This window comes from Thermoanaerobacter sp. YS13 (assembly GCF_000806225.2).
Classification (GTDB): domain Bacteria; phylum Bacillota; class Thermoanaerobacteria; order Thermoanaerobacterales; family Thermoanaerobacteraceae; genus Thermoanaerobacter; species Thermoanaerobacter uzonensis.
In genome coordinates this window covers 1-230,686 of record NZ_JOOI01000001.1, presented here as the reverse complement: position 1 = coordinate 230,686, position 230,686 = coordinate 1, and the positions used below count along the sequence as shown (strand labels likewise).

Annotated in this window: 207 protein-coding genes, 2 tRNA genes, 17 pseudogenes, 4 riboswitches and 1 other annotated feature (1 of these 231 cut by a window edge); of the genes and pseudogenes, 42 read left to right on the top strand and 184 right to left on the bottom strand. The window is 33.4% G+C overall.

All coding sequences use genetic code 11. The features are described 5' to 3' along the window. Positions 1-120: riboswitch (cyclic di-AMP (ydaO/yuaA leader) on the bottom strand (it extends 14 nt beyond the left edge of the window). Positions 121-182: 62 nt separating this feature from the next. From THYS13_RS01105 to THYS13_RS01055, 11 genes are all read right to left on the bottom strand, one after another. After that, entirely contained in the window at positions 183-833 is a 651-nt protein-coding gene (locus tag THYS13_RS01105) for a transcriptional regulator (protein ID WP_042832774.1), read from the bottom strand. A gap of 136 nt (positions 834-969) precedes the next feature. Continuing rightward, entirely contained in the window at positions 970-1,323 is a 354-nt protein-coding gene (gene rsfS, locus THYS13_RS01100; protein WP_042832773.1) for a ribosome silencing factor, read from the bottom strand. A gap of 16 nt (positions 1,324-1,339) precedes the next feature. Further along, entirely contained in the window at positions 1,340-2,530 is a 1,191-nt protein-coding gene (locus THYS13_RS01095) for an LCP family protein (RefSeq protein WP_042832772.1), read from the bottom strand. After that, positions 2,527-3,111 carry a bis(5'-nucleosyl)-tetraphosphatase (symmetrical) YqeK gene (gene yqeK, locus THYS13_RS01090; RefSeq protein ID WP_042832771.1) on the bottom strand — a complete coding sequence of 195 codons (585 nt, stop codon included), beginning with the start codon at positions 3,109-3,111 and terminating at the stop codon, positions 2,527-2,529. The genes THYS13_RS01095 and yqeK overlap by 4 nt, the downstream gene beginning before the upstream one ends. Then, positions 3,101-3,736 carry a nicotinate-nucleotide adenylyltransferase gene (gene nadD / locus THYS13_RS01085; RefSeq protein WP_082990355.1) on the bottom strand — a complete coding sequence of 212 codons (636 nt, stop codon included), beginning with the start codon at positions 3,734-3,736 and terminating at the stop codon, positions 3,101-3,103. The genes yqeK and nadD overlap by 11 nt, the downstream gene beginning before the upstream one ends. Before the next feature lie 122 nt (positions 3,737-3,858). Next, positions 3,859-5,130 (bottom strand): GTPase ObgE, encoded by a 1,272-nt coding sequence (gene obgE, locus THYS13_RS01080; RefSeq protein ID WP_042832770.1) that lies wholly within the window; start codon positions 5,128-5,130, stop codon positions 3,859-3,861. A gap of 45 nt (positions 5,131-5,175) precedes the next feature. Then, positions 5,176-5,391: a Spo0B domain-containing protein gene (locus tag THYS13_RS01075; RefSeq protein WP_003868115.1), complete on the bottom strand. Its 216-nt coding sequence runs from the start codon at positions 5,389-5,391 to the stop codon at positions 5,176-5,178. 64 nt (positions 5,392-5,455) lie between these two features. Continuing rightward, entirely contained in the window at positions 5,456-5,743 is a 288-nt protein-coding gene (rpmA, locus tag THYS13_RS01070) for a 50S ribosomal protein L27 (RefSeq protein WP_003868116.1), read from the bottom strand. Then, the gene (locus tag THYS13_RS01065) at positions 5,740-6,078 is read right to left on the bottom strand and encodes a ribosomal-processing cysteine protease Prp (protein ID WP_042832769.1); all 339 of its coding nucleotides are present in this window, start codon (positions 6,076-6,078) and stop codon (positions 5,740-5,742) included. The genes rpmA and THYS13_RS01065 overlap by 4 nt, the downstream gene beginning before the upstream one ends. A 3-nt stretch (positions 6,079-6,081) precedes the next feature. Then, on the bottom strand, positions 6,082-6,396 hold the full coding sequence (gene rplU / locus THYS13_RS01060; protein WP_003871517.1) for a 50S ribosomal protein L21: 315 nt from the start codon (positions 6,394-6,396) through the stop codon (positions 6,082-6,084). Between the two features lie 187 nt (positions 6,397-6,583). Then, the gene (locus THYS13_RS01055) at positions 6,584-6,955 is read right to left on the bottom strand and encodes a lipopolysaccharide assembly LapA domain-containing protein (RefSeq protein ID WP_042833903.1); all 372 of its coding nucleotides are present in this window, start codon (positions 6,953-6,955) and stop codon (positions 6,584-6,586) included. Between the two features lie 260 nt (positions 6,956-7,215). Here THYS13_RS01055 and THYS13_RS01050 point away from each other — a divergent pair, with 260 nt between their 5' ends. Further along, a complete protein-coding gene (locus THYS13_RS01050; protein WP_042832768.1) occupies positions 7,216-7,698 on the top strand; it encodes a QueT transporter family protein in 483 nt (160 codons plus the stop codon). Further along, on the top strand, positions 7,688-8,089 hold the full coding sequence (gene queF / locus THYS13_RS01045) for a preQ(1) synthase (protein WP_042832767.1): 402 nt from the start codon (positions 7,688-7,690) through the stop codon (positions 8,087-8,089). Before THYS13_RS01050 ends, queF begins: the two co-directional genes overlap by 11 nt. Before the next feature lie 51 nt (positions 8,090-8,140). Here the strand turns inward: queF and THYS13_RS01040 are convergent, their stop codons facing one another. The 28 genes from THYS13_RS01040 to THYS13_RS00905 all read right to left on the bottom strand — a co-directional run bounded on the left by THYS13_RS01040 (position 8,141) and on the right by THYS13_RS00905 (position 32,718). Further along, entirely contained in the window at positions 8,141-9,574 is a 1,434-nt protein-coding gene (locus tag THYS13_RS01040; RefSeq protein WP_042832766.1) for an Rne/Rng family ribonuclease, read from the bottom strand. A 7-nt stretch (positions 9,575-9,581) separates the two neighbouring features. Then, the gene (locus THYS13_RS01035) at positions 9,582-10,235 is read right to left on the bottom strand and encodes a TIGR03936 family radical SAM-associated protein (protein ID WP_042832764.1); all 654 of its coding nucleotides are present in this window, start codon (positions 10,233-10,235) and stop codon (positions 9,582-9,584) included. Then, entirely contained in the window at positions 10,216-12,069 is a 1,854-nt protein-coding gene (locus tag THYS13_RS01030) for a TIGR03960 family B12-binding radical SAM protein (RefSeq protein ID WP_042832763.1), read from the bottom strand. Before THYS13_RS01030 ends, THYS13_RS01035 begins: the two co-directional genes overlap by 20 nt. Positions 12,070-12,085: 16 nt before the next feature. Further along, positions 12,086-12,940: a M50 family metallopeptidase gene (locus THYS13_RS01025; protein WP_042832762.1), complete on the bottom strand. Its 855-nt coding sequence runs from the start codon at positions 12,938-12,940 to the stop codon at positions 12,086-12,088. Beyond that, positions 12,937-13,686: a M23 family metallopeptidase gene (locus THYS13_RS01020; protein ID WP_042832761.1), complete on the bottom strand. Its 750-nt coding sequence runs from the start codon at positions 13,684-13,686 to the stop codon at positions 12,937-12,939. The genes THYS13_RS01025 and THYS13_RS01020 overlap by 4 nt, the downstream gene beginning before the upstream one ends. Before the next feature lie 63 nt (positions 13,687-13,749). Further along, positions 13,750-14,145 (bottom strand): methylglyoxal synthase, encoded by a 396-nt coding sequence (mgsA, locus tag THYS13_RS01015; RefSeq protein WP_042832760.1) that lies wholly within the window; start codon positions 14,143-14,145, stop codon positions 13,750-13,752. A gap of 11 nt (positions 14,146-14,156) precedes the next feature. Beyond that, complete coding sequence (gene rodA, locus THYS13_RS01010) at positions 14,157-15,254, bottom strand: rod shape-determining protein RodA (RefSeq protein WP_042833902.1); 1,098 nt, start codon at positions 15,252-15,254, stop codon at positions 14,157-14,159. Between the two features lie 87 nt (positions 15,255-15,341). Continuing rightward, complete coding sequence (gene minE, locus THYS13_RS01005; protein WP_029687851.1) at positions 15,342-15,617, bottom strand: cell division topological specificity factor MinE; 276 nt, start codon at positions 15,615-15,617, stop codon at positions 15,342-15,344. 21 nt (positions 15,618-15,638) lie between these two features. Continuing rightward, the gene (gene minD, locus THYS13_RS01000) at positions 15,639-16,433 is read right to left on the bottom strand and encodes a septum site-determining protein MinD (RefSeq protein ID WP_042832759.1); all 795 of its coding nucleotides are present in this window, start codon (positions 16,431-16,433) and stop codon (positions 15,639-15,641) included. 40 nt (positions 16,434-16,473) lie between these two features. Next, a complete protein-coding gene (minC, locus tag THYS13_RS00995) occupies positions 16,474-17,118 on the bottom strand; it encodes a septum site-determining protein MinC (RefSeq protein ID WP_042832758.1) in 645 nt (214 codons plus the stop codon). Positions 17,119-17,222: 104 nt separating this feature from the next. Further along, the gene (locus THYS13_RS00990) at positions 17,223-19,541 is read right to left on the bottom strand and encodes a penicillin-binding protein 2 (protein WP_042832757.1); all 2,319 of its coding nucleotides are present in this window, start codon (positions 19,539-19,541) and stop codon (positions 17,223-17,225) included. Beyond that, positions 19,538-20,056, bottom strand: coding sequence for a rod shape-determining protein MreD (mreD, locus tag THYS13_RS00985; protein ID WP_042832756.1), 519 nt, complete (start codon positions 20,054-20,056; stop codon positions 19,538-19,540). The genes THYS13_RS00990 and mreD overlap by 4 nt, the downstream gene beginning before the upstream one ends. Positions 20,057-20,062: 6 nt before the next feature. Then, positions 20,063-20,893 (bottom strand): rod shape-determining protein MreC, encoded by an 831-nt coding sequence (gene mreC / locus THYS13_RS00980; protein ID WP_042833901.1) that lies wholly within the window; start codon positions 20,891-20,893, stop codon positions 20,063-20,065. 14 nt (positions 20,894-20,907) lie between these two features. After that, on the bottom strand, positions 20,908-21,927 hold the full coding sequence (locus THYS13_RS00975) for a rod shape-determining protein (protein WP_042832755.1): 1,020 nt from the start codon (positions 21,925-21,927) through the stop codon (positions 20,908-20,910). Between the two features lie 21 nt (positions 21,928-21,948). After that, entirely contained in the window at positions 21,949-22,629 is a 681-nt protein-coding gene (gene radC, locus THYS13_RS00970) for a DNA repair protein RadC (protein ID WP_042832754.1), read from the bottom strand. A gap of 34 nt (positions 22,630-22,663) precedes the next feature. After that, positions 22,664-23,239 (bottom strand): nucleoside triphosphate pyrophosphatase, encoded by a 576-nt coding sequence (locus THYS13_RS00965; RefSeq protein WP_042832753.1) that lies wholly within the window; start codon positions 23,237-23,239, stop codon positions 22,664-22,666. 8 nt (positions 23,240-23,247) lie between these two features. Then, on the bottom strand, positions 23,248-23,496 hold the full coding sequence (locus tag THYS13_RS00960) for a DUF4321 domain-containing protein (protein ID WP_042832752.1): 249 nt from the start codon (positions 23,494-23,496) through the stop codon (positions 23,248-23,250). A 149-nt stretch (positions 23,497-23,645) separates the two neighbouring features. Next, positions 23,646-25,391, bottom strand: coding sequence for an NADH-dependent [FeFe] hydrogenase, group A6 (locus THYS13_RS00955; RefSeq protein WP_042832751.1), 1,746 nt, complete (start codon positions 25,389-25,391; stop codon positions 23,646-23,648). Positions 25,392-25,411: 20 nt separating this feature from the next. Continuing rightward, entirely contained in the window at positions 25,412-27,202 is a 1,791-nt protein-coding gene (gene nuoF, locus THYS13_RS00950) for an NADH-quinone oxidoreductase subunit NuoF (protein ID WP_042832750.1), read from the bottom strand. A 15-nt stretch (positions 27,203-27,217) separates the two neighbouring features. Then, entirely contained in the window at positions 27,218-27,583 is a 366-nt protein-coding gene (locus THYS13_RS00945) for a ferredoxin (RefSeq protein ID WP_042832748.1), read from the bottom strand. A gap of 2 nt (positions 27,584-27,585) precedes the next feature. Then, positions 27,586-28,131 carry an ATP-binding protein gene (locus THYS13_RS00940; RefSeq protein ID WP_042832747.1) on the bottom strand — a complete coding sequence of 182 codons (546 nt, stop codon included), beginning with the start codon at positions 28,129-28,131 and terminating at the stop codon, positions 27,586-27,588. Positions 28,132-28,144: 13 nt separating this feature from the next. Beyond that, a complete protein-coding gene (locus THYS13_RS00935; RefSeq protein ID WP_042832746.1) occupies positions 28,145-28,627 on the bottom strand; it encodes an NAD(P)H-dependent oxidoreductase subunit E in 483 nt (160 codons plus the stop codon). 169 nt (positions 28,628-28,796) lie between these two features. Next, positions 28,797-29,504, bottom strand: coding sequence for a PHP domain-containing protein (locus THYS13_RS00930; protein WP_201035640.1), 708 nt, complete (start codon positions 29,502-29,504; stop codon positions 28,797-28,799). Beyond that, positions 29,501-29,836 carry a DRTGG domain-containing protein gene (locus tag THYS13_RS00925; protein WP_042832744.1) on the bottom strand — a complete coding sequence of 112 codons (336 nt, stop codon included), beginning with the start codon at positions 29,834-29,836 and terminating at the stop codon, positions 29,501-29,503. The genes THYS13_RS00930 and THYS13_RS00925 overlap by 4 nt, the downstream gene beginning before the upstream one ends. Positions 29,837-29,842: 6 nt before the next feature. Further along, positions 29,843-31,150, bottom strand: a complete 1,308-nt coding sequence (locus THYS13_RS00920; protein ID WP_042832743.1) for a [Fe-Fe] hydrogenase large subunit C-terminal domain-containing protein — start codon at positions 31,148-31,150, stop codon at positions 29,843-29,845. An 8-nt stretch (positions 31,151-31,158) separates the two neighbouring features. Continuing rightward, the gene (locus THYS13_RS00915) at positions 31,159-31,608 is read right to left on the bottom strand and encodes an ATP-binding protein (RefSeq protein WP_082990353.1); all 450 of its coding nucleotides are present in this window, start codon (positions 31,606-31,608) and stop codon (positions 31,159-31,161) included. After that, the gene (locus THYS13_RS00910) at positions 31,565-31,933 is read right to left on the bottom strand and encodes a DRTGG domain-containing protein (RefSeq protein ID WP_042832741.1); all 369 of its coding nucleotides are present in this window, start codon (positions 31,931-31,933) and stop codon (positions 31,565-31,567) included. Before THYS13_RS00910 ends, THYS13_RS00915 begins: the two co-directional genes overlap by 44 nt. Before the next feature lie 14 nt (positions 31,934-31,947). Then, positions 31,948-32,718, bottom strand: coding sequence for a hypothetical protein (locus tag THYS13_RS00905; protein WP_042832740.1), 771 nt, complete (start codon positions 32,716-32,718; stop codon positions 31,948-31,950). A gap of 157 nt (positions 32,719-32,875) precedes the next feature. Between THYS13_RS00905 and THYS13_RS00900 the strand changes: the two genes are divergently transcribed. After that, positions 32,876-33,433, top strand: a complete 558-nt coding sequence (locus tag THYS13_RS00900) for a lytic transglycosylase domain-containing protein (RefSeq protein ID WP_042832738.1) — start codon at positions 32,876-32,878, stop codon at positions 33,431-33,433. Positions 33,434-33,452: 19 nt separating this feature from the next. On the opposite strand, the gene typA is transcribed toward THYS13_RS00900, so the two are convergent. The 10 genes from typA to THYS13_RS00850 all read right to left on the bottom strand — a co-directional run bounded on the left by typA (position 33,453) and on the right by THYS13_RS00850 (position 45,276). Then, the gene (gene typA, locus THYS13_RS00895; protein ID WP_042832737.1) at positions 33,453-35,276 is read right to left on the bottom strand and encodes a translational GTPase TypA; all 1,824 of its coding nucleotides are present in this window, start codon (positions 35,274-35,276) and stop codon (positions 33,453-33,455) included. Between the two features lie 205 nt (positions 35,277-35,481). After that, complete coding sequence (locus THYS13_RS00890) at positions 35,482-36,405, bottom strand: C40 family peptidase (RefSeq protein WP_042832736.1); 924 nt, start codon at positions 36,403-36,405, stop codon at positions 35,482-35,484. Positions 36,406-36,410: 5 nt separating this feature from the next. Continuing rightward, a riboswitch (cyclic di-AMP (ydaO/yuaA leader) is annotated at positions 36,411-36,543 on the bottom strand. A 157-nt stretch (positions 36,544-36,700) separates the two neighbouring features. Continuing rightward, positions 36,701-36,785, bottom strand: a tRNA-Leu gene (locus tag THYS13_RS00885). Between the two features lie 182 nt (positions 36,786-36,967). Beyond that, positions 36,968-38,551: a peptide ABC transporter substrate-binding protein gene (locus tag THYS13_RS00880; RefSeq protein WP_042832735.1), complete on the bottom strand. Its 1,584-nt coding sequence runs from the start codon at positions 38,549-38,551 to the stop codon at positions 36,968-36,970. A 19-nt stretch (positions 38,552-38,570) separates the two neighbouring features. Continuing rightward, the gene (locus THYS13_RS00875; protein ID WP_042832734.1) at positions 38,571-39,605 is read right to left on the bottom strand and encodes a nicotinate phosphoribosyltransferase; all 1,035 of its coding nucleotides are present in this window, start codon (positions 39,603-39,605) and stop codon (positions 38,571-38,573) included. A 74-nt stretch (positions 39,606-39,679) separates the two neighbouring features. Continuing rightward, positions 39,680-40,240 (bottom strand): lytic transglycosylase domain-containing protein, encoded by a 561-nt coding sequence (locus THYS13_RS00870; protein WP_042832733.1) that lies wholly within the window; start codon positions 40,238-40,240, stop codon positions 39,680-39,682. Positions 40,241-40,263: 23 nt separating this feature from the next. Next, positions 40,264-40,860 (bottom strand): dephospho-CoA kinase, encoded by a 597-nt coding sequence (coaE, locus tag THYS13_RS00865; protein WP_042832732.1) that lies wholly within the window; start codon positions 40,858-40,860, stop codon positions 40,264-40,266. A gap of 11 nt (positions 40,861-40,871) precedes the next feature. Continuing rightward, a complete protein-coding gene (gene polA / locus THYS13_RS00860) occupies positions 40,872-43,490 on the bottom strand; it encodes a DNA polymerase I (protein ID WP_042832731.1) in 2,619 nt (872 codons plus the stop codon). A gap of 65 nt (positions 43,491-43,555) precedes the next feature. Next, a complete protein-coding gene (locus tag THYS13_RS00855; RefSeq protein WP_042832729.1) occupies positions 43,556-44,704 on the bottom strand; it encodes a DUF4349 domain-containing protein in 1,149 nt (382 codons plus the stop codon). Continuing rightward, on the bottom strand, positions 44,701-45,276 hold the full coding sequence (locus tag THYS13_RS00850) for an RNA polymerase sigma factor (RefSeq protein WP_042832728.1): 576 nt from the start codon (positions 45,274-45,276) through the stop codon (positions 44,701-44,703). The genes THYS13_RS00855 and THYS13_RS00850 overlap by 4 nt, the downstream gene beginning before the upstream one ends. 206 nt (positions 45,277-45,482) lie before the next feature. Between THYS13_RS00850 and THYS13_RS00845 the strand changes: the two genes are divergently transcribed. From THYS13_RS00845 to THYS13_RS00830, 4 genes are all read left to right on the top strand, one after another. Continuing rightward, positions 45,483-47,222, top strand: a complete 1,740-nt coding sequence (locus tag THYS13_RS00845; RefSeq protein ID WP_042832727.1) for a sensor histidine kinase — start codon at positions 45,483-45,485, stop codon at positions 47,220-47,222. Continuing rightward, positions 47,194-47,958: a LytTR family DNA-binding domain-containing protein gene (locus THYS13_RS00840; RefSeq protein ID WP_042832726.1), complete on the top strand. Its 765-nt coding sequence runs from the start codon at positions 47,194-47,196 to the stop codon at positions 47,956-47,958. Before THYS13_RS00845 ends, THYS13_RS00840 begins: the two co-directional genes overlap by 29 nt. Before the next feature lie 131 nt (positions 47,959-48,089). Further along, the gene (locus tag THYS13_RS00835; protein WP_042832725.1) at positions 48,090-49,886 is read left to right on the top strand and encodes a carbon starvation protein A; all 1,797 of its coding nucleotides are present in this window, start codon (positions 48,090-48,092) and stop codon (positions 49,884-49,886) included. Between the two features lie 12 nt (positions 49,887-49,898). Further along, positions 49,899-50,192 (top strand): CC/Se motif family (seleno)protein, encoded by a 294-nt coding sequence (locus tag THYS13_RS00830; RefSeq protein ID WP_042832724.1) that lies wholly within the window; start codon positions 49,899-49,901, stop codon positions 50,190-50,192. 15 nt (positions 50,193-50,207) lie between these two features. On the opposite strand, the gene THYS13_RS00825 is transcribed toward THYS13_RS00830, so the two are convergent. After that, positions 50,208-50,735, bottom strand: coding sequence for a hypothetical protein (locus THYS13_RS00825; protein WP_042832723.1), 528 nt, complete (start codon positions 50,733-50,735; stop codon positions 50,208-50,210). 115 nt (positions 50,736-50,850) lie between these two features. Here THYS13_RS00825 and THYS13_RS00820 point away from each other — a divergent pair, with 115 nt between their 5' ends. Together THYS13_RS00820 and pdaB are read left to right on the top strand one after the other, a co-directional pair. Continuing rightward, positions 50,851-52,170 carry an amino acid permease gene (locus THYS13_RS00820; RefSeq protein ID WP_042832722.1) on the top strand — a complete coding sequence of 440 codons (1,320 nt, stop codon included), beginning with the start codon at positions 50,851-50,853 and terminating at the stop codon, positions 52,168-52,170. 194 nt (positions 52,171-52,364) lie between these two features. Then, positions 52,365-53,447, top strand: a complete 1,083-nt coding sequence (pdaB, locus tag THYS13_RS00815) for a polysaccharide deacetylase family sporulation protein PdaB (protein ID WP_235603190.1) — start codon at positions 52,365-52,367, stop codon at positions 53,445-53,447. Between the two features lie 380 nt (positions 53,448-53,827). Here the strand turns inward: pdaB and THYS13_RS00810 are convergent, their stop codons facing one another. Then, positions 53,828-54,241, bottom strand: a complete 414-nt coding sequence (locus tag THYS13_RS00810; protein WP_042832721.1) for a PspC domain-containing protein — start codon at positions 54,239-54,241, stop codon at positions 53,828-53,830. Positions 54,242-54,324: 83 nt separating this feature from the next. Beyond that, complete coding sequence (locus THYS13_RS00805) at positions 54,325-54,606, bottom strand: LiaI-LiaF-like domain-containing protein (RefSeq protein WP_042832720.1); 282 nt, start codon at positions 54,604-54,606, stop codon at positions 54,325-54,327. Positions 54,607-54,714: 108 nt separating this feature from the next. Between THYS13_RS00805 and THYS13_RS00800 the strand changes: the two genes are divergently transcribed. Continuing rightward, complete coding sequence (locus tag THYS13_RS00800; protein WP_042832719.1) at positions 54,715-55,638, top strand: glycosyl hydrolase family 18 protein; 924 nt, start codon at positions 54,715-54,717, stop codon at positions 55,636-55,638. A 78-nt stretch (positions 55,639-55,716) separates the two neighbouring features. Next, positions 55,717-57,850, top strand: a pseudogene (locus THYS13_RS00795) (S-layer homology domain-containing protein). Between the two features lie 26 nt (positions 57,851-57,876). Here THYS13_RS00795 and THYS13_RS00790 read toward each other — a convergent pair. Beyond that, positions 57,877-58,431 carry a TIGR01440 family protein gene (locus THYS13_RS00790; RefSeq protein WP_042832718.1) on the bottom strand — a complete coding sequence of 185 codons (555 nt, stop codon included), beginning with the start codon at positions 58,429-58,431 and terminating at the stop codon, positions 57,877-57,879. A 560-nt stretch (positions 58,432-58,991) separates the two neighbouring features. Here THYS13_RS00790 and ltrA (THYS13_RS00785) point away from each other — a divergent pair. Next, positions 58,992-60,293, top strand: a complete 1,302-nt coding sequence (gene ltrA / locus THYS13_RS00785) for a group II intron reverse transcriptase/maturase (protein WP_042832715.1) — start codon at positions 58,992-58,994, stop codon at positions 60,291-60,293. Between the two features lie 208 nt (positions 60,294-60,501). Continuing rightward, the gene (locus THYS13_RS00780) at positions 60,502-61,014 is read left to right on the top strand and encodes a superoxide dismutase (RefSeq protein WP_052210440.1); all 513 of its coding nucleotides are present in this window, start codon (positions 60,502-60,504) and stop codon (positions 61,012-61,014) included. A gap of 194 nt (positions 61,015-61,208) precedes the next feature. Here THYS13_RS00780 and THYS13_RS00775 read toward each other — a convergent pair whose 3' ends face one another. The 3 genes from THYS13_RS00775 to THYS13_RS00765 form a co-directional block, all read right to left on the bottom strand. Then, positions 61,209-62,009, bottom strand: a complete 801-nt coding sequence (locus tag THYS13_RS00775) for an ExeA family protein (RefSeq protein WP_003868878.1) — start codon at positions 62,007-62,009, stop codon at positions 61,209-61,211. A gap of 17 nt (positions 62,010-62,026) precedes the next feature. Next, positions 62,027-63,352: an IS481 family transposase gene (locus THYS13_RS00770; protein WP_042832717.1), complete on the bottom strand. Its 1,326-nt coding sequence runs from the start codon at positions 63,350-63,352 to the stop codon at positions 62,027-62,029. A gap of 136 nt (positions 63,353-63,488) precedes the next feature. Further along, complete coding sequence (locus THYS13_RS00765) at positions 63,489-64,070, bottom strand: DUF6431 domain-containing protein (RefSeq protein WP_042832716.1); 582 nt, start codon at positions 64,068-64,070, stop codon at positions 63,489-63,491. Positions 64,071-64,210: 140 nt separating this feature from the next. Here THYS13_RS00765 and THYS13_RS14055 point away from each other — a divergent pair. After that, positions 64,211-64,318: pseudogene (locus tag THYS13_RS14055) on the top strand (Fe-Mn family superoxide dismutase); the annotation flags it as partial. Positions 64,319-64,429: 111 nt separating this feature from the next. Here THYS13_RS14055 and ltrA (THYS13_RS00760) read toward each other — a convergent pair. The 4 genes from ltrA (THYS13_RS00760) to THYS13_RS00745 form a co-directional block, all read right to left on the bottom strand. Next, positions 64,430-65,731 (bottom strand): group II intron reverse transcriptase/maturase, encoded by a 1,302-nt coding sequence (gene ltrA, locus THYS13_RS00760; RefSeq protein WP_042832715.1) that lies wholly within the window; start codon positions 65,729-65,731, stop codon positions 64,430-64,432. 525 nt (positions 65,732-66,256) lie between these two features. Then, positions 66,257-67,174, bottom strand: a complete 918-nt coding sequence (gene sppA / locus THYS13_RS00755) for a signal peptide peptidase SppA (protein WP_042833898.1) — start codon at positions 67,172-67,174, stop codon at positions 66,257-66,259. Between the two features lie 14 nt (positions 67,175-67,188). Then, entirely contained in the window at positions 67,189-68,853 is a 1,665-nt protein-coding gene (locus THYS13_RS00750) for a hypothetical protein (protein WP_235603185.1), read from the bottom strand. Beyond that, entirely contained in the window at positions 68,850-69,572 is a 723-nt protein-coding gene (locus tag THYS13_RS00745; RefSeq protein WP_042832713.1) for an ABC transporter ATP-binding protein, read from the bottom strand. Before THYS13_RS00745 ends, THYS13_RS00750 begins: the two co-directional genes overlap by 4 nt. Before the next feature lie 132 nt (positions 69,573-69,704). Here THYS13_RS00745 and THYS13_RS00740 point away from each other — a divergent pair, with 132 nt between their 5' ends. Continuing rightward, the gene (locus THYS13_RS00740) at positions 69,705-70,856 is read left to right on the top strand and encodes an amidase domain-containing protein (protein WP_042832712.1); all 1,152 of its coding nucleotides are present in this window, start codon (positions 69,705-69,707) and stop codon (positions 70,854-70,856) included. A gap of 21 nt (positions 70,857-70,877) precedes the next feature. On the opposite strand, the gene THYS13_RS00735 is transcribed toward THYS13_RS00740, so the two are convergent. The 5 genes from THYS13_RS00735 to THYS13_RS00715 form a co-directional block, all read right to left on the bottom strand. Then, the gene (locus tag THYS13_RS00735) at positions 70,878-71,354 is read right to left on the bottom strand and encodes an HDIG domain-containing metalloprotein (RefSeq protein WP_042832711.1); all 477 of its coding nucleotides are present in this window, start codon (positions 71,352-71,354) and stop codon (positions 70,878-70,880) included. A 10-nt stretch (positions 71,355-71,364) separates the two neighbouring features. After that, positions 71,365-72,891, bottom strand: a complete 1,527-nt coding sequence (gene hutH, locus THYS13_RS00730; RefSeq protein ID WP_042832710.1) for a histidine ammonia-lyase — start codon at positions 72,889-72,891, stop codon at positions 71,365-71,367. A gap of 193 nt (positions 72,892-73,084) precedes the next feature. Beyond that, complete coding sequence (locus tag THYS13_RS00725) at positions 73,085-73,288, bottom strand: hypothetical protein (protein WP_042832709.1); 204 nt, start codon at positions 73,286-73,288, stop codon at positions 73,085-73,087. A gap of 18 nt (positions 73,289-73,306) precedes the next feature. Further along, positions 73,307-73,558 (bottom strand): YkuS family protein, encoded by a 252-nt coding sequence (locus THYS13_RS00720; RefSeq protein ID WP_042833897.1) that lies wholly within the window; start codon positions 73,556-73,558, stop codon positions 73,307-73,309. A 49-nt stretch (positions 73,559-73,607) separates the two neighbouring features. Then, entirely contained in the window at positions 73,608-73,949 is a 342-nt protein-coding gene (locus THYS13_RS00715) for a hypothetical protein (protein ID WP_042832708.1), read from the bottom strand. Positions 73,950-74,122: 173 nt separating this feature from the next. Here THYS13_RS00715 and THYS13_RS00710 point away from each other — a divergent pair, with 173 nt between their 5' ends. Both THYS13_RS00710 and THYS13_RS00705 read left to right on the top strand, forming a co-directional pair. Further along, complete coding sequence (locus THYS13_RS00710) at positions 74,123-75,028, top strand: M23 family metallopeptidase (RefSeq protein ID WP_042832707.1); 906 nt, start codon at positions 74,123-74,125, stop codon at positions 75,026-75,028. Position 75,029: 1 nt separating this feature from the next. Continuing rightward, complete coding sequence (locus THYS13_RS00705; RefSeq protein ID WP_042832706.1) at positions 75,030-75,428, top strand: polymer-forming cytoskeletal protein; 399 nt, start codon at positions 75,030-75,032, stop codon at positions 75,426-75,428. 22 nt (positions 75,429-75,450) lie between these two features. Here THYS13_RS00705 and THYS13_RS00700 read toward each other — a convergent pair whose 3' ends face one another. Beyond that, positions 75,451-76,884 carry a PLP-dependent aminotransferase family protein gene (locus THYS13_RS00700; protein ID WP_042832705.1) on the bottom strand — a complete coding sequence of 478 codons (1,434 nt, stop codon included), beginning with the start codon at positions 76,882-76,884 and terminating at the stop codon, positions 75,451-75,453. Positions 76,885-77,015: 131 nt separating this feature from the next. On the opposite strand from THYS13_RS00700, the gene iadA reads away from it, so the two are divergent. Continuing rightward, positions 77,016-78,191, top strand: coding sequence for a beta-aspartyl-peptidase (gene iadA / locus THYS13_RS00695; RefSeq protein WP_042832704.1), 1,176 nt, complete (start codon positions 77,016-77,018; stop codon positions 78,189-78,191). A 21-nt stretch (positions 78,192-78,212) separates the two neighbouring features. Here the strand turns inward: iadA and THYS13_RS00690 are convergent, their stop codons facing one another. From THYS13_RS00690 to THYS13_RS00680, 3 genes are all read right to left on the bottom strand, one after another. Then, the gene (locus THYS13_RS00690) at positions 78,213-78,785 is read right to left on the bottom strand and encodes an ANTAR domain-containing response regulator (RefSeq protein WP_042832703.1); all 573 of its coding nucleotides are present in this window, start codon (positions 78,783-78,785) and stop codon (positions 78,213-78,215) included. Between the two features lie 20 nt (positions 78,786-78,805). Further along, entirely contained in the window at positions 78,806-80,140 is a 1,335-nt protein-coding gene (glnA, locus tag THYS13_RS00685) for a type I glutamate--ammonia ligase (RefSeq protein ID WP_042832702.1), read from the bottom strand. Between the two features lie 155 nt (positions 80,141-80,295). Further along, positions 80,296-80,577, bottom strand: coding sequence for a hypothetical protein (locus THYS13_RS00680; protein ID WP_042832701.1), 282 nt, complete (start codon positions 80,575-80,577; stop codon positions 80,296-80,298). Positions 80,578-80,677: 100 nt separating this feature from the next. On the opposite strand from THYS13_RS00680, the gene THYS13_RS00675 reads away from it, so the two are divergent. From THYS13_RS00675 to dapD, 7 genes are all read left to right on the top strand, one after another. Next, positions 80,678-82,426, top strand: coding sequence for an ABC transporter ATP-binding protein (locus THYS13_RS00675; protein WP_042832700.1), 1,749 nt, complete (start codon positions 80,678-80,680; stop codon positions 82,424-82,426). A 12-nt stretch (positions 82,427-82,438) separates the two neighbouring features. Next, positions 82,439-84,244, top strand: coding sequence for an ABC transporter ATP-binding protein (locus THYS13_RS00670; RefSeq protein WP_042832698.1), 1,806 nt, complete (start codon positions 82,439-82,441; stop codon positions 84,242-84,244). Between the two features lie 44 nt (positions 84,245-84,288). Then, positions 84,289-85,104, top strand: a complete 816-nt coding sequence (locus THYS13_RS00665; RefSeq protein ID WP_042832697.1) for a hypothetical protein — start codon at positions 84,289-84,291, stop codon at positions 85,102-85,104. A 153-nt stretch (positions 85,105-85,257) separates the two neighbouring features. Continuing rightward, positions 85,258-86,247, top strand: a complete 990-nt coding sequence (locus tag THYS13_RS00660) for an aspartate-semialdehyde dehydrogenase (protein ID WP_042832696.1) — start codon at positions 85,258-85,260, stop codon at positions 86,245-86,247. A gap of 13 nt (positions 86,248-86,260) precedes the next feature. Continuing rightward, entirely contained in the window at positions 86,261-87,154 is an 894-nt protein-coding gene (gene dapA, locus THYS13_RS00655; RefSeq protein ID WP_042832695.1) for a 4-hydroxy-tetrahydrodipicolinate synthase, read from the top strand. Next, positions 87,154-87,909 (top strand): 4-hydroxy-tetrahydrodipicolinate reductase, encoded by a 756-nt coding sequence (dapB, locus tag THYS13_RS00650; RefSeq protein WP_042832694.1) that lies wholly within the window; start codon positions 87,154-87,156, stop codon positions 87,907-87,909. The genes dapA and dapB overlap by 1 nt, the downstream gene beginning before the upstream one ends. Positions 87,910-87,915: 6 nt before the next feature. Continuing rightward, positions 87,916-88,632: a 2,3,4,5-tetrahydropyridine-2,6-dicarboxylate N-acetyltransferase gene (gene dapD / locus THYS13_RS00645; protein WP_042832693.1), complete on the top strand. Its 717-nt coding sequence runs from the start codon at positions 87,916-87,918 to the stop codon at positions 88,630-88,632. Positions 88,633-88,658: 26 nt separating this feature from the next. On the opposite strand, the gene THYS13_RS00640 is transcribed toward dapD, so the two are convergent. The 5 genes from THYS13_RS00640 to THYS13_RS00620 form a co-directional block, all read right to left on the bottom strand. Then, positions 88,659-89,186 (bottom strand): cob(I)yrinic acid a,c-diamide adenosyltransferase, encoded by a 528-nt coding sequence (locus THYS13_RS00640; protein ID WP_042832692.1) that lies wholly within the window; start codon positions 89,184-89,186, stop codon positions 88,659-88,661. A 35-nt stretch (positions 89,187-89,221) separates the two neighbouring features. Continuing rightward, on the bottom strand, positions 89,222-89,869 hold the full coding sequence (locus THYS13_RS00635; RefSeq protein WP_042832691.1) for a single-stranded DNA-binding protein: 648 nt from the start codon (positions 89,867-89,869) through the stop codon (positions 89,222-89,224). Positions 89,870-89,981: 112 nt separating this feature from the next. Then, positions 89,982-90,524, bottom strand: coding sequence for a Mur ligase family protein (locus THYS13_RS00630; RefSeq protein ID WP_042832690.1), 543 nt, complete (start codon positions 90,522-90,524; stop codon positions 89,982-89,984). A gap of 96 nt (positions 90,525-90,620) precedes the next feature. Beyond that, entirely contained in the window at positions 90,621-91,229 is a 609-nt protein-coding gene (locus tag THYS13_RS00625; protein WP_042832689.1) for a cell wall hydrolase, read from the bottom strand. Positions 91,230-91,397: 168 nt separating this feature from the next. Next, a complete protein-coding gene (locus THYS13_RS00620; protein WP_201035639.1) occupies positions 91,398-92,729 on the bottom strand; it encodes a sigma-54-dependent transcriptional regulator in 1,332 nt (443 codons plus the stop codon). Positions 92,730-92,791: 62 nt separating this feature from the next. Continuing rightward, a riboswitch (cyclic di-GMP riboswitch) is annotated at positions 92,792-92,879 on the bottom strand. A gap of 348 nt (positions 92,880-93,227) precedes the next feature. Here THYS13_RS00620 and THYS13_RS00615 point away from each other — a divergent pair. Further along, entirely contained in the window at positions 93,228-94,958 is a 1,731-nt protein-coding gene (locus THYS13_RS00615) for a S8 family serine peptidase (protein ID WP_042832688.1), read from the top strand. A 41-nt stretch (positions 94,959-94,999) separates the two neighbouring features. On the opposite strand, the gene THYS13_RS00610 is transcribed toward THYS13_RS00615, so the two are convergent. The 8 genes and pseudogenes from THYS13_RS00610 to THYS13_RS13740 form a co-directional block, all read right to left on the bottom strand. Then, entirely contained in the window at positions 95,000-97,342 is a 2,343-nt protein-coding gene (locus tag THYS13_RS00610) for a glycoside hydrolase family 65 protein (RefSeq protein ID WP_042832687.1), read from the bottom strand. Positions 97,343-97,421: 79 nt separating this feature from the next. Beyond that, positions 97,422-98,666, bottom strand: a complete 1,245-nt coding sequence (locus tag THYS13_RS00605; RefSeq protein WP_042832686.1) for an ABC transporter substrate-binding protein — start codon at positions 98,664-98,666, stop codon at positions 97,422-97,424. A gap of 70 nt (positions 98,667-98,736) precedes the next feature. After that, positions 98,737-99,567, bottom strand: a complete 831-nt coding sequence (locus THYS13_RS00600; protein ID WP_042832685.1) for a carbohydrate ABC transporter permease — start codon at positions 99,565-99,567, stop codon at positions 98,737-98,739. A 2-nt stretch (positions 99,568-99,569) separates the two neighbouring features. Beyond that, the gene (locus THYS13_RS00595; protein ID WP_042832684.1) at positions 99,570-100,424 is read right to left on the bottom strand and encodes a carbohydrate ABC transporter permease; all 855 of its coding nucleotides are present in this window, start codon (positions 100,422-100,424) and stop codon (positions 99,570-99,572) included. A gap of 91 nt (positions 100,425-100,515) precedes the next feature. Next, positions 100,516-101,529 carry a LacI family DNA-binding transcriptional regulator gene (locus THYS13_RS00590; RefSeq protein WP_042832683.1) on the bottom strand — a complete coding sequence of 338 codons (1,014 nt, stop codon included), beginning with the start codon at positions 101,527-101,529 and terminating at the stop codon, positions 100,516-100,518. A gap of 415 nt (positions 101,530-101,944) precedes the next feature. Then, positions 101,945-103,480, bottom strand: a complete 1,536-nt coding sequence (locus THYS13_RS00585; protein WP_235603183.1) for a methyl-accepting chemotaxis protein — start codon at positions 103,478-103,480, stop codon at positions 101,945-101,947. Between the two features lie 228 nt (positions 103,481-103,708). Next, positions 103,709-104,932: a dihydrolipoamide acetyltransferase family protein gene (locus tag THYS13_RS00580; protein ID WP_042832681.1), complete on the bottom strand. Its 1,224-nt coding sequence runs from the start codon at positions 104,930-104,932 to the stop codon at positions 103,709-103,711. 18 nt (positions 104,933-104,950) lie between these two features. After that, positions 104,951-105,076: pseudogene (locus THYS13_RS13740) on the bottom strand (SDR family oxidoreductase); the annotation flags it as partial. Positions 105,077-105,079: 3 nt separating this feature from the next. Here THYS13_RS13740 and THYS13_RS00575 point away from each other — a divergent pair. Further along, positions 105,080-105,511 (top strand): annotated as a pseudogene (locus THYS13_RS00575) (transposase); the annotation flags it as partial. Positions 105,512-105,747: 236 nt separating this feature from the next. On the opposite strand, the gene pgmB reads toward THYS13_RS00575, so the two are convergent. The 9 genes from pgmB to THYS13_RS00530 form a co-directional block, all read right to left on the bottom strand. Beyond that, positions 105,748-106,395 carry a beta-phosphoglucomutase gene (gene pgmB / locus THYS13_RS00570; protein ID WP_042832678.1) on the bottom strand — a complete coding sequence of 216 codons (648 nt, stop codon included), beginning with the start codon at positions 106,393-106,395 and terminating at the stop codon, positions 105,748-105,750. Positions 106,396-106,541: 146 nt separating this feature from the next. After that, positions 106,542-107,978 (bottom strand): IS200/IS605 family accessory protein TnpB-related protein, encoded by a 1,437-nt coding sequence (locus THYS13_RS00565; RefSeq protein WP_042832677.1) that lies wholly within the window; start codon positions 107,976-107,978, stop codon positions 106,542-106,544. Beyond that, complete coding sequence (locus THYS13_RS00560; protein WP_042832676.1) at positions 107,959-108,552, bottom strand: IS607 family transposase; 594 nt, start codon at positions 108,550-108,552, stop codon at positions 107,959-107,961. The genes THYS13_RS00565 and THYS13_RS00560 overlap by 20 nt, the downstream gene beginning before the upstream one ends. Positions 108,553-108,622: 70 nt before the next feature. Beyond that, positions 108,623-109,432: a carbohydrate ABC transporter permease gene (locus tag THYS13_RS00555; protein ID WP_042832675.1), complete on the bottom strand. Its 810-nt coding sequence runs from the start codon at positions 109,430-109,432 to the stop codon at positions 108,623-108,625. A 13-nt stretch (positions 109,433-109,445) separates the two neighbouring features. After that, positions 109,446-110,345, bottom strand: a complete 900-nt coding sequence (locus THYS13_RS00550) for a carbohydrate ABC transporter permease (protein ID WP_042832674.1) — start codon at positions 110,343-110,345, stop codon at positions 109,446-109,448. A gap of 80 nt (positions 110,346-110,425) precedes the next feature. Continuing rightward, the gene (locus tag THYS13_RS00545; RefSeq protein WP_042832673.1) at positions 110,426-111,688 is read right to left on the bottom strand and encodes an ABC transporter substrate-binding protein; all 1,263 of its coding nucleotides are present in this window, start codon (positions 111,686-111,688) and stop codon (positions 110,426-110,428) included. Positions 111,689-111,832: 144 nt separating this feature from the next. Then, complete coding sequence (locus tag THYS13_RS00540; RefSeq protein ID WP_042832672.1) at positions 111,833-114,160, bottom strand: glycoside hydrolase family 65 protein; 2,328 nt, start codon at positions 114,158-114,160, stop codon at positions 111,833-111,835. Between the two features lie 62 nt (positions 114,161-114,222). Next, positions 114,223-115,233, bottom strand: coding sequence for a LacI family DNA-binding transcriptional regulator (locus THYS13_RS00535; RefSeq protein ID WP_042832671.1), 1,011 nt, complete (start codon positions 115,231-115,233; stop codon positions 114,223-114,225). Positions 115,234-115,293: 60 nt separating this feature from the next. Then, positions 115,294-115,983, bottom strand: a complete 690-nt coding sequence (locus THYS13_RS00530; protein WP_042832670.1) for a 4Fe-4S double cluster binding domain-containing protein — start codon at positions 115,981-115,983, stop codon at positions 115,294-115,296. A 136-nt stretch (positions 115,984-116,119) separates the two neighbouring features. Here THYS13_RS00530 and THYS13_RS00525 point away from each other — a divergent pair, with 136 nt between their 5' ends. Both THYS13_RS00525 and THYS13_RS00520 read left to right on the top strand, forming a co-directional pair. Then, positions 116,120-116,419 (top strand): alpha/beta-type small acid-soluble spore protein, encoded by a 300-nt coding sequence (locus THYS13_RS00525; protein WP_042832669.1) that lies wholly within the window; start codon positions 116,120-116,122, stop codon positions 116,417-116,419. Between the two features lie 102 nt (positions 116,420-116,521). Next, on the top strand, positions 116,522-117,037 hold the full coding sequence (locus THYS13_RS00520; protein WP_042832668.1) for a DUF4364 family protein: 516 nt from the start codon (positions 116,522-116,524) through the stop codon (positions 117,035-117,037). Here the strand turns inward: THYS13_RS00520 and THYS13_RS00515 are convergent. The 12 genes and pseudogenes from THYS13_RS00515 to THYS13_RS00460 all read right to left on the bottom strand — a co-directional run bounded on the left by THYS13_RS00515 (position 117,024) and on the right by THYS13_RS00460 (position 127,274). Then, positions 117,024-117,941 (bottom strand): YncE family protein, encoded by a 918-nt coding sequence (locus tag THYS13_RS00515; protein WP_042832667.1) that lies wholly within the window; start codon positions 117,939-117,941, stop codon positions 117,024-117,026. The genes THYS13_RS00520 and THYS13_RS00515 overlap by 14 nt on opposite strands. 247 nt (positions 117,942-118,188) lie before the next feature. Continuing rightward, positions 118,189-118,263: transfer RNA gene (locus THYS13_RS00510), tRNA-Pro, on the bottom strand. Positions 118,264-118,692: 429 nt separating this feature from the next. Continuing rightward, entirely contained in the window at positions 118,693-118,926 is a 234-nt protein-coding gene (locus tag THYS13_RS00505; protein WP_042832666.1) for a hypothetical protein, read from the bottom strand. 48 nt (positions 118,927-118,974) lie between these two features. Next, positions 118,975-120,258 carry a folylpolyglutamate synthase/dihydrofolate synthase family protein gene (locus THYS13_RS00500; RefSeq protein ID WP_042832665.1) on the bottom strand — a complete coding sequence of 428 codons (1,284 nt, stop codon included), beginning with the start codon at positions 120,256-120,258 and terminating at the stop codon, positions 118,975-118,977. A gap of 28 nt (positions 120,259-120,286) precedes the next feature. Further along, the gene (locus THYS13_RS00495) at positions 120,287-120,823 is read right to left on the bottom strand and encodes a GNAT family N-acetyltransferase (RefSeq protein WP_042832664.1); all 537 of its coding nucleotides are present in this window, start codon (positions 120,821-120,823) and stop codon (positions 120,287-120,289) included. 17 nt (positions 120,824-120,840) lie between these two features. Continuing rightward, complete coding sequence (locus THYS13_RS00490; protein ID WP_042832663.1) at positions 120,841-123,480, bottom strand: valine--tRNA ligase; 2,640 nt, start codon at positions 123,478-123,480, stop codon at positions 120,841-120,843. 41 nt (positions 123,481-123,521) lie between these two features. After that, positions 123,522-123,723, bottom strand: a binding site (T-box leader). A 76-nt stretch (positions 123,724-123,799) separates the two neighbouring features. Beyond that, a complete protein-coding gene (locus tag THYS13_RS00485) occupies positions 123,800-124,435 on the bottom strand; it encodes an HlyD family efflux transporter periplasmic adaptor subunit (RefSeq protein ID WP_052210438.1) in 636 nt (211 codons plus the stop codon). Between the two features lie 156 nt (positions 124,436-124,591). Beyond that, positions 124,592-124,903 carry a biotin/lipoyl-binding protein gene (locus THYS13_RS00480; RefSeq protein ID WP_042832662.1) on the bottom strand — a complete coding sequence of 104 codons (312 nt, stop codon included), beginning with the start codon at positions 124,901-124,903 and terminating at the stop codon, positions 124,592-124,594. 5 nt (positions 124,904-124,908) lie between these two features. After that, positions 124,909-125,355: pseudogene (locus THYS13_RS00475) on the bottom strand (ATP-binding cassette domain-containing protein); the annotation flags it as partial. Positions 125,356-125,937: 582 nt separating this feature from the next. Further along, positions 125,938-126,222: a hypothetical protein gene (locus THYS13_RS00470; protein ID WP_042832660.1), complete on the bottom strand. Its 285-nt coding sequence runs from the start codon at positions 126,220-126,222 to the stop codon at positions 125,938-125,940. Between the two features lie 166 nt (positions 126,223-126,388). Further along, complete coding sequence (locus THYS13_RS00465) at positions 126,389-126,583, bottom strand: Blp family class II bacteriocin (protein ID WP_042832659.1); 195 nt, start codon at positions 126,581-126,583, stop codon at positions 126,389-126,391. A 493-nt stretch (positions 126,584-127,076) separates the two neighbouring features. Next, positions 127,077-127,274, bottom strand: coding sequence for a hypothetical protein (locus THYS13_RS00460; protein WP_052210437.1), 198 nt, complete (start codon positions 127,272-127,274; stop codon positions 127,077-127,079). Between the two features lie 311 nt (positions 127,275-127,585). On the opposite strand from THYS13_RS00460, the gene THYS13_RS00455 reads away from it, so the two are divergent. Both THYS13_RS00455 and THYS13_RS00450 read left to right on the top strand, forming a co-directional pair. Continuing rightward, complete coding sequence (locus THYS13_RS00455) at positions 127,586-128,008, top strand: bifunctional nuclease family protein (protein ID WP_042832658.1); 423 nt, start codon at positions 127,586-127,588, stop codon at positions 128,006-128,008. Between the two features lie 135 nt (positions 128,009-128,143). Next, a complete protein-coding gene (locus THYS13_RS00450; protein WP_042832657.1) occupies positions 128,144-128,692 on the top strand; it encodes a biotin transporter BioY in 549 nt (182 codons plus the stop codon). A gap of 17 nt (positions 128,693-128,709) precedes the next feature. Here the strand turns inward: THYS13_RS00450 and THYS13_RS00445 are convergent, their stop codons facing one another. Both THYS13_RS00445 and THYS13_RS00440 read right to left on the bottom strand, forming a co-directional pair. Further along, positions 128,710-129,267 carry a DUF2680 domain-containing protein gene (locus tag THYS13_RS00445; RefSeq protein ID WP_042832656.1) on the bottom strand — a complete coding sequence of 186 codons (558 nt, stop codon included), beginning with the start codon at positions 129,265-129,267 and terminating at the stop codon, positions 128,710-128,712. 188 nt (positions 129,268-129,455) lie between these two features. After that, positions 129,456-130,361 carry a YckD family protein gene (locus tag THYS13_RS00440; RefSeq protein WP_042832655.1) on the bottom strand — a complete coding sequence of 302 codons (906 nt, stop codon included), beginning with the start codon at positions 130,359-130,361 and terminating at the stop codon, positions 129,456-129,458. A gap of 158 nt (positions 130,362-130,519) precedes the next feature. Here THYS13_RS00440 and THYS13_RS00435 point away from each other — a divergent pair, with 158 nt between their 5' ends. Next, positions 130,520-131,197: a response regulator transcription factor gene (locus THYS13_RS00435; RefSeq protein WP_042832654.1), complete on the top strand. Its 678-nt coding sequence runs from the start codon at positions 130,520-130,522 to the stop codon at positions 131,195-131,197. Position 131,198: 1 nt separating this feature from the next. Next, a complete protein-coding gene (locus THYS13_RS00430) occupies positions 131,199-132,536 on the top strand; it encodes a cell wall metabolism sensor histidine kinase WalK (RefSeq protein ID WP_201035638.1) in 1,338 nt (445 codons plus the stop codon). Positions 132,537-132,544: 8 nt separating this feature from the next. On the opposite strand, the gene larC (THYS13_RS14760) is transcribed toward THYS13_RS00430, so the two are convergent. From larC (THYS13_RS14760) to THYS13_RS00390, 8 genes are all read right to left on the bottom strand, one after another. Beyond that, on the bottom strand, positions 132,545-132,982 hold the full coding sequence (gene larC / locus THYS13_RS14760; protein WP_042832652.1) for a nickel insertion protein: 438 nt from the start codon (positions 132,980-132,982) through the stop codon (positions 132,545-132,547). 7 nt (positions 132,983-132,989) lie between these two features. Further along, the gene (gene larC, locus THYS13_RS14755; protein WP_042832651.1) at positions 132,990-133,724 is read right to left on the bottom strand and encodes a nickel pincer cofactor biosynthesis protein LarC; all 735 of its coding nucleotides are present in this window, start codon (positions 133,722-133,724) and stop codon (positions 132,990-132,992) included. Beyond that, entirely contained in the window at positions 133,721-134,482 is a 762-nt protein-coding gene (gene larB / locus THYS13_RS00415; RefSeq protein ID WP_042832650.1) for a nickel pincer cofactor biosynthesis protein LarB, read from the bottom strand. Before larB ends, larC (THYS13_RS14755) begins: the two co-directional genes overlap by 4 nt. Then, the gene (larE, locus tag THYS13_RS00410; RefSeq protein ID WP_042832649.1) at positions 134,475-135,302 is read right to left on the bottom strand and encodes an ATP-dependent sacrificial sulfur transferase LarE; all 828 of its coding nucleotides are present in this window, start codon (positions 135,300-135,302) and stop codon (positions 134,475-134,477) included. The genes larB and larE overlap by 8 nt, the downstream gene beginning before the upstream one ends. A 130-nt stretch (positions 135,303-135,432) precedes the next feature. Next, complete coding sequence (locus tag THYS13_RS00405; protein ID WP_042832648.1) at positions 135,433-137,493, bottom strand: methyl-accepting chemotaxis protein; 2,061 nt, start codon at positions 137,491-137,493, stop codon at positions 135,433-135,435. Between the two features lie 60 nt (positions 137,494-137,553). Further along, on the bottom strand, positions 137,554-138,069 hold the full coding sequence (gene pgsA, locus THYS13_RS00400; RefSeq protein WP_042832647.1) for a CDP-diacylglycerol--glycerol-3-phosphate 3-phosphatidyltransferase: 516 nt from the start codon (positions 138,067-138,069) through the stop codon (positions 137,554-137,556). Between the two features lie 65 nt (positions 138,070-138,134). Next, a complete protein-coding gene (locus THYS13_RS00395) occupies positions 138,135-138,626 on the bottom strand; it encodes a hypothetical protein (RefSeq protein ID WP_042832646.1) in 492 nt (163 codons plus the stop codon). A 167-nt stretch (positions 138,627-138,793) separates the two neighbouring features. Continuing rightward, a complete protein-coding gene (locus THYS13_RS00390) occupies positions 138,794-139,540 on the bottom strand; it encodes a Yip1 family protein (protein ID WP_042832645.1) in 747 nt (248 codons plus the stop codon). 149 nt (positions 139,541-139,689) lie between these two features. Here THYS13_RS00390 and THYS13_RS00385 point away from each other — a divergent pair, with 149 nt between their 5' ends. Continuing rightward, entirely contained in the window at positions 139,690-140,559 is an 870-nt protein-coding gene (locus tag THYS13_RS00385) for a phosphatase PAP2 family protein (RefSeq protein WP_042832644.1), read from the top strand. 18 nt (positions 140,560-140,577) lie between these two features. Here the strand turns inward: THYS13_RS00385 and THYS13_RS00380 are convergent, their stop codons facing one another. The 3 genes from THYS13_RS00380 to THYS13_RS00370 all read right to left on the bottom strand — a co-directional run bounded on the left by THYS13_RS00380 (position 140,578) and on the right by THYS13_RS00370 (position 143,289). Beyond that, complete coding sequence (locus THYS13_RS00380) at positions 140,578-141,765, bottom strand: NAD(P)/FAD-dependent oxidoreductase (RefSeq protein WP_042832643.1); 1,188 nt, start codon at positions 141,763-141,765, stop codon at positions 140,578-140,580. 119 nt (positions 141,766-141,884) lie between these two features. Beyond that, complete coding sequence (locus THYS13_RS00375; protein WP_042832642.1) at positions 141,885-142,373, bottom strand: ribonuclease H-like YkuK family protein; 489 nt, start codon at positions 142,371-142,373, stop codon at positions 141,885-141,887. A gap of 106 nt (positions 142,374-142,479) precedes the next feature. Next, a complete protein-coding gene (locus tag THYS13_RS00370; RefSeq protein WP_042832640.1) occupies positions 142,480-143,289 on the bottom strand; it encodes a lipid II flippase Amj family protein in 810 nt (269 codons plus the stop codon). Positions 143,290-143,410: 121 nt separating this feature from the next. Here THYS13_RS00370 and THYS13_RS00365 point away from each other — a divergent pair, with 121 nt between their 5' ends. Together THYS13_RS00365 and ndk are read left to right on the top strand one after the other, a co-directional pair. Then, on the top strand, positions 143,411-144,808 hold the full coding sequence (locus THYS13_RS00365; protein WP_042832639.1) for an MFS transporter: 1,398 nt from the start codon (positions 143,411-143,413) through the stop codon (positions 144,806-144,808). Between the two features lie 5 nt (positions 144,809-144,813). Then, the gene (gene ndk, locus THYS13_RS00360; protein ID WP_042832638.1) at positions 144,814-145,221 is read left to right on the top strand and encodes a nucleoside-diphosphate kinase; all 408 of its coding nucleotides are present in this window, start codon (positions 144,814-144,816) and stop codon (positions 145,219-145,221) included. Between the two features lie 93 nt (positions 145,222-145,314). Here ndk and THYS13_RS00355 read toward each other — a convergent pair whose 3' ends face one another. From THYS13_RS00355 to THYS13_RS00205, 31 genes are all read right to left on the bottom strand, one after another. Beyond that, on the bottom strand, positions 145,315-147,990 hold the full coding sequence (locus THYS13_RS00355) for a calcium-translocating P-type ATPase, SERCA-type (protein ID WP_042832637.1): 2,676 nt from the start codon (positions 147,988-147,990) through the stop codon (positions 145,315-145,317). 67 nt (positions 147,991-148,057) lie between these two features. Next, positions 148,058-148,768, bottom strand: a complete 711-nt coding sequence (locus THYS13_RS00350) for a DUF2225 domain-containing protein (RefSeq protein WP_052210436.1) — start codon at positions 148,766-148,768, stop codon at positions 148,058-148,060. 54 nt (positions 148,769-148,822) lie between these two features. After that, positions 148,823-149,872: a membrane protein gene (locus THYS13_RS00345; RefSeq protein WP_042832636.1), complete on the bottom strand. Its 1,050-nt coding sequence runs from the start codon at positions 149,870-149,872 to the stop codon at positions 148,823-148,825. A gap of 158 nt (positions 149,873-150,030) precedes the next feature. Further along, complete coding sequence (gene galU, locus THYS13_RS00340; RefSeq protein ID WP_042832635.1) at positions 150,031-150,939, bottom strand: UTP--glucose-1-phosphate uridylyltransferase GalU; 909 nt, start codon at positions 150,937-150,939, stop codon at positions 150,031-150,033. A gap of 31 nt (positions 150,940-150,970) precedes the next feature. Beyond that, a complete protein-coding gene (glmM, locus tag THYS13_RS00335) occupies positions 150,971-152,338 on the bottom strand; it encodes a phosphoglucosamine mutase (RefSeq protein WP_042832634.1) in 1,368 nt (455 codons plus the stop codon). A gap of 105 nt (positions 152,339-152,443) precedes the next feature. Continuing rightward, positions 152,444-152,986, bottom strand: coding sequence for an antiterminator LoaP (gene loaP, locus THYS13_RS00330; RefSeq protein WP_042832633.1), 543 nt, complete (start codon positions 152,984-152,986; stop codon positions 152,444-152,446). 414 nt (positions 152,987-153,400) lie between these two features. After that, positions 153,401-154,204: a B12-binding domain-containing protein gene (locus THYS13_RS00325; protein WP_042832631.1), complete on the bottom strand. Its 804-nt coding sequence runs from the start codon at positions 154,202-154,204 to the stop codon at positions 153,401-153,403. Further along, positions 154,201-155,760, bottom strand: a complete 1,560-nt coding sequence (locus tag THYS13_RS00320) for a lysine 5,6-aminomutase subunit alpha (RefSeq protein WP_042832630.1) — start codon at positions 155,758-155,760, stop codon at positions 154,201-154,203. Before THYS13_RS00320 ends, THYS13_RS00325 begins: the two co-directional genes overlap by 4 nt. Positions 155,761-155,763: 3 nt before the next feature. Continuing rightward, on the bottom strand, positions 155,764-157,245 hold the full coding sequence (locus THYS13_RS00315) for a methionine ABC transporter substrate-binding protein (RefSeq protein WP_052210435.1): 1,482 nt from the start codon (positions 157,243-157,245) through the stop codon (positions 155,764-155,766). Next, positions 157,235-158,257 carry a hypothetical protein gene (locus THYS13_RS00310; RefSeq protein ID WP_042832629.1) on the bottom strand — a complete coding sequence of 341 codons (1,023 nt, stop codon included), beginning with the start codon at positions 158,255-158,257 and terminating at the stop codon, positions 157,235-157,237. The genes THYS13_RS00315 and THYS13_RS00310 overlap by 11 nt, the downstream gene beginning before the upstream one ends. Further along, positions 158,250-159,503: a lysine 2,3-aminomutase gene (gene ablA / locus THYS13_RS00305; RefSeq protein ID WP_042832628.1), complete on the bottom strand. Its 1,254-nt coding sequence runs from the start codon at positions 159,501-159,503 to the stop codon at positions 158,250-158,252. The genes THYS13_RS00310 and ablA overlap by 8 nt, the downstream gene beginning before the upstream one ends. Before the next feature lie 34 nt (positions 159,504-159,537). Beyond that, the gene (locus THYS13_RS00300; protein ID WP_042832627.1) at positions 159,538-160,578 is read right to left on the bottom strand and encodes an L-erythro-3,5-diaminohexanoate dehydrogenase; all 1,041 of its coding nucleotides are present in this window, start codon (positions 160,576-160,578) and stop codon (positions 159,538-159,540) included. A 101-nt stretch (positions 160,579-160,679) separates the two neighbouring features. Then, a complete protein-coding gene (locus THYS13_RS00295; protein WP_042832626.1) occupies positions 160,680-161,507 on the bottom strand; it encodes a 3-keto-5-aminohexanoate cleavage protein in 828 nt (275 codons plus the stop codon). Between the two features lie 13 nt (positions 161,508-161,520). Next, positions 161,521-161,907 (bottom strand): hotdog domain-containing protein, encoded by a 387-nt coding sequence (locus tag THYS13_RS00290; RefSeq protein ID WP_042832625.1) that lies wholly within the window; start codon positions 161,905-161,907, stop codon positions 161,521-161,523. A gap of 245 nt (positions 161,908-162,152) precedes the next feature. Then, on the bottom strand, positions 162,153-163,532 hold the full coding sequence (locus THYS13_RS00285; protein WP_042832624.1) for an amino acid permease: 1,380 nt from the start codon (positions 163,530-163,532) through the stop codon (positions 162,153-162,155). A 225-nt stretch (positions 163,533-163,757) separates the two neighbouring features. Beyond that, positions 163,758-165,212: a sigma-54-dependent Fis family transcriptional regulator gene (locus THYS13_RS00280; RefSeq protein WP_052210434.1), complete on the bottom strand. Its 1,455-nt coding sequence runs from the start codon at positions 165,210-165,212 to the stop codon at positions 163,758-163,760. Between the two features lie 97 nt (positions 165,213-165,309). Then, positions 165,310-165,488: riboswitch (Lysine riboswitch) on the bottom strand. Between the two features lie 120 nt (positions 165,489-165,608). Further along, on the bottom strand, positions 165,609-166,178 hold the full coding sequence (gene pdxT, locus THYS13_RS00275; RefSeq protein WP_042832623.1) for a pyridoxal 5'-phosphate synthase glutaminase subunit PdxT: 570 nt from the start codon (positions 166,176-166,178) through the stop codon (positions 165,609-165,611). Between the two features lies 1 nt (position 166,179). Next, positions 166,180-167,058 carry a pyridoxal 5'-phosphate synthase lyase subunit PdxS gene (pdxS, locus tag THYS13_RS00270; protein WP_042832622.1) on the bottom strand — a complete coding sequence of 293 codons (879 nt, stop codon included), beginning with the start codon at positions 167,056-167,058 and terminating at the stop codon, positions 166,180-166,182. Positions 167,059-167,180: 122 nt separating this feature from the next. Further along, complete coding sequence (locus tag THYS13_RS00265) at positions 167,181-168,809, bottom strand: MBL fold metallo-hydrolase RNA specificity domain-containing protein (protein WP_042832621.1); 1,629 nt, start codon at positions 168,807-168,809, stop codon at positions 167,181-167,183. An 80-nt stretch (positions 168,810-168,889) separates the two neighbouring features. Then, the gene (locus tag THYS13_RS00260; RefSeq protein WP_042832620.1) at positions 168,890-169,297 is read right to left on the bottom strand and encodes a nucleotidyltransferase domain-containing protein; all 408 of its coding nucleotides are present in this window, start codon (positions 169,295-169,297) and stop codon (positions 168,890-168,892) included. 41 nt (positions 169,298-169,338) lie between these two features. Then, positions 169,339-170,634: a TIGR02679 family protein gene (locus THYS13_RS00255; RefSeq protein ID WP_042832619.1), complete on the bottom strand. Its 1,296-nt coding sequence runs from the start codon at positions 170,632-170,634 to the stop codon at positions 169,339-169,341. After that, a complete protein-coding gene (locus tag THYS13_RS00250) occupies positions 170,627-174,793 on the bottom strand; it encodes a TIGR02680 family protein (RefSeq protein WP_042832618.1) in 4,167 nt (1,388 codons plus the stop codon). Before THYS13_RS00250 ends, THYS13_RS00255 begins: the two co-directional genes overlap by 8 nt. Beyond that, on the bottom strand, positions 174,786-175,937 hold the full coding sequence (locus THYS13_RS00245; RefSeq protein WP_042832617.1) for a TIGR02678 family protein: 1,152 nt from the start codon (positions 175,935-175,937) through the stop codon (positions 174,786-174,788). The genes THYS13_RS00250 and THYS13_RS00245 overlap by 8 nt, the downstream gene beginning before the upstream one ends. Before the next feature lie 10 nt (positions 175,938-175,947). Continuing rightward, complete coding sequence (locus THYS13_RS00240) at positions 175,948-177,435, bottom strand: TIGR02677 family protein (protein ID WP_042832616.1); 1,488 nt, start codon at positions 177,433-177,435, stop codon at positions 175,948-175,950. 171 nt (positions 177,436-177,606) lie between these two features. Beyond that, entirely contained in the window at positions 177,607-177,957 is a 351-nt protein-coding gene (locus THYS13_RS00235) for a phenylpyruvate tautomerase MIF-related protein (protein ID WP_042832615.1), read from the bottom strand. A 5-nt stretch (positions 177,958-177,962) separates the two neighbouring features. Beyond that, a complete protein-coding gene (locus THYS13_RS00230; protein ID WP_042832614.1) occupies positions 177,963-178,463 on the bottom strand; it encodes a hypothetical protein in 501 nt (166 codons plus the stop codon). Further along, on the bottom strand, positions 178,463-178,840 hold the full coding sequence (locus THYS13_RS00225; RefSeq protein ID WP_042832613.1) for a nucleotidyltransferase family protein: 378 nt from the start codon (positions 178,838-178,840) through the stop codon (positions 178,463-178,465). Before THYS13_RS00225 ends, THYS13_RS00230 begins: the two co-directional genes overlap by 1 nt. 59 nt (positions 178,841-178,899) lie before the next feature. Further along, complete coding sequence (locus THYS13_RS00220) at positions 178,900-180,162, bottom strand: Nramp family divalent metal transporter (RefSeq protein WP_042832612.1); 1,263 nt, start codon at positions 180,160-180,162, stop codon at positions 178,900-178,902. 22 nt (positions 180,163-180,184) lie between these two features. Further along, the gene (locus THYS13_RS00215; RefSeq protein WP_201035664.1) at positions 180,185-181,549 is read right to left on the bottom strand and encodes an RtcB family protein; all 1,365 of its coding nucleotides are present in this window, start codon (positions 181,547-181,549) and stop codon (positions 180,185-180,187) included. A gap of 337 nt (positions 181,550-181,886) precedes the next feature. Next, positions 181,887-183,299, bottom strand: a complete 1,413-nt coding sequence (gene ltrA / locus THYS13_RS00210; protein ID WP_042832609.1) for a group II intron reverse transcriptase/maturase — start codon at positions 183,297-183,299, stop codon at positions 181,887-181,889. A gap of 494 nt (positions 183,300-183,793) precedes the next feature. After that, positions 183,794-184,711 (bottom strand): aldo/keto reductase family oxidoreductase, encoded by a 918-nt coding sequence (locus THYS13_RS00205; protein WP_042832608.1) that lies wholly within the window; start codon positions 184,709-184,711, stop codon positions 183,794-183,796. Between the two features lie 333 nt (positions 184,712-185,044). Here THYS13_RS00205 and THYS13_RS00200 point away from each other — a divergent pair, with 333 nt between their 5' ends. From THYS13_RS00200 to THYS13_RS00190, 3 genes are read left to right on the top strand one after another with little or no spacing between them, the layout of a single operon-like run. Next, complete coding sequence (locus tag THYS13_RS00200; RefSeq protein WP_042832607.1) at positions 185,045-185,590, top strand: LemA family protein; 546 nt, start codon at positions 185,045-185,047, stop codon at positions 185,588-185,590. Between the two features lie 20 nt (positions 185,591-185,610). After that, positions 185,611-186,510 carry a zinc metalloprotease HtpX gene (htpX, locus tag THYS13_RS00195; RefSeq protein WP_042832606.1) on the top strand — a complete coding sequence of 300 codons (900 nt, stop codon included), beginning with the start codon at positions 185,611-185,613 and terminating at the stop codon, positions 186,508-186,510. A gap of 40 nt (positions 186,511-186,550) precedes the next feature. Beyond that, on the top strand, positions 186,551-187,564 hold the full coding sequence (locus THYS13_RS00190; RefSeq protein WP_042832605.1) for a hypothetical protein: 1,014 nt from the start codon (positions 186,551-186,553) through the stop codon (positions 187,562-187,564). Positions 187,565-187,629: 65 nt separating this feature from the next. On the opposite strand, the pseudogene THYS13_RS00185 reads toward THYS13_RS00190, so the two are convergent. The 3 genes and pseudogenes from THYS13_RS00185 to THYS13_RS00175 form a co-directional block, all read right to left on the bottom strand. Beyond that, positions 187,630-187,926, bottom strand: a pseudogene (locus THYS13_RS00185) (DUF4351 domain-containing protein); the annotation flags it as partial. 179 nt (positions 187,927-188,105) lie between these two features. Next, positions 188,106-192,931 (bottom strand): annotated as a pseudogene (locus THYS13_RS00180) (DEAD/DEAH box helicase). 28 nt (positions 192,932-192,959) lie between these two features. Next, positions 192,960-196,772 carry a hypothetical protein gene (locus tag THYS13_RS00175; RefSeq protein ID WP_052210433.1) on the bottom strand — a complete coding sequence of 1,271 codons (3,813 nt, stop codon included), beginning with the start codon at positions 196,770-196,772 and terminating at the stop codon, positions 192,960-192,962. A 276-nt stretch (positions 196,773-197,048) separates the two neighbouring features. Between THYS13_RS00175 and THYS13_RS00170 the strand changes: the two genes are divergently transcribed. Then, on the top strand, positions 197,049-197,621 hold the full coding sequence (locus tag THYS13_RS00170; protein WP_042832603.1) for a Uma2 family endonuclease: 573 nt from the start codon (positions 197,049-197,051) through the stop codon (positions 197,619-197,621). Between the two features lie 81 nt (positions 197,622-197,702). On the opposite strand, the pseudogene THYS13_RS14745 reads toward THYS13_RS00170, so the two are convergent. Together THYS13_RS14745 and THYS13_RS13730 are read right to left on the bottom strand one after the other, a co-directional pair. Beyond that, a pseudogene (locus tag THYS13_RS14745) lies at positions 197,703-198,858 on the bottom strand (plasmid pRiA4b ORF-3 family protein). Positions 198,859-198,978: 120 nt separating this feature from the next. Then, positions 198,979-199,164 (bottom strand): annotated as a pseudogene (locus THYS13_RS13730) (SdpI family protein); the annotation flags it as partial. 582 nt (positions 199,165-199,746) lie between these two features. On the opposite strand from THYS13_RS13730, the gene THYS13_RS00160 reads away from it, so the two are divergent. Beyond that, positions 199,747-200,061: a hypothetical protein gene (locus tag THYS13_RS00160; protein ID WP_042832602.1), complete on the top strand. Its 315-nt coding sequence runs from the start codon at positions 199,747-199,749 to the stop codon at positions 200,059-200,061. Positions 200,062-200,175: 114 nt separating this feature from the next. Here THYS13_RS00160 and THYS13_RS00155 read toward each other — a convergent pair. The 31 genes and pseudogenes from THYS13_RS00155 to THYS13_RS13715 all read right to left on the bottom strand — a co-directional run bounded on the left by THYS13_RS00155 (position 200,176) and on the right by THYS13_RS13715 (position 229,154). Then, a pseudogene (locus THYS13_RS00155) lies at positions 200,176-200,834 on the bottom strand (SdpI family protein). 277 nt (positions 200,835-201,111) lie between these two features. Further along, positions 201,112-201,648: pseudogene (locus THYS13_RS14870) on the bottom strand (transposase); the annotation flags it as partial. 53 nt (positions 201,649-201,701) lie between these two features. Continuing rightward, entirely contained in the window at positions 201,702-202,130 is a 429-nt protein-coding gene (locus THYS13_RS14480) for a hypothetical protein (protein ID WP_042832600.1), read from the bottom strand. Positions 202,131-202,221: 91 nt separating this feature from the next. Then, positions 202,222-202,392: a hypothetical protein gene (locus tag THYS13_RS14475; RefSeq protein WP_235603169.1), complete on the bottom strand. Its 171-nt coding sequence runs from the start codon at positions 202,390-202,392 to the stop codon at positions 202,222-202,224. A gap of 11 nt (positions 202,393-202,403) precedes the next feature. Then, the gene (locus tag THYS13_RS00140) at positions 202,404-202,814 is read right to left on the bottom strand and encodes a protein-export chaperone SecB (RefSeq protein WP_042832599.1); all 411 of its coding nucleotides are present in this window, start codon (positions 202,812-202,814) and stop codon (positions 202,404-202,406) included. A gap of 13 nt (positions 202,815-202,827) precedes the next feature. Next, positions 202,828-203,475, bottom strand: coding sequence for a hypothetical protein (locus THYS13_RS00135; protein ID WP_042832598.1), 648 nt, complete (start codon positions 203,473-203,475; stop codon positions 202,828-202,830). 188 nt (positions 203,476-203,663) lie between these two features. Next, positions 203,664-204,524, bottom strand: coding sequence for a hypothetical protein (locus tag THYS13_RS00130; protein WP_042832597.1), 861 nt, complete (start codon positions 204,522-204,524; stop codon positions 203,664-203,666). Position 204,525: 1 nt separating this feature from the next. Then, complete coding sequence (locus THYS13_RS00125) at positions 204,526-206,772, bottom strand: ATP-binding protein (RefSeq protein WP_042832596.1); 2,247 nt, start codon at positions 206,770-206,772, stop codon at positions 204,526-204,528. Next, a pseudogene (locus tag THYS13_RS14865) lies at positions 206,753-208,013 on the bottom strand (SIR2 family protein). The gene THYS13_RS00125 and the pseudogene THYS13_RS14865 overlap by 20 nt, the downstream one beginning before the upstream one ends. A 251-nt stretch (positions 208,014-208,264) precedes the next feature. Then, positions 208,265-209,214: pseudogene (locus tag THYS13_RS00115) on the bottom strand (YveK family protein). 212 nt (positions 209,215-209,426) lie between these two features. Next, positions 209,427-210,500, bottom strand: a pseudogene (locus THYS13_RS00110) (mannose-1-phosphate guanylyltransferase). Between the two features lie 36 nt (positions 210,501-210,536). Then, a complete protein-coding gene (gene rfbC, locus THYS13_RS00105) occupies positions 210,537-211,094 on the bottom strand; it encodes a dTDP-4-dehydrorhamnose 3,5-epimerase (RefSeq protein ID WP_042832594.1) in 558 nt (185 codons plus the stop codon). Beyond that, a complete protein-coding gene (gene rfbD, locus THYS13_RS00100) occupies positions 211,081-211,992 on the bottom strand; it encodes a dTDP-4-dehydrorhamnose reductase (protein ID WP_042832593.1) in 912 nt (303 codons plus the stop codon). The genes rfbC and rfbD overlap by 14 nt, the downstream gene beginning before the upstream one ends. Positions 211,993-212,011: 19 nt before the next feature. Continuing rightward, a complete protein-coding gene (gene rfbA / locus THYS13_RS00095; RefSeq protein ID WP_042832592.1) occupies positions 212,012-212,929 on the bottom strand; it encodes a glucose-1-phosphate thymidylyltransferase RfbA in 918 nt (305 codons plus the stop codon). A 12-nt stretch (positions 212,930-212,941) separates the two neighbouring features. Continuing rightward, positions 212,942-213,994, bottom strand: coding sequence for a dTDP-glucose 4,6-dehydratase (gene rfbB, locus THYS13_RS00090; protein WP_042832591.1), 1,053 nt, complete (start codon positions 213,992-213,994; stop codon positions 212,942-212,944). 42 nt (positions 213,995-214,036) lie between these two features. Next, positions 214,037-214,387, bottom strand: a pseudogene (locus tag THYS13_RS00085) (GDP-mannose 4,6-dehydratase); the annotation flags it as partial. Continuing rightward, positions 214,387-214,548: pseudogene (locus tag THYS13_RS14860) on the bottom strand (mannose-1-phosphate guanylyltransferase); the annotation flags it as partial. The pseudogenes THYS13_RS14860 and THYS13_RS00085, both read right to left, overlap by 1 nt. Before the next feature lie 188 nt (positions 214,549-214,736). After that, a complete protein-coding gene (locus tag THYS13_RS00080; RefSeq protein ID WP_042832590.1) occupies positions 214,737-216,116 on the bottom strand; it encodes a sugar transferase in 1,380 nt (459 codons plus the stop codon). A gap of 141 nt (positions 216,117-216,257) precedes the next feature. Continuing rightward, entirely contained in the window at positions 216,258-217,331 is a 1,074-nt protein-coding gene (locus tag THYS13_RS00075; protein ID WP_042832589.1) for a mannose-1-phosphate guanylyltransferase, read from the bottom strand. Between the two features lie 48 nt (positions 217,332-217,379). Beyond that, positions 217,380-218,492: a glycosyltransferase gene (locus THYS13_RS00070; protein WP_042833891.1), complete on the bottom strand. Its 1,113-nt coding sequence runs from the start codon at positions 218,490-218,492 to the stop codon at positions 217,380-217,382. A 9-nt stretch (positions 218,493-218,501) separates the two neighbouring features. Beyond that, complete coding sequence (locus THYS13_RS00065) at positions 218,502-218,987, bottom strand: hypothetical protein (protein ID WP_042832588.1); 486 nt, start codon at positions 218,985-218,987, stop codon at positions 218,502-218,504. Next, positions 218,974-219,594 (bottom strand): glycosyltransferase family 1 protein, encoded by a 621-nt coding sequence (locus THYS13_RS00060; RefSeq protein ID WP_161485920.1) that lies wholly within the window; start codon positions 219,592-219,594, stop codon positions 218,974-218,976. Before THYS13_RS00060 ends, THYS13_RS00065 begins: the two co-directional genes overlap by 14 nt. Before the next feature lie 89 nt (positions 219,595-219,683). Next, a complete protein-coding gene (locus tag THYS13_RS00055) occupies positions 219,684-220,112 on the bottom strand; it encodes a hypothetical protein (protein WP_052210431.1) in 429 nt (142 codons plus the stop codon). 13 nt (positions 220,113-220,125) lie between these two features. Next, positions 220,126-221,274 carry a glycosyltransferase family 1 protein gene (locus tag THYS13_RS00050; protein WP_042832587.1) on the bottom strand — a complete coding sequence of 383 codons (1,149 nt, stop codon included), beginning with the start codon at positions 221,272-221,274 and terminating at the stop codon, positions 220,126-220,128. A gap of 9 nt (positions 221,275-221,283) precedes the next feature. Beyond that, positions 221,284-222,591, bottom strand: a complete 1,308-nt coding sequence (locus tag THYS13_RS00045) for an ABC transporter ATP-binding protein (protein WP_042832586.1) — start codon at positions 222,589-222,591, stop codon at positions 221,284-221,286. Between the two features lie 3 nt (positions 222,592-222,594). Then, positions 222,595-223,368: an ABC transporter permease gene (locus tag THYS13_RS00040; protein ID WP_042832585.1), complete on the bottom strand. Its 774-nt coding sequence runs from the start codon at positions 223,366-223,368 to the stop codon at positions 222,595-222,597. 9 nt (positions 223,369-223,377) lie between these two features. Beyond that, positions 223,378-224,328 (bottom strand): GDP-mannose 4,6-dehydratase, encoded by a 951-nt coding sequence (locus THYS13_RS00035; protein WP_042832583.1) that lies wholly within the window; start codon positions 224,326-224,328, stop codon positions 223,378-223,380. 33 nt (positions 224,329-224,361) lie between these two features. Continuing rightward, positions 224,362-225,330, bottom strand: a complete 969-nt coding sequence (gene gmd, locus THYS13_RS00030; RefSeq protein ID WP_042832582.1) for a GDP-mannose 4,6-dehydratase — start codon at positions 225,328-225,330, stop codon at positions 224,362-224,364. Positions 225,331-225,400: 70 nt separating this feature from the next. Further along, complete coding sequence (locus THYS13_RS00025; protein ID WP_042832581.1) at positions 225,401-226,636, bottom strand: glycosyltransferase family 4 protein; 1,236 nt, start codon at positions 226,634-226,636, stop codon at positions 225,401-225,403. Beyond that, the gene (locus tag THYS13_RS00020; protein ID WP_042832580.1) at positions 226,633-227,718 is read right to left on the bottom strand and encodes a glycosyltransferase family 4 protein; all 1,086 of its coding nucleotides are present in this window, start codon (positions 227,716-227,718) and stop codon (positions 226,633-226,635) included. The genes THYS13_RS00025 and THYS13_RS00020 overlap by 4 nt, the downstream gene beginning before the upstream one ends. Continuing rightward, entirely contained in the window at positions 227,718-229,154 is a 1,437-nt protein-coding gene (locus THYS13_RS13715) for a methyltransferase domain-containing protein (RefSeq protein ID WP_052210430.1), read from the bottom strand. The genes THYS13_RS00020 and THYS13_RS13715 overlap by 1 nt, the downstream gene beginning before the upstream one ends. Positions 229,155-229,598: 444 nt before the next feature. Here THYS13_RS13715 and THYS13_RS00010 point away from each other — a divergent pair. Beyond that, positions 229,599-230,045, top strand: a pseudogene (locus tag THYS13_RS00010) (transposase); the annotation flags it as partial. Positions 230,046-230,345: 300 nt separating this feature from the next. Here the strand turns inward: THYS13_RS00010 and THYS13_RS00005 are convergent. Next, positions 230,346-230,686, bottom strand: a 341-nt coding sequence (locus THYS13_RS00005; RefSeq protein WP_042832579.1) for a DUF4351 domain-containing protein, incomplete at its 5' end; no start/stop codon positions are given.

Here is a 230,686-nt window from a genome sequence, read left to right as displayed (position 1 = left end):
CGCTTACGAGGTTAGCTGACGGATTCGGGTCGAAAGATAACCCTACCATCTTATAACAAAGATGGATTCACCCCGGAAAGTGGTTCCCCCGCTTCTTTACGAATTCAGCGTTTAGCATTTTATTTAATTTTCAATTTATTTTTATTATATCATAAAATCAAAAAGTTGTAAAGGAAAACATACTAATATTTCCCAAAATCCTCTCCTACCCTTATTTCATCTAAGTAATTATATATAGTATATCTAGAAACACACAATATTTTTGCTACGTAATCCACAGCACCTCTTATCAAAAAAGTCCCTTTTTCATCCAACATCTTAACCACTTGTACCTTCTCTTCTTTTGTCATGAAATTCACAGGTTTCCCGTAATTTTCTAACGTTGTGTTTACTATACTTTCCAGCACATCGCTAACACTACCTGTATAAGCCTCTCGAGCCTCTTCATTGGTATCCGCCACATCACAAAACTCTGATAAAGTATTTTTTACCATTATAAATTCTGAAATATCAATATTGATGGTAAGGCATCCAACAGGTTTACCATTCTCATCTTTTATAAAAAGAGCAGATGACTTTAAAATTTTTCCATCTTTGCCTTTATTTTTGTAATTTGTTAAATTTTCTACGTTATCAGATTTCAATACTTTCGATATAGTTTCAGGTAAAGGGCTCCCTACATCTCTTCCTGTTACATGCCCGTTTACAATTGCGATAATTGGACTTTGTGGAGAAGAAAAGTCATGCAATGCTACTTCACAATTTTTTCCAAACGTATGTGCTATTCCTTCCATCATAGGGATTATGCTCTTCAAGATAGGATGTGTCTTCATTGGCTTTAAATCCCCCTAATCATACAATATTAAATATATTCAATAAGGCAATGAAAAATTACTGATAGGGCTATAAAAATATCCGTACAAAAGATAAGATATTAATAAAAAATTTATTAACGTTATTATACATGCCTCAAACAAGGTTGTCAAGCACTATTTCCTTTGCATCTGCCCACAATCTTTCTAAATTATAAAATTCCCTTTCGGGTTGTTGAAATATGTGAACTATTACATCACCATAATCCATTAAAACCCACTTACCCCAATTGTAACCTTCAATATGACCAACAAAAATGCCGTCTTCCATAAGTTTTTTTTCAATTTCGTCTATCAATGCTTTAACGTGAGTATCCGAATTGCCAGTGGCAATAATAAAATAATCTGCAACAATTGTTAAGTCTCCTATATACAAAATCTTTATATCAGAAGCTTTCTTATCTTCTAAAACTTTATAGATTTTAAATACCTTATCTTTTACGTCTATCACTAAATCAACCTCCACTTTATATATTTTTTCCCAAAATTATAGTTATATCAACATTACTGCCTCCATTCGTATCTTCCACTACGATAGCATTTTTTAAAATTTTTTTCAAATCTTCTACTACTTTTTTATCATCAGTCCTATTAATTATCTGAGTAGTGTTGTAAGTGGTACCTATTACATTCCCTATCTTCACTACATCATACCCTTGTTGTTTTAACAAATCAGCTGTCTTTGCGGCTACTCCTGGTACACCACCGCCATTTAAAACCTCTATTTTTATATTTTTGTTAACTGTCATCTCATTAGTTTTATCATCTATATTGCCATCTAAATTCGCCATAAATTGTCTTACTTCTTGGGGATCTGTAATATAATAAGCAATCCCATCAATGTACTGAGGAGTACCAGGCAAAGTAGCTGTTTTTATATTGTCTTTGTCAAGTTTCAAAAGGTAATCTGCATACTTTAGCATAGTAACAGGTGGTATGTTTGTTTCTACGTATTGATTTATGGTTTTTAATATACGATGAATTTTTAACAAAGTACTGGGGTTTTTAGCTTTTTCAAACATTGCTAACAAAAATTCTCTTTGTACTTTGACCCTTTCTAAATCTTGTTCTGCATACCCATGTCTAAATCTCACCAACTGTAAAGCCTTTTCTCCATCCAAAAGCTGTACACCTTTTTTCAAATGTATGTGAAGATTTCCCGCATTGTCATCATAATTCATGTCCATAGGAACGTTCATCTCTACTCCCCCTAAATCATCTACTAATTGTTTAAAACCTTCATATCCAATCTTTACATAATAATCAACAGGTTCTCCAATAAGCTGTGACACTGTATCCATCGCCAACTGAGGTCCACCTATTGGATAAGCAGCGTTTATCTTTTGTGTCCCATATTTGTCAAGTTTAATCATTGTATCTCTTGGAATAGATAAAATATAAGCTTTATTAGTTTTAGGATTATAAGATAATAATATCATAGTATCAGAACGCCTTGGATCTGTTGGTGATGTTTCATCAACTCCCAAAACCAATATATTTATTTTCTGAATCGTTTCTGAATTTTTGTTTTCACCGCTTTTTTTCATCAAAAAGGCATCTGAAGGATTCAGAGACTTTAAATAAATATACCCCCCTACTCCTACAGATAATAAGCTTAACAACAATAACACAGATACAATTTTTATTACCTTTCTCATTTATCTCCACTCCCAAGTTTCAGAAGAATATAGTTTCGAGCTTTTACTGTTTTCTCATAAAGAAGTAGTTTCCTCTCTAAAACATAACAAATCGTACTATCAAAAGACTTTAACAAAGCAAGGCCTAAATTTTCCTCAGCTAATCGCCTTAATTCCTCTACTCCTTTAAAATCTCTATTAGGCTCTATATAATCTGCAAGAAATACTATTTCATCCAAAAGGCTCATATTGACATCACCAGTAGTATGAAGAGCAATTGCCTTTTTTATTTCTTGATCTTTTATCCCAAAAATTTCTTCTACCAAATGTGCACCTATAGGACCGTGTAAAAGAAAAGGTGCATTTTTTAAAACTTCATCTACTTCAATTCCATATCTTTGAGCAAATTTTAAAAGTTCTTCATCAGAATAGCTCTTTGCACAATCGTGCAACAAACCTGCAATTTGTGCTTTTTCTACATTAGCACCATATTTTTTAGCAAGGTGCATTGCGGTTTCCATAACACCTATAGAGTGTAAATACCTTTTTTCATCTAACAAATTTCTTAATTTGCTTTTTAAAAGTTCTGTGTCATACCCCATTTTCGTCATCCTCTTTGTACAAACCGTACTTTTGGATATATCTTTCCACAGACTCCGGCAGTAAATACTTTATAGGCCGTTCCCCTGCTACTCTTTCCCTTATATCAGTGGAGGAAATAGCCAAAGAAGGAACAGTCACTTTGTAAATGACATTCCCATAAAGTCTTCTAATTTTGTCTAATTCTTCATCTATTCTATTACCCTCAACTCCTGGCCTAGTTGCGGCAACAAAATTACACATCTTTAAAAGCTCATCTGCACTTTTCCAAGTCAAAATCTCTAAAACAGCATCCGCTCCTGTTATAAAATAAAGTTGAGTTTTCTCCCCATAAATTTTTTTAAACTCTTTGATAGTGTCAATAGTATAAGTATACCCTTCTCTGTCAATTTCAATCGTCGATACTTCAAAGAAAGGATTAGTTATTGTGGCAAGAATAGTCATTAAATAACGATGTTTTTTATCTGTCACCTTTCGCTTTACTTTATGAGGCGGGTTACCTGCTGGAACAAAAATTACCTTGTCCAATTTAAACTCAGACCTTACCGCTTCAGCAGTAACTAAATGACCATAATGAATAGGGTCAAAAGTGCCTCCCATTATCCCAAGTCTAAGCTCCCTTCCCAAGTTACTATCCCCCAATTTATATTTCTTTTATATTAACATTATACATCAAAAGAGATAAATTGCACAAGCTTACACTGAGACCTCGTTTAAAGTAAATAAAAAAGTGGAATCAAATTCCACTTTTATTCATAATATTCAAATTCAAAATCTCTCACATTTATTGTATCACCACTTTTAAATCCCTTTTCCTTAAGAGCATCTATTACCCCGCTCTTTCTAAGAAGTATTTCAAAGTACCTTAAAGAATGTTCATCTTGTAAATTTACTCTCTTTAAAAGTTTGTCAATTTTTGTACCGCTAAGATAATAGGTATTATCTTTTACTTCTATATTAAGTGTTTCTTCCTCTTCAGGAGGTGTATAAACAATAACTTCTGGCACTTCCTTTATCTCCTCAATCGGAATAGAAGAAAGAATTTCTATAGTCTTATCCAAAAGTTTATCAATCCCCACTTTTGTCAAAGCAGATATAGGATATACCTCGTAACCTCTTTTTTTGATTTCTTTTTCAAAAGCAGGAAAATTTTCTTTACCGCTTTGTATATCAATTTTATTTGCTGCAACAATTTGAGGCAAAGTAAGTAATCTTTCACTGTAAAGTTTCAGCTCCTCATTTATCTTCTCAAAATCTTCTATAGGATCTCGTCCCTCATTTCCAGATACATCCACCACGTGTATCAACATTTTTGTCCTTTCAATGTGCCGCAAAAAGTCATGACCTAGTCCTTCGCCTCTGTGGGCCCCTTCAATTAAACCTGGAATATCTGCCATTACAAAGGATTTCCCTTTATGTTCTACAACTCCCAAATTAGGTGTCAGTGTTGTAAAAGGATAATTAGCAATTTTAGGTTTTGCTCTTGTGCAACTGGCTAGAAGAGTAGATTTCCCTGCATTAGGAAATCCTATTAATCCTACATCAGCGAGAAGTTTCAGCTCTAACCGTACCCACATTTCTTTGCCTTTTTCGCCGCTTTCAGCAAAACGAGGAGTCTTCAAAGTAGAAGTAGCAAATTTAGCATTCCCTCTTCCTCCCTTACCTCCCCTTAAAACAATAGCTTTTTGATTAGGTTTTACAAGGTCAGCTATAATTTCTCCTGTATCATCGTTAATTATCAACGTTCCTACAGGAACTTTGATGTACAAATCTTCTCCATTTTTGCCATATTGATTTTTACCTCTACCGTTTTCTCCATTTTGCGCAACGTATTTTTTTCTGTATTTAAAATCTAACAAAGTAGACAAATTAGGATCTGCTATAAATATAACATCTCCCCCTTTTCCTCCATCACCACCGTCCGGTCCACCATAAGCAACGTATTTTTCCCTTCTAAAAGATATAATTCCATTTCCACCGTCTCCAGCTTTTATGTATATCCTTGCTGTGTCTATAAACAATTCTATCACCTGCCTTATTTTATAGTATATACTTCTCGTATTTTTTTACTCTTTTAATAGTTTCTTTATAATTTCCTGTGCATTTTCAGAATTAAAGATATCTCTTTCTCTATTAAGGTGGTCAATAGTAATGTGGAGAGATTCAATCACTTTCTCTAATTTCCCTAGTTGAGCATAGCCTAATACTAATTGTAAATCATTTAAAAGCTCATGTCTGCTTCTTTTGATGTAGTCTACCAATAACTCCACATCTGACACCATCTTTTCACCACTTTCTTTTTTAATTATTATTTATTTATGAAAAAATCCTGGTATAAACCAGGATTTAATTCTGTGCAACTTTTCTTTCTGGATAAACACTTACTTGTTTTTTGTCGCGGCCTTTTCTTTCAAAAGTAACATATCCATCAATTAATGCAAAAAGTGTATCATCTTTTCCTTTTCCTACATTTACACCTGGATGTATTTTAGTTCCTCTTTGTCTTACAAGGATATTACCAGCTAATACAAATTGGCCATCTGCCCTTTTTACTCCCAAACGCTTAGATTCACTATCACGACCGTTTCTGGAACTTCCAACACCCTTTTTATGAGCAAAAAGTTGGAGTTTCATTTTTTGCACCTCCTATCCATAACCCTTACATATTCAGGATAATCCGCTTCAATATCTTTAAGGCCTAAAACCATAGTCTCCAGAATAGCTTTTAATCGTATATCATCTTCTGCCAAACCTTTATCAATAATGTCAACCTGCAAATCGCCACTTTCTATTTTTTTCTTTATTTTAACAGTTTTTAACGCCTCTATTCCCAGCACCGCTGTCTGAGATATAGCAGAAACAGCTGCACATATGATGTCCTTTCCGTACTCATCGAAACCTGCATGTCCTTTTATATTAAATTTATAAATATCCCCTTTTGAATCTCTCAATATTTCTACTCTAATCATGGCTTACTGAATTATTTTTTCAATCTGTACTTTTGTGTAAGGTTGACGATGTCCTTGTCTTCTTCTATAATTTTTCTTTGGCTTATACTTAAAAACTCTTATTTTTGGTCCTTTCCCATGCTCTAAAACCTTGGCATTCACCTTAACATTTTCTAAATAGGGTTTGCCAAACTCTACATTACCGTCCTCTTTTGACACAGCCAAAACTTTGTCAAAAGAAATAACTTCTCCTTCTGGATAATTTAACTTTTCTACTGCAAGAACATCTCCTTCACGAACCATATACTGTTTTCCACCAGTTTCGATTATTGCGTACATTTTTGCACCTCCTACATCCAGTCTCGCCAGGGAACAAGGTAAAAGTTTAAAAACCCGTCCTGAGCGGCCACAAGTGATATTTTAACATAATAAAATATCACTTGTCAATCAAAAAAGCAAGCGCCTTTTATTTCCATCTCAAAAAGGAATTGGGTAGTAAATATGTCTTCACCAAGTGCCAAATCAACTAAAGAGTTTGTGTCCCTTTTTCTTCCTCCTCTTCCTTGCCATCACTTTGTTCATTTGTTTTTTCTTCCGCTAATTTATAGTTTTGCAATTCTATAACCTTTTGATTCAATTCTTCCTTTTCCTTTTCCAACTCTTTTATCCTATTGTTAAGTCCTCGTATCGTTACGCTATAGCGAATTTGTCCAAACAAACCTATTGTACCCACAATTATAGCTCCAATAGCTGCTGACAATAAAATTACTAAAGCTTGAGAAATTGAATAATGCCAATACAAAAAACTTATATCCACAGGTCCAGCATTAGAAATAGCAAAAATCGCTACTATAATTGCGAATATCAAAGCTAATATTGTATAATATTGCCCCTTCACAAAATCACCTCCCCCATCTTCAGTAACAATCACTAACACCTTCCTACCTTTATGATAAATTATACAAATTATTATTGTCAATAAAAATTGTAAATTTTTCGATAATAATAAAACATCATTCTTAACTTTTATCATTTAATTGATAGAAAGAGTTTTTATGTTGAAACTACTCCAGTAGTTGTGTTAAAATTGATTATAGTGAGCAAAATGCTCACCTGGGTCGCAGTAACCCCAGTTAACAAAACAAAGGAGGTAATTTTGTGTCCAAAAAAAGAATAAAAGATATAGCAGAAATTGCTCTGGTTGCGGCAATTTATTTTGTACTCACAGTTATATTTTCTTCCATCTCATTTTTACCCCTTCAGTTTCGCGTAGGGGAAATTACAAAATCCATTGTAGTATTCAATAAAAAATATGCCATTTCCATGATGATAGGAAATTTTTTTGCAAATTTGTTTAGCCCATTTGCTGGCACAATGGAGCTAATTTTTATGCCTCTTTCAAACTTAATCGGTTGTACAATTGGATACTACATTGGAAGAGCTACTCACAAATTGGTAGGTGCTGTATTCGTAGCTATTTGGATTGCAGCATCTGTTGGAATCACTTTAAATATCTCTGCCAATATACCATTTATTCCAACTTTCTTAAGCGTAGGATTGGCTGAAACTGTACTTTTGGTAACGGGATATTTTTTGCTTTTTGCAATTGAAAAGAAAGGAGTTGTGAAATTTGACAGATAAATATAAAGAGAGAAGATTTGACACTTACGGTTATGAAAAGATTGACAAAGAAGTTTTAGAATCCATTGAATATGAATACCCTGAAAAAAATACTATTGTAGAATATATAACTAATGAATTTTCTTCTGTTTGCCCTTGGACAGGATTACCTGATAATGCAAAACTTACTATAAAATATATCCCTTTTAAAAAATTAGTAGAACTTAAATCTTTAAAGTATTATCTCACCTCCTATAGAAATGTAGGTATCCTGCAAGAACATGCTATAAATAGAATTTTGGATGACTTAGTTGAACTTCTACAGCCAAAATTTATGGAAGTAATAGGTGAGTTTCAAGAAAGAGGTGGAATAGCCACGAGAATTGTGGCAAAGTATGAAAAAGAAAAGTAGATATAAAGCTGCCCAAAAATTCCCTTGGGCAGCTTTTTTAACTTTGATTCTTCATTCAAAGTCTATCTCAAAATGGCCATATTTTTTGGTATTGTCAACAACAAGTTCGAAATCTACATTAAATTTCTCTTTGTAAAATTTTATAATTCCCTTCTCTACCGCGATTTTAACAACTTTATCATTCCCTTTTATGTAGATTTTTCGCGCATTTACATGCCGCAACACCCTTTGTATATTATTTCTTAATCTTTTGTAGATGTACTCAGTTGAGTAAACCAATCCTTCCCCTTCACATATAGGACATTTTTCTTTAAGGTATGATCCTACTTGCGACCTCACCCTTTTCCTTGTCATCTCAACAAGTCCTAATCGAGTATACCCCAATACAGTGCATTTTGTCCTGTCTTTTTGGAGTTCTCTTTTGAAAAATTCAAGCAAATCCCTTCTAAAATTTTCATTTTTCATGTCTATAAAATCAATAATAATTATTCCACCAATATCTCTTAGCTTAAGCTGCAGGGCAATTTCTTCTGCTGCTTCAAGATTGGTCTTGTATATTGTCTCCTCTAAAGAAGATTTTCCTACGTACTTTCCTGTATTTACATCAATTACAGTAAGAGCTTCTGTTTGGTCTATTATTACAAAACCTCCACTTTTTAACCATACTTTTTTTTCTAACAATTTTTCGACTTGAAAATCTGCTCCATAAATCCCCATTAAATCTCCTTCTTCATAAGTAACTGAAATATTATCCTTTCCTACATTTTTTAAATATTTTTTTATGTTCTCATACTCCTCTTTGTCGTTAACCACAATTTCATCTACCTCATCAGAAAGCAAATCCCTCAAATACTTAATTACAAAATCCTCTTCTTTATATATCAAAGAAGGAAGGGGGGCATTTTGAAAATCTTTTTGTATTTTCTCGTACAAGCGAATTAATTCTTCTAAATCTTCCCTCATTTGCTGTTCTGTCGCCTCTAATGCAGCTGTTCTAACAATTATTCCCATACCTTCAGGTTTTAATTCTTTTATAATTTCCTGAAGCTTCTTTCTTTCCACTTCTTCTTCAATCCTATGAGAAATTCCAATGTAATCGACATTAGGCATTAAAACAACATATTTCCCCGGCAAAGAAATATTAGCGGTCACTCTGGGATTTTTCATGCCTACTGCTTCTTTTGATACTTGAACCATTATTGGTTGACCTGGTTTTAAAACTTGTGTAATGCTTTTGGGTAAATTCTCTTGTTGAAAAAGCACATCGTCAAAAAATAAAAAAGCGTTCTTGCCAATTCCAATATCTACAAAGGCTGCCTGCATGCCTTTTAAAACATTTTGAATCTTACCTTTATAAATATTCCCCAAAATATTTTTCCCATCTCTTTTCTCTGGATGGTACTCCTTTAGCTTCCCATTTTCTAATAAAGCGATTTGGCTCAAATTCCCATCAATGTCCAATATAAGTCTTTTCAAAATTTTCACCCCGTACTTATTCTAAAATCATATATTTTCTGTGAAGTTTATAAGAGTCCATATCAAACAAGTCTCCAATGTAATCATTCAAAGCCTTTAATAAATGTAAAGGATTAGGAACTCCCTCTCCTAATGTTAATTTTATATAAAATTTCAAATAATCTTCGGTCTCTTCAATTACTTTTAACTCCAAAACATAAGGTCTTATATTTACCATCTTCCTGCCGTTTTTACTCTCTTTTTCTATTTCAATTACATCTTTTCTCATAAATTCTTCTATTTTATTTTGAATATCTTTAATACTTTTTTTTACATTGACTTGCAAAATATACTCTGCTCCTTTTATTTTTGTAGAAAGCGCATCATTCAATTCTACCTCATAGCTTTCCACAATTTCAATACCAGGTGGTAACACTTTGTTCATCTTTTTTCTGAATTCTTCAGGAGAAATATCTTCTTCCAAATCTATATCCATATAATCCCCATCTGTCGTCGCACCTACTATAAGAGCAGGCCCAAAAGAAATTTTAGGATGGGGATTAAATCCTTGTGAAAAAGCGACTTTTATATCAGCTCTTCTCAAAGCCCTTTGAAATACTCGCAAAAGGTCTAAATGGGAAATAAATTTGACTCTTTCATCTTTTGTATATTTATTTCTTAGGCGCTTCAAAACACACTACCCCCTCATCAAAATCCTTTACTCCACAACCTGTACAATAAAGCCTGCAGTCAATTGTAATTCTTCCTTCTTGAGATTTTTTATATTCTCTAATCAAATACCTTTTATCTATCCCAACGTCTATTACATCCCATGGAAATATTTCTTCTAAACTTCTTTCTCTATTAGCATAAAAATGAGGATTTACACCTGCTTCCTTAAAAGCCTTTTCCCAGTTGTCATAATTAAAATATTCTTCCCATCCGTCAAATTTGCATCCTTTTTCCCACGCTTTTATTATAGCTTTTCCTACTTTTCTATCTCCTCTCGAAATAACAGCTTCTAAAAAACTCATATAAGGATTGTGCCAATTGTACTTTAACACTTTACTCTTAAGTTTCTTTTTTAGCAAATCTTGCTTTTCCATTATTTCTTTAATGCTGTTTTGAGCCGTCCACTGAAAAGGTGTAAAAAGTTTAGGTACAAAAGTAGAAGTGCTTATGGTGACTTTTAAATTCTTCGCATTCCCTTTTACTTCTTTGTAATTATTTACTATCTTATATGCCAAATCCGCTATCCCTTCCACATCCTCCATCGTCTCTGTAGGGAGACCTATCATAAAATAAAGTTTGACATTTGTCCATCCTGCAGAAAAAGCCTCTTTTGTCGCCTCTAAAATATCTTCTTCTGTAATCCCTTTGTTAATTACGTCTCTAAGTCTTTGCGTACCAGCTTCTGGTGCTAAAGTAAGACCTGTTTTTCTAACTTTTTGTATTTCTTTTAACAAATTTATAGATACAGTATCTACTCGTGTAGATGGTATAGAAACTCCAACTCCTTTATCCTTATATTTCTCAATTAACCTTTCAACTAATTCTTCAATTTGAGAATAATCACAAGTACTTAAAGAAGCTAAAGATATTTCCTCATACCCTGTAGATTTTACAAGCTTCTCCGCTAAAACTAAAATTTTTTCCTTTGATTTTTCCCTCACTGGCCTATATATCATCCCAGCTTGACAAAATCTACATCCCCGTGTACACCCTCTAAAGATTTCTAACATTATTCTATCGTGAACTATGTCCATAAAAGGAACGATTTGCTCTTCAGGATGATACACATTTTCAAAATCTTTAACTATTCTTTTCTTTACTTTTTCAGGAACTCCTTTTTTAATAGTCCTTATCTCTTTTATCGTTCCATCTTGATTGTATACTTCCATATAGTACTTAGGAACATATACTCCTTTGATTTGAGAAACAATTTGTAAAAATTCTTCTCTTTCTCCTTTCCTTTCCTTCCAATCTATATAAGCGTCAATAATTTCATTTATGACCTCTTCTCCTTCTCCCATTACAAAAAAGTCAATAACGTCAGATAACGGAGCAGGGTTATACGCACAGGGTCCACCAGCAATGACAAAAGGTAACTTTTTCCTCTCTCTTGATAGGATAGGAATATTCGCTAAATTAAGCATATTTATTACATTTGTATAACTTAATTCATACTGAAGAGTAAAACCTATAAAGTCAAATTTATCTAATGGGGTTCTTGTCTCTAAACTAAAAAGAGGAATGTCATTTTCCCTCATGAGCTTTTCCATATCCAACCATGGTGCAAAAACCCTTTCACAATATACGTCTTCTCTTTTGTTTAAAAGATGGTATAAAATTCTAAGCCCCAAATGAGACATTCCCACTTCATATACATCCGGAAAAGCAAAAGCAAATCTTACTTTGACTTCCTCCGGATTTTTTATAGAAGAATTTAATTCTCCTCCTGTGTATCTTGTAGGTTTGCTTACTTTCATAAGCAAAGCATCTATTTTATCCTTTAAGTTATTCATCTTCCTTCCTCCATAGTCATTTTATAATCTCACCAATTGGTAAATACAATCCATGTTCTACCGCATATTCAAAAAGCTGAGTCTCGGTTATTCTATATTTTTCCCTAAATTTGTCGTCTAATATTATTATAACATGGTATTTAGCAGGTATAAAACTTTTTATAACATTTGCAATTGTCTCCTTTTCTAATACTGCTATATGATGTACCCCCATCAATCCTTTTTTATAGAACTCTGTTTTTTTTCTAAAAAGATCTCTCATTTGCAAAAAAGCTGATGCCTTTTTCTCTTTATTTGCCGCTACTACTAGTAACACCGATAAAAAAGCATAAACAACATTTAGCTTCCAATTGAATATGCCTTTTAGAACAAAATATAACATAACGAGAGAAATAGCATAGGAAGAAAAAACAGCAGTCGCAACAGCACTTCTTAGGCTAATAAAATACGACAAAACACTTTTTAAAACCCGTCCTCCATCCAAAGGAAGCCCTGGCAGTAAATTAAAAAAAGCCATTGCAATATTAGCTTTTATAAAATAATCCATATCTATTTGTAAAACTTGTGAAATGAATTCTCCAAAAAAAGCAAAAAAAATATTGGACATAGGTCCTGCTAGTGCAACTAATACTTCTAAGTCTGGTCTTATAAACACTATGCTGTCCAAAAGAGCAATTCCTCCAAAAGGATAGATATTGACTTGTAGCACCTCTATTTTCAGTTTCTTGGCAATATAAATGTGTCCACATTCGTGAACAAAAACTGTAGCAAAAATAGCAATTAATTCTTTTATAAATCCCGTTGCAAGTAAAAGTAATGCAAACACAAAAGTAGAAAAATGTATTTTTACTTCGAGCCCTCTAAATTTCATTTTGCGCCTTCACTGGCAGCATCCCCTATAACAACCTTTGTCAAGGGGTCTACTGGCTTGCCATTTTCCCAAACTTCAAAATGCAAGTGAGGAGCAGTTGTTTTTCCAGTATCGCCTGTCTTTCCAATTACATCCCCTTGTTTTACTTGGTCTCCTTCTTTCACTAAAATTTCTGATAAATGAGCATAGACAGTCCTTACATCATTAGCATGCCTTAAAACTATGACTTTCCCGAAATCCTGGTTTTGCTCCTCCACTAACATTACTACCCCATCTAATGCTGCTTTCACTTCTGTTCCAATAGGAACATCTATATCAATACCCGTATGATTTGTCAATTGATTTGTAATTGGATCAACCCTCATTCCAAAGCCAGAGGTTACCTTCCCAGTAACAGGCGCAATCATTTTGATAAAAGCCTGAGAAACATCAGAAGAAGTTTTATTTTCTGAAGTTTTTTCCTCAGTGGGAGAAAAAACTTTTATCACACTCTCTTTGAGCCAAGGAATCTTACTTTGAACTAATTTTAATCCTTTCTTTGTGTTTTCGTAATTCATATTATAACTTAGCACACTTTTAGTAGCATTTATAAAAGAGTTGGCTATAGGCACGTCAACTGATTTAAAAAGCAAAATCATTCCTAATAAAACTAATGAAATAATTAATTGATTTTCAAATAGCTCTGCATACTTTTTGTAAGTGTTAAATTTTTTGGGAAAATAATAAGGAATTCGTTGGTATTTCATGATATATGCCTCCTTCTATGTTACATTTTATTTTTAAGGAGGCATTATTATGATAAATTATTTTTATTCTACTATTTCTCTCCACTCTAAAAGTCCTTGCTCCATCCCTTTCAATAAAACTTCTGCAGTAGCGATATTAGTCGCCAATGGAATAGAATGCACATCACAAACTCTAAGCAGAGCCAAAATATCTGGTTCATGGGGTTGAGCCGTAAGTGGGTCTCTTAAAAAAATCACCATATCAATCTTGTTTTCAGCAATCATTGCACCAATCTGTTGGTCTCCACCAAGAGGGCCGGGTAAAAGGCAATTTACATTTAGGCCTGTCGCATCTTTGATAAGTTGTCCTGTATGGCCTGTTGCGTATATATTGCATTTTTCAAAGATATGCTTATAAGCAATTGCGAAATTCACCATAAGTTCTTTTTTTTGGTCATGGGCTATCAAAGCTATATTCATGGAAATTCCCCCTAAAAGTTTATCTTTTGCCTTCTCATGCTTATATTTTCTAAAAGTCCTATAGCCATTAAATCTACCACCATTGCACTTCCACCATAACTCATAAATGGAAGAGGAATACCTGTGATTGGCATTATTCCAATAGTCATCCCTATATTTTCAAATAGGTGAAATGTAAACATAGCAATAATTCCTACGGCCACCAGCCTTCCATATTTGTCCTTAGCATTATAAGCAATCTTCCAAGCTTTATACAACATAATGGCATAGAGAACTATTAGTATAGATGCCCCTATAAAACCTAATTCTTCCCCTACAACAGAAAAAATAAAGTCTGTCCAGGCTTCTGGAAGATAATAGAGCTGAGTTTGGCTGCCATGAAAAAGCCCCTTCCCCCAAAACATTCCTGAACCGATAGCAATTTTAGACTGAATCACATGGTAACCTGTTCCCATCGGGTCCAGTTCCGGATTTAAAAAGGATAAAAGTCTATTTCTCTGGTAAGGTTTTAATAGTTTGTACCCAATAGGCAGCAGGGCAATCCCTAAAGCAAAAAGCTGTGCTAATACCTTTGTCCTTATCCCCGAGATATATATTATAGCTAAAAAAATTGCAATAAATACAAGCCCTGTCCCTAAATCTGGCTGCAGCATCACTGCAACAAAAGGAATTCCTACATAAACCATTGGCCACAAAAGTTCTTTAAAAGTTTTTATTTCTTCCGTCTTGCTAAACATATTTGATAAAGTTAGCACTAATGCTAACTTAGAAAATTCAGAAGGTTGAATATCCACAGGTCCTAAACTTATCCAGCTTTGTGCACCATTACTTATCTTTCCTATCGCTAAAACTAGCACAAGACCAAAAAGGTTGAGAATATATATAAAAGTAGAAAACTTAGCAAGAATATTATAATCAAAAAGACATATTAGGAGGATAGAAATAAGTCCCACTAAAATTGCTATAGTTTGGATGATAACTTTTTTGTAAGAGCCTGTTTGAAATGTGTGGGAGGCGCTTGTCACGACAATAACACTATACACACATATTAAAAGTACAACAATTAACAATCCCCAGTCAAAGTTTTTTAAAAGTTTTTTATCAAACACTTTAATCCCCTCTTTTTCAGCAATCCAATTTGTATTATACCATATAAAAGAGATTTTCACTATATAAAAAAACTGGCCCACGGCCAGTTATCTTATCACCTGTTTCATTTTCTTTATAGGAATATTTGCATGAAGAGCAGGTATATAGGTATTATCACTTCTTTTTTCTTTTGTAATTTCTACATTTAGTCCTGCTTCATCAATATCCACGTAATTAGAAATAACGTTTAATATGTCTTCTTTTATCATTTCCAAAAATTTAGGAGAAACATCCGCCCTATCATGGACCAATAAAAGTTGTAACCTCTCTTTTGCTATATCTTTACTGTTGTTTTTCCCTCCAAAAGATTTAAATAAATCCACAAATCACACCTCCTAAAAGCGCTAAGCCAGTTTAAAAAGCTTTTTGAGTCTATCCATAAATCCATTTCCTATATCAAGGTTAATTAAAGGCACATTATTCCCTAAAAGTCTTTCCACCAAGTTTCTATAGGCTTGTCCTGCTAATGACCTCTCATCCATAACAATCGGTTCACCTTTATTGGAAGAAATAATTATATTTTCATCATCAGGAATGACACCTAAAAGGTCAATAGCTAAAATATCTATAATATCTTCAATGTCCATCATATCTCCTCTTTTGACCATATCCATTTTAATCCTGTTTATAACTAACATAGGATTGTGAAGTTCCGCCGCCTCCAAAAGTCCTATAATCCTATCAGCATCTCTAACCGCTGAAACTTCTGGAGTAGTTATGACAATTGCTCTATCAGCACCTGCAATTGCATTTTTAAATCCTTGTTCAATACCTGCAGGACAATCTACTAATATATAGTCAAATTCCTCTTTCAAATCTCCTATTAATTTCTGCATTTGCTCTGGAGTAACAGCAGATTTATCTCTTGTTTGAGCGGCAGGTAAAAGATATAAACCATCAAACCTTTTGTCCTTTATCAAAGCTTGCTTTAATCTGCACTGCCCCTCTACTACATCAACAATATCATACACAATTCTATTTTCCAATCCCATCACTACATCAAGATTTCTTAAGCCTATATCAGTATCGACTAAAGCAACTTTATAACCTTTCATAGCAAGATATGTACCAATATTTGCGGTAGAAGTAGTTTTCCCAACTCCACCTTTCCCAGAAGTTATAACTATTGCTTCGCTCATCATACCACTCCATTCCATTAATATTATTTTTTAGAATATTTTACCATAAATCATTGAGATGGTAAAGTGGTTTTATAATAATTTTACCTTTTTTAACAACTGCAATTTCGGGATAATCACTGGCATCATCTTTATCTGGAGCCCTAGAAATGATATTAGCTATTCTAAGCTGCATTGCTCTTAGGGAAGAAGCTACGATTACAGCCTCTTTATTGCCAGTAAATCCCGCATGAGCTATCCCCCTTAACGTCCCCATAACAACTATATTACCGGCAGCTTGTACTAATCCTCCAGGATTCACATCCCCAATTATTACAAGATTACCATGGTATTTTACAACTTGTCCAGACCTAACAGTCCCTTTATGAAATTTTGTTATCCCCTCTTCTAACCCATTAAATATTTCGTCATCTGTCACATTTTTTATATGCTTTTCTTGAAAATTTTTCACCCGCACCTCAATACCGTATTTTTCAAAAATAAAATCTTTTAATTCTTGTAATTTCTCTTCTTTGACACTTAAACTTTTTACTCTCACAGTAAGAGTCGCACCCTCAAAAAACTTAAGAGATTTCTCAATTCTATTCACTATTTTCTCTTTTAGTGTTTCAATATCTACATCCTCTTCTAATACAATTACCAGTCCTTCTTTTGTCCCCTGAATTTTTATCGCTTCTTTTATCATAATCTACCTCCGTAAAACCCTCGTTATTATCTATATTCTCCACAAATCGCAATTTTCCTTCTTAATTATAAGAAAAAAGAGGATAAAACATCCTCCAAATTACATTATCTTAGTGGGGAATTTATCACCTTAAAAGTCTCACTTGAACTGTCTTTACTCAAGCCAAAATATGCATCGAAAATATCTCTCGCTACATAAGCCGCATAAGAACCAGCCCCACCTTGATATATGACAGCAACAACGGCAATCTGTGGTTTGTCATAAGGCGCAAAACCTACAAACCATGCATAGTTATCTCTTCCTTTAATACCTACTTCTGCCGTTCCAGTTTTTCCCCCTACAGTGATAGGGAATCCATTAAAAGCAGCGCTTGCAGTTCCCCCTCTTTCGGTTACTCCCCTCATTCCTAACTTTATTGCATTAAGATATTTTTCTGGAATATCGATTCTATCTAAAACTTGTGGTTTTGTTTCCTCAGCAATTTTACCATCAGCAGTCATAATTTTGTCCACCAGATGAAGTTTATATCTAGTACCGCCATTCACCAAAGTAGATATATAACTTGCAATTTCTAAGGGAGTAAACTGATTATCACCTTGACCTATTGCAGCACTGCATGTATCCGTTAGACTCCAGTGTTTTGCATAATACATCAGTTCCCATAATTTTCTTTGAAGCCTGGGATCTTCTATGCCCATTTTTCCCAATTGCAAAAAGGTATTATAGTCACTTAAATTTCCCGAATCAATGATTTTTACAATCTTTTGATATTGTCCCTCTGTTATCACTCCATCTGGATTTGTATCTGTTTTTACCATTGATTTTATAAGCCCAAGATAATACTCTCTTTTATATTGAGGGCTTGCAATTATGCCCTTTGTCTCATATATTTCAATTCCTGTTCTCTCATCTAATCCAAATTTTTTAGCATATTCTATTATTTTATCTATTCCCATTCTTCTTCCCATTTCATAAAAATATGTGTCAACTGAATATTTAATTGCGTCTGATACATTTACCCAGCCTTGTGTCCGATGATATTCATTCCATAGCCAGTTAGTCTGTTTTGTATAAGGATAAATGCCAGGATCTAAATATTTCTCATCTACTGTTGTAACACCACTTTCCAAAGCTGCTAAAGCTACTACCATTTTAAATGTTGAACCTGGAGGTACTGCTCCTTGTGTCGCATAATTGAAAACAGGGCTAGGTTCAACTGTTGCATTTCTGGCTTTAAAAAGTTCCTTTACAATACTGGCAGGAGGATTCCCTGTAGCAAAAATATTTGGATCAAAACCAGGAACACTGGCTAATGCCAAAATCTTCCCTGTATGAATATCTACAACTACTGCAGCTCCAATATTAGCATTTGGATACTTTTTCCCATATTTACCCTCTCTTATATTTTGCATAGTTGTGAGAAGAGATTGTTCTGCTGCCTCTTGAATGTTCTTATCAATAGTTAAAAATATTTTGTCCCCTGGTACAGGTGGTTCTGTCCCTAAATTTTTTATTAATCTTCCATAATTATCTACTACAACTTGTTGACCACCATCTTTTCCTTTTAAATACTTTTCATATAATGCTTCTAGTCCGGAATGTCCAACCAAATCTGTAAGCTTATATTTAGTCATATCTAAATTTTTTAAATCTTCTTGGGTAATTCGACCAATATAACCTAATGTTTGGGATAATAGAGTTCCATAAGGATAATATCTCACAGGTTTTACATTTATCATAATTCCTGGTAATTCTAAATGTCTTTCCTCAATTTCAGCAATCGTTTTTTGGTCTATATCCACAGCTATTTCTACTGGTTGATATTGATTATATCCTTGTTCTTCCATTAATTGACGTACAACCATTATTTTCCTTGCTTCTATTGGATCCATATCCTTAGGTATTTTAAATTTTTTTATTAAAATATCCCAGGTTTCTTTAGCAGTAGCATTTTCTGGTATGTTATTAGCTTTTTTCCACGCCTTTTCTCGAGCTTTCAAAGTTTCTTCTTTTACTGATAGTTCATCTGAATTTTTAAAATTGAAATAAGGGTTTCCATTTTCATCTAAATAGATAGGCAAATCGTCTTTATATTTTACATTATTTTTTGTTAAAATATCCATTAATTTCAATATAGTCTCGTTAAGGTGACTATCAACCACTTCTCCTTTTATAATATTTACAGAAAAGCTTGGTCTGTTTGTGGCTAATTTTATTCCATATCTATCAACAATTTCTCCACGAGGAGCATCGATAGGTATAAGTCTAATTGCTTGCCGCATTGATATATCTCTATAATAGTCGCCTTTTATCAGCTGTAAATAAACTAAACGTGAAACTAAAACAACAAGAAGTGCAATGATAATGGCTCCAAAGGTATAAAACTTTTTTTTAAGGCTCTCATTCAAAGATATCACCTTCAATATTTACTTTTTCTAAAAAAATTTACTTTATTTTCATTAACATATCTATTAAATGAAACTAAATACCTATAAGCAAAAACAGTAATTATAGAATTATAAACCGCTTGTATCATTGCAATATTCATAAAATCTGATAAAAAATTAAACTCATATTTCATCAAAACCATTGAAAACATCGTTACAAGGTTATAAAGAAGGGTTCCTAAAAAAACAAACACAAAAGCCACAAAAGAACTTTCTTTAAAAACACTTTTGCTTAAAAGTCCTGTAATGTAGCTAACAATAAGCAAGGGAAAAGTAGTAACCCCTAAAGCATTATTAAAAAGAATATCTTGAATAAGCCCACCAAGAAGGCTTAAATAAATTGCTTCCCAAGAGCCGTTTAAAAGTGAAAAACTTAACACTACAATAAAAACTGCATCTGGTTTAACACCAAAAATATCTATAAATCTGAATAAAGTTGATTGTAAAATAATTAACAAAACAATCAATAAATACTTATACGCTTTTCTCATAATAATCTACTTCCCTGTATTTGTTGTATTAGTAACTACAAAAACATACTCCAATCTTTCAAAATCAGCTGCTGGTTTTATGACAGCTTGTTTCAACAAAGAACCCGGGTCTCGAGTAACTTTTGATACTTTTCCTATTATCAAACCTTTTGGGAATCTGCTCATACCAGAAGTAGTTACTACGTCACCTTCTATCAATTCAGCATCTAAAGGAAGATAAATCATGATTAGTCCACCGTTTGAATCTCCTCTTACTACACCATTATCACGAGTTCGTACAGCTACAGCGCTTACAGAACTATTTCTATCTATAATGGCTAATACCTTTGCCCAATTGTCTCCTACTTCTGTAATCTGTCCCACCATATTTCCTTTTTCGTCTAAAACTGCCATGCCAGGTTTGACACCCTCATTTTTGCCTTTATCAATAGTAAAAGTTTTAAACCAATTTCCTGGATTCTTTCCTGTTATAGTAGCAAGTTTTAAATCTAGTTCAACATTTTCTGTTTTAAAATTTAAAGCTTCTTTTAGTCTTTTATTTTCGTTCATTAATTCCTGTAACTTTATATTTTCTTTTCTCAGTTTTTCTACTTCTTTTTGAAGTTTTTCATTTGTCGCCCTTAAAGTACCTATCTCACTAATTGAAGAAAAAAAATTAGAAATTCCCTCTCCCATTTGATAAAAAACCTTTTGAAGAGGAACAAAAACGTTTCCAATTATAGATTCTACTTTAGTATCATACCTCTCTGTATCATAAGTATAAGCCATGGCGGCAATAAGCGCCACGGCTATCAAAAAAAGCAAAATCAATTGCCTATTTCTAAAAAAACGTGGCACGCCAATAACACCTCTCAAACTCTACTTGCCGGACTTAAAACTCTCCTAAAGAGGGAACTTTCCTCTAAAATTTTCCCTGCACCAAGTGCCACACAATCTGTTGGCTGATCAGCTATTTGTACAGGCATTCCTGTTTCCTCTCTTATGAGCTTGTCTATGCCGCTCAAAAGAGCACCACCGCCTGTTAACATAATTCCTCTGTCCATAATATCTGCTGCAAGCTCTGGTGGAGTCTTTTCAAGAGTCATCTTTATAGCTTCAATTATGCTGGATATTGGATCTTTTAAAGCTTCTAAAATCTCAGTCGAAGTAATCTTTAAAGTTTTAGGAAGTCCAGATACTAAATCTCTTCCTCTTATGTCCATAGTTTCCTCTTTGGGCTTTGGAAAAGCTGAACCAATTTGTATCTTTATCTCTTCTGCAGTCCTTTCTCCTATCATGAGGTTATATTCTCTTTTTATATAATTGATTATAGCTTCATCCATTTCATCTCCGCCAACTCTCAAAGACTTGCTGGTAACAATTCCTCCAAGAGAAATTACAGCCACATCTGTGGTACCACCACCTATGTCTACAACCATGCTACCAGTTGGTTCTTCAACAGGAAGACCTGCACCAATTGCTGCAGCCATAGGCTCCTCTACTGTATGAGCTTCTTTCGCCCCTGCTTGTAAAGCTGCTTCAATAACTGCTCTTTTTTCTACTTCCGTAACCCCCGAGGGTATACCAACTATAACTCTAGGCCTAAATAATCCCTTTCTTGGATTAACTTTACTTATAAAATGGTCCAACATAGCCTTAGTTATATCAAAATCGGCTATTACGCCATCCCTCATAGGCCTTATAGCAATTATGTTTCCAGGGGTTCTACCTACCATTTTTTTTGCTTCTTCTCCAACTGCAAGAATTGCCTTGGAATCTGTCCTTATAGCTACTACTGAAGGTTCTCTTAATACAATTCCTTTACCTTGTACATACACCAAAGTTGTAGCTGTACCTAAATCAATCCCAATATCTTTGGAAAATCCTCTCATTCGCGTATACTCCTTCCTATTTTATTCAAACTCATAATACCCTTTTTCTTTAAGACTTATACCTCTCCCATCTCCAATTATAACATGATCTAAAACTTTTATACCCAGTATATTTCCTCCTTGTACTAACCTTTTTGTCACTTCGATGTCTTCTCTGCTAGGAGTAGGGTCTCCACTAGGGTGATTGTGAACTAAAATTATAGAGGAAGATGACCTTTCAATTGCGGCCTTAAATACTTCTCTAGGATGCACAATGGAAGTATTTAGACTTCCTATAGAAATAGTCTCTATCGCAATAACTTTATTCTTTACATTAAGCATTATCACTTTAAAATGCTCTTTCGTCAAATACCTCATTTCATCCATCATCAAATTTATGACATCTTCTGGCGATGTTATTGTAAAACTATCACTTCCCGTAGATAACATCATTCTACGTCCTAATTCTACTGCAGCTTTTAGCTTTACTGCCTTAGCTACACCAATTCCTTTTATACCAGCAAGTTTTTCTACACTTGAATCTATAATGAATTTAAGCCCTCTATCTTCCATTATAAGCCTTTGCGCTAAAGTAATGGCACTTTCTCTTTTACTTCCTGTCCCTATTATTATAGCTATCAACTCGGCATTTGACAATACTTGAGCTCCATGTTTTATAAGTCTTTCTCTGGGTCTTTCCTCATAAGGCAAGTCTTTTATCATGATTTTTGCATCCTTGCCCAATCCCTTCACCCTTTCAAAGTAACCTCACATCAAACTCTCTTTTTAAAATATCAAAAAGCTTTGAAATCGGAAGACCTACCACATTAAAATAATCTCCTTCAATCTTTTCAACAATAAGAGCACCAAATCCTTGTATAGCATATGCTCCAGCTTTATCATAACCTTCGCCAGTATCGATATAATTAAAAATTTCTTCATCTTCTAATTTTTTAATCCAAACTTTTGTCTCTTCAAAGTCGCTTACACATTTAAAATCTTTAGTCCTGACGATAGTAATTCCTGTATATACTGTATGAACTCTTCCTTGCAAGTTTTTAAGCATGATATAGGCTTCATCTCTATCCTTTGGTTTTCCTAAGACCTTATCTTCAATTACCACAACAGTATCAGCACCAATTACTATAGCTTCTTCCTTTAATTTTTTAGCAACCAACATGGCTTTATTAAAAGATAAATCCATAACATATTTTGAAGGATGCTTCTCACTTGAAAACTCCTCCACATTACTTTCAATCACTTGAAAGTCAAGTCCTAAATTTGAAAGTAGCTCTCTTCTTCTTGGCGATTTAGAAGCGAGAACAATTTTCATTTTATCACCTACATTTTGTAATAAGCGTATATTGCAAGAATTAATCCTACTACCGTCCCTACGTTTACCTTAACAGACAGCAGAAAGGAAAATTTAATAAAATTCAGATCCAAAGTAAGGGGATTGTTCATACCTATTATTTGATGATAAGCCAATTCTTTAAAAAAATGTGCAAGCAAATCTCCTAAAAATCCTCCTAAAATTAGTCCAACACCGAGTAAAAATACCAACGTCCACGGGCTTCTACCTCTTCTCAATTTTTTTCACTCCTTAAGTTGTAGTGACCTTATAAACTACCATTCCTTTTTATTATATCACAAATTATATACATTTCTATAAGTAACTTTAAAATAAAAAAATGGTAAAGCTCCCAATAAGGTATTGGAAGCTTTACTGTTAATTAAATTTATTTTACTAGAGGATACAGCTCCTTCTTGGAATAATGAGTGTGGAGCAAGTGATGAGACTTTTCGCTTAAAGGACTGCCCAAAAATTCCTCATAGAGTCTTTGTATTGCAGGATTTTTGTGAGATTTTCTGATAGGCAAGTTTTTATCTGCTTCGTAAATGGCTTTTGCTCTTAATTCTTTTACTTTTTCCATTTCATTTGGATTGTGAATCGGCTGACCGCCTCCCATTATACATCCTCCTGGGCAGCCCATTACCTCTATGAAGTGGTACTCTACTTCACCAGTTTTTACTTTGTCAAGAAGTTTCTTTGCATTTCCTGTTCCATTTGCTATGGCAACCTTTATATCCATACCATCTATTTTTATAGTAGCCTCTCTTACCCCTTCTAACCCTCTCACTTCTTCATAATCAAATTTATCTAAATCTTTCCCTTCTACAATATCCGCAACTGTCCTTAAAGCTGCCTCCATAACTCCACCTGTAGCTCCGAATATCACTCCAGCGCCAGTGGACATTCCAAGAGGCTCGTCATATTCTTCATCAGGAAGATTTACAAAGTCAATGCCCATTTCTTTTATTATTCTCGCTAATTCTCTTGTGGTAAGAACAGCATCCACATCTTTTATGCCATTATGCTGCATTTCTGGTCTGTCAATCTCTAGTTTTTTAGCAGTACATGGCATAATAGATACTACATATATATCCTCAGGATTTAGCCCTTTCTTTTCTGCGTAATAACTCTTTACTAATGCCCCCATCATCATATGAGGAGACTTACAAGTTGAAAGATTATCTATAAATTCTGGATAATATTTTTCACAGAAAGCTATCCAACCAGGGCTACAGGAAGTTATCATAGGAAGTTTTCCGCCATTTTTAAGCCTTTCAAGAAGTTCCGAACCTTCCTCCATTATAGTCAAGTCTGCTGCAAAATCCGTATCAAATACTGCATCAAAACCCATTCTTCTCAAAGCTGCTACCATTTTCCCTGTAACGATGCTTCCTATAGGCATACCAAACTCTTCACCTAATGCTACTCTTACAGCTGGAGCTGTTTGAGCTACTACATACTTTTTCTCATCAGCTAAAGCCTCATAAACTCTATTTGTGTGATCTTTTTCATATATAGCTCCAACAGGGCATACCTCAATACACTGTCCACAACTTATACAAGGAGAATCTTTTAAACTTCTGCCAAAAGAAGGTGCTACCATTGTTTTAAATCCTCTGTTTACCATTCCAATCGCAAATACGTTTTGGACTTCTGAACATACTGCTACACATCTTCTACAAAGCACACACTTATTTGGGTCTCTTACAACAGAAGGAGAAGCATTATCTATAGAATACTTTATATTTTCCCCTTCAAACCTTATTTCATCTACTCCTAATTTTTTAGACAATGATTGAAGCTCACAGTTAGTATTTCTAATACAAGTCAAACAACTTCTATCATGATTTGAAAGTATAAGCTCAAGATTTAATTTCCGCGCTTCTCTAACTTTAGGTGTATTTGTATACACTTTCATACCATCAAATACCGGATAAGTGCAGGAGGTTTGTAAATTTCTAACTCCTTCTATTTCAACTACACATATACGACAAGCGCCAATTTGGTTAATTCCCTTGAGGTAACACAGGGTAGGGATATCTATGCCTGCTTCTTTTGCTGCTTCCAATACCGTGTAATGGGAAGGTACTTCTACAGTGATGCCGTCTATCGTAACACGAACTTTGTCCATCTTTTACACTCCTTCCTTAATTATTTTTTGTATATCGCGCCAAATGGACATTTTACAATACATGTACCGCACTTGATACATTTGTCTTGGTCAATTACATAAGGCTCTCTTGGTTTTCCGGAAATCGCATTGACAGGACAATTTTTAGCACAAATTCCACAGCCTTTACACTTATCTGGGTCAATATAAAATCTTAAGAGGGCTTGGCATACACCAGCAGGGCATCTTTTTTCTTTTATATGCGCCTCATATTCATCTCTGAAATATCTAATTGTAGACAAAACCGGATTTGGCGCTGTCTGTCCAAGTCCACATAAAGCTGTAGCTTTAATAGTTTTAGCAAGTTCCTCTAATTTTTCAATGTCTCCTTCTTCACCTTTACCAGAAGTTATCTTTTCTAAAATCTCCAGCATCCTTCTTGTACCAATCCTGCAAGGTGCACATTTACCACAAGACTCATCAACTGTAAATTCAAGGAAGAACTTTGCAACATTAACCATACAGGTATCTTCATCCATTACAACAAGTCCACCTGATCCCATCATAGATCCTATATTTATTAAAGAATCATAATCTATTGGTGTATCTAAATGCTCTGCAGGGATACATCCACCCGACGGTCCTCCAGTTTGAGCAGCTTTAAATTTCTTTCCGTTGGGTATTCCTCCGCCTATTTCGTATATAATTTCTCTTAAAGTAGTTCCCATTGGAACTTCAATAAGACCTGTGTTGTTTACTTTACCAGTTAAGGCAAAAACTTTTGTTCCCTTCGATTTTTCTGTACCTATGCTTGAAAACCACTCAGCACCATTTAAGATAATCGGTGGAATATTAGCAAATGTCTCTACATTATTTATAATCGTTGGTTTATTCCATACACCTTTTACAGCAGGAAATGGCGGTCTTGGTCTTGGTTCTCCTCTTCTTCCCATTACTGAATTTAAAAGTGCAGTCTCTTCTCCACAGACAAAGGCACCAGCTCCTAATCTTATCTCAATGTCAAAATCAAAACCTGTACCAAATATGTCTTTTCCTAAAAGGCCATATTCTCTAGCCTGTTCAATAGCAATTTTAAGCCTTTTTACTGCCAAAGGATATTCCGCTCTTACATAAATATATCCATGGTTTGCTCCAATTGCGTATCCTGCTATTGCCATCGCCTCTAAAACACTGTGAGGGTCTCCCTCCAATATGCTTCTATCCATAAAAGCACCAGGGTCTCCTTCATCGGCGTTGCAGACTACATACTTAGGAGTTTCTTTTTGGTTGTAAGCAAATTCCCATTTTACACCTGTTGGGAATCCACCGCCACCTCTACCCCTCAATCCGGATTTTTTGACTTCTTCGATAACCTCTTTTGGTGTCATTTGAGTAAGAACCTTTGCCAACGCTTTATATCCATCAAAAGCAATTGCTTCTCTTATATCTTCAGGGTTGATAATACCACAATTTCTAAGAGCAATTCTCTTTTGCTTTCTAAAGAAAGAGGTCTCTTCCAATGGCTTTATAGCTTTTTCCGTTACGCTTTCTCCATAGAGATATTTCTTAACAGGTCTTCCTTTTAGCAAGTGCTCCTCTACAATTTCAGGAACATAGTCAGGTTTAACTCTGCTATAAAAAACTCCTTCAGGATACACTACAACAACTGGTCCCAATTCGCAAAGACCAAAACATCCTGTCCTAACAACTAATACTTCTTTATCTAGACCAGCCTTTTTTATTTCCTCTGTAAAACGCTCTGCTACTTTATCAGAATCTGAAGATGTACATCCGGTACCACCACATACCATTACGTGTGACCTATAAAGCATGCTATTTCCCCTCCTCTATTCGTAATTTTCAATAGTCCATTCTATGATTGGATGACCATTTATAACATGTTCAACAACTATTTGTCTTGCCTTTTTCTCATCAACCTTTACGTAGGTTACTTTTTCTTGTCCCGGAACATAAACATCTACAATAGGTTCTAGTTTACACATACCTATACAACCAGTCTCTGTGACAATTACATCATTCACATTTCTTTTACTGAGCTCATCTAATATTGCCATCATGACAGGTCTTGCTCCTGCTGCAATACCACAAGTGGCCATTCCAACTGCAATCCTTATGCCTGACCTATCTTTTCTCAAATTTATTTTTTCTAATGTCTCTTTCCTGATTTTTTCTAATTCTTCTATAGATTTCATTATTACACCTCCATATCACCTTTCATATTCTCTTTTACATATTCCTTTATCCAGTTTAATACTTTGATGTCATTTATATTGACTTCCTTTAGTATTTTTTTGAGTTCTTTAGTGTCAAATAAGAATTCGTAGTTATCCTTGTTATATTTGTATACAATATCCACTTCTGGTGCAGATAATATCAGTGACACAATTGTTGATGCCATATCTCCTATTGGAACAAGGTCTACACTGGAAAGTTTAAAAGTGCCTATTATTTTTGTTCCTTTTCCTTCTTCAGAAAAAATCTCAAAGTTTCCTCCACACAGCTGGACAAGCTCCTTAAAGAGCGGAATTCCAAGTCCTACTTTTCTTTCCTTTCTTGTGGTTATAAAAGGGTCTGTGACTTTTTTTAGAAATTTTTCATTCATTCCACATCCATCATCCTCTATAGATACTTTAAGCATATCTTTTGAAGTATCTATATTTATTTCAATATAAATATTTTTTGCTCCCGCTCTTATGCTATTTTGTGACAAATCTAATATATAAAGAGCTAATTCTTTCATAACAATCAAACTCTTACTCAAATTTACTTAATATTTCATCCACATCATCAGGAGTTAATCTTCCAAAAACTTCACCATTTATCATCATAACAGGAGCCAATCCGCAAGCTCCAAGGCATCTAGTAGGTTCTAAAGAAAATTTCCCGTCTGGAGTTGTTTCGCCTACTTGAATTCCCAATTTCTCTTTTATTTTTTCCAATACCATTGCAGCTCCTCTTACATAACAAGCTGTTCCCATACACAAATTGATCTTGTATTTACCCGAAGGCTTCAAGGTAAACCTTGAATAAAAAGTAGCTATTCCAAATATTTCTGTCAAAGGCACATTCATTTCTTTTGAAATATAAAGTTGAACTTCAATAGGAAGATATCCAAAAATTTCCTGAGCCTCATTCATAATTGCAATCAAAGAGCCAGGGACATTTTTTAATTGCTCTAAAGCCTTTTTAAACCTCTCTACTTTCTCTTCACCGAATTTTTGGCATAAGGTCTCCATTTATTTCCCTCCTTGTGAATTAAAAATTTCATATCCCACATCTTATATAAACTTTTTGTTCATTATTCGTTAATATTATATCATAAGTTTATTAAATTTTTAACAAGTTTTTATAAAAAAATTTTTATTTTCTGATAATCCCAACTAATTTAGTAGGATTACAAAAAAATCAACAACTGCTCAGCCAGTCTACAATACTTTTTAATTCTGATTTACATAGTAAGAATTCCTCTCTTTCAGAAATATCTCCTAAATAATGAGAATCTGACGACCTTATAATTTTATATTTTCTATATTCAGGATATGAAAGTAAAAAATTTTCTGTCACAATACCTTTTGATATCTCAATTGTTGTTAAATTTTTAATATTAGGAATAAATCCGAGATTTGATACAATACTATAGGAAGACCGATCCACATGGGCAGGGACTGCCACTCCCTTGCCATCCATGTACTCAAAAACTTCATTAATATTCAAATTTGTTGAAATTAACAATGAGTAATCTACTTCTTCTATAATATTATCTTCTTCATCCATAACAAATTGATTCCCAAAGGTTGTTTTTTGATTTTTAATTTTTATCAAGTTTTTGTTAATAATTTCACTAAATTTTACACATTCATCTACTGAATAAAAATAACAAAGTACGTGAACCTCTTCTCTTGTCTGTACCTCTATACCAGGAACTACTATCAAGCCTTTTTTTAATCCAAGATTATACACAGCTTTCACATTTTTTGCACTGTTATGATCTGTTATAGCTATTACATCAAGTCCTTTTATGACAGCCATATTGACAATATTGTTAGGAGTCATATCATCAGAAGCACAAGGAGATAAGGCTGTATGAATGTGCAAATCATAGTAAAGCATCACTTCATCATCTCGTACAAAGTTATTGCTGCCTCATAAGAAGTTCCTGTAAAACTTAATATAGGGATACCCTCCTCATCAGCCTTTTTCTTAGTTTCTTCATCTAATTTCGCATCTTCAGGAATTATTATACAACTTATTTCGGCCAACAAAGCTACTGCTACGATATTTACATGAGTTTGAATTGTTATCCAGGCGCTCTTTGCTTTTGCATGGGCCATAACCCAACTTAAAAGGTCACATATATACACCCCTTCAATTTCTTTGTCAATTCCGTTGTCACCCGCAACTAATCTAAATCCTTTCTCAACAAGCTCCACTACTTTTATCCTCATAACATTTCACTCCTTTCCTTCGCTTAAAACTGGAGGAATTTTACCTGCCAGATCATTTAATTCTTGAGCCAAATTTTTTATTTTGTCTTTTAATATAAAAATGCAATCATACTCAGTAGCAAAGCCTTTCACTATATCTTCTGCCAATGCCCTACAAGTAGGTGAACCACAAGAACCACAGTCAAGTCCTGGTAATGCTTTGTATTGTGTGTCTATTTGTTTCATCATTTCAAGTGCCTTAGAAATGTCTTTGTCTAGCTTCATAACTTCGCTTTTTTCTATTTTCTTTTTCCATTTCACCTCTTCAAAAACAATCTCTTTCTCATCAAACAAAGGTTCTTCTCTTTTATGAAGTTGTTCTGTTAGTTTCCTTATTCTGTTTTTAGCCACAAAATTATTTTCAACAGTCAAAGGTCCACCAATACATCCACCAATACATGCAAGCCCTTCAAAAAAGTCTAAATCATTCAATTTTCCTAATTCAATCTCTTCTAAAACATCCACAACATTGTGTATCCCGTCTACATAAATACTATTTTCTGCAAAAGTACCAAAAGCCTCTCCACCAGAGTTTGCCCAGCCAACCCCTATCATCGAAGCTTTGCTTAAATCTCTAACCACAGCAATCTTAGCTTTTTGAATAATTAGGCCATATATTTCTTTCATAGAAAAAACCCCATCAATTTTAGATTTTTCTATACCAATAGGATTTTTCACACTTGTTACTTTTGCAGCACAGGGAGAAATGAAAAAAACTCCTATTTCCTCTTCCTTCAGTCCCGTCTTTTTAATTGCTTCCTTTTTGGCTAATATTGCTGCAGTATCCATAGGAGAACATATATCCAATAAATTATCAATTAAAGAGGGAAATCTAATTTGTACGAGTCGCACAACAGCAGGACACGCAGAAGATATAACTGGCTTTTTTAAATTTCCTTTTGCCAATGCTTCCCGCGTAAATTTAGAAACAATTTCAGCAGCATATGCTACTTCAAAAACCTCATCAAATCCTATATCCAGTAATGCACTCAATACTTGATTAATAGTCAAATCCCTAAATTGTCCATATAAAGAAGGAGCAGGAAGCGCGATCTTGTACTTAAAATTTTTCATCATATCCAAACTATCAGTTACCGCCAATTTAGCATGATATGGGCACACACGTATACACTCACCACAATCTATACACCTTTCATTTATAATCATTGCTTTCCCATCTCTTACCCTTATTGCCTCTGTAGGACATCTTTTTATGCAATTAGTACACCCTCTACATCTATCCTTATCTAATGTCACAGAGTGAAAATATGACATTTTATCACCTACTTAAATAAAATTTCCATCACCACAGTTGTTCCATCTTTACTGCTTTTTATCTCCATGAAATCCGAATTTTCCTTCATATTAGGAAGCCCCATGCCGGCTCCAAATCCCATTTCCCTTATTTCTTCAGGAGCAGTAGAATATCCTTCTTTCATGGCAAGTTCAATGTCTTCTATTCCTGGACCTGTGTCTTCTGCAGTTATGCGTATTTTATCGCCAAAAATTTCTATTTTCATGTGACCTCCATAAGAATGAATTATTATATTCATCTCTGCTTCATAACAAGCTATGCAACTTCTCCTTACAACATCTGGATTTAATGAAAGCTGTTTTAATACTGATCTCAAATTGCTGGAAACCTCTCCGGCAGAATCAAAATCTCTCGCTTTAACATCAAAATCTAAACTATAAAGTACCATTTCCTTCACCACTTCTACAAGTAAGCCCATTAGAATACAAAAGGCCACAAGCTATATAAAGAGGATGTTTTGTTTTCATTATCACAAGTCCTGCTTTTTTAGCAAGTTCCAATATGTCCTCTCCCGGATTCTTACCTCTTACAAACACTATACATTTAATATCTCCTACTACCTCTGCAGTCCTTATAACCTGCACATTGGTAAGTCCTGTCAAAAGCACAGCCTTTTCGTCACGTGATGCCAAAACATCACTCATCAAGTCTGCTCCACAAGCAGTAAATACTTCTTCTTCTAATTTTTCTTCCCCTACCATAACTTCTGCATTTAAAATTTCTTTTACCTCTTTTAATTTCATACCTTAACACCTCGTTATTGGTTTTGCGTAACAATTGTCTTTAAAAAGGTATTATATTCTTCGCAAGATTGCCATAAACTTTCTTGTAATAAACTAAAGGTATTCCCATCTTCTAAAGCAGCCGATATTTCAATTTTTTTAATATCATTTGTTATTTTATCAACAATATCTATAGTCTTTTGTATTAGTATTGTCACTTCTTCTTTTTCAAAATTCTCTTTGTCAGTTTTAAATCTATCTACTCTTCTCTTTAAGTCCTCTAATTCTTGTTTTTGTAATTTGTCATTAGAAGCTTTGTAAGAAAGAGCTGACATATAATTAAGAATTTGTTGAAAATCTTGTAATTTATTTATAAAAACATCCATTTCTGATGTTAATTTCTTGTCATATACAATTTTTATAGAAGGCCCTTTTTTCACATATACTTCACTGTAAATACCTTGCGATTTTAAGTAGGATGAAAATAAAGTAGACTGTTCTCTGTCTAAAAATATCCCACCTATTAACAAATATTTGTCAGCATCTTTACTAACAAAGGAATAAATTCCCTTCATCTTCATTAAATCATCCTGATACTTTGCAGTATCAAAATCTGAATAGCTACCTAAAACAACTTCAAACAGGTCTATTCCTTTAACAACCATCTTTTTGAAATTATCACTGTCATTTGTTTTTGAAATGTTAGGTTCTACAATATCTTTTGAAATAAAATAACCTGCTAAAAGAGAAACTAGAGGAATTATTAATACAACAATTAAAACCTCCACCATTCTTTCGTTTTTCATCTCTTTATCAACCCTTATTCTAAACCTTTACTTATATTATACTATACTTCTTTAAAAAATCCTTTAAAAATTTTAATAGGACTTTTTTACTAATTTGCACTTTTAAAAGAGGTTTTAGAAGAAATTTGTCGAATTATATATTATGGGAGGGATTGAATTGACAGATATTATAAATCAAATAATTGAAAATAAATTTCGAGAAATTCAAAGCAGACTACCTGCTAATATAAAAATATTTAATACTGATAAACCTTTTGCTGAAGTTTTAAATAATGCTATAGAAAATCAGCAATACAATTCAGGAAATGTAAGTAATAATGCACTATCAAAAAATACAAATTTACAGCAAATTAACGATTTAATACAACAGGCCAGTCAAAAATATAATGTAGATGCAAATCTCATTAGAGCGGTTATCAGAGCAGAATCTAATTTTAATCCATTCGCAGTTTCTTCAGCAGGGGCAATGGGACTTATGCAGCTTATGCCTTCAACTGTAAAAGAACTGGATGTAGCCAATCCTTTTGACCCTTCTCAAAATATAGATGGAGGAGTAAGATACCTAAAAAATTTGTTAGACACTTACCATGACATAAGATTAGCATTAGCTGCCTATAATGCTGGTCCTCAATCAGTAGAAAAATATCAGGGTATTCCCCCTTACCAAGAAACTATAAATTATATAAGCAAAATTTTAAATGAATTATATAAATAGAAGGAGCCATAAAGCTCCTTTATTTGTTATATTTTGCACTTTTATATCTCTGTTGAGAATCCAAAATCTTTTTTCGTATTCTAATACTTTGAGGAGTAACTTCAACCAATTCATCATTATCTATAAATTCTAATGCTTCTTCTAAAGACATCTTTTTTACAGGTGATAACCTCAAAGCTTCATCCGCCGTTGCAGACCTTAAATTTGTCACATGTTTTTTCTTACATACATTGACATCAATATCTCCACTTCTTGAATTAACTCCCACAACCATCCCTTCATACACTTTTGTACCTGGCTCTATAAAAAGTGTCCCTCTCTCTTGAGCATTGTAAAGGCCATAAGTTGTCGCAACTCCAGTCTCAAAAGCTATAAGAGCGCCTCTCGTACGAGAAGGAATGTCTCCTTTGTAAGGTTCATAATCATAAAAGACATAAGTCATTATGCCATTTCCTTTTGTATCTGTTAAAAATTCAGACCGATACCCTATTAAGCCTCGTGTAGGTACTTTAAACTTAAGCCTTATAGTTCCTGGCTTTAATGTGTGCATATCCATCAATTCAGCTTTTCTCGGCCCTAATTTTTCCATTACAACTCCCATATATTCTTCAGGAATATCTATTGTCAAAAGTTCAACAGGTTCCATTTTTACTCCATTTATTTCTTTAAAAATCACTGTAGGTTTAGAAACCTGCAATTCATACCCTTCCCGTCTCATAGTCTCAATTAAAATAGAAAGATGCAGCTCTCCTCTTCCAGACACCTTAAAAGAATCAGTAGAATCTGTTTCTTCAACTCGTAACGCGACGTTTGTCTCTAGCTCTTTAAAAAGCCTTTCTCTTAAATGTCTTGAAGTAACGTATTTACCCTCAGTTCCAGCAAAAGGACTGGTATTTACACTAAAAGTCATAGAAACTGTAGGCTCTTCTATTCGAACAAAGTCTACCGCTTCAGGATTATCCTTATCTGAAATGGTCTCTCCAATCTCAATATCGCTTATGCCAGAAACCGCTACAATATCTCCCAAGCTTGCTTCTTCTACTTGCACTCTTTTTAGTCCTTCAAACTGATATAGATTATTTATGTGAACTTTTTGTATTGACCCATCTCTTTTACATATAGACGCTTCTTCCCCTGAAATTATTTTTCCTCTAACTACTTTTCCAATGGCAATTCTCCCAATGTAATCATCATAATCTAAAGTAGTCACTATAAGTTGCAATGGTGCCTCAATATCTCCTATTGGTGCAGGAATATAGTCTAAAATCGTATCAAAAAGAGGTCTCAAGTCATGAGACTCTTCTTCTAAACTTAATTTTGCTATACCTTCTTTTGCAGAAGTGTAGACAACAGGGAAATCAATTTGGTCATCATTTGCTCCTAATTCAATAAATAAATCTAAAACTTCGTCAATAACCTCCTCCGGTCTTGCATCAGGTCTATCAATTTTATTTATAACAACTATAGGTTTTAGATCCAGTTCCAAGGCTTTACTTAACACAAAACGGGTCTGCGGCATAGGTCCTTCAAAAGAATCCACCAGCAAAAGTACCCCATCTACCATTTTTAATACTCGCTCTACTTCACCGCTAAAATCTGCATGTCCTGGTGTATCAACTATATTTATTTTCACATCTTTATATCGTATAGCGGTATTTTTAGCAAGAATTGTTATGCCTCTTTCTCTTTCCAAATCATTAAAATCCAAGATTCTTTCCTCAACTTTTTCATTTTCCCTAAAAATACCGCTTTGTTTAAGCATGGCATCAACCAAAGTAGTTTTTCCATGATCAACATGAGCAATAATGGCTATATTTCTTACATCTTCTCTTACAAATTTCATAAGGTATCTCCTTCCATAAAATAGGCTATATCACGTATACAGTATTATATAATATCTCAAGGAATAAAAATAGTCAATATAAAAAAGAGCACTCTCTACGAGCACTCTCAGTTTGCTTACAAAATCCCATGAGATTATAAAATTTTTAAAAAAATCTTTGCATCGTCCCTTAAATATTCCACCGGGCCAACACTAAAAGTTGACCCTATTTTATAATACGTCTCGCAGTAACGTAATGATCCCTATAATACCCTTCATATAAGGGACTTATCATCACCATTCCCCTACCCGAAGAACTATTTACAAATTCCCCATTGCCTATGTATATTCCTACATGATTTATAACACTGCTTCCCAGCGTCTTAAAAAACACTAAATCTCCTGGAACTAAACTGTCATAACTAACTTTTTCTCCTACTGTAGCTTGCTCATCTGCAGTCCTTGGCAAAGCAAAACCAAAATTCCTAAATACATAGTAAACAAAGCCGGAACAATCAAATCCTTTTGGAGTTGAACCTCCATAGACATAAGGAGTTCCAACAAAAGATTTAGCAAAATCTATTAACTTATCTGCCAAACTTCTATCTACTTCGCCTCTTGAAACATTCGATGAGCTTCTTACTGCTAAATATTCTCCGTAAATCCATCCTTCTCTTCCATCAGAAAGCTTTATCTTGTACCACCCATTTTGATTATCTAATACAGTCACTGTAGTATTTTTATTAAGCTGTGTTATAATTCTACCCGATAAACCCGCTTCACTTCTCACATTAACATAGCTACCTGTCACTATACCAACACTTGCTGATCTTTCCGAATCTCCTCTTGAGACATTAGAAGGATTTCTTACAGATAAATATTCACCAAAAATCCATCCTTCTCTTCCATCAGAAAGCTTTATCTTGTACCACCCGTTTTGCTTATCTAACACAGTCACTGTGTCATTCCAATTTAAGCGAGTAATAATATTTCCTGATAAGCTTCCTTGAGTTCGCACATTTACATAATTGCCTGTAACCTTTCCAATTCCTAATCCTTCCGCAAACGCTGGGTTCAAAAAAGAACTACCTATCAGCGTCGCGCCAAACACAGAAATTCCAAAAATCATCTTTCCTATTCGCTGATCCACTGCAAATCTCCTTCCTTTATTGCCTCCGGAGTTAGCTGTCGGGTGCGGGACAGAAGGTATCCCTACTGCAGCTTAAAGCTACAGATTAACCCCAAAAAGCGGTTCCTCCGTACCTTTCGGATTCGGCAAGATTGCATATTTTATCTTTCCATTTTATCTTATCATATTCCATAGTCAAAGTCAATGTTTACATTACATTTTCTTAAACTTTTTAATCTTTTTTTAATATATTTTATAAAAAATTAATAATTTGTGTGACAAAAAAATAAAAGGCTTACCGCCTCTTTCTTTTTTATGGTGCGGAGGGTGGGACTTGAACCCACACGGGAAACCCCATACGCCCCTCAAACGTACGCGTCTGCCAGTTCCGCCACCACCGCACACCTTTTGAATTTCATCACATTATGAATTATATAATCTTTTTAAGTCAGTGTCAATACCTATTTTTAATCAGATGGTGTCAAGATACTGTAGGATAATTTTCAGTACAACCCTTGCAATATCTTAAATCAAAGTTTTTACGGTATGCTTGTTTTTCTTTAAATTCTACGATAATTTTACACTACTTTTTTATATACCATTTTTCTATATTATAAAAAACATCAAAACCAGTAGGGTCCACAACTTTTACATTGTCATATGCCATAACTGCTCCTTCAATATAGAAAAGGCCAATTATGGGTTGTTCCTCTAAAAAAACTTCTTCCAAAACTTGATAATCTTTTTTTAAAGAATTCTCTTGTGAATCATAAAAAATTCTACTATATATTTCATCAACTTTAGAATTACTATAACCCATAAAATTGTCTTTGCCTTTTGTCATAAACATTGTAGACATATCTTGATTATAACTTAAATTCCACTCCATTAACGCCAAATCAAATTTACCTGAATATACAGAACTTAGTAAATTGTCCCAATCTTTTGGTACAATGTTTATTTCAATTCCTACATCTTTTAAATTATTCTTTATAATTTGAGCAACTTTAATCAAATATGGATTATTTGCATTTACCAGCAAATCAAATTTGAGCTGATAAGTTCCATTGCTCCTTATCCCTTTAACTAAATTCCAACCACTTTCCTCTAATATTTTATTTGCCTCTTTTATATCGTAACTATGAGATACTATTTTATTGCTATAAAGCCATGAATCAGGACGGACCGGAATACATGACTTTAACCCATGACTAAAATATACTTCTTTCAAAATTTTGTCAACATCTATTCCATAACACATCGCTTTCCTGACATTTGAATCTTTCAAAGCTGAATTTTGATAATTAGGAGCCATAAATACATAATCTTGCATAACATATTTGTAAATATTTACATTTGAAAGTTCTTTATACTTATCCCAGTCTATGTCATTTAAAAAAGTAAAATCTGCTTCTTTGCTTTGAAAAGATGTTATCATAGCATTTTCATTAGGCACAATTTTAAATACTATACTATCTATATAAGGTTTGTCGCCTCTATAATAAGGATTTCTTTCAAAAATAACTTCTCTGCCAACGCTGTAAGAAGATATCTTATATGGCCCTGTACCGATAGGTACAATATCTTTATTTAAAATATCTTCCTTACCTTTATATTGATGCTCTGCTAGAATAGGAAAAGTAAACAAAGCTATGGGGTTCGCAACAGGTTTATTTAGAATAACTTCAAATTCATAATCCCCGTTTGTCTTATAAGAGGAGAGATAGTTAATGAGAATGTCCTTATAAGGGCTTTTTACATCATTACTTTTAAAAGAATCAAAAGTAAATTTTACATCATTAGCCGTAAAACTTACTCCATCCTGCCATTTAACATTCTTTTTTAAATAAAATTTTATATTAAGTCCACTTATTTCCCAATTTTCTGCTAATTGAGGAACAGGCTTTAAAGTTTTATCCAAGGTAACTAATCCTTCTAATGACAAATTCAACATTTGTCTTACTCGTTCATTGTCATTTAAAAAAGGATTTAATGTATCAAAAGAAGTGATATTTATTCTTAAAGTGCCACCCTCTGCAGGCTTTTCTTTTTCAATATCAGTTTTATCCTCAGAGGTTTGCGGGAAATTTACCATATTTTGTGGAGTTGTTTTACATCCTGTAAAAATAAACATCAAAATGAAAGATAATATAATAAATTTTCTCATTAACTATCATCTCCGAAAACTATTTTATCTTTTTCAGCTTTTTATTTTCTATAATACCAGGAATTCTCCCTCTTTTAGCAATAGGTACTCCTTCCACTTCTTTTATATCCATTGTCATGTCAATAGGCTGAGCATCAGATATGTAACTTCCTACTCCAAAAGCATCTGCCCCACTTTCAGAAAGTTCTGCAATTCTTTCCGGATTCAAACCTCCAGAAACTATAATTTTTACATTTGTAAATCCTTTTTGATTTAATCTTTGCCTTAGTTCATACACTAAACTAGGTGTAACTCCTCCTCTTTCTGATGGAGTATCAAGTCTTATTCCGTATAACCTATCCCCTAAAAATTCAGCAACCCTCAACGCCTCTTCCACTTCGTCTTTAAAAGTATCAACTAAAATGGTTATCTTCTCATCAGGTGGAGTTATATCTCTGTAAGCTTTTGCCACTTCTAATGTATCTCCTGCAATCAAAAATGCAGCATGAGGCACTGTCCCTCTAGGGTCTTTCCCCATTAATTTTGCACCTAAAACACAACTCGCATCATCTGCCCCTCCAACGAGTGCCGCCCTTTCCATCACAGGTGCCACAGCTGGATGTACATGTCTCGCTCCAAAACATAGTATTGGTTTGTCTTTTGCAACTTCTTTAAGCTCTCTTGCTGCTGTTGCCCAACCAGAAGAACTTGCAAGAATTCCTAATATTGCCGTCTCATAAATTCCAAATTCACTATAAGGTCCTTTTATCCTCATTACTGTATCTTTAGCTTCAAAAGTGTCTCCTTCTTCCAAAGACCATACTTCCACATTTTTGTCTTTAAGTAAACTCATTACTTCTGGTAACCCTGCAAAAACTCCTCTTTTTCTTGGAAATATCTCCGCTGTGACTATTTTATCTTGTACACCAAGATATGATAAAATATCCTGGGTTCTTAAAAAATATACATCTGTAGTCCATGCATTTTTTATTTCTTCATGAGTAGCTGAGAAAAACTCCCTATCTTTTTCGATTTTTACTTCATTTAAGTCTTTTAAATGCTTTAACAGTTTCATTTGTGTCCTCCCTTTTTATTTTCTTTTTAACGATACTATTATACCAATTTTTCAACTTTTTTTGTATATTCATATCAACTTTTAGTTTCATATATAAATTTATATATCTGATAAACTGCTAACACTTTTTTTATATATCTATTTGTCTCAGGATAAGGAACAGCATGTAGCTGTTTCCCATCTTTGGAAAATCTCTTGTCCTTAAGCCATGCATCTACATTTCCACTACCTCCGTTATAAGCTGCTATAGCTAACTGTATATTTCCATTAAAAGTTTTAAGAAGATAGCTCAAATACCATGTCCCCATCTGAATATTGTATTTAGGCTCAAAAAGCATATCATCGTCGTAGTTTTTTATACCTACTTTTTTAGCAATCCATCTTCCAGTATCTGGTAAAATTTGCATTAATCCTATAGCATTTTTGCTAGAAATTGCCTCACTTTTAAAATTACTTTCTACTTTTATTACAGCAAAAATAAGATATGGGTCTACGTCATACTCTTTTGCGTAATAAACTACATAATTCTGGTATTTAAGAGGATAAATTTTTTTTAAAAAATAATGAGTATTTAACTCGTAAGTAAATAAAAGACCTACTAATATCAAAAATATTACCGCAACTTTTTTCCTCAAAATAACTCCTCCGATATTATGATTTATGTTACAAATCTTCCCCAAAATAGTGTAACTTGTTTTTCCATAGCTTTAAAATCTTTGCTATTGTTTATTATAAAATCTGCATACTTCATCTTTTCATCCAGAGGCATTTGACTTTTTATGCGGTTTATTGCATCTTTATAAGAAAGCTTATCCCTTTCCATAATCCTCTTTATTTGAGTTTTTGAATCTACTACTACTAGCCAAACCTCATCTACCATTTTATAAAGTTTCATTTCAATTAAAAGAGCTGCATCTAATACAATTGCCTTTTGCTGATTTTTTTTTCTTTCTTCTTCTATTTTTTCTTTTATCCGCTCTATTATTATAGGATGAGTAATTTCATTTAATTTTTTAAGCTTCCTTCTGTCAGCAAACACAATATTACCCAATTTTTTTCTGTCAATTTCTCCGTCTTCCTTTAAAATTTCTTTTCCAAAATATTCTACAATTTTATTATATGCTTCTGATCCTTTTACCATTATTTCTCTCGATACAATATCTGCATCAATAACCACAGCACCCATCTTCTTTAAAAGCTTAGAAACAGTGCTTTTTCCTGATGCAATACCGCCAGTAAGTCCAATTACTTGCATTTTTGTACACCTCACTTGGCTAAAAACCAATTGGGTCCTACTCCGATTTCCACTACAAGAGGGACTTTTAATTGTACTACATTTTCCATATTATTTTTGAGTATCTTTTTTACGATTTCTACTTCATCTTTATAAGTATCCACTACAAGCTCGTCATGAACTTGTAATATAAGCTTAGACTTAAGTTTTAATTTTTTTAAATCGTTGTATACTTTAACCATTGCCATTTTTATTATATCAGCCGCACTTCCCTGTATTGGAGCATTCATTGCTAACCTCTCACCCTGCGACCTTTGAGTAAAATTTTTTGAGTTTATCTCAGGAATATATCTTCTTCTGTTCATTATTGTAGTCACATAGCCATTTTCTTTTGCAAATCGCACTATTTTTTCAATGTACTCTTTTACTCCTTTATATTTTTCAAAATAGTTATTTATGTATTCTTTTGCCTCTTTTCTTGATATTTTAAGGTCTCGAGAAAGCCCGTAATCGCTAATGCCATATATTATACCAAAGTTTACGGCTTTTGCTGCTCTTCTCATTTCTGGTGTAACTTTCTCCATTGGGACTTTAAAAACCTCCGAAGCTGTCCTTAAATGTATATCTTCATTATTCATAAAAGACTCTATTAGCTTCTCATCCCCCGAAACATGTGCTAAAACCCTCAGTTCAATCTGAGAATAATCAGCTGAGACAATATACCCATCTTTAGTCCGCGGAATAAAAGCTCTTCTAATTTGTCTTCCAAACTCTTCTCTTATAGGTATATTTTGTAGATTTGGTTCGGTACTGCTTATTCTACCTGTAGCAGTAACCATTTGCTTAAAATTAGAATGTACTCTATTGTTTTCATCCATGAGAGGCAAAAATCCATCTATATAAGTAGATTTAAGTTTTGTAAGTTGCCTATACTCTATTATATCACTGACAACATCATTATAAGGAACTAATTGCTCTAAAACTTCAGAATCTGTAGAATACCCTGTTTTTGTTTTCTTTATTACTGGTAAATTTAATTTTTCAAACAAAAATTCACTCAATTGCTTAGGAGAATTTACATTAAATTGATATCCTGCTTCTTTATAAATTTTATCTAGTATTTCTGCTATTCTATCATCTATCTTTTGTGAAAGCTCTTTTAGAACTTCTTTATCCAATGTAAAACCACTTACTTCCATTGATTTTAAAACTTCTACAAGAGGCATTTCTATTTCCAATAAAAGTTTTTTCATGTCCATTTCTTCAATAAAATTCATCAACTTTTCTCTTAAATCAAATAGATGTACACATCTACTGCAAATGTTATCTGCAAGTATATCTTCCCCTATTTCTTCAAGCTTCTTTTTATCCCTACCTTTGCCAAATACCTCTTCATAAGATGGAACATCCACCTTTAAATATTTTTTCAGCACGCGGTCCAAATCATAGTTAGACTCAGAAGGATTTAAAAGATAAGCCATTATAGCAGTATCTATGTACTTGCTTTTACACTCTATTCCTTTATAAGAGAGTTTAACTAAAAAATCTTTTATTTCGTGGGTTGTAAATTCAAACTCTTCTTTTGCAAAAATCTCTTTTAAATCTTCTATTTGAAAAACATCAATATAAACAGTATCCTCTCCAAAAGAAAAAGCTATTTTCTTTATTTCCCCTTCATAAATTAGTGGATAAAAAGCAATATTTCTGCTGTCTTGCAATAAAGTTATTAACTTTCTTATATCTACTTTTGACCATTTTTGAACTTTATGATTATTTACAATCTCTACGTTATTTTTTTTCTTTATGTTATCAATCAAACTAAAGAATTCTAATTTATTAAAAAGCTCCAAAAGCTTCTCCTCATTAAAATCTTTTACTCTATATTCCTCAAAATCTATCTCAATAGGAATGTCTCTTTTTATAGTTGCAAGTCTTTTACTCATTACAGCTAATTCTTTATTATTTTCTATATTTTCCTTTATCTTACCTTTGAGTTGAGAAAGATTTTGAAGCAAATTTTCAACACTGCCAAATTCTTTTAAAAGTTTAATCGCTGTTTTTTCTCCTATATTAGGTATCCCTGGGATATTATCAGATTTATCCCCCATTAACCCTTTTAAATCAATAAATTGCTGAGGAGTTATTTCATATCTTTCTAAAACAGCCTTTTTGTCAAACTCTTCCATTTGAGTTATACCCTTTTTAGAAATCTTAACTTTCACTTTATCTGAAACTAATTGAAGCGCATCCCTATCTCCTGTAACTACAAGCACTTCCATTCCTTTTTCCTCTGCCAACTTTGAAATAGTACCTATGATGTCATCGGCTTCGTAACCTTCTAATTCTAAAGTCTTTATATTAAAGCCATCTATAATTTCTTTTAAAAGACCTACTTGTTCTGCTAGTTCCTCAGGCATCGCTTGTCTTGTAGCTTTATAGTCTTGATACTCTTTGTGTCTAAAAGTAGGAGCTTTTTTGTCAAAAGCTATAGCTATGTAATCAGGTTTTTCCTCTTCAATAAGTTTTATAAGCATCATAGTAAAGCCATATAAGGCATTTGTATGTAATCCTTCACTTGTAGTAAGCATTGGCAAGGCATAATAGGCTCTGTACATGAGGCTACTCCCGTCAATTACTAAAAATTTAGACATTAAATCACTCCCATTTTTATTTCTTTGTATTTTAATATACCGCAAAAAAAAGAAGATGTAAATTGTCATCTTCTTTTTTTGAAATAGATATACACTTTATACCCAATAAAAGCCAGTGCACCATAAGGTAAAACTATTACCAATATTATTATCAGCTTCTTTATAAAAAATATTAAAAAATTTACATTATTTATAAAAGCTAGTTTCATATCTCTACCGATTCCCTTAAAAGAAACTAGAGTCGTAGGTTGCTCAACCTTGGAAACCTCTTTTATTGAAAGATTTATGGTTCCTAGACTCGTAAGATTTTCCCATACTTTTAACTGTTCTTTCATTGATTCTATTTCGCTTCTTATCCTGTTTATTTCGGATTCTACTTCAAGCATTTCCTTGACTGTAGAAGCCTTATTCATAATGTCTTGAAGTTTTTGTTCCTCTATTTCTAAGTTTTTTAGCCTTGCTTTTAAATCATAATACTGCTCTGTAACGTCTTTACTATCTATTCTTAAAGCTGTTACTTTACCAAATTCTTTAATCTGAGAAATCACACTTTCAAATTTATCTTCCCGCACCTTCAAAACAAGATTTATCCTTTTGGTATCATCGGTAAATACGGTTTCATCAGAACTTTCAATAAAGCCTTCTGCTTCTTTTACCAATTTAAACACTTTATCATAACATACGTTAACATCTTCTACTTCTAAGGAGACGGTTGCATTTTTTGTAATTTTCCTTGAAGTTCCTGCTAGCAATCCTCTTTGACCAGTGATTGAAAACATATTAACTTCATTATTAATTCCTTCCTTTTTAGACAAATCAGCACTTTGAGTCATTTTGATATTGTTTAAAGGAGCACTCGATTCTATTCGTGAAGATTTATCAAATTTAAAAATATTTACTACAAATACTGTCATAAGTATGAAAGAAGCTGCAATAACTGCTACTGTTAACGTCTTTTTTACCCTTTCTTTTTTCTTCTCTAAAATATTTTTCTGGTAAACCAATTTTTCGTGTATTTTTTTATTGAAATCTTCAGGTAGTTCTAAAGGAGGCATATTTTTTAAACTTTCTATTATATTTTTCTCCAGTTGATATTCTTTTCTGCAACTTTCACAGCTTTCTATGTGTTTTTCTAATTCTTCCTTTTGTGCTACATCCAATTCACCATCTATATATCGGGGTATAAGTTGAAGTGCCTTTTTGCAATCCATCATACTTGCCTCCTTTCGTCTAATGATAAAAATTCTGGCAAAGACTTTATTCTCTCTTTAAGCAGATTCCTGGCTCGCCACAAGCGAGACTTTACAGTGCCTAAGTTCAAATTCATTATTTTGGATATTTCTTCATAGTTTAAACCTTCTATATCTCTTAAAATCAAAACCACTTTATAGTCTAGAGGAAGTTTGTTTATTTCTTTCATTACAATTTCCGCAGTTAATTTTTTATCTACCACCTCTTCAGGAGTTTCAAAATCTTTTACTTCATTTTCAAATTCTTCTATCTCTCTAAAATTACTTCTTTCCACATTTCTTTTTCTTAAATAATCCATAGCACAGTTTATAGCAATTCTATAAAGCCAAGTTCTGAAACTGCTATTCCCTTTAAATTTTTTTATATTTAAATACGCTTTAAGTAACGTCTCCTGAGTGAGGTCTAATGCTTCTTCTTTATCAAAAATAATTCTTAATATCACGTTGTATATGTACTTTTGATGCTCACTTGCGAGAATTTCAAAAGCCTCCACCTCTCCAGCTTTTGCCCTTTCCAACAACTCCTCCTGTCCCACTTTCTAACCTCCCTTTCATTCAATTTAGACGTAAAAAAAATAAAACTTGTTCCCAAATATTAAGATGCAATATATGGAAAATATGTGTTGCAGGAAAAAAGTTATTTCTGTAGAATAAATATAATTGAGATATATATTAATAATACGACATGCTGATTACTTTATCCTTCTAATTTAGAAAATTTTTGATAATGGAGTGAACAAATATGTATGAGCTTCTGATAATACTTGCAGAAAGGTTTAGTATAATAGCTCTTCTAGCTTTTGTGCTTTCTAAGGCAGAATTTTTCAAAAAAATAATCTATAACAGTCGCGTTACAAAAAAAGACCTTCTTTTGACCATGGTCATCTTTGGGGTAATAGGTATTGCAGGAACTTACGTCGGTGTACCTATAAAAGACGCTATTGCAAACTCAAGAGTGGTAGGTCCAATGGTAGCAGGCTTAATAGGAGGCCCTTTAGTAGGTTTAGGTGCAGGTTTAATAGCAGGAGTTCACAGATTTTTCTTAGGTGGTTTTACAGCGATATCTTGCGGTATATCCACCATTTTAGAAGGATTTTCTGGTGGACTTATAAGAAAATATTATAAAGGGGAACATGTCCCTTGGGAATTAGCATTTGTGGCGGGATTCATAGGTGAAGCTGTGCAAATGTTAATTATTTTAGCAACTGCCAAACCTTTTTCTCAAGCTTTAGATTTAGTAGATATTGTAGGATTACCTATGATGATAGTAAATGCAACAGGTATTGCTGTATTTATGGTAATAATCAAATCCGTATTCGATGAAAAGGAACAAATTTCTGCCGTGCAAGCTAAAATAGCACTTGATATAGCTTCTAAAACATTACCCTATTTAAGAAAAGGATTAAATGAAGAATCGGCACAGAAAACAGCAGAAATAATTTTAGCATGTACAAATGTATCTGCCGTAGCTATAACAAATCGCAAAAAAATTTTAGCTCACGTAGGTATTGCTTCAGATCATCACAAAGTCGGAATGCCACTACTCACCCATGCGACGAAAGAAACTATAAAAACTGGAGAAATTCGAATAGCCAAATCTAAAGATGAAATAGGATGTCTTTATGAAGATTGTCCTTTATCATCGGCAGTAATTGTACCTCTTTTTAAATATGATAAATTAGTAGGTACGTTAAAACTTTACAAAGGCGGAAATAAATCAAGAAACAATGTCATATCAAATACTGAAATTGAACTTGCTAAAGGATTGGGACATTTAATATCTTATCAACTTGAAATTGCCGATGCAGAATACCAAAGAAAATTGGCCACTGAAGCAAAACTAGAGGCTCTTCAAGCCCAAATTAATCCCCATTTTTTATTTAATGCCTTAAATACTGTTATATCTTTTATAAGAACAAAGCCTGACAAAGCACGAGAACTTTTAATTAATTTAAGTGAATATTTTAGACATAATTTAAAAAATGTGGGTAAATATGTAACTATTGAACAAGAACTAAATAACATAAATGCTTACTTATATATAGAAAAAGCTCGTTTTGGAGATAAATTAAATGTAGAACAGGATATTGACAAAAGTGTATTGTCTTATTATATGCCCTCTTTTATCCTTCAACCAATAGTTGAAAACGCTGTAAAACACGGTATTATTCCAAAAGGAGAAGGTGGAAACATTAAAATAAAAATAAAAGACGAAGAAAATTACATCAACTTTTGTGTAGAAGATAATGGAATAGGAATAAATAAAAAAGAACAAGAAAATCTTTTAAAAGAAGGGTTTGGTAAAGGAGTAGGAATCGGCCTTTACAATGTAAATGAAAGGCTTACTACTATATTTTGCAAAGATTGTTCTTTAATGGTTGAAAGTAAAGAAAATATTGGCACAAAAGTTTCGTTTAAAATACCTAAAACTTACTTAAAAAAGGATGATGTATATGAAAAAATTGAAAGCATTAATTATTGAAGATGAACAACCAGCAAGAGATGAACTTAAATATCTTCTTAGTGAGTATGAAGATATAGAAATCGTAGGAGAAGCAGATAACGGTGTAACTGGATTAAAACTGATAGAAGAATTAAAACCTGATGTAGTATTTATCGATATAAATATACCAAAAATAAATGGATGTGATGTAGCAAAGCACATTTCTTCCTTTGGAAAATTGCCTTATGTAGTTTTCATAACAGCCTATGATATGCATGCATTAGAAGCTTTTGAAATTGGCGCTCTTGATTATCTATTAAAACCAATAAGTCAACACAGGTTGTATAAAACATTGGAAAGAATCAAATCTTTTAAAGATATAAAATTAACGAAACAACCCTCTTCCTCTTTAGAACTTGAAAATAAAAAATTTGGGAAATTAGCAGTTGAAAAAAATGGAAGAATAAAGCTTATTAATTTAGATGAAATAATTTTTGCAGAAGCTTATGAAGGAGACGTAATGGTTAAAACCAAAAGTGATAATTTTATATATAAGGGAACTATAAAAAGTCTTGAAGAAAAACTCAAAGAAAAAGGTTTTTTCAGAATTCAAAAAAGTTATATTGTCAACCTTAACAAAATAATTGAAATACTTCCTTGGTTTAAAGGTACTTACTGGGTAGTAATGGATGATGATAAAAAAAAGCAAATACCTGTAAGCAAATCCCAAATAAAAGAATTAAAAATTTTACTAGGATTAGACAAAAACATATAATTTTGTATTTTCTTTTCGTCCTAATATATTTCTTAACATCCTTTATTTTTTTCTTTTCATTTTAAATCGAGTGAAATCGTTTTAAAATTATGTTAAAGTTATAGTGAAATCTATTACATGGAGGGATGTTAATGAATGGCTTGACGCTTGTAATCATTGCACTCAGCATCTATGCTCTTGCATACCGTTTTTATGGAGCATGGATCGGAGCAAAAATACTGGTATTTGACGAAAATAGAACAACTCCTGCTTACAAACTTGAAAATGGTTATGACTACGTGCCAACAAACAAATGGGTTTTATTCGGGCACCATTTTGCAGCAATAGCAGGAGCAGGACCTCTTGTAGGACCGGTACTTGCAGCACAGTTTGGATATCTTCCAGGGGCACTTTGGATTTTGATCGGAGCAGTTTTAGCAGGAGCAGTTCACGACATGGTAATACTATTCGCATCAGTCAGGTATGACGGCTCTTCTATTATAGACATTGCAAGAAAAGAAGTAGGTAAAGTATCAGGTATTGCAACTGCTATAGCTGTTCTTTTCATATTAATCCTGGCAATGGCAGGACTTGCACTAGTTGTTGTAAACGCTTTATACAACAGTCCATGGGGTACTTTCACAGTAGCAGCCACAATTTTAATAGCGATGTATATGGGAATACACATGAAGTATATAAGAAAAGATGATATAGTAGGAGCAACAATAATAGGTGTTATACTGTTAGTATTATCTGTTATAGCAGGACCTTATATTGAAAAGACAACACTAGGAAATTTCCTCACATTCAATGCTAAGCAAATGACTGTACTTTTAGCATCATATGGATTTGCCGCCGCAGTACTTCCAGTATGGCTACTGCTTGTTCCAAGAGATTATCTTAGTACCTATCTTAAATTAGGTGTGATGGTTCTTCTGGCAATAGGTGTTATAGTTGTAAACCCTGAAATAAGAATGCCTGCAGTTACACAGTACGTAGCTGGAGGAGGCCCTATAATCCCAGGAAAAGTGTGGCCTTATGTTTTTATAACAATCGCTTGTGGTGCAATTTCAGGTTTTCATTCATTAGTATCCTCCGGTACCACACCTAAGATGATTAAAAATGAAAAAGATATACTACCTGTTGCCTATGGAGCAATGCTAGCAGAGGGCTTTGTAGCAATGATGGCTTTAATAGCTGCAACAAGCTTAATTCCTGCTGATTATTTTGCCATAAATGTTCCCCCTCAACTATTTGGAAAGCTGGGATTACATCCAGTAGAACTTCAACATCTTTCTCAGATGGTAGGAGAAAATGTGGCTGGAAGACCCGGTGGTGGAGTCACATTGGCAGTAGGTATGACTTATATATTTGAAAAAATACCATGGATTGCTCACTTGACTTCTTACATGTACCACTTTATAATACTTTTTGAAGCTCTGTTCATACTGACCACGATAGACGCAGGAACAAGAGTAGGAAGATATCTCTTGCAGGAAGCAGGCGCTTTAGTATATAAACCTATTGCAGATAGAAACTGGTGGCCAGGAATAATTTTAACAAGTTTTCTCATTTCATTTTCATGGGGTTATCTAGTATATGGAGGAAGTGTATCAACAATATGGCCTATATTTGGAGCTTCTAACCAACTACTAGCAGCTATAGCTTTAGCTTTAGGAACAACAGTTATAATCAAAAAAGGCAAAGCTCAATACGCATGGATAACATTTGTTCCATTTCTCTTTGTAGCAGCAACTACGTTATATGCTACCTATTTAAATATAGCTAATATTTACCTACCAAAAGGAAACTGGGTACTGGTTATTCTTGCAGCATCTATAATGCTTCTTGCTATCACAATAATAGTGGATTCCTTCATTAAATGGTACAAGTGGGTGTTGGCCGACAAACTTACAAAAGAGCAAATCGAGGCGAGTCTCTTCAACTAACGTGGAAACGGGGTGTTTTATTTGAAAATTACACCTGCTGCAAAAGAATATATACTCAAAAAAGGTGGCAATATATATATTAAATATCATGATATTCAAAATTGCTGTATAGAACTTAATCTCACCCCAGAAATATTTATTGGTATTCCAAAAAATGAAGAAAAATACTATATTGTAGGTGTTGACAAAATTAATGTATATGTAGACAAAATAATATATGAAAGAGAATTGGAAAATCTAATAATCGAACTTAAAAGTATTTTGGGCATAAAATATCTTGCAATCAATGGATGGAAAGTAATTTAAAGCAGAGAAATTGCCTTATTGAGGCATTTTCTCTGCTTTCTTATTTAACTCTTTTATAAATTCCTCTCTTTTTTCTACAGAAAAAATAGCAGTGTCCACCCATCTTTTTAAAAAGAATAAATAATATACTCGAACTTTCTTTTTTAATTCTATCTTAACAAGACTTCTTTTAGCAAAAGCCATATAACAAGTATTTTTCAAAATGCGCATTCCCCCTAAAGGAATGTGTTTTTCGTTATACTCTGAAATCACAGATATATCGCTATATCTTATATGCATAAATCCTAAAATTCCAAATCTCAATATCAACCGGTCTTCATTTAATTCGTGAAAAGAATTAGCCAAAGATAGCAAAAATCCCGAAAATACCATCACTAAAAAAACATATAAAAACCACTCAACCAAAGTATCAAGTATATGAATCCTTTTTTCGTTTATATCAATAAAAACATCAAAAAAACTCACTAAAAGCACTGTGCAAATCAATAATATCAAAAAATATAAGAGCACCCTTTCTTTTTTTGTGAAAGTCTTGTATTTCATGCAGCACCTCCTTCAACTTATAATATTGAATTTTACTATAGAATAATTAAATTTGCAATAATAAGCTAACACTAATTTGCCAATAATAATACTAACAATTTGCGGAGGTGTAAATATGGAAAAAGGTGAACTATCTGTCAACGAATTAGTTCTTATTGGCGTTGGAGGAATTTTGGGAGCAGGATTTTTCTTAGCCAGTGGCATTGCAATTCATACTGCTGGCCCTATTATCATACTTAATTACATTGTATCAGCTTTTATCATGTCACAAGTTTTTTATGCACTGTCACAAATGATTACTTATAAACCGGTAGAGGGGACTTTTAGAGTATACGCAGAAGAAGTTTTGGGAGATATTGGAGGTTTTTTAAGCGGCTGGGTGTACTGGACAGCAGGAGTTTTCATCATGTCCAGTGAAGTCACCGCCTCAGCTATATTTACTAAATATTGGTTTCCAAAAACACCCCTTTGGATTTTTGTACTTCTTTATTCTATACTAGTTATAGGTATCAATTTAATGGGGACTAAAAACTTTGGAGAAATTGAATCCTGGTTTTCTACCATAAAGATAGTATCTTTATTTATTATAGTCATAGTAGGAATTCTTACAATAATGGGCTTTTTTGCAAATACTCCTACTATAGGAATTAAAAATCTTTATGCTCATGGAGGATTTGCACCTCACGGTATAAAAGGATTTTTAGGTGCAATGCTCATGTCACTAATCCCCTTTGGCGGTGTAGAAGTTGTAGCAATGTCAGCAGTAAAAACAAAAAATCCTCAAAAATATACTCCAATAGCTCGTAAATATATAGTCTTATTTCTTACAATATTATACATTTCCTCAATAACCCTATTACTAATGATAATACCATGGGACACCATATCCATTAACGAAAGCCCCTTTATAAAACTTTTGTCCTCTACCAAAATTCACTTTATAGCTTCAATAATGAATTTTGTAATACTTACTGCAGCTTTAACTACAATGAATGGCGCAATGTATGCCGTAACACAAGTTCTCTACTCTTTGGGGCAAGGCAGGTTTGCTCCAACTTTTTTAACAAAAAAAACAAAAAAAGATGTACCAATATATGCTCTTGCCTTAAGTAGTTTTGGGCTTTTCATAGCAGTTATTCTTTCTTACATACTACCAAAGGACGTCTACGAGTACATAACAAGCGCTACAGGATTTGTACAATTTTTCAACTGGATAATAATACTCTACACATTTATAAAATACAAACCTGTCATGGGAAATACCTCATCTTCAAAAAAAGAATGGTTTACAATAATGCTGATAGGGATAGTATTGTCTTCCACATTGTTAACACCAAAACAATCTGTTGGATTTGTCGGAGGAATTATAATACTCCTAATAATCTTCTTTTTATATTATATAATTAAAAAACTTAATCTTTTTGACGTATGGTAAAAGTAGTAATAATTTGTCATGTTTTTTGAAACTTTGTCATTCCTGTTACGTCTATAATATAGAAATCAAAAATAATTAAAATAAGCCTCAAAAGTAAAATTAATTCCTCTAAATGTTACAAATTTGTAACATAAAATTAATTAATTATTAATAATTGATAACAGTTTAAATAGTATAATTGAAGCAACAAGGAGATGATTATATGGCCCCAAGAAGACTCCGCCAAAAAAAATAGAAGTATAATTTATACACTTATAATAGTGTTTTTAATGTTAGTCCTCATTGGTTCAGTAGCTTTTTCCTATAAATATATATTTGAGGATAGATATGTACAAGTAAATTCTACCACAAAAATTTGGAACACACCATCTGACAAAGAAAAAAGTTCCTCCCCACCGCAACAACAACCTAATACTACCAAAAATCAGGAAGAAAATAATTTTAAACAAACTTCTTTAAACCAAAATCTTTTAGACCCTAATACTACAAAAGACACTAAAGTAAGTGATACTACAAATGGGTCACATGAGGAAAATATCTCTCCTCAAATTGATAATTTAGATAAAGATTATGGCATAAGTACTTTCATATTCAAATTGCTCAATAAATCTGAGATAGAAAAACTCTTTGGGCCTCCTATCCCTTTTAATAAAAGGGTTTTTGGTTACAACAAAAGTGCAGGTAAAGTAGTCGCTCTTACCTTTGATGACGGCCCGATACCAGAATATACAGAGAAATATGTTGATATATTAAAAAGCATGGAAGTAAAAGCTACATTTTTTGTCATTGGCAAAAATGCTCAAAAACATCCTGACCTTCTAAAATATATTTTTGAAAATGGCAATGAAATTGGACTACATTCCTACAGCCACTTTAATATGTCGAAAATGAAGCCAGAGCAAATGGTAGAGGAACTTTACAAAACACAAAAAATTGTCGTTGAATCTACAGGAATAAAACCTACACTCTTTAGACCTCCTTATGGAGCTTTTAACAAAACTCTTTTAGAAATATCAGATGCATTGGGGCTTCATGTTGTTTTATGGAATGTAGATCCAGATGACTGGCGAAACCCAGCAGTAGAAAGTGTAGTCAATCGGGTGATAAGTCACACAAAAAACGGTTCAGTAATTCTCATGCATGAAGGAAAAATTAATACTTTAGCTGCACTTCCTTTAATAATAGAAAAACTCAAATCTGAAGGTTATAGTTTTGTAACTGTATCAGAGCTTTTAAATTATGAAAAAAATAATAATATAGCAAATAATAACCAATAGCAGCAAAAAGATTAGGGAACACATGCTCCCTACAGTTTGTTGACAAAGTTAAAAAATATTCAAAGGAGATATTTTGCATCGTCGCTCCGATGTTCCAAAGCAACAAAACTAAAGCTCGACCTTCAGGCTCCGGCAGGGTACCGGGCACAATCGGCATCCATGCCTTAAGGTGCCCGCCTCCGCCATCCATGGCTTCGTCCCTGCCTATGCCCTCGGTCTTGCTAAGTTTCCCGGCACTCAAGTAAGTATGCTTGTTTTTTCTATTTTTGTTTTATAAACTTTCTTACTTGAGTGCCGGGTCGCTTTGTAACAAGTCACTCCTTATGCAAAATATCTCCTTTACGAAAGTTTGTCTACAGTCTGTAGGGAGCACATATTCCTTATGTTTTTTTAAATAAAATCCATAAGCCAATTATAATCAGCAAAACCGGCCAAATAATTTTAAAACTCAACCAGGGTAATAATCTATTTAATAAAAGCAATACTCCAAAAATCACTAAAAACCAACCTAAAATTTCATTTGCTTTGTTAGTTTTATCTTCTGTTTCTACTGCGTTATCTTGTTGCTCTTCGGTTTTAGGCTCTTCATCTATAATTTTCCTCTTTAATTGATAAGGATTTTCTGGTATTATTATCCATGCAATTATATATGGAATCAATCCAAAACCGCTAAATATCGCCAAAAGGCAAATAAGCCTTACTAAAGTCACGTCAACGTCAAAATACTCCGCTATTCCTCCACAAACTCCTCCTAACATTTTTTGTTCCCTAGACCTGTACAGTTTTCTACCCATATTTTAACCTCCAATCTAATTTATTAAATATACTATCTCTATAGCTTTGCAGATAAGTTTTTTCTTTCTTACTACTTTACCTGTCAAAAATTGATGATACTTAAAGGATCTAAATAAAAAAGTTTGCTTGTAAAAATTAAAATCAAAATTGCCAATAATATGAACCCTAAATTAATGCTACTATTTTCTTCTCCATAGAGTTTATTGCTAAATATTAACTCCAACCCTAGCAAAATAAAAAAAGTAGGCCATATCATTTTATAAACAAAATAAGGCACATACACATTAAAGTTGGGCAAAAGTAACAAAATCCCCACAAATATAAGAGAAAGTGCACTAGCTAAAATTCCCGTTCTTCTTTTCATTTTTACCGTTGCCTCCTTTATTTCACTCTATAAAACATTATACATATTATGAAAGTATAAAGTCAAAATAAAAAAATTTTTATAAAAAATAACTTTGGAGGTGTAATAATGGATAACAAATGGTATTTTGATATAGCTCCCGGTACTATTGGTGACTTGAAAGCCCATGCAAAAGATATAACAACCCTCATCCCTTTTTGGTACGGGGTAAAAGAAGATGGAACTTTGGCTGACATGTCTTCCAGTGAGGTCAAAAAAATTGCCTCTGATAACAATTTACCTATTTATCCCATAATTCATAACTACTCAGACCCTAAAAAGTCTCAACTAATACACGATTTACTTTCAATACCAGCTCTCAGAAATAATTTAATTTCAAACATACGAAATATAGCTGAGACAAATAATTATCCAGGAGTCAATATAGACTTTGAATTTGTTCCGCCAGAAGACAGAGAAAATCTAAACATTTTTATAAGAGACTTATACATTTCTTTAAAAGCCATAGGAAAAATTGTTACAATTTCTGTTCCAGCAGAGCTAACTGACAATCCTAGACATCCATTTTCTGGAGCTTTCCAATATTCCTTTATCGCTCAATACGCCGATGAAGTATACATCCTAGCCTACGACGAACACTTTTCACAGCCTGGTCCGATTTCTTCAATAGGCTTCGTCACAAATGTCTTAAATTACGCTACAACAGTAATACCACTTCAAAAAATATGGCTGGGAATGGCAGTTTATGGGTATGATTGGACACAGGGCGTAAATTACCCAAGAACTTTAACATACCAACAAGCTGTAGACTTAGCAAAGAATTTAGGAGTATCTATAATATACGACCAAACTGCCCAGGAATCTACTTACACTTACGTATTAGACGGCAAAGTACACTCAGTTTGGTTTGAAGATTCAAAAAGTTTTTCTGCAAAATTATCTCTAGTAGACAACTATAAACTATCCGGCATAGCCGTGTGGAGACTAGGTCAAGAAGACCCTAATATATGGAACATTTTAAGAGAAAGATGATTTTTCTATTTTTCTGGGAACTTTTTTATCTTTTTTACGTCTAATAAAATGAAAAAACTAAATGAGGAGGTTTCTTTTATGAAAAAATTTATTTCCATCGCAATTGCCCTTGCCTTCCTGTTTACACTTATGATACCATCAAACATGGCACAGGCACAAGCTGATACAAAGATAAGTTTAAAACAGGCCATTGAAATAGCAAAATCAAAATTAGGCATAAGTGATAGCGGCTACGACTTTAACTCTAACTACTATGAATACGGTAATAAAAGGTCATGGATTTTCAATTGGAATTCTTCTTCAAAAGGAAACATAAGCGTCACAATAGATGCCGATACAGGTGAAATTACAAACTATTACAGTTGGAGCCCCATTGCACAAGAACAGCCAAGAATCCCAAAATACACGCAGGATGAAGCAAAAAAAGTGGCAATTGAATTCTTGCAAAAAGTAGCTCCTGAAAAATTCAAAGAAACAAAAGAACAAATTATTAATAACTATGGTTACAACGAATACTATTCTTATGACTATAACTTTTCTTTTGAAAGAATAGTAAACGGTATACCTTTCCCGTATAACGCTTTATACGTCACAGTAAATAAAAATACTTTAAAAGTAACATCTTACTCATTAAATTGGGAAGATTATTCCTTCCCCAATCCAAAAGCTGCGATATCTTAAGGAAGAAGCAATAAAAATCTTTAAAGAAAAAATAGGTTTAAAACTTCAATACAACTTAGTCTACAACCAAGTATACGGCAATGAACCTCAAGCAATTTTAGTCTATGGCATATACCAAAATGCGCCAATTGATGCTATTACAGGAGAAATAAAAACAAATGAAAACTATTATGTGCCAATGTATGGTGGCGGAGGTGGAGGCAGCGAAGTAGGAAGAGAATCTCCACAAAAACTCTCTCCAGAAGAGCAAAAAGCAGTCGAAATCTCAGAAAAATACATATCAAAAGACAAAGCTATTGAAGCCGTTAAAAACAGCCTTCCTTTTTCAATAAGCGATTACAAGTTAAGCAGCGTAAACTTATATAGCGGCTATGATTATCCCCCTGCAAAATCAAATCCTATATGGAATCTTAATTGGACTTTAACTAAAGACAATAAATACTACTATGTAACCGCTTCTGTTGATGCAGTTACAGGTGAACTAACTTCTTTTTCCAGAGGAGGTCCCGACATAGACAATGTGCAAGGAAAAGAGCTTTCCTACACCAAAGAACAGATGAGAAAAATCGCTGAAGATTACCTTAAAAAAATAGTACCTGAAAAGTTCAGCAAAACAGCATATCAAGAAACAAATATTCCCGAAAGCTCCAAAATAATTGAATGGCCATCATATCCATTCAGATATGTAGAAGTAGCAAATGGAATTTTGTGTCCCTTCAACAATATAAACGTCAATGTAAGTCCCTATACAGGGGAAATAGTCTCATATTCCATACATTGGACTTCCGTAAAACTGCCTTCTCCGGAAAATATAATAAGCCTTGAGGAAGCTTACAAGATAATGTTTGACAACTCTGAATTTACATTAACGTACATTCCAGACTATGACTATAAATCTCCAGATAAGCCACCAACAATACGACTTGCGTATCAATCAAACTTCTACAACTATATAAATGCGAAAACTGGCCAAATTGTAGATTACAGTGGAAAACTTGTAGTTAAAAAATCAGAGGTTGTTTTTACAGACATAGAAGGCAACTGGGCAGAAAAGGATATAAAACTCTTAGTACAATACGGAATAATTGATGTAAAAGAAGGCAAATTCTATCCAGATAAAGACATACTCCAAAAAGATTTTATAAAAATGCTCATTAGAGCAATACAACCTCCCTATTATGACCCTGTGCCAAAATCCCCAGATGATTATGACACTTACTATGCCATAGCAATAAATAAAAACATCATAATAGAAAAAGAGAAAAGCCCTGATTCTATGGTCACAAGACAACAAGCAGCAAAGATGCTTGTAAAAAGTTTAGGCGTAGGTTACATAGCTGATATTCCAGATATATTTACAATAAACTTTAAAGACAAAGATAAAATACCTCAAGACATGATAGGATATATAGCTATAGTATCAGGTCTTAAAATAATGAATGGTTCAGATGGATACTTTGAACCTCAACAGCCTTTAACAAGAGCCCAGGCTGCTGCTGTAATAGTAAGATACCTTCAATTGAATAAATAACTTAAGGCACGGTCCTCCGTGCCCTTTTATAATTTTTTATATCTTGCCCTTTCTCCTCCTACCATCTTAGGCCTTGTCCTTGCAGCAACAATTGTGGCTTCTCCTATCTTATTCCGACTCAATCTCACAGGTACAACCACAGATCTCAAATGCATTCCAATCAGTACAAGCCCTATGTCAAGCCCGGCGTGGGCCAATCCTTTCAAATTTTCCACCATCACAGGATTCTTAAACTGCTGATAAGCATAAGTCTGTATTGACCCTCCTGCATGTTCATGTGGAATGACATTTACCTCTTCAAACCCGTATTTCTCTTTTGCTTCTTCCTCCACCAAAAGAGCTCTGTTTATATGCTCACAGCCCTGTACTGCAAGGTATAAACCCCTTTTACGTATTGCCTCTAAAATTGGGTCCACCACCGCTTTTGCCACATCAAGGCTCCCTGCAGTTCCCACTTTCTTGCCCAATATTTCACTTGTACTTCCACCCAAGACAAAAAGACTCCCCGGCTTTAAATTCGCTATGTCAAGTAACTCCTCTATGACCTCCTCTGCCTGCTTTGAAATCTCTTTTAAATCCATTTCTATCCCTCCTAAACTACCCTTTACTATCATTATACCATATTTCAAAGGACATTGGGGACGGTTCCGTGCGCTGAGAAAAGCTCATGCGTTAAAGCAGGTGCGAATCCTGCCCGGTAAAGCCTAGCCAGCAACCGGTACTTAGCCTTGGGGTATATATGGTGACATATATAGCTAAGCGTAGGCAAAGGAGATAGCAGGCCGAAAATCGAAAGATTGAAGGTGTTGAGCCCCGAAATCCCTAGACAGGAAGGCCGATGCTGTGGAACCGGCAGAAGGCAAAACATTGATATTTGGGATGGCGAGAATAGCAATGCTTCCTCGGGGTCATAGGCCTTGGCATGTTATACAATATTAACGCATAGGGAACTCAGGAGGTCCTGCAACTCCCAGAAAGGGTACGATAAACAAGTGTAAAATACAAGGATATCGGAAGGTTAGCAGGAAGTCGGATTACAGCATAGTACTGATGAAACTGAGTAATGACAGGGGAGGGAAGGCTGTAACATATCATCGACCTCATAAGGGAAACATCAAACACACTGGAGGTGTAACAAGAGATGGAAACAGAACTAACGAGGATAGCGGAAGTCGTAGCAAAACATCCAAGAGACAAACTACAGACACTAGTGCACTTCATAAATGAAGAGACACTAAAACAACAGCACAAGAAAATGACAGGAAACAAAGCACCTGGCATAGACAAAATAACAAAGGAAGAATACGGAGAGAACTTAACAGAGAACATAGAGAACCTAATGGCAAGGATGAAAAGACAGGCATATAAGCCACAGCCAGTTAGGAGAGTATATATACCCAAAGAAGGGAGCGACAAATTAAGGCCATTAGGGATACCAGCATATGAAGACAAACTTGTGCAAGGAATAATGGCAGATATACTAAACATAATATACGAACCAGAGTTTCTAGACATATCATATGGATTTAGGCCCAATAAAAGCGGACATGATGCCCTAAGACAGCTAAACAACATAATACAGGAAAAGAAAGTAAGCTACATAGTAGATGCCGACATAAAAGGATTCTTTGACAATGTAGACCACGAATGGATGATGAAATTTTTAGAGCATAGGATAGGAGACAAGAACTTTCTAAGGATAATAAAAAGATTTCTAATAGCAGGAGTAATGGAAGAAGGTAAATACTATGAAAGCGATATAGGAACACCCCAAGGAGGACACATATCCCCAATACTTGCGAACATATATCTTCACTATGTACTAGACTTATGGTTCGAGAAAAGAATAAAGAAAGCATGTAGAGGAGAAAGCTATGAAATAAGGTATGCAGATGATTTCGTATGCTGCTTCCAGTATAAAGATGATGCAGAGAAATTTTATAAAAGTCTTAAGAAGAGGCTAAAAGAATTTGGACTTGAATTAGCAGAAGAGAAGACAAGAATAATTGAATTTGGAAGATTTGCCGAAGAGAGTAGAAAAAGAAGAGGGCTGGGGAAACCAGAGACCTTTACCTTTTTAGGATTTACACACTATTGTAGCAAAAGTCAAAACGGCAAATTCAGAGTCAAAAGGAAGACAAGCAAAAAGAAATTTATAAATAAAGTCGCCAAGATGAAAAAGTGGCTCAAAGAAAATATGCATGAGCCAGTAAATCAATTAATAAAGCAACTTAACATAAAATTGCTTGGACACTACAGATACTATGGAATCACAGATAACAGTAAAAGTATAGGTAGTTTCTTCTATTTGACCAGGAGACAATTATTCAAGACGCTAAAAAGAAGGTCACAAAAGCATCGATTAAACTGGGATAAATACGAAAAACTTCTGATGAAATTTCCATTAGCAACACCAAAAATCTATGTAAGTATATACTCATAGCTACGATAAAAGTAAAAGATGATATGAAGAGCCGGATGCGTTAATAGCGCACGTCCGGTTCTGTGAGGGGGAGCCGCTGTAAAGTGGCTCTCTACTCGACTTTTGTTCGATTGTACCAAAGGTTACTCGATAGATTAAAATAGCATTTTATGCACTAATTATATATCTTTTCATATACTAAAATTAGATATGCAAGAGGAGGAATAATATGGATAAGCTTGTAGCAAAAAAATATAACTTAGTCTTAAGAGGAATATCTCAAAAAACTCTCGAAGAACACTACAAGTTGTACAATGGATATGTAGAAAAGACAAATGAAATACGCGAAAAATTAAAAACAGCTAATCGTTCAAAAGCAAATGCCAGCTACAGTGAATATAGAGAACTTAAACTAGAAGAGACTTACAATTTAGATGGAGTAAAACTTCACGAGTTGTATTTTGAAAACTTAGGAGGAGCAGGTGGCATACCTGACGGCATAATAGCCTCAATGATTGCACTTGATTTTGGATCTTTTGAAAACTGGAGGGAAGACTTTATAGCCTGTGGAATGGCTTCCCGGGGCTGGACCATACTTTGCTTTGACCCCATAGATTTAAAACTTCACAATTACCTTCAGGATTTTCACAATCATGGCATAGTATCAAGGACAATACCTCTTTTGGTTCTTGACACCTATGAACATGCCTATTTTATAGATTATTGTCAATTCTCAAATTAAATCTCCAAAGATTTTCAAATTATAATGGCATTTTTTAAGTGTATAAAAGTATTTTTTCTCAAATTATTACAGCCTGATTAAAAATTTTTTTCACTTTTTAAGAGCATAACCGCCAAAATATGTTAATATCTGTTATTGGCAATTTGGGTTAATTGAAGTATAATAAAAAATGAGAGTAGCGAAAGCTACTACTCTCATAAACTGATTTCATTTTGTGCCTGGTATATTACTTCTTCATCTATTTCTCTTAGCCTTTTAGAATACGCATAGAGTAAAGAAGCTGTTACCAGGTTATTTATTATCCTTGGGAGCCCTTTTGTTAGAGAATATATTGCTTCATATGCTGATGGTGTAAATATGTCATCCATCACTCCAGCTATTTTCATTCTTGTTTTTATATAATCTTGAATTTCTTCTTTTTTTAGCCCTTGCATTACATACTTTATAGAAATTCTTTGCCTTAGTGCACTGTTTACATTCAAGGCTAGTTTGTTTCTTATGTGTGGTTGTCCTGAAAGTATCAATATATACGGGTTTTGAGAATCCATATTAAAGTTAAATATTATTCTCAAATCTTCAAGAACATCGTTAGAAACCAGTTGTATTTCATCTAATATTATGACAGGAGTTATCTTCTGGCTGTAATAAAGTTCTGTTATCGCTCTTTGTATCTGGTGAAAGAGCGTTACTTTTTTGTATGAAGGTGTTTCGCCTAAAATCATAGCCAATGCTTGATAGAATTCTCTCACTGTGAGTGTAGAAAGGGCAAAGTAACATGGTTTAAATGTAGAACGATTGAGGCTTTCAGCATATCTTCTTAATGCGGTAGATTTGCCTGAACCGGCCTCCCCAACGACAAGTCCTATACCCCTTGTTTCTTGTAAATATTTTAGCCTGGCATTTAATTCAGCAATGTCTTCACTTATGTAAAGGTCGTTTACACTTATCTCTTTAGAAAATGGATTAAATTTCATTCCAAAATATTGGGTAAACATTGTAAACACCTCTTTTTTTAATCAATGATATCATTAAAGGATATTACTGGGGAATTAGGTTTTGCCGCAAAATCCACAGTATCTTCATTTTCGCTTACAACCTTTCTGTCTTCGATATATTCTACAGGAATTTTAGCATTATCATGAAAATTTACCTTATACGCTTCCCCTACTTTTTTGCCTTCATGAAAAAGTAAAAGGGGTGTATTATCCTTAAGCCACTGCGGATCATATCTGACTTCTAAGCGCATACCTTTAAACTTTTCTTCTGTTTCATAAAGTATATTTTCCACTTTAAGTGTAGCATCTTTGTTTACTTTACGATTTACTCTTATGAGAAAACATTCATTCAACATATCTATGTCACCACACATATTTACCCTTGATATTTGAGACATGAAAAAATCTAAAGGACTCATGCCAATACTGCTGTGTTCTTTTCGGTTGTAATCCTCCTCCAACCATTTAAAAAACATCATATTAAGCTCATCTATACTCTTTATGGATGTAGGATCTATTGTGCTTAAAAATCTCATTCTCACCGTATGAAAGAATCTTTCTACTTTCCCTTTTGAATGAGGTGAAAAGGGCTCAGCATGAATAAGAGATGTACCTAGTGAAGCACAGATATACTCCAATTGAGTGCTTCTATATATCTTTCCATTGTCAGTGTAGAGCATTTTGGGTATTCCCCTTCTTAGCACTGCTTCTTTAAATGAGTCTCTTAAAGCTAAAAAATTCTGGGTATAGTAAAAGCGAGCATAGGTACACAGCCTGGAAGCATCATCTATATATGCAATAAGGTACGTTTGCCTTTTTGTTTTACCTTCTTTAATATATGACCCATACATGACATCAGTTTGCCACAGTTCATTGATGTATTCATGGGAAAACCTCTTTGTTTTACCCTCTTTTTCTTTATCTAAAGATTTTACAGGAATGTTTTTCAAAAACCTATAGAATGTCGAAAGGGATACTTTATCCGGTGATATTATTCCCTCTCCTATCAATGTCTCATAAAGAAGTTTGTTTGGCATTTCAGGATGTTCAAGCTTCTTTTGCTTTATTTTCTCTGAAAGTTCAAAGTCTATCTTTCTGTATTTGCTTCTGTCGCTTCGATAACCCGGCTTTAACGCTTCTATACCGCCTCTTAAATACTGATATAGCCACCCTCTAAGTGTCTTGGGAGTATATCTTCTCATTCCAAGATAAGGTATCTCAATAGGTTTATCGGAAAGAGCATCAAAATATTCTTTCTGATTTTTTACCTGTCCGTTTAGCACCGGACTTATCAGTGAAAATCTCTTTAATGCTATAGCTTCTCTCGCTTTTTCATCAAGCATTTATATGTTCCCCCTTCACTTTTTTGATTTCTTAATCGTAATTTTAGCTCATACCTGGGGGACATTAAAGGAAAAAGTTATGTTGCTAAGAAAAAATCAAAATTTTTATTTAAATCTTTCGGATTTAATGCTAAAATTATGTGAGAGAGGCCAGAAATGATTTTTGGCAATGAGCATAAAACCGTTGGGAGAAGAGTGGTACAATGTTTATTATGTCCAAAATCTCTCTGGCCCTCTCTCTTTGTGAGTCAGTCTCAGATAACTTTATGTAAGGGTCTATTTGCCTTAATCCGTATATGATAAAACTTAAATTATTCATTATCCTTTTGGTGTAAAAATATATATGCTGTCTTGAAAATAGTATGGTGGGAAAGTTTCTTTTTAAGTCACTTATGAAAGAACTGAGAGTTTTTTCTCTTGTAAGTGTCTCTTTTAAAGACTTTACAATCATATTGAAAGAATACTGAAAATGGGGAAGACAGAAATCAGGAAGGTAGGAAAGAGTTCTTTTACACACAGGACATATATATCTTCTTATGGCTATTTTTATACAGTTAGGTCCATCTAAATAGTAACGGTAATAAAACCCGTGCTTTTTTAGTTTTATTCTACACTTGCAATCGGGATAAGGACATCTATCTGGTGGGTCAGGAAAATTGTAATCTTTACCTTTATGTAAATATTCTTCAATGTTATCAACATGGAAAATTATTTGCATAAGTAACCTCTCCAATTAAAATTAATGCTAAAGGAATCTGAAAAAATTTTTTTAAATTCCTTTAGCATTAATTTTATCACAAGATTATTTAATCTGAAAAATTTTATCGGTTTTGGGCTAAATTAATTTGAGAAATGACAGATTATGGCACTGATAAAAAAAGCTATATAGAAGCCTTTATGAACAATATAAAATGGGAAGAAGTAAATAGAAGGGTAACCTCTTGGATAGAAATGCATTCTTTTTGAATCAGACAAAAGTCGAGTAGAGAGCCACTTTACAGCGGCTCCCCCTCACAGAACCGGACGTGCGCTATTAACGCATCCGGCTCTTCATATCATCTTTTACTTTTATCGTAGCTATGAGTATATACTTACATAGATTTTTGGTGTTGCTAATGGAAATTTCATCAGAAGTTTTTCGTATTTATCCCAGTTTAATCGATGCTTTTGTGACCTTCTTTTTAGCGTCTTGAATAATTGTCTCCTGGTCAAATAGAAGAAACTACCTATACTTTTACTGTTATCTGTGATTCCATAGTATCTGTAGTGTCCAAGCAATTTTATGTTAAGTTGCTTTATTAATTGATTTACTGGCTCATGCATATTTTCTTTGAGCCACTTTTTCATCTTGGCGACTTTATTTATAAATTTCTTTTTGCTTGTCTTCCTTTTGACTCTGAATTTGCCGTTTTGACTTTTGCTACAATAGTGTGTAAATCCTAAAAAGGTAAAGGTCTCTGGTTTCCCCAGCCCTCTTCTTTTTCTACTCTCTTCGGCAAATCTTCCAAATTCAATTATTCTTGTCTTCTCTTCTGCTAATTCAAGTCCAAATTCTTTTAGCCTCTTCTTAAGACTTTTATAAAATTTCTCTGCATCATCTTTATACTGGAAGCAGCATACGAAATCATCTGCATACCTTATTTCATAGCTTTCTCCTCTACATGCTTTCTTTATTCTTTTCTCGAACCATAAGTCTAGTACATAGTGAAGATATATGTTCGCAAGTATTGGGGATATGTGTCCTCCTTGGGGTGTTCCTATATCGCTTTCATAGTATTTACCTTCTTCCATTACTCCTGCTATTAGAAATCTTTTTATTATCCTTAGAAAGTTCTTGTCTCCTATCCTATGCTCTAAAAATTTCATCATCCATTCGTGGTCTACATTGTCAAAGAATCCTTTTATGTCGGCATCTACTATGTAGCTTACTTTCTTTTCCTGTATTATGTTGTTTAGCTGTCTTAGGGCATCATGTCCGCTTTTATTGGGCCTAAATCCATATGATATGTCTAGAAACTCTGGTTCGTATATTATGTTTAGTATATCTGCCATTATTCCTTGCACAAGTTTGTCTTCATATGCTGGTATCCCTAATGGCCTTAATTTGTCGCTCCCTTCTTTGGGTATATATACTCTCCTAACTGGCTGTGGCTTATATGCCTGTCTTTTCATCCTTGCCATTAGGTTCTCTATGTTCTCTGTTAAGTTCTCTCCGTATTCTTCCTTTGTTATTTTGTCTATGCCAGGTGCTTTGTTTCCTGTCATTTTCTTGTGCTGTTGTTTTAGTGTCTCTTCATTTATGAAGTGCACTAGTGTCTGTAGTTTGTCTCTTGGATGTTTTGCTACGACTTCCGCTATCCTCGTTAGTTCTGTTTCCATCTCTTGTTACACCTCCAGTGTGTTTGATGTTTCCCTTATGAGGTCGATGATATGTTACAGCCTTCCCTCCCCTGTCATTACTCAGTTTCATCAGTACTATGCTGTAATCCGACTTCCTGCTAACCTTCCGATATCCTTGTATTTTACACTTGTTTATCGTACCCTTTCTGGGAGTTGCAGGACCTCCTGAGTTCCCTATGCGTTAATATTGTATAACATGCCAAGGCCTATGACCCCGAGGAAGCATTGCTATTCTCGCCATCCCAAATATCAATGTTTTGCCTTCTGCCGGTTCCACAGCATCGGCCTTCCTGTCTAGGGATTTCGGGGCTCAACACCTTCAATCTTTCGATTTTCGGCCTGCTATCTCCTTTGCCTACGCTTAGCTATATATGTCACCATATATACCCCAAGGCTAAGTACCGGTTGCTGGCTAGGCTTTACCGGGCAGGATTCGCACCTGCTTTAACGCATGAGCTTTTCTCAGCGCACGGAACCGTCCCCTTTGTCCGGTTCCTTCGTGAGCTACTTTGAATTTAAAAGCCACTTGTCAATAAATAAAACTCTTAATATTTGAAGTCCTCTCTCTTGGAAAGTACTATGTGCTGTACTTCCAAAAAGTATGCTCCACGGGCTGGGGGCTGTGTAGTACTTCAAAACAGGTTTCCCTTTAATCCCAGCCTCTTTTGCAGCGATATCTACAGCATCATAGAAATCCCCTAATTTATCCACAAGACCAGCTTTAACTGCCTGTCTTCCTGTAAATATCCTGCCATCTGCTAATTCTTTTACTTTTTCTACTGGCATTTTCCTCCCTTCAGATACAATTTCTACAAACTGTTCATAGGTATCGTCTATGACTCCTTGTAATATTTTCTTTTCCTCCGGAGTTAAGTCTCTTGTAGGCGAACCCATGTCTTTGTAAGGTCCGCTCTTTATTGTTATCTCCTTTAATCCCAATTTGTCGTAAAGCCCTTCATAATTTGTATACTGCATTATAACCCCAATGCTTCCAGTTATTGTAGCTGGATTTGCAACTATTATGTCTCCGCCACAAGCTGCCATGTATCCTCCTGACGCAGCCGCATCCCCCATTGAAATTATCACTTTTTTCCCTGTTTCTTTTAACCTTTTAAGCTCTGTGTATATTTCTACAGATTTTGCTGCAGAACCACCAGGGCTGTTTATCTTGACAACGACTGCCTTTACACTGTTATCCTCTTGAGCTTTTCTTATCTGCTCGACTGGATCCCCTGTAACTTGTGGAATCCCCAATATGTTCGTAGTCTCCCCTATAACTCCTTCAATTGTTATAACACCTATTGTGTCTGAAGCCGATGGCACACTATTATTCTCTTGGGACATTGTAAGAAAAATGGATGCAATAACGGTACTAATTATCAAGACTATAACAATTAATCCTATTAACGCTTTTTTACTCATTTTTTCTTCCTCCCTCATTCTCCTTTGTACAGCTTTTTTACAGCACTTTTTGCCAATAAATAAACACATAAGTTTAATAAAATGAGCAAAATCCCTATTATTAAAGTTATTATTATTTCAGAAACGTATAATTTTTTTAATAACAGCACAATTCCAGCAATGCACCCTATCAAAATAGTAGTAAGAATAAGGCTCAAAAGCACATTTAAATTCCCTTTCATAGCCTTTTGAGGATTCTCCCATTCAAAGGAGGGCTTCATAGCATCTATCAAAAGGCTTAGTATATTTACTGCTGAAATTCCTATAAGCATTAAAACAGTCAGTATTACTATACTTAGAAGGTGTATCTTAAAAATGTACCAGCTCAATACATATGTAGGAAATATAACTATTATTGTAATGATTGTACCAAAAATCCATTTTGTTTTTAACTGTATTGCAGGGTCTACAGGCATCAACTTTGATATGTAAAACATTTTTCCTTCCCTAGAGAAGGAAGTAGAAGAAAGGCTGTTACTTCCTGCTACAAAAAGAGAAAAGAAAAGCCCTATCATCGAAATCCAAAACCAGCCGTCAGGAGCTGAGGTGTATTTTATAACCATTTCAAGTCCAATTTGTGGATTCCCCACAAAAGAAACAAGAAATACAAAGGGAATAATTATAGCCACAGGCAACACATTCATAGCATATACAGGAATTCTTATAAAAAGCTTCCATTCCCTTAACAATAGTGCCTTCAATAGGCTGGACCTCACTATTTCTTTTTTTAATAAAACTTCTTTTCTTTTTGCTTCAACCTCTTGCCCTGAAATTACAGCTTTTAAGTACATTTTTTGAGCAGAAACAGCCAAAATAGCTGTAAATATTATTGATGCAGCGATAAACATCAAAAGATTTAAAAACCCTGACAAAGTATTATAATTCGTCATAGAAACTGCTCCCCATAAAGCAGGAGGAAAACTTCTAGATATCATCTTTGCAAGGTTAGCATTTTGCAAAATAAAATTTTCTATTGCCTGTTGTTCTCCATTTTGAGGAATTCGATTGATAAAAAATTGTATTGTAAAGAAGAAAATTAGCGCTAATATACTCACTATAACTGTATACAAGTCTTTTTTCCTTTTCAAATTTACAAATCTCATAATTAAAACAGAAGCAATTGCCGCAATAGAAAGAGGTATAATAGGTGTAAATATAAATACAATAAATGAAACGAGATAGTATAAAATTCCTGCCTGCGTACCAATGCCATATATAAAGATTGCTGGTAGCATTAAAAATGCCAATGTAACATATTCATTCAATAAAATTATGCTATATTTTGACAAAACTATTTTATAAGGCTGTATGGGAAGAGGAAGCAAAATATTTATATCATCAGAAAAATAAAACACAGAAATAGTCCAAAAAAAGCCGAATACCAATGTCAAGAGTTGAGCTAAAAGAAGCACTGTCACAGGCATAAGCTGAGGCTGGTTAATTACCATGCTTGCTACATACATGCTGTTTAAATACATTATGTACATAAAAAGCAATGTTCCACCGCCAACAGCTATTCCAAATATGGCAAGCACTATTTCCCATAAATCTTTCTTTCTTACAAAATATTTGTATCTCATCGCGGAAATGCCATAATAAACTTTCATTTGTGTTCTTAAAAGCGATAAAAACTTCCTCATTTTTCTGTCAACTCCAAGAATATTTTTTCTAAAGATTCCCATTCATGTTGGCTCTTTATTTCTTCCATAGTACCATAAGCTATTATTTTGCCTTTGTTTATTATTGCTATTTTATCACAGAGCTTTTCGGCAACTTCCAATATATGAGTTGAGAAAAATACAGTAAAACCTGCTTTTGTATGCTTTGACATCAACTCTTTGAGTAAAAATGCTGATTTCGGATCTAATCCTACCATTGGTTCATCCAAAATCCAAACAGAAGGATTGTGAATAAGTGCGGCTGTAAGGAGAATTTTTTGCTTCATTCCGTGGGAATAGGTCTGTATTAGGTCTCCAATAGCATTCTTTAGCTCAAAAGCTTCAACAAAATATTCAATCCTTTCTTTCCTTTCTTTTTCAGAGACCCCGTATACGTCTGCAATAAAATTGAGATATTCTATACCTGTCAGTTTGTCATAAATATCAGGGCTGTCTGGAACATATCCTATTCGCTTTTTGACCTCTATAGGATTTTTGTCGATATCAATTCCGTCTACTTTAATTTCTCCTGTATCATGGGACAAAAGACCTACTATCATTTTTATCGTGGTAGTTTTGCCAGCCCCATTAGGACCTAAAAATCCAAATATTTCACCAGGATTTACAACAAGGTCAATGTTGTCAACAGCTTTTATTTTACCTTTGCTATAAGATTTTGAAACACCTTTTAATTCTATCAAGTTTTACACCTCCATTTTCTCACTTTTCTATTATAACATAAAATTGTTCAAAATTTGCCAATAAATATAGTATTAAAAAACTTTTAACCTTCATATTATTATTTTGAATTACATTGGCAGGGAGGAGAGCAATTGGACACAAAAAAATATCTCAAACCAACTTTATTGTTATTGGCACTCATTTTCTTAACTTACTTTTCCATTTCCTTTTTCAATAAAACCATAGAGACAGTTGCAGACAACAAAGAAGAGATAAAAACTGTATTGGATGAATTTTTTAAAAAAAGAGGAAGTGTGCTTTTAAGTGGAAACTTAAAAGAAATAGAAGGCTTTTATGACAAATCTTCCACGTATGGCAAATGGGCATTGGACCATGAAAGGAGGCGAGTTGAATACGTTAAAGGATGGTCAGAAAAAAGAAATCTTAAATTTACAGAAGCAGAATCTTTTTACAGAATAAAAAGTGTAAAAGCTGGTGAAAATTCCGTATGGGTTTACCTTGTGGAAACTATGAAAATGGGATACGCTTACAACATAAAAAGTGATATAATAAATTACATGGGATTAGGTATACGACATTCTGTACAGCTTGTAAAAGTTGATGGAGAATGGCTTATAAGAAGAGATTGGTACTATGACCCTCTTGACGAAGACTCCGCCTATATAGATGCTGCTCCTGCTGAAGGCATAATGCCTGAAATTGCACCTACTACTTCAAAGCCAGAAAGTAAAGAAGAAGCAAAGCCTAAAAAGAAGGGTAAATACGACAGAGAAGGAGCAGTAGCTTATGCTGACAAATACGCAGGAGCTGCTTGGGGAAGTGGAAATAACTACGAGTACAACCCAAAATATAGAGATTACAATGGTGTAGGAGGAGACTGTACCAATTTCGTCTCTCAAGTATTACACGAAGGAGGAGGCCTTCCTATGGACTATGTATGGAATTTTAATGGGAAAGACTCTTCCACCGCTTGGGCACAAGCACCCGCTCTTTTTAACTATCTCATTTATACAGGAAAAGGTAAATTAATTGCAAAAGGATATTATTTAGATATGGTAAAACCTACTGAACAGCACCCAAAAGGAGCTATAAGAGAAATTGAAAAAGGCGACCTTATATGCTATCAAGAAAAGGGAGAAATAGTACACTTTGGAGTAGTTACAGGCTTTGATTCTATGGGAATACCTGTTGTAAATACACATACTTCCGATAGATACCATGTACCTTTTGACTTAGGATGGGATAAAAGAGTGATTTATAGGTTTATACATATAAATGATTAAAGATAGAGAAAAACTCTATCTTTAATTTTTTTCATCTGCCTCTTGAAGTTTTATAGCATCCTCATCTATAAGATTTTTGCCATGATGATTCCTTACAATGTCTATTACTCTTTCATTAAAACCTATTTCCCTACAAATTTCTGCACTGTACTCAGAATGATTATAATAGACTTTCAAAAAGTAAATATGTTTTTCCATGAATTTAGCTAAAAAAGGTATCTTTTCTAAAATCACCGCCATTGCTTTTCTTTCAGGAGTAATTTTCGCTTTTATCTTCCCAATATCATGAAAAAGAGACGCTTTTAAAAGGTCTTGGTCCTCTATTCCGTATTTATTAATAAGATAATAGCACACATCTAATGAATGCCTTTTTTCATAAACAGGCAATTTATTAAAATATTCTAACTCTTTTTCATTTAGGAATCCAAGTAAAAATTGATAATCTTTTTCATAAATTTTAGCTCTTTTAGCTTTAAAATATTGTTTTATCCTATTCACAAAATCACCTTTATTCTAATATTATACCTTCTTTTTCAAGGACCTCTAATACTTTACCTGATTTTATAATATCAAAGCAGGCATTTATGTCAATATAAAGCTCCCTATCTTCTTCCAATGGCTTAACGTATTTTCTTACTAAATCATATATTACTTGCGATCCTTTCCCTTTTTTAAAACCTTTCCTAAACTCCATTGCCTGCAAAGCTGCCATAAGTTCTATTGCTATAACCCTTGTAGCGTTTTCTATTATTTCCCTTGCCTTTCTCGCAGCAATAGTGCCCATACTCACATGGTCTTCTTGATTTGCAGAAGATGGTATAGAATCAACAGAAGCTGGATGCGCCAAAACCTTATTTTCTGACACTAAAGAAGCTGCTGTGTATTGAGCTATCATCATACCAGAATTTAGTCCCCCTTTTTCAGTCAAAAAAGGAGGAAGGTCGTTTAATTGATAATTTACAAGCCTTTCAATCCTTCTTTCAGAAATATTAGCAATTTCAGAAACTGCAATACCTAAAAAATCCATAGCTAATGCAATAGGTTCACCGTGGAAGTTACCACCAGATATTACTTCACCATCGTCAGGAAAAATTAAAGGATTATCTGTAGCAGAATTTATTTCCCTTATGAGTACTTCTTCCGCATATTCAATAGCATCCCTTATAGCTCCATGAACTTGTGGAATGCACCTTAGGGTATAAGCATCCTGAACCCGTATTTCTCCCTGCCTCGTTATTAGAGTACTTCCTTCACACATTTTTCTTATATTTTTAGCAGTGATCATCTGACCTCTATGAGGCCTCACCATTTGGACTCTATCATCAAAAGCATCAATTATTCCTCTTAAAGCTTCTAAAGTAATAGAAGATACAGCATCAGCAGATTTTATAAGTCTTTTAGCATAATATACATTTAAGCATCCTATTGCTGACATAACTTGAGTACCATTTATCAATGCTAAACCTTCTTTTGAACTCAAAACAACTGGACTAATCCCTGCCTCTTTCATTGCTTTTTCTCCAGTCATTCTTTCACCTTTGTATAAAGCTTCACCTTTTCCTATCATCACAAGAACCATGTGAGCTAAAGGTGCAAGGTCTCCGCTTGCTCCTAAAGATCCTTTTTCAGGTATAATAGGAGTTACTCCTTTATTTAACATTTCAATCAACGTCTTTAAAGTTTCAAGACTTACTCCTGAAAAACCTTTTGCAAGGGCATTTACCCTCAAAAGCATAATTGCTCTTACTACTTCTTCTGGTAATGGTTCTCCTACTCCACAAGAATGGCTCATAATCAAATTCTTTTGCAAAATTTCTGTATCTTCTTTAGAAATTACGATATCGCTAAATTTCCCAAAACCCGTCGTGATTCCATAAACTACTTTTTCATCATTTACATATTTTTCTACTATTTTTCTAGAATGAAGTACTCTCTCTTCAGCAATATTGTTAAGTTCTACTCTATAACCATCTCTTACTACGTGCACTACATCTTCTATTGTAAGATTATTGCCATCTATTATGACCTTTTCCATAATCCCCCTCCTTTTTACGTTAATTCTTCATCGCAATAAAACAAAAAACGCGAGAGCTTTTTCTCTCGCGCTTTATCGTTGAATTGTAAAATTTTTACTCTCATTTCCAACACCACACTTACATCCTTAAATTAGTCTTATAAGTATATTATATTCTACAAAGTTTAAAAAAATCCTTTTGACATTTCAAGATTTAAGTCTGATCAAGGCTTGATAAAACTTCATCAAAAACCCCTATTCTGCAAATTTTTTTATTCCCATCCCAATGTTGACATATTTCGCAGCTTCTTTCTTGTAAAGACACAGACATAGTCAAATTATTTCCATAGCGAGACGGATCTAATTCAAAATCCTCACAACTTCTCCCTACAGCTTTCAATTGTTCAGTACTTACCACAAAATTCACCACCTGTAATTATAATCTTTTTATACTTTCCTCTACATCAAAAGGAGTCATTCCTGTTGCATCTATCACCGGAACTTTTGTCGAAATATCATCTATGCCTAGCATATTTCTATTTTGCCCTGTTATAACTATGGCATCATAGGCATTTAAATTGTTTTTTTCTGAAAGAGTTTCTTTTAATTCTACAACTTCATATCCTTTTTGCTTTAAATACTCTTTAATATTGGAAAGCTGACTTTCTACTGCTATTCTTTTCCCCATCCCAACACCTCCTGTAGCTCTTTTCAAATAGTAGTATTCTCCACACCGATTATTTTATACCTATAACTGTTTCTCCAACTAAGACAACTAGCAAAGACAAAAGCCACATTACTAACATGGCCATAACAAGATAACTTCCCCATATCTTCATAAATTTTATCTCCTCTCGCCGTTCTGGTAGTTCTTCTTTATAATAAATTTTTTTGACAAGTCTTAAATCATTGATCCAGTAGGAAATATACAATGCACTCCCTAATAATCCTACACAAACTCCTATTAAAAAAAGATAATTGCTATAATATACGAAAGAAGTAAAAAAACCATTTACTATAATGTTGAGAACTATTGCTATTATTCCCAATACAATTCCTAAAATAATTCCTTTTTTCATACTCCACCTCAATTTCTCCACTTCTATAAATTACATTTTGATTATATCACAAAAGTAAATTAAAATAATTTATCATAATATTATAAAAATTTAAAATTTGATTTTTAAGCAGGATTTTGATACCTTTATATAGAATAAATATAGTTGTCCATTTTTTTAGGGTGGGGGTATAAATGAAAAAGAAAAAAAAGAAATACCTCAATATTATGATTATTCCTAATTCAAATCAACAAATCAAAAGCTTTAAAATCTCTATTCCCCTTATAAAAACAGTAGCAATAGTGGCTTTTTCAATAATTATGGCTGCTACAGCTTCTTTAGTCTATTTTGGCAAAACAACCACTTACCTATACACTGTGATAGCAGAAAAAGATAAAAAAATCGAACAACTAACCTCCGTTAAAGAAGAACAAGACAAAAAAATAGCTACGTTAGATAGAAATGCTCAACTGGTCAGTGAAAGAATTAAAGGCTTAAACGAATTAGAAGAAAAAGTAAGGCGCATGGTTGGATTATCAACTCCTGCTACAAGCCGTGGCAGTGTATCAAGAGACAGTAGATCCGATACTAACATTTCCTATGATAATGAAACGACTGCCGAGCTTATTTCACAAATAGATCAAAAAACACAAAGTTTACAAGACCTTATTTCAAAAGTAGCAGCCCGACTTGATTATTTGAATTCAATACCTAGTGCTTATCCAGTATATGGCACAATAACTTCTCCTTTTGGAATGAGAAAGTCTCCTTTTGGATATGGAACTGAATTTCACCCTGGAATTGACATATCGGTACCTGTGGGAACTCCAGTAAAAGCCGCTGGAAAAGGTGTGGTTACATATGCAGGATGGTTAACAGGATATGGTAATGCAGTAATCATAGACCATGGTTATGGAATTGAATCTGTATATGGCCATAATTCTGAAATACTTGTCAAAGTAGGTCAAAGCGTAAAAAGGGGCGATATAATAGCAAAATCAGGAAATACCGGAAGAAGCACCGGCCCTCATGTTCATTTCGAAGTTAGAGTAAATGGTAATCCTGTAGATCCAATGAAATATCTTGCAAAGGGGAATTGATATGTTTCAAAAAAGAGAACAGATTGTAGAAGTTAATCCTGACAAAATTGACACTGTCATAGGAAAAAATTCAACTTTTGAAGGTACAATTAAATCAGAAGGCACTCTACGGATAGATGGTAATTTTACAGGTCAAATAGAAACAAAAGGCAACATTGTAATAGGTGAGTCAGCAAAAATAGAAGCTAATATAACAGCTGATAATATAATTGTTTCAGGCGAAGTAAAGGGGAACATATTTGCAAAAGGTCAATTACAACTTACTTCTACTGGAAAACTTTATGGAGATATAGAAGTTCAAAATTTGATAATTGAAGAGGGAGCTATTTTTGAAGGAAAGTCTAAAATGACAAAGTCTTCTCCTTCAGATTTTAACAAAAAAGATGAACAAACAAAATAAAAAGGCCACTTTACGGCCTTTTTTATATTATAGGAAGATATATGCCGTTTTCATTAGATTCTCCTTCTAAAACCTCTTTCAGTATATTTATCCCTTTTTCTATCTCCTCCAGCTCACAAGAGGCAAAACTTAATCTTATAAAATTGTTTTCTTTTTTTATTGCAAAAAACATATCCCCTGGAACTATAAGTAAATTTCTCTCTAAACATTTAGAATACAAATTTTTAGCAGAAATATTGTTTTTAAGCCCTAACCAGTAGTAAAGGCCTCCTTTAGGATATTCAAACTCTACGTAATTTTTTAATGTTTGAAGTCCTTTACCCATCTTTTCAAATCTTTTTTTCATCACTTGTTTTATTTCCCCAATATGGCTTTCCCAAATATTTTCTCTAAGATATAAATCAAAGGCTCTTTGCATTAAACCTGAAGTAGTTAAATCTGTCACATATTTTGCTTTTAAAAAACTACTTACTAACCTTTCAGGAGCAATTATAAATCCTAACCTCAAGCCAGGCATGTATATCTTTGAGAAACTTCTTATATAAATGACTCTGTCATATTTATCATAGGCTTTGAGTGGCAATATCTTTTCTTCTGTAAAACTTAAATCACTGGCAAAATCATCTTCTAATACATAAGTCTCGTATTTTTCCGCCAGCTCTATCAGCTTCTTTTTTTTATCCTCACTGTAGACAATGCCGGTCGGATTGTGAAAATTAGGTATAGTATATATGAACTTGGGCTTAAACTTCTTTAACTTATCCTCTAATTCCTCTAAATTTATGCCATCCTTTTGCAAATCTACTTCTAAAATCTCTGCTCCTCTCGATTCAAAAGAGGCTAAAGCCCACGAATAAGTGGGTCTTTCAACAATTATGCTATCTTCAAAATTTATTAGCGCTTTCGATACTACATCTATACCTTGCTGTCCCCCAGAAATTACCTGTATATTTTCAACATAAGTAAATATTTCATCTTTCTTTACAAATTCTTTTATAGATTCTCTTAATGGTTTATATCCTCTTGTGTCTTGATATTCAAATGCATATCCTCCATCTCTTCTCAATACTCTATTGATTAAATCTCCAAAGTCCTCCACTGGAAAAAGCTCTGGATTTAAAGATGAAGAAGCAAAATTTATAATTCTTTTCCTTAAAGGAATTTCTCCTTTGTCTGTTAATTTAAAGGTTTCATCAAGGTCCTCTTCTTTTTTTATATCTTCACATACATAAGTACCACTTCCTACCTTAGTATATACATATCCATTTTGTTCTAGAAGCTTATAAGCGTTTATCACTGTAATATTGTTTATTCCCAACTCCTTTGCAAGACTTCTTATAGTAGGGAGTTTATAACCGCCTGGCAGGCTGCCATTCTCTATAAATCTTTTTATTTGGCTGTACAACTGAATATACAAAGGCACATTTTTACTTTTATCAATTGTTATTTTATTCATATCCATCCCTCACAAAATGTATCGCTACAATTATTATACCATTATCATGGCAAAAATTCTTTTTAATTTCAAAATGTATTATAATGGATATGGAAGAAAAAATAATATAAAGAACAAAATGAGGTGAGATCATGTTTTTACTTTTAAAAGGAGGAGAAGTTTATTCTCCTCAGACTTTAGGTAGAAAAGATATTTTAATTTGCAATGGAAAAATAATAAAGATTGCTGATGAAATAAAACCCATTAAAGAATTTGGAAATGTAGAAATTGTAGATTTGCAGGGTTTTATCGTAGTTCCAGGTTTCATTGACCAGCACATACATATCGCAGGAGGCGGTGGAGAAGGAGGACCAGTCACAAGGACACCGGAAATAACTCTATCTGATATCACAAAAGGTGGAATAACTACGGTTGTGGGCCTCTTGGGAGCAGATGGAATAACCAGAAGCATGGCTTCTCTTCTTGCAAAAGCGAGGGCTTTAGAGCAGGAAGGCATAACTACCTACATATATACCGGTGCTTATGAACTTCCCACCCGCACTTTAACAGGAAGTGTAAGGTCTGATTTAGTTTTAATAGACAAAGTAATAGGTACTGGAGAAATTGCCATTTCAGATCACAGGTCTGCACAACCAACTATTGAAGACTTGACAAAACTTGCTGCAGAAGCAAGAGTTGGAGGACTTTTGGGTGGGAAACCTGGAATAGTTCACTTACATGTTGGGGATGGAATAAGAGGATTGTCTCCGTTATTTGAAATAGTGGAAAATACTGAAATACCTATTACACAATTTGTTCCTACTCATATAAACAGAATAGGACATTTATTTGAGCAAGGATTGAAATTTATAGAAATGGGTGGCGTAATTGACCTTACTTCTGATATAAAGCCGGACGCCCACACAAAAACTGCTTTAACCCCTAAAGAAGCAATTAAAAAAATTATAGAAAATAAATTGCCAATAGAAAAGGTAACTATGAGTTCTGATAGCAATGGTAGCATTCCTGTATTTGATGAAAATAAGCGATTGGTAAAGGTTATGGTTGGAAGTACACAAACTTTATACCGCGATTTAAGAGAAGTTATAGGGGAAGGGATACTGCCAATAGAACGAGCAATTAAAATAATAACAGAAAATGTAGCAAAAATATTGAATTTATATCCAAACAAGGGGTGTATCAAGGAAAAATCAGACGGGGATATAGTAGTATTAGATAGTAATTTAAATATTCATTCTGTCATTGCAAAAGGAGTATTCATGATGAAAGATAAAAAAATAGTAAAAAGAAGCATGTTTGAAAAATAAAAGGAGGCGATCTCACGCCTCTTATTCTTTATATTCTTGCAATATCATTTCAGCTATTATTTCCATTGGAATTGACATATCCATGCTCATCTTTCTCATAATTTTATAAGCTTCCTCTTCACTCAATCCCTTAGCTTTCATAATATATCCTTTTGCTTTTTCAATCTTTTTTCTCGCTTCAAGTTCATGCTTTAATTTTTGAATTTCTTCTTTCATGCTCCTAAACTTTTTGTAATTTTCTATAACAAATTCAACTGTCGACAAAAGTACCCCTCTGTCTACTGGCTTTAATAAATAAGAAAATACAGAATATTTTCTTATTTCCTCAAGAAAATCTCTTTGAAGAGTAGAAGTCATCAAAATTACAGGTGCTATATCATCTTCATTTATAATGCGTCCAACTTCAAAACCATTTATATTGGCAAGATTCAAATCCGCTATAGCTAAATCAGGAGCGAGAGCGCGACAAAGCCTTATAGCACTTCCGCCATCTCTCGCTTCATAAACCAAGTGCCCATTCGCTAATAACACATTCTTTATGAACTGCCGAGACAAATCGCTACTGTCTGCTAAAACAATTCGCCATTGGCTCATCGAGACACCTCTAATTTAACTTAGAATTTAGAAAGATATTGATCTAATTCCCACTGAGTAACGTATATTTTGTACTCATCCCATTCTGCTCTTTTAGCCTCCAAAAATTTTGTATACACATGATCGCCTAATGCTTCTTTTATAACTTCATCCTTTTCTAACTCGTTTAACGCTTCTTCTAAAGAGCCTGGTAGTCTTTCAATCCCTAAGTTTTCCAATTCTTCTTTATTCATATGGTATATATTTGCATTTACAGGTGGTGGCGGTGTTATATTATTCTTTATACCATCTAACCCTGCTGCCAATGCAACAGCCAAAGCAAGATAAGGATTGCTGGTTGGATCAGGACTTCTAAGCTCTATTCTTGTAGACTCTCCTCTTTTAGCAGGAATTCGTATTAAAGGGCTTCTGTTTCTTGCAGACCAAGCAATATTTACAGGAGCTTCATAGCCTGAAACTAAGCGTTTATAAGAATTAACAATAGGGTTAGTAATAGCTGTCATAGCTTTTGCATGTTTTATAATTCCTCCTATATAGTTATAACATACTTTACTTAGCCCTATAGGGTCAGAAGAGTCATAAAAAGCATTTCTACCATCTTTTGTAAGCGACATGTTCATATGCATTCCAGAACCCGCAATGCCAAAAACTGGTTTTGGCATAAAGGTGGCGTGTAACCCATGTTTTTGAGCAATTATTCTTACCACCATTTTAAAAGTCATCACATTGTCAGCAGTAGTTAATGCATCGTCATATTTGAAATCTATCTCATGTTGTCCTGGTCCTACTTCATGATGAGATGCTTCGATTTGAAACCCTAGTTGCTTAAGAGTGGATACCATTTCTTTTCTTGCGCTTTCTCCTAAGTCCACAGGTGCCATGTCAAAATAACTTGCATCGTCTTGAGTTATTGTTGTAAGATTACCCTTTTCATCCGTCAAAAAGAGATAAAACTCGCATTCGGGCCCTACATTAAATTGATAACCTAATTTCTTTGCCTCTTCTAAATTTCTTTTTAAAACATAGCGAGGGTCTCCTTCAAAGGGAGTTCCATCGTAATTGTAAATATCACATATGAGTCTTGCCTCTACACCAGAGTTTGTCCTCCATGGGAAGATCACAAACGTATCAGGATCCGGCCTTAAATACATGTCTGATTCTTCAATTCTCACAAATCCGTCAATTGAAGATCCGTCAAACATAATTTCATTGTTAAGAGCCTTACTTAATTCTTCCACAGGAATAGAGACATTTTTCATAACCCCAAAGATGTCAGTAAATTGAAGATGTACATATTCTACCCCATACTCATTTGCCAGTTTTAAAACATCCTCTTTGTTATATTTTTTACCCATAATATTCCTCCCTTAATGAATTAAGGGCGCACTCAAATAGGATACCACCACCCCATTTGAAGACGCCCTTGCCTTCCTTATAAGTTATTATTAAATTTTAAATAATATTATATCACATTTTTTTTACACCGCAATATAGTTTTAATAATTTTTTACTATTTTTTCTCTACTAGTATGTCAATGCCATCAATCCAGCCAGAAACTACATTGAAAAGCCATGCTCCAAAAGCACTAACTATAGAAAAAATTATGCCATAAACTATTCCGCCAATGAGACCGCCAACTACACCTACACCGAAAACTCCAAAGCTATTTGCAAAAAGTCCACCAAATAAACCACCAATGAGTCCCAGAATTAGGCCTATCACAATCCCGTAAATCAAAGTAAATTTAAAAACCGACAAAACAGATATTTTTTTGAGTTTATAATTCCACATCTTAACACCTCCTTCCTTTTTTGAAATTTTAAAGGTTTACGTTATAATTATATTATATCCAAAAATAATTATGCCTGTCTGTAGTTTCAGGGGGGATTTTATGAAAAGTTTTACAACAGTTATTCCATTTATAAAAAAGCACAAGTGGGATTACATAATAGGTATAATTTTTTTATTAGCAGTAGACTTGCTTCAAATGATAGTTCCCCATTTATTAGGTTCAGTAACTGATTTATTTAAAAATAAAGACTTAACTCCAAAGGTATTGTTAACGTATTCTTTATGGATAATAGGTATAGCTATTTTGGTATTTGCTTTTAGATTTATTTGGCGTATGAAAATAATGGGGATGTCAAGGTTTTTGGAAAAAGAACTAAGGGAACAACTTTTTGCTAAGTTTTTAGAACTTTCGCCACAATATTACAATGAGCACAAAACAGGTGATTTAATGGCTCATGCCACCAATGACATAAACGCCGTCAGAATGACAGTAGGACCTGGAATTATAATGTCTGTAGATGCATTATTTTTAGGTATTTCTATAATACTTATAATGGTACTTACAATTGATCCGAAACTTACTATTTTAGCTTTACTTCCTTTGCCTGTTATTGCACTGGTAGTCAGCCGTTTTGGCAAAGTCATTCACTCAAGATTTTTAAAAGTTCAAGAAGCATTTGCCTCTTTAACAGATAAAGTTCAAGAAAGCATATCTGGTATAAGAGTGATTAAAGCTTTTGTTCAAGAAAAAGAGGAAATAGAAAATTTTAGAGGAGAAAATCTAAAAAACTTTAAAGCAAATATGGATATGATTAAAATCTGGGGATTATTTGACCCTACTGTTCAATTTTTAGCAGCATTAAGTTTTACAATAGCTTTGCTTTATGGCGGAATACAAGTTATAAAAGGAATAATCACTTTAGGCGATTTTGTAGCATTTACCAGCTACTTGGGAATGCTTATCTGGCCTATGATGGCATTTGGCTGGGTAATAAATATTTTTCAGAGAGGTTCTGCCTCTATGGAAAGGCTAAATATAATTTTCAGTGAAGTACCCGAAATAACAGATAACTATGCCGATCCAAATATTACAGTAATTGACGGAAATATAGAAATAAAAAATCTCACATTTTCTTATAAAAAAGGCCTACCTCCTGTGTTAAAAAATATAAATATAAGTGTTCCAAAGGGAAAAATTTTAGCAATAATAGGTAAAACCGGCAGTGGTAAAAGTACTCTTGTAAATTTACTCGTAAGACTTTATAAAGTACCACAAGATACCATATTTATTGATGGGCATGATATCAATGAAATACCATTAAAAGTTCTAAGACAAAACATTGGTTTTGTACCTCAGGACAATTTTGTATTTTCAGATACTATAGCCAATAATATAGCCTTTGTCAATGGAGAGCCTTTAGAAAAAATACAAGAATTTGCTACAATGGCAAATGTCCATAAAGATATAATGGACTTTCCAAAACAATATCAAACAATTGTAGGTGAAAGAGGAGTAACTCTTTCAGGAGGTCAAAAGCAGAGGATAGCTATCGCAAGGGCTTTAATAAAAGAACCAAAAATCCTCATTTTGGACGATAGTCTCTCTGCTGTAGATACAAACACAGAAGAAACCATACTAAACAATTTACGCGAATACATGAAAAATAGAACAACTATAATCGTCTCTCATAGAATCTCTACTATAAAAAACGCTGATGAAATCATAGTATTAGATAATGGAGAAATAGTTGAAAGGGGAACCCATGAAGAACTTATTAAGCTAAAAGGTCTTTATAACAGCATATATGAAAAACAGCAATTAGAAGATGCAATATTAAAAGAGGTTTAAGGCGGTGATAAAATGGAATACCAGCAAGAAGAAATAATGGGAAAACCTTTTGACATTAAAATAATGAAGAGGCTTTTAGCATATGCCAAACCTTATAGATTTTACATATTTATAGCAGCAGTAGCCATACTTCTGATAACAGCAGCAAACCTCTTAAGACCATATCTTGTCAAAATTGCTATTGACAGCTACATAAACAACAGTAAAATACCAAAAAGCGAAGCGATAGATGGTGTGTTACATATAGGAATTATATACCTTATAATAATAACTACAGCTTTTATCATAAATTATGGTCAAGTTTATCTAATTCAATACACAGGGCAAAAAATAATATTTAATTTAAGACAACAAATATTTGAACACATACAAAGTTTGTCATTGTCATTTTTTGATAAAAATCCTGTCGGAAGATTAGTGACGCGTGTCACAAATGATACTGACACTTTAAATGAAATGTATACTAGCGTTATAGTTAATCTTTTCAATGACGTTTTTATGATCTTAGGCATAATAATTGCCATGCTAAGTCTTAATGTAAAACTGACTTTAGTAAGCCTTTCTACTGTCCCTCTAATTATTGCAGGAATGTATATATATAGAAAATTAGCTTCACAAGCTTATAGACTTGTAAGAGTTCGCCTCGCCAAAATAAATGCTTTTCTTTCAGAACACATAAGTGGGATGAAAATTGTACAACTTTTTGTAACAGAGCATAAAAAAAGCAAAGAATTTGAAAAAATAAATAAAGATTATTATGATGCTAACATGAAGCAGCTTACAATTTTTGCAATATTTCGTCCTTCTATGGACGTAATATATTCTTTAACTTTGGCTCTTTTAATCTGGTATGGTGGTAAAGACATAATATCTCACAAAATTGAATTTGGCGTACTTTACGCTTTTGTAAATTATTTACAACAACTGTTTCAGCCAATTTTTGATATATCAGAAAAATATGACATACTTCAATCGGCAATGGCTTCAGCAGAAAGAATTTTTATACTTTTAGATACAAAAGAACAAATAAAGGACCCTGAAAAACCTATTCCTTTAGAAGACATACAAGGAAAAATAGAATTTAAAAATGTTTGGTTTTCTTACAACGGAAAAGAGTGGGTATTAAAAGATATAAGTTTTGTGGTCAATCCTGGCGAGACAGTAGCTTTTGTAGGGGCAACCGGTGCAGGAAAAAGCTCGATAATAAGCCTTTTGAGTCGATTTTATGACATACAAAAAGGAGAAATTTTAATTGACGGAATTGACATAAAAAAAGTAAGGCAACAAGATTTAAGAAAACATATAGGTGTTGTATTACAAGATGTCTTTCTTTTTACGGGAGATATTAAATCAAACATAAGACTAAACAACAAAAACATAACAGACAATGATATTTACATGGTAGCAAAATATGTAAATGCTCATCACTTTATAAAAAAACTTCCAGAAGGCTATGAGTCAAAAGTAACCGAAAGAGGCTCCACTTTGTCAGCCGGTCAAAGACAGCTTTTAGCCTTTGCAAGAGCTTTAGCTTTTAATCCAAAAATATTAGTATTAGATGAAGCAACAGCGAATATTGATACAGAAACAGAAAAGCTTATACAAGATGCATTAAAAAAACTAACAAAAGGCCGTACTACCCTTGTAATAGCCCATAGACTATCTACAATACAGCACGCAGATAAAATAATTGTAATTCACAAGGGATGCATAAGAGAAATGGGTACTCACAACGAGCTTTTGCAAAAGAAAGGTCTGTATTATAACTTATATATGTTGCAGTACAAAGACCAATTAATAGAAGGAAAAGCTAATTAGCATACTAAGATTTAAGATGGACATACTATTTTTGAGGTGATAGTATGAGAAAATACTCTAAAATAGTATGTGCCATCTTTATTTTCTTGCTTTTATTCAACTTATCAGGCTGTAAAAATAAACAACAAAATAGACCTCAAAAAAAGCCTCAAACAAGTCAAAAAACAGAAGTACCAAAAGAACTATCTAAAATAGAAAAAGATATAGAAAAAATAATAAAAGAAGCTCAGAAAATAAAGGAAAAACCGCAAAGTGATCAGGAAAAACAAAGTGATAAAGAAAAAAAAGATAAAAAGGAAGAGGATAAAAAATCACCAAAGAAAACTCCTGAAGATAAATCTTGGGAAGAAATTAACAAAGCAATAAAAAATATTCATACAGATTGGAACTCATTAACTCCTTTAGTTACTAAAGAAGGTGCAAAATTAAATCTAATAAATAGTATGGGTGCCGCTATAAATGACCTTACTATTATAGCAAATAAAAAATCAAAAATTGATGTTTTGATATATGCAAATAATGTGTATAAATATATTCCTGATTTAGAAGACCTTTTTCAATCAGAAGCACCTACTGACATAAAAAGATTAAAATTTTACGCTCAAGATATTGCTTTTAAAAGTGAAGTGCAAAAGTGGGAAGAAATTTCAAAAGATTTGATAGATATAAATTCTGTGTGGCAAACTTTGAAGCCAAAACTTCCTAAAGAAGCAAAAAATTCAGCTGACAAATTTGAGGCAGGAGTTGCTGAATTACAAAAAGCAATAAAATCTCAAAATAAAGTTTTAACTAAAATAAAAGCAGACGTACTTTTACAAGATATAAAATCTCTTGAAAAAACTGCAAAGCCTAAAAAGTAAAAAATTACTTTTTAGGCTTTTTGTTCATCTGTAATCCTTATTTTATTGACTTCATATAATAATAATGATATATTTTAAATTAAATAAACCTGCTTTAATGCAGTGTATAATTGAAATATAGTTATAATTTTAGAACTTTAGAGGAGGATAATAATGGGAGTTAATGTAGCAATTGTAGGAGCTACCGGAATGGTAGGTAGGACTTTTCTTAAAGTAATGGAAGATAGAAATTTCCCAGTTGACAAACTTTATTTATTTGCTTCTTCAAAATCTGCAGGTCAAAAAATCACATTTAGAGGTAATGAATACATTGTAGAAGAACTTACTGAAGAAAGTTTTAAAAGAGACATTCAAATCGCTCTTTTTTCTGCCGGTGCAACTATAAGCAAACAATTCGCTCCAATAGCTGCTTCTCATGGCGTAGTCGTAATTGACAATTCCAGCGCTTGGAGAATGGATGAAAATGTACCCTTGGTTGTCCCTGAAGTAAATCCTCAAGACATTTCATGGCACAAAGGAATAATAGCAAATCCCAATTGTTCTACCATTCAAATGGTAGTTCCTTTAAAGCCTCTTCACGACAAATATAAAATAAAAAGAATAGTGGTATCCACCTACCAAGCAGTGTCTGGAGCAGGTAAAAAAGGTGTAGATGACCTTGAAAGAAGTTTAAAAGGAGAACCATGCCAAGTATTCCCTCATCCTATTGCAAACAACTGTATTCCTCACATTGATTCTTTCGCACCAAACGGATACACAAAGGAAGAATTAAAGATGATAAACGAAACCAAGAAGATCATGGGAGATAGTTCAATAAAGGTATCTCCAACAACAGTAAGAGTCCCTGTTGCAAACTCTCACAGCGAATCTGTCAATGTAGAATTTGCAAGGCCTTATGAAATGGAAGAACTAATAGAAGTCTTAAAACATGCCCCGGGAGTTGTTGTGCAAGACGATCCTCAAAATAATATTTATCCTCTCGCAACTTATGCTTCAGGAAAAGATGAAGTTTTTGTAGGTAGAATAAGAAGAGATGAGACAGTTTACAGCGGTCTTAACATGTGGATTGTAGCCGACAACATAAGAAAAGGAGCGGCAACAAACGCCGTTCAAATAGCAGAACTTTTAATTAAAAATATGTGAAAGGAGAATGATTATGCCTGTTTTTAAAGGATCAGGTGTCGCTATTGTTACTCCATTTAACGAAGAGGGCGTAAATTTTGAAAAACTTGGTGAGCTTATTGAATGGCACATCAAAGAAGGAACCGATGCTATCATCATATGTGGTACCACTGGTGAAGCCTCTACAATGACACAAGAAGAGCAACAAGCGGCAATTAAATTTACAGTAGAGAAAGTCGCCGGAAGAATACCAGTAATTGCAGGGACCGGTTCTAACAACACTGCCCATGCTGTTGAAATGAGTGAATATGCTCAATCTACAGGTGCTGATGCTCTTTTAGTTATAACACCCTATTACAACAAAACAACACAAAAGGGATTAGTGGCTCACTTTACTGAAATAGCAAGACACGTAGATATACCTATTATCATCTATAATGTCCCAAGCCGGACATCTCTCAACATGCTGCCAGAAACTTATCTTGAATTGAGTAAACATGTAGACAACGTAGTTGGAGTAAAAGAAGCCAGTGGTGATATCGTACAGGTAGCTGAAATTGCCCGCATTATGGGTAAATCTTTTGAAATATACTCAGGAAATGACGACCAAGTAATACCAATAATGTCTTTAGGTGGCTTAGGCGTAATATCCGTCACGGCAAATATAATCCCGGCAAAAATACATGAAATGACAACCGCTTATTTAAATGGAGATATTGAAAGAGCAAGAGACATGCAGTTAGAACTTAATCCTCTAAATAAAGCCCTTTTTATAGAAACAAATCCTATTCCAGTAAAGACTGCTATGAATTTAATGGGCTTTAATGTAGGACCTTTGCGTCTCCCACTAGTTGAAATGAGCGATAAAAACTTAGAATATCTGAAATCTGTTCTCTCAAAGTACGGTTTATTGAAGGAGGCAAATTAATGATTAGAATAATAATTCATGGCTGTAACGGAAAAATGGGAAAAGTCGTAGCAAAGTTAGCAGCAGAAAGTCATGATTTTAAAATAGTAGCAGGAGTAGATAAAAATACTTCTCCTCTCGACTTTCCTGTTTACAGCGACTTAAAAGATGTAAAAGAAGAAGCGGATGTAGTAATTGACTTTTCATACCATGAAGCTGTACCTAATTTAGTGAAAGCCGCTCTACAAAAGAAGCTTCCTGTAGTCATTGCCACGACAGGACTCAGTGAAGAAGAATTAAAGGTCATAGGAGAAGCATCAAAAGAAATACCGATTTTTAAGTCTGCTAATATGTCCCTTGGAGTGAATATTCTTATAAACCTTGTAAAAGAAGCTGCAAAAATCTTACAGCAGGATTTTGACATAGAAATAATAGAAAAGCATCACAATATGAAAAAAGATGCTCCAAGTGGCACTGCGTTAATGATTGCAGATAGCATAAACCAAGTGCTAAATGACAAAAAGGAATACGTGTATGGACGCCATACTAAAACTGACCAGAGAAAACCAAATGAATTAGGGATACATGCAGTAAGGGGCGGCACAATTGTGGGTGAACACCAAGTAATTTTTGCTGGTCACGATGAAGTAATCACCATAAGTCACTCTGCCCAATCCCGTGAAATTTTTGGCTATGGTGCCCTACAAGCTGCAAAATTCATAATAAATCAAAAACCTGGCTTATATACAATGGAAGACCTTGTAAAGAAAGGATGATAGTATTTGAGTACAAATGATAATTTGACAAATCCTTATGAAATTGCAAGATACATTAAAGAGGCAAAAAAATCAACACCCGTTAGAGCTTACATACAAGGGAATATAGAGATTGAAGAAATCGAAGAATTAGAAGTATATGGCTGTGACAACTTTAAAATCGTCTTTGGGGAATTGGAAGTCGTTGAAAAAGTGATTGAAACATATAAAGACAAAATAAAACACTATCGTTTAGAGTACGACCGCAGAAATTCTGCAATTCCTTTGCTGGATATTAAGCATCTTGATGCGAGAATAGAACCCGGTGCAATAATTAGAGATAAAGTCAAAATAGGCAAAAACGCTGTGATAATGATGGGGGCAGTGATAAATATAGGAGCAGAAATTGGCGAAAATTCTATGATAGACATGAATGCGGTGATAGGAGCGAGGGGAATTATAGGCAAAAACGTCCATGTAGGAGCGGGAGCTGTCATAGCAGGAGTGTTAGAACCACCAAGTAGTGTACCAGTTGTAATTGAAGATAATGTACTTATTGGTGCAAATGCAGTTATATTAGAAGGAGTAAGAGTAGGTCATGGGGCTGTTATAGCAGCAGGATCAGTTGTAATAGAAGATGTACCTCCTAACACTGTAGTCGCAGGAGTTCCGGCAAAAATTGTAAAAGTAGCAGATGACAAAACCCGTGAAAAAACAAAACTCATGGAGGACTTGAGAGGTTAAATAAAACACCCGATTTTTCGGGTGTTTTAGTATTCTATACCGTATCTCGCTGGTATCCCTTTTTCAAAGGGATGTTTAATTGCTTTCATTTCTGTAACCAAATCCGCTCTTTCCATAATTTCTTGAGGAGCACTTCTACCTGTCAAAACGAGTTCCATCTCTTTAGGTTTCATATCTATTAATTTTAACACATCTTCTACAGTATACATTTTACTATGTATTGCCGCCATTATCTCATCTAAAATTAAGATATCGCACTTTTTGTTTTGGAGGACATCTGCAACAAATTCATAGGCTTTCTTCATATCCTCAGCAAGGATCTTCTTTTCCTCTTCATTTAAATTCCAAAAAAACTTTTCTGTTGATTGAAACCTAAAAACTTTAAAATTTTCAATATTCTTAAGTGTATGAAGTTCTCCTGTATCTGTTCCTTTCAGAAATTGTACCATATATACTTTAAATCCTCTTCCCACTGCCCTTATGCCAAGACCAATAGAAGCCGTAGTCTTCCCTTTGCCATCTCCAGTATAAACTTGTATAAGTCCTCTCTCCAAAACTTATTCCCCCTTTGTCCTCTGTTACTTCCATTCTAACTCTTTTGTAATTCTTTTTCAACCACTTCCATTCTTGTAATAGAAACCTCATAAGCTACCTTCGTAACTACTCCATTTCCTAATTTTTTTTGGTATTCCCTACTCTGTACTCTTCCCCACAAGCGTATACGATCTCCTATTTCCAACTTCTCAGAAAACCTCGCATTTCTCCCCCACGCTATGACAGGTATGTAATCAGATTTGTTATAAGGCCTATTTACAGCAATTAATAAATCAGTTATTTCTCTGCCAAAAGGAGTAGTTCTATAAACAGGTTTTTTACAAATAAAGCCGTCCAAAAAAATTTCATTCGGATTTTTCACTACTTCATCTTCCGACAATACCATCATGTCTCGAGCAAATATGGTCAAAATCAACTTATTTTTCCCCTCTTCTGGAGATTTTCTATTGTATGACCTCAATTGTCCTTCAATCTTTACCCTTGTGCCTACCTGTAAATTCATACCTTCAAATAAACGGTTAGAAATAGTGACAGGAAGATAATCTTTCGTTTCACTCAATCTTGGAACTTCCAAAATAAAATTAAAAAATTCTTCTCCATATAGTTCATGACTGTACTCTAAATCAGTAAAAATTTTCCCTACTACTACAACTACGTTGTTCTCCAAAAAGTTGCCTGCCATGTGTTCACTCTCCCCTTCCCCTTATGTGTCCTTCTAAAAATATATATTAAAATTAGCAAGCAATTATGACAGGTGGCAAAAGTAATCGTTAAAAATTATCTTTAAAAATTTATCACCGTCCACTATTCTCAAAGGTTTTAACCACATTTTGTATATCTTTTATTTCATACCCCAAAATTAATAATACAGTTATTACAAATAATGAGTTATATATATTATACTGTCCAGGAACTTTTATTTCAACAGGTATTTCCAATGGCTCTATTAATTTGCCTTTTAAATTAAAAAAAGACCTTTGTACGCAATAATTAAATTCATAACCTTCTTCTTCATAAGATATTGAAGAAGCAGTAATGGAGGACTTTGGATTTAAACCACATGTTATAAGGGTAGAATTTATTCCCTGTGCAAAGAGTTTATTTGATAGCTCATCATCTGCATTTGTTATCATAATACTACTTGGAAAACTATAAATATAATTTTTTAACTTGTGAAAATCCTCCTCTCGCAGAATATCAGAGATAATTAAAATATCTGTTTTCTCTTTATAATTCTTTAACTCTTCTACCACTGTTTTTTTAGAATGTACACAGTAGGATAAAAATTTTATAATTGAACTTTTTTCTGAACTTCCTCCTACAAATATATATACCATATAATCAGCTCCTATTTTTAATGCTATTCTTATTCTTTTACAAAAGTAAAATTTTATAATGTAAAATATATGCAATATAGGAAGGCTTCTGCCTTCCTATATTGCAAACCAGTGGTGTCCTATCACATTTGTAATTGTCCTTGTCCATATCCACCAAGAAGTTGAAGTAGCTGGATTGAAGAAGTATAGGGCTCCTCCTGTTGGGTCCCATCCGGCTAAAGCTGCATCTGCTGCTTTAAAAGCTGTAAGGTCAGGTTCATGATTGAAAAATTCACCATTCGTTACAGACTCAAAAGCATCTGGCTGATATATAACTCCTGCTACAGTATTTGGGAAAATACCGCTTTTTACTCTATTCAAAATCACCGCACCTACAGCGACCTGACCCTCAAAACTTTCTCCACGAGCTTCAGCATAAATTATTTTTGCGATTAAATATCTGTCAACAAGATAATTGTAATAAGCATTTTTTTCATCTACTGGCACAACTAATTTTTCACCAGGATATATCAAATCGCTCCAATTCCCATTTGCCTGTTTTATGCTATTTACATCACTACCATACCATTTCGCTATTAAATACAATGATTCACCTTTTGAAACAACGTGGATTTTGTCGTAAGCGTACACCGAAGTAATTCCTCCAAATAGCATTATAAATATCATTAAATATGCTACAGCAATTTTCAAAATTTTATTCTTCATGGCGAGTTTCCTCCTTTCTATTGTTGCGCAATAGCAGGAGTTAATTCGATTACAATTATAAACTCTTCTATTAATATTGTCATCCTTCGTATTTCCCGATAATCCACCATTAATTAAAAATATCTCCGTGATGATATGTTATAGTGATATATTCTTAGATATACTAATCTATGGAAAATTCCCATTTTTTCTAAAATTATCCTCCAAAATGCTTTCTAAAAAGTTATTAATACAATCGATTATTCCCTTTTCAAGTAACATCCCCTTAATTCCCCTTTCTTTTAATTCATGATATTTCATAGCGATAAATTCATAAAAATCATATCTATCTATTTTCTTTTCTTTTTCAGGAGAAATGATTAAAAATTTATCAAAAACTACTCTATCATTTAGCCCTAGTTTTAAATAATTCTGAGGTAACAAAGTAAGATCAATTTTTAAAAAATTCCTCTTTGTCCCATAGTTCATTAAAAAAGCTTTAGAGCAAATTAATTGAAGGAGAGATTTCAATTCCCCAATATTTCCTTCATATTGCAAAGACAAAAACAAAGAAATTACTTCCGGACGTACAACAATATTTAAGTTTAGGCGTTTGGCTTCTTCTTTAAAAAGATGAATAATCATTTCAATTTTTTCCTCAAGAGGTCTCTCCTCAAAAGAAGTAAGTTGAATGACAACGGGTATTCTCCTCATAAAAGTCTTTAAAAGAAAGGAACCTGGTTTCTCTGTAGTAGCTGCTATAATCATTAAGTTAGCCCTTCTTTCAACAGTATCTCCTAATCTTTTATACACTCCTTTGTCAATAAGGTAAAAGAGCATCTCCTGGCCCTCTGGAGGTAGGCGGTGAACCTCGTCAAGGAATAATATCCCTTTATCGGCTTTTTCGACTAAACCTATCTTATCTACATCAGCTCCAGTATAAGCCCCTTTAACATGTCCAAACAAATGAGACATAAGAAGTTGAGGATTGTTATAGTAATCCGCGCAGTTTAACACTTCCAGAGGTCCTACCCTACCATTTTGAAGACTGAATTTGTACATCATCTCCGCGAAAAAAGATTTACCAGAGCCCGGCGGTCCTATGATAAGAGTGTGGAGCCCATAAGGAGGATATAATACAGCTGCTTTGGCCTGTTCTATTTGTCCTTTGAGGCTGCCATCATGTCCTATTATATTTTCAAAAGCACATTCTTTTCCTTTTCTTAAGTGTAAAAAATCAATTAAGTCTTTTAGAAGCATTTCTTCTTTAACCTTATTCCCTAAAAAATAAGCTAATCTATCTTTTTCAATATAATACACGGGTTTTGAAATAATTTTAACTATTTTCCCTTCTCTTACAAGATGATTTAAAATAAAAGACACATTGGGTCGAGCCATTTTTAAGAGTTGTGCTACTTCTTCCGTAGTGATTCCACCTTTTCTACTTATCAAAAAATTTTGAATATCAAATTCTTTACTTTTTTCTACAATAACATTATAAATTTTTTCCTTATTAGTCATATAAAACACCACTTCCTTAATTTATAAACCTCCTACCAAAAGGCAGGAGGTCATATATAAATGTTGGTAGCCCGGCTATCATAGCAAAACTATTGCATTAGACCCGTGGCTTTGCGTCCCCGCCTTTCGACGAGTTTGCCTTTTTCAACAAAAATTTATTTAATTTCCCTATATTACTATTTCGACATAAATATGAATTTTCCTTCTATTTTTAAAAAAGATTTTTTCTACATAATTCGTTAAATTTATACTAATTTCTAAATGTATGTGTTTATCCATTCTTTTGTGTATAAAAATGTGTATAAAAAATTATACATTTCAAAAACTTTTATTAATTTTGTCCATATACAGTGAACTGGCATAAAAATTGCTTGAGTTTTATTATAGAAAATAAATCTTAGAGAAAGGAGATGATAAACAAAAAACAGTTTCACTTAGCGACTAGAAGTGCTGACTTAAATTTTAAAAAATATTAAATTTTTAAGGAGGTAAGAAAAAATGAAGAGCCGACAAATATTAAAAGCTTTACTGACCTTTGTGTTAATTGTATCTTTAATGTCGCTAAGTGGAGTATTAGTCCAAGCTCAGCCCAACTTAATAAACTTATCTGGCGACTCTCCAACAAAAAATTACTCGCCTCAAATTCAAAAAGTTTTGATGCAAGATTCTAACAAAAACAAAATTTTTGATAACCTGGAAGCAAAGCTTACTGATAAGCCTGACAGTGCGGAATTCCCTGTCGTAATAACCTTCAACAAAAACATAGATGATAACGAACTATTGAATATTTCTAAATCCATTGGAAAGTTTAATATAAAGCATAAATACAAAATTATTCCAGGAGTTGCTGCTACTTTAACTAAAGGACAAATAAACGCTTTGTCAAAATTGGATATAGTAAAACAAATTGAGTATGACGAGCCTGTATATGCGACATTAGACACTGCAACAAAATGGTTTGGCGTTACAAAAGCGAGAAATGACTTTGGCGTAACTGGAAACAAAGATGGTAATCCTTCCTCCTACTCCAAAAATGATATAGTAATAGCAATTATTGATACAGGCATTGATGGTTCCCATGTTGACCTTGCTGGTGGCAAAATAATAGGATGGCAAGATTTTGTAAACGGTAAAACTACCCCTTACGATGATAATGGACATGGGACTCATGTAGCAAGCATTGCGGCAGGCACTGGGGCAGGTAACAGCCTTTATACAGGTGTTGCACCTGGTGCAGCTTTGGTAGGAATAAAAGTACTTGATTCAAATGGAAGCGGAAGTATGAGTACTGTAACGGCAGGAATTGATTGGGCTGTTCAAAACAAAGATGTATACGGAATCAAAGTCATAAATTTAAGCCTTGGAACTTCTACAAGTTCTGATGGAACTGACTCTACCTCATTAGCAGTAAACAGCGCCGTAGATAGCGGAATTGTAGTAGTAGTTGCAGCTGGAAATTCAGGCCCTGCAAGGTACACCATAGGATCACCTGGTGCAGCAGAAAAAGCCATAACCGTTGCAGCAATGGCGGATGTAGGAGAACTTGGATTCAACCTTGCAAGCTTCTCCAGCCGTGGTCCCACAGCTGACGGAAGGATAAAACCTGACATTGCAGCACCCGGATATAATATAACTGCCGCAAAAGCAAATTCTATAAATGGTTATGTGACATACAGTGGTACAAGTATGGCTACACCTTTTGTAGCAGGTACAGTAGCCCTTATGCTTAGTGCAAATATAAACCTTGCACCACTTGATGTAAAAAATATAATAATGACTACTGCAAAAAGTTGGGGGACTCCAAGCAAAAACATTGACTATGGTGCAGGAAGATTGGATGCATATGAAGCAATTAAAACAGCTGGAAATTTCACAGGAACTAATATATCTGTGCCAAACCATTATTATGCTAAAAATTCACTCCCTGGGTCTGGTTACAGTGACATTTGGACATTTAACGTGACAGACACATCATATCCTATCGCAATAACTTTCATAATACCTGATTGGGCAAACTATAACCCTGATTTCGATATATACCTCTATGACCCAACTGGTACTCTTGTTAAAAGTTCAACTGGAACACAAAGGCAGGAAACAATAACATATATTCCAACACAAACGGGAACCTATTATATCAAAGTATATTCATATAGAGGCAGTGGAAATTATTACTTTGATTTAAGTACGGGTGGCGGTTCCCTCACGCTTTCAAATAACGACATATAAAAAAATTAAAGAAGTATGGTGCCGATTGGCTCCATACTTCTTTAATTTTTACGACTTTCTACTTTATTTTCTCCTTTTTCAAGTAAAATTTTTTCGTCAAAGCAGTAGATTTCTATAGGTTCTCCTTCTAATAGTGCAAACACAACACTTTCTTTGGTTAATTTGATATTTATTTTTCTACCTTTGTATCTCACATTAAAAGAGAGCAAATTCCATTCTTTTGGCAATCTCGGCTCAAAATGAAGTTCATTTGTATAAACCCTCATTCCACCAAAGCCATTCACAACTGCACTCCATGTTCCTGCCATAGAAGCAGCATGAATTCCATCCTTAACATTGTCATTGTAGTCGTCCAAATCCATTCTTGCAGTCATCATAAAGTATTTATAAGCTTTGTCAGTATATCCTATTTCATTGGCTAGTATGCTAAATATAGCTGGCGACAAGGAAGAGTCGTGAGTAGTAATAGGTTCATAATAATCGTAATTCTTTTTAAGTTCATCTTTAGTAAATTTTTCTCTCTGTAAAAACATCAAAAGCAACACATCAGGCTGTTTGCATATTTGATATCTATAAATATTTAGGTAATGCCAGTGCAATAAAAGTGGAAATTGATCTTGTGGTATTTGATCTACTGTTATCCTTTCTTTATACAAAAAACTGTCATCCTGTGGTATAATGTCAAGTTCTTTTGAATAAGGAAGGTACATATTGTCAGCAGCTTTTTTCCACGCATTAATTTCTTGATCTTTTAGATTTAACTTAGAAGCAATTTTTTGGTATTTCTCAGGCACTTCTTTTTTCATTTTATTTGCAATATCATAGGCATATTCCAAATTCATTTTTGCCATGTAATTGGTATAAGCGTTATTATCAACCAATGCAGTATACTCATCTGGACCAGTGACACAGTTTATGCAGAATTTATTGCCCTTAAGAGGAATATACGCTCCTAAATTTTCCCAAAATCTTGCAGTTTCAAATAATATTTCACATCCATAGTCATAGAGAAAGTCCAAATCATTTGTAGCCTCCACATATCTTTTTAAAGCATAAACTATATCAGCATTTATGTGATACTGTGCCGTACCAGCCGGAAAGTATGCAGAACATTCAGGCCCATCTATCGTTCTCCAAGGATACAAAGCTCCTTTGTGACCTAATTCCTTTGCCCTGGATCTTGCTGCATCTAAAAGATTATACCTGTACATTACCAAAGCTTTTGCAATTTCGGGCTTTATATAAAGAAAGAAAGGCATTATATAAATATCAGAATCCCAAAAATAATGGCCTTCATAACCTTCTCCCGTCAGCCCTTTTGCTGCAATATTTGTCTTCCCATCTCTTCCGACAGATTGAAGTAGATGAAATTCATTAAAGCGTATGCCTTGCTGCAGAGCTTTATCTCCTTCTATGATTACATCAGCATCTTCCCAAAAAGAATTCAAAAATTCTTCCTGCTCTTTTTCTATCGTTTCAAAGCCGTCATTTTTGGCTTTTTCTATTTCTTCTAAAGCAAGAGCAACCAATTTATTTTCATCAAAATCCTTTGAAGTGTAATAGGAAATAAATTTATTCAATGTGTATGAGGTGCCTTTTTCAGCCTCTAGATCTACAATTACTTTTACTCCATCTTCTTCTAAACTATTTGAGACTTCATATTTACTATCTCCCACTAATGCATTGTCTATCGCGCAAACATAGGAGAAATTGCTCTTTTGCGTTTTTTGAACAATCCATCCTTTTAAATCCTCTACACCTTTATCTATAGTCTTTAAAACTTTTCCTTTTAAATTTGAACCTACTCTTACATCTTTACTATCATTTATATTTGAAACATTTCCGTCAATAGCGGAAATAAATCTAATTTTTCCGCTAAAATTTACAGGTTCCACAGTAAAAGAAATTGCCGCTAAATGTTGCCTATTTAATGATACAATTCTCTTTATTTTTACCTCTAAAACTTTTCCTGTAGGGGATTCCCATTTTACTTTTCTTTCTACAACCCCCTTCTTCATGTCAAGTACTCTCTCATAAAATAGGATTTTCCCTTTTAGTAAATCAAACTGTTCCCCATCTACATACAATTTTATTATTTTACTATCTGCCACATTTAACATTGTCTGACCTATTTTTGCAAAACCATATCCCCCTTCAGGGTAAACTATATCGTGTATTTCATAAAACCCATTGATATACGTCCCATTAAAAGAGGTATTTTTAGGCCCTGAATATCCTTCTTCAAAAGTCCCTCTTATTCCAATATATCCATTTGCTAAAGCAAAAATAGTTTCATTTCTGTAGTTAGTGTCTATACTAAACTGCGTCTCTCTTATAACCCAATCTTCAAAAGGGTAAATTGGTTTCTTCGTTTTGTTGGCCATATCCATCCTCCACTCTTACTTTAATTCAAAATTTTGGTCGGAAACAAAGTCGTTTCCGACCAAAATCAATTTAAAGCATTTACTTGCTTTCTGCGGCTTTTTTAGCTTCTTCTATCATGTTGTGATATTTATCAAGAGTAGGTTTAATAGGTTTATTTTCAAAGATTATCTCTCTTAGTGCTCCATTTATAGCCTTGTCTACATCAGCCCAGTATACAAGGTTTGGCCTCGGTTCTGCATGTTTTAATGCTTCATTTATAGCTTCAAAATATGGTTTCTGCCAATCTGCAACTTTACCATAAGCATCGCTTCTCATTGATGGCCATCCCAATTTAGCCACAAGTTTTTCTTGAACTTCTTTACTCATGAGATACTGCATAAACTTTATTGCCATCTCTTTATTAGGTGCACCAGTTGGTATTCCTATAACTTCTCCTCCTAAAACGTGGGACTCTTTAACCGGACCTGCCCAACCGTGATATGCCAAAATGTTCTTTTTACCATACTGCTCTACAAGAACGTTTGCAGTGTAAGGCCAATTTTCAACTAAATATACACTATCTTTTGCGAGATATTCGACAGGTGTATTCCAGTCAGCTTTCTTTGAGTCAGGAGAGAGGTATGGCTGTAATTCTTTCAAGAATGTAAATGCTTTTACTGAACCTTCATCATTCAATACTGTTGGGTCACCACCAGCAGATCTTATAAGGTCAAACATTTGAACTGTGCTGTCAGGCCCCAAATTTTCTTTAATTATAACTCTGCCTATACCCTCTTTTTCTTTAAAAGTCTTTGCAACCTGTAAAAGCTCATCCCAATTTGTAGGTAGTTTCAAACCATATTCTTTGAATTTATCTGCATTGTAAAAAGCTATCTCTACATTTGGTCTATAAGGCATAAAGTACAATTTTCCATTAAACTCTCCAACTGGAACAAGACTTGGTATTACTTCCTTGGGTATCATGTCTCTATACTGAGACAAATCTTCCACAAGCCCTTTTGCCACAAGCGGAGCAAGTTGCATGTTATCTTGAGTTATAATATCTATATCCATCGCATTTGCTTTGTGCATAGCATCTAACTTTTTAATAAGGTCTCCGGCTTCAATTTGAAGAGGCTCAATTTTTACACCATACTTTTGCTCAAATGGTGGGAAAATATCTTCCTTCATCACTTTCCATTCTGCTTCTCCAAGTCCCATTGAAACTTTCAAGACTTTTTTCCTCGCATCTGACACATTTTTACTCCCGCATCCTGCGATAAGAGTACCCAAAAGGGAGAGAACCACTAATACTGCTATTACCTTAGCATAAAACTTCCTCATAACTTCAGAAAACCTCCTTAAAATTTAATTTTTTTATATACAGTATCCGAAAAATTCGGATACGTATATGCTAACCTTTAACAGCACCTGCAAGATATCCACTCTTCATATACTTTTGTAAGAAGAATGTCACAAGCATTACAGGGATTGTGAGTACTGTCGCATATGTGGCTGAATCAAAAATTCCTCCTCTTTGGACATAATAGTAAGTTTGAAGAGGCAAAGTCCTGTCTGAAATAGTCAAGTAAAGAGCATAAGTAAATTCATTCCAGGAATTCAGCCATACAAATATAGCAGTAACAGCTATACCAGGAAGTGCAATTGGCATTATAATCCTCATCAATGCCGTCAACTTACTTGTTCCATCAACCAATGCAGCTTCTTCTAGGTCCTTTGGTATTGTCTCAAAAGTTCCAACCAATATCCATGCTGCAAAAGGTAAATTTACAATAAGGTGTGCCATAACCAATCCTAGATAAGTGTCCATTAAATTTAATTTTATAAACTCAACTGCTATCGGAAGAGCAATACCTACATCAGGAAACATCCTTGTAAAAAATAGTGATAATACTACTGCGTATTTTATTTTTGATGGCATCCTCGCTATAACATAAGCCGCTGGAGCAGCTATTATAATTGCAATGATGGTAGTCATTGTTGCCACTACAAAACTTTTCTTAAAAGGAGGCCATATATTTCCTGAAAGAAATACATCTTTCCAATGGTCCAAAGTGAAGCGAGTAATGAAAAAATCTGGATGAGGCTTTAATATATCACTTGGCACTGCAAAAGAAGTTATAAAAAGTATATATACTGGTATAATCATCAATATTGCTGCTATTATAGCTATTGGAATATACGCTGTATTTGAAATCTTCTCACTAATATCTATTTTCCTCATCATTATTCCTCCTTAGTACCAGCTATTTTTAAGTAGCTTACTATAAATACTGCTATTATTAGGAGCAATATTGTAGATGCTGCCGCAGATGTATAGGCATTTGCATAATTATTATACTCATCATACGCAAAGGTAGAAATAACAGGAGTAGCACGGCCTGCAAGAACAAGTACAAGTTCAAATATTCTAAAAGCATCTATCGCTCTTAATATCAAGGCCATCGTTATAGAGGGCTTTAAAAGTGGCAATGTCACATATTTAAAAGTTTGCCACGCAGTTGCCCCGTCAATATTGGAAGCTTCATAAACTTCATCTGGTATACTTTCAAGACCAGCCAAAAGCAATAGTATTACCAGTGGGGTAACTTTCCACATATCAGCTACAGAAACCATAAGCAATGTCTTAAAACCACCGCTCGCCCAATCCACAGGAAGCTTAATTAAGTGTAATTTTTCTAAAAGTTCATTAAAATAACCATTTAATCCGAAAATATATATCATAGCGACACCTGATACAAGGGTAGGAACTCCCATAGGAACTAACATCAAAGACCTTAAAAGCCCTTTTCCTTTAAAACTTCTTCTTAAAATAAGCGCAATTACAAGTCCAGCTGTCATTTCCAAAGTGAGGCTAATAAATGTAAGAGCTACTGTGTTAAAAAAAGCCTGTTTAAATTCTGTTTTACCTATAATCTCTTTATAATTTGCCAATGTGAATGCTTTAGTATACTGATCCTGAAAGCTTAAAGTAATAGTTTGAATGATAGGGTATACAGTAAAACCTAAAATATACAATAATAATGGTAAAAGCATGGCAATTTCAAGTTTGTATTTCTTTACGAAGTTTACATAAGACATGCCATATTCTCCTTTCGTAAGCTTAAAATCTTCATTGCGCTTTTCATGTTAAAACTGTAAGCGCTTACAATTTAAAAAAATAAAACAAACATTATTCTTTTGGAAATTTACAAGAATTTCTTACTACAATTTTGTGCTCTAAAATTGTCTGATACTCATCAATATTTTCCCCATTTAACATTTTTATAAGCATTCTAGCTGCAACAGCCCCTATTTCATACATAGGCTGGGATACAGTAGTGAGAGAAGGCCTTGTTGCTTCTGACAAGTCAATATTATCAAAACCCATTACTGATACATCTTCAGAACAGGAAAGCCCACTGTCAAACACTGCATTTATTGCCCCCATTGCCATAATATCACTTATCGCAAAAATAGCAGTAGGTCTCATTTCGCCTTTTAGCATTTCCATCGCCGCATTATATCCACCTTTATACTTAAAATTTGCTTCTTTAATAAACTTATCATAAATTGGTAATCCATTATCAATAAGAGCTTGTTTATATCCCCTTAACCTATCCACACTATCTATGGTTTCCTTCATATCGCCTAAAGGACCATGAATAATTCCAATCCTCTTGTGGCCTAATGATATTAAATAATTCACTGCATCATAAGCCGCTTTAAAATTATCAATTCCTACATAAGGCACATCAAACTTTGTTGTTCTTCCTGCCAGTACCACCTTTATATTGTCACTTTTAAAGACTTCATAATGCTCTTTTGAAAAATAGTCACAATGAAATATTATTCCATCAACCCACCGATTTTTTAGCATTTCTATATATTGAAATTCTTTTTCCCTTTTATTGTCTGCATTGCACAAAGTAATATTGTATTTATAAATATTGCAGACATCTTCAATACCTCTTACTACTTCTGCATAGTAAGGGTTTGATATATCAGGCACAATTAGCCCTATAGTGTTTGTCTTCTTCATCGCCAGGCTTCTGGCGGGCATACTGGGTTTATATCCCAGCTCTTCTGCAGCTTTTAAAACTTTTTGCCTGGCTTTTTCACTTACTAAAGGGCTATTATTAAAAACTCTCGAAACAGTTGCAATAGAAACACCTGCTAATTTTGCTACATCGTCTATTGTCGCCATTTTGACACCCTTTTCTTAATTTACTGTAACCGCTTACAGTTTATATTATATTATGATTCTTTTAAAAATGCAAGAGTTTTTTATAAAAATGTTTTTTGCTTTGTAGCTTTTTTTATAATTTTTTATCAAGAACAACCTCAGTATTCCTTTTGTACTTAGGTAAAACTAATAAATGACTCCTTCTAAATACACTTTCTCCCTAATATTTACATTTAATTAGCTAAAAAAGAACGCACTTCACCCACTTCGGCTTTAAACAATTTTTTTAATCTGTCTAAACCTTCTCTGCTTTAATATCCGATAAAACTTCTATGTTAATGTGTGGATAATTATCAAATATTTCCTTTATTATTTTTTCTTCTTAAATAGTTTTTAGAAATCTCGTGCATACATATGCTTCCGACTTTTTTCTCTTTTATTTGCCTAATTGAACGTCTCCTCCAAAAATTCCAATTACTTTCTCTCCCTTGTAGACAGGAATTGCTATTGTCACGCAAATTTCATTTGTCGCCAAAGAAATGTAAGGCTCTGTTACTGTTACTTCCCCCTCAATAGCCCTCTGAAACCAAGTTCTGTGATACACATTAGATATATCAATTTCAACAGAAATCGCTTTTATATCTCCATTTCCTAGTATTGAAAAAGCCAATTCAAAATTAGGATATCTTTTCACAATATCCATGATTATATCCTTTGCTCTATCTCCAAATAACTCTTCTCTTTTTTCTTCCGCTATTCTTTGCAGTATTTTTTTTGCCTCTTCTACTCTTCTCTTTTGTTCCACTGTAAGCTTTACTGTTCCTGAGAACTTCTTCACTAGATTTTGAAGTTTTTCAGCAAAGCCATCCAGGCGGTTCATCATCTCTCTTAGCTCTTCCATAGAAGACACTTGTTCTTCTGTAGAAGCCAAGGTCTCCTCCGTATTCGCTGCAGTCTCCTGTGTCACTGCTGCAATCTTATGATTTAATTCCGCAATCTCTTTTATTTTTTCGTATTGAGAATTGACAAGATCGTCCACAAAAGCAACTGCCTCCACCACATTTTCACTTGCATTTACAACGCTTTCTAGTTTGTCTTTTACCTGACTTGCATAAGATAAATTTTCCAATACTCCTTTAATCTCTTCCTCCAATTTCACTGAAACTTCTTTTATTTTATCTTGAATGCTTTTTGTGAGAAGCACTATTTCCCCTGCTGCAGAAGCTGACTGCTCTGCAAGTTTTCTCACCTCTTCTGCTACAACTGCAAACCCTTTTCCATGTTCTCCCGCTCTTGCTGCTTCAATTGCTGCATTCAATGCCAGTAAATTTGTCTGGTCAGCAATTTTGTTTACCATTCCGATTATGTCAGTTATCTTATTTGCCCTTTCTCTTAATTCAGATACTTCCTCTATAAGTTTTTTGTTTTTATTAGCACTTTCCTCCATCCTCTTCATTAGTTCTAGCATAATCTCTTCATTTTCTTTAATCTCTTTTTCCATACTAATACTTAAATTCTTTGTCTCTTCAAATTTATTCTTAACCTTCTCATTCAGCTCAAAAGCCTCACTGGCATTTTTGGCTGTCTTCTGTGCAGCTACCGCTTGTTCCTCTGCTCCTTTTGCAATTTCTTCTAAGGCACTTGAAATTTCTTTTGCAGCAGTGGTAACGTTATCAATTGCAATCACCAATTTTTTTGAACCCACCACTGTTTGCTCTGCGGTCTGCTGAGACTCCATAATAAGCGTTTTAAAATTTTCCAAGAAGCTATTGAGAGATTTAGCCAGTTCTTTTAATTCCTTATCGCCTTTTATGTCAACTTTTCTTGACAGGTCCCCTTTTGCAATTGAATCAATTGCCTCCTTCATTTCCCTTAACACCAAAGTTACACGCCTTTTAACTATCCACCAGTACAAAAAAGCTACTACTAAAATAATTGCAATAACTCCTGCCATGTAATAAAAAATAGCCATAACAGTCCTCCTCCTCATTTAGTATCTAACTAAAAAATCGGCATTTGTAAAAAAATATTAAAGCCATTTTATTTTTTTATTTTTACAAAATTATACGATTCCATTCTTTGTAAAAACAAAAAGGAGCTTATCATAAGCCCTCAGTTAACAAAATATTTCTGATATATAAATCTGTTAAATAAAATCAAAATTGTTTAGCAAACTGTAAAAGAATGTATTTGATTTTTTTTAATCCATTATTAAAAGGTAAGGTTTTTCAATCAATTCTTTTATTCTAAGTAAAAATTTAGCTGCATCTGCTCCATCCACCACCCTATGGTCAGCAGTCAAATTTAGAACCATTGTTGGCTTTATAACTATCTGACCATTAACCATCGATGGTTTATTGGTAATGGCAGTAATTCCTAATATAGCAACTTCAGGAAGATTTATAATTGGTGAAAAAAATTCTATCCCGTACATTCCCAAATTAGTAATTGTAAATGTACCTCCTGTCAGTTCATCCACACTCAGACTATTCTTCCTCGCTTTTTCTATTAATTCCTCAGTTTCCTTCGCGATTTGAAATAAAGATTTTTTTTCAACATTTTTTAAATTTGGTACAATCAATCCCTTCTCCCTAGCTACAGCCATTCCAATATTTATATTTTTATGAATTATTAATTCATTCCCGTTTATTGTAGAGTTCATATAGGGCATTTCTTTTAATGCAACAGAACAAATTTTTATTAAAAAATGATTGTACGTTAATTTTACACCTTTTTTTTCAAACTCACTTTCTAATTTTTCCTTTAAATCCATAAGTTCTGTCATATCGACAGAAATTCCATAAGTCACTGCCGGGATTGTATTCCAACTAGCAACCATTTTTTCTGCGATAGTTTTCCGTACAGGTGACAGAGGAACTTTCTCATCGTTTTCATCTTCCGAATATTCCTGTATTATAACCGCTTTCTCTTTACTTTTTATAAATTCTTCTGCATCTTCTAATAAAATTCTCCCATCTGGCCCTGTACCTTTAATTTCTCTTAAATCGATATTTTTTTCTTTAGCCAGCTTTTTGGCCGCTGGAGAAGCCTTGATTTCCCTTGACTCTACCTTTAATTCTGTTCCCAATTCTAGTTTTTCTTTAGTTCCCTTTAACTCTGCTGCTTCCCCAACAGAAGCTAATTCAGATTTTTTTACACTTTCAAGTATAGAAGTTATACTTTCATTCTCTCCTGCAATTATAGCAACAGGAGTAGCGGGAGATACACTTTCCCATTCTTTTACCAATATAACTTTTAAAACACCGTCTACATCCGCTTCCACCTCATATGTAATTTTTTCTGTAGTTAATTCAAATAGTATTTCTCCTTTTCTAACTTCATCGCCTTCTTTCTTATGCCATTTAGTGATCGTACCCTCAGTCATAGTAAGCCCTAATTTGGGCATCACAACAACTTGCGCCATTTTTATTACCCCCTTATCCTAATCCATTAACAAGCCACCATCTACATTGATCGTTTCTCCTGTAATATAGCTAGATTCTTTACTAGCTAGAAAAACTACCACTTCTGCAATCTCATTAGGTCTTGCAAATCGTCCTAAAGGAATATAGAGCTACCAGACAATAAAAGAAAATATTTCAAAAGAAGCCGTAAGCTACTTCTTGCAAAATATGATACTTTAACAACAGAACAAAAAGAAGAATTGGAAGTAATGTTCTGGTACAGTGACGACTTAAGGATAGCATACCTTTTAAAAGAAGAATTTAATGATAAAGTATTAAAATGCAAAAATTCAAAGGAGGCAAAAATAGAATTAAAAAGATGGATACAGTTAGCTAAAGAAAGTAAAATTGATGAATTTAAAAGATGTGTGCAAGTATTTAACCATTGGTTTGAAGAAATAACAAATGCCTTTGATATACCTTACACTAATTCTGTAACAGAAGGTTATAACAATAAAATTAAAGTACTAAAAAGGCTTGCATATGGTTACAGAAATTTTTATCGATTCAGAAAAAGGATATTATATTGCAATGCTTGATGCAATGCTATTTTTAGTAATAAAGGATATTCAAGGATATTATAGAGCTTTGATGAAAAGACATAGATAAATATCCACCCATACTTCTAGCTATATCTTTTATCATAACTAACATAATTTAATAAATATTTCTTGTTATAAAATTTATAGGTGGGCATTCAGAAAAAAATACCCACCCCAACTATTGACAAAGAACCATAAAAAATATTCCCCAAATACAGGGGAATATTTCCACACTACAGCAATTCTAATATTTTATCCGCTTCACTTAAATCCTTTAAAATTAAGTCTGCTTCTTTTACCGTTTCAGGATTGCCTACTCCTACTGCATACATCCCTGCTTTTTTTATTGCAGTGATGCCCGCAGCAGAATCTTCTATTCCAATACACTTTTCAGGAGAAATGCCAAGATGTTCTGCTGCGTTTAAAAATATCTCAGGATCAGGTTTTCCATGCTTAATTTCATTTGCATCCACTATATAGTCAAATTTATCTTTTATTTTTAAATTTTCAACAACAGTAAAAGCGTTTTTACTGACAGAGGCAATTGCTGTTTTAATACCTCTTTTCTTAAGCTCTTCAATGAATCTCTCCACTCCAGGCAATAGATCCTCAGGTGTAATTCTCTTTATCATCTCTTTATAGTACTCATTCTTTTTATTTGCATAATATTCTTTTTCTTCTTGAGAATATTTTTTATCACTTTTCTCTAAAATTATCTCTAAAGACTGTAGGCGGCTTACACCTTTTAATCTCTCGTTTATAACTTCATCAAAATATATCCCTAACTCATCAGCGAGTTTCTTCCATGCTAAATAGTGGTATCTTGCAGTATCTGTAATAACACCATCTAAATCAAAAATTACTCCTTGATACCTTGCCATTTTATTCCTGGTTACCTAAACTGTACAAAAGTGCACAGTTTAGATAGCTGGGGTACTTGTAGTCCGCCCTTCAGACTTTCCCAGCCCCAGCAGGCGGTATTTGGGAAAGCCATAGCCCCTGCCCCAAGAAGCAGGAACTCACGCCCTTACGGGTCTCTCCACTTGCCCTGGATTAATAATTCCCTCAGGGCAGAGAAGTCTCTTGGTACCTTCCCAGGAGAGAGTGAAGTTACCACCGCTACCTTGAGAACTCGCCAAAAATCATAGATACTAAAACTTGTTCCATCCAGAGGTTTTAGTACTCTTTCTGGCTCACTCTCAAAGCTTTGTAAAAATTTTATTGCTCTATTTATTTCCTTTATGTGCTTTTTCTTTATATGCTTGTTTCTGACTGTTTTCTTTACATGCTCTTTTAATTCTTCTAATTCATTTCCAGTTAATGTATTGAGAAACTTTATATAATTATCTGGTATCTTTTCTTGCAGTCCCAACCCTCTTCTTGCTATTACATAGGCTGCTGCTATGTCTTTTGTTATCATATACTGCGGTGAATATTTTAACATGCCTATTATTGAGGTGTAAGAAGGATTGACTTCTATTACTTCTATCTCTTCTCTTTTTGCTAGTGTTTTTATTTTTGAAAGAAGTGATTTATAGCTAAAGCTATGTCTTATTCTCCTTGATTTTCTCCCTGAAAAGTCTCCTCTTTTGCCTTTGTCTTTTATGTCTAATCTCTCAATTACTATTGCTTTTCCTTTTTCTTTTGCTATTTTTACTATCTCATGAGCATATTTCCATCTGAAATATTCTCTTTTGTCTTTATTTCCACTTGCAAGCTCTGGCATTGGTATTTTATTATAGCTTATTAGATTGCCTTTTTCATCTGTTTCTGTCCATGATATGTTGTCTGGACATGCGTTTATGTCTATTCCTATGACTCCTTTTTCTTTTGTTATTTTTATTTCTGGATATTCTTCTTCTATAGCAAAATAGGCGTATATACTGCCATTTTTAAGTTTTAATTCTACAGAGTAGGGTATGCTTGATTGGGCAATTTCCTGAAGGAGTTCTTCTCTGCTTTTATTCTTTTTATATCCTGCCTCTATTCTGGCATATACATATTTTCTTTCCCTTACATTTATCCTTAAGAAAGTACCATTTTCTTTTACTTCTATTCTTGTGTTGAGATTTCCTTTTTTGCTTTTATCTCCTCTTGAATAAAGATTTCCTTTTCTCTTCTCCTGCCACCTAATTTTTAATTTTTGATATTCTTTCCCGTTTATATGGCGTTTTTGTAGTTTTTTAAACAAGTCTCTTCCTGCAAAAATGACTTTCTTTGGATTGTTGTCTAATTGTCTAGATGATTCTAATACACCTCTTGCTTTCATTATTGCATCATCTACATATCTTGAGTTTAAGTTAAAAATCCCTTGAAGCTCTCTTTTTAGTGTGTTTCTATCATAACCTTCTAAGAGTCTCTTATATGCAAATCTCATGCAGGAGGACCATCTTCTCATTAAGTTTAATACTGTTTGTTTGTCTTCTTGACTTAAAAACACAAGTTTAGCTTGTATTACTATCATGTTTTTTCGAACCTCTTCTCCCATAAATTCTTGCTGCGAAAGATGTTACTATTGCTATTAAGTCCTCTGCTAGTTCCTTATTTGCATCTTCTTCATTTTCTTTCCCGTTTAAAACTATAAGTTCCACCCCAAAGCTTTCCATGAAAAATTTGAGATATTCAAAGCCAAATCTCGCTAGTCTATCAGGATATTCTATTACAACTTTTTCAACTTCTCCTCTCTTGATTTTATTTAAAAGCTTTAATAAGCCTCTCCTGTTTTCATTTACTCCACTTGCTATTTCAGATATGACTTCATACTGCCATCCTTGGGAATTAGCGTATTCTTCAAGTCTTCTAATTTGATTCTTAAGATATTCTTCTTGTTTCTTCGTGGACACTCTTGCATACAAAACTACTTTAGGTTTTGGTTCTTCTTCCAGCATGCCTAATAATTTCTCTATATCTTCTTTTTTGTACCTTCTTCTTCCTTTTGGTGTTCTAACTGGGGTTATTAATCCTTCCTTTTCCCAGTTTATTAACGTAATTCTGCTTATATCATACAGCTCTTTAACTTTTTTTATAGTTAATAACATCTATCATCACCTAATTAAAATTATATCATTTTTTACTACTAATTTCAACTGTTTTAGCCTCCTTCGTTGCTTATTTTAATCCCGTTGTAGATATTCCTTTTACAAAATATCTCTGGAATATTAAGAATATCAATATAGTCGGTAATGTCAAAAGTATAGCTCCTGCCATTACCTGGTTCCAAAATTGATAATACTGCCCGTAGAAAGAATTAAGGCCTACAGGTAGTGTATACATATTATCAGTGGATGTCAAGAGGCTAGGCCACAAGAAACTATTCCAATTGCCAGTAAACATAAAAATGAATTGAGTTGCAAGAGCAGGTTTAGACAAAGGCAAAACTATTTTAAAGAAAATCCCAAATCGTGACAAACCATCAATTGTAGCTGCTTCTTCTAATTCTTTGGGAAGAGATAAGAAAAATTGCCTCATTAAAAATATTCCAAAATTGCTGGTCAAAAATGGAATTGTAAGGCCCATGTAAGTGTTTACCCAGCCTAATTTGCTGAGAAGGATATAAGTTGGCACCATTACTACCTGTCCTGGTACCATCATGAGAGCAAGCACAACCATAAACAATAGATTTCTTCCAGGAAAATTTATTCTTGCAAGTGCATATCCTGCCATAGAATTAAACAGTATATTGCCAAACGTTACTACAGCTGCAACTATAGCGCTATTTATAAACCACCTTAAAAAAGGAAATTTTGTAATTATCATTTTATAGTTATCTAAAGTTAAATGTTTTATATTTACAGCAAAAGTATTTAATTCACTGGTGGGTTTTAGAGATGTTATTATAGACCATATAAAAGGACCAAGTGTAATTACTGCATATCCTACTACAACGATATAAAATAAAAGCCGCAACACCTTTTTCATCTATTGCCACCTCCTAATAGGTTTCTTCTTTGAAAAGCTTTCGCTGTATAAGAGTCAATATCAAGATTATTACAAATAATACAAAAGCCATAGCTGAAGCGTAACCCATGTTAAAATCTCTAAAGCCTGTCCTATATATATCCAGCACGACTGTCATTGTAGCATCAAGAGGTCCACCAGTCCCTTGCGATACTACATAGGCTTGATCAAAAACCTGGAAAGTACCAATTAATGACATTACTAGATTAAAAAACACTATTGGTCGCAACATTGGAAGAGTAATTTTGAAAAATCTCTGAAATTTATTAGCTCCATCCACTTCCGCAGCCTCGTACAATTCTGATGGTATATCCTGTAGCCCGGCAAGAAAAATCACCATGTAATTACCTACAGAAGACCATATCGCCATCATCATGATAGAAGGAAGCGCAAACCTGACGTCATTGAACCAAGTAGGTCCTTGTATGCCAAATTTAGCTAACAAAGCATTAACTAAACCATCTGCTTTAAATAGATATAAAAATATTACAGAAACTGCAACTGTGGATGTAACAGTTGGTATATAATAAGCAACTCTAAAAAATGTTTTACCTTTAATATCCGAATTTACAATTAATGCTAGTATTAAGGCAATAATTAGCTGTGTTGGTACTACTCCTAAAGAATAAAGTGTTGTATTTAAAAGAGCTCTTTTAAACGTTGGGTCACTGAATAATTTTATATAATTTGCAAATCCAACCCATCGGTTTGCTTCAGAATTTAAAAAAGAAAATTCTTTAAAACTTATAATAAAAGCATAAATTAATGGTCCTATTAAAAAAATAGATATTGAAGCAATAAAAGGCAACATAAAAGCATACCCGGATAAAGCTTCGTATAAATACCTTTTTTTCATAGTTATTTTCGCTTCCATAAATAATACATCCTTCCTTTCCACCTTAAAAAATCATAATTGCAGCACCTTACCAAAATATAAGGTGCTGCTTACTTCAATTATTGTCCAACTTCCTTTTGTGCATTGTCAAGAGCTTGTTGAGCACTACTTAGTTGCTTCATTATTAATGCTTCACAGGCTTTATTAGCCGCATCTACTACCTTTGTGCCATACAAGCCGAATTGCCATGGCACAGCATAAGAAGCACCATCTATAAAGGCAGCTCTTTCAGGATATTTTTCTTTAAAGCCTACTTCCATAGACTTTCTAGATGGAAGCGCAAGCCCTGAATCTACGACAAATTGCTGTCCCTCTTTGCCAGTTAAGAATTCAATAAGCTTAAATGCTTCGTCTTTATGTTGGCTGTTTTTATTCATCACATATGCAACAGTGAAAGCCATTGTAGATTTTTGCTTGCCTGCTGGAAGCTCTGCTATACCATAGTTTAAATCAGGAGCTTTTTCTTTGAGGAAGGGTATCATCCATCCACCTTCTATCGCCATTGCAGCTTTTTTAGCAGCAAAAGCATCTCCATTCCAGCCTTCTCCCATGTTTTGTGGTGTGTCAGCAACTTTGTCTTTTGTGATGAGACCTACATAAAAATCAAGTGCCTGTGCATTTTGAGGAAGATTTAAAGTAACCTTTCCATCTTTATACACTGACCCGCCATTTTGATTGATAAAAGCATCAAATCTTGCAAGGTCTGCTGATAAAACCAAACCTTTAACACCGTCTTTTGTCAACTTTTTAGCTGCGTCTCTTAATTCCTCCCATGTTTTTGGAGGCTCTTTTATTCCAGCCGCTTTAAACATGTCTTTGTTATAAAACAAAGCTAAAGTATTAAAATCCTTTGGCAAACCATAAGTTTTTCCTTCCCACTTAAAAGCGGAAAGCAAAGAAGGTTCGAAATCATTTACATCCACATTGTATTTCTTAATATAATCATCTAATGGCTCTAAAACTCCTGAAGACATAAGCTGTGGTGCCGGCATGCTGTCAAGATAGAATATATCTGGTGCTGTATTTGACGCCAGTTCTGTTTGTAATTTTTGCATGTAATCTCCCACAATTGTCTCAATTTGCACATCTATATTCGGATATTTTTCTTTAAATTTAGCTATTTGGTCATCCACTATTTTCTTTTCTGCTGGAGATGATGACCACATGCCTAATTTTATAGTAACTGGTTTTTGTGTCTGGTGTTTTTGTGTATTTGTTTCATTGGCACTGGAAGTATTATTTTTACTAGAGGAACAGCCAGCCAAAACAGTTGCCAGCAAAAAGATCGTTAAAACAAAAATACTTAAAAGTTTTTTACTCATTACCACTTTCCCCTTTCACAATTTTATAGTAAAATATCTGATTGAGAACTTAAAATTTTACTCTAACTCCACTTATCCCCCCTTAAAGCTTAATCAATTTATTTTTAAGGTATAGCAGGTTACCACCTGTCTATACCTTTTTGACTATTCCATTGTTAGCTCTTTCCCTTTTAACTTTACTTTTATATTTCCTTTTCCTTTCAACTTTTTTACTGTCACTTCCTGTTTTGTAACAATAACCTCTATTAAATTATCCTTCCAAAATACTTTATAGGAAAGCTTGCCCCATTTTTCTGGCAGCCACGGATTTATATTTAATATCCCTTCTTTATCAATTTCCATTCCGCCAAATCCAAAAACAGCTACTTGCCATGTACCACCAGCAGATGCAGCATGCAAACCTTCTTTAGTGTTCCCCTGATTGTCCACAAGGTCCACGTTGGCACTTCTCATAAAAGATTGGTATGCGTTTTTGTGGTCTCCCACTTTTAACCCCATAATAGCATACATGCTGGGACCTAATGAAGATTTGTGCATAGTTCGCTTTTCATAATATTCGTAATTAATTCTTTTGGTCTCTTCATCAAATTCCTCACCTAACAAAAGCATTAACATTACAACGTCAGCCTGTTTAATAAGCTGGGTATCACCCAATCTCGTTATATCAACACCTTCAGGCCATATAGGCATATTGTTTTCATCAAATTTATCAATAACATAATCTTTTTTGTCAAAATATCCCTCAAATTGTTCTATCAGCTTTTTGTCTTTGTCATAAGGTATATATATTTTTTCTTCAACTTCTTTCCACTTTTCCATTTCCTCATTTGTCAAACATATTTTGTTTGATATAGTATAATAATGTTCATGGTATTTTTCTTTTAACATATTGATTAGTTCAAGTCCCTTTTTAATATTCCATTTTGCAAGGTAATTAGTATATGCATTATTATCAACATGTTCATGAAATTCATCAGGACCTATGACATTGTTTATTTCATACCTGTCTAATTCTTTTATATATTCACATCTAGATACCCAAAACCTTGCAGTCTCAAAAATGACTTCTGCACCATAGTTTAACATAAACTCAATATCCTCTGTCGCTCTAAAATACTCCCACACTGCAAAAGCTATATCAGCAGTTATATGATGCTCCAAATCACCTGTCCATATCCTTACAGGATTTCCCATGTAATCAAATCCCCATTTAGGTGTTTCTTCCTCTCCTGTATCTGCAGATTCCCAAGGATATTGTGCTCCCTTATACCCATTTAAAGCTGCATTTTTTCTCGCTGCATTAAGCATATTGTACCTGTACATTAGAAGTGCCTTTGCCGCTTTTGGATGCACATATATGAAAAAGGGAAGCATAAATATCTCCGTATCCCAAAAGATATGACCTTTGTATCCCTCACCATGAAGAGCTTTCGCAGCAATACTTACTAAGAAGTCATTTTCATTGACAGAACTCATGAGATGAAAAATATTAAAACGCAAAGCTTTATCTGCTTCTTCATCCCCTTCAATATTTATATCTGCAACAGACCATAGTTCATCATATACTTTAATATGCCTTTTAAGCTCTTTGTCAATACCTTCTCCAGCAAAATTAAAGAGTTCTCTTTCCACCGTCGTCTTTAATAGGTCTTTTCTTACGTCTTTTGAGGTATAAGTTATTACAAATTTGTCAATTCCTACTGTTTTGTTCTCTGTAGCATCAAACTCAAAGTACTCAACACTCATTTCACCCAATGACAAAAATCTTCTAAATTTAGCTATGTTATTTTTCTCTTTATCTTCATAACGATATATCCTCACAGTACTGCCTGTGGCAATGCGAATATCATCGTCAACAGTTGCTGTTTCAAGATAACTCCCACTTTTACTCAAACTGATATTGTCAACCACTTTCAAATGCTTTATTCTATACTTTGGGCTATCTGCTGAGTTTAAAACAGTCCCATCAATAATGCTCTCTATACCTACAACGCCACTGTAATTTATAGGTGTTACAAATAGCTTAATTGCAGAACGATGAAGGTCGCTACGGCTTATAAACCTGTATCCCTCAATTCGAGTAATTCTATCTTTGCTGTCTTTTATCAACATACTCCTAAATAGAATTCCTTTTTTCATATCAAGGATTCTTTTAAATTCCAGTAACTGGCATTTATTTAAACTTAATTCTTCACCTTCAGCATACAACTTTATTCTCAACCAATTTTGAGCATTTACTATTTCTCTAACCTGCGCATCTGACTTGTCAAAAATTCCTGCAATAAAATTTCCCGGCTTTTCTCCCTCGCTTCCTTCCTCAAAAGTACCTCTTACGCCCATGTAACCATTTGTAAGTGTAAAAAGGGTCTCATATCGAGGATTTAGCTCTGTATTATACTCATTTTGGAAAATAAGCCATTTACTTTCACTTATTAAATTGTTTACATTATCTAAAAACATGTGCTTTACCACTTATATACCTCCATCCCTACCAAAAATTCTATCCGAAACGTTTTGGATACTTTTTAAAAAAATTATATCTTTCTAGCTGAATCTCTAATTACAAGCTTATGAGGTATTAATATATGCTGAGGCTTTTCCCCTTTTATAATAGATAAAAGATGTTTTGCTGCATTATATCCCATCTTAAAAGTATCTTGTCTTACGGTAGTAAGTCCAGGAGTAATCAAAGATGCAAGTTCAATATCGTCAAAGCCTACAATAGAGATGTCATCAGGAACTTTCATTCCTAAGTCCTTTGCTGCTTTGAAAGACCCTATTGCCATCAAATCAGAAGCATGAAATACAGCAGTTATTTCCGGATGTTCAAAAACCAACGTCTTAAAAGAATTATACCCACCTTCTTGAGTAAAATCATCAAAAACTACATATTCCTCTTTATAAGGTATATTATTTTTTTCAAGAGCTTTTTTATAACCTTCTAACCTCTCAAAACTTACAGCCGCATCATTATGACCATTTATAAATCCAATATTTCTATGTCCTAACTTTATAAGATAACTTGTAGCTTCAAAAGCCGCCTGAACATTATCCGAACTTACATATCCCACTTTATCAGTCAGTATCGGTATATCAATCAGGACAGTGGGAATTTGTGTTTTCTTTATTTCTTCAATATAAGGATCACTCAATTTTAAACCTTCTACAATAGCCCCTTCAACCTTTCTGTCATTGCAAAGCTTCTCATAAGAAGTTACATCTTGGCTTTCTGGGTCTACAGTAAAAAGTATAAGGTCGTATTTATCTTTCCTTAATCCTGCTTTTATACCCGCAAGCACTTCGAGAAAGAAAGGATGATACGCCCCCGGTTTTATTAACTCAGAAACAACCAATCCAACCGTATGGGTTTTATTTGTGACAAGCCCTCTTGCAATGGAATTTGGAGTATAATTTAATTGCTCTGCTATTTTTTTAATTCTTTCACGGGTTTCCTCGCTTACATCCGGGTATCCGTTTAAAGCTCTTGAAACCGTTGTAACAGATACACCCGCATATTTCGCTATATCCTTTATTGTAACCGCCATTTAATATCCACCTTTTCCAAAACGTTTTGGTTGTTTAATTTCATTTTATCAAAAACCTTTTCACCTGTCAACAGATTTTTTCTTTCCGTAAGGACAGACTTCCATACAAATACCGCATACATAGCCTCTTCCAATGTGTTTAAAATTTTTATTCATATATTCACTACAAGCTCTCGCATCAACTATTTCTTCTCTCGGTATCCCCTCTTTCCATAGAGTACCATAAAGTGCCATAGCAGGACAGGCATCTACACATAATTTACAGATGCCACATTTACTTTTAGTAATGGGGCTTCCTGTTTCAAAAGGCATATTTGTTAAAACTGTTCCTAATCTCACTCTTGGTCCATATTTTTCAGTCACAAGAAGACCATTCTTTCCTATCCAACCAAGCCCTGCTCTTGTAGCAGCAGTTTTATGTGGAAAAAGTCCTCTGTATTCTCCCAAATCAGCAATCGATTGAGACGCAGGAACAGCTAATGCTTTATAGCCCCATTCTTCAAGGAGAAGGACAGTCCGTAAAGTTATTTGATCAATCAATGTATTTATAGACCTATAGTGGTGATAATAAGTATGGGTAGGTTTATCTGTTATCTCATCCACTATTCTGTCGGACAACTTTATTACAACAGTAATGCCATAAGAAATATCTGAAAGATTACCAGGTATGATACCTTCAAGATTTGAAAAACCTACTAAAGAAGCTCCCCATTCTTTTATTTTTTGCTCTAAAATTTTTTGTTTTTCCATCTTTTTCAACCCTTTTAGTAAAATTTATGCACATAAATATTTTAACACAATAAAATATATTTTTTTAAATTTTTCAAAGTATATTTTTTATCCACCTACACAAATTAAGTATGAGAAAGAGTAAGGAGGGATTTAAATGGCAAGAGGTAGTTGGAATGATCGTCCAAAAATGGTACCAGAGGCTCACAAAGTCCTTGATAATATGAAATACGAAATCGCATCAGAGCTTGGCCTTCCAGTTAAGCAAGGTTCTGAAGATTATTGGGGATATGTAAGTAGCCGAGATTGCGGCAAAGTAGGAGGACAAATGTTAAGACGAATGGTTCATTTTGCTGAATCTGCCATGGCAAGAGGCATTAGTATATATGGTTCTACTTCTGCACAGGGGGGCCCACAAGGAGCTGCAGGAAGTGAATCAGAATACATGCAAAAATAAAAAGATAAAGAGAGTATTTCGTATACTCTCTTTTATTATTGCATATTTTGTGATAGAATTAACTTAAACATACCACATATAGTAATAATGCGAGGTGGTAACTTGGCGTACGAAATACAAGAATTAGCAGAAAACAAGTTAATTATACTATACATCTTAAACAGAATAAATATGCCTATTACAGACGAGCAAATAAGCAAAATTATCTTAGATAACAAACTTATGAACTATTTCTATTTAAGACAATACCTTGACGAGTTAATAGAAACTGGTTTTATAAAATTAGAAGAAGAAAAATATTTTATTACAGAAGAAGGTATAAACATTTTAAAACTATTTTTTACAAGAATTCCCTTTGAAATACGGCAAAAAATAGACGAATACATCCTCTTAAACAAAGAAAAAATAAAACAGGAATCTCAATATATAGCCACTTATTACAAAAAAGGCGATAATCAATATATAGCTAATTGTAAAGTCGTAGAAAATGATATAGTTTTGATTGAGCTAAATATAAATGTAGTAAACAGCGAGCAGGCAAAACTTATCTGCGATAATTGGAAACAAAAATCTCAAGACGTATATGCATACATAATAAAAGTCCTCACGGGTCAATAACAAGGCCTTGGGGCTCTTTTCTTGTTTCAATAAACTTTACTACCCTCATTTCATCAATGTCAATTATATTCACTTTGTTTTCTTCTGCAGAAGAAACATAAGCATATTTATCTAAAATACATAAATACCCAGGTGCATATCCGCAATAAACTTCTTTTTTCTGTTTTGTTAATAAATCTATTTTGCATAGCGTATTAGAGCAAGAATTAAGTACATATAAAAAGTTTTCCTTTTTCCGTACCATTGTAGGAACTTTTCCTACTTCTATCTCACCAGTTACTTTAAAACTTTGCAGGCTTATTACAGAAATTTTCCCATTTACCCCTGTTTCAAAATAACTGTTTACCACATACAAATAGTCCCAATCTTCAGAGAAAATCATTCCTGTAGGTCTTGCCCCTGTTCCAATAAAATCTACAATACTATAACTAAAAGGGTCGATTAATAAAATTTCATCGGAGTTCATATTGCTCACAAAAATCAAATCATATTTTTCATTGTAAATTATGTCCTGGGGGAAACTTCCTACTTTAACTTGCCCTATCACTTTTTTCTCTCCAATATCAAAAATACTTATAGAGTCTGAGTCCCCATTAATCACTAATATATAATCTCCATGCATAATGCCATTATTAGGATAATTACCTACATACAGAGAAGTTTCTGAAGTAAAATCTTCTAGGTTTATTATACTAATTGAATTATCATAAGCATTTAAAGAATACAGTTTCTGCCTTTGTTTATCTAAAATTAATCGATGAGGACCACATAAATATTTAGAATAGACATTTAAGGGCAGATGCTTATTGTTATATGATTTAATCTTTGCAAAATTTCTGTGATTTGTCTTCAAATTAACTCGCTCAATAATATCTTCTCCCATATTGGCAATGTAAATGTACAAAACACATCCCCCCACATATTAGCATAATTCCATAATATGCAGGAGGATATATTTGGGAAACCAATAACTCCATAAAAAATCGCTCACTTAAATTGTGAGCGTATTGTAATATTTTTGTAAATTTACCACCAAAGTAGTCATATATCATATCGATATATTTTGGTCGTTATCCTAATGTTTGAGTTACTTCGCAACCACACGTTTTTTAGCCTGTTGATAAGTCCGAAAACCTGCACAATTACTGTCATGGTCGGGGCAACAGGATTTGAACCTGCGACCTCACGGTCCCGAACCGCGCGCGCTACCGCTGCGCCATGCCCCGACACATTATTCATTTTATCATACTCCTTTCCTTTTTTCAATAAACAAAATAAAATTAAGCCCTATCCAAAGTGTTAAAAATATTAAACCATTTTTCAAAAACCGTTAACTTATAGCAAATTCTTCGAGAAATTTGGCCATAAAATGAATTTTTAAATTTTATAAATGCAATTGACAGATAAATGAATTAAGTGTATAATAAAATTATCAAATTGGAAAGGGCGATTGATATGACTTATTTAGAGTTAGAATTTATGCGCTCTTCAAAAGAAGTGAATGCACCAATTAGAACGTTGAAGAAATGTAATGCAATTACATGTATCCATAATTGCAACAATTTTTGTGTGACCTATAAAGATTTTAAGTGCGATTTTCAAGAAGAAATTAAAATACCTGAACAATAAATCAGGCGGTCGAAAGACCGCTTTTATCATACGTCTATTATTTTTTCCATCAATTCATTCATGTTATATTTGATTTTTTGTTCTCTAGCAATCCTTAAGAGCCTCAAATATTCTTGTCTTGCAAAATCGTACTTCAGCCTTGCTAACTTTATCTTGAGGTAGTTGTCATTTTCCAGCATTTCTAAATTTCTTTCTGCTTCTTTCATCGCCTTTAGTGCTTTATCTATCTCCCGTAACAACGCAGTCCCTGTCATTTCCATAACAACCACCTTCTCTTTACGACCTTTACACCTTACATTATATTAAAACTATGTCTTAATTATTACCTTTTTAAGCATAGCCCTCACATAACCAATCATGTACAATGACCCACAAAAAAGTACCATATCCTCTTCCTTAGCTATATCCAGGGCGTATTTTACCGCTTCTTCAATATTTTCAATCGCAATCACTTTTTCTTTTTCTATCCGCTCTGCAAGTTCACTTGCCTTATAAGCTCTTTCACTTATTGGGGTAGTTGTTATTATAATATCTGCCTCTGACACAATGATATCCAGCATTTTCTGCGTATCTTTGTCTTTAAGCATTCCAATTACTAAAATCAGTCTATCATATTTGAATAATTTTAGAGACTCTTTTAAAACAGTCATTCCTTGAGGATTGTGAGCACCATCTATTACTACGTAGGGTTTTTTTCTCATTACTTCCAATCTTCCAGGCCATTTTGCCCTGTAAAGCCCTTCCTTTATATCTCTTTCTGTAATTTCATATCCATACATTTTTAATTTTTCCACGCTCTCTACTGCCAAAGCAGCATTGTAAATCTGATGTTCTCCCAATAAAGTAACTTTTAAGTCCTTGTATTTTTTGTAGTCAAAAATCTGAAAATCAGGGTTTTGTTCTTTTATAATTACGTTACTTTTTTCAAGTACAGTCAAATAAGCATTTCTTACCTCACATGCTTCTGTGATGACCTTCATCGCTTCTGGCTGTTGATAAAAACTTACCACCACTCCATTTCGCTTGATAATGCCTGCCTTTTCATATGCAATCTCGCCTAAAGTATGTCCCAATCTTTCTGTATGGTCATAATCAATAGTGGTTATAACAGAAACTAATGAAAAATTAATAGCATTTGTGGCGTCAAATCTGCCTCCAAGCCCCACTTCCAATACTACAAAATCCACTTTTTCATCATAAAAATATTTAAAAGCAATTGCAGTTATCACTTCAAATTCTGTCGGATGATTGTAGCCATCCTCCACCATACGAGATATTATAGGCTTTATATATTCAACATAATAAATCAACTTTTCCTTGGAAATATTTTCTCCATTTATTCTCATTCTCTCTTCAAATTCTTCGAGGTAGGGAGAAGTATATAAAGCTACTTTGTATCCAGCCTGCTGCAAAATGCTGCTTATAAAAGCTGATGTAGAGCCTTTTCCATTTGTACCAGCAACGTGGATAATTTTAAGGTTTTTTTGAGGATTCCCCATATAATTTAATAATCTTCTTATATTTTCCAATCCCAACTTTATGCCAAATTTGTATGTATCATGTATGTAGCTAATTGCTTCTTCATAGTTCATTTAAACCCATCTCCCATATAAACGGATTTTACAAAAACAATCCCATCAAAACCTCATCTACGTATTCATCACCAATTTTAAACTGTTTTTTCCTTCTACCCTCTTCTTCAAAACCAAATTTCTTATAAAGGTGTATTGCTACCTTATTAGTACTAAAAACACTGAGGCAAAGTTTTTCATAACCTTTGCTTTTTGCCCAATTAATAGCTTCCGTAAACAACTTTGTCCCGATTCCTATATTCCTAAATCGAGCGTCTATACTTATACCTATTTCTCCTACATGTTGTACTTTAGGAGATCTTCCCCCATAATAACGGAAGAGAGTGAGGCAGCCTACGATTTCACCACCGTAGTCTGCCACTAGGATCAAATCTTTGTTGCGGTCTAAATTTTTAATAAGCTGTTTTTCTTCCTCCTCAGACCAATTAAATGTCTCTGACACCATATACAATTTTTCTCTTCCAACACTGTTTAAAAGCTTTATTATCCCACTCGCATCTTTTATCTTAGCCTCTCTTATAACCAGTTGAGACTCTTTTTTGGGCCTTTTAAACAAAGATAACATACAAATCCCCCTAGAGGTTAACTCTTTAATAACTTAAGTCTCTCCTCTATGTTTTTAAGCATTGTAGTATATTTTTCTAATTTCTCTCTTTCCGCACTGACTACTTTTTCTGGCGCTTTTTTGATGAAATTTTCATTATTTAAAAGCCCTTGTGCTCTTTCAATTTCGCTTATCACTTTTTGTCTTTCTTCATTAAGCCTCTTTATCTCTTCTTCTAAGTCTATTAAATCTTCAAGTGGAAGTACCACCAACCCTCCTTCTATTGCTCCACTCAAAGCTTTATGAGGAATTTTACTTTTATCTGTTTCAATTACAACTTCGCTAGCACCTGCAAGTTTCATTATATAATTTGTACCCACTTCAAACATCTTTACATAATTTTCATTTTCAACAGCCACAATAACTTTTGCTTTTTTAGAAGGGGAAACATTTGCTTCTGCCCTTAAATTTCTAATGGTCCTAATAGCTTCCATTATAATATCAGCATTTTTCGCTTCTTCAGTGAAATCCAGCTCTTCTTTGTATTTCGGCCATTCAGCAATCATTATACTCTCGCCCTCATGAGGTAAATTCCGCCATATTTCTTCAGTTATAAAAGGCATAAAGGGGTGCAAAAGCCTCAAAGTATTATCAAGCACATATCTTAAAACAGACTTTGTAACCTTTTTAGCTTCAAGGTTATCACTGTATAACACAGGTTTACTAAGTTCTATATACCAATCGCAAAATTCGCTCCACACAAAGTCATAAAGTTTTGTCGCAGCTATTCCTAACTCAAATTTTTCTAAATTCTCTGTCACTTCTTTTACTATATTGTTATACCTTGTCAAAATCCACTTATCAGCAATAGTTAACCCCTCTGTATAAAGATTAGTATCATTATCAGTTAAATTCAGCAACACATATCTTGAAGCGTTCCACAATTTATTTGCAAAGTTTCTGCTGAGTTCAACTTTATCTTGACTAAACCTCATATCGTTTCCTGGAGCATTTCCTATGACTAATGTAAACCTTAAAGTGTCTGCTCCATACTTTTCAATAACCTCTAACGGGTCTATTCCATTGCCAAGAGATTTGCTCATTTTTCTACCTTGAGCATCCCTGACTAAACCATGTATCAAAACATGCTTAAATGGTACTTCTTTCATAAATTCCAAACTCATAAAAATCATTCTTGCAACCCAGAAGAAAATTATGTCATATCCCGTAACAAGTACATCTGTCGGATAGAAATATCTTAAATCTTCTGTTTCTTCTGGCCAACCCATAGTAGAGAAAGGCCAAAGTGCAGAACTAAACCAAGTATCTAATACATCCTCGTCTTGATGTATGTGTATGCTTCCGCACGCTTCACATTTTTCTGGGTCTTTACGCGATACAGTTATATGACCACAGTCATCGCAATACCAGGCAGGAATTCTATGTCCCCACCATAATTGCCTTGAAATACACCAATCCTTTATGTTTTCTAACCAATTAGTGTATATTTTTTCGAATCTTTCAGGCACAAACTTAATTTTTCCTTCTTTTACAACTTCTAAAGCAGGTTTCGCTAAAGGCTCCATCTTTACAAACCACTGTTTGGAAAGTAGAGGCTCAACTACTGTATCGCACCTGTAACAATGTCCCACATTGTGAACGTGGTCTTCAACTTTTAGAAGTAGTCCGAGATTTTTGAGGTCTTTAACTATTCTTTCTCTCGCCTCATATCTATCAAGACCTTTATATTTTCCTCCGTTTTCATTAATCGTCGCATTCTCATTCATTATATTAATAAATGGAAGATTGTGTCTTGTCCCCATCTCAAAGTCATTTGGATCGTGAGCAGGTGTAACTTTGACAGCACCTGTTCCAAATGAAGGGTCAACGTAACTGTCAGCAATTACAGGTATCTCCCTTCCTACAAGTGGCAGTACCAAAGTCTTACCTACCAGGTCCTTATACCTTTCATCATCAGGATTTACAGCAACTGCTACATCCCCCAGCATCGTCTCAGGCCTTGTAGTAGCTATAACTACATATCCATCTTCACCTTTTATGGGGTATTTGATGTACCACAAATGCCCTTTTTGCTCTTTATGTTCCACTTCCGCATCAGATAAAGCAGTGTTGCAGTCTGGGCACCAATTTATTATCCTGTCACCTCTGTATATAAGCCCTTTTTCATAGAGAGAAACAAAAACTTCTCTTACCGCCCTTGAACATACTTCATCCATAGTAAAGCGTGTCCTTGTCCAATCACAAGAAGAACCCAACTTTTTTAATTGGCTTAAAATACGGTTTTCGTATTTGTCCTTCCATGCCCATGCCCTTTTCAAAAACTCTTCTCTTCCTATTTCTTTCTTCGTGAGCCCCGTTTCTTCTCTTATCGTGTCTAAAACTTTTATCTCCGTTGCAATGCTGGCATGGTCTGAGCCAGGTATCCACAATGCTGCATAACCCTGCATTCTTTTCCATCTTATCAATATGTCCTGCAAAGTATTATCAAGTGCATGTCCCATATGTAATTGCCCTGTTATGTTTGGAGGCGGTATAACAATAGTAAATGGCTGTTTTTCAGGGTCTATTTTAGGAGTAAAATATCCTTTTTCCATCCAAAAAGCATAAATTCTATCTTCAAATTCCTTTGGATTGTAGGTTTTAGCTATCTCTTTCATGCCTTACACTCCCTCCGTAAAATTTTAAAACCCTTTCACCCATAAAGGGCGAAAGGGCATTTCGCGGTACCACCTTCATTTATCACTCAAGCTATAACGGGCAGACCCGTTTAAACCTACTGGACTTCGGTTTACAGGCTCCAGAGCTACCTTCAGTGTACCTTTGGCGGGAATCCTTTCAGCCCGTGGGATATCCCTCTCTTTAGCCAGTATACACTTACTCCTCTCTTTCATAGCCTCATATTCCATTTGATATATAATATATATAAAATCTCACCAATTGTCAACAGTTAATTCCCTACAGGTTAAAGGAACTCAACTAATCTTTCAAATTGAGTTGTTCTAAAAGATAGTAAAGCATTTTTTCCCTATGGCCAATAACATGGGCTTCTACTATCATGCCTACTCTTATGTTTTTCTCTTCTCTTTTACGATTGTACAAAGGTTTATTGTCAATAGTTGCCTCTGCTTCATAGTAATTAAGCCCACTTTGTTTGTCTAATCTCGAGTCTATACTTAATTTTACTATTTCACCTGACAGCTCCCCATACTCTTGATAAGGCAAAGCTAAAATATGATATTTTATTTTTTGACCAACTTTTACGTTTGCAATATCTTTGTTAGGAATACAAAGTTTTACTATATATTCTGGATTATCTGGAATAATTTTAACCATTTCTAATCCACTTTGTACTAAATCCCCTTCTTTTATACTCGTTATCATATCAATTTTGCCGTCTGCAGGAGAGTTTATTATATAATCCTCAATTGCAAGATTTACATTCTGAAGGTTTCCTTTTAATTTCTCTATTTCTTTTTCATCAGAGTAGATATTATCTTCTATTTGAGCTATGGTATCTGCTGTGAATTTTTCTACATTTACATTATTCAAATTAGCTTTAATTTCCTTGAGTTTTTCTTCATTTTGCTCGATATTTGCCTTGAGGCTAAGCATATATTGTTTTTGATATTTAGCATATATCCATTTTTATAATTTGCAAGTTCTTCTCTTGCATTGTAAATTGCTTCCTGTGCCTCTTCAATTTGCCTCAACAGTTCACGTTGTAATTGCTCAATTTTATCCTGTCTCTAATTAATAATCATTTGATAATCAAAATTCTAAGTTTTTATGCTCTATTACGTATAAAGCATCTCCTTTTTTCACTTTTTGACCATCTGTAACATATATTCTCTCCACATTGCCTGTCACTTTGTCTGAGATGATAAATTCATCTTTGTAAGGTCTTATAATTCCGTTTGCTTTAACAACTATTTCTTTCTCGCTAAAATAAGACCATATCAAGAAAGATATAATGAGAAGTAATAAAATATAAACAGAAACACTCTCAATAGGATGCGGTTTGGATTCTAAAAGTTCTCTGCTGTCTGTAAGTTCTTCTATATTTTGTACTATCTCTCTCACAAAAGTCACGCTCCTATCAAATTAGAGGCTGCTGCTTCTCCATCTCCAAGTTCGTAATTAGATATTGGAATTTGATCCTTCCATAATTCATAATACTTTCCTCCTAATCTCATTAATTCTTCATGACTACCACTCTCTACAATCTTTCCTTTATCCATAACATATATGGTATCACTTCTCATGATAGTACTTAATCTATGAGCAATTATTATAGCAGTAATATCTTTACTAAATTCATGTATCATATCATGTATTGTTTTTTCGGTAGTACTATCCAAATTACTAGTAACTTCCTCCATTATTAATATATCAGGCTTTTTCAAGATTGCTCTTGCTATTGCAAGTCTTTGTTTTTGCCCACCAGATAAATTTGCACCATTTTCTTCTATCATAGTTTCATATCGTAAAGATAGACTGTTAATAAAATCATGAATCTGGGCTTTTTTACAAGCCTACATATAATACAATGATTCCTATTGAGAACATATTGAGAGTTTTCACTAATCTATTTGGAAGTATAGAATCCATTAAGAATTTAAAATAAAACGAACCTATAATTCCTAATACAGTAAATATTAGGAATAAATTATAAATAACAAAGAAACCTTAATTACAGGAAAATTATTTAATTTTTCCATCAAAAAATTGACACCATCCATTTATTTACCCCTTATCTTTAGGTTCTATTGGTTCTATCAAGAGCTAACACCAACTGAGATAGACCATTTACCGTTGATGGAGGTAACTTTTTATTATTTTAGATCTTATGTCCTTTTTTATTGTCCTGCATATTTTAAATTATTTAATTTATTCAGTAGATTAACTAATTTACCAAGTTTTCTTTCATATTCACCATTTCTTTATAACTATTTTAATGCTTACTAATATAAAAATAAGCTGCATCGCAATTTTTTATATTAGGTTGTTTTGTGTATATGTAACGTTTTAATGTCCACCTTTTATTCTTAAATTTACTTTATGTTTATTGAGTGTATTATACTACTTATTACGTTTTTTAAGTTTGCTAATTAAAATTAAATTCCCATTATAGAAAAACATATAGTCAATAAAACTGATATGGAAATTGCCCAGATAAATCCTATAATTATTTTTTCTTTCACTTCATCAGGTTGTTTCAATGGGGAATACTTGTAATTCTTAGTGTATACTATATAATTAAGTATTAAAATTACACATGGGTCAAATATCAAAGCTATTACCACTACAATATTTGTATTAGCAATATTACCTGAAATCAATAAGTTCATTAAAAATATCAAAGAAGACAAAACTGCAATTACAGAAATTAAAAAAGTCAAAAAAAAACAACAGTTTTTCCATTTTCTTAGAACCCATTTTATCGTACCTCATTTCTTTAGTTACGAGTTATCAGCAAGTAAACTTGCTGATAACTCGAAGTTCAATTAGATTAATGGCTAAACCCATAGCCAATTGTTGCACCGCCTATACCAGATGCGGTAACTGTTAAATCCGCAAGGGCAATTTCACCTGATGTTCCAGCTCCAAGATAACAGCTACAGGTATAAAAGCAAGTCCACCACTAACCGCTAAAGCTGCAGCCCCTAATACAACGCCTGTACCTGCTGCAACAGCTGCCCAATTAACTCCACCATTAACACCCATCAAATCATCTTCTGTCAATTCTACAAACCTATTCATTGTAATACTGCTTCCATCTCTTTCCCTCTTCTCCTTTCTGACTACAATCGCGCGATTTTCATCTATTTTAACCTGCTATTCATGGCAAATTTTTTATCACTTATGATATACGTAAAAAACTCGCTTTTATTTCTCGATTTTTCCTAAACTCACATCCATTTCTATATCCTGCCTTTAATTTAGCATAAAATTTTTTTGTTATCTACTACATTTTTCTGTAGTTTTTACGTCCTTTAATCTAAATTAGTAAAAAATGTAACTAGAGCATTGGCTGTACAGACATAAATATTGTACAAAATTAAATCTTTATCAGCTAAGACTGCTATAGTTAAAAATCTTTCTCCTAACAAGCCAAAACCTGTCATTAATTTAAACTAAAAAAATGTAATAAATACAATTTACTCTATTAGACCCATTTACCAAGATTATTATAGATTTCCTTTTCATATACCATTTCCAAAAGGTACCCATCAGTATCGGTTAATAAAAACACCTATCTCTCTTTGAGTTGCTTGAAAATACTATTAACGTTTTTTCTAAAAACATTTATAAGTTCGTTATTTTCACTTATTTTTAACCGCAACTCCTGTTCTTCCAAAAATATCAAAGGATTACCTATAGGCTGTGTAAGTCCCATTTTTAAACATCTTTTATGAGAATAAAGCACTTCATCAAATATTAATTTATTCATAGGGCATCACCTTATTAATTCTCACTCTCTGTAATTTTATGGATTTTGCAAACACCTTATCAAACCTACTATTTTCTAACTTAAATCAAAATTTAACATACTTTTCGACCATTTTTTATATTATATCACTTAATTTATAAAATTTGTTGATTTTGGAACGAAAGTGTCGATTTTGGGAACGAAAATGCATTTTTCACCTAATATTTCCCAATTTACATTGAGTTCTCGGACTGTGTAAAAACAATCAGATTAAATTTGCATAAGTATGATATAATGATAATAAGAAGATGTTTTAAATCGAGGTGTAAAAAATGTTAAAATTTCGTGTTAAGGCAATTACGATGGACGTGGAAGGAAATTTCTCCGTCCTATTGACAGATGAAGAGGAAAAGAAAGTTTTACCTATAGTTATAGGTCCACTAGAAGCTCAAAACATAGCAATACCTCTTCAAGGAATTACACCGCCTCGCCCTTTAACCCCCGACCTTTTAAAATCTGTTATTGAACAACTGGGAGGAAAACCCGAAAAAGTTGTGATTACTGATTTAAAAGATGACACTTATTATGCGGAGCTTTATATAAAACAAGGGGATAGAGTTATAAAATTAGACTCAAGACCCAGTGATGCGATAGCTTTGGCAATGCGCACTGATATACCAATTTTCATAAATGTTCGTTTAGCGGAATTCACCTATGATATGGCAGATTTAAAATTTGATGATGGCGATAGTTAAAATTCTACTGGCCCTCTTAAAAATTTAAGAGGGTTACTTTTTTAAAAAATTGTTAACCATTATTCAAAAATAGTTGACAATTCTTTTTTAAAAAAATATAATAATTGTTGTAATAATACATTGTGGAGGGAAAATATGATAAAAACTAAAGACATGATTTTAGCTTCTCTTTTTGCTGCTATTACTTTTATAATGGGCTTTGTAAAAATACCCTTACCTTTTTCTCCAGTACCTATCACAGGACAGACTTTCGCAGTAATGTTAGCTGGAGGACTTTTAAATCCTACATCAGCATTTTTAAGCCTTTTTATTTTTGACCTTTTAGGTGCAATTGGAATACCTGTATTTTCTGGACTTAGAGGGGGTTTAAATGTTTTAGTAGGACCTACAGGAGGATATATTTTAAGTTGGCCCTTTGCAGCTTTTTTAATTTCTTCGACTTTAAAAAATAAAAAAGCAAATTTTATCAATGTTTTTTTAACATATGTCCTATTTGCAATAATTCTTGTTTATATTTTAGGAGTAACTCAGCTCTCTTTTGTTACAGGAATACCATTTAAAAAAGCCATTTTAGCCGGGGCACTTCCTTTTATACCTGGCGACTTAATCAAAGCATTTATCGCTTCTTATCTCACTTTAAAATTAAAGCCTGTTATAAAATCTAATGAAAAAAGGCAAGGTTGAACCCTTGCCTTTTTCACCTATTGCTGAACAGTTGGGCTAAAGTTTCCTCTATAGCCTGCTCCTTTATGCGCTCCTTTAGCACCAAAACCTGCTCCCAAACCTATACCTGTATTGCCATTATAATTTTTCCCAAGTCCAAGACCTAAGCCAGCACCTGAACCTTTACCATATTGACAGGTTCCATCCCATGAATTTATCCTGTCTTCAATGGTTTTTTTGATTGTGTCAGCTCTCTCCTGAGTTATTTTACCCTCTTTAACTAATTGGTCTATTAACCCCTCTTTTTGTTCAATTAAAGCTTTTTTCAGATTATCAAGTGTTATGCCATTTTCTTCTGCAATCTGAACTATTGTTTTCCCTGATTGAAGTTCACTTAAAATTTCATCTGCTGTCTTGCCAGTCAATTTTGCGAAAAAATCTGCATTTCTACTCATTCCGTATCTTGGTGCTGTCGTAGAATATTGACGTGGCGTTGAAGAACTAGCTGTATCACCAGTTATGGCTGCATAAGCAGCTATTCCACTTAAAAGCATACCTCCTGTAAGTACTACTGCTACTACCTTTTTGAGCTTCATTTAAAACCACACTCCTTTTTTGATTTTTTATTTGCTACATCTATATAATAACCTTTTAGTTTGAGGTAACTATATTGAATTTGTGAAGGATGTGTGAACATTTTTTTAGAGTAATATGAGGGTTCCTACTATGCAAAAAAGAGAAAAGAGATGGCATTTATCCATCTCTTTTTATTCAAAAAATTCAATTAGAGAGAGTTACTATATCCTTGAGGAGCAGTATTGGTTTGCCAATTTTTATTTTGCCATTTACCTTTAAAATCTCCTCTTCTTCCTTCAAAATGTTTGAAAAATCCTTGAGGCAATCCGTTTTGTTCCATATTTTTCACCATTGTATCAATTCTATTTTTAATCGTATTGCCTTGGTCCTGAGTAATAACTCCAAAGCTTACAAATTTATCAACTAATTGTTTTTGTAATTGCGCCATTTGTTTAAAATAATTCATCAGCTCTGTTTTTTGCTGTTCTGTAAGTTTGGAAGGATCAACTTCTCTTAAGATAAACCCTAATCCATCTTTTCCTTCAAATAGGCCTTTAAAATTGATAAATCTATTTTTGTCTATATTAGTCACAATATTATCTATTTTGCTTGTGATTTTGCTTGCTTGGTCTTGAGTCAATAATCCTTCTGATGTTAACTTATTTACTTCATCTTTTTGTAGTGCTGCCATTTGTTTATATATTTCTGTTAAAGCTGCTTTTTGCTGGTCCGTGAGCTTTGAAGTATCAATTCGGCCTATCCCAAAAAACCCCTTGTCAAATCCTTTGCCACCACCAATGAAGAAAGGAACGTAATCTTGATTTGCTTTATAAACTTTGTTTTCAACGGTTGCTATTATGTTTTCTGCTTGTTGCTGTGTTATAAGCCCTTCTGATAATAGTTTGTTTATAAACTCTTTTTCAATGTCAGCTATTTTTTTGTTGTAATCTGTAATGATTTGCTTTTGCTCTGGAGTAAGCTTTGATGTATCAATCCCTAAGAAGCTTTTCACTCTTTCTGTGACTGGGAAATTAGTATTTGCTGCGAAAACTGTCAAAGGAATTGCTAAAGCTAATACAACTGCTAAAACTATTAGCCATTTGCTTCTTTTCATATTATTTGTCCTCCTTTTCAAAATTTTTTGTTGCATCTTAATAATATCTCAACAATTTTACGCAATTTTATATAATTTGTGAGGAAAGTGTGAAGTTTAATTTTAAATGTTGTAAACTGAGTAAAAAATAATTAAACTAAAAATGGGAGGTGTTTTTTATGCAAAAAGTTTTAGTAATTGAAGACGAAGAAGGAATGAGAGATATTTTAAAAACTTATTTAGAAAATAATGGATATGAAGTATTGGTTGCTGAAAATGGCAAAATAGGGCTTGAATATTTTAATAATCATTACAAAGATATAGACATAATTCTATTAGATATAATGCTTCCAGATATAAGTGGGTGGAGCCTTTTAAAAACAATTAGAGAAAAATCAAAAGTGCCTGTAATGATGATAACGGCAAGAGGAGAAGAATATGATAAACTTCTAGGATTTGAATTAGGAGCAGACGACTACGTCGTAAAACCTTTTAGCCCTAAAGAAGTAGTTGCTCGAATTAAAGCTATTTTATCAAGAACTTATGGGACTTCAGAAGAAGATGGGAAAAGAGAATATGAAGGAATTTCTATAAATGTAAGTTCTAGAGAAGTCACAATAGATGGAGAAAAAATTGACCTTACGCCAAAAGAATTTGACCTTTTAAAGCTCTTAATAGATAATAAAGGAAAAGTAGTATCTCGCGAAAAGTGTCTTAATGAAGTATGGGGATATGATTTTTATGGAGATTTAAGAACAGTTGATACCCATATAAAACAGTTGAGAGAAAAATTAGGAAAAAAGCGTAAACTCATAAAAACAGTATGGGGAATAGGTTACAAATTGGATGGTGAATAAATTGAAAGGAATACAAAAGAAATTTTTTATCTCTTATCTTTTGATTGGAGGCATTATATTATCACTGTTTTGGTTGACACAGGTAGTTTTTATTAATAAGATATACTCTTATTACAAAATAAACCAGCTCAAAAATTACAGTGAAAAAATTGTTGAAGCAATAAATAATAACAATGAAATGCTTTTGAGTGAACTCATTGATAAGTCTAGTGCTCGAGTTATTGCAATTTCCCAAAATGAGATACTAATTGTTGGAAGTAAAGGATACGGAAAAGGTTTGGGAATACCTGAAACACTTTTACATCCTGCAAAAAATTTAAAAGTTGTAAAATACGAACACCCTTTTTTGCATATTGAATATCTATCAATTATAAGACCTTTTTTGTATCATGGAAAACCAGCTACTCTCATCATGAGCATACCTATTGCTGCAATAAACGATTCTGTCAATCTTTTTAAACAAGTTTTTTGGTGGATTTTTGTCATCACACTAATTGCCATATTATCTATATCCGTCTATATGTCAAAAAAATTTACTCGCCCTATACAAATACTAAAAAACGCTGCTCATCAAATTGCTTCTGGAAATTTAAATGTTAAAATAAATTACAAAGAAGAAGATGAATTAGGAGACCTCGCAAAATCCATGAATACCATGGTAAAACAGCTGTCTATTACAGATAAATTTAGAAAAGATCTGATTGCAAATATAAGCCATGACTTAAAAACACCTCTTGGCCTTATACGAGGATATTCTGAAATGCTTTTAGACTACTATGGAGATGACAAAGAAAAGCGAGAAAAATATTTAAATATCGTAATCAAAGAAACTGAAAGAATGTCAAAATTGGTAGACGACGTGTTACAGCTTTCTAAACTTCAATCAGGGATGGTAGAAATAAAAGAAGAACCTATAGATTTAGAAAAACTTATATTTGAAACTTTGGATATATTTGAAATTCAAATTTTGGAAAAAAATATAGAAGTAAAGCTTGACAATCTTAAACTTAAAGTAATAGCGGATAGGGAAATGATAAAACGGGCAATTATAAATATAATAAGCAATGCTATGGCAAGTATGGAAAATAGCGGAATTCTTACTATAACTGCAGAGCCTCAAGATAAAGAAATTTTAATAAAAATATCAGATACGGGATGCGGCATACCCCAAAAAGATTTAGAACACATCTTTGACAGGTATTACAAGGGAAATAAATCAGGAACAGGGCTTGGCCTTGCAATAGTAAAAGAAATATTAACATTGCACGGCAGCAAATATGAAATAGAAAGCAAAGAAAAAATAGGTACTACTTTTTATTTTACACTAAAAGCGGGTTAACCCCGCTTTTAATCTTTAAAAAATAGCAAATCAATGTGTCTTATCACATTCCGGTAAATATCGCTAATTGAATTCCTAGTTTTTTCAGCAATGGCTTTTACATCTTCATACTCAGGATACGCTTTAATAAGTTTTCCATCTAAATATCCCTTTTTAACTCTTATTTTCCCGTAAGGAGTTTCCACAATTGAAAAATCCCTATCCAGTTTATTCCTTAAAACTTCATAATACCTTATGCCAAAAGTAGAAGTTTCTTTAAAAATTATCTCCTTTAATTTATTAGCATTTTCTTTCTCACAAATTACAGTAATGAGAGTACCCGGCCTTTGCTTTTTCATGATAATAGGAGTTAAAAACACATCCAATGCCCCATTTACAAAAAGTTTTTCAAATAGATACTGATAAAACTCTGGATTCATATCATCTATATTAGTCTCTAAAATCATCAATGACTCAGGTTTTTTTTTTTACCTCTTCCTCTCCCACATATGTCCTCAAAACATTTAGTATTTCCAAATCTTTGGTACCAGCTCCATATCCTATAGAATTTATAGTCATATCCGGTATACCACCAAATTCATTTACTAAAGTTTTTACAATAGAAGCACCAGTTGGCGTCACAATTTCACCTTCTATATCGCTTTTATACACAGGTATTCCTTTTAAAAGTTCAGCTGTGGCAGGAGCAGGAACAGGCATAAGTCCATGTTGAGTTTTTATAAAGCCTGAACTCACCGGCAAAGGAGAAGAAATAATTTTATCTGGCTTTATCATATTTACAAGTATCGATGTACCTATTATATCTACAATAGAGTCCACTGCTCCTACCTCATGGAAGTGAACCTCTTCCACAGATTTGCCATGCACTTTTGCCTCTGCTTCTGCTAATTTCTCAAACATCTCAATACTCATTTTCTTGACTTCTTCTTCCAAATCACTCTTCTCGATGATTTCTCTCACATCTTTTATATGCCTATGATGGTGATGATGCTTTTCTTCATACAATACCTTAAAAGTCTTAGCACTTATACTGTTCTTTTGCGTTTCCCCTATCTCTATATCAAAATTGTCCAAAGCTATCTTCTTTACCTTCTTTTTAAACTCTTCCACATCTACATGAGATAATAATGAAGCAATAGTCATATCTCCAGAAATTCCAGCAAAACAGTCAAAATATAAGACTTTCATTTTGAATCCTCCCCTATCCTATTTATTAAACTTGCAGAATAAGCCGCACCAAAACCATTATCAATATTTACAACACTCACTCCACTGGCACAGGAATTAAGCATAGTCAAAAGAGCGGACAAACCGTGAAAGTTAGCACCATATCCTACGCTTGTAGGTACTGCAATTATAGGAGAGCTAACCAATCCTCCTAAAACAGTAGGAAGTGCTCCTTCCATACCAGCAACTGCAATCAAGACACGGCATTGTCTGATTTCATCTAATTTATCTAATAGCCTATGTAATCCTGCAACTCCAACATCATAAAATCTCTTCACAGTGTTTCCCATAAGTTCTGCAGTAATAGCCGCTTCTTCAGCAACAGGCAAATCAGAAGTTCCAGCAGCCACTACTCCAATTATGCCCTTTGTCTTTTTAATTGGCGTATTTCTTATGGAAATTATACGGGCCCCCTCATAATAGACTGCTTTTTCTACTACCTCTTTTACTGCTTCAAAATGTTGTTGTGAGGCTCTTGTCCCTAAAACATCACTCCCATTTTTGTACATATTAAAAGCAATTTCTCTAACCTGCTGTGGAGTTTTCCCTTGACAAAAAATCACTTCAGGAAATCCCTTCCTTATCTCTCTGTGATAATCAATTTTAGCAAATCCCAAATCTTCATAAGGAAGTTTCTTTAAAGCTTCTAGCGCTTCATCTGTTGATAACTTGTCTTGTTTGAACTTCGTTAAAATTTGCAATATTTTCTCATTATACATTTTTTACCACCTTTACATGAGGTTCATTCAAGCTTCCAGTTCTGTATCCTTCCAAATCCAATGCTACATACTTAAACCCAGCATCTTTAATCCTCTTTACAACTTCCTCCCTTATACTTTCTTCAAAAATTCTCTTCATCTGCTCCTTTGGAAGCTCAATCCTTGCAATATCTCCATGGTATCTCACTCTAAATCCTGAAAAGCCTAAGTCTCTCAAATCTTCTTCTGCCTTTTCTACCATAGAAAGCTTATCATAAGTTATTTCTTCTCCGTAAGGAATCCTTGAAGCAAGACATGCATAAGAAGGCTTACTCCATGTAGGAAGCCCCATCTCTTTGGATAAAATTCTTATCTCTTCTTTTTTTATGCCACATTCTAACAAAGGGCTTAAAATCCCTAATTCTTTTAAAGCTCTTCTCCCTGGCCTAAAATCAGACACATCATCTGCATTTGTGCCTTCTAAGATATATTTGAAGCCCTTTTCTTCTGCAACAGCTTTAAACCTTGAAAATAAATTGGATTTACATATATAGCACCTATTTAAAGGATTTTTTTTAAATTCTTCTATTTCAAGAATATCATTAAACTCCACAACCAAGTGGGGGAGTCCTATTTTTTTAGCAAGCTTTGTAGCTTCTTCTAATTCACTTTTAGGATGCATCGGAGAAGTGGCAGTCACAGCTAATACTCTATTCCCTAAAACATCGTAACTTACTTTTGCCAAAAAAGTGCTATCTACACCTCCAGAAAAAGCAATTAACACGTTATCTAATCTTGACAAATATCTTTGCAATTCCCTTAGCTTCTCTTCAATTTCCATAATAACACCCCCCTATGGTATACCCATCTATATTGCGTATAACTATTTTATCACACATATTAAAATAAACAAAATGTTAAAGATAAAAAAGCGCTTAAAAGTAAAGGCCTTTAAGCGCTTTTTTATCTATCTAAATTTTAAAAATCTTCACAGCCTCATCCAATTTCACTGCTACCTCTTCTAAATTCTTAGCTGAATCTTTAAGATTTTCTACAGCTGAAAGCTGCTCTTCTGTAGAAGCACTTACTTCTTCAGTAGAAGCCGCTGTCTCTTCTGAAATTGCAGAAATACTTTCCATCGATATGACAATTTCATTTTTCTTTTCTTCCATGGCATTCATCAAGGAATCTATATTGTCTATCATTTTTGTAATTCCACTTATAAAAGCTTCAAACTCCATAAAAGCATTTTGCGTATCTTTTACAGCTTGATTTTGCTTTTCAATACTTTTATCCGCCGATTGCATAGCATTTGTAGCCATATCAATTGCTTGTTGCATCTTTTCTATTATGTCTTTTATCTGATTGGTAGATTCTGCAGACTGCTGTGCCAATTTCTTTACTTCTTCGGCTACAACAGCAAAACCACGTCCTGCGTCTCCGGCACGGGCTGCTTCAATTGCAGCGTTTAATGATAAAAGGTTTGTCTTATCGGCAATTTCTTCTATCACAGCTGTTATAGCACTTATCTTATGAGAATTTTCTTTAATTTTATTAATAGTCTCAAAAACGTAAAATGTCGCTTTATTTGTTTCTTCGGAGTTTTGTTTTAAAGCTTCTAACTTTATCAAACCATCAGCTTTTACATCTTCCGCTTTATCTGAATATCTCTTCATTTCTTTAGTAGTTTTCAAAATTTCATCTATGTCATTTCCAAACTCAGATATTTTTTTTACGCTTACCGATATTTCTTGTGCTTGGTCATTAGCCCCTTTTGCTATATCATCTACGGCATTTGCAATATCTTGAACAGATTGTGCTGTTTCATCGCTTATTTCTCTAAAACGAGTTGATGCTTCTATTAAAGAACTACTTGACTCTCTAACTTTTGTTGCAATATCTTTTAATTTCTGTACTGTATCGTTATATTCCCTTTCCAACACCCCAAATTCGTCTTTTCTTCTTGCATCAATAAAGGAAGTTAAATCTCCTTCTTTTAATTTATTCATGGCTGTCAACATCTTATAAACTGGTCTTGTAAAATTCCGAGCAAAAATATACGCTACAATCAAAGAAATAAGGGAGAAAATAATTATTATAGTTATAAAAATATTATTAATTTTTGATACTTCTGAAAGATAATCAGACTTACTGACCACTCCCACAACCTTCCAACCAGTAATAGGATTGGTATCAAAAATTATAACGCTATCTTCTTTATTGTATTTCGCATGTATTTCTCCTTTTGGACTTTCAAAAATACTTTTAGCAAAAGGCTCTTTATTAAAATCGCTTCCAACTATTTTTTTATTTGTATCCAAAAATACTATGCCATTTTTGTCTACTAAAAATACCATACCATTATTTCCTATTTTTACGTCTTTAATAAGTTTTTCCATGCCATATAGATTTAAATCCATCCCTATTGCCCCTATAACTTCACTAGTGATAGGGTTTAAAACAGCTTGAGACACAGAAATAACATAGTTTCCAGTTGCTACATCCTTATAAGCATCAGTCCAAAAAGGATTCCCTTTAGATTGTTTAGCTCCTTCATACCAAGGTCTTGTTGTCGGATCAAAATCAGGGCTTAAATCAACATGAGGAAATGTGTAAATCTTCTTATCAGCTGTCCCATAATAAATCAAAGCAGCATCTGGAGTCATATTCTTTAATTTGATGAGCACGCTATTTATGCGGTCAGCCGTTTCTTCCTCTGTATTTCCTTTAAGCATCAAATTAGAATCATCTTTTGCAAAATAATTGAGTTTATTGGCGACTCCTTCTAAATAAAGAGACAACTCTTTATTTACTGAACTAACACTATTAGCCATATTAGATAAAGTAGCATTGGTAATTTCCTTAGAAGAAAAACTGTAAGATATGTACCCACTCAATGCTAAAGAAGAAATTACAATAATTATAATCATCAAGCTTAATTTTGTCTGGATACTTGAGAGTCTTACTTGTTTTTTTAGGTTTAGTAGAACATTTATATCACGTCTTTTTTTGAATTTTGTAGCTTTTTTCAATATATCTCCCCCCCAGATATGTTATACTATTTTTTATATCGACTTTTCTATGCCAAAAGTTTAATTCTTCGTGTTCCTTTTATAAAACTCAAAAGTATAGATAACAAAGGCTAAAATAGCCAATAACAGCGCTATAATCATCAAAGTAAATCCATAAGGCCACTTAAAAATTGAAAAAATTATCGCAATATAAAAGAAAAGTGTCGCTGCTTTACCATAGTTATTAGCAGGTATAGCAATTTCTTGCTTTTTATAAAGTATCGCGGCACCTATTATCATTGAGAATTCTTTTACCATTAAAACAGCAATAACAAAAAAAGGAATCAAATTTTTCATCCACAAACTAGTCAAAACAGTAAGTATCATCAACTTGTCCGCAAGAGGGTCAAGCAAAGTGCCAATTTTTGTTACTTGGTTATAGTGCCTCGCTATATAACCATCCAAAATATCCGTAATACCTGATAATATAAAAATCACTGCAGCATAAGTATTCCCCTCGTGGACATAAAAAAAAGTGTATACAAAAAGAGGTATAAGCAAAAATCTAACAAGTGTAAGAAAATTTGGTATATTCATCTAAACACCTCTAACTGTCAAGTTTAATAAAATTATAATACAAAAAACCCAAAAGTAAAAGGCCCTTATCGGGCCATATTTACAGGAACTTTTATCTTATCTAAAGCTATGCGGAAACTATACCCATCTTCTTCTTTTTTAAAGTCTTTTATATCTTTGAAGCATTTGGCAAAAACATCACTTTTTGTGTGAACTTCTATATCTTCTAAATTGTACTTTAAAGCTGTCCTTTTCAGTAAAGAATTAATTATTTCTTGTGCAGTTTCTACACCCACATTTTCTTTCTCTTCAATATAAATATACATACTGCTCTTTTTTTGTTGCCAATCAATATCGTATAGCACACAGAACCCTAATTTAATACCATCTTTCGTTTCTAATACGAACATTTTACGATTTTTACCAAAAGGTATATTTAATACATTGTCTTTCCCTCGAGATATTTTAAACAAATCAATTAAAAATTTGACCACGTTAATGTCTTGCAACCATAAGGAAAATATTTTTTTGTCTTTTTTCTCTAAATCTTTAATTAAAACTTTCCCATTTTCTCCCATTCTCAACACCACCTATCTATAAATATATATTCTTTACAAATTTCAAAAATCCTGCTTAAAAACAGAAAATAATTTTCGACAAATAAAAAATACAGTATAAACAAAAAAGAGGAGTAAAAGCCTCCTCCGAGCATGTTGAAATTTTCATAAGTCTTTATTTCTATAATTTATTGCATAGGAACATTTTTTAAAACCTCTGAAAATACGCTTATAAATGTTGCACCCATAAAAATCATCATTATTATGAATAGAAGAATCAAAACTATGTAAGGAAGAAAAAATACAAAGACTGCGTTACCTGTACTCATTTTGTAATTCTCCCTTATAGCTATAATTTCTAAAACAATAACCCAGACTGTAAATATCGCTAAAAATAAATACATAAATATTAAGCCAGCTTTCGGATTTAACAAACGTGCAAATAAGTTTACAACAACCATAAAAATCATGGGAAGTTTTGCAAACCCTATTGCAGAATACAATCCCTTTGCTGTACCTATTACTACCTCTTCTTTTTCTTCGTTTGTTTTTTGTTCAACTTGAAGATTATTCTCTTCAATTTGAGTAAAAGATACATTGTCTTCCACATTAGCATACATTTTACCTTCTAAAATTTCCGCTAAAAAGTGATACACTGCTGCATAAACAAAGTAAGTCAAAGGAGCTATAAATACACTCCCAAATACAGCCATTATAATAAACAGTGACCTTAATCTCCCAAAATCAGGCATACCTTGATTGGAAGTAAAAAAATTTGTACTAGACATTGTAAAACTATAATTGCTTGTCACCGTCAATAATCCTGTAGCTATGATGACAACAACAGCCTGCCAAATTGGTTTTTTTCTTACAATTTCTTTAATAGTTTCTACAGGTTGAAAAAATACACCATACAGTCTTTCCAAAAAATTCACTTCTATGACCTCCTAATTTTTAAAATTCAAAATTATGCTTATATAAATTTTACCACACTTTTTATTATTTCCTTTAATTTTTTGTTAAATTTTTTCACTATGAAGGAAAATAAATTTTTTTGGTGAATTATATATAGTGAGGTGATAAAATGCAAGCAGAAATATTAAAAGCTATTCAGACAATTTCAAATCCCTTTTTAGACTATTTTTTTATAGCTGTAACTATGTTGGGAAGCTCAGGATTTTATTTTATTTTTATCCCCATTTTTTACTGGTGTGTAGATAAAAGATTTGGTCTAAAATTGGGACTTATATTGATAAGCTCTATCTATGTAAACACTGTTTTAAAAGAGATAACAAAAATAGCAAGACCTATAGGATATCCAGGAATAAGGTCTATTTTTACACAATCGGCAGGAGGGTATTCTTTCCCAAGTGGCCATGCACAAGGTTCTACAACTGTTTGGGGAACTTTAATGGTACACTATCAAAAAAAATGGCTGTGGTATGCAGGAATCGCCGTCGTATTACTCGTATCATTTTCGCGAATGTATTTAGGTGTCCACTGGCCGATAGATATTATTGGCGGAATATTGATAGCTGTTTTAATAATAATTTTAAGTGAACTTATTGATAGCATCGTGAAAGAAAGTAATTTTAACATAAGTTTATCTTTTAAAATTATTTTGTCAATTTTAATCCCTGCGCTTTTGATATTAATTTTTCCTCACAAGGATATTTATGAATACATGGGTTTAATTTCTGGTACTTTAATAGGTTATTTTATAGACAAAGAAAAATTTGATTTTACTGTCCATGCTCCTTTTCAAAAGCAAATTTTGAAGTTACTAATTGGCATAATTGTATTTTTTGTACTTAAAGAGGGATTAAAATTTGTGTTGCCTTCTGGAAATATTTTTAACGCTATAAGGTATACAATTTGCGGACTATGGCTTTCTCTTGGTGCACCTTATGTATTTAACATTTTTAAACTAAATGAAAAAACGATTATGGCATAGAATTCATCTATGCCTTTTTTATATAGCTTCAATTATATCTTTTGCTCCAAATCCTTTATTTAAAATATTTGAAAAGTCTTGCTTTGATTCAATAGCATTTTTTAACTTTGTACTTTTCCCAATATCTCCAATCAATATTGCACCAACAATAATACCATCTTTAAAGTAAAGTTTGTAATATACATTATTTCCTATATAGCTTTTTGATATATTTTCTTCACCCGATATATCACCTGCTGAAAACACGTCAATACCTGTTATTTTAAGTGTACTTGAAGGTGTAACTTCCTTATAGGGAATTTTATTGCCAGAAACATTTAAACCTGCATTTTTGCCTTGAGCCATTGCCACTGTCCATAAACCATATATTTTGCCATTAAACTCAGCAACATCTCCTGCTGCATAAACATCTTCTATATTTGTTCTCATGTACTCATCTACGATTATCCCTTTGTTTACCTTAATTTCAGTTTCTTTTACTATATCAATATTTGGCTTTACACCAGAAGAAAAAATTACAAAATCCGCATCCATTTTTGTTCCATCTTTTAATATTATTCCATTTGCAGTTTGCCCTGTAATTTCTATTACTTCAGCTCCAAGAAGGAGATTTATTCCATTTGACTCTATAATACCTTTCAAAATCATTGATCCTTCTTCATCTGCTTGTCTTGGCAAAAGTCTTGGGAAAAATTCTACCACTGTAATTTCATAGCCATTTTGTCTTAATGCCCAGGCAGCTTCCAATCCTAGAAGTCCTCCACCAATTACAACGCCTTTTTTCTTATCTTTGATAAACTCATTTAAGTCTTTTACATCCTCAAGACTTCTTATTGCAAAAACTCCTTTTTTCTCTTTCCCCAAGACATTAGGAATAAAACTTGAACTTCCTGTCGCAATTATAAGCCTGTCATAGCTTATTATTTCATCATTTGAGAGTATCAATTTTTTATTTTTTGTGTCAACTTTTCTAACACTTGTGTTCAACATAAGTTCTATATCATTATCTATGTACCAATTTTCTTCCTTGACCAACAAAGACTTAAAATCCAAAACCTTACCTAAAAGTTGTGATAATTTCAATCTGTAATAAGTTGGATAAGGTTCTTTTGATATAATGGTTATTTTGCTTCCACTGTCATTTTTCCTTATATTTTCACAAGCACTAAGAGCAGCAATACCATTGCCTATCAAAACGTATTTCATAAGTTCATCTCCCATAAATATTTTAACAATAATTATTTTCTAAAAACATTATATTCTTTTTAAAAATATTATTCAACAACATCTTTAAATAAAAAAAGACCTCTTCTTTTTAAGAGGTCTTATCCAATATTAGCCATGCTTTTAGTGTGCTTATCTGCTACTTTGCTAGCTCCGTATGAAGCAGGCTTAACTTGTGCTTCAAATCCACATCCTAATACCATGTTAACCACTTCTTTTATAATATCTCTTGTTTTGCCATTTTCTCCTACGTCTAAATGAATCTGTATATTTATATCTTTTTTATCAGTCTGATTGATCTTTTCAAAAAGCTGGTTTGCTATTTCAATGCTGTAAGTAGCTTCCATAAAAATCCTTTGTTTTAAAGACAATACCTTTTTATTATAAAATTTCCTATAATAATACCTGCCACCTTTTCCTTCTCGGTATATGATTACAGCAGTAACAAAGCATACGGATTTACCTGGTTGAGAGTCTGTACCCACCATCAACTTGTAATTCGATTGCCGGTCACCCTCAACAAATTCCATAATGTCTAGGAACATTTTATCAATATCCATTTTCCCCTTAGTTGGGCTAATGAAATACAAGGACCCCATCTCCTTTAACTGCAAATTGCTTAGCGCAATTAAACTATTTTAATTTTAATTATACAACAATTTTGTTAAAAGTGTAGTAAAATTTTTTTATTTTTTGTTAAACTATCAATTTTGTAACAAGCAATATCAACTCTGCAGCTGGTATAAATATAAGCTGAGCCAGCAAAGTACCCAAAATTTTTCCAAACACAAGAAGTACTACCATACTGTCCACATCATGTTGAGTCCTCTTACCGCTTAAGGCCTGGTCAGTTATAAGAGCCGCCACAGGGTCCACTACAACGGTGAATAATACAGTCGCAAACCCGTTTACAATACCCGAAAGCTGACTGGCTGTAATTCTATACTCAGGAATAATGGCTCCGGCGTAAAGTGAAGAAATAATACCTGTAGTGTAAATAGAAGTAATAATGACGTTATATATCAAAAATGTTTTTGGTATGTTAGCCTTCCACACACCTTTTAACATAGACAACCTTGGCAAAACAATCTTTTTCTTTATCTTTTTCAAATTACTCCATCTAAATCCCTTTAGAATAAGCTTAGGGACCGTTCCAGCCCCTTCCATTCCATTTATGGCAACAGTAAAAATCGATACAAAAGTAGGCATCAGAGGTGCTCCTATCAATGCCCCTAATGTAGCAGAGAAAAGTACAATTCTCATATCATTTTGAAGGAGATGTACTTTGTCCATTTTTATCGCCATATCTACAATACTGCCAAGAAAAGGTGCTTGAATCATATTTGATAGTCTTGATATTACAGCCATAATGTTAAAAAGTGAAAGAGCAACAGCAAGCTTTCGAGTTCTTACTCCAGAAGGTCTTATTGAATAAGAAAGCGTATCAATCAAATTTATGACCATGGTAAAGAAGGCTACTATCGTGAGTCTTTTTATATCTATCATTTGTTCCCATCCATTCTTTATTTAAAATTCCTTTATAATTATATTGTACAATGCTTTTTTTTTCAACATTTATCTTTTTCCAAAGTTTGTGGTATAATCTATGATATCGGAGGGATAATAAATGTCACAAAAACATTACAACAAATGGTTAATTCTTTCTGCGGTCGTCATAGGTAGTATTATGGGACCAATTGATGGAAGTATTGTTAACATAGCAATGCCAGAATTTACAAAGGTCTTCCACACAAATATAACAACAGTAAGCTGGGTCTCCATGACATATTTATTAGTCTTAAGCAGTCTAATGATGACTTTTGGTAGACTTGGCGATATGTTGGGTTATAAAAAACTGTATCAATACGGTCTTTTGACTTTTTCAATATCTTCTGCAATTTTGAGTCTTTCTGTAAATATATATATGTTGATAATTATGCGAGCTTTCCAAGCAATAGGAGCTGGCATGTTAATGTCAATGACATCAGCTATTATAACCTCCGTGTTTCCTCCAAACGAAAGAGGCAAAGCTCTTGGCATCAACGCTATGTCTATATCTATCGGACTTGCAATAGGTCCTACATTAGGGGGTTTTCTTTTATCAAATTTGGGTTGGCAGTCTATATTTTATTTAAACGTTCCTATCGGCATAATAGGTTACATATGGGCTCATATCGTGGTACCTGACAACAAAGGAGTTCCTGAAAAATTCGATCCTTACGGATCTATTTCTTTCTTTATCTTTCTTGCAAGCCTCTTACTCTTTATATCAGAAGGTGGAACATGGGGTTGGACATCACTTTCAAGTATAATTTCATTGTTGACATCAGTAATATCTTTAATAATCTTTGTAATTATAGAAAATAAAGTAGACTTTCCTATGTTTGACTTCTCTCTTTTAAAAATAAGGTCTTTTACCTTTGGAAACATAAGCACCCTGCTAAACTTTATGGCTCAAAACACAATGACTTTTTTAACCCCTTTCCTCCTTCAGCATTTAGGGTTTACCACTGAAAAAACAGGTATAATAATGACTTCTTTCCCCCTCGTTATGTTCATCGTAGCACCTTTAAGCGGTATTTTAGCTGACAGATACGGAGCCCAAATCCTCTCAACTATTGGTGCAGTAATTTCTGCAACAGCCCTTTATCTCATGGCAACTCTAACGGAAAAATCCACTATGTTTACCATTATGGCCCGCCTTGCCCTTTTTGGCGGAGGAAATGCCATTTTTCAGACACCAAATAACAGTGCAATAATGGGAAGTGCGCCGAAAAATAGATTAGGTGTAGCATCTGCTTTTCTCGCAACAATGAGAAATGTAGGTATGGTAATGGGCGTTGCAGTAGGAAGTGCTATATTTACAAACAGGTTAAAAGCCTACCAAGCTCTAAAATTTTCTTCCAATGCTTCCTTTATGATAGCTATTAAAGAAGCTTATATAGCCGCCGGAATCTTTTCATTGATATGCGCTTTTACTTCTCTTGTGAGAAATAATGTTAAATTAATACAAGGAAAGGATTGATTTAAATGGAAACCACTCTTGCTATAGTAAAACCCGACGGTGTCAAGAGAGGACTTATAGGAGAAATATTGAAAAGATATGAAAACAAAGGTTTAAGGCTTAAAGCGGCAAAAGTAATAACTCCAACAATTGACCTTTTAGAAAAACACTACGAAGAGCATAAAGGTAAACCTTACTATGAGCTTTTAATACAGTACATGTCTTCCGGTCCTGTCTTTGCAATGATATTGGAGGGAGAAAACGCCGTAAAAATAGTAAGACTTTTAAATGGTGCCACAAAAGTAGAAGAAGCACTTCCTGGAACGATAAGAGGTGATTTTGCTTATAGTACTACTTTTAACATTATCCATGGCTCCGATAGTATCGAATCTGCAAAAAGAGAAATAGCACTGTGGTTTCCTGAATTAGCATGAATATTTGGGATGCCATTTTGTAACAAGTCACTTCACCTATGCAAAATATCTCCTCCATATGAAAAAAAGAGATTAGTCTAAGGCGAAGTGACTTCACTTCGCCTTAGTTAATGGTACTATATAAGCAGTATAAAGATTATTAAATACAAATTCTATTGATGAGAAAAACACCACCACCAGCCAATCATAGCCAGTAAGCACTGTTGCCTTAAACACAACACTTAAAGTTGGAACATATATTGTAGCTAAGAAAAGCAAAAATGATGTTAAAACTGCTAACACCAAGTAAGGATTAGTAAAAATCCCTATCTCAAAAATTAAATTTCTTTCTGACCTACATTCAAAGGCGTGTATCAACTCTACCATCACTAATGTAGCAAAAGCTATAGTTCTAGCTTTTTCCAATGTCCCATAACTTAAAGCAAATACATATGCTCCAAGAGTACTCACTGCCATTAAAAATCCCACTATAATGATTCTTATACCCAACCCTTTTGAAAACACACTTTCTTTAGCCTCTCTTGGTTTCATTATCATTATATCTTTTTCAGGAGGATCCATCCCCAGAGCTAAAGCCGGCAACCCATCAGTAATAAGATTGACCATTAATATTTGAATGGGAATAAGAGGCAATTTTAAGGCTGTTAAAGCTGCAAAAAACATAGTCAAAACTTCTCCAAGATTACAAGAAAGCAAAAATCGTATAAACTTTCGTATATTGTCATAAATTATTCTTCCCTCTTCAACAGCTGCCACAATAGTGGCAAAATTATCATCTAATAAAATCATAGAAGAAGCCTCTTTCGCGACTTCTGTCCCTCCTTTTCCCATAGCAATACCTATATCTGCCTCTTTCAAAGCTGGCGCATCATTTACACCATCCCCTGTCATAGCTACTGTAAAGCCTTTGTTTTTAAGGGCTCTGACTATTCTAAGCTTATGTCTTGGGGTTACTCTTGCATAAACACTAATATTTGTACAAACTTTCTCAAGGTCCTTATCGCCCATGTTATCTAAATCCTGTCCTGTGATTACTTTATCATTTTCCCCTAATATTTTTAATTCTTTTGCTATAGCAGTTGCAGTAATCTTCTGGTCACCTGTTATCATAACCGGCTTTATTCCTGCCATCTTGCATTTTAAAATTGCTTCATATACTTCCCTTCGAGGAGGGTCTATCATCCCTTCCAATCCTACAAAAACCAAATCTTTTTCTATAAACTCCGCAACCATTGGAAATTTAGGAGGAAGCTTTTTGTAAGCAAAGGCCAATACTCTTAAAGCTTCCCTTCCAAAACTTTCATTGATATCTAATATTCTTTTTTTATCAAAGACAGTAAGTGGCACTTCTTTTCCTTCTGTATATTTATAGGTACAAAGGTCCAATATTACATCTGGTGCACCTTTTATATAAGCATATTTTTCACCGCTTATCTCCACAATAACAGACATCCTTTTTCTTTCTGAATCAAAAGGAATTTCCTCCATTTTTTTAATATTTTCTAACAATTCAAGAGAAAGTCCTGATTTCATTGAAAAAGAAAGTATAGCAGCTTCAGTAGGGTCTCCTATATATTTTTCTTCTTCTAAAATTTCTTTGCCAATTTTTATCTTTTCCCTCTTAATCTTTGCATTATTACACAATGCCCCTATCTCCAACATCTTTCTAAAAGCACTTTTCCCTTTATTTGCTATTTTAGTAAATTCTTTACTTTTGTCACCTTTTACTTCAAAAACTTCTTCATCACAAAACACTTTTGTCACAGTCATTTTATTCTCTGTCAAAGTACCTGTCTTGTCCGTACATATTACATTAGTGCATCCTAATGTTTCAACAGCAGGTAATTTTCTTATTAATGCATTTCTTTTAAGCATCCTTTGTACCCCTACAGCCAAAGAAACTGTAACAACAGCAGGAAGTCCCTCAGGAATAGCTGCAACTGCAAGGCTTACACCTGATAAAAACATATAATACAAAGACTCGCCTCTTATTATTCCTAATACTATTACAATACCGCATATAGCAAGAGCTCCTGCTACTAATACTTTCCCAAGTTTATTGAGTCTTTTTTGTAATGGTGTTTCATTCCCTTCAATATCTTTAATCATCCCTGCAATTTTTCCCATCTCTGTTTGCATACCTGTTGCAGTTACAATAGCTTTCCCTCTTCCTTTCGTAACAATCGTACCCATATAAATTATACTACTATTAGATACTGCCACTCTTTTTATATTGTTTACAGCTTCCTTGTGAACAGGAACTGACTCACCAGTCAAAATCGATTCATCCACTTCTAAATTATGACTTTCTATCAAAACAGCATCTGCTGGAACTTTATCTCCCGCCTCCAAAATGATAATATCATCTATTACAATCTGAGAAGCCTCTATCTCTTTTTGTTCTCCATCCCTTAAAACTTTTGCAACAGGCGCTGCAAGTTTTTTTAAAGCTTCCAAAGATTGCTCTGTTCTATATTCCTGGATAAATCCTAATACAGCATTTAAAATGACGATTATCGTTATTGTCAAAGCATCCGCTAATTCTCCCATCAAAGCAGAAATTAAAGTTGCTGCCAATAAAACCATCACCATAAAATCTTGAAACTGATTTAAAAACATTTGCAAAGGACTAACCTTGTGACCTTCCTCCAATATATTCGGCCCATATTTCAATAACCTTTTTTGCGCTTCTTGACTATTTAAGCCGGTAAAGTCAGTTTTATCAAAGTAATAAATCGTTTGTTGCTTTTGCTTCTTACCGTAAGACATCCCAATCCCCTTTCTTAAACTTTTTGCTCTCTAAATAAAATATGAGGGCATTTTAAAAAACATGCCCTCATTCTTTTAAACTTTGCCATCCATCTCTTGCAAGATTAACTATTAAATTATGTCGAGATTTGTCAGGATGATTTATGACTTTATTATACCATTTTAGTGCCTCTTCTTTATTGCCTAACATTCTATTAAGCTCTGCTATCATGTATATAAGAAGTATTTCTTCCTCATATATATCCGAACCACTATAGGCTTTTATATAAGAATCTAATGCATATTTCAAATATTTCTCCTCATTTACTCTATCACTTAAAATCCTATATATCCAAGCAATTCTAAGACAAGTCTTTGCAAAAACTAAGGGTTTATCTTCTTTTATCTGGGAACAATATAAAGCCAATAAGTAGGCTTCTAACGCTTTTTGAGGTGTTCTTTCACCTGAAAATTCTCTTTTAACCCACTTAGCCGTTACCAGTGATAAGATTTTTTCCTTTTTGTCATTAGTTATTCTGTCAAATTCAGATTCCAAAGCAGCATATCCACAATTGGGACATACAATAACCTCATAAAAAAACGGGTTAATACCATCTTTATATTTAGTATAAAAATCTCTTTCTCTTTCTTCCACCTTCAATTGTGAAGTTCTTACTTTGGTATATGTAAACTCTTTTTTACATACCGGGCATACAATTTTTTTATCGTACAAATATTTGTTCCCCAATATTACACCTCCGTCTAGCATTAATCCTATTAAATATTTTAACATACTCATCTACATTTTTCGACATCCTATAGATAAAAATTAGCTATACCTCAAAAATTGAAATTATTTGTGATTTATTATTCCATATGTAAGGCCAATAAGCATAATAATGCCTCCATAACCAGCAATAGGGTATAAATAATGAACAAGTTTAGCAAAACCAAACCTACTAGCTCCAAGGGCTATTCCCCCAGAGGCAACAGCAAAAATCTTATATTTCACTGACCCAACTTCTGTAAACCTTGCCGCAAACCCATATAGATTTCCAACAGCCGTAGTATATATTTCTGCAATCAAAATAAAACTGTATACAAACTTCAAAACGGGTGAAATCTTGCCAGCAACATAAAGCATGGGTATCTCATATAAAGAAGCAGTAGGCATATTTATAAGAATTGTAAAAAGTATCAAAAACGCTCCTAATCCTAACCCCATTCCCCCTAATACAGCCCCCCATCTTAGCTTTGACCTGTCGTTGGTTTTATGTCCAAGAGGAGCAAGAATAGCAACTGCCATCAAAAGATTATAAGAAGCATAAAGTATTCCTGATAGAGCAAAATTTTTTACCGCAGCTTTAAAAGGAAAGTCCACAGTTGTTATAACCGTAATGTCTGGTCCATAAAAAAAGGAAAAAATACTCACAATAATTACGGCAAGCAAGAGCAAAGGTACGACAAAAGAAATGGCAGAAATAACTCCTCCAATTCCTGTCAATACTGTTACAACCGATAATACTGCCATTATTACACCACCAAAAGCAGAAGAAAGCCCAAATTGCTCTTCAAAAATTGCTCCACAACCAGCTATCATTGCAGATAGTGCTCCAAACAAAAAAAATGTAACTACTAAATCTATCACCCTTCCAAATAAAGGTCCCCCAGCCTTCATGATGACCTTTTTATAGGAGGAGGCATTAAGCCTGTTACCTAATCGCAAAATTACATACCCATAAAACACAAACATAAAAATAGCAATTAAAAGCCCTATAATTCCGTTAATTCCATGGTATACAAAAAATTGCAATATTTCTTGTCCCGAAGCAAATCCCGCTCCTACTACCGTTCCTATATAAGTTGCAGCAACTTTAAAAGCCGAAATCTCTTTTCTAATCAAAAAAATCCCGCCTTTCTATTTTAAATATATTTTTGGCGGGAGAAAAAATATTATTCTTTTTTAGACATTTTGCTCTTCTCCACTATCAATATTCACAGAAACCGATAATACCTCCACTGAACATATTAGGATATTTTAAAAATGAAGACAACGACAACTTATTGTGTAATTGTAACTGCAGCTTCTTCCATCACAGGATCTAAGCTTCTCGCAATCTCTAATAAATACCTCTTAAAAGGTTCCCTTAAGTCCTCTCTTTTCAGAGCATACTCAACAGTTGCCATAAGGTAACCTAATTTATCTCCCACATCATATCTCTTGCCAATAAAATTATAGGCGTAAATTGCTTCATAATTTAAAAGAGTTTTTAACGCATCTGTAAGCTGTATCTCCCCACCTGCTCCTGGTGGCGTGTTTTCTAATATTTCAAATATTCTTGGCGTTATTATATATCTTCCCAGAATAGCTATATTTGACGGAGCTTCTTCTTTTTTAGGCTTTTCTACTAAGCCATTCACTTTGTATAACCTATTCTCAATAAAAGTACCACTCACAATGCCATACTTATGTACCTCTTCTTTTGGTACTTCTTGAACTCCAATAATAGTGCAATTATATCTCTCATATTGGTCAATCATCTGCTTTAAAACGGGCACCTCTGCATCCACTACATCATCCCCTAATAACACTGCAAAAGGCTCATTTCCAACAAAAGATTTAGCACAGGAGATAGCATGTCCTAATCCTTTAGGCTCCTTTTGCCTTATATAGTGGATGTTCACCATATTGCTAATATCTTCTACAAGACTTAACAAGCTTTCTTGATTTTTCTTTTTTAATTCCAGTTCCAATTCTATAGACTTATCAAAATGATCTTCTATCGCTCTTTTATTTCTGCCAGTTATTATAAGAATGTCCTCTATCCCCGACTGTATTGCCTCTTCAACTATGTACTGAATAGTGGGCTTGTCCACAATTGGAAGCATTTCTTTAGGCTGGGCCTTGGTAGCAGGTAAAAACCTTGTACCAAGGCCTGCAGCCGGAATAATCGCCTTTTTTATTTTCACTGTTTTTTCCTCCTAATACAAGCTTTACAGCTTATTTAAACTCTACGCCAAATTTAGCTAAAGCTTCTGAAAGCTCTTTTTGAATTGCTTCAAGTTTCTCTTCTGTCTTTGCCTCGCATCTCACAATAAGCTCTGGTCCTGTGTTAGAGGCTCTAACCAGTCCCCATCCTTCGTCAAATAAGACTCTTGCACCATCAACATCAATGATGTTATAGCCTTTTTCTCTAAAGTACTCCGTTACTCCTTTTACCACATCAAATTTTTTCTTATCGTCACATTCTAACCTTATTTCAGGTGTTGCAGGATATTTAGGAACATCAGCTAAAAGCTCAGATAAAGATTTATCTGTATTAGAGAGTATTCGTAGTAGCCTTGCAGCAGCATAAGCCGCATCGTCAAATCCATAGTACTCATCTGCAAAAAACATATGACCGGACATTTCTCCTGTAAACACAGCACCTAATTCTTTCATTTTTGCTTTTATGAGGGAATGGCCTGTTTTGAAGAAAATAGGTTTGCCTCCCAATCTCTCAATTTCTTCTACTAATGCCTGAGAACATTTCACTTCTACAATGGCATCGGCGCCGGGATGTTTTTTCATTATTTCTCTCCAATAAAGAATCATCAACATATCTCCCCAAATTATATTCCCCTTATCATCCACAACGCCAATTCTATCACCGTCACCATCAAAAGCTATACCCAAATCAGCCTTCACTCTTTTTACTTCTTCAATTAAATCTTTTAAATTTTCTTCTTTTACTGGATCTGGAAAATGGTTTGGAAATGTAGGATCAGATTCACAATAGAGAGGATATACTTCACAACCTAAGTTATATATAACATCAGGATAAAAATATGAACCTGTGCCATTCCCACAATCGACAACAACTTTAAGCTTTCTGTCGCCTAATTTAACCTTTTCTTTTATCATATTAATATACGAATTAATAGGATAAGCATACTTCACATTCCCTGTATCTTTTTCAAATTCGCCTTTTTCTGCTATATAGTATAGTTTTTTAAGTTCATCGCCATAAATAGTAGAAGGTCCTACCATAACTTTGAAACCATTAAATTGTGGCGGATTGTGGCTTGCAGTAATCATCATCCCTGCTTGATAATTGTACAGGACATTAGAATAGTAAAAAGCTGGAGTCGTCAAAACCCCTACATCTAATACATCACAGCCTGTAGAAGTAAGTCCTTTAATCAAAGCATCTCGTATAGGCCTTGATGATAATCTATTATCTCTGCCTACCAGCACATCCTTAATTGCTTTTTTTCTCACATATGTACCAAAAGCCTTTCCTATTATTTCTGCGGTCTCAGCAGTTAAATCTTCACCCCACACCCCTCTAATATCATACATCCTAAACATGTTTTCATTCAACTTCATTTGTCTTAACCTCCTTTTTTATGTCATACAATTTAATTATATAGATAATACTGAAAATCCTCAATACACAATCTTCACAAAATTGTTTTTTGACTTTCCTCAAATTCAATAAGCGTAAACCATACTCCTTTGCTGCTCAGATACATTTTTCATTACTTTGATAGCTAAATCTACACTTTTCAGTTCCCCCGCTATACTAAGCATAACTTTTGCTCTCTTTTTCCTTTTGTCTATTTTCTTAATAATCCCCTCATACCCTTTCAATGGTCCTTCAATTATCTTTACTCTTTCTCCTTCCATGATACCTTTTGACAAATCTATTAAATCAGAATTTTTAGTAAGAGACAAAATTATTTTCATCTCTTCTTCTTTTACAAAAGCAGGCCTTTTCCCTTCTTTCAGAAAAATACCTCTTTTTAAAACTTCAGACATTTTATAATATAAATCATCGCTCATCTCGGCATTTACAAAAACATATCCAGGAAACAAAAGTCTAATTCTTTCCACTGGTTGTCCTTTTTCTCTCTCTATAATTTTTCTTTTCGGAATAAGCAATTTCACTTCCTCTTGTTTAAAGCAACTCTCAATAATATCTCTAACTTTGTTTTCATATCCACTTCGAGTAAAAATAACATACCATTTTTTCATTTTTCTACACCCCATTTTATAATTTTAGCAATTATTTTTACAAAATTCAACATATAATTTCTAATTATGATATAAATGAGTATAGAAATGGAAACTTGAAAACTTTAACTACTGTGCTATATTATAATTATTCGAAATAAATTAATATTTAGAGGGGAACTTTTTATGCAAATTTTTATTGTCGATGCTTTTACAAACAAAGAATTTAGTGGCAATCCTGCAGGAGTAGTAAATCTATCAGGGTGAAAGCATGGGAAGACCATCAAAAATATATGCAAAATTAGTGAAAAAAGGTGAAGATATCAAAGTACTCGTTGGCGGTTCTGCACGCATTCTAATAAAAGGAAATTGGGTAGTATAAAACAATAAAAAATACAAAAATAAAAGGAGGCAGTGTTTTGTAGCCTCCTACTTTTATATATCTCTTAAGCCTTTTATTCCTCTTTTGGCCATTTCAGTTACTATAAACGTTGCTACATCATCAGCATACTTTCCCGGTCCAAAACCTGCATCATACCCTAATTCCTTTGCAAGTTCATGAGTTATTCTAGGACCGCCACATATTAATAACACCTTATCTCTTATTCCCTCTGCTTCAAGAAGCTCTACAAGATGATTCAAATTTTTTATGTGAATGTCCTTTTGTGTAACTGTTTGAGAAATCAAAAGCGCATCTGCTTTGAGTTCTATCGCCTTTTTAACAAATTCCTCGTTGGGAACTTGGCTCCCAAGATTATGGGCTTCTATCATCTCATACCTCTCAAGCCCATAATGACCTGCATATCCCTTCATATTCATAATGGCATCCAGTCCGACAGTGTGGGCATCTGTTCCTGTTGTGGCACCAACTACCACAATTTTCCTCTTTATGTGCTCTTTGATGTATTCATTGATTTCTTCCATTGTCATAGTTTTGATATCTATAGTCTCTACATGTATAGAAGTATAGTCTACAGTGTGAATAAGGCTTCCGTATATTATGAAAAAGGTAAAATCTTTGTCCAAAGGTGTATGATATACCACCATTGGATTTTCCAGTCCCATCTTCTTTGTTAGTTGCTCAGCCGCCTCCACTGCTTTTTCTCCATCTGGTACAGGTAAAGTAAAGCTCAATTGAACTTTTCCATCGTTCATCGTATCTCCATAGGGTTTGACTTTGCTCAAATCAAAGGTTTTATCGTAATCTTTCCGCTCTGTAGAGTAAAGCCCACTGCTCATTGTCTATCACCTCTTAGCATAAGGTCTATGAAAGGATTAAAATAGTTTGGGTCTTTCTCTACAACTCCCTCTAGACCTCTTCCTCCATTCATTGACCTTCTAATTCCTGCAAACTTACCTTGCTCTAATGTTCTAAAGAGTCCTTCCTTTTCAATTTCCCTCAATAGCTCATAAGCCTTAATAAGAACTTCATTAGCCCTTTGTTGGATTATTCCACCTTCTTTAAAGTATATCTCATCTGCTATATCTGCCATATTGTTGAATATATACTTTGCACTCTCAATAGACAAAGCCCTATCAGACATAAAAGGCGTGTGTATAGCTTCTGTAAGCATACCCAAAAGGTGAATCTTTTGCTTTGTCATTATAGTCACAATATTAAATAAAGCGTCTTGCACATGTCCTTTAAAAATATTCCCTGTCATGTATTTTGTAGGTGGCATATACTTTAAAGGAGCTTTAGGGAATATCTCTCTTGCCATTTGTGCTTGTGCAAGTTCAAATAAAAATCCATTTTTAAGGTCAGGGTTCATTTCAAAAGCGTGCCCCAATCCTATCTGCTCTTCTGGAATTCCTGCTAAAAGAGCGAATTGCTCATTTATAAGCTGGGAAGCTAAAACTGTGTGAGCCTCTTCATAAGCATCAGAAGTTGTCAAATAATTGTCTTCTCCAGTGTTTATAATAATTCCTGCAAAACCATTTATAATTCTTGAAAAATATTGATCTATAATTGTTCTCTTCATATTTATATCTCTAAAAAGAATCCCATAAAGAGCATCGTTTAGCATAACATCTAATCTCTCTAAAGCCCCCATAGCCGCAATTTCGGGCATACAAAGACCAGAACAATAATTGCAAAGCCTTATATACCTGCCTAATTCCTCAGAAACCTCATCAAGTGCTTTTCTCATAAGGCGGAAATTCTCTTGAGTAGCGTAAGTACCTCCAAATCCTTCAGTAGTTGCTCCATAAGGTACATAATCTAAAAGACTTTGTCCTGTAGTCCTAATTACCGCAATTACGTCTGCTCCCTGCCTTGCAGCAGCCTGTGCCTGCACAATATCTTCATAGATATTACCCGTTGCCACAATCAAATAGAGAAGTGGTCCTTCTTTGTCACCGTATTTTTTCAAAAGTTCTTCTCTTTTCCTTCTATTTTCTTTTATCTTTTCAACAGTTTTTATCGCAACCTCTTGAACAGCTAATTTTATATCAAACAAATCTGCCATCGGCATTTTAGTAAGGTCAAGCTCATTTCTACCCACTTTTTCAGCTATCTGTTGAGGAGTAAGTCCTGTATATAGCATAGCATTACCTATATAGAAAGCTGCTCCAAGTGAAAGTCCCCCTCCATTTTTTATGTTGTCAACCACAACATTAGGAAGAGGAACTCCCATCTCATCTACTCTATCTATTCCTAAAAGCCTACATACTGTTCTTTCAATTGCAACAGTAGTATGGGCATCAATAAATTTTTGTGTATCTTCTGCAATATTTCTTGCGCACTCTCTCGCCTTATTGACTATATCCCAATTTAAATTGAGCTTGCTTTTCATATATCACTCCTCCTTCTCATAGTACTTTTCTGCAAGTTTTATAACTTCTTCTTCTAAGCCCAATATTCTACAAATGTTCAAAGCATCTTTTGGAACTTCATAGAAAGAATCTACCCTTTCCAAATTGTAATCCATATATTCTTGAAGAATTTCTATCGAATTGCTTCTATTCATGTTAATTTTTTGTTTTAGCATTTCAAAGTCAATATTTTTCAGCCCCACTACTTGATAATGAATCATATTTTCCTCTACTACACCGTCATAATGGGTGGCTAATAGGGTTATAGAAGGAAAACTATTCAAATACTTTGAAATGGCTTTTACAATGTACAACCCCTCTTCTGGATTTGTTCCCCTCGCTATCTCATCCAATGCAATAAACCCACTTTCTTTTTTTACATCCTCTATTATTTCTTTTAATTTAATAACTTCCGCTCCAAAACTACTTAATCCTCTTGATACAGACTGTAAATCCTCAGAAACAAAATGTATAAAATCTACTATAGGAAAGGAAGTTTCCTCAGCAAATACAAAAAACCCCATTATGCCTAATAAAAGATTAAGAGTGATAGTTTTTAACGCTACAGTTTTTCCTCCCATGTTGGCACCTGTTATAACAGTAGTTCCATTTTTTATCTTTAAACTTATTGGAGTAAATTTTTTGCCTTGAGCCTTTAAAATGTCTGAAACCTGAGGATTTATCATATTTTTAAAGTTAATTTCTAATTCTTCACTTATGTGCGGTTTTACCCCTCCATATTCCATTGATAATTTGGCTTTTGCCATCAAAAAATCAAAACGACCTATAGCTTTTATATTAGCTTCTAATATATTGATGTAGCTAAACAATTCCTTAGAAATCCTCTTTTTAACTTCTAACTCTTCCTGTTGCTCTAAAACCACTATCTCTAATCTTTTTTCCTTTAGCTTTTCGATTTTTTCTTTTTCTGTCTCTAAAAATATTTGTCTTTCAATTTCCCTTTTTTTCTCTCTTATTTCTTTAAGTTTTTGTGAATATTCATCATAAATGTAAAAAGTAGCAATCCTCTTTTTTTGAGGGTCAAGTAAATCTAAAATAGGTTTTACTGATTTTAACTTTATATCTTCTATGTCAATCTTTAATCTTTCTATAAAAGTGCGCAGTTCTTCACTCAAAAGGCAGAATATTTTTATTTCGTATAGCTCCACTTCATCTAAAATTTTAGCAGTTTTACACCTTTTTACGCTATTTCTTATATCTTTTATCTTAAAAAGTATTTTCAAAATTTCATAAAACAACTCTTTGTCCTTTTCTAAACTCCCTATTATTAATTCAATATAGTCATACTCTTTTATAACTTTTTCTTTTTCCTCTCTTTTAAAAGGTTTTACATTTTTCATCTCTTCTTTCCCATAAGGAGTTATGACCTGCAATTTAGCCATTATATAATTAAATCCTATTTGCTCTCTTTCTTTTTCTGTCAAAAATTTAATATTAATCACCACCCATTACATCAAATACAGGGATAGAGATTTCTCTTTTTAATCTCTCTAAAAACTCCTTTTTGTCATACTGATAATTTAAAGAGGAGACAGGATTTATAGTAACGCAAACTAAATTTACTGGTTTTAGTACTTTTAAAATGCCACCACCTTTTTGAAACTTTAAAAATGTTTCTTCTTGTAAAAAAAGCTTTGTAGAGTCTTCTGCAAGAAACACTACTCCTTTATACTTATCTGTACCTCTCATCACATCTTCAATTAATTTATCAGAGACCACTCCCTTTATAACTACATGAGTCACCCCTTCTAAATTTTCAACAATCTCTTTAGAAGAATCTATAGCTGTAGGTAGTTCTATCGTTTTATAACGCTTGTCTTTGTATATAAAACCCAAACGAGAGTTATCTAAAATATTTTGCGCCAATTTTAAAATTTCTTTATCCTTTTCTGCCTCTATAGACAAAAGTTTCACAGTAAAAGCTGTTTTTCTAATCGTCTCCTCCATATCATAGGACAAAGCTGCTCCTGTAGCCAGTATTGTAGCTTCAGATACAGAAGGAGAAGCCTGAGTTTTTCTACTTAAGGCTCCATCTATAATAGCTTTATCACACCCCAATTTCAAAAGAAGGTTACATACTTTTGCCATTTCACTATTTATAGATGGTCCTGCCAAATCTACATAACCATCGCTTAATGCTTTAGCAATTACTATTTCTCCCATTGGAGTATCAAATCCTGTAGTTGCAACTATTTCTTTAGTAATATCGCTGTTTAGCAAAGCCTCTTTCGCTGTCGCTATATAGCTACCTTTAGCTATGTAAATTCGAGGTTTGGGGAAAAAAGCTACTTGGTCATACTCTTCTCCATCTCTTCCTATTGAGGTAAGACCAAGGGTATATTTACCCCTGGCCTTACTCAAAATATAATTTAGCACAGTGGTTTTCCCTACATTTTTCGCCATACCTATTATAGAAATAGTACGATAGTCCTTCAGCAATTCAAGTATTTTACTCATCTAATCTCCTTCTCTTTTTCCTTTCTAATTCTTGAGGCTCTATTGTAGCAATTTTGTCTTGCTGGAGAAGACCCGCAACACCGGTTATTTCTTCTGGTCTTTCCTCATCGCATACACAAGGACCTGGCATATAATTTTGTGGCTCTATATATGTGGTGATAACTCCTTCATAATTTCTAAGAACTACTTTGTCATGGCTTTGAGATATTACATAATTGGGGCCTACTGGAATTTTCCCTCCTCCGCCTGGTGCATCTACCACAAAGGTAGGAACGCAAAATCCTGATGTATGACCTCTCAAAGCTTCAATGATTTCAATTCCCTTTGAAACAGGAGTCCTAAAGTGGGAAAGCCCTAATGACAAATCACATTGGTAAATATAATAGGGCCTTACCCTTATTTTCACCAATTCATGAACAAGTTTTTTCATGACATGTATGCAATCATTTACTCCCCTTAGAAGAACCGTCTGGTTTCCAAGAGGAATTCCCGCATCTGCCAGCATTTCGCAGGCCCTCCTAGAATCCTCTGTTATTTCGTGAGGATGATTAAAATGAGTATTTAACCATATTGGATGATATTTTTTGAGCATATTAACAAGTTCGGGCGTTATTCTTTGTGGAAGCACAACAGGAGTTGAGGAACCTATTCTTATTATCTCTACATGAGGTATTTCTCTTAGCCTTTTTATAATCCTCTCTAACCTATCATCTGAAAGAGTAAGTGGATCTCCCCCCGAAATAAGTACATCTCGTATTTGCGGAGTTTTAGCAATGTACTCGATGGCCCTCTCTATTTTATCCATTGGAAGTGGCGCATCAGTTTGTCCTGCAAATCTTCTCCTCGTGCAATGTCTGCAATACATAGAGCATTGGTCTGTTATAAGAAGAAGTACCCTATCAGGATATCTGTGAGTAAGCCCCGGCACTGGTGAATCTACATCTTCACTAAGTGGATCTACCAAATCTTCGGAAGCCCTGTAAAGTTCATTTATAGTAGGAACCGCTCTCTTTCTTATGGGGTCATTTGGATCGTTTGGATCTATTAAAGAAAGGTAATATGGCGTTATGGCCATTCTCAAAGTCTGCAAGGTCTCAGAAATTGCTTGTTCTTCCTGCTGCGTCAATGGAAAATATTTTTTAAGTTCCTCCACTGTCTCTACTCGATTTCTGATTTGCCACTTCCAGTCGTTCCATTCTTCATCCGACACATGGCCGAAAAGCTCATATCTCCTATTAACTCTCATTCTTAAAAACCCCCCATTTAATTTACCTCTAACCTCACTTAGCATACATCTTTTCAAAAATTTTCCTCAGCTTTTCATTCTCTCTCAATTCTTGCAGAGTGATTTCTGCATGATCCTTTGTATAGCCATTTCCTATTATCATCGTGATATCTTTTCCTACGCCTTCTGCACCTAAAGCTGCTTTTGTGAAATTTGTCGCCATTGAGAAGAAATAGGCAATTCCTTCATCTTTTACAGGCAAAATAGTGGACATCTCTGTGTTTGGGATATTTACACAGTTTATAGCAATATCTACTTCTTTTCCTCCGTTTGCTTTTAGAGTTTTATTTAGAACCTCCACTGGTTTTTGCGCATCAGCGATTATAATATCATGGCAAATGTCTAATTCCTCCAATCTTTTCTTTGCTTCTTCTCTTCTCACAACTCCTATAACCTTGCCAGTCGGTCCTACTCTTTTTTTAGCCTCATAACAGCAAAGCATTCCTGACTTCCCATTAGCTCCAAGCACTAAAACACTCTGACCTGGTTTTACAAGTTTTGCAGTTTGAGCAGGCGCTCCTGCTACATCTAAAGCAGCCAAAGCCAATTTTTCTTCCATGTCATCAGGAAGTTTAGCATAAATTCCGCTTTCAAAAAGTATTGCTTTGCCCTTTATTTCGACTCTGTCTATATCGAGTTTGACGGATAAAATCTCATCTATTTTAAGAGGAGTAAGTGTAAGAGAAACTAATGTCGCTATCTTATCCCCTATTTTTAAGTCCCTCTTGCCAAGTAGTGCATCTCCTATTTTTTCAACACGGCCTATAAGCATTCCCCCGGAGCCTGTAACGGGGTTTTGCATTTTCCCTCTTTCATTGACTATTTCCAAAATTTTAGCCTTCACTTTTTCTACGTCTCCTCCAGCTTCTTCTTTAAGCTGTGTAAAACTTGCAGAATCTATATTCAACGCTATTACATCTATTAAAATTTCATTATCATAAATTGTATCCATGTCGTTTGAAATCTTGTATGCCGCTTGTGGCAAAACTCCTTTCGGTTCAATTACCCTATGTGTACCATATTTACATCCCATCATACAGTAAAACCTCCTACCTTTCACAAATTCAAATTAAACAATCATCATAGTCATACCATCTTTAAGCAAAGGTTTTAAATCCTCAAGCTTTACAACCTTATTCATGACTTCACCTCTAACCCCAAAATTTTTCTGGCTTCTTGAGGAGTAGCAATCTCTCTCCCTAACTCCCTTGCAATCCTAACTACTTTTTCAACTAGCTCTCCATTAGATCTTGCCAATACTCCTTTGGAAATGTATACATTATCTTCAAACCCAACCCTTACATGGCCTCCTGTTAATATAGCCATGGTTGCCACAGAAAATTCATATCGCCCTATTCCAGTAGCAGTAAAAGTACTGTCTTCTGGAATGCTCTCTTTTAAAAATAGAAAATCTCTTATCTCGCCAGAAATACCACCTGTTACTCCCATTACAAAATTAAAGTGCATAGGCGTTTTTATATATCCTTTTTTATGAAGCCTTAAAGCCGTATCTATCATTCCTTTGTCAAACACCTCAAGTTCTGGCTTTACACCAACTTCATTCATCTTTAAAGCAAATTCAATGATCATATTTTCCGTATTTACAAATATTTCGTCTCCACCAAAATTCAAAGTTCCACAATCGAGAGATGCCATTTCAGGATTTAAATAAATAGGCTGAAGCCTCTCCACACTGGTCATCCCAACAGCACCGCCGGTAGAAGGCTGAATTATCACGTCAGGACACTTTGCCTTTATAGCTTCAATAGCTTCTCTAAATCTTTCCTTGTCTTGAGTTGGAGTCCCATCATCATATCGGACATGAAGGTGTATGATGCTGGCTCCTGCATTATAAGCTGCATAAGCTTCTCTTGCAATCTCTTCTATTGTATAAGGAACATTAGGATTGTGTTCTTTTGTTACCTCCGCTCCACATATAGCTGCTGTAATAATAAGCTTTTCCACTCTCATCTCCCCCCTATTTTCTATACCTCTGCTTCTCTTTTGGCACCACACAAGTCCCACTTGCCTTGCATACAATTATAGGTTCTTCTAAAACTTCTGCAGCCGAATCATTTATATCTGGCCTCGCTGCTATAACTTTTTTAGCTTCAAAAACCATTTTTCTTGAAGTATTGCCTATCTCCACGATTTCCCCTGTTGCTTCAATAAAATCCCCTGCATATACTGGCGCCAAAAATTCCACACTGTCATAAGCCCTAAAAAGCCCCTCGTCTCCGTCGTACCGTATCAAAAGCTCTGTTGCCACATCTCCAAAAAGGCTTAAAATCCTTGCTCCATCTATAAGATTTCCCCCATAATGGGCATCTTGCAGGCTCATCCTTACTCTAATTGTCGCTTTCAAAACCGTCTCCTCCTCCTTAACTTTTAGAATATTTTCAAGAAAATGATTTCACACTTTTTATATGCAAAATATATGCCAATAAAAATAATAGTGCTCGGAACCCTGCCGGAGTCCGAGGTCGAGCTTATATTTTTGCTAGAATATTGTCTTTTGCTTAATTTTAGTCATCACCTGAGCGAATGAACAAAATGCCAACAACGATAATACTTTGTCAAAAAACTGAATAAGGAGGCTTGTGAGCCTCCTTATTTTTGAATATTTAATACACTATGATATCTTCCATAAGCAAAGTAAATTAACAAACCCGCCAGCATCCATCCACCAAACCTTATCCATGTAACAACTGGAAGGCTTACCATAAGATAAAGACTAAAAGCTGCAGTCAATGGGGCAACTATCCACACAAAAGGAACACGGAATTTTCTCTCTACATGAGGCATTTTTACCCTTAAAACTAAGATACCGATAGATACCAAAACAAACACCGACAAGGTCCCTATATTACAAAGCTCAATTATTATATCAAGAGGTAGAAAACCCGCTATTATTGCAGCTAGCAAGCTTGTAATTATAGTATTTATGTGAGGCGTTCTATATTTGGGATGCACATGAGAAAATACTTCAGGTAAAAGCCCATCCCTTGCCATAACCATAAATATTCTTATTTGACCATAAAGAGTTATAATAAGAGTAGATATCATACCTATAACAGCACCGGTAGCCACTAATGCCGAACCCCAGTTGATTCCTATACTCATCAATGCCCCCGGCAAAGCATTGTCAGGAACAATCTTTTTATAAGGCACCATACCTACTAACACAAAAGCCACTGTAATATAAAGTGCAAGTATAACTATCATCGCCATCATCAAGCCTAAGGGCACATTTTTCTGGGGGTTTTTTGTCTCCTCTGCTGCAGTAGAAACTGCATCAAAACCTATATATGCAAAAAAGATTATCGCTGCAGCAGACATTATACCTTTCCAACCATATGGTACAAAAGGAGTTAAGTTAGATAATTTTACATGGCTTATTCCAATAAAAATAAATAAAAGTATTACCGCAATTTTTAAAGCTACTATCAAATTATTGGAAATAGCAGTTTCTTTTACACCTATATACAAAATCCATGCAGCAAAAGCAACTATTAAAATTGATGGCAAATCCATTACTCCCCCCCAAATAGGAGGTTTTGTTATAATTTCCGGTAAAGTTATACCGAAAGACTTTAAAAGACCTACAAAAGTTCCCGACCACCCTGACGCTACTGCACTTGCTGAAACCAAATATTCCAAAAGCAAGTCCCATCCTATTACCCAAGCAATAATTTCTCCAAAAGCCACATAGGAATAAGTATATGTACTTCCAGCAACAGGAAACATCGTAACTAATTCAGCAAATATAAAAGCAGCTAAAGCAGCAGTTATGCCACCAATTATATACGAAACTATAACACCTGGACCTGCTCTTAACGCACCTTCACCAGTTGCAACAAAAATACCTGTCCCTACAACAGAGCCTATTGCTAAAGCTGCAAGGTCAATAGCTGTTAGTTTTTTTGCTAGACCTGTTCGTTCTGCTGCCTCCAACAGTTGATCTGCGGACTTTTTTCTAAATAAATCCATCCAGAATCCCCCTAATTTAAAAATTTGTTAATTATTAAGCTCAATAACTTCCATAAATATTCAATACTTCTTTATTATGCCCCCCTTTCTTTAGATTTAATAATAAATTAAATTCATTAAAGTATAACTTAAGTATAATTACCTCTTTTGATAAATACATTTTTCCTTATAAATATTTTGCTTGAAAGTTGTCTTTTTGCCTAAAATTAAGCAGAAAATTTAAAATTAAAAACCTATTTTTAACATCTTTATTTTATATTGCAGCGTTTGCCTTGGAATACCTAAAATTTCTGCCGCTCTGCTTATATTTCCGTTTGTTTTTTTCAGCGTCTTAGAAATAAGTTCATATTCTATTTTTGATAAAAAAGTACGAAGGTCTTCTTCTATTTCAATAGTATTATTTATAGCTATTTCTTTCTCTCCCGCTATAAAAGCATTTTTTAAAATATGCTCTGGAAGGTCATGTAATTGAATCATTTCGGTCTCGCAGAAATTAGAAGCATATTCAATCACACCTTTTAATTCTCGTACATTCCCCGGCCAAGATAGACTCATCAATACTTTTTTTACCTCTTCGCTCACTCCTTTTATGTTTTTCCCAAGTTGCCAATTAAATTCTGCAATAAAGTGTTTCACTAATAAAGGAATATCACTTTTTCTTTCTCTGAGAGGTGGCACATACAAGCTAATTGCGTTCAAACGATAAAAAAGGTCTGATCTCAAAATCTTTTTTTCTAAAGCTTCCTGAGGGTGAATATTAGAAGCACTGATAACCCTCACATTAACTTTTCTCACCTTACTATCCCCTACACGTCTTATATATCCCTCTTGTAAGAAGCGCAAAAGTTTTGCTTGTAAATCAAAACTTAAGGAGGTAATTTCATCTAAGAATAGAGTCCCTCCATCTGCAAGTTCTACCAAACCGGGACGATTCTCTGCACCTGTGAAACTACCTTTTACTGTACCAAAAAGTATTGATTCCATCAAATTTTCAGGAAGAGCAGCACAATTTTGTGCGATAAAAGGACCGTTTTTTCTCAAGCTTGCATTATGAATGGCCTGTACTAGAAGTTCTTTACCTGTCCCCGTTTCACCATACACAAAAACAGGAGAGTTGCCTCGTGCAATTTTTAAAGCTTTGTATTTTAATTCTTGAATTTCCTCAGACTCTCCAATAATATCATCAAAAGTATAGCAAGCCTCATCACTATTTTTGCTAATTTGTTGTTGGTTATGACGCACTTCTTCTCGTAATTCAATTACCTTTGTCATGAGGTTTTTTACTTCAGAAAGGTCCTTAGAAATATCAATTGTACCATACACTTTTTCATCGATTATAATTGGAAGAGTAGTAGCGAAAAGAGAGATTTTTCGTCCGTAGCAATTAGTAATTTCTTGTTCTTGCTTAACAACAGGTTCACCCGTTCTCAATACTTTTAAAATTGTACTTTCTTTTTTTGAAAGTGAAGGAAACATTGCTAAAATATGCTTTCCCATAGCTTCTTCTACAGGGATGCCATCAATCCTAGAGGATTCTCGATTATAGTACAGGGTATAACCTTCACTATCAGTAATTTGTACTCCCCAATCGATATACTCAAGTAACATTTCTAAAGCTTTCTGATAAAAAGTTTGTGGTAATTCTTTTCTTTTGCTATATGTTTCATCTTTATAAGACATTCTTTCACACAGCCCTCCCCCAAACGATTACACTACCTACATTTTCTCCTTTGCTTTACTAAAAAAAGCGCTATTTATGTAATGAAAACATTTTCACTACATAAATAGCGCTTCACGGGCTCTCACCCATGACAGTGATGGACTTTGTGCCCATCCCCAAGGATATATCCAAAAACGAATACACCTTTCGGCAGACAAACCTTCGCCATAAGTATTGGAGGTTCTTCTCCTTATCACCTTATGGGTACCTGTTTTGCCTGCTCCTCTATTTATGCTCCCTCATTTTATTCAATTGTAAACACGGCTTATGTAAAGCTTATCATTTACCTATATTATAACACACATCAAATATTGTTGACAATACAACAGCATGAAATTTTTGCAAAATAAAAAGGCTTAAGAGTTAAGCCTCAAGAAATACTTATAGAAACTTAAATCATCCGTAAGTTCGGGATGAAATGATGTGGCCAGCAAATTATCTTGCTGTGCTGCTACAATTTTACCTTGGTGCTTCGCAAGTATCCTAACACCATTTCCTACATTTTCTATATACGGAGCCCTTATAAAAACCGCCTCTATTTCATTATTAGAAACTACTGGTATCATGAGCTTCGTTTTAAAACTGTCAAGTTGACTACCATATGCATTTCTTTTAACTGAAATATCCATTATTCCAAGGTGCACTTTGTCATCATTAACTATATATTTTGCCATAAGTATCATGCCAGCACAAGTGCCCCATATAGGAATTTTCCTCTCATTTAGCTTTAAAATAGCCTTTTTGAGTCCAAAATCTACAATCATTTTCCCTATTGCAGTGCTTTCGCCACCCGGTATAATCAATGCATCTAAGCTTAGCAGAGTATTTTTGTCTTTTGCCAAAACAGCTTCTACACCATCTATAAGATTTAATTTTTCAATATGTTCTCTAACAGAACCTTGAATTGCCAATACTCCAACGCGCAAATTACCATCCCCTTGGAGCATATAGATCTTTTTCATCAAGTTTCCTTATATCAATACTCTGCATGGCTTCTCCCAATCCTTCTGAAACTTCTGCTAATATTTCTGGTTTGTCATAATAGGTTACAGCTTTTACTATAGCCTCTGCCATCTTTTCGGGATTTTGTGACTTAAATATTCCAGAACCAACAAAAACACCATCTGCACCAAGCTGCATCATTAAAGCCGCATCTGCCGGTGTCGCAATCCCTCCTGCCGCAAAATTTACAACTGGAAGTCTCCCATGCTGTGCAACATATTTTACAAGTTCATATGGCGCTTGAAGTTCTTTAGCAGCAGCCATAAGTTCGTCTTCCCTCAAAGTTGTAAGCCTTTTTATTTCGGCATTTATTATCCTCATATGTCTTACTGCTTCCACGACATTTCCTGTACCTGCTTCTCCCTTTGTCCTTATCATAGAAGCACCTTCCCCTATACGCCTTAGTGCTTCTCCAAGGTTTCGCGCCCCACACACAAAAGGTATTTTAAATGCCCACTTATCTATATGGTACATCTCGTCTGCAGGGGTTAAAACTTCACTCTCATCTATAAAATCTATCCCAAGTGCCTCTAAAATCTGTGCTTCCACAAAATGCCCAATTCTAACTTTTGCCATAACAGGGATTGATACTGCCGCCTTTATCTCCTTTATTATTTTAGGATCTGACATTCTTGCAACTCCGCCTCTTGCCCTAATATCAGCTGGAACCCTTTCAAGTGCCATGACAGCGACAGCACCTGCTTTCTCCGCAATAATTGCCTGTTCTGGTGTTGTCACATCCATTATGACTCCACCTTTTAGCATTTGGGCTAAATTTTTATTTAGTTCATACCTTTCATTCATTGTTCTACTCCTCCTTACAATTGTATCTATATCTGTATGCATCTTAATATCAATTGTATCTATTAAATAATGACAAGTCAATCGGAACATTATAGATACAAAAAAAGAATGCATAATGCATTCTAATCTAAAAGTTCTCTATACAATTTCATTAAACTTTCATTTATATTGTTTAACTCACTTACAATAGGACTTAAATCTTTTGTTATATCTTTACTGTTTATTAACTCTTGAAGTTTATTCAATGCTTTGTCACTTCTCAGTTTCATTTCTTCAATTTTGTTAGTAATCTCCAATTCAAGTTTAGACTTATCCTCAGCCTCTCCTCTTACAAGCTTATCTTCATTGAAATCATAAGTATCATATCTTGAAGGTATTAAAGTCTTTACTCTAATCTCACTTTCTATCTTATCTGCCAGTTCTTCCTGCGCTTCATCTTCCCCATGTACAATGAATATTTTCCTTGGCTTATCCGTAAATTGAGAAAGCCAATCTAATATACCCTTTTGGTCTGCATGCCCAGAAAAACTTTCAATATATTCTATTTCAGCTTTTACGCTAATATCCTCACCAAATATTTTGACACTTTTTTCTCCTTCCAAAAGTTTGCGTCCTAAGGTCCCTTTTGCCTGATACCCCACAAACAAAACCGTGCATTCTGGTCTCCACAAATTGTGTTTTAAATGGTGTTTAATTCGCCCAGCTTCACACATCCCACTGGCTGATATGATTATAACAGGTGTTTTGATTTCATTTAATGCTTTTGATTCTTCTACACTATGGGTAAAATGCAAATTAGGAAAGTCGAGGGGTAAATCTCCTCTTTTAATGTATTCCTGAGCTTCACTGTCCAAATATTCAGGATGTTTAGTAAAAACATCTGTTATAGAAGTTGCAAGTGGACTATCTACATAAACAGGTACGTTGTTTAAAAACTCTATTTCGTCTTTGTACAATTCTCTGTTTTTATGTAATTCATATAAAAGTTCTTGAGTCCTTCCAACAGCAAAAGAAGGTATTATGACATTTCCGCCTCTCTTTACGGTTTTTATGATAATCTCCATGAGTTTTTTTGCCCTATCTTCAATATCTTCATGAAGCCTATTGCCATAGGTAGACTCACACAAAACATAATCCGCACTCTTAATCGGTGTAACTTCTTTTAAAAGAGGAATTTTTTTATTCCCCAAATCCCCTGAAAATACAATTTTAGTTTCTTTGCCTTTTTCATTTACCCAAACTTCGATTATAGATGAACCAAGCATATGTCCTGCATCATTAAATCGAACTCTCACATCTTGCGCTGGTTCAATTATTTCTCCATAATCTACTCCATAGAAAATGCTTAAAGAATCTTTCGCCTCATCAGCAGTATAAAGAGGTTCCCTCAAAGGCTTATCTGCCCTTTTTCTTTTTCTGTTTTTCCATTCACTTTCCATCTCTTGTATATGCCCACTGTCTGGAAGCATATATCTGCATAAATCTACGGTAGCTTTTGTAGCGTAAATCCTTTTTCTGTATCCCCTCTTGTACAAAAGAGGAATTCTTCCGCTGTGGTCTATGTGAGCATGAGTTAAAAGCACAAAATCAATATCATTTACATCAAAAATAAATTCTTGATAGTTTAGCTCGTCTTCAACTTCTCCCCCTTGAAACATTCCGCAGTCAACAAGAAACTTAGTCTTTTCCGTCTCAACTAAATAGCATGAGCCTGTAACCTCTTTAGCAGCTCCCAAAAAACTTATTTTCACAATAACGTCTCCTTTCATATTAGGAATAACAATTTTCTTCCATCCATTTACTCTTCCCTATCACCTACAACACTTTTTACCTATTCTTTAATAACATCCATCTGCACTTTTCTAAAATATTCCATGTCCATATATTCTCTTAGAGTTTTAACCTCAAATTCCACCTTTACATCTTCATTTTCTTCAAAAATAAGTTTGCCGTGCTTTATTACTTGATGCCTTAACACTGGATTTGCAGAATTTAATACTACCAAATCTATATCATCTCGTTTAAATATTGAAACCAAATCGCCAATCAAAGAAAGTTTGTCCATAGTATCATATCCATTCCCTAAAAGTACCCCAATATCAAGATCACTATTTTTTGTATTAGTGCCTTTACTATATGAGCCAAAAACATATATCAACTTTATGTCATATTTACCCTTTAAATATTGCAAATTTCTCTTAAATATTTCTTCCACTTCTTTTAAATCTCTCTGAACCACTACAAACACCTCTTTAAGAAGGCATACTTATTACCTTAATTTTACCACTCCCCCTTACCTTCTTCAATCATTTTTATACCATTTATAATATCATCTATTATAAGCTCCTGATACCCTGCTTTTTTTATTATTTTCATCTCCTTTGCCACATCAAAGAGTAAAGGTGATTCAATCTTATTTAGCTTACTAAGCCTTACCTCATTTATGACTTCATTTGAAATAGATTTTAAATAATCTTCTACACCGTACTTCAAAAAGTGAAACTTGTCTTTATACCTTTTGTACAATCTATCTGCTATCATAAGCCCCTCTGGGTCAAAATCTCCCGAGTAATATATCTCTGTCCCTTCTTTATAAAGCATATCTAAAAGCAGGAGAGAAGAAAGTTTTGGCTGGCCATATGTACATACAAGAGGAAATACGTTGCTTGTGGCATCTATTAAAGATGTAAAAACTGAAGGATTCTCTACAGCATACACTTTCTTAGAAGGGCTTATGACCCTCTCAATTTTACTCAAATTTAAAAGAGGAACTTGCAAGACTTGATTGCTTTCATAAGCAGCCTTAAATACTTGATTTTCCGTATCGCCCTCATATGCCAAAAGTCCTGAGAGTGTGACATAATTGGATATTTCATCTATCAAAATACCAACGTTGTAATAAAGTTCTGATATTTCTTCACTTCCTTTTACTTCATTCAGCCCCAACAAAGTGCATAAAGCGTTTATAAACATACTTCCAGCTTCTGTATTTGAATCAAAATAGTGAGGATTACGTGCAATCTGGGAAGAAAACACCGGCAGTCTTTTCTTTTCCCCTTTATAAACAGGCAAATTATTTATAGCATCACATACATACATTATATCTTTTTTTAGCCCATTTCTATCATTTAAATACCTCTGGTTTACTGTCCTTACCCCTACAGCGGTTCCCTCATACAAACTTTTTAGCCAATCAATGCACTTACATTCCTGGTATTTAGAGAAGAGCTCTTTAAAGAACTCTTCTCTTTCTTTGGCCAATATTTCCATATCCTCTTTTTTGCTGGTGAGTTTTCCGCCAAAATAGTATTCCAGTATGTCTTTTAGCGTATACTCCTCAAATCGCGTATTTTTTAGCGATTCTTCAAACTTTGCCACATCAATGGATGCAGATTTTTTTGTCCTATAGTCTTTTTTAAAATGGTTTGTAAGTACTTCTTTTTCATCTTCCGTAAGATTATCAAGCTTTACAACGCCTCCAAGACGTCCTAAACTTCTGTACTTTTCCCTTATACCTTCAAAAATCCTCTTGTATCCCTTTTTTTCTTTAAAATATTTAAGTTCTTCTTTATTCATTTACAGCACCCACCTCAAGAGCGGCAACCTCCTCTTTTTCAGGAAGTATAAGGTGCTTTACCTTTCCATCCCACAAATACTTCATGACCAATACAGCCTTTGCATTTTTTGGCCTTACAAGTTCATAAATTGAAAGCTTGGGAACAGTGTCATAATCTCCCCACAAAACCTGCGAATTCATTATATAATTAAATCTTAGATCTTCAATCAGTTTAAACATATCCCTTATGTTTGTATCATCAACTCCTGCAAATGCTTCATCTAGAGATATTATGCGAGGTGCAGTCGGCGATGCTCCCTCATATCTTGAGTAAACCGCGGAAAACAAAGGTATATACATAGCCATCGCTTTTTCTCCGCCGCTCAACTTATTAAAAGCATTATCAGTAAGCTCCTTGCGGCTTTCCCCTTCTTTTTTGTAGTAAAGCTTAAACTCAAACCAATCTCTGTAATCTAATATTTCTTTCATAATCTTGTGAAAAGTTTCTGTATTGTTTTTTTCCTCCATTGCCCTCCTGGCTCTTTCTACTTTTGACCTAAAATGATTTACAACTTTATCGAAGACTTCCTTTTTCAGCATATCAGCATCGGATTTTAAAATATCCACAAGCTCTTTTGTATCAAGTTCTTCTTCATTAGAAGCAGGAATGCTTCTCCACTCAATAGAGAACTTAAGTCCGCTGGAAGTATCCCTTTCAGACATGAGTTTATTCATTTTCTTTACCCATTCTTCTGCTTTAAAAATCTTTGCTCTTATCTTAATTCCCACATTGTGCATTATAATCTCTTCAAAAAGAATCTTATCAGTCTCTCTTAAAAGGCTTTCATTCGCCATTATATCTTCTTCAATATTAGAATAAAGCGTATATAAAGACACAATTTTACCATTTATATTTGCCGTGATATTGAGCCTTCTCTGCTTATTCTTTGCCTCTTTTATTCTTTCATTGTCTCCCTCATAAACTTCATCAAAGATAGTGCCAATTGAAAGCCCATATTCCAAAAGTTCATTGCGAGTTTCAAAATACACATTTTGAAGTCTCTCTGTAAACTTTTCTCTGTCAAAGCCCGCTTTGTCAAAAAAGACTTTGTATTCAGAAAGAATGCTTTTACTTAATTTTAACATATCCTCCATTTCAACCTCTTGCTTGATAAAGCCAAGTGCTAATTCCTTTTTTAAACCCTCTTCAACAATATTGTAAATTTTCTCTTTAAGATGAATCTCTTCTTCAATGTTTAAAAGGTCTTTTAAGCTTCTCTGTAGCCGCTCCTCAAGTTTTGCTTTTTCTGCTGATTTATTTGTAATCTCTTTAGGTATTTCCTCCAGCCTTTTTAGGCAAATCTCCAGTTCTTTTTCAATTTCTTCAAGTCCAAGTTCTTTTAATGTCTCTTTTAGCATCTCAATTTTCTTAACAGAACTCTGTATTTTGTTTTCCAGTACGTCTATTTCGTACTTTAAGTTATCAATATCGTATTCTAAATCTTGTTTTTGCTGCAATAACATTTCTTCGTTTGAAATGTGCAAAACATATTTGTTGTATAGTATTTCTACTTCATTAAGCCCTGAAGCGTATTCTTCCACATATTCATACGCAGAAGAATAGGTATCAATATCTGGATGTATGTTTATGCCAGATGTCAATTCTCTTACAACAGCTTTCTTTTTCTGAAGGTCCTCAAAACAGTTTTTAACTGTAAAAAGCTGTTCATCCAGTTTATGAGAGGTGTATTCGTAATCAGCCTTCGCCGTTTTTAAATATCTATATGCTTCTTCAATGTCTTCTTTCCCGGGAAATGCCGAATATTCGTAATCCAGCCTCTGTATCCTTAATTTTTTTGCATTTATTTCCTCATCGATTGCAGATATTTCAGCTTTTATAGCCTGTATTTCTTCTTGTATAGACTTAATAAGCTCTTCTCTGTAGCGCTTTCTAGACTCACTCCCGATGTACTTCGATTTAACTTTATTCCGTGCTTTCCCTTTTATTACTCCTATTCCATATGCGCCATTTGAATCGATATAGGTTGTCCCACCTTCTTCTGATACAAATATATTGCTTAAAGCATCTGAAATATATTCTGGTGAAACCCCTTCTTCATTGTCAACTACTCTAAAATATTGAGATACATTTAACATCATATTAAAGCTTCCGGGCATAACATATTTATCCGCCATATTGCTGTCCATTTGAAGAGCTTTTTCAAAATATTCTTTTGGCACGATAAGAGCATCCAAAAGCCCCATGTCTTCTATCGCAGCTTCTATATTGCCTCTTGTCTTATCATCCACATCCTCTTTAAAATCAATCGCCATGTAAAGAGGAATGTAAGGAATTCCAGCTTCTTTAAGCCTTTTTCTGTTGTTTATGACTTGTTCATCTCTGTCAGGCTCAGGATCTTTTTTGTTTTTCCATTCCTCCAATAACTTTTCTTTCTCATGAAGCTGATTTTCTTTTACCTCTCTTTGATTTTCTAATCTTAAAATTTCTTGCTGAATTCCATTTAGTATTTCCTCATAGGGTTTTCTCACAAAAGCCAAAATATCGTCAAATCCTTTATCCTCTCCATACGCCAGTATGACACGGCTTAAACCTTCCAATTGGCTACTTAAAAGCTTAAGTTCTGCATTGCCCTGTGACCAACTATAAACTCTTTCAACGTATTCTCTTTTTTGTTCGTCAAAAAGCCTTTCTGCCTCATTAAGCTTTTTAGCCCTGTCTTCTCTTTCTTTTTTAAGCCTTTCCTGCTCACAAAGTGCGGCATCATACCTTTTATTTGCTTCTATTTCTTCTCTCAATGCATTCATTGCACGCTTTATTTTATCTTTATGCTTTTTTAATTCATTTTTCCAATAAGTAAAATCAAATTCTTTTCCATACACTTTTTTAAGTTCACTTACAGAAAACTCATGTTCCATGAAATCTACATCCTGTGCAATTGAAGATATATCCTTTAATTTATCCTGTAGTTCTTTATCCAGTTTGTATTTTTGTTCCTCAGTGTTTTTTATCTTTCTTTCTAAACCATAATATTTATCTTGTTTATTCCGGAGTTCTTCTTCTTTTTTAGACTTATCCTCCAAATACTGCTTATATCGATCCTCTTCTTCTAATAACTCCTTTTGGGTTCTTTTAGCATCACCACTTGAAAGCTGTTCTTCCTTTTTCTTTAAAGCTTCTCTTTCACTTTCAAGAGAAATGATGTCATTCCCTAAGTTTGCTATTGTACTTCTGTAATTTTCAATATCTTTAGTTAAATTATCGTATTCTTTTTTTGATGCGTATAAATCGCTGTATGCCTTTACTAAATCCCCAGCCTTTTCATAAAGAATGTATTTGTTATAATTGTCGTACTCATTTTTAAGCTTTTTTACTGCAGCCATATTCCTGTAAAGAACATCAAGGTGCATCTTAATCTGGTCCATATTTTCTATGGTTTCTGAAAGAGGCCTCAAATCATCATCTGTGAGAGAAGGCAGTGAAGCTTTCATAATTTCATATATCACAGTAGGCCTGAAGTCTTTGGAAAGCTTTGGACTTCTAAGCTGTATCAGCAGTTTTATGAGCTCGTCGTATTCCTCGATAGAACTAAAGCCAAAAATGTATTTATTGACCATTTCCATGTACTCTTTTTGGCTTTCAACTACTTCTCCGCCTTCACCTATTCTATTCTTAAGTTCTTTTTTGGTAAGTGGGACTTTTACTCTTTTGCCGTCATCGCCTATTTCCATTTTGTATAAAAAGAAGTCGATACCTATACGCCTGCCGTCAAGTATTACAAAGCCCCAAAAGTCCATATTTTGATGCCTTTTCGCCTTTAGTCCCATGCCTATTGTAATGTAGCTGTCTTTTTTCTCTTTTTTAAATTCCATGAAAAGATAGCCAGTTCTTTCATCAAGCCCACTTACCTCTTCTTCCCCAAGAAGATAGTCCTCAAGCTTTCTCGCCTTTGAGCCAAAGGGATCAAGTCTTTCAGGACTTTTGTTGCCATCTAATACTAAAGGTATGAAACTCTGCATTGTCACTGACTTTCCAGAACCATTAGCACCTCTTAAAAGAAGCCTTCCATCTGCAAACTCAAATATTTCATCATCATAATACCAAAAATTAAGAAGCCCAATCCTGTTAATCATCCATCTTTCGGCTAATTTTTCACTCATCTGCACCTTCTCCTTTTTCAAAATCTGGAGGATATTCCCCAATTAGCTTTGCCGCCATAGGCAGTATTTTAATAGAATGCAATTCCTCAACTCTTTTTATCATCTTAAAGCTTTCCATGTTTTCAATGACCTCTTCTATAAGCTGCTTTTCACTCATCTCCCTGTAAGACTTATACCAACCATCACTAAATCTTTCCTTTACTTTCAAAATAATATTTATAAATTCTGCTTCAGTTATATCTATAGTATCGTCAGGATTATAGGCGAGTTTTCCATCTTCAATCATTTGTCTTATAATTTTACTTACCTGCAGCATTATATCAGATATGTTTTTGTTTTTGTCGGGAAAATAAGACCTTAAATATTTGTTGTCATTAAATAGGACAAAAGCAGAAGTTTTGTGGAGGTGAAGTTTTGCATCAAGATACTTCTCTAAATCTTTCGCTATAGTATTTCTGTAATTTTTTATATACATGAAGTCTTGGTCATCAGGTCCTTCACTATACACAGAAGGTGAAAGAATAAGTTTTCGGTACGCCCTGTGCCTTCTCTGTATAACCGCATCTTTGGAGTTTGAAAGATTTAAGTCCTCCTGCAAAAAATCCTCAATCTTCATGTCTTCTGTAATTTCTCTGTTAAAAGACCTCAAAAAATACCTTGAAATACCTGTGTTTTCGTAAAGAACCTCAGTATCTTCACTTTCTGAAAACCTCTCATGGTCACCATCATCTATTTTAATTATGCCAATATCTACAGCAAAATTGAGCACCCGCACAAGTGACTTTCTGTGCTGAAAAAGCGTCCAATCTACTTTATCAGGTCCATCATACTGCGCCTCTATGTATTCCGTTATATTAGACAACACAAACTGGTCTTCTGGTCCTTTATCCTCCAAAAAAGCTAAGAGCAAACACAAAAATGCATAATCCATAGGCATTTGAAATGCATCTATCCCCATCCACTCTTCAACATCTGACGGCACTTTTTCTAACTTAATAATATATGGGTTTATAATCAATCTATATCCTAACTTCTCTTCAACAAAAGGTTTTATTTTATTCTCAGCATCTCTTATTTTGTTAAAATTTTCTCTATCCTCTCTCAGTATCCAAAAATTTTCAAGAAGCATCTGAAGTTCTTCCATATTTTCACCTTCAATCCACAAACTCAATTACAATATCAGGCATATCAAGATTACCATCTGTGCATTTCAAAACCGCTCTTTCACCATTCTTTGGCATGTGAAGTCTGTATGTTCTTCCATCTTCTGTTTTTCCTGTAAAGCCATTTCTTGCTATCGCTTTTCCTATCCATTTAAGTATTGTTGCCCTCACAAAAGGTTTTACAACAGGTAAATCCTTTATCCTTATTCTATTGCCAACAATGCAACTTGCTATTATTTCATCTTCTATATTTTTCTGATTGAGATAGTCCATCAGCATCTCCGTCTTGTCAGCACTTTTATCAATAATCGCATTTGTCTTAACAGAATTACTGTAGCTCCTTGTTTTTAGCTTTATAATCACTTTAAAGGGCGGTTCTTCCCATACACTCTGGTTTACACTTTCTGTCTTTCTTTCAAAATCACCTTTAATGTGCCTTGTGTAAAAGCAACCGAAAACCGCCGCAGACAAAAGGTGTGCTTCTTTTATATTGGTTGCTTTTGCAAACATTTTAGAAAGAGCAATATATTCATTCTTTCTGCTGGCAGCTTTCATCCTGTTTTCTGCTATTCTCGCCGCATACATTGTTATTTTTCTGATTATTTCGTTTGATATATTAAGAAGCCTTACTGCCTCGCTGTCTTCAAAATTATGACCTGTAAACCAAAAAGATATGTTATTCCACTTATCCATCAAATCTTCTTTTACTTCCTCTTCATTTAAAACCCTGTCAATTCTTGGGATACTCATTTCATATTGGCATAACTTATCTACAACGGAATTGACAACCTCCGGACTCACCTTTTTCAAAAAGCTCTCTATGGCAACAGAAAACCTCTGAAGGTCTTTTATAAAATCTCTTAAATATTCTATAAGTTTGTCTTTGTAAATTATAAACTGCTCTGACTTCATAAGTTCATCAGCGTTAGAGCTTTGAAGACTTGCAATGTAATCTGTCGCATTGTGATATATATTTTCAAAGTCGGTATTGAGGTCTTCCCACCATCTGTTTATTTCCTGTAAATCCTCTTTTTTCGCCATTTCATTTATCTTTATTAAATTGCGGTAAATCCTTTCAAATAAAGACGGCTGTAGTGACCCACCATAACCGACGATACTTTCCAACTTTATGGTCATTCTCTCTATCTCAATAGAATATGGACTCAGCTGATACCTGAATTTTTTGTTTTTAAATTCGTCAATCGTAGAAGCTTTAGTGGTATCTTGTGTCGCAATAAGGTTTTTCCATTCAGTAAGTGCTTTTAAGTCCTGCTCACATTTTTCCATTGTATAGTCAGCAAACATATCAAATTGACTTACATATTCATATATATCCTCTTTGTACAGCCAATATTTAAATTTCTGGTACTGCTCATAAAAATACCTCATGATAAGGCGATATCGCGAAGCATTTTCCGCAGACAAATACTTTACCTCTTCAATCGGTTTTATCACATTCAAATCAAGTTTATCTTCCATAACACTTCACCTTGCATTTATATTTCATATATATTGTAAACTTAATACTCCCTCATTTCAATTTATTTTTTGACCTTTTGAAACAAAAATCCTTATCACTTCCCATAATTAGTGGAAATAATAAGGATTTAAAAAATCTTCTCATCATTTTCACTTTTAAGCATTCCATTTTTAAAAAGTGCTCCCATTATAACCCCAATTCTGTCCCTCTATTTCTTGGATAACTATATAAATACTGTCTTTTCTATAGCCCAAAACCTTATTTAAAACATCACAAATCCTTTTTGATATTTCTTCCTTTTGTCCCCTTTGAAGTTTGCCAACAAGCTTTATCTCAACAATACCTCCCTTTACTAGAGGTTGACCTTGGAAAAATATATCCTCTTCTTCAGTAAATCTCACCATAAGCCAATTTTCACTTTTTCCTGCAACTTCATACATCACATCGGCAAATTCTTTCTTTAAAACTTCCTTATTTTCTGATGCAATCTTTTCTTTTGTAATTAAATTTACAATTGGCATAAATCTTACTCCTTTTTTATAATAGATTCCATCTCATTGATAAATTTCCAAACATCTTTTTTTAGATTATCCACAGCTTCTGGAAAAATCTCTAACAATCTTGCTATTCGTTCGGGCATAAGATTAAATCCATAAATATTTCTAAAAATATGTCTAAATCCCCTAAATTCATTAAGCAATAATTTAGTATCTGTATTTATAAAAGCTGGCCTTTCCCCTTCTATCGGCATAGACATTTGCTCAAGTAATTCTAAATGCCATTCAGCCCCAGATGGCATAAAACCATCTATATTTTTTGCAACAATTTTAAACATATTTTCAACAGCAGTATAAAAATCATGGAAAATAGAGCCAATAGCTCTTAACACAAAATCATCAGTCAGTGTTTGTTTCAAAGTTTTTTTGTCAAACATATCTTTCGTCTTTAAAGTATCATACAATTTTTGTATATTCTCAAGTTCCATTTTGAGTCTTGCTGAAATAACTTTTACCTTACCCACATCCACTACCCTATTTCCCTCCCCTCTTTCTCTATTTCCTTTAACAAAGCCTCCGTAGCATCTCGTTGTGTAACTATACTCACTTTATAAGGCCTTGCAATATTCTCTATCTCAACAAACATTGTCCAGTAGTTAAACTTATCATCATCCCAATCATCTACAAAAATATCAATATCCGAGAATTCCCAAAAATCAAATTCCCTTGCCAGTGATCCATACAAGACAACTTTACTCACATTATATTTTTCTTTCAAAAATTTAGCAATCTTATACGCTTTATCTAATGCATCCTTTTTTCGTATTTCTAGCATTTCTTTCTCTTTTTTACTCTTTAACCGCCAATTTTCACGTATTTTCTTTTTCTCTTCATCAGTGATACTCATCTTCCTCACCACACAAAATTCTTTACATATATTCTACCATTTTATAGCATTTATATCAATCACCCAACAAAGCTCATAAGAAGCATCACATTTAAAACCGTCACTATAATTCCTATAGTCCACAACAATACTTTATAAAGCAATGTATTTGCAAACTTACCCATGATCTTCTTTGAAGAAGTCAAATAAATGAGCAAAAAAATTGTAATTGGAAGCTGTATACTTAAAAACATCTGCGAATAAACCAGTCCTTGAAAGGGGCTTTTTACAAAGAATATTATTAGCACTGCAAAAATATATGTAATTCCTACGCCAACTTTTGTATGTGCATCATGTATATCATAAGGTTCTCCATATATCCCCGCAAAAATACTTCCACCTGCCATTCCTGCTGTTATAGATGAAGAAATTCCTGCAAAAAGAAGAGCCAAAGCAAAAATCATTGCTGATGCATTTCCCAAAAGAGGTTTTAACATCTGCTGTGCCTGATTAAGCTCCGTTACAGTTACATTATTGGTAAAAAAAGCCGATGCTGCAACAATAATCATAGCACTGTTTATTCCCCAACCTATTATCATAGAAAAGATAGTATCAAAATACTCATAATTAAGCTGTTTCACTATGACTCTCTCATCTTCTAAATTCCACTGTCTGCTTTGTATTATCTCCGAGTGCAAAAACAAATTGTGGGGCATAACAACAGCACCAAGTACACTCATAATTATAGGCATAGAACCTGCTGGAAATTCTGGTTTCACCCAGCTTGAAGCTGCTTCAGCCCATTTCACATCAATTAGCGAAAGCTCAAATATAAAAGAAATGCCAATAAGAGATACAAAACCTATAATCCACTTTTCCAACTTTTTATAGGAATTTGTATAAAGCATCCATGAAACAAAAACAAGAGTAATCAAACTTCCTATCTTTATAGGTATCTTAAAAAGCATTTGAAGAGCTATCGCGGTACCTAAAATTTCTGCCATCGCTGTCAAAATAGCCGCAAAGACAGCTGAAATAAGAACTAACCTCGAAGTAAAAGGCTTTAAAAACTTAGTTGCAGCTTCAGACATGCAATACCCTGTAACTATACCCAGATGTGCAGCATTATGTTGAAGTATAATAAGCATGATAGTAGATAAAGTCACCATCCATAAAAGCTTATAACCGTAAGACGACCCTGCAGCAACATTAGAAGCCCAATTCCCCGGGTCAATAAAGCCAACAGTAACCAGTAGCCCAGGACCTATGTATTTGATAAAATCTAAAGCCATAAGTTTAGGGCGATGTTTACCTTTAAATAAATTTTTGACTCTTGTAATCATTTGTTCACCTCATCTTAAAATTTTAATCTGCACCTTTTACAACTGCAAGAGGCACAAATCGAGTAACAGGTATAGTAATTTCTCTTTTCTCAAGAACAGACACAACCTCTTCTACGTCTTTGTAAGCAAGTGGTGACTCATCAGCGATATCTTTATAAGACCGAACATTGTATACTACATCCCCCATAGCCTTTTCAAATTCCTCTTTACTGATTTTTTTAGCCTTATTTCGTGAAAGCCTTCGTCCTGCTCCGTGATTCACAGAATAAAAGGTCTCTGCCGCTTTTTCTGTGCCAACAACCACATAAGAACCTGTACCCATACTGCCGGGAATAAGAGCAGGATGTCCTGATTCTTTGTAAAAAGAAGGATTTTGAGGATGCCCTGATGGTAAAGCCCTTGTGGCTCCTTTTCTGTGAACAAGAAGTTTCTTACCGCCATGTACTTCCCACTTAGCAATATTGTGAGCAACGTCATACACAAGTTGGAACCCCATAGACTCCTCAGACTTTTTCAAAACATTCTCAAAAGCCCTTATCACATCAAACATGATTATCTGCCTGTTTGAAAAAGCAAAGTTCACTGCAGCTGCCATCGCTTTATAATACGCTTTGCCCTCTTTTGAATCAATAGGAGCCGCTGCAAGTCCTTTTTCAGGTACCTCAATTCCATATTTCTTTGCCGCTTCCCATAAAATCTTTGTATAATCTGTAGCAATCTGGTGCCCAAACCCTCTGCTTCCCGTGTGAATCATAATGACAATTTGCCCTTTAAAAAGCCCAAATTGTCTTGCCAATTTTTCATCCAAAATAGAATCAACTCGCTGAATCTCTATGAAATGATTGCCTCCTCCTAAAGTGCCAAGTTGTTCTTCGCCTCTTTCCTGTGCTTCCTTTGATACCGCAGAAAGATCAGCTCCTTCAAGCTTTTCTCCCTCTTCAATATACTCCAAATCAGATTTTTTGCCAAAACCCGCTTTAATCACGGCTTCTACCCCATTGTGCACTACATCATTAAAAATTACCCGTGTAATACCCTTGTGTTTTCCCTTTTTCCCTATTCCTGTAGGAACATAATGTTCAATTCGCTCTATAAGTTTATACAAAAGGTCTTTTGTAAAATAATCTGCTTCAAGGTTGGTTCTCACAAGTCGAACCCCGCAATTGATGTCATACCCTACAGCCCCCGCGGAAATAACCCCTTTTTCTTCTATTGCCATAACTCCTCCTATGGGAAGTCCAAACCCCTCATGGATATCCGGCATGCCTATAACAGGTTCCACAACTCCGGGAAGACTAGCAGCATTGACAAGCTGCTTCAAAGACTGGTCTTCATATAAAAGCTCTTTTAACGTATCATTTACATATATTACAGCATCCACTCTCATTTTTCCAAACTTGGGAATTCGCCATCTGTTTATCCCATCTTTTAGAACTGTATACCCCTGTATAACTTCTACCCCATAGGGAGTCACTCCCTTCTTCTCATTATTTCCCCTACAATTAACGAATAGAAACATATTATCATCTATATTACAATCTTTCTCAATTGTCCTGCCATTTCCTTCTTAATTTCATTATATCACACTTTGCTTCACTTTTAAGTATTCAGAATAATCCTCTAAAACACCCTAACCAAATTCATTATCGAGTAGGAGCTGAATAATTATTTTATTCAGCGTCCTCTCACACCACCGTACGTACCGTTCGGTATACGGCGGTTCATTAGGAATTGTGTACAATTAGATATCTTTGGGATAAACTCTTATAACCTATGCTCTCAAAGTATTTATTTGTAAGAGTCTTATTTAGGATTGGGCTATTGGATATTCTCCAGTAGCCTTTCCTTGTATTGGCGTATTCCCAGGCTTTTTGTTCTTCTACTCCTAGTTTTACTAAGTTATCATGCTTCGTTTTTATCTTCTTCCATTGTTTCCATATACATGCCCTCAGTCTTCGCCTTATCCATTCGTCAAGGGTTTTCATTATGCTTTTCGCGTCTGCTAATCCAAAATAGTTGACCCATCCTGTTGTTATTTGATTTAGTCTTTTTATTCTGTTTTCCATGCTTATTCCCTTGTTCCGATTGGTTATTTCTCTTACTTTTCCCTTAAACCTTTTGATGGATTTTTCATGGATTCTTATTCTTACTTCGTTTTCTTTTGTATAGAATGAAAATCCAAGAAATTTTCTTCTCCATGGTCTATCTACAGCACTTTTTGCTTCGTTGACTTTTAGTTTTAATTTGCTTTCTATGAATTTCTTTATGCTCTTCATTACTCTGTTTCCTGCAGACCTGCTTTTTACATATATGTTGCAGTCATCTGCATATCGGCAGAATTTATGCCCTCGTTTCTCAAGTTCTTTGTCTAGTTCGTCCAACATTATGTTTGCTAATAGGGGACTTAATGGCCCTCCTTGGGGTGTCCCTTCTTCTGTTGATACTTTGATTCCGTTTATCATTACTCCTGATTCTAGGTATCTTCGTATTAACTTTAGTACTCTTTTGTCCCCTATCCGCTTTTCTAGTTTGGACATTATTATGTCGTGGTTTACTCTGTCAAAGAATTTTTCTAAGTCCATATCTACAACCCATGTGTATCCTTCATTTATGTATGCTTCTGCGGCTTTTATTGCGTCTTTTGCACTGCGTCCTGGTCTGAATCCATAACTGCTATCTGAAAATGTATGGTTGTAGACTTTATTTAGTATTTGGGCTATTGCTTGTTGTATTAGTCTGTCTAGTACTGTAGGTATTCCTAGTAGTCTTACTCCTCCATCTGGTTTGGGAATTTCTACTCTTCGCACTGGTTGTGGTTTGTATTTCCCTTCCAGCAGTTGTTGTTTTATGGTTGACCAGTTTTCTTTGAGATACGGTAGAAGTTCATCTACTTCCATCCCATCGACTCCATGGCTTCCTTTATTTGCAACAACGCGCTTGTATGCTGCTTCCATGTTTCCTCGTTCTACTATCATTTCAAGCATCTTGCTGGTATATCTTTGTACTTCGTTTCTTCCATCTTCCGACGCCGATGATATACTATGCACTTCCGTTGTCTTTTGAAATTCCATTTCTCTATTCAACGGATAGCCTCTTTGTTGAGTTGTCTGCAATCTTCGCATATCTTTCGAGTCCATAAGATTTTCAAAACCTCCTAACGTTCGGCCCTTCCTTATCTATTCATGTCTAGATAAGTACTATGACCTCTGCTGACTTCTCAAGGTTCAGCCATACATCACTGCATGGGTTGTCACTTCAGATTTTACTTCCACGACTTATCCTTGAGACCTCCCCGGGTAAGAACGATAACTTTCATCTCATATATCTGCCAGATTTACTGTATGGGATTCGGGTAGTGTTGGACTTCGTTTTGTTACGCAAACTCATCCATCCCAATTCAGCCTCTTATCTGGTTCTTGTTCATCAGACCGAGATTTTGCCTTAAGCTTCCTTCAGATTCCACCTCACGATGGACACCCTTGCTCTTGGCTAGTGGTTCCCACTACCAAGCCCACAGCGGACTTTCACCGCCTAGTTATCGCCCATGCCGGGCGCACATAAAAAAGGTACTAATTCTCTTAGTACCTTTTTGTAAACTTTATTTTCTTTATCACAAAAATAATACTCGCCTTTATGGTAATTTGTTCCCTGCAGCTCTATATAACTCATACCATTCCTCTCTTGTAAGTTCAATCTCTGATGCTTTGCATATATCTTTTAATCGAGCAGAATTTGTCGTACCAACAATAGCTTGTATCTTTGCTGGATGTCTTAAAATCCATGCAATAGGTATAGCAATACTCGGCACACCCTTTTTAGCAGCAATTTCGTCAATTTTGTCATTAAGTTCTTTAAATTTTTCGTTACCTAAAAAAGTGCCTTCAAAAAATCCATATTGGAAGGGCGACCATGCTTGTATCGTAATATTATTTAACCTGCAATACTCCAAAACACTGCCATCTCTATCTATAGACTGATCTACTTTCATATTCACATTAAAACCAGAATCTATCATACCTGTATGCATAATACTAAACTGCAATTGGTTTATGATAAGCTTTTGGTTTAAATACTTACTAAGCAGTTCTATCTGCATCGGATTAAAATTACTTACCCCGAAATTTCTAACCTTGCCACTGCTGTGAAGTATTGAAAAAGCCTCTGCAACTTCTTCTGGTTCCATCAAAGTATCAGGGCGGTGTAATAACAAAACATCTATGTAATCAGTTTTGAGCCTTTTTAAGCTTCCATCGACAGATTTTAAAATATGCTCCTTTGAAAAGTCATAATATCCATGTCTTATGCCACATTTAGTTTGAATAATTATCTTTTCTCTGATATCAGCCTTCTTGCTTATTGCCTCAGCAAATACCTCTTCAGATTTACCTCCTCCATATATATCAGCATGGTCAAAAAAATTTATGCCTTCCTCCAGAGCCGTATTTATGAGTTCCGCTACTTCTTTTACAGGCTTATCAGCAATCCTCATACAACCCAATGCAATTGCCGAGGCCTTTATTTCTCCATTACCAATATTGATATACCTCATTTAAAACACCTCTTAACTTTTTGCTTTTATTATAACATACAGTAAAAATTTTTCTAACTGTTTTATATCATTTTATAAAGCAAAATCCAACACAAATATTAAGAAAATTTCGACATACCATGACAAAAATAATCTAAACTTATTTTGGAACACCTGATACCAAAAGTTATATTCTATTGCATGTATAATAGATGTATAATATAATAAAACTAAGAAAGATTTAAGAAAACACAGAATATAAAAGCTATTAAAATGTCAAACTTAGTGTAAGAAAATTAAAGGAGCAAATATGTTAGGTCAGAAATTTATAATGAATATGGAGGAGGAAATCAAATGATATGGATAATTTTAGGTATCGTAGCAGTTATAGTTTTGTGGTTTATTTTGACTTACAATAGTTTTATTAATTTGAAAAACAGAGTAGAAAATGCTTGGGCGCAAATAGATGTACAGTTAAAGAGAAGATATGACCTTATACCTAACCTTGTGAATACAGTAAAAGGATATGCTGCTCATGAAAAAGAGATTTTTGAAAATTTAGGAGAATTAAGGGCTAAGGCAATGGGAGCTCAATCAGTAAAAGAAGTAGGAGATACTAATAATCAGATTACACAAGCTCTTAAGACAATTTTTGCTGTTGCAGAAAATTATCCAGAATTAAAGGCCAATGAAAATTTTTTAAAACTCCAAGAAGAATTAACTAATACAGAAAATAAAATTGCTTTTGCAAGACAGTTTTATAATGATATAGTCATGCAGTACAATGCAGCACAACAGAGAATTCCTGCTTCTATTGTTGCAAATATGATGAGATTAACACCCAAGGAATATTATCCTGTTGATGAAGGTGAAAGAGGGCCTATTAATGTTCAATTTTGATTAATGAGGGTGTGAGTATAATGTCTAGAAAAACTCTATATGAACTTCAAGCAGATAATGTAAGGAAAACTTATCTTTTCATAATTACATTTTCTCTTATACTTTTTGCTATAGGTTATTTTTTTGTATGGTATTTCAACTGGGGACTTACAGGAGTAGTTCTTTTAGCAATTTTTATTGTGCTGTATAATTGGATAGCGTATGAGCAGTCAGATAAAATAGCTCTCGCATCGGTAGGAGCCATTCCGGCAAATCCAGAGGAATATTATGTTCTTCATAATATTGTGGAAGAAGTCGCTCTCGCAGCAGGTATACCAAAGCCTAATGTTTATATAATGGAAGAATCCCAACCTAATGCTTTTGCTACGGGCAAAGACCCAAAGCATGCTTCTGTTTGTGTCACAACCGGTCTACTTCAAATGATGAATAGAGAAGAGCTCCAAGGAGTAATAGCTCATGAAATATCTCACATCAGAAATAGAGATATACTTTTGATGACGGTTGTCGCAGTTGTTGCAGGACTTATAATTTTACTTAGGGATGTAATGCTAAGAAGTATGTGGTGGGGAATGGGAGAAAGCAGAAGAAGAGATAAAAATGACAATGGAGCTATAATTCTCCTCATTATTGGGCTTATTTTTTCTATTATTGCTCCTCTTATTGTATTAATTATAAGGTCTGCAATTTCAAGACAAAGAGAATATTTGGCAGATGCAACTGGTGCCTATATTGTAAGAGATCCCTATGGTCTTGCATCAGCTCTTGAAAAAATAGGTAGTTATACTAGACCCATGAGAGTTACCTCTGACGCAACAGCTCACTTATTTATATCAAATCCTTTTGGAAGAGTAGAAAAGTTATTTGCAACTCATCCACCAATTGAAGAGAGAATTAAGAGGTTGAAAAGCCTTACAATGTAAAAGACATAAGAAAATTTTATAAGGAAGGATGTAAATAGTAATGAAAGAAAAGGCGACATTAGAAGAGTGGAAAGAATTGTATGAGGTAGCTATTAAAATAAAGGAATTAAATCCTTGGAAATATTTTTGGGATGTAGATATAATAACATTAATTTTGCCAGAAAATGAAGAACCAGTATATTGTAGTGTAATGGGAAGAGGAGGAGAATTTTACGGTATAGGTTTTTATTTTGGGTTTGATGCTTTGGACAATTTTTACAAAATTATTGAGACTACTGATATGCCACCACTGCAAATTCAGCGATTTCAAGAAGATAATGTAATTATATGCTATTTCGGGGATAGAGAAGAGTTATTTAAAGAAGAATTGCAAATTGTAAAAGACCTGGGATTGAAGTTTAGAAGTAGGAATAACTGGATCTATTTTAGGTCTTTCAAGAAAGGATATGCTCCTTATATTTTGAATAAAGAAGAAGTATTAAAACAGACAGCAATAATGAGACATTTATTACAAGCACTAAAAAATTACATTGAAGAAGATATTGTAGTTAACTTTGAAGAGGGAGAAACTTTAGTTCATAAATACGATGAGCAAAAAAATCAATGGGTTACTTTAGCAACTCCCCTTTTGTTACCCCAAAGAAAATATTTAATCCCTGTATTAAAAGATGAACTTCTTTTATCAAGAATGGCAAAGCAAACAACTACTTCTGCCGAAATAGAAGTTGATATAGCGTACTTGAATACCATAATTAGAGATAAAGAATATGATAGACCAATTGCAGGGAGAATTTGTATTCTTGCTGATTCTAAATCAAGGATGATAATAGATCAACATATTCTTTCTCCAGAAGACGATGAAGTGCAATATATTTTTGATATGGTAATTCCATATATTTTAAATATGGGTAAACCAAAGAAAATATTTGTAAGAGATGAATATTTATTTCATTTATTGGTTGATTTGTGTGAAAGAACTAAAATTAGTTTATATATAAAGAGAAAACTTGATGCGATTGATTATTTCGTGGAAGAATTTGTAAACTTTAGATAGGGAGCAGGATTTTATCTGCTCTTCTGTTACTAAAAAAAATAAAGACACTACTTTTCATAGTACCTTTATTTCAAGAACTTATCTAAATCCTCTATTTTATCTATCTCAAATATATTATCAACAATAACCATCAATGTTTCTCTGTTTGCACCATCTATTTTCTTTACATATTCTTCAGGAACATTTCCAAATTTCTTCTCTAATAACTTAATAACAGTTACTCCTATTCCCCTCTCCATGCCTTTTTCTATTCCTTTTTTTATCCCTTTTTCAATACCCTTTTTCTCACGCTCTTTCATCTCTTGTAATATGGTTTTTCCAAGATTTGATATCATTATATTCACCTCCTTTAGATTTTCATCATCCATGGCATTCTGCTCCTTCTTAATATCATTATATCTTATAAATCACATGTTTAGAATAATAGGTTTTTACCCTATCTTCATTTTACCTTTCTATTTCTCAAAAACTAGCATGAGCATTAAAAATTTTTAATAGAAAGAGTGTAAAAATAATACTTTCATATCAAATCAAAACTCTTTTACATCATACCCTTCAAAAGCTCAGAAACAAACTCTATTACATACCTTCTCTTCAATATATCATGACAGTAGTAATTAGTATAATTTCTTAAACAACTATAACAGCTTGCATCTCCTTCTTTGCCCCCACATTCACAACTCGAAACAACTTCTAATGTTTTTTTGAGCACTTTCATAAAATTTTCTTCTTCTGCAATTCTTTTAACCTGTCCTGCTCCACCGGGTACATCATCAAACAATACTATAGCAGGTGTTTTGGGATCTCCTGTATACGAATATAACGTACCATCAACATCCTGCCTATCAATTTCCAGAGCTTTACATGCTCCCTCTATCAAACCATAAAGCAGCGATTCCCAGAATCCCTCTCTTTCGTCATTATATCCTATAAATTTCAGAGAAAGTATATCAGTTGAAAATTCATACCCTAGTGAATAACGGGAAAAAGTTCCTTTACAATCTTTGCCCATTCTCGTCTTATGCTCACCTATAGGCTTCCCATCATAAACCTTCGCATATCCGCAACTTTCACAAACAACAAATCCCGCTCCTTTGCCATTATTTACAACAGCCAGTTTCCCATTACCAGCCTTTATCTCTATATCTATACCGTTTAAATTTGTAGATAATGCTTTTTCTACCTTTCCCTCCTGGGCAAAATATTTACGTGTAGTATAAGTTTTTTCTGGCCTCATTAAACCAGGTTTTTTAGGAGGACCAGCCACAAATCCAAATTCAGGCGTTATAAATGTACCACTGCGCCGAATTTTATTACCACATGAAGGACAAAAATCAAATTTTGTCTCCTTATCTGCTATATCACTGTAATAACGCCCACAATAATCGCAAATTGCATAATTATATTTTATAGGTTCTCTATCAGGTAATTTTTTAATATATTGACTTGTCCACAACTTACCACCCGCCACTACTTGGCTTTCGGGAGCATACTCAGATAAAGCTATCTTTAAGTCTCTTGTAAGTTCCAGTCCCTTAGCTTCTTCCCCGTGATGGTGTATCTCTAGCTCTACTACATCAACAGGAAATCCATATTTTGGTATAACATTAGATTGAGAAAGAAAATCTATTACATAGCGCCCCTCTAAAGTATTAATCACTCGCCTTATAAAATCAGCCTTATTATACTTCTTCTCTTGGCTGTATTGTTTTTCTATTATTTCTAATTCTTCTATATCCTTCTTGAGTCTGTTCTCTGCTTTTCTTAAAACTCCTTCTTTTCCTATCAATCCTTCCACCCAGCTCCAATCTTCAATGCCAATCTTTTTATGCATATTTACTGGCACAATCCTCATAAGGCTTTCTTTTAATTCATTAGGCTTCGCCTTTAGAAAATTTTTTATAATTTCAAAAGTTGAACTATTCTTCCTAAAAAATTCTTTAACTTTTCCAAAATATTCCAGATTATTCCTCCAGAATAAAGCCAATGCTACTGCATAGACGTGCCTTTTTACAATTTTCTCATTTGTTATTTCAATATGAGGAGTTTGAATTTTACCATTCACAATATCTAAAGGATTAACAAAATGAGTAAAATCGTGGGAACGTCTCTGCGCAAAAGTAAGCACAAAAGCAGTCGAACTTGTCCTTCTACCTGCTCGCCCCGCCCTCTGAATATAATTGGCAGGAGTAGGAGGAACATTTCGCATAAATACCGTTTCTAATTCTCCAACGTCTACCCCCAATTCAAAAGTAGTAGAACAGCTTAAAACATTTACCTCACCCTCATAAAACCTTTTTTGAACATTTCCTGCCTCTTCAGTAGTAAGTTGAGCGGTATGCTCACTACTTTTTAATGTCAAAGGTAAAATATCAAGATAAAGCTTTCTGTAATGATGGTCTTTCAACTCCTCTTCGGGATTGCACTCTACTAAATGCCCATCGCATCTATAATTTGGACAAACTCCTCCCACGTTGTGAAGTGAAAGCCTGTTGCACTTACTGCATTTATACCATTTTACAGATTTGTTAACAACCCCTGGAACCAATCTCCAGTATCTCAAATCTAAACGATATCCTTCTTGTGGACTTCCAGAAAAATATTTTCTAAAAGGTGATTTATCCGCAATCAACAATTTTCCCCAAATCTTTGCCAAAAAATCTTTTAGCTTTTCTACATCCACTTCCTGACCCTTAGATGCAGCAAGTCGCATCAAAAAATCTATACGCGAATTCGTTCTCCCACTGGAAGCTGGAATCCAACTATATTTATTAGGCTCTTTCGCCTCCATCTTGAAATAAAACTCCCTATTTAGAGGCTTAAAAAATTCATCCTGCGGACTAACACTATCATGAAATAATACAGCCCCATTTTTCCTCATAATGTCTAATAAAATCATAATAAGTTCCGTAGCTTCTCTTTCTGTCAAATTTATATATCCTTCAGTTAATGCTTTTGGAGGACGCCAATTTTCAGGTAATACAGGTTCAAAACCTAAAAGTCCTAAAGACTCTAAATTTGTTTCTCCACCTCTCCCCAAAAACTCATACAATACCCATTTCCATGCCTTTTCTTCTAGCTGCTGTAAACTCAGTTCAGGAAAAATATTTAATTCTTTTAGCATTTTCTTTACATATTCTACTAGATCCTCTACGCGCCATTCATTTTTAATTACTTTTTCTTTATACTTTTCCAAAGTCATTATAATTAAACGCCTCTGCAAAATTTGATCATATGAAGATTGTAGATAAGTAGCGAAAAATGCAGCATCATGTCTACTATCAGAAAAAATTAGCATCCTCCGATTATTTGTTATTACAGAAAAGTTTTCATTACTATCAATTGTACTCCATTCATCATCTGCCTCTTCTACTTTTTCTTCCTTTCTATCAGGTATCTGCTGGTACAAAGCCGTGGCTAAAACACTTGTTGCAGCATCATGCCCCAAAAGAAAACGTCTGGCAATAGATCCTGTTGTATTAATAGAACCACAAGCAGGACATTTATGCAACATACCATTTTTACTAGAACTTTTTATTACTCGAACCTTGTACTCGTCACCACAATTACAAAGACTTCCTATTTCATTAGCAGGCCTAATAGCACCACATTTTCCACAAAGAATCCATTCTTCCTCTTTAAACGCAATTTCACTTTCTCCTCCTGCCAGAACAATTTCATCTTCATTATCTGGTACTAGACCCTTATCTTCGAGAAGTAAAAAATATTCTAAATTCGCTTCATTCTCATAATAACGGCTGCCAGGTTGGTATAAAAATTTCTTTCCATCTTTTAATTTTAATTCTCCAACCAAATATATAGAATTACATCTAGAACAAGTAGCAATCTCAAAAACCCTATAATGCTCTCCCTTATTGTCTGACACCCATTCCCTCCTTTTTAAGAAAATACGCTTATTCGGAAATAAAGAAATAAACCCTCCTTCTAATGCTCTTACAAACAAATGATATCTAGCCGGCAGTAAAGGCTGTTCATTAATTCCCATTCTAGCATTATTAGCTAAATGTACTAGTGCAGCCAAATATTGCTCCTTATTTTCTTCCGTCCCAAACAATTCTTCTGCAGCTTGTGATAAATAGCACGGTCTATTTTCCAGCATATTTTGCAAAGTTATGAGTCTTTCATCCTTTTGAAGAATCAAATACAAAAACTTTTCCCACTTGCCGTTACAATTATTTAGTGCATTTTTCAAAACATCATTAGGTATGCCTAAACTTTCTCCCTCTTTTACTAGCAAAGAAATCTTATCTTTTTCTTCTCCATCAATAATATCAGCCCATTTTTTATATAAAAGGCATTTTGGTTTCCCCCAGCTTTCTTTCGAAATTACCAAACTTTTCTTTTTCCCTATTATCACATCCTGACGTATAGGATCATTTTCAACCCACTCAAATTTTTCATCAAAAAGCTTCTGAGCAAATTCTGTAACCTTTTTGAAATCTTTATCAGTATTTCCAACCAAAGTAGCACTCGTACCTATACATTGTAAAATCCCTTTCCTACTTTTTACTATCCTATCTTTTAACCTTCTTAAAAGAATAGCAAGCTCAATTCCTTTTGCACCTGTATAAATGTGTATTTCATCAATAACAATAAATTTCCAATCTTTTGCATATTCCCCATCGAAAAATACATTATCTTCTGGCCGCAACAATAAGTACTCAAGCATAGCATAATTTGTAAGGAGAATATGAGGAGGAGATTTGTGCATCCTTTCTCTTGACAGTATCTCATTGGACAGCGATTCATCGCCTGGATTCATCTTCTTAAATCTTTCTACAGCCTTCTTCTCTTCATACTCCGTTTCACCCGTATAACTGCCAAAAGTAATATAAGGATAGTTCTTTAATAACCCACGTAATCTTTTAAGTTGGTCATTCGCCAGGGCATTCTAGGATATAAAAGCAAAGCCCTAACTCCTGGAGTTAGCTTCCCTTCTTCTTTTTGCCTGAACAAATAATTTAAAATAGGAATCAAAAAAGACTCTGTCTTCCCACTACCTGTACCTGTCGCAATAATCAAATTTCTCTTGTTACTGATAAGCTTTCTAATTGTAATTTCCTGATGCACATATAAATTACGCTCTAAAGGCAATTCACCAGTAGAAAGCCTATAAAATTCCCGAGATAAAATACCTTCTTCTATCAAATTATTTATAGATCTACCACTTTCAAAAGGAGGGGTAGCTTCTAAAATTGGACCTTTTACAAATCCTTCAAATTCTTCAAGTTCTTTTTTAAACTGTTCCTTTAAGTTATCATCATTAAAAGAAAAAGTAGTAGCAAGATAGTCTAAATATCTACTAACAACAGTATTTGTAGTTTTAATCGGATCTAACCTTGTCATTTTCTCCTCTCCTTATTCTAACAAATATCTACTCTGGCAGTATAACTTCTTTCCCGCATTCCTTATGTCCATCAGTTTCAGAAAAAATAACCTTACATCTTCTGTAGTATGTAAAACCATCATTGTCTTTATCTATCAAATAAGGTAATTTATTGAAATAATCCGGATTCATTCCAAAATAAAACTTACAGGGGTTATACTTAAGCTCAACAACTTCGCCATTATCATTAAAAGTACATACATAACCTTCAAATTCTATCCCTTCTACAAAACTCATAAGCACTTTAATATCCTGGATCCAGTAATATCTTTCAAGTAATACTCTGGTGCCGTCCACTTCATACTCAATAATATCTAGGCCTTTTTGTTGCAATACTTCTATGATCTCTTCTCTATCTCCGATTATAATATCAAAACAATTTCTCTCCCCTTCTTCTGGCAAAGAAATTTCTTCATCAAACCATGGATCTTCTATATTAAATTCCAATCTATATTTCCCTAATGGCAATCTCTCTAAATCCTCAATAAATTCTACTTCATTTTCACCATCGGAAATTTTCCTTTCAATTTTCTCTATCGCTTCATCGTCCAGATAACACAATCTCACAACCCTACCAGAAACTTTGCCCAAATCCTTCCATTGAATAAATACCCTTCTTTTATCATTTTCTCTTTTTTGTTCTATTCTAACATTTACAACTTCCCAGTGAACTCTTATTCTTGTCAATAAAAACGATGTTATGTCGTTATTCTCAAAGGATAAAATCAAATCCCAAACTGACTTTTTGCCTTTTTCTCTGATGTCATAAATGATATCGCTGAGCTGCCTCAAATTAAATACGATACTATCTTTTGCTTTTTTGGGCATAATAGCTGCACCAGTTGAAGATAATACAAGTTTTGCTCCTATCCCCTGTAAAAAGTGAGGCAATTTAACCTCCAGTTCTCCTATATCTTCATACCAAATCTCTCCTATCTCACTCGACCATTCAATACCATCCCTGAGCCGCCAGTAAATTTTGGGAATATTTATTGTAAGTTTGATATTAAACTCTTTTTCTTCTAAAAAATATGTCAACATAATTTCAATACTGTCATATTTTGTATCAAATTTTACAATATTTTTATGAAAACTACTCTCTATAACTTCATCTCCCCTAACTTCAAACTCATATTTTGAAGTCAATATAATTTTCCCAAAATTTCTTTTCCCTTTCTCAGCGGGCGGATACAAATACCTATCAAATTCCAATTGTAAATCTGGCACAAGTGCAAATTCTTCACTCCAAATAATATCTTGTTTATAAACTAATGCCACCTTATACATTCCATAAAGTTCTGAAGCAAGCAGATCTAAAGGAATAACTACAATATCCTCTCCTTTTATAATATTACTAATTTCCTTTAGAGACTTAAAAATACTGCTTCCTGAAACTTCCACCTTTATACCATAAAACTCTATATCTTCTATTGAATTTATTGAAAATACTAGGTGTGGTAATTTTCCATTATAAACCGATTTCCCCCAAGCGCTTGCCTCTTCTACTATATCTCCACCAATTAATTGAGGCCTTAAACTGGAAGGTTTTTTTAAAACGAACTCCTCCCCTTCTACTTCTATGGAAAACATCTCAATATCACTCAAATCAACATAAATATATTCATAATTAGACCATTCACCTATTAGCCTTCCCCTTTCTCTAACTGCTAAAGAAGGACTTATCTTGCTTCCATAAGCGGTAACTATGTAAACTCCCTCTTCCGGAAGATATAAACTTTCTAATAACTTCTTTTCAACTGAAAAAAGCAAACATCTATTATGCCAGATTCCCGTTATATTCCATTCAGCTACTTTATCTCCCTGTCTAAGCTCAAAATGATAAAATTCTCTTGGCTTTTCTAAAACCTCCGATATTATTTCCGTTTGATATTCATTGCCAAATTTTTTAATCGCTACTTTTATATCCTTAACTTCCATATTATCCTCTTTAATTCTGAATACTAAAGGGTACCCATTGCTCAATACTTGTTTTGGCAGTTCCACTTTTATAACTCTTTCAACAGTATCAAGTTTTATAAGAGGTTTACGCAAAATTAAATCATTCTCATCCTTTGCTCTCCTGTTTTTTTCTCTTTCTACAGTCAACTTTTCCTTCCCTTCTTCTTCCCACCATCTCTTCAATTCATTTTTAATCCTCTTAGGCAAACGAACATCCTCTGCTTCCTCTCCTCGCTCTAACATCCCCACATATACTAAAGATTGAAAAACGAAGTCCTCAGCAATCTCCCCACCTTGAAATATAAAAAGGCGCGTAGATTCATTCAAAAAATACAAGGGATTATTCAACTTCCCGAATCCATCAGCATATTCTTTCTTTTTGTCTTGTACTTCAGTAAGCAGATTTTTTACTTCCTCTTCATCTGCGTACTTCCAAATTAATGAAAAATTCTGCCATAAAGTTTCTAGAGGATATTCACTTTCTATTCCCTTTTTAACTTCTTTTATTTCTAAGCGTAATCTTCTCTGTTCTTCTAATATTTCAAGTCCTTCTTCTACCTTGCCTTTTCCTACCACTTTCAAATTCTGTCCATAAAAATTTATTTCCCCTTCAAGCTCAAATAATCTTCTTTTTATATCCTCTAAAATTTCCTTGGAAATCTTTTCATAAGTCGTTGCCGCGGCTTCTTCTTCAGCCTCATTCATTAAATTTTTGCGTCTACGTAATAATTCCTGTAATTCTCTTATGTACCTTATTATTTCAAAAGAATAATTTTCCAATAAATTCTCTTTCAATGGCAATTTTTCTAAGTTAGCTTTCAATCTGCTCCCACTATTCAGCATCTTATAATATCCAGCTGGCATGATAAGTCTCATTAACACTCCAAATAAGCCTCCGTATCTTTTTTTAAAATTCCAGTAAGTTGTGAAATTGTTTTCAATTTCATCAATAGAAAGTTGTACTACAACCTCTGCTAAATCATCCCTCCAATAGCTCAAAAAAGAGTAAGCAATGTCTATTATTCGCTTTTCTACTTCTTCGTATTCTTTTTCAAAAATTTCTTTTTTCTCCAAGACATCGCGAATCTCATTTAATTGGGCATTTAATTTTTCTTTTTCTTTCCTTGATTCATCCAACCAACCCTCTGGCTTAGATAAAAGCACTTTTAGCTCTGGAACTCTCTTAAGTCCCTTTAGCAATTCTCTAAGCCTTAGCAATCTATTTTTATTTTTTAACACATCAAATGCAATTTGTAATTCTTTTTCTTTTTTATCTAACTCTTTTAGCTTCTTTTCTTTTGCCATATATAATTGATATTCTTTTCTCCAAGCAGATACTATATGCCTTACTTCATCCAAAGTTATAGATAACTCTAATTCCTGCCTATCTCCATAAATTCTAAAAACAACATTTGAAAAGTAGTCGCCAAGATAAAAATTAGGAACACATCCATGAGCTAAAATTGACATGATATAACGTAGCTTATCTTTGAAATCTAGTAGTCTATATTTCTTAACTGTTTTTAAAAAAATTTCTCCCAATCGTCTTTGCCACGATACCTGTTGGGATGGCAATCGTAACATCTTATACACAGGCGTCCAAAAATTTCCTTCCTGATAGTATAAAATACCTACCCATACGAGAAAAACTGATATAGCAAGTGATTCAGAAATATTAAAATCTGGTTTTACAAGTTCTTTAGAAATTAGCCCGGCCATATGATCAATCTCATCTGGATCCAATTCAATATAGCCTAAAATTTCCTTATTTTTTGACAGGCTAAGCACATCCTCAAAATATCTATCACATTCCTCCAAGTAATTACAATCTCTTATCCTCATTATCTCTCCCCCATCTAAAAACACATTATAAAAAAAATTTCTCGTTTTAATTTAATTTTACCATCTTATAAACCAAAATCCAATTGAAATATTAAGAAAATTTCGTCATATTTCGACAAGGTTAACACAGCAACTTTTAAAGTATTGTTCTTTACAAACTAGACAGTAAAAATATAGTTTGTATATTTAACATACGTATAATATAATAGAATCAAAAAGACTTCTCTGTGAAAACATAGAACTGCACTGTCTAAAAAAATTTAAGGAGTGTCAATTATGTCTTTAACAGAAAGAAAAAAAGTTTATACTTACGAGGATTATTTAAACTGGCCAGGTGTGCATAAAATAGAAATAATTGACGGACAGGTTTACTTGCACACTGTTCCACCAAGAATACATCAAGAAATCTCTGGAGCAATAGTCTATCAATTTTCTAATTACCTGAAAGATAAAAAATGTGAAGTTTATTTTCGCCTTGGAGTAAGATTACCATCGGGTAATGAAAAAAGCGATAAAGAAATAAAAACTGTTGTAGAACCTGATATTATAGTAGTCTGCGATAAATCAAAATTAGATGATGAAGGGTGCAAAGGTGCTCCTGATTTGATTGTTGAAATTATTTCTCCTTCCACTGCAAGGATAGATAAAGTAGAAAAATTTAACTTATACGAAAAACATGGAGTAAAAGAATACTGGATAGTAGAACCAGAAATAAAATTGGTAACAGTATTCCTGCTTCAGGAAAATGGTAGATACGGCAGGCCAAACATATACACGGAAGAAGATAAAATTAAAGTCTCTATTTTTGAAGACCTTGTAATAGACTTAAAAGATGTGTTCAACTTTTAAAGTAATTCTTTTCTGACAGATCTTTTTGTAGAGCTTTGATAGTTCCTTACTATCATAGAGTCGATAATAACATTAAACCTTTCATAGTAAAAAAGAATCATACACAAATTTAATATTTTTGTTTACTTCCCTAATATTAAAATCCTTATATCCTTGATACTCGCCCCAAACCAGTGTACTCTCATATTCTGGATTATTTTTATCAGAAATTATTTCCAAAAATTTATCATAGCCATATTCACCGCCTACATCTTCAGGCGGGGGCATTTCCTTCTCCATCAACACAAATAGCATAATTTTTATCATAATCCTCTATCACTCTCTCTACTTCGATATAATGCCGCCAATTATCTCCAAAGTCATAAACATATAACAACCTTTTGCACTGTGGAATATACTCTGATAACTTTATTCCCTTTTCTAATCTCATTTCTATACCATCATCGTTTGGGTAATCAAAAGCTTCTTCATCGCCGACCAAATTTACAACTGGTTTATACCTTGCTTTATTGTAAGAAGGATGATTAATAAATGAGATATCCTGCATCTCATCTCCGTAAATGAAAAATTCGTAAAGATGATAATCCAGCCAGCCAAAAGCAGCCTGAAGTACTTTGTGAAACTGTGTAAATGTAGTATTTAAAGGAACAATAAGCCTGCGCCAAATATTATGATTCTCCATTTTAAGTGTCACTTTTAACTCTACTGCCTTGCATTTAAAAATGGGTCTTTTTGCAAAAATTTCTAAATCTTTAAGCATTTCTTTGCTTGGAGATATATAACCTTCTCCTCCCTGTTTTCTTACCAAATAGCGACTCGCTATTTTGCTTACAAAGGTTTGATAAATGGTATTGTCCAAAAGCAACTCTTCATAATAGGGTACTATATTACAAGCTGTATTTAATTTCCCTACATAACTACTATTTTTTGTTTTACCATATAAAATTTCTCCCGATTGTCTTACATACTCTTCCACAATATCTTCATCAATACATTCATCTAATAACGTCAAGCGAATAGCATTTAAAATAGCCTCATCAAACCTTTCAAAATCCTTTGCTTTAAGTCCATATAAAACAACCACATACCTGTTTTTATCATTTACAAGGATTACAGTCTTTCTTCGATCTAAGGTGATCAAATTCGCATGCCAAGAAAATAACAAATTTTCTTCTTCATATGAAACGGGTTTTCTCTCTATCACATCCAACAACTTTTTTGTACATTGTATTAACATAGCCTATCACACCTATCCCTATAATAATTCTATTTATCTCAATTTCTTAAGACAAGTCCCTGTGTCCACTTACCCTTATAACCATATCATAAAAAACTTTAATGCAATCTCATCCATCCTCTACTTTCCTTTGTTTTTAAAAATTATATAAGAATGTACAATCGGTACTATAACAGCAGTAATTAGCAACACAAACATAAAAACAGTCACCCATATGCCTCCAAAAAAGGAAGCAAATAAGCCAATAATACCTGCAATGAGCCATAGTTTTCCAGCTAGCTGATGTGTATTATTCCATACCTCTTCATAATTAATTTAATCTAATTTTTGTCAATTCATTTTAGTTAGGTATTATATTTAATCAAGTATTTTTTCTACGAATATCCCCCTTTAAAATCTAAGATTTTCAACTCTTAAATAAATTTACATTCCGGTTAATCAATACTATAATCTCTTATGAATAAGGCAACAACAGCAATAACTGTCACTTATCGGAGAGAGATAAAAAATGCTAGGAAGTGGGTCTATTCTCATGATACATGAACTCAGAGTAAAATGCAAGAGTATTCGTGCAATTTCACAAGAAATAGAGCATTCATTTCCTTTGTTCCTAAAAAGCACCATACCATGATTTTGTCTCTAATACAAAAATTCCGTTTGTATTTAATACAAGTAAAAGCCAATATGAATATCAAAAATATTCCGACATATCTTATTAAAAATAAAAATTCTCTCTTTCAATTTCTTTAATACAAAGTAAAACTCGTACTTTATCAAGCGTAATGTTTTACCTACTTTTATCCAGAGAAATTTTTACACAAAAATAATTTGTCATATGTGAAACACATATATATTGATGCATAATATGTATATAGGGGGATATCTATAATGTGTTTTGGTAAATTAGCAAACATTATAAAAGGTATTTGTAAAAATAAAAATGAGGGCAGTGATAAAATAACACTGAGCCTTTATGGTCTTAATATAAGCGTCGAGAGAAAAACAAATATCAATATTCCACATGAAGTAACAGTAGTAGTCCCAAGAGTTGAGCTTAGAAAAAAGATAAAAGATAATGAGGAAGAGATAGAGATAATAATGAATAGTATAACTGTTGTGCACTCTCCACACCATGAATTAGCAGGTTCCCCCTCTTCTCCGGTAATTCCTAAGAAGTATTCCCATAAATGCAACAAAAATTGACATTAAAAATCATTGTTATAGTATATTGAGATTAAAAATGCTGTAGCCTCTATAAAAAAGAAGTGTGTACCGGATATAAGCTATTTGGGTGCATAAATTTTTAACATCCATCTTTTACTTTCCTTTGATTTTAAAAGTTATATAAGAATATAAATCGATACTATAACAGAAGTAATTAGCAGCACAAACATAAAAAACACCACAGTACCTTTGAAAAAGGAAGCGAATACTCCAATGATACCCGCAGTAATCCAAACTTTTCCGCCAAACTTATGAGTCTTATCCCATACTTACTCATCTGACAGTGTCCAAGGCACCCTTATACCTACAAAATAATTATGATAAAGCTTACCCATAACACTCCTAAAGCCAATCAAAATGAAAGGAATAACAAGATTGCCTACCATATTCATCTCAATTTTATATCCTAATGCAGAATACGTAGAAGCAAAATATACTGCCATGAAAATAATTACCACAACCGCTCTTATTATCCTTTACGCTCCAGCAAATTTGCCGTAATTAGTCCTTTTAGGTTCAATAAGCGGTATAAACAGCATTATAAGGTATATTACTGTAATAATGACAGGCAAAATAAATATCTCAATTTTTGAACCAAACCTATCTACTTGACCATAAATATTCCAATGTATTGGAATTTTAGCCGGTAAACGTCCAAAAATGGCAAATGTAAAAATCCATATTAATATGATAATGCCAATTATCCACCAATCCTTTTTTATCTCATATTTGACATTGTAATCTTTAACCATACAAAAACACTCTCCTCAATCCCCGACCGAACTACTTTTTCATTTTCTACTCTGAACATATTGATACTTACTGGATAGTTCTGTCTGAAGAGCTTGTTCAACTTACTTATAGAAATAGAACGGGGAAAAATGCGGGGCGGTACGCAATAAACTTTTGTAAAGTAAAAAAGACGGTACAGTAATACCCAAACCAGAGTTTAATCGGTACAGAAATAATTTTAGTTTGCTTGAATATGACAGAGAAAACCCCAAAAAGATACAGGGATAATGAGTTGGTCAGAAACCTCTCCAAATCTTCTATTTTATCTATTTCAAATATTTTATCGACAATCTTAAGTAGCATTTCCTTACCTGCTCCCTCTATTTTCTTATTCTTCAAGAACACTTCCAAACTTTTTCTCTAACAATTTAAGAACAGTCACCCCTATACCCTTCTCCATACCTTTCTCCATGCCTTTTTTCATACCTTTCTTCATACCTATCTTTTCTCGTTCTTTCATCTCTTGCAATATAGTCTTCTCAAGATTTGATTTCATCTCTTCCACCTCCTCATTTTCATCTATTATTCTTTCGATATTTTCTGGCTCTTCTTCCGGCAATCTAGTTAGTAATATCTTTTTAAAAACTATGCCTTAAATAGCAAACTCTTATCTTTATCCAATTTCTTTAACGTATTTGACAGTTCCTTAAGCCTTGCCATCATTTCTTCGAATTCTACCTTTTGCTCTAATAAAAATACAGACGCTATTAAATTCTCCAACCTTAATAACTCCTCTTTTGTATACCTGTTTACATCTATCAAGGTATATTTAAACTTATTTTATTTTTACAAAAAATGTAAGAACAATAACTCAAGTAATTCTCTCACTAAACTTTGTTTAATAACTCCTTCCCACTAATTATTGATATAAATTCATAATTATTTTTCTTTAAAATATCTTCATAAATAGCAACATTTTTTCTAAACGTAACAATAAAAAACAAACATTTTGGATTTACTTTAAGAGATTCATATACACTTTTAATAAAATTTAACTTTTTTTGACTTGTATGAGATAATTCTTCACTTATAAAAGTCCTAACATCCGTTTTACATTCAATAAATTCACCCTCATCTTCCTTTATATAAATGCAATCCTCATAATACTCCGCAGATTCTCTATTAAAAAATATCAAGTCAAAATCAGCACTTCCTATCTGTTTTTCATCATAAATGAAATTACTCCTGCAAGAATAGTCACAGTTTCTCCCTTCTAAACCAAAAGGTCCTAATTCCTGAGCTATGTATTCCAGCAAATTCCCTTCCTCTTCATAATGCTGAAAATCAAAGTATAATTTTAAAAAAATATCAGCCTCTTCCTCTTTTATAACCTTTGCAATTACAAATCTATCGACTAAAAATTTTTACATTTGTTTCCATTAAACTCTTTTTCTCATCGATTATAATCTTTATAAATAAATCGAAAAATTCCTTATTTTTTAATAAAAAATCACCAAGCTTTTTAATTATATGACCAGCTTGGTAATTTATCTTTCTCCTCTGGATCTTATATCCCATAATAACTTCACCTAAACTATCTTATATGTATTCAAAATAAGCGGCGGCAATCCCATCCTTATTGTCATAGAAGAAATCAATTCACGAGCATAAGGCCAAATATTCAAAGGCAAATTAACTTTAACAAATTTCTCTATTAATTCTTTATCAATTTCTAACGCAGCCTTTAACCCATATAGAGCTCTAAATTCAGCATATATTTCTAATACATTTACATTTTCTGTGGTACCAATTATCTTAAAAATTGCTTTACTATTAAAGCCTTTTTCTTTTATTTCCTCCACTTCAAAAGAATAATTAAAATTTATATTTATACCTTTTTGGAATTTAGTATTGTCATTGGAACGTTTACAATTCAACTCAGATAAATATATACTGAGTAATTCTACGTTTTTTATAAATTCTTTATATTTATCTTCCATCAAAACACCCCTTTTATGCAGCAAAATTATACTCATCACTGTATCGTTGTATTTCCAATGCATCCTTTATTATATAAGCGTTTAAATAATCCTCAAATTGCTTACTATACAAATTTTTAATAAACTTAATTAAATCTTCAGGTATATCTTCATACCAAGTTAACAAGTCGTTGTAAAAAACAATATCTTTTTGATAATTTTTGAAAAGAGAGTATTCCTCTTTATAACTAAAAAGTATTTTCCTTAATCTTTGTAATGAATCATAATTTAGCAAATTTAAATAATCATAGTTAACTATATAATCACACTTATCTTTCAATAATTTTTCTACTCTGTCATATCCCTCATACAAACATTCATAATTGTTTTCCTTTATTGTTTGCCTATCATTTTTCAAATTATTCAGTAGCCAATCAAAAAACTCTTTAATATCATCAACAAGACCTTGTTGTCCATATTCAATATAAAATCCACGAACCATTGATTTTAAACTTTCTCCCCTAATATATTTTTTATTACCTGCATCAATACCAATATGATCGAGAGATTCATATCCCTTAAAATCACTAATAAACCCAAAAATAAAATTAACTGTTAATCCTTTATCAAACATGTTTTCACCTTCTTTTATAACAAAACATACTTGTCCCTTTATTAACATATTATCATACTTCCCTTCCTATGTCTATAACCTCCATGATAATTATTTCCCATATATCGTATTCACATACCTAAAAATTTATGAAAGGGAAGTATTTATAATTTTTTTTTCCTTTTTATTGTCTCTTTAAATTTATTTTTTCAAATTCTCATTCTGTAACTGTTACCCTTAGAAGAGTCACAATAATATTATAAATACTCTCTCTTTTTCTCTTTAAATTCCTTGAGTATCTCTTTCAGATTCTGTGCCCTCCTATCTTTTGAACAAATTAAAAGAGCTTTACTCAAAAAAGATGTATAATTAAACGTTATAACAGCCCATTCATCAGGTATAGTACTATAAAATGGTATTTCCCCTATATCAATTTTTGTGGTTAATTCTCTCCATACAAAATAAGACCATAATATCCATGATATATAAATGTATTTTTTAATATCGGACTTCTTTTTTGTATAAAAACCTATAAAAGTATTGACTAACAATTTTTCAAAATCTAAAAATTCTTCCATTAATAAATTATATAATGCTTCATCAGTTGATTCATTACTTTTCGGTTTTAATCCTATACTCTCTTCTAATAATCTAATCAATATCTTCCTAAAAGCATCAGAAAATGTAAAATACTTTAAATCTAGTAAATTATTATCTGTCAAATCTATTATATCTTCTTCCGTAAATAAGTCCTTTATTATATTAATTGTCTCTTCATCAATATAATTTCCTTTTTTTATACTACTTAATTGAGTTAAAATTTTATAAAGCAATTTTATTCTTAAAGTCTCTCCACTATTCTTTAAATTCTCTAATCTTTTGGTTAATTTATCGTTCTTTTCGGGTTCAGAATGCAATATGGAATCCATATCTTCTTTTACTAAACTTCGAAAGGAAAACCTTACATTAGGTAGTTTTTTCCTTAAACACTCTGATACCTGTTTCCCTTGATTTTCTGTAAACTTTATTAATTCAGTTATTAATTCATTAGCAAGTGGCATATTTAAACCTTTTGTTTTTTCAACACCAGCACCAACAATTAATACGGTATTACCCAATTTAATCTCCCCCTATCTCAATGTTTGGTTCACTCAATGTCACTGCTGCTTCAACATCATTAGCCTTATTCTTTACCTCTGAGGAAATTTCTTTTTTTAAACATCCACCTTGCCAATCATACGCTACCCAGTGCCAGTCTATTTCTCTTTTAACTTCAGACCCCTCCTCATTTTCACCAACCCATACATCCCATAAATCAGGATCATCCGAACGAGGACGCTGAGACTCTGGTAAATCTCTCATTCTAACCAAAACTGGCAATTCTGTCGCCCATCCCAACAGAATAGCCATTTGTGTTGGCAATATAGGAAGTTCACGTAACAATCCTCTCAGATTATCTGATACCAATTTACTGATCATTTCTTGATCACGATCATTTGTGATTCTATGTAAGAGAAAAGTATTGCATTGGGAAAGAACTGTTGGAGATAATTCTGATGGCCTTTGAGAGGAAATCACTAAACTAAGACCAAACTTCCTGCCTTCACGAGCAATTCGTTCAAAGATTTGAGTACACACTTTTGCCGCATTACCATCTTCTTCATCATCTCTATATCGTTTGATAAAAGTATGTGCTTCTTCCATCACCAAAACCGTCGGAAGTGAGCACTTCTTTAATTTTCTATATCGCTGCAATGCTTCAAATATCATCCGAGCAATTACCGCAGTAATTACATAAATAATTTCTGAAGGTACAAGAGACAATTCAATAATAACCACATTACCATTTCCTGCGTTATTTCCTCCTATGTAATCTTCTAGCCATTTTGCAAGTTCGACAGGTTCATCTTTATCATCAATTATGGATTTCAATCTTAGATTCGATAGAAGCATATGTATTCTCATAATTAATGGCTCCAAATATTGGCCGGCATCTTCCTCTATTGAAATACCTTCCAAGTTTTTTACAAAATTTACTGCATCAAAAGCAATAGGTATATCTTCATTTATCTCGTTATTTATCTCATTCATTACATCTGATACACTTCCTAATTTTGCAGCTATTTCTTTTATAATCCTTTCTATTTGTTCTAACTCATCTAAAGAAAACCCTTCAAAATAATACTTGGTATTCCCTAACTCTCCTATTCTTTTATCTTTTATATTTGACTCAATACCATCGATGTAATACTCTAGAACAACATTGTCGATATCTAAAAGAGTTAGTATATTTTCCCCTTTATCTTTCAAATTTTCTATCAGCAGATCAAGATTCTTTCCTAATTGAGTGTAAATATTTTTTTCTGACTTTTGAACAAGTTCTGGACTTTTAGCTCGCCTTAATAACTTTAAAATTACTCTGAGATGTTCTATCAAGTGTGTTTTTAGATCGTCCTGTAAATTTTCATTATAACAATTTAACATCCTTACCTTTCTTAACGCTCTCATAAGCAAAGGTTTCTGTATTTTAGCACTTGCATGAGTAAATGAAAGCCATTCTTCACTATTCCAAAACCATATCGGCACTTTTAACGGATTTTCTCCATTGTTAGTATCCGAACTATCCCCAATATCTACCTTAAAAACTCTAGATTTAACTGAAGACTGCGCGCTATTAAAAGCATACGAATACTCTCCATTTGGATCAAGAATTATAAAACGTGCATTTGGTATTCCTTCTTTATTCTTATTCTTCCTTTCTTTTTGGGCAGCCTCCAATGCCCAATGTATAAGGCCTGCCACAGAACATGATTTCCCACTGCCGGTATTGCCCAAAACCGCCAAATGACGACCAAAAAGTTTATTTGGATCTACATAAATCTCTATATTCCCACCAAAAGGGCTAGTTCCAATTTTTATTCCTCTCGCTTTATTCCCCTCGACTATTGCTTTTATATGTTTTTCTGTAGGTAGCAGCACAGGGGTTCCAACTGTAGGTAAGCTATTGCTTCCTCTTTTGAAATTGTAAATATTATTTTCCTTTTTATATAAAATTCCTAACGGATTAACACTAATTTTTCTTAGAGGAAATGGCAAGTCAACAAGTCCAAAATCCTTCATACCCTGTCTTTTGGGAAAAGCTGCTCGTTCTATAGTTATCCATTCTATTTGTCCTACAAGGTAACCTTCATCTATTGGTATTAACACATAACTATTTACTCTCGGAAAAGGATGGGGATTCCCTGTATTAAGCGAAAGCGAATCCGGTGCTTCGATGTCAAGTAACACTCGTATTTCATCAGGAGATACAAAATCAACACTTCCAATAATTAAATTTTCTGTCCATTCAAATGGTGTGTAGCTCATTTTCTTCCCCACCTTCATTTTTATATTCTTCATCTTGTTCTATTCTGGTTTCCTTTTCACTATTGACATTACTTCCAATATTATCACTATTTGTGATTAAAATTTTTTTAATGAGTTCATCTATCTTAAAAGTAGTAAAATCTATTGTCGATTTTGGCAGATAATTATCAACAAGTAATTGCAAATCAGCAAGCTGGTCTCCAATCAAAATGGTAATTTGTTGTTTTTTTCCTAATCTATCGTATAATGACATAATCCTACCCGTATCATCATCACGAGAGATAATAATAAGGTGAGTGGAGGGAATAGTAAGCATATCTTCAATAATACGATTAATATGCTCATCCCCAAAGCTATATCCATAAGTAACTAGTGTAGTATTAGGTCTACATATAGATGCTGCAAAATCACGGAAAAGTTCCACGTATGGATATTCAGCAGTTTCACGATCTTTAGCAGCATTAGGATAAATCATAAGTTGTTTTATAGTATCACTTTCATTATCATCGATACCCACAGCATCTAAATATGACTGTATTGATTTGGCACCAAAAGGAATGGAAATACGATGTATAGTCCTATTAATATTAAACCAATCAAGCGAGCCATGTAATTTTGTAAAATATGCTACTCCTTCTAAATATCGTGGCTCTCCTCTTATTCCTGGAGGATTATAGTGCATGTCTACTTCCAACCGAGAAGAACGAAAAATTGGTGATAAAGTTCCTATAAATCTATCAATAAGACGTAATCCAGCAATATCAGCGCCCAACTCAATAAAACGGTCATAATTAGTAGTAAAAATATGAAGTCTCTCTCTTGTACCGAATTTTATCTTCTAAATTTGCTTCTCCACGTCCCGCTCTATAAGCAGATTTCTGTGCTTCTTTTTCAATTTTCTCCTTAATTTCTTCAGTAATCCATTCAAATTCTACATTTTTCCATGAAGTCACCTCACATTTAGCTATATTACAAACAACATTAGTTAACCCACTCCCTATTAACAATGATAAATGCTCCGCTTTAAAAAGGGTTGATAGCCATGGCGCAATTCTTTCTCTAAGTTTTTCCTCCCCAAATTTTTCTCCTTTCTTAATCCACGAACTATCTGTAAGGCTTTTAAAATCCTCTCCATTTTTATCCTTTTCATCATTTGTAATTTTGGTAAAGCAGATGGGTTCTTTATCATCCCAACATTTTAATATCTGTACTTTAACTTCATCCTTTTTTTCCTGTGTCATTATTTTTTCCCCCTTGCGCGAAATTGTAAATATTTATTAAACAAGTATTTAATCGCAAGTACCCATCTTGCTATTTTAATACCTATACTCCTATTTTATAAAATCTTATCAATCTGCTACAAAAATTGTACCATATTGTTATTTTAACATCTTATTTCCTAAAAACCAACACAAATATCAAAAATATTTCGACATATTTCGACAAAAATAAAAGAAGGATGATCCCTTCCTTTAAACTATAAATTTTCCTATTACTCTTTACTCTCTACAGCTCTTTTTGGCTCTGTATTTTTCCAATATTCCATAAAAAACACTATAAAAATACTGACCATAAGACCTAATATAAATGCTATAATTATATTCAATGATTTTTTAGGTGCTACTGGTTTATCAGGTATTAAAGCTTTGCTAGTTATAAGAATGCTTTGATTGCCAAGTTCCGATTCTTTAACCAATTCCAGCATATTATATTTTTCTAACATTATATCTCTTGTATTTTTCAGTAAATCCAACTGTTTTTGTTTCTGCTCAATTAAAAGCTTGTCTTGAGAATTTGTTTGAACTTTATTAAGTTCCGCTGTTGCCTCTTTTATTTTATCATTTTGGAGAGTTATAAGTTTGTTCAAATTTCGATTAATTTATCTGTCTACCTGTTATTCCTCTAAATGATATAAGTCCGAAAATTTTGGGCTATTGTATCTGCAATTTTTGCCGCAAGCTTTGGATTATTTTCTTTTACAGTTACTGTTATAAGATTTGTATTATTAACGACAGAAACTGAAATTTGCTTTTTTAAATTTTCTACTGTGTACTTCTGAGGATCTAATCCTAATTGCTTTACAGTATTCATAAGGACAATAGGATTAGTAACCTCTTCTTTAAATGTTTCAACTGACATATCAGGATACTTCAAAAGAGAAGATAACAGCAAAGATAAGTCTTTTTCTATACTGTCACTTTGTACTGTTGGAAGATTTGAATCTTTTCCCGGAAGAATAACCGTAGTATTCGAACCAAAAAAGCCTGTTGCAGGTGTTACATCTGTAACTGACAAAGTTGTAGTTGCTTCATAGGTAGGTTTTATTACAAAAAAACTAAGAACCGCTGCTACTAAAGTTGCAGCAAGAGTAATGGCAATGATTATTTTTTTATTTTTTAATATTATATCAATAAGCTCTCTCAATGAAATTTCTTCTTCCATTTTTATTCTCCTTATTATATAAGTCTTTCATGTCCGTTTAGAAAATTGTTTTTAAAATATTTTCAATAATTTCCCGATATTTCTAATTTTTAAACCTCTTAATTCTATTTTTTCACTTATTATTCTATTACTTACACAAATTCACATCCACAGCCATAGAAAAGTTTAAAATAAATAAAAACTCTATTTTATTAGTGTATAATTTTAAATCCTTATAAATACTCCCTCTTTTTCTCTTTCAATTCCTTCAATATCTCTTTCACATTCTGTGCCTTATCTTTTGAGCAAATTAAAAGGGCATCCTCTGTATCAACTATAATTACATCTTCTATACCAAGTGTTGCAATGAGTTTTTCACTGCCTGTTATGATACATTCCTTTGTATCTATAGCTACTACATTGCCTCTTATTACATTCCCATTTTCATCTTTTTCGTATAATCTCTCTATAGAAGTCCAGCTTCCTACATCATCCCAACCAAAATCTCCTGGCACTACATATACATTTTTTGCTTTTTCCATTACGCCGTAATCTATTGATATGCTTTCAAGCTTTGAATATTCTTCATATAATACTTTTTCTATATCATCTGAATCAAAGTTTTTCCTTATATTCTCCAATGCTTTATGTAATTCAGGCATGTAATTTTCTATAGCCCTTAATATTGAAGATGTCTTCCATATAAACATGCCACTATTCCAAAGATAATCTCCGCTTTCTACATATCTTACTGCTAACTCATAACCAGGTTTTTCTACAAATTTCTCTACCTTATGTATGGGATTCCCATTTATTATCTCTTTTGTCATCTTCCTAAATTTTATATAACCATATCCTGTTTCAGGACGTGTAGGTTTTATACCTATTGTCACAAGATTATCCCCTGCTTTTGCTTTTTTTATTGCTGTTTTTAATATATCAATATACGTCTCTTCATCTTTTATAACGTGGTCAGAAGGTACAACAACCATTATAGACTCTTTATCAAGCCTTTCTGTGTGCAGTGCTGCCAGGCCAATACATGCGGCTGTATTTTTTGCCATAGGCTCTATTAAAATATTTTTTGTTGGCAAGTCAGGAATTTGGTCACTAATTATTCTAGCATAATCTATATTAGTAACAACAAAGATATTTTCTACAGGCATAATTCTCTTGAGCCTGTCCACAGTCTATTGAATCATTGTTTTATCTCCATAAAGATTCAAAAACTGCTTAGGCATCTTTATCCTGCTTTTAGGCCAAAACCTTTCGCCTTTGCCACCTGCCATAATAACGCCCGTTATCATTTGAATCATCCTTTACCTAATATTTTTTACACACTTTTATGTCCATTCCTCCAAATCTCTTAATCTCGGCCATTTTTTATCCTTTTCAGATAAAATTACTTCTTCAATACCCTCCAATGGCCACTGTATATTTATATCAGGGTCATTCCATATTATCCCACCTTCATCATTAGGATAATAAAAATCGGTACATTTATAAAAAAACTCTGCTTCATCAGACAAAACTAAAAAACCATGTGCAAACCCCTCTGGAATATAAAACTGCCTTTTGTTTTTGTCAGACAAAATAACCCCTACCCACTTTCCATAAGTTTTGGAGTTTTTTCTTAAATCAACTGCTACATCAAAAACTTCTCCCTTTAAAACTCTCACCAGTTTGCCCTGCGGATGTTTCTTCTGAAAATGCAATCCCCTTAAAACTCCCTTTTTGGACTTTGACTGATTATCCTGGACAAACACTGCATCAATCCCTGCTGCTTTGAAATCTCTGTAATTGTAAGATTCCATAAAATATCCTCTATTATCTTCAAAAACTCCCGTCTCTATTATGTACAGTCCTTCTATTTCCGTTTCTATAAACTTAAACTTTCCCATACAAATCCTCCTGCTCCGTATTCTTCAAATCTTCAATAAAAGCTTTTAACGCATCCTCCCAATTTCTCATTTCATCTCCAATAGTACATCTTAACATCATATTATCCAGAGAGGAGTAAAAAGGTCTTTTGGCAGGCCTATTTATCTTATCAGAAGTAATAGGAACTACAGTGCAATTTATTCCTGCGTATTCTACAATTTTACAGGCAAAATCATACCAACTGCATTCGCCTTTTCCTGTACAATGGTATATCCCATATTCTTCAGTAAGTACCAGTTTCAAAATGTGATGGGCTAAATCTTCCGTATTTGTCGGATTGCCCTTTTGATCATTTACAACTTCTAAATAACCCTTCTCCTTTGCTGCTTTTAGGATAGTGTACACAAAGTTTTTTCCGTATTTCCCATAGAGCCATGCTGTCCTTACTATGAAGTACCTATCGCAAAACTCTCTTACGTACTGTTCCCCAAGAAGTTTTGTTTTCCCATATACATTTATTGGTTGTGGAATATCATATTCTCTAAAATGGATATCTCCTATTCCATTAAAAACATAATCTGTGGACACATGTAATAATTTTGCTCTAATTCTCTGAGCCGCTATTGCTAGATTCCTTGGTCCTATAGCATTTACCTTGAAGGCAGTATCAATATCGCTCTCACATTTATCTACATTAGTATAAGCTGCGCAATTTATTATAATATCTGGTCTATACTCCTCCACAAATCTTAAAACACTTTTTAAATTAGTAATATCAAGCTCATCATGAGATGTATACTTTATTACAGCCTCTTTATATATGGGGTCTATTTCTCCAATCTCACTTCTACCTCTTTCTATAATTGAGCGAAGTTGCAAAGCTAATTGCCCTCTAGCTCCCGTAATAAGTAACCTCATTCTGCCAAATCAACTCCTTTTAATAAAAGATCTCACTTGTAGCTGCTACTTCTTTAATTGCATCATTTCCCTCTTCATTTATTAATTTTAAAAGATATTTTCCATATTCAACTTTTTTTAAAGGTTCAGCAAGTCTCAATAGCTGTTCCTTATCTATAAAACCCTTCCTATAAGCAATCTCTTCAATGCAAGCAATATACAGTCCCTGTCTCGTTTGAACTGCTTCAACAAAATTAGCAGCATTTAAAAGCCCACTTGGGGTACCTGTGTCAAACCATGCCATCCCTCTACCCAATAATTCAACTTTGAGTTTTCCTCTCTTTAGATACTCATTATTAACTGAGGTAATCTCAAGTTCTCCTCTTGCGGAGGGCTCAATACTTTTGGCTATTTCAATCACTTCATTATCGTAAAAATAAAGTCCAGGTACAGCATAATTGGACTTGGGATGTTTTGGTTTTTCTTCAATTGATATAACATTAAAGTTTTCATCAAATTCTACAACACCATAATCACTCGGGTTACTCACATAATAGCCAAATATAGTAGCTCCTTCTTTTCTGCTTGCTGCTCTTTCAAGTCTTTCAGTAAATCCATAGCCATAAAAAATGTTATCGCCCAATATAAGAGCAACGTTGTCTTTGCCAATAAAATCTTCTCCAATGATAAAGGCTTCAGCTATACCACGAGGTGCCTCCTGTACAGCATATTCAAAGTGTAACCCTAACTGGCTTCCATCTCCCAGAAGCTCTTTAAAGGTGTGTATGTCCCTAGGAGTAGATATAATCAGTATTTTTTTAATTCCTGCAAGCATAAGAGCAGACAAAGGATAATATATCATTGGCTTATCATAGATAGGCAAAATTTGCTTTGATATGGCTTTTGTTATAGGATAAAGCCTTGTACCTGACCCACCTGCTAAAATTATACCTTTCATTTGCATTTCCCCCTATCTATTGGAATACATTTTTTCGTAATATTTCTGATACTCTCCAGACGTAACATTTTTAAGCCATTCTCTGTTTTGAAGATACCATTCTATCGTTTTTTTAATGCCGTCCTCAAATTTAGTTTCAGGATACCATCCCAACTCTTCCTTAATTTTTGTCGCATCAATAGCATATCTTCTATCATGTCCCTTTCTATCCGCTACATATGTAATCAAGCTTTCATCCACAGTTGGATCAACATTGTCGTGAATATATGAAATAATTAATTTCACTATCTCTATATTTGTCTTTTCATTATTGCCACCAATATTGTACACTTCTCCTACTCTTCCTTTATGAAGAACCAAATCTATTGCTTTATAATGGTCTTCCACATAAAGCCAGTCTCTTACATTAAGCCCATCTCCATAAACAGGAAGAGGTTTTTTATTTAAACAATTATTTATCATTAACGGTATCAATTTTTCAGGAAATTGATATGGTCCATAATTGTTTGAACATCTTGTTATATTTACAGGCATTTTATATGTATCATAGTAAGTTTTAACTATTAAATCAGCCGCTGCTTTACTTGATGAATATGGACTGTGAGGGTCAAGTGGTGTAATTTCTGTAAAATAGCCTGTCTCACCAAGAGAACCATAAACTTCATCTGTTGAAATTTGGAGAAATTTTTTCCCCTCTTTAAACCCATCTCCTTGCTCCCATGCTTTTTTTGCTGCATTAAGTAAAGTTACTGTTCCAAGGACATTAGTTTTTACAAATATTTCAGGATCCATAATACTTCTGTCTACATGAGACTCTGCTGCAAAATTGACTACATAATCAATATCCTGTGAAAATATCTCTTCTACAAGTTCTTTATCACATATGTCTCCCTTGATAAAAGTATAGTTAGGATTATCTTCTACATCTTTCAAATTCTCTAGATTTCCTGCATATGTAAGTTTATCAAGGTTTATAATTTTGTAGTCTTTATACTTTGAAAGCATATACTTGATAAAATTACTTCCTATAAATCCTGCCCCACCTGTAACTAGTATTGTCTTCATATTTCCATCCTTTCTTTGTTATTATAATCAACTGTAAATATATTAAAGCAATTTCAACCCTACATATTTCCTTCTGTAATACTCAATTGTCTCTCTTAAACCATCTTCCAAATTATACTCAAGTCTCCACCCAAGCACATCCAATGCTTTTTTATTATCAAGATAACTATGCACTATATCTCCTTTTCGAGGCTCTGTATAAATAGGCTTTAAAGAGGTATTTATGATTTTATTCATTATCTCAACAAGCTCATTTATACTGGTAGGTTTATTCGTGCTTATATTTACAGCCTCATTATCTCCCTTTTCCAATGCCAGAAGATTGGTTTTAGCCACATCTTCCACATAAACAAAATCCCTTGTTTGGTTTTCATTCCCAAAAATAATAGGTCTATTTCTTTCACATTCTGCGCTTTATCCTTTGAACAAATTAAAATAGCATCCTCGGTATCAACAATTATTACATCTTCTATACCCAATGTCGCAATAAGCCTTTCGTTACCAGTTATTATGCATTTCTTTGTATCTACACTTATGACATTTCCTTCTAATACCTAATTATTTGCCTCATACTTTTCAATTAATTTTTTAGAAACTGCGTATAAAATCTAATAAAAATGCAAAAGATAAATAAAAAAGGAATGTGAAAATATGCTTAATAAAAAATTTTACAAAGGTCTTTTAAATGGTCTGTTCTACAGTACCATCTTGTGGATTCTTATTTTTCTATTTATCAAATTTATCAATACGCACCATTTCTTTTAAGAACTGCAGGGATAGTTTTAAAAAGAATATTTATGTCAAGCCATAAGTTCCAATTCATTATATAATGCATGTCCATTTTAATCCTTTCTTCATAATCAACATCATTCCTACCACTAACCTGCCATAAACCTGTTACTCCAGGCAAAACTCTCAACAAATATTTCCCATGTTCTTTATACATGTTTATTTCTTCTAACACAATAGGCCTTGGCCCAACTAAACTCATGTCACCTTTTATTACATTAAAAAGTTGTGGCAATTCATCTAGACTTGTTTTTCTAAGAAATTTTCCTATCTTTGTCAACCTTGGGTCATTCTTTAGTTTAAACGTTTTTTCATATTCTTCTCTTAACTCCGGATTTTCAGCTAGAATCCTTTCTAACACTTCCTGAGCATTTACTACCATTGTTCGGAACTTATAAACATCTATTAATTTACCGTTCAGCCCTAATCTTTTATGTTTAAATAAAATAGGTCCAGGAGAAGTTACTTTTATCAAAATCGAAATTAAAATTAATAATGGAGACAAAATTATGATCAGTAAAAGCGAAAGAGTAAAATCCATCAATCTCTTTAATCTGGCAGTTGGACCACTAATTAAAACATCTTTAATCTTTAATACTGGAATATCTTTTATAAATAAAATTTCTACAGGATAATCCATTAAATTAATCGCATTTCCAAAAGTATAGATACTTATATATCTTGAAAGGCAATAGTCTATAATTCTTTCAACATTATCTACCTTTGAAGTGATAATAACTGCTTTTATATCTTTTTCACTCAGTATCTTTTCTAAATCTCTAATATCACCTATATAATCAAAATCTTTATTGTCAGTAGCTTTTCCATCTATGACACCAATTATATTTAATCCAAACTCATGTTTACTGTTTATATCCTTTAATAAGTGCTCACTAAAAGGTTGAATTTCACCAATTACTATTGTATTTATCAATCCTTTTCCTCTGCTATGATCTATTTTTCTAAGATATAAAACTATATACTTTCCAATGACCTGAAATATAAATGATAATATGATAAAATAGCCCAGTGTCAACCTTGAAAAAATAGTATTTTTTATTGAATAAGATATTATAATATACAACGAAGTAGAGTATATTAATCCTTCAAATATAATACTTACCTGCTCAAGTACACTACTGAAATTTTTTTCATATATACCCTTAAAATACAGAACTAATAAATCTATAACCATAATAATTAAAAAGGAATAGATATACCATTCGATATCAATATGTGTAAAAATAAAATTAAAACGCAAAAACAGGGAAAAAACAAAAGAAAGTAATAGCGCAAATGCATCTATTACTAAATTTAAAATCTTATATTCCATACATTATACACCTTCACTTTAAATCAAAAGTTCAAGATATGTTTTTAGTCCTTCTTCCCAGTTCCTCATTTCGTAATTAAATCTCAATTTTAAAATATAATTTCTTATATTTTTAGCAAATCAGGTAAAATTTTTGCGACATTACAAATATTCTGCATTTTTCTTTTTAAGTTCTTTTAACACCTCTTTTACATCCTGTGCTTTGTCCTTTGAACAAATTAGAAGTGCATCTTCAGTGTCAACTATAATTACATCTTCTATCCCTAATGTCGCAATAAGCCTTTCGTTACCAGTTATTATGCATTTCTTTGTATCTACACTTACTACATTGCCTTTTATGACATTGCCATTATCATCTTTTTCATAAAGCCTTTCAATAGAAGTCCAGCTCCCCACGTCGTCCCAACCAAAATCTCCTGGGACTACATATACATTTTTTGCTTTTTCCATTATGCCGTAATCTATTGATATACTTTCAAGTTTTGAGTATTCATTGTATAATACTTCTTCTATATCATCTGCATTAAAGTTTTTACTTATATTTTCCAACGCTTTGTGTAAATTAGGCATGTATTCGCGTATAGCATTTAATATTGATGATGTCTTCCATATAAACATCCCACTATTCCAAAGATAATCTCCACTTTCTACATATCTTACTGCTGTATCGTAATTAGGCTTTTCTACAAATTTTTCTACTTTATGTATGGGATTTTTATTTATTATTTCTTTTGTTATCTTTTTGAAGTTTATGTAACCATATCCTGTTTCAGGATGTGTGGGCTTTATACCTATTGTCACAAGATTATCTCCTGATTTTGCTTTTTCTATTGCTGTTTTTAATACTTCAATATATGTTTCTTCATCTTTTATAACGTGATCAGAAGGAACAACAACCATTATAGAATCTTTATCAAGCCTTTCTGTATGAAGTGCTGCCAGGCCAATACATGCAGCAGTATTTTTAGCCATAGGCTCTATTAAAATATTTTCTGTTGGTAAATCAGGTATTTGATCACTAATTATTCCTGCATAATCTATATTAGTCACAACAAAAATATTCTCTATAGGCATGATTCTCTTCAGTCTATCCACTGTTTGTTGAATCATTGTTTTATCTCCATACAAATTCAAAAACTGCTTCGGCATTTTTATCCTGCTTTTAGGCCAAAATCTTTCGCCTTTGCCACCCGCCATAATAACACCTGTTATCATTTGCTTACCACCATCCCATTATCTAGTTGTTTATAATAAGAATTACCTTTATCCTTCACTATAAAATTTTTTCCTATAACATTCATCAATAAAATCTTTTATTTCTCTCGTAAATCTCTCAATGCTAAACTTTTCTGCATGCTTTCTTATAGCTTTGCTATCAAATTTATCGATATTTTTTTCAAAAACTTTAACAGCATTGATAAGATTTTCTATACTTTGTTCTTTGAATAATACACCTGTCTTTCCATCAATAACAGAATCAAGAATTCCTCCTTCGCCATATGCAATAACAGGTCTTCCACATGCTTGCGCCTCAACAGGAGTAATTCCAAAATCTTCAAGACCCGGAAAAATAAAAGCTTTGCAACGTCTTAATAATTCTCTTGCTTCTTCATCACTTACATAGCCTAAAAACTCTATATTAGATTTTGCAATTTTTTTTAACTCTTTTAATTCAGGACCAACTCCAGCAATTTTTAATTTAAGTCCTAATTGATTAAAAGCTTTCACTGCCAAATCAATTCTCTTATAAGGAACCAGTCTCGAAATAACCAAATAATAATTGTCAATATTTTTTTCGTTTTCCATTGTAAAAAAATGTGTATCTACAGGAGGAAAAATAACTTTGCTATCTCTCATATAATATTTTTTTATCCTTTTAGCAACAAAGTTAGAATTAGCTATAAAATAATCAACTCTATCTGCACTTAATTTATCCCACATCCTCAACTTATGCAGATTTGCAATCACGTACCATTTAATGATTGGATTAAAATTTTCTATATATTCATGATACATATCCCATAAATATCTTGGAGGAGTATGGCAATAACATATATTTAGAGTTTTAACCGGTGTTATTACACCTTTAGCACAACATGAAGAAGAAGTTATTACAACATCATATTCAGAAAAATCAAATTGTTCAAAAACATAAGGCATCAGCGGCAAAAATAACTGATGCTTTTTGTTTCCTAATGGCAAATGTTGAATAAAAGATGTTTTTATATTTATATTTTCAAATTCTTTAGGCATTTTTGAGGGATTATAAGACATAGTATAAATCGGAGCTTCTTTATATAAACGATGTAAAGCCAAAACTACTTTTTCTGCTCCTCCAATATTAGTAAGCCAATCATGCACAATTGCCAATTTCAAATTTTTCACCTACTTTACTTCTAAAATTACTTTTAATGTTGGTGAACCTTTTTCAGAAAACCAAGTTATACCCTCTCTTACCAGGTCAAATTCCAAAATATAACTACCTTTTTTATTAGGAACTTTTAATTGTGGAGAAATATCCACGAAATATTTATAGGGTATTTCTCCTGGAATTGGGAAACGTTCATTATCAAATTTAAGTAATTTACCACTTTCATCAAATAAATGATATGATAAATTAACTGGGTTAGTACCACTGCTATTCCATACAAGTGAACCCTCATTAACAAGTCGTATTTTAACAACTATCATTTGCCCCGCATTAGCGATAATTTTATCTGTTTGAGTTATCATTTTTGCTTTATATTCAACAGGAACTTGTTTTGATAAATCCGTATAATAGCTACTTGCAATATGAGCATTGTATATTAAGATTAATGCAGCCAAAATAGGCGATACAACAAAAATAAATATTTTTTTACTTAGATCCATTTTTCAAGCCTCCAACTTTTAAATATAAATCCAAAGTCTCCGTAGCGCACTTTTCCCAAGAAAATTTACTCGCCTGTTTTATAGATTTTTCTCTTAACAAATTATTTAAGTTTCTATCACTCACAACTCTGTAAATCTTATTGGCGATATCATCTACATCAAAAGGATTCACTAACATAGCAGCATCACCCACAACTTCGGGAAGCGAAGTAACATTTGATACTACTACAGGACAACCACAAGCCATTGCTTCAAGCGGTGGTATTCCAAAACCTTCATATATTGAAGGATAAACAAATACATCTGCGTTATTATATAGATACAGTATTTCTAAATTACTAATATAGTCTGTAAATATAACTCTATCTTCAATGTTTAACTCTCTAACGAGTCGATGTATATTATCATACCTCCAACCTTTTTTCCCTACAATAACTAATTGATGTACTACTAAATTGCTAATTTTATGGAAGGCTTTAATTAAATTATCTAAATTTTTACGCGGTTCGACAGTTCCTACAAAAAGTATATATCTATTTTTTATTCCATATTTGTTTTTTATTTTACCTATTATATGTTGATCTTGCGCATCTAATTTTTTATACATATCATTATAGCCAAGATAAATAGTGTATACCTTATCAGTAATATTAAACATCTTTTGGATAGATTTTCTTGTCCAATTAGAATCGCAAATTATCGCGGTTGCACTTTTAATAGCACTTTTTGTAATAATTCTTTTAAATAACGCCTTACTAATATTAAAAAATTTTTCTCATAAAAAGATAAATCATGTATGGTTATAATATATGGAATTTCATTATGCAATACTGGTACTAAATAATCTATATAGTGTACAAAGTCTATTTTATCTCTTTTTAAAACAGACGACATTTTTATTTGTTGGTAATAAATACGTTGTTTATTTGACTTGAAATTACCGATTATTTTTATGTTAACATTATTAACTCCTTTAAAAAAATTTTTTGATTTCTCTTGAATATACACAGTCACATTTAAACTTTGATTTAAAACTTTGTCAATTGAATTTATAAAATTAATTCCATACCATCCTATACCTGTAGGTTTCTCATCTATCGTTAACGCATCAATACCAATATTCATATTCCCTCCAAAATTATTCAAATTCTTTATATATATTGATCATTTTTTTGGCTGCTGATTCCCATGTAAATTCTTTTGCTCTATTAATGGACTTTTGCTTTAAATCTTCTCTCAAATTATTATCGCAATATATACGGTACATAGCATCACTTATTTCTTCTATATTAAGCGGATTCACCAATATCCCAGCATTACCAACAACTTCAGGAAATGAAGATGTATTTGAGACGATAACCGGACAACCACAAGACATTGCCTCAAGGGGAGGAATGCCAAACCCCTCATATAGTGATGGGAAAACAAAACTTATTGCATTACTATATAAGGCAGGCATATCTTCAATAGGTACATACCCTAAAAACAAAACGTCATTTTCAAGTCTTAATTCTTTTACTGTTTTAAATATTTCATCATACATCCATCCTTTTTTCCCGCCGATAACTAATATCACATCATGATTGGCTTTTTTTAAAATATTATTAAATGCTCTTACTATGCTTCTAATGTTTTTTCTGGGTTCAAGTGTCCCAATGTATAAAAAGTAAGGTTTCTCTATTTTATATTTACTTAATATTTTCTTACCGTCAATAGGTTTATAAAAGTTTGTATCAACTCCACAGGGAACAATTCTAATCTTATTCGCAGGTACCTTCAAATACTCAATAATTTCTTTTCTAGTATTGTTAGAAATAGTTACAATTATATCTGCTCTTTCACATGAACGAGCTAATTCTTTTTCCAACCTTTTGTAATTAGCTTTTGTCATCGTATTAGGATGAACTTTATAAACCATATCATAAACAGTATTTATTACATACCCATCAATTTTATGCGGAATAACAAAGTTAAAAAAACAATATAAATTACTTTTGGAATTAAACATATAATTATACGTAAACGGTAAATAATCCCATATTCTTCTATATACCCCATATGGTATTAATTTAATTAGTTTATACTTACTATTTGGGTAAATCTTTTCTAACATCTCTTTTACTTCTGTGTTATTTCTTCTTCCCAAAAAATCAAATCCCAAAAATTCAAAATTATACTTTTTTATCTCATTATTCAATGCCATATATTTAATTATATTGTAGGTATACCATCCAACTCCAGTCTTATGTGAATCTAATATTGGTAAAATATCTATTGAAATATCCATAATACACCCCTAATTAATTTCCCAATAATGTTCTAATTTTGCAATTCCTACATCTTTTATCTCTGAAAATACTTCAAAAAATAACCTTGATTTTTGATAATCATATGGGGTACCATTTTCCATATGACATGCAACATCAAGAGAATATCTACCTTCTATTAAATTTAATTTATTTATTTTACAAATAACATATCCCTTATCATTAATTTTAAATTTACTTACTTTATCAATATAAGTATTTGTTCCATAACAAGAGATATTATCAGAATTAAAAATTCCTATACCAAAACACACATCGTCAATTTCATTAGGATTTTCAGCATTACATTTATACCATATCTTTATAGTACATTCATCACCACTTTTAAAAACATATGTTTCTTTATTCTTAGTATCATATAGCTTAACATCAACAATTTCTATAAGTCTATTACCCCATCTGTTTTCATTTTCCTTTTTACTTTTATCACTATTTTCACTTATATATACCTCAGTTTCCTTTTCGTCACTACAATCAATATGTATTTTCTCATTTTCAGCTAATTTAGCCGCAATTTCAATATTTTCCTTTTCAATAATTTTTCCGCTTATTTTAGCTATACTTTCAAGATACATATCTACTGTACGCTTAGGTTCACCTATGGCTTTTATGTTCCCATTATCGATCCATATTACCCTATCACAGATTTTTTGTATTGACCCTAAATCATGTGAAACAATCACTATAGTTGTTCCTTTATTTTTAAATTCCCTAATCTTATTAAAACATTTCTTTTGAAAATTTTCATCTCCTACGGCCAATATTTCATCTATAAGTAGTATATCGGGATCTATATTTATTGCTATAGAAAATGCAAGCCTCATATACATACCAGAAGAATATGTCCTTACGGGATTATCTATAAATTCCTCTAACTCAGAAAATTCAATTATATCATTAATCCTATTTTCAATTTCCTTTTTTGAAAATCCAAATATTGAGGCATTGATGTATATATTTTCTCTACCAGTAAAATCTGGATGAAATCCTGCACCCAGTTCAAGTAAACTCGACACCTTTCCCCGCGTTACTATTTCACCTTTGTCGGGATAAATAATCTTTGATATTAACTTTAGAAGGGTACTTTTTCCTGAACCATTTTCACCTATTAAACCTACTGTTTCACCTTCCTCAATATTAAAAGAGATACTTTCAAGTGCCTTAAATATTTCATACTTCCTACTTCTAATAAACAATAATTTCTCCTTTAATGTAGTGGGCTTATCATGATATATTTTAAATGACTTTGACACATTCCTTACTTCAATTGCATACATAATTCATATCTCCTCTGCAAATCCTCTCTGAAGTTTATCAAAAACAGCAAATGCAAATATAAGAATAAAGATAGATGAGAGTAAAGATAGTAAAATTATTTTTACATTGGGCCATAAACCATAAAACAAAACATCTCTAAAAGGCAAAATTATTGATGTCATTGGATTAATAAAGAATAACTTTGTATATTTTGCTGGAACCATATTTATGGGATATATAATTGGTGTTAAATAAAACCAAGCCATTGTAACAATTCCAAGAATATGCTCTAAATCCCTAAAGTAAACATTTAATGCAGAAAACAAAAAACTCAATCCTAACACAAAAACGAACTCGTTAAGTATTATTAAAGGTAACATGATTATTGAAATACCAACCTGTATTTTAAATATTATAAGCGCTAAAAAAACTACAGCAAATCCAAAGAGCATATTAACAAGACCAGCTATGGCTACAGATAATGGAAGTATAGCTCTTGGAAAATAAATCTTTTTAATCAGATTACTGTTAGATATAATTACATTTGTACTTTGAAGAATAGTTGTAGAAAAATATATCCACGGCAATAATGTTACAAACAAAAACATTGCATAATTATCTATGTTTATTCTCATTATGGTAGAAAACAGAACATAATAAACAAACAATTGTAAAAGTGGATTAATAAAAGTCCAAAGAAAACCTAAAAACGAACCTTTATACCTTGTCCTTAAATCTCTTTTTACCATACTAAATAGCATTTCACGATAATCGTATATTTCCCGTATGTTTGTCATATCTTATTCCTACCTTTTTAGTTTATTAATCCAATATTGATAAGTATCATATAAAGTTTGTTCAAAAGGTATTTGGGGACTCCAGCCTACTTCCGCCTTAATTTTATCTATTGATGCCTCTACTATAGGAACATCTGAAGGCCTCATTTTAGATAAATCCTGAACCACCTTAATTTCTTTAGAACAAAACCTTATCAAATTATTTAAAATTTCTTTTATTTCTCTTGATTTCCCTGAACCTACATTATAAACTTCACCGGACCTGCCTTTATTAACAATCATCTCATATGCTCTCACTACATCTCTTACATCAGTAAAATCTCTTTTCGCTTCGAGATTTCCCACATATATCACTGGCTCTTTCATACCTAATTCTATTTCTGCAATTTGTTTTGCAAAGTCCGGGACAACAAAACCCAATTGTTGTCCTGGACCAATATGATTAAATGCTCTAACTAAATATATTTTAAGACTGTACGCTTTATAATACAATTGTGCTATCATTTCTTGTGCTACTTTACTTATTCCATAAGGATTTTCAGGTACCAATTTTTGTGTTTCCTTAACAGGAATGTCTTCAGGGTGTATTTTCCCGTATTCCTCACTTGAACCTACAATGAGTATTTTAGAATCCATTGAAATTTTTCTAACTGCTTCTAAAACGTTCACCGCCCCTAGTATATTAACCTCCATTATTTTTGCAGGGTCTCTCCATGAAAGTGCAACTGAACTTATTGCTGCAAGATGAAATATGTAATGAGGCATAACATCTTTTATAACACTTTCACAAGCATATGAATTCATAATATCTAATTTATAAAACTTTATATTATTCGACGTTGTATTAGTATCTCCATTTTTGGAATGTGTTGTGGCATACACCTCATAACCTTTATCGATTAAATATTTGCACAAATACTCTCCAACAAACCCACTGGCTCCAATAACTAACGCTCTCATGATATTATATCACCTTCAAATCAAAAATTAATATTAAAATTTATTATCCCGTACTCTTTTCAAATCCGCTTCGACCATCATATAAACTAACTCTTTAAATGACACCTCTGGTTTCCAGTTAAGTTTTCTTCTCGCTTTCTCAGGATTTCCAAGTAATAAATCAACTTCCGCTGGCCTTATAAACTTAGGATCAATAACAACATAATCCTCCCAATTTAATCCTACATACTCAAAAGCCAATTGCACAAATTCTCTGACAGTATGAGTTTCTCCTGAAGCAATTACATAATCATCTGGCTCATCCTGTTGAAGCATAAGCCACATAGCTTTCACATAATCACCTGCATATCCCCAATCTCTTTTTGCATCAAGATTACCTAATCTTAATTCTTTTTGTAATCCATATTTTATATGAGCAACCGCATTCGTAATTTTTCTTGTCACAAATTCCAAACCTCTTCGTGGTGATTCATGATTAAATAAAATACCGCAACATGTAAACATATTGTAACTTTCTCTATAATTTATAGTAATCCAGTGTCCGTATAATTTTGCAACTCCATAAGGGCTCCTTGGATAAAAAGGCGTTTTTTCAGTTTGAGGAACTTCCTGAACTTTACCAAACATTTCAGATGTAGAAGCTTGATAAAACCTCGTATCAGGTTTAACAATTCTTATTGCTTCTAATATATTTGCAACTCCTAAAGCATTAACTTTGGCTGTCAATATAGGTTGTTCCCATGAGGTTTGAACAAAAGACTGTGCTGCCAGATTATAAACCTCATCTGGCTGTGCAATTTCAATAGCTCTTATAAGCGAGGGCAAATCTTCCATATCAGCGTATACAAATTCAATATAATCTTTCAAGTGCTCAGAACAACCATAGTTTAAATTACTTGCCCTTCTTCTTAAACCATATACCTTATAACCCTTTTCAAGTAGAAGTTCAGATAAATATGATGCATCCTGTCCTGTTATTCCTGTAATTAATGCTTTTTTCATTTGCTATACCTCCACTAAATTTAATGATTATAATTATAATTAGTTTTAAAACAAATTATTACATTTTTGTTTATTCGAACTCATTTAAGATTTTTAGCAAATTTTCTTTATATTTTGTCCATTCATAATTATCAAGAAAATATTTTCTGCCCTCCTCTTTCATTTTAATATTCAAATCAGTATCATTCAATAACTTATTTATTGCATTTTTGAAATCATTGTAGTTTCTATAGGTAAAACCTGCCTTTGAACGATTTACATGTCCAGTTAATACATCACAAGCACCATTTACAATAACAGGTACTCCTACCATAAATGATTCTAAAACTACTATTGATAATGATTCATATGGACTTGGTAATACTAAAGCTAATGCCTCAGACATTAATTTATACTTTTCTTCTTCACTTACAAATCCTATTATTTCAATGCCATGTTTTTTATCCGATTTTAAATCCATTGCCAATTTTCCAATAAGTTTTAGTTTAATTTTCGAATTCGGATATTCTTTCTTATACTTTGCAAAATTTTCTATTAAATCATTAATTCCTTTGGCTGGATCTATTCTACCAGCATAAATCAAATATTTTTCTTTCAAATCTTCATTATTACTATTTAAATTTAAATATTTATATCCCTTATCTTCAATTCCATATTTAACAACATAACCATTTAAATTACCCCAAAGACTTTGAGCCAATTTTTTTTCTTCTGGTGTTAAAAAAAATAATTTACAATTTCTGTATTTTTTCCAAATGGGTAAATAAGCATGTGCTTCATCATGCAAAGTTGGAAAAACTATAATTTTCTTTTTATCATTAATACAATCAACGCCAAAATAAGTTGTGGGGTATAAATATGTAAAAAAAATTATGAAATCAAATTTATCTTCATTTAGAGTCAAATAATTATATAACTTACTTGAATATGGACCTTGCCATTTGATAAGTTCTTCTTGAAAGCTTATAGGTATAGAATTAGTATTTTTTCTCCATAACATTTTTTCTGCATCAGAATATCTATAGAAATTTTCGGTATTAATTCCATTTAAAAATATGCGATTTAATTCATGAAAATATTGCGTTCTCTCAAAATCCGGCTCAAATCGAACTACTTTTACATCATTTTCAAAACTCTCTCCTTCTTCATAATAATTTTCCCAACTAATATAATCTTTTGCAGTTGTTGTTACTACAGTAATATCATACTCTGATTTTAAGACCTTAGCAAATTCCGCTGCAAGTGTTTCTGCACCTCCTAATACCTCTTTCCCATATCTTTGGACAACTAACGCAATTTGCTTCATATCCTTAACACTCCTGTTATTGTATTTAAGAATTTTTCTTTAATTAATGAATTTTTAAACCGTGTATTATAATTCTCTTTGCCATATTTAGATAACTCAATACAGTACTCATTATTATTTAACAAAACCTCTATTGCAGCGGCAAATCTTTCATAATCAATTTCATCAAATAAAAGTTGATTTTTCCCTAATGTCTCACCAACGGCAGCTCTATTTAACGCTATAATAGGTACTCCCAAAGATTGAGCTTCAAGAATTGGAACACAAAATCCTTCATGCTCACTCAAAATTAAAAAAACATTAGCACTTAGATAGTAACTTTTGAGTTCACTTATACTAACTTTCCCTGGAAATAAAACTACATCAGATATTGAATTGTCATTAATATACCGATTTATCATATCATAATATTTCCCCAGGCGGAGATCCTCCCTACCAACCCATATAAAATATACTTTTTTGCCAAATAAATCAACATACTTTTTCGCTGTTCGTACAAAATGAAGTAAACCTTTGTTAGGTACTTTTCTCCCTACAAATAAAACTATCGGCCTGTGTTGTCCAATCAGTTTATCTAATGTAACTATATCTGCTTGAATAGACAATAATTCATCTACATGATTAAATGGTGCAATAACTTCAATTAATTCTTTTGGAACCTTATAATTCAAAAGTTCTTGAGCATTATAAAATGAAGCTGGAATAAAATATGAAAAATATTTTATCAATCTCAATGTTTGCTTTCTGCCTTTATCAACTAAATCCGTTAATTCGTCATTATATGCCCTAAAAAAATCTGGAGGAGTTATATTATGATATCGCATTATTCGGAATTTTCCACGGTGATCTTTAAGTAATGTTTCACCTTTATCCCATAATATCCCATGGTGATATATAAGTACTTCGGAATTTTTTGCAGTATCAAAATCACATAAATATTGAGCAAACTGGGGTTCGTAATGTTCTGCAAATATAAATACTTCAAACCCATTACTTTTTAATAAATTATATTCACTAATGACATCATTTCCTATCGCATCTCCAGATGACAAACTTGGGAGAGTTATAACTATTGATTTCATTACCGCCACCCCTTTACAGCATAATCTTGTGCTCCAAATAATAGTGAATTCAATTTATTAACATTTTCATCACTGCCACTAAGTTTCATTTCATCAGGGACAAATGAGGAGAATACAATATCTACATTTTTAAATCCTACAATTTCTAAGAGGAAACGTAGCGTCTGGGGTGGTATAGGTTTTTTATGTGTCAAATCTAAATAAAAATTCTTTAGCGAAAATAAACTCTCTACATTTACAGTTTCAAGTATAATTACTCCACCCGGTTTAAGCTTAACAAGAGCAGTTTGAACAAGTTGCCATAGCTGTTGTTGCGTTAAATGTTCTACCACCTGAAAAGCAGTAAATGCACAAATGCTTTCATCTGGCAAGGAAGATAAATAATTAAAACCATCTGTTATCTCAACATCTAATCCTTTATCAAGAGAACGTTTTGCCATACTCTCATTTATATCAACCCCTTTTGCAGGAATTCCTGCTTCTTTACAAAGTTCCAAAAATTCTCCTCTTCCACATCCAAAGTCAAGCACAAATCCCCCACAAGCTGAATAAGCTTTTTTTACATCTGGTATATATATAGACTGTCGTTGTTTTATCAATTCTTCAGACCCTCTAAATTGTTGTTCAAATAAATTATAAAATAACTCAATATCTGTAAACTCTTTAGCAAAAGTACTTGTTTCTGTTCTATCAAATTCCGAAAATTTTTGAGGTAATTTACCAGTATTAACATATTGCAATGCTACTGCAAGTTTGGCTCGTAATAACGCAGATTCTGATCTATAATCTTCTATTTGTTTTTTCAAATTATTAATTTCATTATAAATATCGATTTTATATGTATTTAAACTTTCTTTTAATTCATTAATATCTTCTTTTATATCCAATTCAAGATCATTTTGTATATTTTTTTTGATTAAATTAATCTCTGAAATACACTCATTTAATTGTTCTTGCAAGCCATTGATTTTAGAATCATGATTATCCTTTCTAACATTGGCTTTTTCTATTTCATTTAATCTCCTCTCAAATTTCAAAATGGTTTCTTCAAGTGATGAGAAATTCTTCTCTATATCTTCTTTTAATGTACTGACCTGTAAAACATTCTTATTCACTATACTTGTTATAATGGAATTAAAACTGCTTATCTTTAAAAACAGAGGTTCATAAAGCCAAAAAGTACTCTTTCTAATAGCCCTTTTAAATAATGTTATTAAGGGGCCTATAAAACGTTTATGTGAGGTAACAGGGATCTGATTTATATCTACTTGGGATTGTGATACAGCCTGGTTTAATTCCCATTTTATTCCTTCTGTTAAATTATCCGTTGATTGAAATCTGTTAAAAAATTCCTCTCCTTTATACCCAAGCTTCCTTTTCGCTTTCAAAATCTCTTCAATATCTCTTTTAATTGAATCAATAACTGAGTCTCCCATCAACCTTCTCCTTTCCTCTTCTTCATAAAATATTATAATTACACGCTTATCAAATAATTTCTTCTGGTAATTTATGTAGCTCAATATGCCAAATTACTTTAATTTTATCCATTTTATCTTCTTTTATTTTATCTCTTATTTTTCTAAAACATCTGGTATTTAACTTCAATAATAATTAAGAAAATTTTCTGGTTTGCCTGGTATACGAAAAATAAATTCGGTATTTTATTAATATTATCTATTTCGTATCTGTAATCTTTTATCTTCTTAACTATAGACTTGTACAAAAATAGTTTTGAAAGGCTTCATTTAAGCCATTCTACAGATATACTTTTTTCCTATCACTCTTGAATTTTTTATCTTTTATGTAGGATTTCCCCTCCCATTTGTCGAATTATTATATATACAGCATGAAAATATTTCTTAAGGAGGAGGAAATCCTACATGTACCAGCTTCAATTACTTTTAAATATACCTGAACTCTTTACTTCTCTGTCTAAAATTGATTTCTATTCTTCTATGTTTAAAAATCTAGACTTGTCTTCAATACCTGAATTCCCTTCCTCTAGTCCTGGCCGTAAGGGTTATTCTCATCATGCAATGTTTAGAGCTTTTATTGTTATGCAAGCTGAAAGATTCGGTACAATTTCTGACCTTTTAGATTATCTCCGCAATAATCTTATCATTGCTCATCTTTGTGGCTTCAATATTTTTAAACCTCTTCCTTCTTATTGGACTTTCCGCCGTTTTATTAATGAGTTCTATCATGATTATTTAACTACTATCTTTCAAAATCAAGTCAATATCCTCAAAAATATGGGCATTATCTCTGGTGAGTTTATTTCCATGGACTCTACCCCTATTAAAGCTAATACTAAGTTAAATAACCCTATTCTTAACCATGTAATTTATAAATCGAATAATTTAGAATACATCTTGATTAATGATATAACTCATAACAATATACTTTTTCTCGATATAAAAAATTTTCTCATTATTTTTAGTATTAAGAAAATATATCTGAAATAAATTTTATTTTATATTTTCTTAATTCCTTTAAAATTTATTAAAATCTTCTTCATTGTTATTTTTAATCCCATCCATTATGCATAAATCATCCTCTCCCAATTATACTAAATTATGATTTCGTACAATTAGTCCATTATTACGCCAAAAAATAAAAGACCATGCCTATAAAACTAATTTAATATACTTCTTTAAGTCATCTAATTTTTCAATTTTCAAAATATCTCTTGCTAAAGCAAGTAATGCTTTGTCATCTAACTTTTCAAGTCCATTTATATATTCAAAAGGTATATCTTTAAACTTTTCTTTCAATTGTTCAAGTAGCACCATTCGTATTCCTTCTATTTTTCCTTCTATTTTTCCTTCTATTTTTCCTTCTTTTCTAGTTTTTTTAAATTCCTCTTTTAAACTACGTTCTAAATTGGAAATCATTTTTTCCACCCCCTCACTCTTTTCGAATATTTTCTTTACCTCTTCTCTTTTGCCTTCGGGTAGAAATCTGAATA

What these genes read in the sequence shown, in the direction of transcription:
- THYS13_RS01105 (WP_042832774.1), bottom strand. Translation starts at nt 833, where the DNA reads ATGAAGACACATCCTATCTTGAAGAGCATAATCCCTATGATGGAAGGA.
- THYS13_RS01095 (WP_042832772.1), bottom strand. Translation starts at nt 2,530, where the DNA reads ATGAGAAAGGTAATAAAAATTGTATCTGTGTTATTGTTGTTAAGCTTA.
- yqeK (WP_042832771.1), bottom strand. Translation starts at nt 3,111, where the DNA reads ATGGGGTATGACACAGAACTTTTAAAAAGCAAATTAAGAAATTTGTTA.
- THYS13_RS01075 (WP_003868115.1), bottom strand. Translation starts at nt 5,391, where the DNA reads ATGGTGTCAGATGTGGAGTTATTGGTAGACTACATCAAAAGAAGCAGA.
- rpmA (WP_003868116.1), bottom strand. Translation starts at nt 5,743, where the DNA reads ATGAAACTCCAACTTTTTGCTCATAAAAAGGGTGTTGGAAGTTCCAGA.
- THYS13_RS01065 (WP_042832769.1), bottom strand. Translation starts at nt 6,078, where the DNA reads ATGATTAGAGTAGAAATATTGAGAGATTCAAAAGGGGATATTTATAAA.
- rplU (WP_003871517.1), bottom strand. Translation starts at nt 6,396, where the DNA reads ATGTACGCAATAATCGAAACTGGTGGAAAACAGTATATGGTTCGTGAA.
- THYS13_RS01030 (WP_042832763.1), bottom strand. Translation starts at nt 12,069, where the DNA reads ATGAATAACTTAAAGGATAAAATAGATGCTTTGCTTATGAAAGTAAGC.
- THYS13_RS01025 (WP_042832762.1), bottom strand. Translation starts at nt 12,940, where the DNA reads ATGAAATTTAGAGGGCTCGAAGTAAAAATACATTTTTCTACTTTTGTG.
- THYS13_RS01020 (WP_042832761.1), bottom strand. Translation starts at nt 13,686, where the DNA reads ATGAAATACCAACGAATTCCTTATTATTTTCCCAAAAAATTTAACACT.
- mgsA (WP_042832760.1), bottom strand. Translation starts at nt 14,145, where the DNA reads ATGAATATAGCTTTGATAGCCCATGACCAAAAAAAAGAACTTATGGTG.
- minD (WP_042832759.1), bottom strand. Translation starts at nt 16,433, where the DNA reads ATGAGCGAAGCAATAGTTATAACTTCTGGGAAAGGTGGAGTTGGGAAA.
- minC (WP_042832758.1), bottom strand. Translation starts at nt 17,118, where the DNA reads ATGATAAAAGAAGCGATAAAAATTCAGGGGACAAAAGAAGGACTGGTA.
- mreD (WP_042832756.1), bottom strand. Translation starts at nt 20,056, where the DNA reads ATGAGAAAAGCGTATAAGTATTTATTGATTGTTTTGTTAATTATTTTA.
- THYS13_RS00975 (WP_042832755.1), bottom strand. Translation starts at nt 21,927, where the DNA reads ATGAGAGGATTTTCCAAAGATATTGGGATTGATTTAGGTACAGCTACA.
- radC (WP_042832754.1), bottom strand. Translation starts at nt 22,629, where the DNA reads ATGATAAAAGACTTGCCTTATGAGGAAAGACCCAGAGAAAGACTTATA.
- THYS13_RS00965 (WP_042832753.1), bottom strand. Translation starts at nt 23,239, where the DNA reads ATGAAAATTGTTCTCGCTTCTAAATCGCCAAGAAGAAGAGAGCTACTT.
- THYS13_RS00955 (WP_042832751.1), bottom strand. Translation starts at nt 25,391, where the DNA reads ATGGACAAAGTTCGTGTTACGATAGACGGCATCACTGTAGAAGTACCT.
- nuoF (WP_042832750.1), bottom strand. Translation starts at nt 27,202, where the DNA reads ATGCTTTATAGGTCACACGTAATGGTATGTGGTGGTACCGGATGTACA.
- THYS13_RS00945 (WP_042832748.1), bottom strand. Translation starts at nt 27,583, where the DNA reads ATGAAATCTATAGAAGAATTAGAAAAAATCAGGAAAGAGACATTAGAA.
- THYS13_RS00940 (WP_042832747.1), bottom strand. Translation starts at nt 28,131, where the DNA reads ATGAAAGAATTAGCTCTTTATATATTAGATTTGTCACAAAATAGCATA.
- THYS13_RS00935 (WP_042832746.1), bottom strand. Translation starts at nt 28,627, where the DNA reads ATGGAGACCTTATGCCAAAAATTCGGTGAAGAGAAAGTAGAGAGGTTT.
- THYS13_RS00925 (WP_042832744.1), bottom strand. Translation starts at nt 29,836, where the DNA reads ATGAGGATAAAAGTAGTGGAGCTTGTTGAGAAAGGATTTAGATTAGTT.
- THYS13_RS00920 (WP_042832743.1), bottom strand. Translation starts at nt 31,150, where the DNA reads ATGTCATATTTTCACTCTGTGACATTAGATAAGGATAGATGTAGAGGG.
- THYS13_RS00915 (WP_082990353.1), bottom strand. Translation starts at nt 31,608, where the DNA reads ATGGGCTTACTTGTAGAAGTGGTGAAGGAAATGGTACTTTATAGTTTA.
- THYS13_RS00910 (WP_042832741.1), bottom strand. Translation starts at nt 31,933, where the DNA reads ATGAAATTAAAAGAGGTAAAAGAAATTTTAAATGCAGAAGTTATGGTA.
- THYS13_RS00905 (WP_042832740.1), bottom strand. Translation starts at nt 32,718, where the DNA reads ATGAAAAACGAAAGAATGGTGGAGGTTTTAATTGTTGTATTAATAATT.
- typA (WP_042832737.1), bottom strand. Translation starts at nt 35,276, where the DNA reads ATGAAATTTGTAAGAGAAGATGTAAGAAATATAGCCATTATTGCTCAT.
- THYS13_RS00880 (WP_042832735.1), bottom strand. Translation starts at nt 38,551, where the DNA reads ATGAGAAAATTTATTATATTATCTTTCATTTTGATGTTTATTTTTACA.
- THYS13_RS00875 (WP_042832734.1), bottom strand. Translation starts at nt 39,605, where the DNA reads ATGAAACTGTTAAAGCATTTAAAAGACTTAAATGAAGTAAAAATCGAA.
- coaE (WP_042832732.1), bottom strand. Translation starts at nt 40,860, where the DNA reads ATGCAAGTAATTGGACTTACTGGCGGTATTGCATCAGGAAAAAGCACT.
- polA (WP_042832731.1), bottom strand. Translation starts at nt 43,490, where the DNA reads ATGTCTAAATTTTTAGTAATTGACGGGAGTAGCCTCATGTACAGAGCC.
- THYS13_RS00855 (WP_042832729.1), bottom strand. Translation starts at nt 44,704, where the DNA reads ATGATGGATTGCAAAAAGGCACTTCAACTTATACCCCGATATATAGAT.
- THYS13_RS00845 (WP_042832727.1), top strand. Translation starts at nt 45,483, where the DNA reads ATGTATGAGCTTCTGATAATACTTGCAGAAAGGTTTAGTATAATAGCT.
- THYS13_RS00840 (WP_042832726.1), top strand. Translation starts at nt 47,194, where the DNA reads ATGAAAAAATTGAAAGCATTAATTATTGAAGATGAACAACCAGCAAGA.
- THYS13_RS00835 (WP_042832725.1), top strand. Translation starts at nt 48,090, where the DNA reads ATGAATGGCTTGACGCTTGTAATCATTGCACTCAGCATCTATGCTCTT.
- THYS13_RS00825 (WP_042832723.1), bottom strand. Translation starts at nt 50,735, where the DNA reads ATGAAATACAAGACTTTCACAAAAAAAGAAAGGGTGCTCTTATATTTT.
- THYS13_RS00820 (WP_042832722.1), top strand. Translation starts at nt 50,851, where the DNA reads ATGGAAAAAGGTGAACTATCTGTCAACGAATTAGTTCTTATTGGCGTT.
- pdaB (WP_235603190.1), top strand. Translation starts at nt 52,365, where the DNA reads ATGATTATATGGCCCCAAGAAGACTCCGCCAAAAAAAATAGAAGTATA.
- THYS13_RS00810 (WP_042832721.1), bottom strand. Translation starts at nt 54,241, where the DNA reads ATGGGTAGAAAACTGTACAGGTCTAGGGAACAAAAAATGTTAGGAGGA.
- THYS13_RS00805 (WP_042832720.1), bottom strand. Translation starts at nt 54,606, where the DNA reads ATGAAAAGAAGAACGGGAATTTTAGCTAGTGCACTTTCTCTTATATTT.
- THYS13_RS00800 (WP_042832719.1), top strand. Translation starts at nt 54,715, where the DNA reads ATGGATAACAAATGGTATTTTGATATAGCTCCCGGTACTATTGGTGAC.
- THYS13_RS00790 (WP_042832718.1), bottom strand. Translation starts at nt 58,431, where the DNA reads ATGGATTTAAAAGAGATTTCAAAGCAGGCAGAGGAGGTCATAGAGGAG.
- ltrA (WP_042832715.1), top strand. Translation starts at nt 58,992, where the DNA reads ATGGAAACAGAACTAACGAGGATAGCGGAAGTCGTAGCAAAACATCCA.
- THYS13_RS00780 (WP_052210440.1), top strand. Translation starts at nt 60,502, where the DNA reads ATGGATAAGCTTGTAGCAAAAAAATATAACTTAGTCTTAAGAGGAATA.
- THYS13_RS00775 (WP_003868878.1), bottom strand. Translation starts at nt 62,009, where the DNA reads ATGTTTACCCAATATTTTGGAATGAAATTTAATCCATTTTCTAAAGAG.
- THYS13_RS00770 (WP_042832717.1), bottom strand. Translation starts at nt 63,352, where the DNA reads ATGCTTGATGAAAAAGCGAGAGAAGCTATAGCATTAAAGAGATTTTCA.
- THYS13_RS00765 (WP_042832716.1), bottom strand. Translation starts at nt 64,070, where the DNA reads ATGCAAATAATTTTCCATGTTGATAACATTGAAGAATATTTACATAAA.
- ltrA (WP_042832715.1), bottom strand. Translation starts at nt 65,731, where the DNA reads ATGGAAACAGAACTAACGAGGATAGCGGAAGTCGTAGCAAAACATCCA.
- sppA (WP_042833898.1), bottom strand. Translation starts at nt 67,174, where the DNA reads ATGAGTAAAAAAGCGTTAATAGGATTAATTGTTATAGTCTTGATAATT.
- THYS13_RS00750 (WP_235603185.1), bottom strand. Translation starts at nt 68,853, where the DNA reads ATGAGGAAGTTTTTATCGCTTTTAAGAACACAAATGAAAGTTTATTAT.
- hutH (WP_042832710.1), bottom strand. Translation starts at nt 72,891, where the DNA reads ATGGAAAAGGTCATAATAGATGGCAATAATCTTACAATAGAAGATGTA.
- THYS13_RS00720 (WP_042833897.1), bottom strand. Translation starts at nt 73,558, where the DNA reads ATGGGGAAAAGAATAGCAGTAGAAAGTCAGCTTTCCAATATTAAAGAG.
- THYS13_RS00715 (WP_042832708.1), bottom strand. Translation starts at nt 73,949, where the DNA reads ATGAAAAAAGGAATTATTTTAGGAATTGTATTGGGAATAATAGCAATA.
- THYS13_RS00710 (WP_042832707.1), top strand. Translation starts at nt 74,123, where the DNA reads ATGAAAAAGAAAAAAAAGAAATACCTCAATATTATGATTATTCCTAAT.
- THYS13_RS00705 (WP_042832706.1), top strand. Translation starts at nt 75,030, where the DNA reads ATGTTTCAAAAAAGAGAACAGATTGTAGAAGTTAATCCTGACAAAATT.
- THYS13_RS00700 (WP_042832705.1), bottom strand. Translation starts at nt 76,884, where the DNA reads ATGAATAAAATAACAATTGATAAAAGTAAAAATGTGCCTTTGTATATT.
- iadA (WP_042832704.1), top strand. Translation starts at nt 77,016, where the DNA reads ATGTTTTTACTTTTAAAAGGAGGAGAAGTTTATTCTCCTCAGACTTTA.
- THYS13_RS00690 (WP_042832703.1), bottom strand. Translation starts at nt 78,785, where the DNA reads ATGAGCCAATGGCGAATTGTTTTAGCAGACAGTAGCGATTTGTCTCGG.
- glnA (WP_042832702.1), bottom strand. Translation starts at nt 80,140, where the DNA reads ATGGGTAAAAAATATAACAAAGAGGATGTTTTAAAACTGGCAAATGAG.
- THYS13_RS00680 (WP_042832701.1), bottom strand. Translation starts at nt 80,577, where the DNA reads ATGTGGAATTATAAACTCAAAAAAATATCTGTTTTGTCGGTTTTTAAA.
- THYS13_RS00675 (WP_042832700.1), top strand. Translation starts at nt 80,678, where the DNA reads ATGAAAAGTTTTACAACAGTTATTCCATTTATAAAAAAGCACAAGTGG.
- THYS13_RS00670 (WP_042832698.1), top strand. Translation starts at nt 82,439, where the DNA reads ATGGAATACCAGCAAGAAGAAATAATGGGAAAACCTTTTGACATTAAA.
- THYS13_RS00665 (WP_042832697.1), top strand. Translation starts at nt 84,289, where the DNA reads ATGAGAAAATACTCTAAAATAGTATGTGCCATCTTTATTTTCTTGCTT.
- THYS13_RS00660 (WP_042832696.1), top strand. Translation starts at nt 85,258, where the DNA reads ATGGGAGTTAATGTAGCAATTGTAGGAGCTACCGGAATGGTAGGTAGG.
- dapA (WP_042832695.1), top strand. Translation starts at nt 86,261, where the DNA reads ATGCCTGTTTTTAAAGGATCAGGTGTCGCTATTGTTACTCCATTTAAC.
- dapB (WP_042832694.1), top strand. Translation starts at nt 87,154, where the DNA reads ATGATTAGAATAATAATTCATGGCTGTAACGGAAAAATGGGAAAAGTC.
- THYS13_RS00635 (WP_042832691.1), bottom strand. Translation starts at nt 89,869, where the DNA reads ATGGCAGGCAACTTTTTGGAGAACAACGTAGTTGTAGTAGTAGGGAAA.
- THYS13_RS00630 (WP_042832690.1), bottom strand. Translation starts at nt 90,524, where the DNA reads ATGGTATATATATTTGTAGGAGGAAGTTCAGAAAAAAGTTCAATTATA.
- THYS13_RS00625 (WP_042832689.1), bottom strand. Translation starts at nt 91,229, where the DNA reads ATGAAGAATAAAATTTTGAAAATTGCTGTAGCATATTTAATGATATTT.
- THYS13_RS00620 (WP_201035639.1), bottom strand. Translation starts at nt 92,729, where the DNA reads ATGACTAATAAGGAAAAAATTTATAATGTTATTGTAGAAAAAAGTAAA.
- THYS13_RS00615 (WP_042832688.1), top strand. Translation starts at nt 93,228, where the DNA reads ATGAAGAGCCGACAAATATTAAAAGCTTTACTGACCTTTGTGTTAATT.
- THYS13_RS00610 (WP_042832687.1), bottom strand. Translation starts at nt 97,342, where the DNA reads ATGGCCAACAAAACGAAGAAACCAATTTACCCTTTTGAAGATTGGGTT.
- THYS13_RS00605 (WP_042832686.1), bottom strand. Translation starts at nt 98,666, where the DNA reads ATGAGGAAGTTTTATGCTAAGGTAATAGCAGTATTAGTGGTTCTCTCC.
- THYS13_RS00600 (WP_042832685.1), bottom strand. Translation starts at nt 99,567, where the DNA reads ATGAGGAAAATAGATATTAGTGAGAAGATTTCAAATACAGCGTATATT.
- THYS13_RS00595 (WP_042832684.1), bottom strand. Translation starts at nt 100,424, where the DNA reads ATGTCTTATGTAAACTTCGTAAAGAAATACAAACTTGAAATTGCCATG.
- THYS13_RS00590 (WP_042832683.1), bottom strand. Translation starts at nt 101,529, where the DNA reads ATGGCGACAATAGACGATGTAGCAAAATTAGCAGGTGTTTCTATTGCA.
- THYS13_RS00585 (WP_235603183.1), bottom strand. Translation starts at nt 103,480, where the DNA reads ATGGCTATTTTTTATTACATGGCAGGAGTTATTGCAATTATTTTAGTA.
- THYS13_RS00580 (WP_042832681.1), bottom strand. Translation starts at nt 104,932, where the DNA reads ATGGCGCAAGTTGTTGTGATGCCCAAATTAGGGCTTACTATGACTGAG.
- pgmB (WP_042832678.1), bottom strand. Translation starts at nt 106,395, where the DNA reads ATGGCAAGGTATCAAGGAGTAATTTTTGATTTAGATGGTGTTATTACA.
- THYS13_RS00565 (WP_042832677.1), bottom strand. Translation starts at nt 107,978, where the DNA reads ATGATAGTAATACAAGCTAAACTTGTGTTTTTAAGTCAAGAAGACAAA.
- THYS13_RS00560 (WP_042832676.1), bottom strand. Translation starts at nt 108,552, where the DNA reads ATGTTATTAACTATAAAAAAAGTTAAAGAGCTGTATGATATAAGCAGA.
- THYS13_RS00555 (WP_042832675.1), bottom strand. Translation starts at nt 109,432, where the DNA reads ATGAAAAAGGTGTTGCGGCTTTTATTTTATATCGTTGTAGTAGGATAT.
- THYS13_RS00550 (WP_042832674.1), bottom strand. Translation starts at nt 110,345, where the DNA reads ATGGAAGCGAAAATAACTATGAAAAAAAGGTATTTATACGAAGCTTTA.
- THYS13_RS00545 (WP_042832673.1), bottom strand. Translation starts at nt 111,688, where the DNA reads ATGAGTAAAAAACTTTTAAGTATTTTTGTTTTAACGATCTTTTTGCTG.
- THYS13_RS00535 (WP_042832671.1), bottom strand. Translation starts at nt 115,233, where the DNA reads ATGGCGGTTACAATAAAGGATATAGCGAAATATGCGGGTGTATCTGTT.
- THYS13_RS00530 (WP_042832670.1), bottom strand. Translation starts at nt 115,983, where the DNA reads ATGGAAAAACAAAAAATTTTAGAGCAAAAAATAAAAGAATGGGGAGCT.
- THYS13_RS00525 (WP_042832669.1), top strand. Translation starts at nt 116,120, where the DNA reads ATGGCAAGAGGTAGTTGGAATGATCGTCCAAAAATGGTACCAGAGGCT.
- THYS13_RS00505 (WP_042832666.1), bottom strand. Translation starts at nt 118,926, where the DNA reads ATGGAAATGACAGGGACTGCGTTGTTACGGGAGATAGATAAAGCACTA.
- THYS13_RS00500 (WP_042832665.1), bottom strand. Translation starts at nt 120,258, where the DNA reads ATGAACTATGAAGAAGCAATTAGCTACATACATGATACATACAAATTT.
- THYS13_RS00495 (WP_042832664.1), bottom strand. Translation starts at nt 120,823, where the DNA reads ATGTTATCTTTGTTTAAAAGGCCCAAAAAAGAGTCTCAACTGGTTATA.
- THYS13_RS00490 (WP_042832663.1), bottom strand. Translation starts at nt 123,480, where the DNA reads ATGAAAGAGATAGCTAAAACCTACAATCCAAAGGAATTTGAAGATAGA.
- THYS13_RS00485 (WP_052210438.1), bottom strand. Translation starts at nt 124,435, where the DNA reads ATGCTTAGCCTCAAGGCAAATATCGAGCAAAATGAAGAAAAACTCAAG.
- THYS13_RS00465 (WP_042832659.1), bottom strand. Translation starts at nt 126,583, where the DNA reads ATGAATAGGTTTGTAGAATTGACAGAAGATGATTTGATGGGTGTTAAT.
- THYS13_RS00460 (WP_052210437.1), bottom strand. Translation starts at nt 127,274, where the DNA reads ATGAATAAATTAATATTTGATGAAGTGCTTTATTCTCATAAAAGATGT.
- THYS13_RS00455 (WP_042832658.1), top strand. Translation starts at nt 127,586, where the DNA reads ATGTTAAAATTTCGTGTTAAGGCAATTACGATGGACGTGGAAGGAAAT.
- THYS13_RS00450 (WP_042832657.1), top strand. Translation starts at nt 128,144, where the DNA reads ATGATAAAAACTAAAGACATGATTTTAGCTTCTCTTTTTGCTGCTATT.
- THYS13_RS00445 (WP_042832656.1), bottom strand. Translation starts at nt 129,267, where the DNA reads ATGAAGCTCAAAAAGGTAGTAGCAGTAGTACTTACAGGAGGTATGCTT.
- THYS13_RS00440 (WP_042832655.1), bottom strand. Translation starts at nt 130,361, where the DNA reads ATGAAAAGAAGCAAATGGCTAATAGTTTTAGCAGTTGTATTAGCTTTA.
- THYS13_RS00435 (WP_042832654.1), top strand. Translation starts at nt 130,520, where the DNA reads ATGCAAAAAGTTTTAGTAATTGAAGACGAAGAAGGAATGAGAGATATT.
- larC (WP_042832652.1), bottom strand. Translation starts at nt 132,982, where the DNA reads ATGATTTTAGAGACTAATATAGATGATATGAATCCAGAGTTTTATCAG.
- larC (WP_042832651.1), bottom strand. Translation starts at nt 133,724, where the DNA reads ATGAAAGTCTTATATTTTGACTGTTTTGCTGGAATTTCTGGAGATATG.
- larB (WP_042832650.1), bottom strand. Translation starts at nt 134,482, where the DNA reads ATGTATAATGAGAAAATATTGCAAATTTTAACGAAGTTCAAACAAGAC.
- larE (WP_042832649.1), bottom strand. Translation starts at nt 135,302, where the DNA reads ATGGAAATTGAAGAGAAGCTAAGGGAATTGCAAAGATATTTGTCAAGA.
- pgsA (WP_042832647.1), bottom strand. Translation starts at nt 138,069, where the DNA reads ATGAATATACCAAATTTTCTTACACTTGTTAGATTTTTGCTTATACCT.
- THYS13_RS00395 (WP_042832646.1), bottom strand. Translation starts at nt 138,626, where the DNA reads ATGGGAGAAAATGGGAAAGTTTTAATTAAAGATTTAGAGAAAAAAGAC.
- THYS13_RS00385 (WP_042832644.1), top strand. Translation starts at nt 139,690, where the DNA reads ATGCAAGCAGAAATATTAAAAGCTATTCAGACAATTTCAAATCCCTTT.
- THYS13_RS00380 (WP_042832643.1), bottom strand. Translation starts at nt 141,765, where the DNA reads ATGAAATACGTTTTGATAGGCAATGGTATTGCTGCTCTTAGTGCTTGT.
- THYS13_RS00370 (WP_042832640.1), bottom strand. Translation starts at nt 143,289, where the DNA reads ATGATAGATATAAAAAGACTCACGATAGTAGCCTTCTTTACCATGGTC.
- THYS13_RS00365 (WP_042832639.1), top strand. Translation starts at nt 143,411, where the DNA reads ATGTCACAAAAACATTACAACAAATGGTTAATTCTTTCTGCGGTCGTC.
- ndk (WP_042832638.1), top strand. Translation starts at nt 144,814, where the DNA reads ATGGAAACCACTCTTGCTATAGTAAAACCCGACGGTGTCAAGAGAGGA.
- THYS13_RS00355 (WP_042832637.1), bottom strand. Translation starts at nt 147,990, where the DNA reads ATGTCTTACGGTAAGAAGCAAAAGCAACAAACGATTTATTACTTTGAT.
- THYS13_RS00350 (WP_052210436.1), bottom strand. Translation starts at nt 148,768, where the DNA reads ATGAGTATGTTAAAATATTTAATAGGATTAATGCTAGACGGAGGTGTA.
- glmM (WP_042832634.1), bottom strand. Translation starts at nt 152,338, where the DNA reads ATGAAGTTGAATGAAAACATGTTTAGGATGTATGATATTAGAGGGGTG.
- loaP (WP_042832633.1), bottom strand. Translation starts at nt 152,986, where the DNA reads ATGAAAAAATGGTATGTTATTTTTACTCGAAGTGGATATGAAAACAAA.
- THYS13_RS00325 (WP_042832631.1), bottom strand. Translation starts at nt 154,204, where the DNA reads ATGAGCAGTGGGCTTTACTCTACAGAGCGGAAAGATTACGATAAAACC.
- THYS13_RS00320 (WP_042832630.1), bottom strand. Translation starts at nt 155,760, where the DNA reads ATGAAAAGCAAGCTCAATTTAAATTGGGATATAGTCAATAAGGCGAGA.
- THYS13_RS00310 (WP_042832629.1), bottom strand. Translation starts at nt 158,257, where the DNA reads ATGAGTAAAATACTTGAATTGCTGAAGGACTATCGTACTATTTCTATA.
- ablA (WP_042832628.1), bottom strand. Translation starts at nt 159,503, where the DNA reads ATGAGAGTTAATAGGAGATATGAGCTTTTCGGCCATGTGTCGGATGAA.
- THYS13_RS00300 (WP_042832627.1), bottom strand. Translation starts at nt 160,578, where the DNA reads ATGATGGGATGTAAATATGGTACACATAGGGTAATTGAACCGAAAGGA.
- THYS13_RS00285 (WP_042832624.1), bottom strand. Translation starts at nt 163,532, where the DNA reads ATGGATTTATTTAGAAAAAAGTCCGCAGATCAACTGTTGGAGGCAGCA.
- THYS13_RS00280 (WP_052210434.1), bottom strand. Translation starts at nt 165,212, where the DNA reads ATGTCTTATAAAGATGAAACATATAGCAAAAGAAAAGAATTACCACAA.
- pdxS (WP_042832622.1), bottom strand. Translation starts at nt 167,058, where the DNA reads ATGAATGAAAGGTATGAACTAAATAAAAATTTAGCCCAAATGCTAAAA.
- THYS13_RS00255 (WP_042832619.1), bottom strand. Translation starts at nt 170,634, where the DNA reads ATGAATAAAGAAGAACTTAAATATTTTAAAGAAAAAAAGGGATACAAG.
- THYS13_RS00250 (WP_042832618.1), bottom strand. Translation starts at nt 174,793, where the DNA reads ATGAGTGAAAAATTAGCCGAAAGATGGATGATTAACAGGATTGGGCTT.
- THYS13_RS00245 (WP_042832617.1), bottom strand. Translation starts at nt 175,937, where the DNA reads ATGGAAGAACTTCAGATGCTTCTTGAAAATTTTTGGATACTGAGAGAG.
- THYS13_RS00240 (WP_042832616.1), bottom strand. Translation starts at nt 177,435, where the DNA reads ATGGAAGATAAACTTGATTTGAATGTGATAAAACCGATTGAAGAGGTA.
- THYS13_RS00235 (WP_042832615.1), bottom strand. Translation starts at nt 177,957, where the DNA reads ATGCCAATTGTAAATTTAATTACAAAAGAAAAGATTGCATCAGAAAAT.
- THYS13_RS00225 (WP_042832613.1), bottom strand. Translation starts at nt 178,840, where the DNA reads ATGAGTATCACTGATGAAGAGAAAAAGAAAATACGTGAAAATTGGCGG.
- THYS13_RS00220 (WP_042832612.1), bottom strand. Translation starts at nt 180,162, where the DNA reads ATGATTACAAGAGTCAAAAATTTATTTAAAGGTAAACATCGCCCTAAA.
- THYS13_RS00215 (WP_201035664.1), bottom strand. Translation starts at nt 181,549, where the DNA reads ATGAGAGTGGATGCTGTAATATATGTAAATGATACGTTAAAAGAGCTT.
- ltrA (WP_042832609.1), bottom strand. Translation starts at nt 183,299, where the DNA reads ATGGACTCGAAAGATATGCGAAGATTGCAGACAACTCAACAAAGAGGC.
- THYS13_RS00205 (WP_042832608.1), bottom strand. Translation starts at nt 184,711, where the DNA reads ATGAGGTATATCAATATTGGTAATGGAGAAATAAAGGCCTCGGCAATT.
- THYS13_RS00200 (WP_042832607.1), top strand. Translation starts at nt 185,045, where the DNA reads ATGATATGGATAATTTTAGGTATCGTAGCAGTTATAGTTTTGTGGTTT.
- htpX (WP_042832606.1), top strand. Translation starts at nt 185,611, where the DNA reads ATGTCTAGAAAAACTCTATATGAACTTCAAGCAGATAATGTAAGGAAA.
- THYS13_RS00190 (WP_042832605.1), top strand. Translation starts at nt 186,551, where the DNA reads ATGAAAGAAAAGGCGACATTAGAAGAGTGGAAAGAATTGTATGAGGTA.
- THYS13_RS00175 (WP_052210433.1), bottom strand. Translation starts at nt 196,772, where the DNA reads ATGAGGATAAGAGATTGTAATTACTTGGAGGAATGTGATAGATATTTT.
- THYS13_RS00170 (WP_042832603.1), top strand. Translation starts at nt 197,049, where the DNA reads ATGTCTTTAACAGAAAGAAAAAAAGTTTATACTTACGAGGATTATTTA.
- THYS13_RS00160 (WP_042832602.1), top strand. Translation starts at nt 199,747, where the DNA reads ATGTGTTTTGGTAAATTAGCAAACATTATAAAAGGTATTTGTAAAAAT.
- THYS13_RS14475 (WP_235603169.1), bottom strand. Translation starts at nt 202,392, where the DNA reads ATGGGATATAAGATCCAGAGGAGAAAGATAAATTACCAAGCTGGTCAT.
- THYS13_RS00140 (WP_042832599.1), bottom strand. Translation starts at nt 202,814, where the DNA reads ATGGAAGATAAATATAAAGAATTTATAAAAAACGTAGAATTACTCAGT.
- THYS13_RS00135 (WP_042832598.1), bottom strand. Translation starts at nt 203,475, where the DNA reads ATGTTAATAAAGGGACAAGTATGTTTTGTTATAAAAGAAGGTGAAAAC.
- THYS13_RS00125 (WP_042832596.1), bottom strand. Translation starts at nt 206,772, where the DNA reads ATGAGCTACACACCATTTGAATGGACAGAAAATTTAATTATTGGAAGT.
- rfbC (WP_042832594.1), bottom strand. Translation starts at nt 211,094, where the DNA reads ATGGGAAAGTTTAAGTTTATAGAAACGGAAATAGAAGGACTGTACATA.
- rfbD (WP_042832593.1), bottom strand. Translation starts at nt 211,992, where the DNA reads ATGAGGTTACTTATTACGGGAGCTAGAGGGCAATTAGCTTTGCAACTT.
- rfbA (WP_042832592.1), bottom strand. Translation starts at nt 212,929, where the DNA reads ATGAAAGGTATAATTTTAGCAGGTGGGTCAGGTACAAGGCTTTATCCT.
- rfbB (WP_042832591.1), bottom strand. Translation starts at nt 213,994, where the DNA reads ATGAAGACAATACTAGTTACAGGTGGGGCAGGATTTATAGGAAGTAAT.
- THYS13_RS00080 (WP_042832590.1), bottom strand. Translation starts at nt 216,116, where the DNA reads ATGGAATATAAGATTTTAAATTTAGTAATAGATGCATTTGCGCTATTA.
- THYS13_RS00075 (WP_042832589.1), bottom strand. Translation starts at nt 217,331, where the DNA reads ATGATAACAGGTGTTATTATGGCGGGTGGCAAAGGCGAAAGATTTTGG.
- THYS13_RS00065 (WP_042832588.1), bottom strand. Translation starts at nt 218,987, where the DNA reads ATGGATCTAAGTAAAAAAATATTTATTTTTGTTGTATCGCCTATTTTG.
- THYS13_RS00060 (WP_161485920.1), bottom strand. Translation starts at nt 219,594, where the DNA reads ATGTATAAAAAATTAGATGCGCAAGATCAACATATAATAGGTAAAATA.
- THYS13_RS00055 (WP_052210431.1), bottom strand. Translation starts at nt 220,112, where the DNA reads ATGAATATTGGTATTGATGCGTTAACGATAGATGAGAAACCTACAGGT.
- THYS13_RS00050 (WP_042832587.1), bottom strand. Translation starts at nt 221,274, where the DNA reads ATGGATATTTCAATAGATATTTTACCAATATTAGATTCACATAAGACT.
- THYS13_RS00045 (WP_042832586.1), bottom strand. Translation starts at nt 222,591, where the DNA reads ATGTATGCAATTGAAGTAAGGAATGTGTCAAAGTCATTTAAAATATAT.
- THYS13_RS00040 (WP_042832585.1), bottom strand. Translation starts at nt 223,368, where the DNA reads ATGACAAACATACGGGAAATATACGATTATCGTGAAATGCTATTTAGT.
- THYS13_RS00035 (WP_042832583.1), bottom strand. Translation starts at nt 224,328, where the DNA reads ATGAGAGCGTTAGTTATTGGAGCCAGTGGGTTTGTTGGAGAGTATTTG.
- gmd (WP_042832582.1), bottom strand. Translation starts at nt 225,330, where the DNA reads ATGAAAAAAGCATTAATTACAGGAATAACAGGACAGGATGCATCATAT.
- THYS13_RS00025 (WP_042832581.1), bottom strand. Translation starts at nt 226,636, where the DNA reads ATGAAGCAAATTGCGTTAGTTGTCCAAAGATATGGGAAAGAGGTATTA.
- THYS13_RS00020 (WP_042832580.1), bottom strand. Translation starts at nt 227,718, where the DNA reads ATGAAATCAATAGTTATAACTCTCCCAAGTTTGTCATCTGGAGATGCG.
- THYS13_RS13715 (WP_052210430.1), bottom strand. Translation starts at nt 229,154, where the DNA reads ATGGGAGACTCAGTTATTGATTCAATTAAAAGAGATATTGAAGAGATT.